Source organism: Larkinella arboricola (genome assembly GCF_003259745.1).
Lineage (GTDB): Bacteria > Bacteroidota > Bacteroidia > Cytophagales > Spirosomataceae > Larkinella > Larkinella arboricola.
Genome location: NZ_QLMC01000002.1, coordinates 541943 through 772628, shown reverse-complemented (window position 1 = coordinate 772628; position 230686 = coordinate 541943). Strand labels below are relative to the sequence as shown.

At 52.9% G+C, this 230686-nt stretch carries 194 protein-coding genes, 4 tRNA genes and 1 pseudogene (2 of these 199 cut by a window edge); 120 read left to right on the top strand and 79 right to left on the bottom strand.

Translation table 11 applies throughout. The features are described 5' to 3' along the window. From LX87_RS10310 to LX87_RS10300, 3 genes are all read right to left on the bottom strand, one after another. Nucleotides 1–213, bottom strand: partial view of an FAD-dependent monooxygenase gene (locus LX87_RS10310; RefSeq protein WP_111628117.1) — the start only. Its footprint begins 936 nt before the window's first position; only the first 213 of its 1149 coding nucleotides appear in the window; the start codon lies at nucleotides 211–213; its stop codon lies off the left edge, out of view. A gap of 108 nt (nucleotides 214–321) precedes the next feature. Further along, nucleotides 322–1659, bottom strand: a complete 1338-nt coding sequence (locus LX87_RS10305; RefSeq protein ID WP_111628116.1) for a sensor histidine kinase — start codon at nucleotides 1657–1659, stop codon at nucleotides 322–324. A gap of 102 nt (nucleotides 1660–1761) precedes the next feature. Then, nucleotides 1762–2181: an EamA family transporter gene (locus tag LX87_RS10300; protein ID WP_111628115.1), complete on the bottom strand. Its 420-nt coding sequence runs from the start codon at nucleotides 2179–2181 to the stop codon at nucleotides 1762–1764. Nucleotides 2182–2448: 267 nt separating this feature from the next. Here LX87_RS10300 and LX87_RS10295 point away from each other — a divergent pair, with 267 nt between their 5' ends. Then, on the top strand, nucleotides 2449–2811 hold the full coding sequence (locus tag LX87_RS10295) for a hypothetical protein (protein WP_111628114.1): 363 nt from the start codon (nucleotides 2449–2451) through the stop codon (nucleotides 2809–2811). A 108-nt stretch (nucleotides 2812–2919) separates the two neighbouring features. On the opposite strand, the gene LX87_RS10290 is transcribed toward LX87_RS10295, so the two are convergent. After that, on the bottom strand, nucleotides 2920–5187 hold the full coding sequence (locus LX87_RS10290) for an aconitate hydratase (RefSeq protein WP_111628113.1): 2268 nt from the start codon (nucleotides 5185–5187) through the stop codon (nucleotides 2920–2922). Between the two features lie 154 nt (nucleotides 5188–5341). Here LX87_RS10290 and LX87_RS28565 point away from each other — a divergent pair, with 154 nt between their 5' ends. The 3 genes from LX87_RS28565 (at nucleotide 5342) to LX87_RS10280 (ending at nucleotide 9021) form a co-directional block, all read left to right on the top strand. Continuing rightward, nucleotides 5342–5710, top strand: coding sequence for a hypothetical protein (locus tag LX87_RS28565; RefSeq protein WP_146624471.1), 369 nt, complete (start codon nucleotides 5342–5344; stop codon nucleotides 5708–5710). Continuing rightward, nucleotides 5658–8225, top strand: a complete 2568-nt coding sequence (topA, locus tag LX87_RS10285) for a type I DNA topoisomerase (RefSeq protein WP_111628112.1) — start codon at nucleotides 5658–5660, stop codon at nucleotides 8223–8225. The genes LX87_RS28565 and topA overlap by 53 nt, the downstream gene beginning before the upstream one ends. 91 nt (nucleotides 8226–8316) lie before the next feature. Then, complete coding sequence (locus LX87_RS10280; protein ID WP_111628111.1) at nucleotides 8317–9021, top strand: SIR2 family NAD-dependent protein deacylase; 705 nt, start codon at nucleotides 8317–8319, stop codon at nucleotides 9019–9021. Here LX87_RS10280 and LX87_RS10275 read toward each other — a convergent pair. After that, on the bottom strand, nucleotides 8999–9889 hold the full coding sequence (locus tag LX87_RS10275) for a YitT family protein (RefSeq protein ID WP_111628110.1): 891 nt from the start codon (nucleotides 9887–9889) through the stop codon (nucleotides 8999–9001). The two genes, LX87_RS10280 and LX87_RS10275, sit on opposite strands and share 23 nt — an antisense overlap. Nucleotides 9890–10090: 201 nt before the next feature. After that, complete coding sequence (locus LX87_RS10270) at nucleotides 10091–10459, bottom strand: hypothetical protein (protein WP_111628109.1); 369 nt, start codon at nucleotides 10457–10459, stop codon at nucleotides 10091–10093. A 159-nt stretch (nucleotides 10460–10618) separates the two neighbouring features. On the opposite strand from LX87_RS10270, the gene LX87_RS10265 reads away from it, so the two are divergent. Next, entirely contained in the window at nucleotides 10619–11500 is an 882-nt protein-coding gene (locus LX87_RS10265; RefSeq protein WP_111628108.1) for a bifunctional 5,10-methylenetetrahydrofolate dehydrogenase/5,10-methenyltetrahydrofolate cyclohydrolase, read from the top strand. Between the two features lie 106 nt (nucleotides 11501–11606). On the opposite strand, the gene LX87_RS10260 is transcribed toward LX87_RS10265, so the two are convergent. Then, entirely contained in the window at nucleotides 11607–14495 is a 2889-nt protein-coding gene (locus LX87_RS10260) for a hypothetical protein (RefSeq protein WP_111628107.1), read from the bottom strand. 165 nt (nucleotides 14496–14660) lie between these two features. Between LX87_RS10260 and LX87_RS10255 the strand changes: the two genes are divergently transcribed. Then, nucleotides 14661–15101 carry a response regulator gene (locus LX87_RS10255; RefSeq protein ID WP_111628106.1) on the top strand — a complete coding sequence of 147 codons (441 nt, stop codon included), beginning with the start codon at nucleotides 14661–14663 and terminating at the stop codon, nucleotides 15099–15101. A gap of 8 nt (nucleotides 15102–15109) precedes the next feature. Here the strand turns inward: LX87_RS10255 and LX87_RS10250 are convergent, their stop codons facing one another. Both LX87_RS10250 and LX87_RS10245 read right to left on the bottom strand, forming a co-directional pair. Further along, on the bottom strand, nucleotides 15110–16108 hold the full coding sequence (locus LX87_RS10250) for a hypothetical protein (RefSeq protein ID WP_111628105.1): 999 nt from the start codon (nucleotides 16106–16108) through the stop codon (nucleotides 15110–15112). A gap of 73 nt (nucleotides 16109–16181) precedes the next feature. After that, a complete protein-coding gene (locus LX87_RS10245) occupies nucleotides 16182–17675 on the bottom strand; it encodes an aldehyde dehydrogenase family protein (RefSeq protein WP_229310612.1) in 1494 nt (497 codons plus the stop codon). 11 nt (nucleotides 17676–17686) lie between these two features. Between LX87_RS10245 and LX87_RS10240 the strand changes: the two genes are divergently transcribed. Beyond that, on the top strand, nucleotides 17687–18766 hold the full coding sequence (locus LX87_RS10240) for a helix-turn-helix transcriptional regulator (RefSeq protein WP_111628104.1): 1080 nt from the start codon (nucleotides 17687–17689) through the stop codon (nucleotides 18764–18766). Nucleotides 18767–18853: 87 nt separating this feature from the next. After that, nucleotides 18854–20548, top strand: coding sequence for a hypothetical protein (locus tag LX87_RS10235; protein ID WP_111628103.1), 1695 nt, complete (start codon nucleotides 18854–18856; stop codon nucleotides 20546–20548). Nucleotides 20549–20553: 5 nt separating this feature from the next. Here the strand turns inward: LX87_RS10235 and LX87_RS10230 are convergent, their stop codons facing one another. The 4 genes from LX87_RS10230 to LX87_RS10215 form a co-directional block, all read right to left on the bottom strand. After that, complete coding sequence (locus tag LX87_RS10230) at nucleotides 20554–21333, bottom strand: hypothetical protein (RefSeq protein ID WP_111628102.1); 780 nt, start codon at nucleotides 21331–21333, stop codon at nucleotides 20554–20556. Nucleotides 21334–21491: 158 nt separating this feature from the next. Continuing rightward, complete coding sequence (locus LX87_RS10225; protein ID WP_111628101.1) at nucleotides 21492–21746, bottom strand: helix-turn-helix domain-containing protein; 255 nt, start codon at nucleotides 21744–21746, stop codon at nucleotides 21492–21494. Nucleotides 21747–21749: 3 nt separating this feature from the next. Then, nucleotides 21750–22433: a DUF2975 domain-containing protein gene (locus LX87_RS10220; protein ID WP_111628100.1), complete on the bottom strand. Its 684-nt coding sequence runs from the start codon at nucleotides 22431–22433 to the stop codon at nucleotides 21750–21752. Nucleotides 22434–22546: 113 nt separating this feature from the next. Then, nucleotides 22547–23617: an AMP-binding protein gene (locus tag LX87_RS10215; protein WP_111628099.1), complete on the bottom strand. Its 1071-nt coding sequence runs from the start codon at nucleotides 23615–23617 to the stop codon at nucleotides 22547–22549. Nucleotides 23618–23816: 199 nt separating this feature from the next. On the opposite strand from LX87_RS10215, the gene LX87_RS10210 reads away from it, so the two are divergent. The 3 genes from LX87_RS10210 to LX87_RS10200 all read left to right on the top strand — a co-directional run bounded on the left by LX87_RS10210 (nucleotide 23817) and on the right by LX87_RS10200 (nucleotide 26236). Further along, entirely contained in the window at nucleotides 23817–24272 is a 456-nt protein-coding gene (locus LX87_RS10210; protein WP_111628098.1) for a DUF2452 domain-containing protein, read from the top strand. Nucleotides 24273–24385: 113 nt separating this feature from the next. Further along, nucleotides 24386–25210 (top strand): 1,4-dihydroxy-2-naphthoyl-CoA synthase, encoded by an 825-nt coding sequence (gene menB / locus LX87_RS10205; RefSeq protein WP_111628097.1) that lies wholly within the window; start codon nucleotides 24386–24388, stop codon nucleotides 25208–25210. 9 nt (nucleotides 25211–25219) lie between these two features. Then, complete coding sequence (locus LX87_RS10200; protein ID WP_111628096.1) at nucleotides 25220–26236, top strand: GntR family transcriptional regulator; 1017 nt, start codon at nucleotides 25220–25222, stop codon at nucleotides 26234–26236. On the opposite strand, the gene LX87_RS10195 is transcribed toward LX87_RS10200, so the two are convergent. Then, a complete protein-coding gene (locus LX87_RS10195; protein WP_111628095.1) occupies nucleotides 26209–27105 on the bottom strand; it encodes an N-acetylmuramoyl-L-alanine amidase-like domain-containing protein in 897 nt (298 codons plus the stop codon). The two genes, LX87_RS10200 and LX87_RS10195, sit on opposite strands and share 28 nt — an antisense overlap. 230 nt (nucleotides 27106–27335) lie before the next feature. Next, nucleotides 27336–29207, bottom strand: a complete 1872-nt coding sequence (locus tag LX87_RS10190) for an alpha-amylase family glycosyl hydrolase (protein WP_111628094.1) — start codon at nucleotides 29205–29207, stop codon at nucleotides 27336–27338. A 139-nt stretch (nucleotides 29208–29346) separates the two neighbouring features. Here LX87_RS10190 and LX87_RS10185 point away from each other — a divergent pair, with 139 nt between their 5' ends. The 5 genes from LX87_RS10185 to LX87_RS10165 all read left to right on the top strand — a co-directional run bounded on the left by LX87_RS10185 (nucleotide 29347) and on the right by LX87_RS10165 (nucleotide 36010). Further along, on the top strand, nucleotides 29347–31224 hold the full coding sequence (locus LX87_RS10185) for a glycoside hydrolase family 13 protein (protein WP_111628093.1): 1878 nt from the start codon (nucleotides 29347–29349) through the stop codon (nucleotides 31222–31224). Nucleotides 31225–31313: 89 nt separating this feature from the next. After that, nucleotides 31314–31976, top strand: a complete 663-nt coding sequence (gene pgmB, locus LX87_RS10180; protein WP_111628092.1) for a beta-phosphoglucomutase — start codon at nucleotides 31314–31316, stop codon at nucleotides 31974–31976. A 22-nt stretch (nucleotides 31977–31998) separates the two neighbouring features. Beyond that, nucleotides 31999–32571 (top strand): DinB family protein, encoded by a 573-nt coding sequence (locus LX87_RS10175; RefSeq protein WP_111628091.1) that lies wholly within the window; start codon nucleotides 31999–32001, stop codon nucleotides 32569–32571. 84 nt (nucleotides 32572–32655) lie between these two features. Beyond that, on the top strand, nucleotides 32656–34980 hold the full coding sequence (locus LX87_RS10170) for a glycoside hydrolase family 65 protein (RefSeq protein ID WP_111628090.1): 2325 nt from the start codon (nucleotides 32656–32658) through the stop codon (nucleotides 34978–34980). Nucleotides 34981–35050: 70 nt separating this feature from the next. Then, nucleotides 35051–36010 carry a nucleoside hydrolase gene (locus LX87_RS10165; protein WP_111628089.1) on the top strand — a complete coding sequence of 320 codons (960 nt, stop codon included), beginning with the start codon at nucleotides 35051–35053 and terminating at the stop codon, nucleotides 36008–36010. 3 nt (nucleotides 36011–36013) lie between these two features. Here LX87_RS10165 and LX87_RS10160 read toward each other — a convergent pair whose 3' ends face one another. Further along, entirely contained in the window at nucleotides 36014–36361 is a 348-nt protein-coding gene (locus LX87_RS10160; protein ID WP_229310611.1) for a DUF6970 domain-containing protein, read from the bottom strand. A gap of 32 nt (nucleotides 36362–36393) precedes the next feature. Here LX87_RS10160 and LX87_RS10155 point away from each other — a divergent pair, with 32 nt between their 5' ends. Both LX87_RS10155 and LX87_RS10150 read left to right on the top strand, forming a co-directional pair. Next, nucleotides 36394–37446 carry a hypothetical protein gene (locus LX87_RS10155; protein ID WP_111628088.1) on the top strand — a complete coding sequence of 351 codons (1053 nt, stop codon included), beginning with the start codon at nucleotides 36394–36396 and terminating at the stop codon, nucleotides 37444–37446. Continuing rightward, nucleotides 37409–39862, top strand: coding sequence for a hypothetical protein (locus tag LX87_RS10150; protein WP_170139342.1), 2454 nt, complete (start codon nucleotides 37409–37411; stop codon nucleotides 39860–39862). Before LX87_RS10155 ends, LX87_RS10150 begins: the two co-directional genes overlap by 38 nt. Nucleotides 39863–39875: 13 nt before the next feature. Here the strand turns inward: LX87_RS10150 and LX87_RS10145 are convergent, their stop codons facing one another. Next, the gene (locus LX87_RS10145; RefSeq protein WP_111628086.1) at nucleotides 39876–40655 is read right to left on the bottom strand and encodes a hypothetical protein; all 780 of its coding nucleotides are present in this window, start codon (nucleotides 40653–40655) and stop codon (nucleotides 39876–39878) included. 65 nt (nucleotides 40656–40720) lie between these two features. Between LX87_RS10145 and LX87_RS10140 the strand changes: the two genes are divergently transcribed. The 3 genes from LX87_RS10140 (at nucleotide 40721) to soxC (ending at nucleotide 43364) form a co-directional block, all read left to right on the top strand. After that, on the top strand, nucleotides 40721–41377 hold the full coding sequence (locus tag LX87_RS10140) for a class I SAM-dependent methyltransferase (RefSeq protein WP_111628085.1): 657 nt from the start codon (nucleotides 40721–40723) through the stop codon (nucleotides 41375–41377). A 119-nt stretch (nucleotides 41378–41496) separates the two neighbouring features. Further along, the gene (locus LX87_RS10135; RefSeq protein ID WP_111628084.1) at nucleotides 41497–42099 is read left to right on the top strand and encodes a c-type cytochrome; all 603 of its coding nucleotides are present in this window, start codon (nucleotides 41497–41499) and stop codon (nucleotides 42097–42099) included. Between the two features lie 14 nt (nucleotides 42100–42113). Next, nucleotides 42114–43364, top strand: a complete 1251-nt coding sequence (gene soxC / locus LX87_RS10130; RefSeq protein WP_111628083.1) for a sulfite dehydrogenase — start codon at nucleotides 42114–42116, stop codon at nucleotides 43362–43364. A gap of 86 nt (nucleotides 43365–43450) precedes the next feature. Here the strand turns inward: soxC and dnaK are convergent, their stop codons facing one another. After that, nucleotides 43451–45385, bottom strand: a complete 1935-nt coding sequence (gene dnaK, locus LX87_RS10125) for a molecular chaperone DnaK (protein ID WP_111628082.1) — start codon at nucleotides 45383–45385, stop codon at nucleotides 43451–43453. Between the two features lie 263 nt (nucleotides 45386–45648). Beyond that, nucleotides 45649–46212, bottom strand: a complete 564-nt coding sequence (locus LX87_RS10120) for a hypothetical protein (RefSeq protein WP_310587908.1) — start codon at nucleotides 46210–46212, stop codon at nucleotides 45649–45651. A 139-nt stretch (nucleotides 46213–46351) separates the two neighbouring features. Between LX87_RS10120 and LX87_RS10115 the strand changes: the two genes are divergently transcribed. Next, the gene (locus tag LX87_RS10115) at nucleotides 46352–46765 is read left to right on the top strand and encodes a nuclease A inhibitor family protein (protein WP_111628080.1); all 414 of its coding nucleotides are present in this window, start codon (nucleotides 46352–46354) and stop codon (nucleotides 46763–46765) included. 38 nt (nucleotides 46766–46803) lie between these two features. On the opposite strand, the gene rplT is transcribed toward LX87_RS10115, so the two are convergent. From rplT to LX87_RS10075, 8 genes are all read right to left on the bottom strand, one after another. Continuing rightward, nucleotides 46804–47148, bottom strand: coding sequence for a 50S ribosomal protein L20 (gene rplT / locus LX87_RS10110; protein ID WP_111628079.1), 345 nt, complete (start codon nucleotides 47146–47148; stop codon nucleotides 46804–46806). Nucleotides 47149–47336: 188 nt separating this feature from the next. Then, a complete protein-coding gene (gene rpmI / locus LX87_RS10105; RefSeq protein WP_111628078.1) occupies nucleotides 47337–47534 on the bottom strand; it encodes a 50S ribosomal protein L35 in 198 nt (65 codons plus the stop codon). Between the two features lie 162 nt (nucleotides 47535–47696). Then, nucleotides 47697–48257, bottom strand: a complete 561-nt coding sequence (gene infC, locus LX87_RS10100) for a translation initiation factor IF-3 (protein ID WP_111628077.1) — start codon at nucleotides 48255–48257, stop codon at nucleotides 47697–47699. Nucleotides 48258–48465: 208 nt separating this feature from the next. Beyond that, entirely contained in the window at nucleotides 48466–50418 is a 1953-nt protein-coding gene (thrS, locus tag LX87_RS10095; protein WP_111628076.1) for a threonine--tRNA ligase, read from the bottom strand. A gap of 74 nt (nucleotides 50419–50492) precedes the next feature. Continuing rightward, nucleotides 50493–51665 carry a tetratricopeptide repeat protein gene (locus tag LX87_RS10090; protein WP_170139341.1) on the bottom strand — a complete coding sequence of 391 codons (1173 nt, stop codon included), beginning with the start codon at nucleotides 51663–51665 and terminating at the stop codon, nucleotides 50493–50495. A 91-nt stretch (nucleotides 51666–51756) separates the two neighbouring features. Continuing rightward, on the bottom strand, nucleotides 51757–52653 hold the full coding sequence (locus LX87_RS10085) for a class I SAM-dependent methyltransferase (protein ID WP_111628074.1): 897 nt from the start codon (nucleotides 52651–52653) through the stop codon (nucleotides 51757–51759). Then, nucleotides 52643–53056: an EVE domain-containing protein gene (locus LX87_RS10080; RefSeq protein WP_111628073.1), complete on the bottom strand. Its 414-nt coding sequence runs from the start codon at nucleotides 53054–53056 to the stop codon at nucleotides 52643–52645. The genes LX87_RS10085 and LX87_RS10080 overlap by 11 nt, the downstream gene beginning before the upstream one ends. A gap of 46 nt (nucleotides 53057–53102) precedes the next feature. Beyond that, the gene (locus tag LX87_RS10075; RefSeq protein WP_111628072.1) at nucleotides 53103–53657 is read right to left on the bottom strand and encodes a DinB family protein; all 555 of its coding nucleotides are present in this window, start codon (nucleotides 53655–53657) and stop codon (nucleotides 53103–53105) included. A 408-nt stretch (nucleotides 53658–54065) separates the two neighbouring features. On the opposite strand from LX87_RS10075, the gene LX87_RS10070 reads away from it, so the two are divergent. Then, the gene (locus LX87_RS10070) at nucleotides 54066–54623 is read left to right on the top strand and encodes an RNA polymerase sigma factor (RefSeq protein ID WP_111628071.1); all 558 of its coding nucleotides are present in this window, start codon (nucleotides 54066–54068) and stop codon (nucleotides 54621–54623) included. 59 nt (nucleotides 54624–54682) lie between these two features. On the opposite strand, the gene LX87_RS28960 is transcribed toward LX87_RS10070, so the two are convergent. Then, nucleotides 54683–54859: a hypothetical protein gene (locus tag LX87_RS28960; protein ID WP_211325289.1), complete on the bottom strand. Its 177-nt coding sequence runs from the start codon at nucleotides 54857–54859 to the stop codon at nucleotides 54683–54685. Nucleotides 54860–54971: 112 nt separating this feature from the next. Between LX87_RS28960 and LX87_RS10065 the strand changes: the two genes are divergently transcribed. Then, a complete protein-coding gene (locus LX87_RS10065; protein WP_111628070.1) occupies nucleotides 54972–55511 on the top strand; it encodes a DUF6580 family putative transport protein in 540 nt (179 codons plus the stop codon). Between the two features lie 168 nt (nucleotides 55512–55679). Beyond that, nucleotides 55680–56657 carry a transglutaminase domain-containing protein gene (locus tag LX87_RS10060; protein ID WP_146624468.1) on the top strand — a complete coding sequence of 326 codons (978 nt, stop codon included), beginning with the start codon at nucleotides 55680–55682 and terminating at the stop codon, nucleotides 56655–56657. An 84-nt stretch (nucleotides 56658–56741) separates the two neighbouring features. Here the strand turns inward: LX87_RS10060 and LX87_RS10055 are convergent, their stop codons facing one another. The 3 genes from LX87_RS10055 to LX87_RS10045 are packed head-to-tail and all read right to left on the bottom strand — an operon-like array spanning nucleotide 56742 to nucleotide 59538. Next, the gene (locus tag LX87_RS10055; protein WP_111628068.1) at nucleotides 56742–58046 is read right to left on the bottom strand and encodes a hydantoinase/oxoprolinase family protein; all 1305 of its coding nucleotides are present in this window, start codon (nucleotides 58044–58046) and stop codon (nucleotides 56742–56744) included. Nucleotides 58047–58062: 16 nt separating this feature from the next. Beyond that, complete coding sequence (locus tag LX87_RS10050; RefSeq protein WP_111628067.1) at nucleotides 58063–58578, bottom strand: hypothetical protein; 516 nt, start codon at nucleotides 58576–58578, stop codon at nucleotides 58063–58065. 57 nt (nucleotides 58579–58635) lie between these two features. Continuing rightward, a complete protein-coding gene (locus LX87_RS10045) occupies nucleotides 58636–59538 on the bottom strand; it encodes a histone deacetylase family protein (protein ID WP_111628066.1) in 903 nt (300 codons plus the stop codon). 42 nt (nucleotides 59539–59580) lie between these two features. Here LX87_RS10045 and LX87_RS10040 point away from each other — a divergent pair, with 42 nt between their 5' ends. Together LX87_RS10040 and LX87_RS10035 are read left to right on the top strand one after the other, a co-directional pair. Next, a complete protein-coding gene (locus LX87_RS10040; protein WP_111628065.1) occupies nucleotides 59581–60333 on the top strand; it encodes an SDR family oxidoreductase in 753 nt (250 codons plus the stop codon). 254 nt (nucleotides 60334–60587) lie between these two features. Beyond that, complete coding sequence (locus LX87_RS10035; protein ID WP_146624467.1) at nucleotides 60588–60950, top strand: hypothetical protein; 363 nt, start codon at nucleotides 60588–60590, stop codon at nucleotides 60948–60950. Nucleotides 60951–61083: 133 nt separating this feature from the next. Here the strand turns inward: LX87_RS10035 and LX87_RS10030 are convergent, their stop codons facing one another. The 4 genes from LX87_RS10030 to LX87_RS10020 form a co-directional block, all read right to left on the bottom strand. Beyond that, nucleotides 61084–61353, bottom strand: coding sequence for a hypothetical protein (locus tag LX87_RS10030; RefSeq protein ID WP_146624466.1), 270 nt, complete (start codon nucleotides 61351–61353; stop codon nucleotides 61084–61086). Between the two features lie 228 nt (nucleotides 61354–61581). Then, nucleotides 61582–61788 carry a hypothetical protein gene (locus LX87_RS28560; protein ID WP_146624465.1) on the bottom strand — a complete coding sequence of 69 codons (207 nt, stop codon included), beginning with the start codon at nucleotides 61786–61788 and terminating at the stop codon, nucleotides 61582–61584. A 434-nt stretch (nucleotides 61789–62222) separates the two neighbouring features. Continuing rightward, nucleotides 62223–64745: a glycosyl hydrolase family 28-related protein gene (locus LX87_RS10025; RefSeq protein ID WP_111628062.1), complete on the bottom strand. Its 2523-nt coding sequence runs from the start codon at nucleotides 64743–64745 to the stop codon at nucleotides 62223–62225. Between the two features lie 271 nt (nucleotides 64746–65016). Then, nucleotides 65017–67164, bottom strand: a complete 2148-nt coding sequence (locus LX87_RS10020; protein ID WP_111628061.1) for an NHL domain-containing protein — start codon at nucleotides 67162–67164, stop codon at nucleotides 65017–65019. A gap of 479 nt (nucleotides 67165–67643) precedes the next feature. Here LX87_RS10020 and LX87_RS10015 point away from each other — a divergent pair, with 479 nt between their 5' ends. Continuing rightward, nucleotides 67644–67847 carry a hypothetical protein gene (locus LX87_RS10015; RefSeq protein ID WP_111628060.1) on the top strand — a complete coding sequence of 68 codons (204 nt, stop codon included), beginning with the start codon at nucleotides 67644–67646 and terminating at the stop codon, nucleotides 67845–67847. A 1458-nt stretch (nucleotides 67848–69305) separates the two neighbouring features. Here the strand turns inward: LX87_RS10015 and LX87_RS10010 are convergent. Then, complete coding sequence (locus tag LX87_RS10010; protein WP_111628059.1) at nucleotides 69306–69557, bottom strand: hypothetical protein; 252 nt, start codon at nucleotides 69555–69557, stop codon at nucleotides 69306–69308. Between the two features lie 502 nt (nucleotides 69558–70059). Then, entirely contained in the window at nucleotides 70060–70338 is a 279-nt protein-coding gene (locus LX87_RS10005) for a hypothetical protein (RefSeq protein ID WP_111628058.1), read from the bottom strand. An 858-nt stretch (nucleotides 70339–71196) separates the two neighbouring features. Here LX87_RS10005 and LX87_RS10000 point away from each other — a divergent pair. Beyond that, nucleotides 71197–71532 carry a LytTR family DNA-binding domain-containing protein gene (locus LX87_RS10000; RefSeq protein ID WP_111628057.1) on the top strand — a complete coding sequence of 112 codons (336 nt, stop codon included), beginning with the start codon at nucleotides 71197–71199 and terminating at the stop codon, nucleotides 71530–71532. Between the two features lie 455 nt (nucleotides 71533–71987). Here the strand turns inward: LX87_RS10000 and LX87_RS28795 are convergent, their stop codons facing one another. Beyond that, nucleotides 71988–72155, bottom strand: a complete 168-nt coding sequence (locus LX87_RS28795) for a hypothetical protein (protein ID WP_170139340.1) — start codon at nucleotides 72153–72155, stop codon at nucleotides 71988–71990. A gap of 578 nt (nucleotides 72156–72733) precedes the next feature. Between LX87_RS28795 and LX87_RS09990 the strand changes: the two genes are divergently transcribed. Continuing rightward, nucleotides 72734–73177, top strand: coding sequence for a response regulator (locus LX87_RS09990; RefSeq protein ID WP_111628055.1), 444 nt, complete (start codon nucleotides 72734–72736; stop codon nucleotides 73175–73177). Between the two features lie 91 nt (nucleotides 73178–73268). On the opposite strand, the gene LX87_RS09985 is transcribed toward LX87_RS09990, so the two are convergent. After that, complete coding sequence (locus LX87_RS09985) at nucleotides 73269–73553, bottom strand: hypothetical protein (RefSeq protein ID WP_111628054.1); 285 nt, start codon at nucleotides 73551–73553, stop codon at nucleotides 73269–73271. Between the two features lie 554 nt (nucleotides 73554–74107). Between LX87_RS09985 and LX87_RS09980 the strand changes: the two genes are divergently transcribed. From LX87_RS09980 to LX87_RS09950, 6 genes are all read left to right on the top strand, one after another. After that, nucleotides 74108–74434, top strand: coding sequence for a LytTR family DNA-binding domain-containing protein (locus LX87_RS09980; protein ID WP_111628053.1), 327 nt, complete (start codon nucleotides 74108–74110; stop codon nucleotides 74432–74434). A 396-nt stretch (nucleotides 74435–74830) separates the two neighbouring features. After that, nucleotides 74831–75133, top strand: a complete 303-nt coding sequence (locus LX87_RS09975) for a hypothetical protein (protein WP_146624464.1) — start codon at nucleotides 74831–74833, stop codon at nucleotides 75131–75133. A 5-nt stretch (nucleotides 75134–75138) separates the two neighbouring features. Next, the gene (locus LX87_RS09970) at nucleotides 75139–75570 is read left to right on the top strand and encodes a hypothetical protein (protein WP_111628051.1); all 432 of its coding nucleotides are present in this window, start codon (nucleotides 75139–75141) and stop codon (nucleotides 75568–75570) included. A gap of 954 nt (nucleotides 75571–76524) precedes the next feature. Continuing rightward, on the top strand, nucleotides 76525–76761 hold the full coding sequence (locus LX87_RS09960) for a hypothetical protein (protein WP_111628049.1): 237 nt from the start codon (nucleotides 76525–76527) through the stop codon (nucleotides 76759–76761). Nucleotides 76762–76767: 6 nt separating this feature from the next. Further along, the gene (locus tag LX87_RS09955) at nucleotides 76768–76992 is read left to right on the top strand and encodes a hypothetical protein (protein ID WP_111628048.1); all 225 of its coding nucleotides are present in this window, start codon (nucleotides 76768–76770) and stop codon (nucleotides 76990–76992) included. An 83-nt stretch (nucleotides 76993–77075) separates the two neighbouring features. Beyond that, on the top strand, nucleotides 77076–77489 hold the full coding sequence (locus tag LX87_RS09950; protein WP_170139338.1) for a hypothetical protein: 414 nt from the start codon (nucleotides 77076–77078) through the stop codon (nucleotides 77487–77489). A gap of 92 nt (nucleotides 77490–77581) precedes the next feature. Here LX87_RS09950 and LX87_RS09945 read toward each other — a convergent pair whose 3' ends face one another. Continuing rightward, nucleotides 77582–78142 (bottom strand): hypothetical protein, encoded by a 561-nt coding sequence (locus LX87_RS09945; protein WP_111628046.1) that lies wholly within the window; start codon nucleotides 78140–78142, stop codon nucleotides 77582–77584. Nucleotides 78143–80182: 2040 nt separating this feature from the next. Between LX87_RS09945 and LX87_RS09935 the strand changes: the two genes are divergently transcribed. Both LX87_RS09935 and LX87_RS09930 read left to right on the top strand, forming a co-directional pair. Next, nucleotides 80183–81259: a T9SS type A sorting domain-containing protein gene (locus LX87_RS09935; protein ID WP_111628045.1), complete on the top strand. Its 1077-nt coding sequence runs from the start codon at nucleotides 80183–80185 to the stop codon at nucleotides 81257–81259. 261 nt (nucleotides 81260–81520) lie between these two features. Then, a complete protein-coding gene (locus LX87_RS09930; RefSeq protein WP_111628044.1) occupies nucleotides 81521–83611 on the top strand; it encodes an NHL domain-containing protein in 2091 nt (696 codons plus the stop codon). A 601-nt stretch (nucleotides 83612–84212) separates the two neighbouring features. On the opposite strand, the gene LX87_RS09920 is transcribed toward LX87_RS09930, so the two are convergent. Both LX87_RS09920 and LX87_RS09915 read right to left on the bottom strand, forming a co-directional pair. Further along, a tRNA-Glu gene (locus LX87_RS09920) sits at nucleotides 84213–84284 on the bottom strand. 153 nt (nucleotides 84285–84437) lie between these two features. Beyond that, nucleotides 84438–84509, bottom strand: a tRNA-Glu gene (locus tag LX87_RS09915). A gap of 192 nt (nucleotides 84510–84701) precedes the next feature. On the opposite strand from LX87_RS09915, the gene LX87_RS09905 reads away from it, so the two are divergent. The 5 genes from LX87_RS09905 to LX87_RS09885 all read left to right on the top strand — a co-directional run bounded on the left by LX87_RS09905 (nucleotide 84702) and on the right by LX87_RS09885 (nucleotide 92526). Further along, on the top strand, nucleotides 84702–87272 hold the full coding sequence (locus LX87_RS09905; RefSeq protein ID WP_111628041.1) for a M14 family metallopeptidase: 2571 nt from the start codon (nucleotides 84702–84704) through the stop codon (nucleotides 87270–87272). A 142-nt stretch (nucleotides 87273–87414) separates the two neighbouring features. After that, on the top strand, nucleotides 87415–88074 hold the full coding sequence (locus tag LX87_RS09900; protein WP_111628040.1) for a DUF6766 family protein: 660 nt from the start codon (nucleotides 87415–87417) through the stop codon (nucleotides 88072–88074). A gap of 229 nt (nucleotides 88075–88303) precedes the next feature. After that, nucleotides 88304–90586, top strand: a complete 2283-nt coding sequence (locus LX87_RS09895) for a hypothetical protein (RefSeq protein WP_111628039.1) — start codon at nucleotides 88304–88306, stop codon at nucleotides 90584–90586. Nucleotides 90587–90632: 46 nt separating this feature from the next. Next, nucleotides 90633–91382 carry an SDR family oxidoreductase gene (locus LX87_RS09890; RefSeq protein ID WP_111628038.1) on the top strand — a complete coding sequence of 250 codons (750 nt, stop codon included), beginning with the start codon at nucleotides 90633–90635 and terminating at the stop codon, nucleotides 91380–91382. 16 nt (nucleotides 91383–91398) lie between these two features. Beyond that, nucleotides 91399–92526, top strand: a complete 1128-nt coding sequence (locus LX87_RS09885; protein WP_111628037.1) for a glycoside hydrolase family 130 protein — start codon at nucleotides 91399–91401, stop codon at nucleotides 92524–92526. A 12-nt stretch (nucleotides 92527–92538) separates the two neighbouring features. Here LX87_RS09885 and LX87_RS09880 read toward each other — a convergent pair whose 3' ends face one another. Next, nucleotides 92539–93294 (bottom strand): OBAP family protein, encoded by a 756-nt coding sequence (locus tag LX87_RS09880; protein WP_111628036.1) that lies wholly within the window; start codon nucleotides 93292–93294, stop codon nucleotides 92539–92541. 222 nt (nucleotides 93295–93516) lie between these two features. Between LX87_RS09880 and LX87_RS09875 the strand changes: the two genes are divergently transcribed. After that, nucleotides 93517–94392 carry an SDR family oxidoreductase gene (locus LX87_RS09875; RefSeq protein ID WP_111628035.1) on the top strand — a complete coding sequence of 292 codons (876 nt, stop codon included), beginning with the start codon at nucleotides 93517–93519 and terminating at the stop codon, nucleotides 94390–94392. A gap of 61 nt (nucleotides 94393–94453) precedes the next feature. Continuing rightward, nucleotides 94454–96025, top strand: coding sequence for an FAD-dependent oxidoreductase (locus LX87_RS09870; protein ID WP_111628034.1), 1572 nt, complete (start codon nucleotides 94454–94456; stop codon nucleotides 96023–96025). 81 nt (nucleotides 96026–96106) lie between these two features. Here LX87_RS09870 and LX87_RS09865 read toward each other — a convergent pair whose 3' ends face one another. After that, nucleotides 96107–96928 (bottom strand): ferritin-like domain-containing protein, encoded by an 822-nt coding sequence (locus tag LX87_RS09865; RefSeq protein WP_111628033.1) that lies wholly within the window; start codon nucleotides 96926–96928, stop codon nucleotides 96107–96109. Nucleotides 96929–96942: 14 nt separating this feature from the next. Then, the gene (locus LX87_RS09860; RefSeq protein WP_111628032.1) at nucleotides 96943–97710 is read right to left on the bottom strand and encodes a ferritin-like domain-containing protein; all 768 of its coding nucleotides are present in this window, start codon (nucleotides 97708–97710) and stop codon (nucleotides 96943–96945) included. Between the two features lie 574 nt (nucleotides 97711–98284). Between LX87_RS09860 and LX87_RS09855 the strand changes: the two genes are divergently transcribed. From LX87_RS09855 to LX87_RS09835, 5 genes are all read left to right on the top strand, one after another. Then, nucleotides 98285–98866, top strand: a complete 582-nt coding sequence (locus LX87_RS09855) for a D-glycero-alpha-D-manno-heptose-1,7-bisphosphate 7-phosphatase (protein WP_111628031.1) — start codon at nucleotides 98285–98287, stop codon at nucleotides 98864–98866. A 15-nt stretch (nucleotides 98867–98881) separates the two neighbouring features. Continuing rightward, nucleotides 98882–100030, top strand: a complete 1149-nt coding sequence (locus tag LX87_RS09850; RefSeq protein WP_111628030.1) for a glycosyltransferase family 9 protein — start codon at nucleotides 98882–98884, stop codon at nucleotides 100028–100030. A 294-nt stretch (nucleotides 100031–100324) separates the two neighbouring features. Continuing rightward, nucleotides 100325–100468, top strand: a complete 144-nt coding sequence (locus tag LX87_RS28790) for a hypothetical protein (protein ID WP_170139337.1) — start codon at nucleotides 100325–100327, stop codon at nucleotides 100466–100468. A gap of 32 nt (nucleotides 100469–100500) precedes the next feature. After that, nucleotides 100501–100812, top strand: a complete 312-nt coding sequence (locus LX87_RS09840) for a hypothetical protein (protein ID WP_146624463.1) — start codon at nucleotides 100501–100503, stop codon at nucleotides 100810–100812. A 143-nt stretch (nucleotides 100813–100955) separates the two neighbouring features. After that, nucleotides 100956–102122: an amine oxidase gene (locus LX87_RS09835; RefSeq protein ID WP_229310610.1), complete on the top strand. Its 1167-nt coding sequence runs from the start codon at nucleotides 100956–100958 to the stop codon at nucleotides 102120–102122. A gap of 96 nt (nucleotides 102123–102218) precedes the next feature. Here the strand turns inward: LX87_RS09835 and LX87_RS09830 are convergent, their stop codons facing one another. Beyond that, a complete protein-coding gene (locus tag LX87_RS09830; protein ID WP_111628027.1) occupies nucleotides 102219–103439 on the bottom strand; it encodes a glycosyltransferase family 1 protein in 1221 nt (406 codons plus the stop codon). A gap of 354 nt (nucleotides 103440–103793) precedes the next feature. Between LX87_RS09830 and LX87_RS09825 the strand changes: the two genes are divergently transcribed. Both LX87_RS09825 and LX87_RS09820 read left to right on the top strand, forming a co-directional pair. Continuing rightward, on the top strand, nucleotides 103794–106907 hold the full coding sequence (locus LX87_RS09825; protein ID WP_170139336.1) for a SusC/RagA family TonB-linked outer membrane protein: 3114 nt from the start codon (nucleotides 103794–103796) through the stop codon (nucleotides 106905–106907). 11 nt (nucleotides 106908–106918) lie between these two features. After that, on the top strand, nucleotides 106919–108370 hold the full coding sequence (locus tag LX87_RS09820; RefSeq protein ID WP_111628025.1) for a RagB/SusD family nutrient uptake outer membrane protein: 1452 nt from the start codon (nucleotides 106919–106921) through the stop codon (nucleotides 108368–108370). Between the two features lie 86 nt (nucleotides 108371–108456). Here the strand turns inward: LX87_RS09820 and LX87_RS09815 are convergent, their stop codons facing one another. Next, nucleotides 108457–109551, bottom strand: coding sequence for an AI-2E family transporter (locus LX87_RS09815; protein WP_111628024.1), 1095 nt, complete (start codon nucleotides 109549–109551; stop codon nucleotides 108457–108459). 328 nt (nucleotides 109552–109879) lie between these two features. Further along, nucleotides 109880–111532, bottom strand: a complete 1653-nt coding sequence (locus LX87_RS09810; protein ID WP_111628023.1) for an alpha-amylase family protein — start codon at nucleotides 111530–111532, stop codon at nucleotides 109880–109882. Nucleotides 111533–111695: 163 nt separating this feature from the next. On the opposite strand from LX87_RS09810, the gene LX87_RS09805 reads away from it, so the two are divergent. Next, complete coding sequence (locus tag LX87_RS09805; protein ID WP_111628022.1) at nucleotides 111696–111932, top strand: hypothetical protein; 237 nt, start codon at nucleotides 111696–111698, stop codon at nucleotides 111930–111932. A 107-nt stretch (nucleotides 111933–112039) separates the two neighbouring features. On the opposite strand, the gene LX87_RS09800 is transcribed toward LX87_RS09805, so the two are convergent. After that, a complete protein-coding gene (locus LX87_RS09800; protein ID WP_146624462.1) occupies nucleotides 112040–112276 on the bottom strand; it encodes a hypothetical protein in 237 nt (78 codons plus the stop codon). Between the two features lie 347 nt (nucleotides 112277–112623). On the opposite strand from LX87_RS09800, the gene LX87_RS09795 reads away from it, so the two are divergent. The 5 genes from LX87_RS09795 (at nucleotide 112624) to LX87_RS09775 (ending at nucleotide 116651) form a co-directional block, all read left to right on the top strand. Beyond that, on the top strand, nucleotides 112624–113235 hold the full coding sequence (locus tag LX87_RS09795; protein ID WP_170139335.1) for a sensor histidine kinase: 612 nt from the start codon (nucleotides 112624–112626) through the stop codon (nucleotides 113233–113235). Nucleotides 113236–113337: 102 nt separating this feature from the next. Then, on the top strand, nucleotides 113338–114924 hold the full coding sequence (locus LX87_RS09790; protein ID WP_170139334.1) for a sensor histidine kinase: 1587 nt from the start codon (nucleotides 113338–113340) through the stop codon (nucleotides 114922–114924). After that, nucleotides 114921–115691: a LytR/AlgR family response regulator transcription factor gene (locus LX87_RS09785; protein WP_111628018.1), complete on the top strand. Its 771-nt coding sequence runs from the start codon at nucleotides 114921–114923 to the stop codon at nucleotides 115689–115691. The genes LX87_RS09790 and LX87_RS09785 overlap by 4 nt, the downstream gene beginning before the upstream one ends. A 4-nt stretch (nucleotides 115692–115695) precedes the next feature. Then, nucleotides 115696–116346, top strand: coding sequence for an HAD hydrolase-like protein (locus tag LX87_RS09780; RefSeq protein WP_111628354.1), 651 nt, complete (start codon nucleotides 115696–115698; stop codon nucleotides 116344–116346). Nucleotides 116347–116462: 116 nt separating this feature from the next. Beyond that, nucleotides 116463–116651 (top strand): hypothetical protein, encoded by a 189-nt coding sequence (locus LX87_RS09775; RefSeq protein WP_111628017.1) that lies wholly within the window; start codon nucleotides 116463–116465, stop codon nucleotides 116649–116651. Nucleotides 116652–116707: 56 nt separating this feature from the next. On the opposite strand, the gene LX87_RS09770 is transcribed toward LX87_RS09775, so the two are convergent. Then, nucleotides 116708–117823, bottom strand: a complete 1116-nt coding sequence (locus LX87_RS09770; protein WP_111628016.1) for a uroporphyrinogen decarboxylase/cobalamine-independent methonine synthase family protein — start codon at nucleotides 117821–117823, stop codon at nucleotides 116708–116710. 121 nt (nucleotides 117824–117944) lie between these two features. Here LX87_RS09770 and LX87_RS09765 point away from each other — a divergent pair, with 121 nt between their 5' ends. Together LX87_RS09765 and LX87_RS09760 are read left to right on the top strand one after the other, a co-directional pair. Further along, nucleotides 117945–120146 carry a carbohydrate binding family 9 domain-containing protein gene (locus LX87_RS09765; protein WP_211325288.1) on the top strand — a complete coding sequence of 734 codons (2202 nt, stop codon included), beginning with the start codon at nucleotides 117945–117947 and terminating at the stop codon, nucleotides 120144–120146. 65 nt (nucleotides 120147–120211) lie between these two features. After that, nucleotides 120212–120403, top strand: coding sequence for a hypothetical protein (locus LX87_RS09760; RefSeq protein WP_111628014.1), 192 nt, complete (start codon nucleotides 120212–120214; stop codon nucleotides 120401–120403). A 77-nt stretch (nucleotides 120404–120480) separates the two neighbouring features. Here the strand turns inward: LX87_RS09760 and dapA are convergent, their stop codons facing one another. Beyond that, nucleotides 120481–121377: a 4-hydroxy-tetrahydrodipicolinate synthase gene (gene dapA / locus LX87_RS09755; RefSeq protein ID WP_111628013.1), complete on the bottom strand. Its 897-nt coding sequence runs from the start codon at nucleotides 121375–121377 to the stop codon at nucleotides 120481–120483. Between the two features lie 71 nt (nucleotides 121378–121448). Continuing rightward, complete coding sequence (gene ligA / locus LX87_RS09750; RefSeq protein ID WP_111628012.1) at nucleotides 121449–123494, bottom strand: NAD-dependent DNA ligase LigA; 2046 nt, start codon at nucleotides 123492–123494, stop codon at nucleotides 121449–121451. A gap of 169 nt (nucleotides 123495–123663) precedes the next feature. Here ligA and rpe point away from each other — a divergent pair, with 169 nt between their 5' ends. From rpe to LX87_RS09690, 12 genes are all read left to right on the top strand, one after another. Next, the gene (gene rpe / locus LX87_RS09745; RefSeq protein ID WP_111628011.1) at nucleotides 123664–124368 is read left to right on the top strand and encodes a ribulose-phosphate 3-epimerase; all 705 of its coding nucleotides are present in this window, start codon (nucleotides 123664–123666) and stop codon (nucleotides 124366–124368) included. Between the two features lie 30 nt (nucleotides 124369–124398). Beyond that, nucleotides 124399–125814 carry an alpha-amylase family glycosyl hydrolase gene (locus LX87_RS09740; RefSeq protein ID WP_111628010.1) on the top strand — a complete coding sequence of 472 codons (1416 nt, stop codon included), beginning with the start codon at nucleotides 124399–124401 and terminating at the stop codon, nucleotides 125812–125814. Nucleotides 125815–125924: 110 nt separating this feature from the next. Next, nucleotides 125925–127955: an OmpA family protein gene (locus LX87_RS09735; RefSeq protein ID WP_111628009.1), complete on the top strand. Its 2031-nt coding sequence runs from the start codon at nucleotides 125925–125927 to the stop codon at nucleotides 127953–127955. A 109-nt stretch (nucleotides 127956–128064) separates the two neighbouring features. Beyond that, nucleotides 128065–129798 carry a glycosyltransferase family 39 protein gene (locus LX87_RS09730; RefSeq protein WP_310587906.1) on the top strand — a complete coding sequence of 578 codons (1734 nt, stop codon included), beginning with the start codon at nucleotides 128065–128067 and terminating at the stop codon, nucleotides 129796–129798. Between the two features lies 1 nt (nucleotide 129799). Continuing rightward, nucleotides 129800–130618: a transketolase gene (locus LX87_RS09725; protein WP_111628007.1), complete on the top strand. Its 819-nt coding sequence runs from the start codon at nucleotides 129800–129802 to the stop codon at nucleotides 130616–130618. Between the two features lie 38 nt (nucleotides 130619–130656). Next, nucleotides 130657–132654, top strand: coding sequence for an NAD-dependent epimerase/dehydratase family protein (locus LX87_RS09720; protein WP_111628006.1), 1998 nt, complete (start codon nucleotides 130657–130659; stop codon nucleotides 132652–132654). Nucleotides 132655–132786: 132 nt separating this feature from the next. After that, nucleotides 132787–133698, top strand: coding sequence for a transketolase family protein (locus LX87_RS09715; RefSeq protein ID WP_111628005.1), 912 nt, complete (start codon nucleotides 132787–132789; stop codon nucleotides 133696–133698). 70 nt (nucleotides 133699–133768) lie between these two features. Next, on the top strand, nucleotides 133769–135469 hold the full coding sequence (locus tag LX87_RS09710; RefSeq protein WP_146624461.1) for a hypothetical protein: 1701 nt from the start codon (nucleotides 133769–133771) through the stop codon (nucleotides 135467–135469). A gap of 1 nt (nucleotide 135470) precedes the next feature. Further along, entirely contained in the window at nucleotides 135471–136601 is a 1131-nt protein-coding gene (locus LX87_RS09705) for an acyltransferase family protein (RefSeq protein WP_111628003.1), read from the top strand. Between the two features lie 160 nt (nucleotides 136602–136761). After that, the gene (locus tag LX87_RS09700) at nucleotides 136762–137535 is read left to right on the top strand and encodes a glycosyltransferase family 2 protein (RefSeq protein WP_111628002.1); all 774 of its coding nucleotides are present in this window, start codon (nucleotides 136762–136764) and stop codon (nucleotides 137533–137535) included. Between the two features lie 129 nt (nucleotides 137536–137664). Further along, nucleotides 137665–140391 carry a hypothetical protein gene (locus tag LX87_RS09695; protein WP_146624460.1) on the top strand — a complete coding sequence of 909 codons (2727 nt, stop codon included), beginning with the start codon at nucleotides 137665–137667 and terminating at the stop codon, nucleotides 140389–140391. A gap of 10 nt (nucleotides 140392–140401) precedes the next feature. Then, nucleotides 140402–141442, top strand: coding sequence for an alginate O-acetyltransferase AlgX-related protein (locus LX87_RS09690; RefSeq protein WP_111628000.1), 1041 nt, complete (start codon nucleotides 140402–140404; stop codon nucleotides 141440–141442). A gap of 38 nt (nucleotides 141443–141480) precedes the next feature. Here the strand turns inward: LX87_RS09690 and LX87_RS09685 are convergent. The 4 genes from LX87_RS09685 to LX87_RS09670 form a co-directional block, all read right to left on the bottom strand. Beyond that, nucleotides 141481–141555 (bottom strand) — tRNA-Val (locus LX87_RS09685). Between the two features lie 21 nt (nucleotides 141556–141576). Continuing rightward, nucleotides 141577–142896, bottom strand: a complete 1320-nt coding sequence (locus LX87_RS09680; RefSeq protein WP_111627999.1) for an MFS transporter — start codon at nucleotides 142894–142896, stop codon at nucleotides 141577–141579. Nucleotides 142897–142932: 36 nt separating this feature from the next. Further along, nucleotides 142933–143730, bottom strand: a complete 798-nt coding sequence (locus LX87_RS09675; protein WP_111627998.1) for a glycoside hydrolase family 16 protein — start codon at nucleotides 143728–143730, stop codon at nucleotides 142933–142935. Nucleotides 143731–143738: 8 nt separating this feature from the next. Further along, a complete protein-coding gene (locus LX87_RS09670; protein WP_111627997.1) occupies nucleotides 143739–144524 on the bottom strand; it encodes a glycerophosphodiester phosphodiesterase in 786 nt (261 codons plus the stop codon). A 156-nt stretch (nucleotides 144525–144680) separates the two neighbouring features. Here LX87_RS09670 and LX87_RS09665 point away from each other — a divergent pair, with 156 nt between their 5' ends. Continuing rightward, a complete protein-coding gene (locus LX87_RS09665) occupies nucleotides 144681–146744 on the top strand; it encodes a thioredoxin domain-containing protein (RefSeq protein WP_111627996.1) in 2064 nt (687 codons plus the stop codon). Between the two features lie 11 nt (nucleotides 146745–146755). Here the strand turns inward: LX87_RS09665 and LX87_RS28550 are convergent, their stop codons facing one another. Continuing rightward, entirely contained in the window at nucleotides 146756–146950 is a 195-nt protein-coding gene (locus LX87_RS28550; RefSeq protein WP_146624459.1) for a hypothetical protein, read from the bottom strand. Nucleotides 146951–147066: 116 nt separating this feature from the next. Further along, the gene (gene ruvC, locus LX87_RS09660) at nucleotides 147067–147666 is read right to left on the bottom strand and encodes a crossover junction endodeoxyribonuclease RuvC (protein ID WP_111627995.1); all 600 of its coding nucleotides are present in this window, start codon (nucleotides 147664–147666) and stop codon (nucleotides 147067–147069) included. A 32-nt stretch (nucleotides 147667–147698) separates the two neighbouring features. Here ruvC and LX87_RS09655 point away from each other — a divergent pair, with 32 nt between their 5' ends. The 21 genes and pseudogenes from LX87_RS09655 (at nucleotide 147699) to LX87_RS09560 (ending at nucleotide 174698) form a co-directional block, all read left to right on the top strand. After that, nucleotides 147699–148691 (top strand): lysylphosphatidylglycerol synthase domain-containing protein, encoded by a 993-nt coding sequence (locus LX87_RS09655; protein ID WP_111627994.1) that lies wholly within the window; start codon nucleotides 147699–147701, stop codon nucleotides 148689–148691. Then, a complete protein-coding gene (locus tag LX87_RS09650; protein ID WP_111627993.1) occupies nucleotides 148692–149825 on the top strand; it encodes a glycosyltransferase in 1134 nt (377 codons plus the stop codon). A gap of 30 nt (nucleotides 149826–149855) precedes the next feature. Continuing rightward, nucleotides 149856–150491, top strand: a complete 636-nt coding sequence (locus tag LX87_RS09645; protein WP_111627992.1) for a polysaccharide deacetylase family protein — start codon at nucleotides 149856–149858, stop codon at nucleotides 150489–150491. Next, complete coding sequence (locus LX87_RS09640) at nucleotides 150488–151480, top strand: glycosyltransferase (RefSeq protein WP_111627991.1); 993 nt, start codon at nucleotides 150488–150490, stop codon at nucleotides 151478–151480. The genes LX87_RS09645 and LX87_RS09640 overlap by 4 nt, the downstream gene beginning before the upstream one ends. Then, complete coding sequence (locus tag LX87_RS09635) at nucleotides 151477–152256, top strand: TatD family hydrolase (RefSeq protein WP_111627990.1); 780 nt, start codon at nucleotides 151477–151479, stop codon at nucleotides 152254–152256. The genes LX87_RS09640 and LX87_RS09635 overlap by 4 nt, the downstream gene beginning before the upstream one ends. 2 nt (nucleotides 152257–152258) lie before the next feature. Beyond that, nucleotides 152259–153325, top strand: a pseudogene (locus LX87_RS09630) (asparaginase). Nucleotides 153326–153386: 61 nt separating this feature from the next. Then, nucleotides 153387–153474: transfer RNA gene (locus tag LX87_RS09625), tRNA-Ser, on the top strand. A 515-nt stretch (nucleotides 153475–153989) separates the two neighbouring features. Further along, nucleotides 153990–155279 (top strand): sensor histidine kinase, encoded by a 1290-nt coding sequence (locus LX87_RS09620; protein WP_111627989.1) that lies wholly within the window; start codon nucleotides 153990–153992, stop codon nucleotides 155277–155279. A 181-nt stretch (nucleotides 155280–155460) separates the two neighbouring features. Beyond that, complete coding sequence (locus tag LX87_RS09615) at nucleotides 155461–156111, top strand: RNA polymerase sigma-70 factor (RefSeq protein ID WP_111627988.1); 651 nt, start codon at nucleotides 155461–155463, stop codon at nucleotides 156109–156111. A gap of 42 nt (nucleotides 156112–156153) precedes the next feature. Next, complete coding sequence (locus LX87_RS09610; protein WP_111627987.1) at nucleotides 156154–157179, top strand: FecR family protein; 1026 nt, start codon at nucleotides 156154–156156, stop codon at nucleotides 157177–157179. Nucleotides 157180–157192: 13 nt separating this feature from the next. After that, nucleotides 157193–160609, top strand: coding sequence for a SusC/RagA family TonB-linked outer membrane protein (locus tag LX87_RS09605; RefSeq protein ID WP_229310609.1), 3417 nt, complete (start codon nucleotides 157193–157195; stop codon nucleotides 160607–160609). Between the two features lie 24 nt (nucleotides 160610–160633). After that, nucleotides 160634–162148, top strand: a complete 1515-nt coding sequence (locus LX87_RS09600) for a RagB/SusD family nutrient uptake outer membrane protein (protein WP_111627986.1) — start codon at nucleotides 160634–160636, stop codon at nucleotides 162146–162148. A 381-nt stretch (nucleotides 162149–162529) separates the two neighbouring features. Beyond that, nucleotides 162530–162961: a hypothetical protein gene (locus LX87_RS09595; RefSeq protein ID WP_111627985.1), complete on the top strand. Its 432-nt coding sequence runs from the start codon at nucleotides 162530–162532 to the stop codon at nucleotides 162959–162961. A gap of 159 nt (nucleotides 162962–163120) precedes the next feature. After that, nucleotides 163121–164203, top strand: a complete 1083-nt coding sequence (locus LX87_RS09590) for an efflux RND transporter periplasmic adaptor subunit (RefSeq protein ID WP_111627984.1) — start codon at nucleotides 163121–163123, stop codon at nucleotides 164201–164203. A 24-nt stretch (nucleotides 164204–164227) separates the two neighbouring features. Continuing rightward, nucleotides 164228–167434: an efflux RND transporter permease subunit gene (locus tag LX87_RS09585; RefSeq protein ID WP_111627983.1), complete on the top strand. Its 3207-nt coding sequence runs from the start codon at nucleotides 164228–164230 to the stop codon at nucleotides 167432–167434. Further along, a complete protein-coding gene (locus LX87_RS09580; protein WP_111627982.1) occupies nucleotides 167424–168860 on the top strand; it encodes a TolC family protein in 1437 nt (478 codons plus the stop codon). Before LX87_RS09585 ends, LX87_RS09580 begins: the two co-directional genes overlap by 11 nt. Before the next feature lie 279 nt (nucleotides 168861–169139). After that, complete coding sequence (locus LX87_RS28785) at nucleotides 169140–169298, top strand: hypothetical protein (protein ID WP_170139333.1); 159 nt, start codon at nucleotides 169140–169142, stop codon at nucleotides 169296–169298. A gap of 840 nt (nucleotides 169299–170138) precedes the next feature. Then, nucleotides 170139–171125, top strand: coding sequence for an FAD:protein FMN transferase (locus tag LX87_RS09575; protein WP_111627981.1), 987 nt, complete (start codon nucleotides 170139–170141; stop codon nucleotides 171123–171125). A 267-nt stretch (nucleotides 171126–171392) separates the two neighbouring features. Then, the gene (locus LX87_RS09570; RefSeq protein ID WP_229310608.1) at nucleotides 171393–171695 is read left to right on the top strand and encodes a PadR family transcriptional regulator; all 303 of its coding nucleotides are present in this window, start codon (nucleotides 171393–171395) and stop codon (nucleotides 171693–171695) included. Nucleotides 171696–171741: 46 nt separating this feature from the next. Next, nucleotides 171742–172242 carry a hypothetical protein gene (locus LX87_RS09565; RefSeq protein WP_111627979.1) on the top strand — a complete coding sequence of 167 codons (501 nt, stop codon included), beginning with the start codon at nucleotides 171742–171744 and terminating at the stop codon, nucleotides 172240–172242. A gap of 56 nt (nucleotides 172243–172298) precedes the next feature. Further along, on the top strand, nucleotides 172299–174698 hold the full coding sequence (locus LX87_RS09560; protein ID WP_111627978.1) for an ABC transporter permease: 2400 nt from the start codon (nucleotides 172299–172301) through the stop codon (nucleotides 174696–174698). Nucleotides 174699–174793: 95 nt separating this feature from the next. Here LX87_RS09560 and LX87_RS09555 read toward each other — a convergent pair whose 3' ends face one another. Further along, nucleotides 174794–175618 carry a class I SAM-dependent methyltransferase gene (locus tag LX87_RS09555; protein WP_111627977.1) on the bottom strand — a complete coding sequence of 275 codons (825 nt, stop codon included), beginning with the start codon at nucleotides 175616–175618 and terminating at the stop codon, nucleotides 174794–174796. Nucleotides 175619–176132: 514 nt separating this feature from the next. On the opposite strand from LX87_RS09555, the gene LX87_RS09550 reads away from it, so the two are divergent. The 3 genes from LX87_RS09550 to LX87_RS09540 all read left to right on the top strand — a co-directional run bounded on the left by LX87_RS09550 (nucleotide 176133) and on the right by LX87_RS09540 (nucleotide 179511). After that, the gene (locus tag LX87_RS09550; RefSeq protein WP_111627976.1) at nucleotides 176133–177770 is read left to right on the top strand and encodes a Na+/H+ antiporter; all 1638 of its coding nucleotides are present in this window, start codon (nucleotides 176133–176135) and stop codon (nucleotides 177768–177770) included. Between the two features lie 151 nt (nucleotides 177771–177921). Further along, nucleotides 177922–179010 (top strand): FUSC family protein, encoded by a 1089-nt coding sequence (locus LX87_RS09545; protein WP_111628351.1) that lies wholly within the window; start codon nucleotides 177922–177924, stop codon nucleotides 179008–179010. A 108-nt stretch (nucleotides 179011–179118) separates the two neighbouring features. Then, complete coding sequence (locus tag LX87_RS09540) at nucleotides 179119–179511, top strand: DoxX family protein (protein ID WP_111627975.1); 393 nt, start codon at nucleotides 179119–179121, stop codon at nucleotides 179509–179511. A gap of 11 nt (nucleotides 179512–179522) precedes the next feature. Here the strand turns inward: LX87_RS09540 and LX87_RS09535 are convergent, their stop codons facing one another. The 7 genes from LX87_RS09535 to LX87_RS09505 all read right to left on the bottom strand — a co-directional run bounded on the left by LX87_RS09535 (nucleotide 179523) and on the right by LX87_RS09505 (nucleotide 189494). Beyond that, nucleotides 179523–179831 (bottom strand): hypothetical protein, encoded by a 309-nt coding sequence (locus tag LX87_RS09535; RefSeq protein ID WP_111627974.1) that lies wholly within the window; start codon nucleotides 179829–179831, stop codon nucleotides 179523–179525. A 127-nt stretch (nucleotides 179832–179958) separates the two neighbouring features. After that, complete coding sequence (locus LX87_RS09530; protein ID WP_111627973.1) at nucleotides 179959–180819, bottom strand: oxidoreductase; 861 nt, start codon at nucleotides 180817–180819, stop codon at nucleotides 179959–179961. Between the two features lie 99 nt (nucleotides 180820–180918). Beyond that, the gene (locus LX87_RS09525; RefSeq protein ID WP_111627972.1) at nucleotides 180919–181821 is read right to left on the bottom strand and encodes a helix-turn-helix domain-containing protein; all 903 of its coding nucleotides are present in this window, start codon (nucleotides 181819–181821) and stop codon (nucleotides 180919–180921) included. A 102-nt stretch (nucleotides 181822–181923) separates the two neighbouring features. Further along, entirely contained in the window at nucleotides 181924–185076 is a 3153-nt protein-coding gene (locus LX87_RS09520; RefSeq protein WP_111627971.1) for a hybrid sensor histidine kinase/response regulator, read from the bottom strand. Between the two features lie 206 nt (nucleotides 185077–185282). After that, complete coding sequence (locus LX87_RS09515) at nucleotides 185283–187478, bottom strand: PepSY domain-containing protein (protein ID WP_111627970.1); 2196 nt, start codon at nucleotides 187476–187478, stop codon at nucleotides 185283–185285. Nucleotides 187479–187490: 12 nt separating this feature from the next. Further along, a complete protein-coding gene (locus tag LX87_RS09510; RefSeq protein ID WP_111627969.1) occupies nucleotides 187491–187988 on the bottom strand; it encodes a DUF2271 domain-containing protein in 498 nt (165 codons plus the stop codon). Continuing rightward, nucleotides 187989–189494 carry an ankyrin repeat domain-containing protein gene (locus LX87_RS09505; protein WP_111627968.1) on the bottom strand — a complete coding sequence of 502 codons (1506 nt, stop codon included), beginning with the start codon at nucleotides 189492–189494 and terminating at the stop codon, nucleotides 187989–187991. Nucleotides 189495–189957: 463 nt separating this feature from the next. Between LX87_RS09505 and LX87_RS09500 the strand changes: the two genes are divergently transcribed. The 8 genes from LX87_RS09500 to LX87_RS09465 all read left to right on the top strand — a co-directional run bounded on the left by LX87_RS09500 (nucleotide 189958) and on the right by LX87_RS09465 (nucleotide 199067). Further along, on the top strand, nucleotides 189958–192597 hold the full coding sequence (locus LX87_RS09500; RefSeq protein WP_111627967.1) for a putative Ig domain-containing protein: 2640 nt from the start codon (nucleotides 189958–189960) through the stop codon (nucleotides 192595–192597). Nucleotides 192598–193194: 597 nt separating this feature from the next. Next, on the top strand, nucleotides 193195–193449 hold the full coding sequence (locus LX87_RS09495) for a hypothetical protein (RefSeq protein ID WP_111627966.1): 255 nt from the start codon (nucleotides 193195–193197) through the stop codon (nucleotides 193447–193449). A gap of 135 nt (nucleotides 193450–193584) precedes the next feature. Next, nucleotides 193585–193785, top strand: coding sequence for a hypothetical protein (locus tag LX87_RS09490; RefSeq protein ID WP_111627965.1), 201 nt, complete (start codon nucleotides 193585–193587; stop codon nucleotides 193783–193785). Between the two features lie 68 nt (nucleotides 193786–193853). Continuing rightward, nucleotides 193854–195311 (top strand): amino acid permease, encoded by a 1458-nt coding sequence (locus tag LX87_RS09485; RefSeq protein WP_111627964.1) that lies wholly within the window; start codon nucleotides 193854–193856, stop codon nucleotides 195309–195311. Between the two features lie 135 nt (nucleotides 195312–195446). Further along, nucleotides 195447–195869, top strand: a complete 423-nt coding sequence (locus LX87_RS09480; RefSeq protein WP_111627963.1) for an OsmC family protein — start codon at nucleotides 195447–195449, stop codon at nucleotides 195867–195869. Between the two features lie 192 nt (nucleotides 195870–196061). Then, complete coding sequence (locus LX87_RS09475) at nucleotides 196062–196523, top strand: hypothetical protein (RefSeq protein ID WP_111627962.1); 462 nt, start codon at nucleotides 196062–196064, stop codon at nucleotides 196521–196523. 117 nt (nucleotides 196524–196640) lie between these two features. Beyond that, on the top strand, nucleotides 196641–198125 hold the full coding sequence (locus LX87_RS09470; RefSeq protein ID WP_111627961.1) for a helix-turn-helix domain-containing protein: 1485 nt from the start codon (nucleotides 196641–196643) through the stop codon (nucleotides 198123–198125). Between the two features lie 33 nt (nucleotides 198126–198158). Further along, on the top strand, nucleotides 198159–199067 hold the full coding sequence (locus LX87_RS09465; RefSeq protein ID WP_111627960.1) for a Nif3-like dinuclear metal center hexameric protein: 909 nt from the start codon (nucleotides 198159–198161) through the stop codon (nucleotides 199065–199067). On the opposite strand, the gene LX87_RS09460 is transcribed toward LX87_RS09465, so the two are convergent. The 3 genes from LX87_RS09460 to LX87_RS09450 all read right to left on the bottom strand — a co-directional run bounded on the left by LX87_RS09460 (nucleotide 199064) and on the right by LX87_RS09450 (nucleotide 202238). After that, nucleotides 199064–199246: a hypothetical protein gene (locus LX87_RS09460; protein WP_111627959.1), complete on the bottom strand. Its 183-nt coding sequence runs from the start codon at nucleotides 199244–199246 to the stop codon at nucleotides 199064–199066. The genes LX87_RS09465 and LX87_RS09460 overlap by 4 nt on opposite strands. Nucleotides 199247–199379: 133 nt before the next feature. After that, on the bottom strand, nucleotides 199380–200783 hold the full coding sequence (locus LX87_RS09455; RefSeq protein WP_111627958.1) for a sialate O-acetylesterase: 1404 nt from the start codon (nucleotides 200781–200783) through the stop codon (nucleotides 199380–199382). Between the two features lie 48 nt (nucleotides 200784–200831). Then, nucleotides 200832–202238 carry a sulfatase family protein gene (locus LX87_RS09450; protein ID WP_111628350.1) on the bottom strand — a complete coding sequence of 469 codons (1407 nt, stop codon included), beginning with the start codon at nucleotides 202236–202238 and terminating at the stop codon, nucleotides 200832–200834. A 99-nt stretch (nucleotides 202239–202337) separates the two neighbouring features. Here LX87_RS09450 and LX87_RS09445 point away from each other — a divergent pair, with 99 nt between their 5' ends. Next, the gene (locus LX87_RS09445) at nucleotides 202338–203507 is read left to right on the top strand and encodes an alpha/beta hydrolase family protein (RefSeq protein ID WP_111627957.1); all 1170 of its coding nucleotides are present in this window, start codon (nucleotides 202338–202340) and stop codon (nucleotides 203505–203507) included. On the opposite strand, the gene LX87_RS09440 is transcribed toward LX87_RS09445, so the two are convergent. Continuing rightward, nucleotides 203508–204458 carry an aldo/keto reductase gene (locus LX87_RS09440; RefSeq protein ID WP_111627956.1) on the bottom strand — a complete coding sequence of 317 codons (951 nt, stop codon included), beginning with the start codon at nucleotides 204456–204458 and terminating at the stop codon, nucleotides 203508–203510. It abuts the gene before it with no gap. A 328-nt stretch (nucleotides 204459–204786) separates the two neighbouring features. Between LX87_RS09440 and LX87_RS09435 the strand changes: the two genes are divergently transcribed. The 7 genes from LX87_RS09435 to LX87_RS09400 all read left to right on the top strand — a co-directional run bounded on the left by LX87_RS09435 (nucleotide 204787) and on the right by LX87_RS09400 (nucleotide 213548). After that, complete coding sequence (locus LX87_RS09435) at nucleotides 204787–205920, top strand: FAD-dependent oxidoreductase (RefSeq protein ID WP_111627955.1); 1134 nt, start codon at nucleotides 204787–204789, stop codon at nucleotides 205918–205920. Between the two features lie 44 nt (nucleotides 205921–205964). Next, nucleotides 205965–206486, top strand: coding sequence for a RidA family protein (locus LX87_RS09430; protein ID WP_111627954.1), 522 nt, complete (start codon nucleotides 205965–205967; stop codon nucleotides 206484–206486). A 171-nt stretch (nucleotides 206487–206657) separates the two neighbouring features. Further along, complete coding sequence (locus LX87_RS09425) at nucleotides 206658–207017, top strand: DUF4406 domain-containing protein (RefSeq protein ID WP_229310607.1); 360 nt, start codon at nucleotides 206658–206660, stop codon at nucleotides 207015–207017. 95 nt (nucleotides 207018–207112) lie between these two features. Further along, nucleotides 207113–209308, top strand: a complete 2196-nt coding sequence (locus tag LX87_RS09420) for an alpha-galactosidase (protein WP_111627953.1) — start codon at nucleotides 207113–207115, stop codon at nucleotides 209306–209308. Between the two features lie 361 nt (nucleotides 209309–209669). Then, on the top strand, nucleotides 209670–210410 hold the full coding sequence (locus tag LX87_RS09410; RefSeq protein ID WP_111627951.1) for a carboxypeptidase-like regulatory domain-containing protein: 741 nt from the start codon (nucleotides 209670–209672) through the stop codon (nucleotides 210408–210410). Between the two features lie 157 nt (nucleotides 210411–210567). After that, nucleotides 210568–210903, top strand: coding sequence for a PadR family transcriptional regulator (locus tag LX87_RS09405; protein WP_111627950.1), 336 nt, complete (start codon nucleotides 210568–210570; stop codon nucleotides 210901–210903). Continuing rightward, nucleotides 210900–213548 (top strand): ABC transporter permease, encoded by a 2649-nt coding sequence (locus tag LX87_RS09400; protein WP_229310606.1) that lies wholly within the window; start codon nucleotides 210900–210902, stop codon nucleotides 213546–213548. The genes LX87_RS09405 and LX87_RS09400 overlap by 4 nt, the downstream gene beginning before the upstream one ends. A 103-nt stretch (nucleotides 213549–213651) precedes the next feature. Here LX87_RS09400 and LX87_RS09395 read toward each other — a convergent pair whose 3' ends face one another. From LX87_RS09395 to LX87_RS09385, 3 genes are all read right to left on the bottom strand, one after another. Then, nucleotides 213652–214626, bottom strand: coding sequence for a 3-keto-disaccharide hydrolase (locus LX87_RS09395; RefSeq protein WP_111628347.1), 975 nt, complete (start codon nucleotides 214624–214626; stop codon nucleotides 213652–213654). 68 nt (nucleotides 214627–214694) lie between these two features. After that, nucleotides 214695–215627, bottom strand: coding sequence for an oxygenase MpaB family protein (locus LX87_RS09390; protein ID WP_310587904.1), 933 nt, complete (start codon nucleotides 215625–215627; stop codon nucleotides 214695–214697). A 14-nt stretch (nucleotides 215628–215641) separates the two neighbouring features. Further along, on the bottom strand, nucleotides 215642–216103 hold the full coding sequence (locus LX87_RS09385) for a GNAT family N-acetyltransferase (protein ID WP_111627948.1): 462 nt from the start codon (nucleotides 216101–216103) through the stop codon (nucleotides 215642–215644). A 108-nt stretch (nucleotides 216104–216211) separates the two neighbouring features. Here LX87_RS09385 and LX87_RS09380 point away from each other — a divergent pair, with 108 nt between their 5' ends. The 4 genes from LX87_RS09380 to LX87_RS09365 all read left to right on the top strand — a co-directional run bounded on the left by LX87_RS09380 (nucleotide 216212) and on the right by LX87_RS09365 (nucleotide 221049). Continuing rightward, complete coding sequence (locus tag LX87_RS09380; protein WP_111627947.1) at nucleotides 216212–216673, top strand: (2Fe-2S)-binding protein; 462 nt, start codon at nucleotides 216212–216214, stop codon at nucleotides 216671–216673. Nucleotides 216674–216675: 2 nt separating this feature from the next. Beyond that, complete coding sequence (locus LX87_RS09375) at nucleotides 216676–218817, top strand: xanthine dehydrogenase family protein molybdopterin-binding subunit (RefSeq protein ID WP_111627946.1); 2142 nt, start codon at nucleotides 216676–216678, stop codon at nucleotides 218815–218817. A 213-nt stretch (nucleotides 218818–219030) separates the two neighbouring features. Continuing rightward, entirely contained in the window at nucleotides 219031–219552 is a 522-nt protein-coding gene (locus tag LX87_RS09370; RefSeq protein WP_111627945.1) for a GreA/GreB family elongation factor, read from the top strand. A gap of 78 nt (nucleotides 219553–219630) precedes the next feature. Further along, complete coding sequence (locus LX87_RS09365; protein ID WP_229310605.1) at nucleotides 219631–221049, top strand: DUF4403 family protein; 1419 nt, start codon at nucleotides 219631–219633, stop codon at nucleotides 221047–221049. 3 nt (nucleotides 221050–221052) lie between these two features. Here LX87_RS09365 and LX87_RS09360 read toward each other — a convergent pair whose 3' ends face one another. Beyond that, nucleotides 221053–221922: an alpha/beta hydrolase gene (locus LX87_RS09360; RefSeq protein WP_111628346.1), complete on the bottom strand. Its 870-nt coding sequence runs from the start codon at nucleotides 221920–221922 to the stop codon at nucleotides 221053–221055. Nucleotides 221923–222015: 93 nt separating this feature from the next. Here LX87_RS09360 and LX87_RS09355 point away from each other — a divergent pair, with 93 nt between their 5' ends. Then, on the top strand, nucleotides 222016–222819 hold the full coding sequence (locus LX87_RS09355) for a M90 family metallopeptidase (protein WP_111627943.1): 804 nt from the start codon (nucleotides 222016–222018) through the stop codon (nucleotides 222817–222819). A gap of 208 nt (nucleotides 222820–223027) precedes the next feature. Here LX87_RS09355 and LX87_RS09350 read toward each other — a convergent pair whose 3' ends face one another. Then, a complete protein-coding gene (locus LX87_RS09350) occupies nucleotides 223028–225760 on the bottom strand; it encodes a M14 family metallopeptidase (RefSeq protein ID WP_229310631.1) in 2733 nt (910 codons plus the stop codon). Between the two features lie 247 nt (nucleotides 225761–226007). Beyond that, the gene (locus LX87_RS09345) at nucleotides 226008–226409 is read right to left on the bottom strand and encodes a Dabb family protein (protein WP_111627941.1); all 402 of its coding nucleotides are present in this window, start codon (nucleotides 226407–226409) and stop codon (nucleotides 226008–226010) included. Between the two features lie 92 nt (nucleotides 226410–226501). Here LX87_RS09345 and LX87_RS09340 point away from each other — a divergent pair, with 92 nt between their 5' ends. Beyond that, nucleotides 226502–227824, top strand: coding sequence for a DEAD/DEAH box helicase (locus LX87_RS09340; RefSeq protein ID WP_111627940.1), 1323 nt, complete (start codon nucleotides 226502–226504; stop codon nucleotides 227822–227824). Nucleotides 227825–227831: 7 nt separating this feature from the next. Here the strand turns inward: LX87_RS09340 and LX87_RS29095 are convergent, their stop codons facing one another. The 3 genes from LX87_RS29095 to LX87_RS09330 form a co-directional block, all read right to left on the bottom strand. After that, nucleotides 227832–228434 (bottom strand): DUF3471 domain-containing protein, encoded by a 603-nt coding sequence (locus LX87_RS29095; protein ID WP_229310604.1) that lies wholly within the window; start codon nucleotides 228432–228434, stop codon nucleotides 227832–227834. A 24-nt stretch (nucleotides 228435–228458) separates the two neighbouring features. After that, nucleotides 228459–229409: a serine hydrolase domain-containing protein gene (locus LX87_RS29090; protein ID WP_229310603.1), complete on the bottom strand. Its 951-nt coding sequence runs from the start codon at nucleotides 229407–229409 to the stop codon at nucleotides 228459–228461. A 153-nt stretch (nucleotides 229410–229562) separates the two neighbouring features. Further along, nucleotides 229563–230279 carry an SDR family oxidoreductase gene (locus LX87_RS09330; RefSeq protein ID WP_111627939.1) on the bottom strand — a complete coding sequence of 239 codons (717 nt, stop codon included), beginning with the start codon at nucleotides 230277–230279 and terminating at the stop codon, nucleotides 229563–229565. Nucleotides 230280–230574: 295 nt separating this feature from the next. Between LX87_RS09330 and LX87_RS09325 the strand changes: the two genes are divergently transcribed. Continuing rightward, a protein-coding gene (locus tag LX87_RS09325; protein WP_111627938.1) for an RNA polymerase sigma factor crosses the window boundary here: on the top strand, nucleotides 230575–230686 show its 5' end (the start). It continues 443 nt past the right edge of the window; only the first 112 of its 555 coding nucleotides appear in the window; the start codon lies at nucleotides 230575–230577; the stop codon falls past the right edge of the window.

Here is a 230686-nt window from a genome sequence, read left to right as displayed (position 1 = left end):
TACACGACCGGCGGGCAGCACAGCCTCGGCGATGCCCAGTTTTTGAAAGGCCCGGACGGCATTGGCAGCCAGAGCCAGTCCGGCGCCAACGGCTTTGACGGCCGGAGCCGCTTCAAAGAGCGTGGCCCGAATGCCGATTTTTCGCAGGGCGATGGCGGTGGTCAGGCCCGCAATGCCGCCCCCAATGATGGCAAAACGGTGTTGATTTTTCATTTCAACTCAACGGTTTATGTAGTTGGTGGGTCAAAATTGGGTCAGGTAGCCCGCCGAAACCATGCCAAGTTCAATGAAACGGAAAAAGGCGGATGTGAAGCGGTTGTCTTATCGGATCAGAGGCAGGGTGACGATAAATTCGTCGGCGGTTTCCTGAACGGTAGGCGTCGGCTGCCCCAGCATTTTGTACTTCGTCAGGATATTGAGCAATCCTTTCTTGGTGGATTTCACCCGATCAATAGACTTACGCTGTAGATTATTCCGGACAATGAGCCAACCGTACTCCGTCGTAGAAATATAAATTTTCAGGGGTTCATCGCTCGATACAATGTTGTGCTTAACGGCATTTTCAATCAGCAACTGGAGCGTCAGGGGCGGCAACTGATCATTCAGAAAATCAGCCGCCACCTCGATGGTATACGTGATGCCCCGGCCATAGCGGGTTTGTAGCAGGTGCAGATACGAGTGGATAAAATTCAGCTCCCGGCTCAGGGTAGTCAGCTCAAAATCGTGCGTTTGCAGAATATAGCGGTAAACACTCGCCATTTCATCCACGAACTGCTCGGCTTTGGCGGGTTCATCGACAATCAGGGAAGATAATGAATTGAGTGAATTGAACAGGAAGTGCGGATTCAACTGGGACTGCAACGCCCGCATCTGCACCTCCGACATTTCCTGCCGAAGCTGCTGCACGGCCAGCTCGGCTTCCAGTTGTTTCCGTTCGTGTTTTTCCTGCTGTCGTTCGATTTTTTGTTCCAGCACCGCCGTTCGGATGGCGGCCTGCCGCTGCCGGTAGCCCAGCCCCAGCGAAAAACAGATCAGTTCGAGAATGATACCAATCTGCATGGGGGTGATGGGGGCCTGCCAGAAATACACAATATCGTCCGACCCGGCATCCAGGAACGTCAGGATCATGGCCAGCGTTGCTCCCAGCAGCAGAAACGCCGATCCTACCACGAAATACCGTGCGATGACGTCGTTCAGTTTGATGATTTTATAAATCGCATAGACCGCCAGCCCGATCATGGCAACCCGGATGACATCGTGCGCTATGTTGTACGTGCGCGGATAGGTACCCTCCGCCAGGTAGCAAATCCAGAACTGAAGCAGGCAGTAGGCAATAATGCAAAGGCGGGCGTAGTGCAGCAGCCGGTACAGACCCGGAAGCCGTTTTTGCAAACCAATAAAGGCGTCCGTAAAGCTAAAATAGACCAGATACGCCAGCATGGGCGCACAGACCCGGGCAAAATTCCAGTCGGTTGAGGTGAGGCCCAGCAAGTCGCGGATTTCGGGCACCCGGAAGACGAAATACATCAGCCAGGCCAGCATATACAGCGTATACAAACCATAAATCCGTTCCCGAAACGTCACCCACTGGACAACATTCAGCAGCAGGATCGAAACGACCATACCGATAAAAAGGGGCTGCCAGGTCTCATAGGTCATAGGGAGGACGGGACTTGTTCATTCGTATTCGTACAAACTTATCAAATCCAGACTAAAAAAACCGTCCGGTGACCGAACGGCTTAGTAATCGGACGGCTTCCCTTACCGCGACAGCGCGATCATTACCGCCCCGATTGCCATCAAAACGGCTCCAATAATGAGTTGGGCGTTTACTTTTTCCTTCAGAAACAGAACGGCCAGAATAATTGTAAACACCAGCGACACCTTGTCCAGCGGAGAAGCCCGGGCGGCATCGGTTAGTTTCAGCGCCCGGAACGAAAGTAAGGATGAGATGCAGGTAACCACGCCCCCTATAAGCAGGTATATCCAGACCTTGCGGTCAATGCGGCTGACATCCCCCAGCATTCCCTGCCCGATCACCACGCCCCAGGACACGATCAGGATACAAATTGACTGGATGGCAAAAGCAAGACTGGGATTTACATTTTTAATACCCACTTTCGAAAGCGTTACCACAACAGCCGATGCCAAAGCTGCCAGGAGAGAGAAAAGTACCCACATGTGCTTGATGATAAAATAGTCCCGCAGTAGTTAAGTACAGAAGCCGCCAAAATGATTTAAAATTTGATCGAAAGGAAAGATCTGCGGCAACTCCCTTCTTCATAGGCAACTCTTTAGCTCCTGATATAATACATCTAAAACACACCAAGTAAGTTTCTAAGTAGCTGTAAAACGTTCTGTTTCGATAGTAACTAGCTTTTGCAAAGAAATTTCTGAACAAACAACTCCTTTTAGAAGTTTATAATACAAATAAAATATATCGTTGTTATGAAAATAGCCGTAGAGAAAGGACAGGAAAAAACGGTATTGGCTGATGGCCGACAGCAGGTTACCATTACTGATATTCAGGAAGGGACGAGCGAACACAAAGGTATTCCATTTTTTGCGGTTCGCTTCGAGAACGAAGACGGGTATATATCCCACCGGTTTTACCAATCCTCGGCGGGTATGCCGGCCATCATCGGCTTGTTTGAGCAGGTAGGAATTGAAGCAAAGGAAGGGCAGGAACTGGATACGAAACAACTCCTGGGGAAGCAACTCACCATCGAAGTCGGTGAGCGGTCTTACACCGATCCGGAAACGCAAAACGAACGTACGCTGAAACAGGCCGTTAATTTTCTGGTGAGTTAAGCACTTGCCATGCATAAAAGCCGTTCGCATACGGTCCCCAAAAGCAGAAAGCCCGCAGAACGGTTCGTTCTGCGGGCTTTTCCGTGTAATAAAACAACTCAGCGCAGCTTAGACATTCTGCTTCTGCTTGATCAGGTTCAGCGCCGAACCGGCTTTAAACCACTCGATCTGCGTTTCGTTGTAGGTATGATTCACCTGGAACTCCTGAGTCGTTCCGTCGGCGTGGTTCAACCGAATCGTCAACTGGCCGTTTGGCGTGAAGTTTGTCAGACCCAGAATGTCGATGGTATCATCTTCGCGGATGTCTTCGTAATCGTCCGGATCGGCAAACGTCAGGGCCAGCATTCCCTGTTTTTTCAGGTTGGTTTCGTGAATCCGGGCGAATGATTTCACCAGAATGGCCCGAACACCCAGGAACCGGGGCTCCATGGCAGCGTGCTCCCGCGACGATCCTTCGCCGTAGTTCTCGTCACCCACCACGATTGAACCGATACCAGCCGCTTTGTAGGCCCGTTGAACCGCCGGTACTTCGCCGTACTCGCCCGTCAACTGGTTTTTCACGGTATTGGTTTTTTCGTTGAAGTAGTTGACCGCCCCGATCAGCATGTTGTTCGAGATGTTGTCGAGGTGACCCCGGTATTTCAGCCACGGACCTGCCATCGAGATGTGGTCGGTCGTACACTTGCCTTTTGCTTTGATCAGCACTTTCAGGCCGTTCAGGTCGGTACCTTCCCAGGCTTTGAAGGATTCCAGCAGTTGCAGACGGTCCGAAGTCGGACTAACCACTACCTGAACTCCGCTGCCATCTTCGGCAGGTGCCTGATAACCGGCATCTTCCACGGCAAAACCGCTAACCGGCAACTCGATACCCTGCGGTTCGTCGAGCATCACTTCTTCACCCGCTTCGTTGGTTAGTTTGTCCGTCATCGGGTTGAAGGTCAGGCTACCGGCAATCGCCATCGCCGTCACCAGTTCTGGCGACGCGACAAATGAGTGGGTATTGGCCAGACCGTCATTCCGCTTGGCGAAGTTCCGGTTAAACGAAGTAATAATGGAGTTTTTACGGTTCGGGTCGTCGATGTGCCGCGCCCACTGACCAATACAGGGTCCGCAGGCGTTGGCCAGCACCACCCCGCCAATTTGCTCGAAGGTATCCAGCAAACCGTCGCGCTCGGTCGTGTAACGAACCAGTTCAGAACCCGGCGTTACGGTATATTCCGAATGCGTTTTCAGGTTTTTCGTAATAGCCTGCTGCGCCACGGAAGCCGCCCGGGTCAAGTCTTCGTACGAAGAGTTAGTGCAGGATCCGATCAGACCCACATCCAGTTTTTCGGGCCAGCCGTTTTCTTTCACGGCCTGCGCGAATTTCGACAGCGGCCACGCCAAATCCGGCGTGTACGGACCGTTGATGTGCGGTTCGAGGTCCGACAGGTTGATTTCAATTACCTGATCGTAATACGTAGTCGGATCGGCGTATACTTCGTCATCCGAACGCAGGTACTGACGCACGGCATTGGCAGCTTCGGCTATATCGGCCCGCTCGGTAGAGCGCAGGTAATCGGCCATTTTGTCGTCGTAGGCAAAAATGGACGTTGTGGCCCCGATTTCAGCCCCCATGTTACAGATGGTGGCTTTACCCGTTGCCGACAGGCTATCGGCACCTTCGCCGAAGTATTCCACAATGCAGCCCGTTCCGCCTTTTACGGTCAGAATACCGGCCACCCGCAGAATCACATCTTTGGCCGAAGCCCAGCCCGATAATTTACCGGTCAGTTTTACCCCGATCAGTTTCGGCATTTTGAGCTCCCAGGGCAAACCGGCCATCACGTCGCAGGCATCAGCCCCACCGACCCCGATGGCAATCATACCCAGACCACCGGCATTCGGCGTGTGTGAGTCGGTACCGATCATCAAACCACCCGGGAAGGCGTAGTTTTCGAGCACTACCTGGTGGATAATTCCGGCGCCCGGTTTCCAGAAACCAATGCCGTATTTATTGGAGATTGACGCCAGGAAGTCGTATACTTCCCGGTTTTTATTATTGGCATTTTCAAGATCCTTCGCGGCACCCACTTCAGCCTGAATCAGGTGATCACAGTGAACCGTTGACGGTACAGCCACCTGCGGACGACCCGCCTGCATGAACTGCAACAGGGCCATCTGGGCCGTTGCGTCCTGCATTGCCACCCGGTCGGGAGCAAAGTCAACGTAGTCCTTACCCCGGTTGTACGCCTTTTGCGGAATACCGGCACTGAGGTGAGCATACAATATTTTTTCCGACAATGTGAGGGGACGACCCACCACTTGCCGGGCTGCTTCGACACGTTCGCCAAAACCGTCGTATACGCGCTGAATCATGTCAAAATCAAAAGCCATAGACAGGAGGAATTTAAGCAGTGAATAGAATCATATATCTAACTAGACAACACCCGTTACTGGAAAATGAGTTTCCAAACAAGCGTGTCAAAATTAGGTGATTTTCATTCTAAAATAAAATGAGCCGGCATTTTCGCGATAATTTGTAAACGTTATGAATATTCTGACGGAATTTTTCCCCGAAACACCAGCCGCGATCGGGCCCGACAAATTAGCATCCGGCCCGCGTCCGCTTTTGCCGCAGAAAAAGCCAATCACTCCTGAAACTCAAAGATTAGGCTTCGGTCATATAATACCGTTTTTTTCGGAACGTTTGCCGCCGAAAAATAGTTATCATACCATAAGCACTGCCCGCCGTAATCCGTATTCCCTCCGCTCGATTTGTAAGTATTATGTCTTTTGCTTCTATATTTGGCACGAGACGTGGAAGCCGATTGTCGGCGCAGTTTTAACATTCAACCTGAATTCATATGTCAAAAAACCTGGTTATCGTGGAATCACCCGCGAAGGCGAGGACCATTGAAGGGTATCTGGGTAAAGATTTCGTGGTGAAATCCAGTTACGGTCACGTTCGGGATTTACCCAAAGATGATATGGCGATTGACATCCCCAATGGCTTTCGACCCGTCTACGAAGTCTCTCCTGACAAACGTCAGGTTATCAGCGAATTGAAGAAATTAGCCAAGGAAGCCGAAGAAATCTGGCTGGCAACGGACGACGACCGTGAAGGCGAAGCCATTTCGTGGCACCTCAAAGAAGCGCTGGGTCTGAAAGAAGATACCAAACGGATTGTCTTTCACGAAATCACCAAGAACGCCATTCAGAACGCCATCCAGTCGCCCCGCCGGATCGACATCGACCTGGTAAATGCGCAGCAGGCCCGGCGTGTTCTCGACCGGCTGGTGGGTTTCGAGCTGTCGCCGGTTTTATGGCGCAAAATAAAATCGGGCAGCTCCATGGCGCTGTCGGCGGGTCGCGTTCAGTCGGTGGCTGTTCGGCTCATTGTGGAACGTGAACGTGAGGTAGACAACCACAACACCAAGTCCAGCTACAAGGTGACGGCCCAGTTTCTGGTCGATAACGGCCGGGTGCTGAATGCCGAATTGCCCAAAAGCTTCGCCACCCTGGAGGAAGCCCGGGCGTTTCTGGAAAAGTGCCGGGAAGCCGTTTTCTCCATTAAAAATCTGGAAACCCGGCCCGCCAAGAAATCCCCGGCCCCACCGTTTACGACCTCGACGCTGCAACAGGAAGCTTCCCGCAAGCTGTCGTTCTCGGTGTCGCAAACCATGACGCTGGCCCAGAAACTGTACGAAAGCGGTAAGATTTCGTATATGCGGACCGACTCGACCAACCTCTCGCAGGAAGCCATCGAGAAAGCGAAACGCGCCATCACGAGTGAGTTTGGCGAAAAATACGTGCATACCCGGCAGTACAAAACCAAGTCGGAATCGGCACAGGAAGCCCACGAAGCCATCCGGCCTACGGATTTTTCGGTGAAAGCCGCCGGGTCCGACCGCAACGAACAACGGCTGTACGACCTGATCTGGAAACGCTCGATTGCCTCGCAGATGGCCGACGCGCAACTGGAACGGACCACGGCTACCATCGGTATTTCGACCGCTTCGGAGGAACTGATCGCCCAAGGTGAGGTCATTAAATTCGACGGTTTTCTGAAGGTCTATCTGGAATCGACCGACGACGAGGACGAAGAGAGCAAGGGTATGTTGCCCCCACTGTCCATTGGTCAGGTGCTCAATATGGATCAGATGAAAGCCACCCAGAAGTTCAGCCGCCCGGCCCCGCGATACACGGAAGCCAGTCTGGTGAAGAAACTGGAAGAAATGGGCATTGGCCGTCCGTCCACCTACGCGCCGACCATATCGACAATCATCAAACGGCAGTACGTCGTTAAGGAAGACCGCCCGGGCAAAGAACGGGAATTCAAGGAGTTGACCCTCAAAAAAGGAGATATTCAGGAAAAAACCGGCAAGGAGAACTACGGTTCGGAGAAGGCCAAGCTCTTCCCGACCAACATGGGGCTGGTAGTCAACGACTTCCTGGTTGAATACTTCGAAGGCATCGTTGATTATAAATTTACGGCGAACGTCGAAAAAGAGTTTGACGAGATTGCCAGCGGCAAAATGGGCTGGCAGGACATGATTAAAAACTTCTACGGCGACTTCCACCGCAACGTCGAAACCGTACAGGGCGCGGCTCTGACGGGATCGAAACCGGGCATCCGCGAACTGGGCCTCGATCCGCGTTCGGGCAAGAAAGTTTCCGCCCGGCTGGGGCGCTACGGCGCCTACGTGCAGATCGGAGAAGCTACGGACGAAGATAAACCGTTGTTTGCCAACCTGAAAAAAGGTCAGTTGATCGAAACCATCACGCTGGAAGAAGCCCTTGATCTGTTTTCGCTGCCGCGCGAAGTCGGCTTTTTTGAAGACAAACCGATGGTGATCGGGATCGGAAAATTCGGCCCGTACGTCAAACACGACGATAAATACGTTTCGCTGACGAAAGATGATGACCCCTATACCGTGACGGCAGAACGGGCCATCGAACTGATTCAGCAGAAACGGGTCGAAAACATCAACGAATCCATTGGCGAATTTGAAGGCAAACTGATCACGACCGGCAAAGGCCGTTTTGGTCCGTACATCAAGCACGACGATAAATATATTTCACTGCCCAAAGGCGTGACGCCCGGTAGCCTGACTCCGGAACGGGCCATCGAACTGATTCAGCAGAAGCGGCAGGCCGAAAGCAATAAATACATCAAGGAGTTTCCCGAAAATTCGACGGTGAAAGTGGTCAACGGTATGTATGGCCCCTATATCTCCATCGGCAAACGGAATGTCAAAATCCCGAAAGATGTGGAACCGGCTTCGCTCACACTGGAAGATTGCCTGAAACTGGCGGGTGATACCGGCCCGGAAGAAAAACCCAAAGCCCGGAAGGCAACCAAAGCAGACGCAGCCAGCCCCGTAGCGGCCAAGAAGACACCTGCCAAAAAAACCGTTGCCAAGAAGAAGTAACGGGGTTGCACAGGCTATCGTTTGAAAACCGTTTATACGAATTACAGAAAACCACTCGCCCCGGGCGAGTGGTTTTTCCAATTAGAGCAAGATGAAAAAAGTAGTCGTTTTGTCCGGTGCAGGCATCAGTGCGGAAAGTGGGTTACGAACGTTTCGGGACTCCAACGGTTTGTGGGAAAATTACAAGGTTGAAGATGTCGCTACGCCCGAAGCCTGGGTCCGCAATCCGGACCTGGTGCTGGAGTTTTACAACCAGCGACGCAAACAGGCACTTGACGCTCAACCCAACGCCGGACACCGGGCTCTGAAGCAGCTGGAGCCGTATTTCGATGTCACTATTGTTACCCAGAACGTGGATAACCTGCACGAAAAAGCCGGATCAGCGAAGGTGATTCACCTGCACGGCGAACTGTTTAAATCGCGCAGCACCCGCGACCCCAGGCTCGTGTACGACATTGCGGGGTGGGAACTAAAAAAGGGCGATCACTGCGAAAAAGGTTCGCAGCTCCGCCCGCATATTGTCTGGTTTGGAGAAGCCGTACCGATGATGGATTCCGCCGTTGAAATTGTCCAGCAGGCCGATATTCTGATCATCGTCGGCACCTCGATGGTGGTGTATCCGGCGGCCGGACTGATTGATTTTGCGCGGCCCGGCATTCCTATCTACGTCGTCGATCCGAACGTTCCGGATATTCGCCCGCGTAAAAACCTGACTTTTATTCCGGAGCCAGCCACAACCGGTTTGTCGCGGCTGGCGGAACAATTGATTGCGGCTAATGCAACGGACGGTGTTTGATCATACCGCCCTTCACATCGGCGATACTGTGCTCAATCAAAAAGGCTTTTTCATCCACCTCGCTGATTTTATCTTTTAGGCGGGTAATCTCCAGACGGGTTACCACGGCATAGAGAATGTTGATGTCGTTCTCGCGCATCCCGCGTTTTCCGAAGCCCTTCTCCCCTTTCAGAACGGTTACTCCCCTTGCTAATTCTTCCGTAATGAGTTGCCGCACTTCCTCGTGCCGGTCGGAAACGATCATGACGGCAATGTATTCCTCAATACCGTGTATGATAAAATCAACGGTTTTCGACGCGGAGAGGTAAGTCAGCATGGCGTATAAAGCCGTTTCGACGTTGATAAAAATGGCCGCCGAACCAAAAATCAGGAGGTTGATAACCATAATCACATCACCTACCGACAAAAACGACCGGCGGCTAATGTAAATAGCCAGTACCTCGGTGCCATCGAGCACCCCGCCCCCCCGCATGGCGAGCCCGATACCGGCGCCGAGAAAAAATCCGCCGAAAACGGCAATCAACAGCTTGTCGGTCGTTACCATCGGATACGGAATAAACGCCAGACAGAGGGCCAGCAGGCCGATTCCCGCAGCGGTTTTAAGCGCAAACGTCCAGGAAACCTGCCGGAAACCCATCCAGATAAACGGAATGTTGACGACAACGACCAGAATGGCCAGATCAATACCGGTTTTTAACTGGAGCAGCAGCGAAATCCCGATGACGCCCCCGTCCAGAAAATCATTGGGCAACAGAAACCCTTTCAGGCCCATGCCCGCGCAGAGGACGCCTATAATGATAAAGAATGCTTCTTTTATTTCCCGGTAAACAGCCGAATTCTTCGCTCTTTGTATGCGTTTTTTTACCATGATTGTGTGTGGTTTGTGGACAAGTAGATGGCTTTGAATAAATTAAATAAGGATATAACTCACCTGTCGGGTTCAGTTCGCCGGGCCGCCAAGGGCGCCCGTACTCAATCTGCATCCGGTGAGTCTTACTTAACCGTCCTGAAGGTGACGGCTTTCGGTAATTAAAGGAGAATGGGGTTCAAACCCCGGCTTTTGCCCGCTTCAGGGAGCGTTAATAGCGATCTGATGGCCAAACAACCGCCGGAAATACGCAAAGAAATAGTACGGTGTGCTGGGCTGGCTCATCAGCCGGGGTTCGCGAATCAGTACCCAGATTGCAGGAATAATGGCGAAAAAAGACGGCGGAACCTGGTGCGAAACCACCGGGGTAACGATGGCTTCGTGTACGGTAGAGTGGGTAAACTCGTCGGTCAGATGATCCAGCCGGTCCCGCTCCGGGGAAGCTCCGATGGTGGCCACTTTCAGTTCCGTCCTTCTGTCAATACCGGCCGACGACCCGGCCCAATAGCCAAGCGCCCACCCGATCAGCAGGAGACAGAGAAATGAAAATATGGACCGATGAAACTTCATTAAAGAGTAATTCCGGGACTAAAAAATCGAGGGATACAATGCGGTTTTTACAAGTATAGTGAATTTTTGGGTAAAAAGCCAGTCTGATTCCAAATAATAGGCAAACCCGTATCAGGTCCGGACAAAACCGCTACCTTTGCGTTTTTATTCATTCGACGCATGCAACTCCTTGACGGCAAAGTCCTCTCCCAGCAAATCAAACAGGAACTCGCGGCTGAAGTAGCCGATATTAAAGCACAAGGCGGCAAGATTCCGCACCTGGTCGCCATTCTGGTCGGCACCGCCGGACGCAGCGAAACGTACGTAGCCAGCAAAATGAAAAGCTGCGAAGAAATCGGCATGAAATCGACGCTCATCCGGTTCGACGATTCGGTGTCGGAAGAAGAATTGATCAATGCCGTTCGGGACGTAAACGCAAATCCTGACATGGACGGCCTGATTGTCCAGTTACCTCTGCCCGCGCACGTCTCCGCCGATAAGGTCATGGAAACTATCGACCCGGCTAAGGACGTAGACGGTTTTCACCCGATCAACATTGGCCGGATGGCCAAGGGCTTACCGGCCTACATTTCGGCAACACCACAGGGCATACTGGAAATGCTGAAACGGTATGAGATCGAAACGGCGGGCAAGCATTGCGTGGTGGTGGGCCGCAGCCAGATTGTGGGGCTGCCGATGAGCATTCTGATGCAGCGCAACACCAACCCCGGGAACTGCACCGTTACGCTGACGCACAGCCGCACGCAAAATCTGGCCGAAATCTGCCAATCCGCCGATATTCTGATTGCCGCCCTCGGTCGTCCGGAATTTATCACCGCCGATATGGTGAAAGAAGGGGCCGTGGTGATCGACGTCGGTCTGGAACGCGTACCGGATGCCACCAAGAAAAGCGGCTTTTCGCTGAAAGGTGATGTAAAATTTGACGAGGTTGCCCCCAAAACCAGCTTCATCACGCCCGTACCGGGTGGAGTGGGCCTGATGACCATTTGCTCGCTGATGCAGAATACCCTGAAGGCGGCCCGGAAAGAAGTCTATCCATAACCGACTCCAGCGAACGGTTACACCAACCCGGGTTTCAGGCAGGAAATGCTAAAGATTGACGGTATTGAGAAGCCCCCGGTTCAGGCCGGGGGCTTTTTTGATCTCTTTAAATCCCAATTCCGATCACCAGCGGCTGCACCATCACTTCGCCGGATTTCAGATTGTAAATCGTCCGGACGCCCGCTTCGAGGGGTGTGCGGAGTCGCAGCACGTTGAATACAAACGATAGATCCAGCCCCGTGGTGTAATATTGATCGCCATAAGCAGCCAATGTTCCCGGCGTTCGGGAGCGGCTTTCTCCCCAGGCAAAATCGTAAAAACCGGCGGCTTTCACCCGTTGAATGTAGAGCCAGCGACCGATTGACCAGTGCGGATTGAGCAACGGCAGACGGTATTCGGCGCTGGTGGTCATCAACTGGTCGTGGCTGACGTAGGATTGACCGCGCGGAAAAAACACGGCGGCCGCAAACCGATATGTGCCGCGCATCTGCTCCTGATACCCCGCCCGTAGCCGCAGGGAATGATGTTTGCCAACACCGGGCAGATACAGACCTCCCTGCAACGCCCAGACCTCCCCGCGTAACGCCCCCCCAAACGGCGTGTTGCGCCATACCGCCGAAACGGTCTGCCCCCAACGCGGAGCCACATCCCGTTTGCTCAGTTTCAGCGTTCGGGAATACGATAGACCGTACGACAGACCGTTCAGCACCCGGCCAAACCCAACTTCCGTAATGGGCCGGACTGGCAAGTCATACCCACTCACCTGTTGCAGGTTATAATACGCGGATACGTAGGCACTCTGGTTGTATTTCGACGTGGTAAGCTGCAACGGAATCCGAAAACCGGCCGTCAACTGGTTGTAATTCCACGAATCACTCCGCAGGGAATCGAGCGGTGTACGTTGATCCACGTAAACGGATGTAGACCGACGGCCCCGCTCAAAGCCAACATCAAGGATGGGAAACCAGCCCTGATAACTCAAATTTCCGTAGTAATTAACGGTCCGTTCGGCCTGATTGTAGCCCACGCCCAGCCCAAGCTGGGTTGTACTGAGCAAATCCTGGGATTGCAGTCCGACGGTGCCGCTCTGCCCGTCGGAACTAACCACCGGTCCCCAGCTGTAGATGTTGACGGCATGAAGTAACCGGCTGAACCGGCTTTTGGGGTACTCAACCGACGCGACCAACGAATCGGTCAGGGCCGAACGGACATCGGCGGCTCCCGGTTCCTGAGCAACTAAAGGCCCAAAATACCGTACCGAACCGTCGCGGACCTGCTCTGTTGGCGTCCAGGCAGATGAATCAATCGGCATCTCGGCAATGCGGTAGCCGCCCGCGCGAAAATCGTGAAAACTCAGCTTCTGGCCATCACCGGAAACCGTCGGATGGTAGGCTCCCAAGGGCCGGGAGGTCACCTGATACGTCCGGCCGGTCCGGGTGTTCAGCACGTAAATATTATCAATGCCGGACTGGGGCGAGTTATAGAAAACATACCCTTTCCAGGGCTGCGGATGACTGATGTTCTGGCCCGAAACCGGCATCAAATCGCGCCGGACGCCGGTTTCTGAATCAATGATCTGGATGGTTTTCCCGGCTTTTTTGCGGGTCACGACTACCAGCGTCCGGTTGTCGTCCTGCCAGCGCGGCTGTCCGAAAAAATCGTTCTCGGGATTGTCCAGCACCCGCACTTCCCGCCCCGTTTCCGCATCCAGAATGACCAGCCGGGTCTGGTAGGCTTCGTCGTTCCGGACGGCCACCACCCGTGATCCGTCGGGCGAAAGTGAGGCTACCGAATACCGGCTGTGGTGGCTCAACCGGCGAAGTTTTTGGGTCGTAACATCGTATAGTTTGATTTCGGAATCGATTTTCTGCCCAAACCGTACATCGTACCGGTATTCGGTCCAGCATATTTTTCCGGCGGCCACCGACAGCATTTCGGGGTTGTTGAACAGACCGGGCACGAACACCTTTGTTTCCTTTCCGTTGCGATCCAGCCGCACAAACTGCGTGATGTCGCCCAGACCCGATTTGACGGCAATAACTTCGTGCTCAGAAACATACTGCGGATACTGGTAGTTGGTAAACACCTTCTCCGATGCCTTCACCGGATACGTTACCGCATCGGTCAATCGAAGTCCCTGCTGTTGTTTCCGCCAGGTTTCTTCCACATCGGCCATGGACCGGCGGTAAAGCTCCTCAACGCGGTACTGCGTTGTCTTTTTAATGCCGTTGGAAAACGAAAACGGATACAACGGAAACCGATAGTACCGATTCAGGACCTCACTCCAGGCATCGGCTCCGTACGTTCGTTTGAGATAGGTAGACATAAAGTAACCCAATACGTAATGGTTGGGCACATTATCCCGGTAGGAACCATTGACGGCTTTGGCGTAACTAAACCGCCGGCCAGCCAGCAGATTGGCCCGCATCCCCAGATCAAAATTTGGAATCCGGCCCCGGCCCTCCCCCGTCAAAACCGACTCTGTACCAACAGCATCGCCCTCCCAGAACCAGTCGGGAACGCCCAGTGTCAGGGCGGCCAACGCCGTATTTCCAAACAACGTATATGCAGTACGGGTAAGCCCCTGTAACGCCTTGTCGTACTGAACCACGTGCCGGAATTCATGCACCGCCAGCAGATCAAGCCAGCCAAGGGTACCCGCCAGAAAAGGGTCCTGCGGGGGCGTTGCAAAAAACTCCGACCGCCGGGGCAGCAGCGTCACAAAGCCGTTGCTCAGCATGGTCTGATTCTGTAGAATAACCGACAACCGGCGGGGTTCTTTTTTCAGCGATGCACTGACGGGTTCATACACCTGTTCCAGACGCCGGGCGGTTTGCTGGGCGGTCTGGTCGAACCCTTTCGGATATAAAACCCGAAAATGCGGGGTTCGTAACTGATACCACGGAAGAGAAGGCGGGTTCTGATCGAGAACAGGAAGAGTCTGGGCCGCAGCTGAAAAGGTAATTAGCAGAAAAACCGGCAACCAATAACGCATAAAAGAAGGATACCAAAATCAAAAAAATGTAACCATTAAGGTACTGTAAATAAGATAATCCATTGAATTTAGGCAAAATATGAAATAACAAGTTGGCAATCGTTACGAAAACCGCTATCTTCAATCGCTCAATCCGGGCGTTGTTCTGTGCCCACCGTTTTTTCTATGTTGCCAAATAGACCGTTTACCATTTTAGTTGCCGAGGATGATGAAGAAGATCGGCTGTTATTGGATGAAGCGCTGATGCAAAATGGATTATTCGACTGCGGCCGGTTTGTCGAAGACGGCGATCAGGTCATGGATTACCTCCTGAATTGCATTGGTCCGGATGCCGTCAATCCACTTCCCTCGCTGATTATTCTGGATATCAATATGCCACTCCGCAACGGCCTTGAAACCTTGCAGGCCATCCGGTCCAACAGTCAGTTAAAAAATATTCCGGTGCTGATCATGACTTCGTCGCGGCAGGAGGTTGAGAAAGCCTACCGGATGGGAGCCAATTCCTATCTGGTTAAACCCATTCTGTTTGACGACCTGATCCAGATGATGGGCGACGTTGCCACCTACTGGCGGGATACCGTCAACCTGCCCAATACGGAGTACTAACCGCCGGGTTAGCGCACCATATGGTATAAAACCGACGCCTTAAACCGTATCTCCCTGAAAAGCCGGCTTGGCAGCAGTCCGCCACCCGTATAATACCGGTGAATGATATTTTTGCTATTTCCCTGAAAGTGAAGGGTGTGCAACAGGATTTCTTTTTTCAGAAAGACATTGTAGGCCATCGGAAAACCGTCTTTCATCACAATCTTTTTACGCCCCAGACCAAATTCGTATTCGTCCAGGTTATAATTGGTTGCCATACAGATGTTATGGTCAAACGCCGAATTGTTCATGGATTCGGACAGGTTGCGGATGCGGGTGTGCTCCTCTTCGTAAAAAACGTACAAAGCCGTCATGTCCGAAATGCCGGCACGGTCGTTTTTGATAATCTTCTCGGCCCGAATCTGATCCATAAACGCCATCAGCCGGGGCTCGGTATACAGGTTTATCGCTAACTCGCAGAAAAGACTGATGCCTTCCCACGTCCAGTACGACGAATGACCGGAAGACGAACGAACCCACTGATAATCAGCCCCAACATTAAACCCTGCAATCGACTCATTCAAGCCGGTCTGATCGACGTATTTGGTCAGGTCCGAATAAATCATCACGTCCGAATCCGCCACAAAAACCTGCTGGTAGCCCTCCCGGCGCATGAGTTCCCTGACCAGAAACCAGCGAATAAAGCAGAACAGTTCGTAATTATAGTGGTTGGGCGACGAGTGTTTGTAGACTTGCTCAAACCGTTGGGCCTCTTCGTTCAGCAAGTCCCGAATGTTGTGGTGAATCAGAAACGGAAACCGGTTGTTATCTGCATCTCCCAGCAGGTGAATCGGGCTATCGGGGTTGGAACTTACCGCCTGCCGCAGCGTAAAGTCCAGATAATGACTATAGTTCTGATGAATAAAAACAATGGGAATGCCCGGGCGATCTCCGGCATTCTGGCTGGGTCGGGCGGTGGTTCCCGGGGTGGTACTATACTCAGTTGCAGTCGGAGACGTATTGGTCATAGAAATTTGTTGAGTAAAAGCCGTCACTAAGATAGGTATTCCCTGATACGGACCCAATAATTCAGGCAAACGTTTAAAGATATTTCACGAAAAAATTGATCAGTCTTTTTACCTTGTCTGAATAAGGCGGATAAATCAGATCCAGCACGCCAAACTGCCGGTGGACTACTCCGCGGGCGTTCGAGAACTCCTGAAATCCGTAAAAACCGTTCGATTTTCCGATACCGCTCTGATTGACACCGCCGACCGGCAACTCGGTATGCGCAAAATGAATGAGCGTATCGTTGATGACCGTATTACCCGCCGACGTGCGATCCAGCCAATGGTCTGTCGCCGACGCTGTCTGACTAAACAGGTACATGACCAACGGTTTATCCCGGCCGGTCAGGTACCGCAGCACTTCCTCGCGGGTGTCGTACGGAATGATGGGCAACAGCGGACCAAAAATTTCTTCCTGCATCACCCCCATATTTATACTCACATTTTCCAGCAGCGTCGGTTCAATAAAACGGTCGGCCGGGTCGGTCTGCGCCCCCATTGAAACCGTACAGCCTTTCTCCCGCGCATCGTCCAGCAGGGCCTTCAGACGATCAAAATGCCGGTTATTAATGATCCGCGCGTAGCTCTCCGATGCTTGAACGCCCTTCCCGTCGGCATTGTACATACGCTGGACGGCTTTCCGGATGGCTTCCACCAGCCGGTCTTTTACCAACCGCTGCACCAGCACGTAGTCTGGTGCCACACACGTCTGCCCGCTATTGACCCATTTGCCCCAGGCAATCCGCCGGGCCGTTGCTTCGATATCCGCCGTTTCGTCCACCAGGCAGGGCGATTTTCCGCCCAGTTCCAGCGTAACGGACGTCAGGTTACGGGCCGCAGCCGCCAGCACCTGTTTGCCAACGGCCGTACTGCCGGTAAAGAAAATATGGTCGAATGGCAATTCCAACAGCTTTTGAGCCACCGTGGCATCGCCTTCCACCACGGCCACCTCCTCCTCCGCAAACAGGCTCCGAATCATTTCCCGGATGAAAGCCGTGGTGGCCGGGGTCAGTTCCGACGGTTTCAGGATGGCGGTATTTCCGGCAGCGAGGGCCGAAATCAACGGTTTTATGATTAGATAAAACGGGTAATTCCAGGGGGCGATAATTAGCGTTACGCCTTTGGGCTCATACCGGACGTAACCCGACGTTCCCAGCATTGCCAAAGGAGTTGGCACCGGATGGGGTTTCATCCACTGTTTTAATTGCTGGATGGCCACATTCAGTTCGTTGTTGGTGGCAAATAGCTCCGTCAGTTCCGTTTCTGCCGGGGGTTTCCGAAAGTCGGTGTAGAGGGCCGTGGTCAGACCGGTGCGATTTTTTAGCAGATACGCCTGAATTTTCTTCAGTTTTCCAATTCGCTCCGGCGCTTTTGTCAACGCGACGATGCGGGCGTGCTGGCGTTGCGCATCGAATAACGGCCGGATTGGGGCCTCATTTTCAAGGTTATCCGTAACGATCTCCATCTGCTGACTTACGTTTTTATCAAAAATCAGGTAATAATACAGAAATACTAATATTTTTGTCAAAACACGGTTCCATGAGCATTGTCAGCAACAACATCAAGTACCTCCGTCGACTCAATGGATTAACCCAGGAACAATTTGCCCGGCGGATTGGCATCAAACGGTCGCTTCTGGGTGCTTACGAGGAAGCTCGGGCCAACCCGAATCTCGACAATCTGATGTCGATTGCCCGCGCCTTCAACACCACTGTTGACAACCTCCTGAAGAGTGATTTACGGAAAATACGGGAGACGCCGGACCTGTCTCTGCCTCTGGATCGGCCCGTCGGCCAGACCAGCTTTCCGCCACCGCCCCTGCCCAAAGAAATTCCGGAACCGCAAAATGCGGCTTCGGCTCCGAAAGCCTTAGCAACCGTTCTGGAAAAATATTACCAGTACCCAGCCGCCAAACCGGTTGTAAACGCGCCCAAACCACCCGAACATCCTCAGCAAATCAAACTGGTGTCGCAGCGCATCATTCCCCGACCGGTTTCGATGCATGAAGGGTTCTCCCCGTATCCCGCAAGTTTTAAACAGCCGGAAACCCAGCCGCCAACGTTCAACAACGTATACGAAAACAGCCGCCCCAACGGCCACTCACCCATTGAACGGCAAACCGCCAATGGCCTCGATTCGCACCACAACACGATTCCCTGGGTTCGCAAACGGCAGTTCAATGAATACCTGCAACGGTATCAGCAACCGGATTTTCTGAACCGACTGGCGGTTTTGCAACTGCCGTTCCTGCCGCCCGATCATTACCGGGCGTTTGAAACCGGCGAGGATTTTACGCTGCCCGGGGCGCACCTGATTGGCAAGTTTATTCGAAACTGGTACGAGATTGCCGATAGTAAACTTTATGTCTTGCTGATTCAGAATCAGGGGGTTTTGTGCCGCCGGGTTTTTAATCAGGTCAAGCTGAAAGGTACGCTGCTGCTGACCTCCGACCAACCCGCCATCGGCAGCCGGGAGGTGGCCATCCGCGATGTGCTCGAAGTTTGGGAAGTCACGGCTTTTGTCAGCCAGCAAATGCCCGAAGCGAGTCCATCCCTCGACGGAATCCGGAGTCTGGTTGAAGATCTACGGTATGAGCTGGATCGTATCCAGAAAAAATAAAATGCATTTTTAATTGCCGGTATTCGGGGTAATAAAATGCCATCCCGGAAAGAACGCTGGCATTGTCTTACTGAATTGGTGAACGCATTGCTTATTAATATCCCCCCGACTCAAAAACGCCGGGGGCAGACGGTACTGAACTGGATTACGGGCCTTGTAAGCGTTCTGATCATCAGTTTTTTTCTGTATTACATTGATGCTTATTCCGTTAATTTTCCGTTTCAGGACGACAATACCTTACTCGAACATATTTATCAAATCCGGAAAGAGCAAGGCTGGCAATACAATTTATACCAGTTTTTCCGGCCCGATAATGACCACCGTATTTTTGTTCCCCGGCTGATCAGTTACCTCAATTATCTGGCAACCGGCCACCTTAATTTTAAGCTCTTTATTCTGATTGCCTCCTTTAATCTGGTGCTGGTTACAGGTTTTATTTATCGGCTGTTCCGGCAGCTTGACCTTCCTTTCTATTACTTCCTGCCCATCCCCTTTCTGATTTTTCAACCCCAGTACCACGAAGTCAGCATCTGGGCCCTGACGGGCTTGCAGCACATCACCCTCCTGCTCCTGCTAAGCCTGTGCCTGATTTTACTACAAAAGCCAACCGGGGCCCGGATAGCCGTTGCGGTTGTTCTGGCAACGCTGGCGACCTTTACCCACGGCAACGGCATCCTGGTTTTTGCCACCGGCTGCTTTCTGCTCCTGCTCGAAAAACGCTACAAAACCCTCATTCCCTGGGGCTTTTTTATGCTGGCAGTCCTGGCATTTTATCTGGCAGATTATACACCTGGAAGTGGTGTCAGAAGCACCATTACCTGGTCGCTTTTACCGGCTGCCTTTGTTGCCCGGCTTGGGGCTAATTTCTCGGTCTTTCCCAATGTAGCTATCCCTGCCTCAATCACCTGGGGAACGGTGATTTGTTTGCTGGTTTTACCGGCCATGACAGGCTATTTTTTCACCTCGTTTAAAAGCCGTCGGCCCGTTGATTCCTTCCGCAATGTGTTGTATTCGTTTTTCTGTTTTATTTTCTTAACCTCCGCACTAATTACCGTTTTCCGGGCCTCTTCCGATCTGGTTCTCGAAAACCGTTTCAAGATTTATGCGGCTCTAAGTTCGTTGCTTCTGTACCTGTTTCTGCTCAACAGCTTTCCAATTCTGCGGAAAAGTATTCTGGTGATTTTCACGGGATTTGCTGCGCTTATTTTCGTCAATGCCTACGCGCTTAATACACCGGAAGTGGCCCATAAACACAGCCGACTGGTAGCTGATACGTACAACTGGCGCCAGCACCAGACGGAATTGAACAATTTCAGCACCATCGACAATAGTCTTTACTTTCTGGTGCCAGCCTATCAGCAGGGCTATTGGCAGGTGCCCGACTTAATCGGCGATTTTGACGCCTTACTGAAGACGACCCTACAGCAGAAAAATTTCCAACCGTATCATTTTGAAACGAAACGGTATTGGTACGAAGAAAACGAACATCCGCAGTTTTCCGTTGAAACGCAGTCGTTACCGATGGGGCGCCAGCACCTGCACGACATTTTAATGGTGGTTTTGTATAACGAAGCCCAGCAGAGAACCTATCTCACGGGTACGTCACCAAAATTTGCGGGCTGGCGACGTTTTTTGACCCAAGGCGTCTATTTTCATAGCAGTGCACGGGCCGTTTTGCCCCTAAAGGCCGTTCTGCCGGGAGAATACCGGCTGGGCTGCCTGCTGAAAAAAGCTGATGGCCAGCTGGAATTAATGATGACCCAACAGACCGTAACGCTCTAGTCGGATCAGGACTGGACCAGTCGGATCAGTAATTTGCGTAGTTTGCTGACGGCTCCCTCATCGCCAACCACCGATGCGCCCACGTCATACCATTCCGCCGTACCCAGGTTTAGATAGCGGCCCGGTTTGCGGGGCGGAGCCGACAGAGCTTCTTCGCTGTTGTAATCCACGCCGTAGAAAACCTCCATCATCGATTTGAGTTCTTTCCAGGGCAGGGTTGTCGAACGGTTCTGATTGTCGTGCCGGGTTTCCAGCCGAACTTCCCGTTGGCCGAACGAAGCCGTCAGACGGGCTTCGGTGCGCCCTCCGCTCTCTATTTCAACGTACGTTGCTTCAAACGGTTTTTCCCGGCCCGAAATTTCATACACCGCCTGAATCAGTTCCTGACTGAGAAACTGCCATTCGGTCCGCTGCGTAGGCGCTCCCGACCGGCTCCCCTGCGATTTCTGCTCGATGGCTACCAGAAAATACTCCTGATTATCCGTGAGTTTCTCCTCATCAAAAGCCTTCAACTGGGTTTTCCGCACCAGGTCGCCCACGGTTTGCGCCCAGATGGCCGGTAGCTGCCCCGACCACTGGTAATCATCGTTGAGCGTAAAACCTTCTCCAACAATTTCGTCCTCCTCCAGTTCGTCGCGGTCCGTGTAAGTCATCGTCAGCTCAATGGTAAGCCGTTTGTCCGCTGACGCGCGAAGAATAATCGTGAAAAAATGGGCATAGGGCGGTGGTACCACCATTGCCGTCTGATACCGGATTTCCAGTTTATCGAAAGTTGAATCAGTCATTCCAGGTAAAGAAATTTAAAAGGCGATTCGAAACCGCACTGCAAAAGTAGCACGGATTCCGTTAACCTTTCCGCATCCGGCTTTTCCGAATAAAATATACCGTGACGGCCTCCCTCAGAAGACTCAGGTATACCCCATCCACTCACTTGTAAAGTCCGTCAAAGCGGGTCAAGCGTGCGTACAGGCTGTGCATTGTCATTCGGGCTGGCGGATTTTACATACTCAAGAATATCGGCGGGTTGGCAATCAAGCACTTCGCAGATCTTTTCGAGCGTCGAAAAGCGAATCGCTCTGGCTTTACCGGTTTTCAGAATTGACAGATTCGACAGCGTAATATCCACCTGTTCGGCCAGTTCGGACAGCGACATTTTCCGGCGAGCCATCATGACATCCAGGTTTACAATAATCGGCATGAATTAGACTGTTAACGTGTTTTCTTCCTGAAGGACAATTCCTCGCTGGTAGACAATGGCAATGGCGTAAATGATCAGGCCGGTCATGAAACTGCCACCAACTTCGGTCACCAGATCGAAATTAGGGTTTGGGAGAGACTGATGAATCAACTGATTGAAAATGATGTAGTGGGCGAGCTTCAGAACATCCGAAACGCCAAACAAAATAGCCAGCGAAATCAGGTATTTAAAAATACGCTGTTTAAACGGTGTGGTAACGTTAACCTCACTGAAAATTCGTCTGAATAACCACAAAATGCCAATTGCCAACAAAAAATTGAAAAAGATTACCGAAAACGAATAATAGCCCAGGGCAGAATTAGGTTTCACTTCCAGGTGATAGCGATTGACAACGGGGCTGTAGCGAATCAGGCTATCGGGCGAAACGCTGGTTCCCGTATTCCTTCCGTTCAGATTAGCCCCGATAACCAGCGGGCTTTTCACATTAACGTTATACGTTTCCGTATACTTTTTATCCGCTACAAACGCCATCACCTCGTGGCTAAATTGAATACTTCCCGGCTCAGTCTTAATCCCCAGAAAGGTTAACGCAGCCATCAAGACCACACACCCCGCCAGGAAAATCATGATATAAAACAAAAAGCTGGTCACTATCCGGAGAAAGGAAAATACGGTCTGTGGTTTCATAGGAATTTCGCTGTTAAGTCCGTATCAAACATAAGCAAATTTCGCCTTACAACAACAATTATTTATCGAAAAACAATAAATAATTGTTGTAATACAACTAACACAAAACCAGATTATGCATTCTTGCCGGTTAGGAACGTGGCCACAATCCTTTTTTTGTCGATTTTTCCGGTCGGTGTTTCCTGAAATTCGCGAAGCGCAAGGATTTTTTTCGGCACGGCATACGGCCCCAGTTTCTGACGAATGGCATTTTTCAAGGCCTCCATGCGGCTTTCGGGCCACTCATTTTCTGCCTCCAGAAACAAAACAACCTGCTGCCCGAGCCGCTCATCCGGCACGCCATACACAAAAAACCGGCCCTGTATATGCTCCTGCGCCAGCACCCCGGCAACAACCTCCTCCACCCGCTCGGGCTGAATCTTTACCCCCCCGGTATTAATGATGGAATCAGCCCGACCGAGCAGCCGGAAATGCCCCTGATCCAGTAACTCCACCACATCATTGGTCTGGACCGTTTGATAATCGGTGGCTGCGGCTTTGATAAACAGGCAACTCCGGTTATCGACGCCAATCTCCACGCCTTCCAGCGCCCGGAATAGTTCGGTCTGATCCGGCCCGTTAATCCGGCGGACGGCGATGTGGGAGACGGTTTCGGTCATCCCGTAGGTGCTGAAAACCGGCGCTTCGATGGCCTGTAATCGACTGGCCAGCGCCTGATCAACGGCGGCCCCACCCACCAGAATGGCTTTCATCCGATTCAGGATCGGCAACGAATGCCCGCCCTGATCGAGCAGGGTTTGCATCTGCAAGGGGACAAAAGCCGCAAACGCAAACGAGTCTGCGTGGGCGTCAAACATCTGAAGCGGATTGGAAGCCGGTTCCACAACGGTCAATTCCAGCGCCAGTTCCAGCCCCCGCACCAGCATCATCACCCCGGCAATGTAATCGACGTTCAGACAGGCCAGTGCCCGGTCGCCCGCCTGAAGGCCGAACGTCTGGCCCGTCAGGCGGGCGCTGGCGGCCATCTGGCTGCGGCTTAAGGTAATGGGTTTGGGCGTACCGGTGGAGCCGGACGTGTGCAGGGTAAAGGATGATTGGCCCGAAAGCCAGGCCCGGCAAAAGCGGACGGCTTTGGCTTCGTAGTCAGATTGGGGCTCGGGTAAATAACCGGGGGCGATTCGCATGAGTTGTACAGAATGAATCGCAAAAATAAGCTACTTTTGCCCCGATTTGTTGTATTTACACCAAGCCTTTGAGCACAACGGTATTGAAGTAAAAAACGGCTTGTGATTGGCTCGGCCCTTTCGGAAAACAGCGCTTTCAGGATCAAAGCAACCTGCTGACCGAATGCCGTAGCCCGTGTAAAACCGACCACACACTAGCATGAAGGAGGAATTTGAAAATCCGATTTCGGTTGACAAAGTAACCGACAAACCCGGTCTGCTCGAATACGCGCACTCCGTCGGCAGCGCCATCATCAAACCCGAGGACAAGGGGAAAATAAAAGGCCGGTCGGTTACGGCCATGCGCGAACAAACCGATCTGCAACTGTCGCAATTGTACCGTCAGATGCAGTTGCTGGCGGAGCAGGCCACGGCCATCCGCAACCGCGTGGAAGTATCGGAACGGATCTACAACGCGCAGATGGGATTTGAGCCTATTGTTGGACACACCTATTATTTCTACGAGAAAAAAGACGGTACGGACGTGCTGTCGATGATTGCCCCGCACGAGTGGGGCCGCGTCAACCCGTTCCGGCGGTGTGTGGCCACCGTCCGCATGATGGCCGACCACACCTGGGATGTCCAGTATCACGACAGTGACTATTCGGAAGAATAAACCGGAGGGGTTGGTTTTAAAGCGCAGGACGGTGTCGTTTCTCCGCAAACTCGCCAGCCTTTAAACCGCAAAACCGATATCCAACCAATTTCATCATTAAACATTACTAGCACATGCAGAGTAAGTATCCCTGGGAAACCATCAAAGAATACCGCGAGATTCTGTTTCAATATTATGAGGGTGTTGCCAAAATCAGCATCAACCGGCCCGAGAAGCACAACGCCTTTACACCACTGACTGTCAAGGAAATGAGCGAAGCCATGGAACTGGCCCGGCAGGATGAGCGCGTGGGCGTGGTTATTCTGACCGGCGAAGGTGGCAAGGCGTTCTGTAGCGGGGGAGATCAATCGGTACGTGGACACGGGGGGTACGTGGGCGAAGACAGCGTACCGCGCCTGAACGTGCTTGATCTACAGATGCAGATCCGGCGCATTCCGAAGCCCGTCGTAGCGATGGTGGCTGGCTGGGCCATTGGCGGAGGACACGTGTTGCACGTGATCTGCGATTTAACGATTGCCGCCGAAAACGCCCGCTTCGGACAAACCGGTCCAAAAGTTGGTAGTTTTGACGGTGGTTTTGGCGCATCGTATCTGGCCCGGATTGTGGGGCAGAAAAAGGCCCGTGAAATCTGGTATCTGTGCGACCAGTACGACGCACAGGAAGCCCTGGACATGGGCCTGGTCAACAAAGTCGTTCCGCTGGAGCAACTGGAAGAAACGACGCTGGAGTGGTGCCGTAAAATGCTGGAGAAAAGCCCCATTGCGCTCCGGATGCTGAAAGCCGCCTTTAATGCCGAACTGGATGGTCAGGCGGGCATTCAGCAACTGGCGGGTGATGCCACCTTATTATATTATTTATCCGAAGAAGCCAAAGAGGGCAAAAATGCGTTTCTTGAAAAACGCAAACCCGATTTCGGCCAGTTTCCTAAATTCCCTTAAACCGTAACCATGATTGATCTGCACATTGAATCGCAGTCTAGTGTCCCCAAATACCGTCAGATTGTCAACGCGGTAATTAACGGCATTGAGATTGGCACCCTGAAACGGGACCAGCAGTTGCCGTCGATTAACGAATTGAGCGAGGAATACTACCTGGCCCGCGATACGGTCGAAAAAGCCTACAATTACCTCAAGAAGGAAGGCATTATTCAGGCCGTGCAGGGCAAAGGTTTTTTCATTCGGCGCGACGGGCCGGGGCAATTGCGCGTTTTGTTGCTGATCAACAAATTCAGCGCCTACAAAAAAATCATTTATTACGCGATGGTGAATGCGCTCGGCCCCAATGCCGTGGTCGATCTGCGCATTCACCACCACAGCGCCCAGCGGTTCAAAAAACTGCTGGAAGAAAATCTGGGGCAATACCATTATTATGTGGTGATGCCGCACTTCTACGAAGAAACCGAGCAGGTGAATGTTGTGAAGCTGCTGGAACAGATTCCCGCCAATGAACTGATTATTCTGGACCGGGAAATCCCGGAGCTAAAAGGCGATTATTCCGTTGTGTACCAGCAGTTTGACCGCGACATTTACGAAGCCCTGGAATCGGGTCTGGACGTCTTGGAGAAGTACCGGAAGCTCACGCTGGTTTTCCCGAGAGAAGTGTATTACCCGCGGGAAATTGTGCGGGGTTTCCGCAATTTCTGCGTCCATTACCACAAGGAATTTGAGCAGCTCGACACGCTGACAGGCCGCGAACTGCAACCGGGCACGGCTTATATTGTACTCGAAGACGGTGATCTGGTCGAACTGGTCCGGCAGGCCAAACAGCGCGGCTGGCAACTGGGCCACGATATTGGCGTACTGGCGTTCAACGAAACACCCCTGAAAGAAGTTCTGGCCGACGGGATTGCCGTGCTCTCAACGGACCACGAAAAGATGGGCGAAACAGCCGCCCGGTTTATTCTGGAGAAACGGCACGAAAAAGTTAAAAATCCGTTTCAGTTAATTCGACGGGCGTCGCTGTAAGCCATCGCGGGTGGTACCGTTTCTTTCAAACGGGCCACCCGGATGCCCGAAAACTGACGGTTCGCTTTGATGTAATCAACCAGCGGCTGCTCCGAGATGGCCACTTCGCCGTATTGCGACGAAGCGTGCAACAGATGCGCCCGACGGATACCGTCCTCGTCCGTTTGCCAGATCACCATGCCGACGTGTTTCATGTCCAGGCCCGGGCGCGCGGCTGTCAGCATAATGATATCGCCGTCCTGGAGGCATTTTTCAATTTTCGGGATCTGCTGTTTGGGAATAAACCAGTATTGCTGCTGACTGATTGCCAGCTCGACCTTCGCGATTTGCTTACGGATGGCAGGGTTCGAAAGCTGCGGGTATTTGTAGGTGTATTGGGTCATGTACGAGATCGGTTTCTTCACCCGGATACCACCAATCAGGCCGGTTACGTCTTGTACAATGCCTTTCTGCTCGTTGTCGATCAGCCATTCCGAGAAATAATGCAGGCGGCTGGCAAACCCGTCAATCTGGCCATTTCGATACCGGATGCGTGTCAGGTTTTCCCGGAAAAGCCGGGAAAACTGCGCGGTGTCCTTTTCATTGGTCAGCTGGTGCCGCGCCAGGGCAAGAGCCAGGGTCGTTTCCAGAAATGTTGTGCAGTCAAACGCCTGAAAATCCACGACTAGTTGCTCGGATTCGTTGCCGTCCAGCGTATTCCCCTCGTAGGGACGCCCCTGGAACGACTTACTAATGGCCACGGCGGTTTGGGCCGGGGTGGATGCGGGCGCTACCATTACCTGACGAAGCGATAAATCGGCAAAGGAATCCTGAGCAAACGAATGGGTAAACGGTATGACAGCAACCAGACAGGTAAACAGTTTCTTCATTCAGCTACGGTGGTTAAGAATGCCGTAAGATTGACCGTGAAAATACGAAAAAAACGTCAAAGGCTACTATTCTCTACTTTGTTACGACCCCAAAAGATGGCCAAAGTCACGTTGAATTTGCTATCAATTTAATTTTTTGAGTTTCTGACTCTGCTTACAATCAGGCTACCCTATTCAATGATCCTAAAATCGATCCGGGATAAAAATCCATTCATCAAAACCGCTGCTCCTTATTTGATTTCCAGCACAAGCACTCCTAACGGCGGCAAATCAACCGGCACTCCGGCCCGGGCGGCCACTTTCAGCTTTGTTTTGGTCCGGAAAATGTCCGTAAACGAATAGGTTTTTGCGTCGTCCAGCTTCATGGTTTTCCAGGCTTCCACGGGAATGCGAACCGTGGTTTTAGCCGGTTTTTCTCTATCAAAATTGCAGACGATCAGGAGCTTTTGCTTGCCTGAATGCCGCAGGTAACTATACAGGCGGTGCTGGTCGTAACCGGCGCTCTGGCCGTTGTTGTTCACGTACTGAAGGTCGTAGAAAGCGCCGGTCCGGATGGCGTGGCTGCCATTGACCAACTGGTTGAGCTGCTGGTAAAATTTTCGCAGTTCCTTCTGGTCGTCAGTCAGTTTGCCGCCGTTGAACAGGGCGGGTTTGCCTTCGCTGCCGTTGGTCCAGGCCTGGTATTCCGGAATTCCCCAGTAATCGAAAATGGTGGTGCGCCCGTCTTCACCCTGAAAACCCTCGGCCTGCGTGGAGTTTACGCCCACTTCCTGCCCGAAATAAATCATCAGCGGACCGGTGTGCAGGGTGGTCGACAAGGTCATGGCCGGAACCGCCGTCCACGGATCGTGGGCAAAAAACCGGGAAGCAATGCGCTGTTCGTCGTGGTTTTCCAGAAACCGCAGCATATGGTTGGCGTAGTCGCCCGATTCCTGCTGCCAGACGCGGATTATGTTCTCCACCGTGCCTTTGCCCTCCATCAGTTCCCGAAGGGCATCGTACAGACCTACTTTATCGTAGAGGTAATCGAATTTGCCGGTAAAAATATAGTTGCGGTATTGCTGCGGGTTATAGATTTCGGCAATGAAGATAACCCCCGGGTGGGCGGCTTTTACCTGCGGAATGGCCCAACCCCAGAACTCGACCGGCACCATCTCGGCCATGTCGCACCGGAAACCATCGACGCCTTTTGCGGCCCAGAACAGCAGAATATCCCGCATTTTCGTCCAGGTCGACGGCACAGGGTCGAAGTGGGGCTGGCGGTTGTTCAGGTAATCGACGCCGTAGTTGAGCTTGGTGGTTTCAAACCAGTCGTTAATGCTGGGTTGCGCGCTGAACACGTCGTTGCCGGTGGCTTTCGCCGGGTTTTCCAGGTAGGGAGCTTCCGGTGTTTCGGGCGTAACGACACCTGCCGGAACCTGAAACGACTGACCGGGCAGGTAATAGAAATTGTTCTGCGGATCAAACGCTTTGCCGGTATCGTCGCCCTCACCCAAATCCTGAACGCCCGCCGGTTTGGCATCCGAAAAATACTGCCGGGCCACGTGGTTGGGCACAAAATCAATGATGACTTTTAACTCATTTGCGTGCGAACGCTTCAGCAAATCCTCAAACTCCTGCATCCGGTTGGCCACATCAACGGCCAGATCGGGATTCACATCATAGTAATCCTTGATGGCATACGGCGATCCCGCCCGCCCTTTGACCACCGCCGGATGGTCTTTCCGGATGCCAAATCCGGAGTAATCGGTCATCAGGGCGTGTTCAATAATACCCGTATACCAGACGTGCGAGACGCCGAACTTCTTCAACTCCTGAAGGGCTTTCGCCGTAATATCGTTGAACTTCCCAACGCCGTTTTCGTCGCGGCTGCCCCAGGGCTTGTTGGTCGTCTTCTGATTCCCGAAGAGACGCGTAAAAATTTGGTAGATAATAAGCTTGTCCGATCTTTCTTCCTGCGGTTCAGAGGTATCCATGCGTAACAGAATGGGTTCGTGGGCAACGCTCGCAACGGTGTGCAGCAGGCCCGTGGCAACCAGCACGGAGGTAAACGTCCGGCGGTTCATTTTTAATACGTGATCGACCGATGTACGGGTCTTCATGGTCAAGATACGAATTTACATATGCCTCCCAGGCCCGTCCGGTCGGATTCAGTGGCAAATTCGTAAACTACTGGCAAAATGAAAAGAATTCCTTTATTTTGACATATTAATGGCAACTAAGCCGATACCTGCTAACCGTATGAATCGTTGCTTTACCGTCCTTTTCCTTCTTGCTCAATTTATCCTTGTTTCCAGCAGGGCGCAAACCGGCGCTATCCGGCGCATTGACCCGACAAACTGGTGGGTGGGCATGAAAAACCAAACCCTGCAATTGATGGTCTACGGCCCACAAGCCGGATCAATGACGTACACCATCACGTATCCAGGCGTCCGATTGCTGAAAACCCACAAGGCCGAGAATCCGGATTTTGCCTTTCTGGACCTGAGCATTTCGCCAGCGGCCAAACCCGGCCAGTTTCAGGTAGTCGGCAAAAACGGCTCACAAACCGTATCGCGGCCCTATGAACTAAAACCCCGGACCAGCGGCCCCAAAGCCCAGGGCGTTTCCTCCGCCGATTTCATCTACCTGATTATGCCCGACCGCTTTGCCAACGGCGACCCGTCCAACGATGCTTTTCCCGATATGCTCGACACAAAAGCCGATCGGTCTATCCCCCACCTGCGGCATGGTGGCGATTTGCAGGGCATTACGAACCACCTCGATTATTTGCAGGAACTGGGCGTAACGGCCATCTGGATGACCCCGGTGCTGGTCAACGACGAAACGTTGAAGCAGGAAGCACCCGACCGGATGCAGGCGGGGTATCACGGCTACCATTTTACGGATCACTACCAGATCGACAAACGGTTTGGAGGCAACGAAGGCTACCGGCAATTCGCGCAGACGCTCCACCGGCGGGGCATGAAACTCGTACAGGATGCGGTCTATAACCACGTCAGCGATGACCACTGGCTGTATAAAAATCAACCGTTTAAAGACTGGTTCAATCAGTGGCCCGGCTACACCGGCAGTTCGCACAAGGACCAGCCGCTGTATGACCCCTATGCTTCGGCTGCTGACCGGAAACGGCTGCTCGACGGCTGGTTTACCCCGTTTCTGCCCGACCTGAACCTGCGTAATCCGTTTCTGGCGACGTATCTGATTCAGCACGCCATTTGGTGTACGGAACAGTTTTCGCTGGATGCCTGGCGGGTGGACACCTACAAATACAACGACCTGAATTTCCTGAATCGCTGCAACCAGACGCTCCTGACGGAATTCCCGAAACTTCATATCTTCGGTGAATCGTGGGTGGGAAGTCCGGTGGCGCAGGCGTTTTTTGTCAAAAACAAAATCGATCAGCCGTTCAAATCCAATCAGCCGGGCGGGCTGGATTTTGTGCTATACGACGCCACGAACGCGGCCCTGCGCGAAGAGTTCGGCTGGGATACGGGCGTTAACCGGTTTTACCAGGCGCTGACCACCGACGGTTTGTACACCGATCCGCAAAAACTGGTTACATTTCTGGAAAACCACGATACGGACCGTTTTCTGTCGGTGATCGGTGACGATCTAGCCAAGTATAAAATGGGCGTTACCTGGTTGCTGACGACGCGGGGCATTCCGTCGTGGTACTACGGTACGGAGGTGTTGATGAAAAACACCAAGAATCCGTCGGATGCCGAGGTGCGCCGGGACTTCCCTGGCGGCTTTCCCGGTGACAAGGAAGACAAGTTTACCGCAGCCGGTCGGAGCAAACGGGAAAACGAAGCCTTCGATTTTGTAAAAAAACTGGCTAATTACCGCAAAAACACGCCCGTGCTACAATCCGGCAAACTGATGCAGTACGTTCCCCAGTTAGGCACCTACGTCTACTTCCGGTACGATAATGCCAAAACCGTGATGGTGGCGACCAATTCAACCGATCAGGAAATTGCACTGGACACCAAAAGGTTTGCCGAGCGGATGACCGGATTTACCCGGGCTAAAAATGTGCTGACCGATGAAACCATCAGCGGTCTTTCCCTGATAAAATTACCGCCCAAAACGGCGGTTGTGCTCGAATTAAGCCGGTGAGTGGGTGGTGATAAAACGCGCCAACGGTATCTATTAAGTCTATTTTTATCACTTTATTGCGGCATACAACCTGACCGAACCAAGCCCCAATGCCCATAAAAGCCCTATTGTTTGACCTCGACGGCGTTATTGTCGATACCGCCATTTTCCACTACCAGGCCTGGCGACGCATGGCCAATAGCCTCGGATTTGACATTTCTGAAGAATTCAACGAGCAGCTAAAAGGCGTCAGCCGGACCGAATCGCTGGACATTATTCTGGCGCACGGTGGTCTGACCCTGTCCGACGAAACGAAAGCCGAACTGGCCGCCCGGAAAAACGAATGGTACCTCGAACTGGTTTCGCAAATGACGCCCGCTAACATGCTGCCGGGCGTAACCGACTTCTTTGCGCAGGTGAAAGCCGCCGGACTGAAATCCGCTCTGGGTTCGGTCAGCAAAAACGCCCGGCTGATTCTGGAACGCATCGGAATGCTCGACGACTTCGACGCCATCATCGACGGAACGAAAATCAGCCGGGGCAAACCCGATCCGGAAGTATTTCTGAAAGGAGCCGCCGAACTAGGGGTTCAGCCGGACGAATGCGTGGTCATTGAAGATGCCGTAGCCGGTATTGAAGCCGCCAAACGGGGCGGTATGCTGGCCGTGGGAATTGGCGAACCGACGGTTCTGACGCGGGCCGACCTGGTGGCAGGCTCGCTGGCGGCATTAACGCTGAATCAGGTTTTATCGTTATCGGTAATGAATCGCTAACGGTATTTTAACAAAAGAAACCATGCAAAAAATAGAAACGGCTCAACGGCTTCAGGAGCGAATCCGGACCGTTCTGGCGACCGTCGAGCGCGAATTTCGGCCCCTGACCGACGAGCAACTGAACTGGAAGCCAGACACCCGGCAGTGGAGCATCACGCAGTGTTTGCAGCACCTTAATCTGGCCGAACGGTTTTACATCCGGAATCTCCAGAAGAAAGTAGACGACCTCGGGCTGATTCAAACCACGCCGACCGATCAGTCGCTGGAAGCCGGTATGGTGGGCCGGTTGCTGCGCTATGCCGTTGATCCTGACACCAAAATGAAGCTGCCGACGGTTTCGTTCATGAATCCCCGCCCCGATCTGAATGCCCGGGAAGTGATGCAGCAGTTTATCGAATTACAACAGCTCCTGCACGAGTTGCTCGACAAAGCCCCATACCTCGACTGGAACCGCGAAAAAATAATGACGCTGTTTGGTAACTGGATCAAAATCAGTGTGGGCGACGCCTTTCTGATGCTCGTGGCCCATACCGAACGGCACGTCAATCAGGCCCTTCGCGTGAAGCAGCAGGCCACCGGGGCCGTGTCAAACTAAACGTTTTCCTGAAACTGGCCGATAAATTGCTGAATACCGTCTACGGATGGCTTGTCCCCAACGATTCTAAAAAACGAGTATCGGATGAAACAGTATTTGAAGCACGACCCCTGGTTAATTGTTGAAGAAGATTTCCACCGCAACTACAACGAAATTACGGAAAGCGTCATGAGTCTGGGCAACGGACGCATGGGCCAGCGGGGTAATTTTGAAGAGCATTTCTCGGGTAAAACCTTGCAGGGCAACTACATTGCGGGCGTGTATTACCCCGATAAAACCCGCGTGGGCTGGTGGAAAAACGGGTATCCCGACTACTTCGCCAAAGTCCTGAACGCAGCCAACTGGATCGGCATCGACATTACAATCGAATACGAATCCCTCGATCTGAACACCTGCGAGGTGCGCGATTTTCGGCGGGTGCTGAACATGCGGGAAGGCTACCTTGAACGGTCTTTTGTCGCCGTTCTGAAAAGCGGAAAAGAGCTTCAGGTGAACACCAAACGGTTTTGCTCGATTGTTGACGACGAAGCCGGGGCCATCCGCTACAGCCTGACACCCCTGAATTTTGACGCCAAGATTACCGTTGAACCCTACATCGACGGCAACATCCGCAACCGGGATTCTAACTACGACGAAACGTTCTGGGACGAGGTGCGGAAAGAAACCGCCTACGGAGAAGGCTATATTGAACTGCGGACCCGCAAAACCGGATTTCACGTTTGCTCGGGTATGTGCGTCGAGATTGAGCAGAACGGTGTCCGGGTCGATTTTCAGTCGCAGCCCATCCGGCGGGAAAAATACGTGGCCAACCGCATGACGCTCGATTGTCAGCAGGGTCAGGAAACCGTCATTTATAAATACGCCGTCAACCTATCGTCGCTCAACCACGACCCGGATTTCATGGTTGGCGAAGCGCACAAATCCATTCAGCGCATCACCCGGAAAGGCTTCGACCGGATGCTACTCGATCAGCAGCAGGCCTGGGCCGACAAATGGAAGACGAACGACATCACGATTGAAGGCGATGCTGCGGCCCAGCAGGGCATCCGGTTCTGCATTTTCCAGCTTAACCAGACCTACACCGGCGAGGACGAGCGGCTGAACATCGGCCCGAAAGGATTTACCGGCGAAAAATACGGCGGCTCCACCTACTGGGATACCGAAGCCTACTGCCTGCCGTTTTACCTCTCCACCGCCGACCAGAAGGTGAGCCGAAACCTCCTGCGATACCGGTATAAACATCTGGAGAAGGCCATCGAAAATGCCCGGAAGCTGGGTTTCAAAGCCGGGGCCGCGCTTTATCCGATGGTGACGATGAACGGCGAGGAGTGCCACAATGAGTGGGAAATCACCTTTGAGGAAATCCACCGCAACGGGGCCATCGCCTACGCCATTTACGACTACATCCGGTATACGGGCGACGAAAATTACCTGGTCGAATACGGTCTGGAGGTACTGATTGCCATTAGCCGGTTCTGGAGTCAGCGCGTCAACTGGTCGGAGGCCAAGCAACAGTATGTGATGCTGGGCGTTACGGGACCAAACGAGTACGAAAACAACGTCAACAACAACTGGTACACCAATTACCTGGCTACCTGGACGTTGCGCTATACGATTGAAGCCGTCGGACGCGTGAAGGAGTTGAACCACGAGAAGTTTAATGAACTGTGCGACCGGATTCACTTCCGCGAAGAAAAGGAAATTGCGACCGCCCGGCACATTGTTGACCATATGTACTTTCCTTACGACGAAACCCGGCAGGTATTTCTGCAACAGGAATCGTTTCTGGACAAGGAATTGATGACGGTCAACGAGATTCCGAAAGGCCAGCGTCCGCTGAACCAGCACTGGTCGTGGGACCGGATTCTGCGTTCGTGCTTCATCAAACAGGCCGATGTGCTGCAAGGAATCTACTTTTTTGAAGACGATTTTGACGAAAATACCATTCGCCGGAACTTTGATTTCTACGAACCAATGACCGTCCACGAATCGTCGCTATCCCCCTGCGTCCACTCGGTGCTGGCGTCGAAACTGGGCATGAAAGACAAAGCGTACGAAATGTACCTGCGCACGGCCCGGCTGGACCTCGATGATTACAACAACGATACGGAAGACGGCTGCCACATCACCTCGATGGCCGGAAGCTGGCTGGCCGTCGTCAAGGGGTTCGGCGGGATGCGAATCAGGAACGATCAGGTGGTCTTAAACCCGTACTGCCCGGACAACTGGGAGTCGCTGGCCTTCAAAATCCGTTTCCGGGGTGCCTTGCTGGAAGTGAAAGTAACCCAAACGGATGTAACGGTTCAGAACTTCTCCGGCAAGCCTGTAGAAATTTTACTGTTCAATGAAACCGTATCCGTTGCCCCAAACAGCAAAAGCCGGATTGAAAAAACGGCTGAGGTAGATTAAGTCAGATTCCGGAGCGGTTTTACGATCGCTCCGGAAAACACCGTACTTTCGTTGTTGGCAAAACCGTACTATGCGTACCCTTTTTTTAGCAAGCCTGCTGGTTATAGGTCTACTTTCTGGTCCACTCCCCTCCTCCGCCCAATCGCCCGTACCGGTTATTCTGGATACGGACATGGATTCGGACGTGGACGATGTAGGGGCGCTGGCCATGCTCCACGCCTACGAACGGGCCGGAAAAGCCCAGATTCTGGGGGTGATCGTCACCAGCGACGAAGCCCATAGTGCCGCCTGTACCGACGCCATTAACACCTTCTTCGGACGGGGCAATCTGCCCATCGGGGTCAGCCAGCGGGATTCGCTGAGAAATTTTTCAAAATACACGCAGGCCGTTGCGCAGGAATTTCCGCATAAAGTAACGAACAGCACCGCCGAAGACGCCACAACGGTATACCGTCGCCTGCTGGCCGCCCAGGCCGACGGCAGTGTGGTCATCATCACGATTGGTCACCTGACCAGCCTGAGCCGGTTGCTCAATTCGGGCCCGGATGCCGCCAGTCCGCTGGATGGTCGGGCGTTGGTGGCCAGAAAAGTAAAACGCTGGTCATGTATGGGCGGCCAGTTTCCGAAGGGCAAAGAAGCCAACTTCTACCGCCCCGACCCCGCTTCGACTGTCAATTGCCTGCGGAAGTGGACGTTGCCTGTAACGTTTGCGGGGTGGGAAGTGGGCCAGCAGATTGTAACGGGTGGAGCGGCTTTCCGGGAACGCTGCCCGCAGAAAAGTCCGGTTTACCGGGGGTACGAAAAATACAACGGTTTTCAGGGCCGGGCCAGTTGGGATCAGGTCGCCATACTGGAAGCAGTCGAAGGGATTGAGCCTTATTTTTCGGCCGAAAAAGGGCAGTGTATCGTGGCCGCAGACGGCAGCAACGAATGGCAGTCAACACCCCAAACCAACCACCAGTATCTGAAAATAAAGGGGTCGCCGGAGGTGGTTCAGCAACGAATCGAAACGCTGATGCTGGGGCGTTAGAGCTTACTTGCTGCGCGTGTCTTCCCAAACCAGCACCGGATTTCGGGCTTCCCGGGCAAAGTCCGGGCAGCGCCCATCTCCTTTTCCGGTAAAACCGCCGTCAGGGGCACAAAGCGTGTCGCAGCGGGCAATCACCACACTTGGAATATCGCAGCAACGGGGCGGGATATAATACACCTCCTGACCTTTAAATTCATACCGATACACCCGCGCCGGTGGATTCCAGACGGTTTCCTGCCTGATTTTTTCGATTACCTGCTGAATGCAATCCGGAACCGTCGCCGGGGCCGGATTTTTCTCCTGACAGCCGATAATTACCGTCAAAATGAGTATACTCACAAAGGTTTTCATGGCGCCTGTCGTTTATTGATTAAAGACTCAAAATGAAGCAGGAAAGTTGGAGCATACTCAGAATTAATGGGTTTATCTCTTTTGCAAGTCTATTCCTCCTGCTTTTCTTTTCCTGCGAAAAACCGGCTCCCAAACACCTAACGCCCGCTTTTTATTCCTGGCAGACTACCTACCAACCCGCTTCTTCCGATCTTCAACTCCTTCGTCAGCTTCACATTCAAAAACTTTATGTACGGTATTTTGATGTCGATTGGGACCCGGCCACGCAGTCGCCCCTGCCCAAAGCCGTCGTTAGGTTTGCCCACAAACCCGCTGGCCTGACGGTGGTGCCGGTAGTTTTTATCACCAATCAGACCCTGCTTCGTTGCCCGACTTCGGCGGTTCCGGTTCTGGCCGAAAATATCTTCCGGAAAATCAGCCAGCTTAGTCAACAGAACGACATTATCTTTCAGGAGCTTCAACTGGATTGCGACTGGACCGCCCGCAGCCGCGACCGGTATTTTCAGTTGCTTCGGGAAGTCAAAAACCGTTTTCGGGGTACGGTTTCGGCCACCATCCGGCTCCACCAGATCAAGTATGCCGACCAAACCGGTATTCCGCCCGTTGACCGGGGTATGCTGATGGTCTACAATATGGCCGACTGGAAACGGCCCGAAACCCGAAACTCCATCTTCGATCTGGCAGTTGCCGGGCGGTATCTGGACCAGCTCGAACACTATTCGCTGCCGCTGGACGTTGTCTTTCCGTTGTTCCGCTGGACGGTCGTTTACCGCAACAACCGGTTTCTGACCTTGCTCAACAATGTCGATCAGACAACGCTGGCGGCTTTTCCGGCCCTGCAACCGAAAGACGAAAACCGTTTCGTAGCGGTACGCGACACGACGGCACTGGGCTTATCCATCCGCCGGGGTGATGTCTTCCGAACCGAAGCGTGCCAGCCCGACGACCTGATGAGCGCAAAAGAATTGGTGTTATCAAAAATTAGTAACCAAAAACTTACATTTGCCCTCTATCATCTCGATTCTACCGTTCTTTCGCCGTATTCCCATGCGTTTCTCCAGTCTCTTTACCGGCCGTCTCCGTAGCCTCTTGTTGTCGCTTGCGATCCTGATCGGTTTCGCCTGCGGGCCGAGCACATCCGACATCAATGAGTTCATGAGCTTTTTCATGCCGGAAAGCAGCCAGGCATCGGTTCGCGATCAGGTATACCATTTTACTCCGCTGTTGTACCGGTATGCAGATTCCTTTGGTCCGGCAAAAGACTCCCTGCAACCCGACCCAAACGTGCTGGCCTGGGAAACGTATACGCAGAAAAAAGTAACCCAAACCGCAATCGTCAACGCGTTGTATAACCGCGACACCAAAGCGTCGAACGAACTGGTACGCTGGGCTACCGCATCCAATCCAGCGGCTTTAACGTACCTGAATCTGGCCTGGCGAGCCGAGGAAGCGGCCCCCAAACCGCGCAATAGCTGGGAAATGGATGCAACTCCGCAGGATACGTCGACGGTTCGGTTAACGGCTTTGCTGAACGAAGCCCGCGCCGGGTATGCAGCCACGCAGGATGGTTTTCTGAAAGAACGGTATGCCTTTCAGGCGGTTAAGCTGGCGGCTCTGGCGAAAAAATATGAGCAAAGCCGGGTTTTGTATGATGAACTGGTCCGCCCCTTGTCGAAAAAAACGTTTCTCAGCGATTGGGCGTATAGCCGTCACGCCGGGGCGACGATGGCAGTAGGCGATACGGCCCGGGCTATTTACGAATTTGCGCAGGTATTTGACCGCTGCCCCTCGCGTCGGCGCGAAGCCGAAGCCAGCCTGCGGATTTACGGGATCCGATTTCGGGAAAAAGCACTTGATTACTGTGCCAACAATCACGAAAAAGCTGCGGTGTATGCGCTCTGTGCCATTCAGCCAAAGCAGGATGCCCTGCCGTTTTTGAAGGAAATGGTTCGGTTGAATCCGGAAAACCCGCTGATCGAACTGGTCATGGCGCGGGAAATCAACCGCAATGAATATTATTTCTTTCAGGATGGTGCGCCCCTTTACGGCTACGACGAGACCAGCCGGGCCGACTCCCTCCGGTTTGTAAACCGCCAAAAAGAAGCGCCCGACTATTTTGAGCAGTTGAGGAGTTTCGCGCTGGAATCGGCAGAAACTAAAGCGTTGAAAAACCCGGCTTTCTGGTATACCGCCACCGCTTATCTGGACTACCTCGGCAAAGCGTATGCCGACGCCAAAAAGCACCTTGATCTGGCGAGTCAGCAACCAACCACAAACCCGGTCCTGAAAAAACAGATCGCCCTGCAACAGATGTTGCTACTGACGGCCCAGACCGAAACCATCACCCCCGAAGCTGAAAACCAACTTATTGGCTATCTTGAACAGTTTGGCAATTCGCTCAATTTCTACATGACGAACGCCTTTGTGGAAACCTGCAAGCAGTGGGCCGCTAAATACGGCTACGGAAAAGCTGCGGCAAAAGAATCGGGCGGTTTTCTGGCGGGTTGTTTCCGGTCAAAACCGGCGCAATCGAACGGCCCCAACACCGCCAAAGCATTTCTGCTGACAGCTTTGACCTCGTCCCAACTGAATAAAAACGAAATCTACTTTAACAGTCATTCGGATTTATACGACATTGAAGACACCACGTCGGCGGCAACCGTTCGGCAGGTAGTCGCTTTTGCCACCAATGCCAACCAAACCGATTTTGACAAACGCCTGCTTCGGTTAAGCGGTTTTACGTCCGATGCGCTGCACGTTCTTTTGGGAAGAAGATTGCTGGCGGAAAATAAGTACGCCGAAGCCGCCGAAGCCTTCGCCAACGTAAACGCTAACGTATGGCAAAACGAGCCTTTCAAAACGTACTTTAACGAAGACCCCTTTGCCGTTAACCTGATCGGCAAAAAAACCGGCACCAATACAACCAATCCGTATACGCCGGTGACGTTCCTGAAAAAGCTGGTGGAACTGGAAAGTCAGGCCAAAAACGCATCGGGAGACGCAGCCGCCCACCTTTATTACCAACTGGGCTGCGGAACATTCAATCTGAGCTGGTTTGGAAACGCCTGGATTCTGGAACGGGCCCGCTGGAGCCGGTCCGAACCCAATTTATACCAGTACACTTACCATCAGGTCCAGAATCCGCAACGGAACCAGGCCCTGGATTCGCTGAGTAAACAGGATTATTACACCACCGCAGCCGCAAAAGCTTATTTTGAAAAAGCCATTTCGGCGGCTCAAAATCCGGAACTGGCTGCAAAAGCCTGCTTCATGGCCGCCCGCTGCGAACAGAATGCCTTCTGGACCCGGCAGGAAACCGAACTCGCCAGGCGCGGTTACGCGACCGACCCCGAACCGTTTAACGCCGAAATGAAAAAGCTCCGCCGGTCGGAATACACCTCATTTCTGTCAAAATTAGCGCAGCAATACCGCCAGACCCAGTTCCACCGGGATATGATCCGGGAGTGTGCGACGTATGCGGATTTTGTAGCCGGGAAGTAAAGGACAGTCCGGGTTAGCGTTTCTTAAAGCGTTCGCCAAAGTAAAACGTCAGTCCAACCGCCATGTAACCCCATTTGTCCGTGCTGTTTTTTCCGTAATGATTGCCCTCCGTGTAGGCCAGACTGCCCGGTTTCATGATTTGATTGTTGCCGTCCAGCGTCGCATCCAGCTTGTCGGTCCGGACGAAGTTGAACCGGATATCACCGAATATGCTCATCTGTCTCGACAAAGCCGTTGCCACCCGAATGCCTGTCAGCCAGACCAGCTCGTGCGTGTTTCTGATTCCGGCTTTCCCGCGGGTTTCAATCCCGTCGCGGGTCCGGTGGCTGTTCTGGTTGTTGGTCAGCCGCTGCAAGGCTCCCGTCGTCAGGTTGTGAGCTTCGGCCCGGAAAAACAGCAGACCGGTTCCCACATAGGGCCGTACTTCCACCAGTCTTTGCTCCTGACGAAACCACGGCAAAACATCCACCGAAGCCGCCAGCGCGACCTGGGTAAACCGGGCGGAGGATGCGGAATGATAAAACTCATCCTGCTGGGCCTTCAACGTTCCGTAATCAACCGGGACCTCAACCGCGAGGATGTTGGTAATGGGCACCGTCAGGGAAGCGCCCAGAAAGGGCGTTGATTGCAGGTCTTTAAGATCACCAAATAATTGCGTCAAACCACCCCGAATGGCAAAGCTGGCAGGCTGCGAGTCCTCCCAGCGGCTTTGCGGACGGCGCTGAGCCGATGAAGTCAGCGTGGTCAGAATTGATAAGAAAAGACTAAACCCAAAGCGAAATTTCCTGTTCATTTGTCGTGCGGATATGAATTTCACCTTAGACGATGCGCTTTTGAAAAAGTCATTCTTTTAGCCTCATGACCAGCCCTACCCCCCCTGACAACGGTTTCGACGGCATTGCTCCTTTCTACGATGCGCTTTCCCGTCTCGTATTCGGGAATACGCTGCGGAAAGCACAGGCCCACTGGCTCGACCGGATTCCGCCCGGAGCCGATATTCTGGTGTTGGGGGGCGGTTCGGGCTGGTTGTTGTCGCGGCTTTTAGCGGTTTGCAAACCCCGTCAGGTTATTTATATCGATGCGTCGGCGGTTATGATTGAACTGGCCCGCCAAAAAGTCAATAACGACAGACGCGTTGACTTTCGGGCGGGTACGGAATTAGCGATCCAACCCACTGACCGGGTCGATGTGGTCATTACTCCTTTCGTGCTGGACTTATTCACCGAAGAACGCCTGAAAACCGTTGTTCTCCCCCGTTTATTCTCCAGTCTGCGCAACAACGGTTTGTGGCTCTGCTGCGATTTTCTGGAACCGCGCGTTTGGTGGCAACGGATATTGCTCTGGTGTGAATACCATTTTTTTCGTACCATCAGCCATATCGAAGCAGACCGGTTACCCAATTGGCCGCAATTATTGAGTACGCACCTCCCCCTGACGTTCTGCCAGATGAAACCCTTTTTTGGGGGAATGATCGGGAGCGGCTATTGGCAAAACCGCCCACCAGCCAGTGACTAATTCCTGGAACCCGTCAAACAGATGATGCTTTCTCAACTCTTTTAGTATATTTGGTTTTCCATCCGTGCTACCCAATTTTATTAGACCAATTCCGACGACACGTTGTCTAACCCATCCCCATGTGGAAAAATTACCTTAGAATAGTACTTCTGACGGGGCTGGTTGGTTCTGTCTGTTTTATTTCGCCCGGTTCTTTTTCTTTACCTATCCATCCAGCCCGTCCCGATTCCCTGAACTGGCCCAAAACATTTGGATTTGGCAAACCGGCAGCCGCCCAACAAATTGCACGCCTGGATACGGATGTACGACCGGATGGCAAAGGACTCCCCAGCGGAAGCGGCACCGCCCGGCGGGGAAAAACCATTTATGCCGCCAAATGTGCCAGTTGCCACGGTGCAACGGGTGTGGAAGGACCCAATGATCAACTTGTCATTGTCCAGGGATTAACAGATCCGGCCACGAAGGCCAAAAACAAAGTAATTGGCAATTACTGGCCCTACGCTACTACCGTTTTCGATTATATCAAGCGGGCAATGCCATTCAACCAGCCGGGTTCGCTGACGAATCAGGAGGTGTACAGCCTGACGGCTTTTCTGCTGCACGCCAACGGTTTAATCAAAGAAACTGACATCATAAACGCTCAGACATTGCCCAAAGTCCTCATGCCCAACCGCGACTCGTTTGTCCCGGATGATCGACTGAACACCCCGGCGGTTCGTTAAACGCAAAGCTTCCTATGATTGAACAGAATAAAGACGAAGGTGCTCCTGGCCCCAGAAAGATGCACCGGAGAACCCTGCTCGGTGGTATGGCAACGGCTGCGGTGGTGCTGGCCCAAACCGCTAACGGCAAGACGTTTCAGGCCGGTGTAACCCGTTCAGAGCTGGTGTATCCCGAAGACCCGACGAAGGTACCCGGCGTTCCACCTGGCACTGTAGGCACCCGGTCTCCGCACGTCAAACTGGCCAAGCTGCCATCGGAAACTTCATCCCGAACCCCCTTGCAGGATTTATTCGGCACCATTACCCCTTCCGACCTCCATTTTGAACGGCACCACAACGGTGTTCCGGCCATTGATCCGGCCCAGTATGAACTGGTTATTCACGGTATGGTTGCCCGACCGATGACGTTTACACTGGCTGATCTGAAACGTTTTCCTTCTGTTTCCCGCATTTGTTTTCTGGAATGTTCCGGCAATTACCGTAGTCAGGACGATGGTAAAATTGCTCCGCAGCAAATTTGCGGTCTGACCAGCCAGAGTGAGTGGACCGGCGTAAAACTTTCTACGTTGTTTCGGGAAGTTGGCGTTGATCCTAAATCCACCTGGTTTCTGGCCGAAGGCGGTGATTCGGCCGTAATGACCCGCAGCATTCTAACAAGCAAGGGTTGGGAAGATGCCATCCTGGCGTACGCTCAAAACGGGGAAGCCGTCCGTCCCGAACAGGGTTACCCGGTCCGGCTGCTGCTGCCGGGTTGGGAAGGCAATGCCAACGTGAAATGGCTGCGACGCCTTGAGTTATCCGATCAGCCGTACCACACCCGGCAGGAAACCTCTAAATACACGGAGGCCATTGGGGACGGAAAAGTCCGGCAGTTTAGTTTTGTGATGGACGCCCGGTCCATCATTACGTACCCGGCTTACCCGGCAAAAGTAGAGAAAGGCTGGATCGAAATTCGGGGCATTGCTTGGAGCGGCCGGGGCAAGATTGCCAGGGTGGAAGTCAGCGTTGATGCGGGCAAGACCTGGCAGCCCGCTGAACTCCAGGAACCGGTTCTGGACAAAGCCCACGTCGCCTTCCGGTATCTCTGGCAATGGAATGGCCAGCCGACTGAAATCATGAGCCGGGCCATAGACGAAACCGGTTACAGCCAGCCGACGTTGAAAGAGTTGATGGCCGCCCGGGGTGGAAACATGGGCTATCACCTTAACCCGATCACGGCCTGGTACCTGCAATCCGACGGCCAGGTGTTGTTCAAAGCCACTTAGCCGGATTGGTAGTGGCAACCTATGGCAAAAAAGAAGGCCGGAAGCGAATCGCTTCCGGCCTTCTGTCTTTTATGGTTTCGTACCGGTTATTTTACTTCTTCAAACGGTACGTCCGAAACGTTGTCCTGCTGACCGGCTGATTGACCGTTCTGACCATTGGCCGGGCCACCCTGACCCGCGAAACCGTCCGCCGGGTTGGGGCCTTGCTCACCGCCCGTGGCGTTATACAGTTCCTGCGAAGCAGCCGCCCAGGCAGCGTTCAGTTTTTCGATGCCAGCGTCAATCGCGGCTGCATCACGGCTGCTGTGGGCCGAGCGCAGTTCGCTCAGGGCACCTTCGATGGCCGTTTTGTTGCCTTCCGACAATTTATCGCCGTATTCTTTGAGTTGCTTCTCCGTTTGGAAAATCAACGAATCAGCCTGATTTACTTTCTCGACTTTCTCGCGTTCGGCTTTATCGGCGGCTTCGTTGGCTTTGGCTTCTTCGCGCATCCGGTTGATTTCGGCATCGCTCAAACCGCTTGACGCTTCAATCCGGATTTTTTGCTCTTTGCCGGTGCCTTTGTCACGGGCCGTTACGTGCAGAATACCGTTGGCATCGATATCGAACGTTACTTCAATCTGCGGCACACCGCGCGGAGCCGGTGGAATACCGTCGAGGTGGAAGCGACCGAGTGAACGGTTCTGAGTCGCCATCGGACGTTCGCCCTGCAAAATATGAATTTCTACGCTCGGCTGGTTGTCGGATGCCGTCGAGAACGTTTCCGATTTTTTGGTCGGAATCGTGGTGTTGGCATCGATCAGGCGGGTCAGAACACCACCCATCGTTTCAATACCCAGCGACAGCGGGATAACGTCCAGCAGCAGTACGTCTTTTACTTCACCCGTCAGGACACCACCCTGAATGGCGGCACCAATGGCCACGGCTTCGTCCGGGTTAACGTTTTTCGACGGTTTTTTGCCGAACAGTTTTTCTACTTCTTCCTGTACCCGCGGAATCCGGGTTGAACCACCCACCAGAATCACCTCGTCAATCTGGCTGGCTGACAAACCGGAGTTTTTCAGCGCCCGGCGGCAGGGTTCCAGACTCCGTTGAATCAGCGAGTCGGACAGTTGCTCAAATTTCGCACGGCTCAGCGTCCGAACCAGGTGTTTCGGAATACCGTTCACCGGCATGATGTACGGCAGGTTGATTTCCGTCGAGCTGGAGCTTGACAGTTCCACTTTGGCTTTTTCGGCGGCTTCTTTCAACCGTTGCAGTGCCATCGGGTCCTGACGCAGGTCAATGCCTTCGTCATTTTTAAACTCCTGCGCCAGCCAGTCGATGATTACCTGATCGAAGTCATCACCACCCAGGTGCGTATCACCGTCGGTTGATTTCACTTCAAACACGCCATCACCCAGTTCCAGAATCGAAATATCAAACGTACCACCACCCAGGTCAAATACGGCGATTTTCATATCCTGGTGGGTCTTATCCAACCCGTAGGCCAGGGCAGCCGCCGTCGGCTCGTTGATGATCCGTTTTACATCCAGACCCGCAATCTGACCCGCTTCTTTGGTGGCCTGACGTTCGGCGTCATTGAAGTAAGCCGGTACCGTAATAACGGCTTCCGTCACGGTTTGTCCCAGGTAATCTTCGGCGGTCTGCTTCATTTTTTGCAGAATCAGGGCCGAAATTTCCTGAGGTGTATATTGCCGATCGCCAATCCGGACGCGTGGGGTATCGTTGGGGCCACGTTCTACCGTATAAGCAACCGAGTTGATTTCATTCTGAACTTCGTTGTACCGTTTCCCCATGAACCGCTTGACCGACGAGATCGTGTGTTTAGGGTTGGTGATAGCCTGACGTTTTGCCGGATCACCGACTTTCCGCTCGCCGTTTCCGTTGTCCATGAAGGCCACAACCGATGGAGTAGTCCGACGGCCTTCGCTGTTGGCGATTACCACCGGCTCGTTTCCTTCCATGACGGCTACGCACGAGTTGGTTGTTCCTAAGTCAATTCCTATAATCTTTCCCATGATACTTTTTACGAATGTCTTGCTTTAGTCGTTTGACAAACTACAATGCTTATTAAACAACATCGGTGCCAGCTCCGAAAAAAGCTCAAAAATGTGACAGATTGACAGCTAAAGCTGACTGAATGGCCTTTCGAAATTCCTTTATTCCCCCATTTTCTGACACGATGTAAACTGCCGATCCGACACAGGGGTTGCCAACGGCCTTAAATCGCTGTGGACACCGGCAACAGTAAAAAGGCGGATTTCACAACCCGCCTTTCTTTCTAATTCCCAAATAAACCGCCGAGCATTCCGCCTAATCCGCCACTGCCAGACTGGTTTTGTTTGGTGCCACCTCCTCCACCCATAAAACCGCCCGCCACACGCATCAGATCACTCATATCCAGTTTGCCATCGGCCATTGCGGAACTGGCAGCCCCCATCCAGTCGACGCCCTGCTGACCGGTTGCCTGGCCCAGAATATCGTTTCCATTCACGCTTGAATCGTTCGAGTCCCGCGCTTTGTTCATGAATTTGTTCAGCACCATCGGCACCACCATCGTAGCAATTGACATGGCCACCTGGGGTGATATCCCCAGCCGCTCCATCAGGCTTTTCTGCACATTTTGTTGAACACCCTGCGTAACCGGACTCGTGCTCACGTTCGCGTCGCTTCCCTGCCCCGTCACCATGCTCAACAGACTGGCCAGGTTACCACCCTGCGCCTGCTGCTGCAACCCGCCCATGATACCACTCGAAATGGCCTGTACGGCGTCTTCATTCTGATGATTCGGAATAGCCGGGTTGTTAATGACTGCATCGCCCGATTGCTGGCGAATTAAGTTCATGAGGGTCTCCATCATGGTTGAAAAAAGTTTGATTGGTAAAAAATACCGTGAATAACAGGACAACCTGTTTCTTTGTAAGTGTAACTAACCGCAAAAGAATCAGTTTTATTAAGACGGAATTATTTACGGATTGTAACAGATGCCAAGCGAAGAACCGACTCCCGAATTTTCTTTTTCCGAATTGCTGAAGGATCTGTATTATCCCAGCGAGTCCGACGAACCCGTTGATTTTGTGAACGTTCCGGTTCAATTCGAACCGCCTTTAACAATAGGGCATGTGCGGGACCTGTTGCTGATTACACCAGAAATTTACGTGGAAGAAATACCGGAAGCGGCCTTCTGGGAGCCGGTCGTGATGGATCAGGACGGGTATGAAGAGGAGGAAAAAAGAAGAACGGTCCGTTTTGCTGAATTACGGCAACAGATCGAGTCGATTTTAATGAATCGGCAGGTTTTTCGGGTGGGCGAAGTGGAAGTTGCCCTGTATCTACTGGGGCGGAAAGCCGACGGCTTTTGGGCGGGACTAAAAACGACGGTCGTGGAAACAACCTAAAAAAGCAGGCAGCCCGTCGGGACTGCCTGCCGTATTATTTATTTCACAGTTTCAACAACGGCTTTGAAAGCCTCAGGGTGATTCATGGCCAGGTCAGCCAGAACCTTTCTGTTTAACTCAATACCGGATGCGTTGATTTTTCCCATCAATGCCGAATACGAAAGACCGTTTAGACGAGCACCGGCGTTGATCCGCTGAATCCAGAGGGCGCGGAAATCCCGTTTCTTCTGGCGACGGTCGCGGAACGAATAAACGAGTCCTTTTTCAACTGCGTTTTTCGCTACCGTCCAAACATTTTTACGACGACCAAAGTATCCTTTGGCCAATTTCATTACTTTCTTGCGACGTGCCCGAGAGGCAACGTGGTTCACTGAACGTGGCATTTTTTAAGTTGTTTGTTTTTGACGACAGGCGACAAAATCAGTGAAGAGTTAAAAGTTATGAGTGAAGAGTTAGCCTTGCGCTATTGAAAACTCTTAATTCTTAACTCTTAATTCTTAACTCCTTTGTGCTTTGGGCCTGTAATCGGGTTGAACATGAAACCGTGCGGAAAACCGCGAAGACCGGGCAATTACGCCAGGCCGAGCATTACCTGAATCCGACGCTCATCACCTTTGAACACCAGCGCATCGTGAACGAGGTTACGCTTGCGTTTGGTTGACTTTTTCGTCAGAATGTGGCTGTGGAAAGCGTGTTTCCGCTTAATTTTTCCGGTACCCGTCAGCTTGAACCGCTTCTTGGCGCCCGAGTTGGTTTTAATTTTTGGCATTGTTGTAAACAGAAAAGTTGCTGATTGTGAAACAGGCCGCAAAGATAGGAAAAATAAAGGAGAAAAGGAAAAATAACACAAGAGAGGAATAAAGCGGGAAAACGATCGCGATTAGGCCATCGTTCCGTCTCTATTCCTCTCCTGCGTTATTTCAGGTATATCTTACTTCTTCGGTGCAAGCACTTTCGGAGCCAGGAACATGGTCATCCGTTTGCCTTCCAGTTTGGGTTCAGATTCTACTTTTCCGATGTCTTCCAGTCCTTTGGCAAACCGCGCCAGCAGTTCGACACCGCGCTCTTTGAAAACAATCGAGCGGCCGACAAACTGTACGTAGGCTTTTACTTTGGAGCCTTCTTTCAGGAAGCTAATGGCGTGTTTGAGTTTGAATTCGAAATCGTGATCGTCGGTGTTCGGACCGAACCGGATCTCTTTAATAACGACTTTCTGAGCCTTCGCCTTGATTTCCTTTTGCTTTTTCTTCTGTTCGTATTTGAACTTCGAGTAGTCAACAATGCGGCAAACGGGCGGAACGGCATTCGGCGATATCTCGACAAGGTCCAGATTCTGGCCCTGAGCCAGGGCCAAGGCCTGCTGAATATCGTAAATGCCCTGTTCGACGTTTTCACCTACTACCCGAACCTGGCGGGCTTGAATACGGCCGTTGATCCGATACGGTTCTTCGACCACACGCGGGGGGCGCATGGGTCTGCGCTGTAATGCCATAGATAATGTTTAGAGTTGAAAATAAGTCCGCTAAAGCGGTTGATTACGTGGCTATAACGTAATGTTGTTTATAAAGTTTCCGGTAAAATAAAGATTTTGACTATCCGGAACAAATTTTTGACTCAACAAGGCAGAATGACCAATAAAAAACGGTTCTAACGGTGATCCAATTGCATTTTCATTGGTTATTCTGCCTTGTTCCTTCTTCTTAAACAACGGGCGCCGTTGTCGGTTTGATTTCGTTCTGAAAAAACTCAACAAACTCCGTCAGCGACATCGAACCAACATCTCCTTCGCCTTTGCGACGCACGGAAACCCGGCCTTCCGACTGCTCTTTGTCGCCCAGAATGAGCATGAACGGCACTTTGTTCAGCTCGGAATCCCGAATCTTGCGGCCAATCTTTTCGTCGCGGTGATCGACGTACCCGCGAATGTCGTTTTCCTGCAACAGCAGGAAGACCTCGTTGGCGTAGTCTTCGTACTTCTCCGAAATCGGTAATACCGCAATCTGATCCGGCGACAGCCAGAGCGGAAAATTCCCGGCGGTATTCTCGATCAGAATTGCAATAAACCGCTCCATTGAACCAAATGGTGCCCGGTGAATCATAACCGGACGGTATTTCTGGTTGTCCGAACCGGTGTACTCCAGTTCAAAGCGTTCCGGCAGGTTATAATCGACCTGTACGGTTCCCAACTGCCATTTCCGGCCCAGGGCGTCTTTGACCATGAAGTCGAGTTTAGGGCCGTAAAAAGCCGCTTCGCCCAGTTCCGTTACGGTACGCAGTCCTTTTTCGGCGGCTGCTTCCACAATAGCGGCTTCGGCTTTTTCCCACACTTCGTCCGATCCGATGTACTTCTGCTTGTTTTCCGGATCGCGCAGTGAAATCTGGGCCATGTAATCGTTGAAGCCGAGCGACCGGAACACATACAGCACCAGATCAATCACCTTCATGAATTCATCCTTCACCTGATCCGGCCGGCAGAAAATGTGGGCGTCGTCCTGCGTAAAACCGCGTACCCGGGTCAGGCCGTGCAGCTCCCCGCTTTGTTCGTAGCGGTATACCGTTCCGAATTCGGCCAGCCGCAGCGGCAGATCGCGGTACGAACGCGGCTTGGTTTTATAAATCTCGCAATGGTGCGGGCAGTTCATGGGTTTGAGCAGAAACTCCTCGCCCGCTTCCGGTGTCAGGATGGGCTTAAACGAATCTTCACCGTATTTATCCCAGTGGCCCGACGTTACGTACAACTGCTTGGAGCCGATGTGCGGAGTAACCACCGGTGAGTAGCCCGCCCGCACCTGGGCTTTTCGCAGGAAATTTTCCAGCCGCTCGCGCAGCATGGTTCCTTTCGGCAGCCAGAGGGGCAGCCCCGCTCCTACTTTCTCCGAGAACGCAAACAGTTCGAGTTCTTTGCCCAGCTTGCGGTGGTCGCGTTTTTTGGCTTCCTCCAGTACGTGCAGGTACTCGTCCAGTTCTTTCTGTTTCGGGAACGTTACGGCGTAGACCCGGGTCAGCATCTTGTTTTTTTCGTCACCGCGCCAGTAGGCTCCGGCCACGTTCATGAGCTTGACGGCTTTGATAAAACCGGTGTTCGGAATGTGTGGTCCGCGGCAGAGGTCCGTAAAATTCCCCTGCGTATAGAACGTGATGGTACCGTCGTCGAGTCCTTCCAGGAGGTCGAGTTTATAAGGGTCGCCTTTCTGCTCGAAATAGGCCACGGCTTCGGCCTTGCTGATGGGCTGACGCACAAACTCCTGTTTCTGGCGGGCCAGTTCGAGCATTTTATCCTCTACCTTCTTAAAATCTTCCTGCGAGAAATGCTGGCCGTTCAGATCAACATCATAGTAAAACCCTTTCTCGATCGGCGGACCAATACCAAATTTGATACCCGGATACAGCTCTTCGAGAGCTTCGGCCAGCAAGTGAGCTGAGGAGTGCCAGAATGTCGCTTTTCCTTCGGAATCGTTCCACGTCAACAGCGTAACCGTTGCATCCGTTGTGATGGGGCGCGTTGCGTCCTGAACCGTCCCATTTACTTTGGCGGCCAGTACGTTGCGCGCCAGCCCTTCGCTGATGCTTGTAGCAATTTCCAGACTGGTTACTCCGTTGGGGTATTCCCGGACACTGCCGTCGGGCAGCGTAATACGAATTTGGTCACTCATTTTAGTATTGATTTATGCATTGGTATTTCAAGTGGCAATTTTCCACAAAAGGACACTGAAAGCAAGGAAAGTGATTAATTTCTGGTTGAATCCCGCCCAAATCGGGACCGGGGCTGAATCATCTTCATGCGAACGCGCGTTGTGTCCAGCACCGTACCGGAGTTAGAGGTGCCGTTCGATGCATCCTCCGAGGATGGATCGGTTCCGTACCCATACTCGTTCCGCTTACGAACCCGCCAGTAGCCGTAGTAGGCCTGCTGATCGCCCGGGTTCTCCTGCATGGCTAACGCATAAAGGCTAACGGCTTGTTCCCACTGCCGCATCTGTTCGTAGCACATGGCCCGGTAGAAATTGATCCGGGGGTATTTCGGGTCCATTCTCAGAACCTGATCGAAATGAGCCAGCGCCTGGGGCATATTCCGTATCTTCATCATAACCAGCCCCGACTGCAACTGGGCCGACACCATCGTGGGCTGTAGTCTCAGCGCCTTCTGATAATATAGATAGGCACTGTCTTCCACCGACGTCTGCTGATAAATCCGGCCCAGAGCGTACATCAAACCCGGATCGTTCGGAAAATAAGCGGTTCCGCGCTTGTTGTAAGCAATGGCCGCGGGGTAGTTTCCCCGAATCGCGTGAATAACCGACAACTGAACGTAGGGTTCCAGAAAACGCGGTTTCAGCGTCAGCGCCCGGTTATAGAACGATACCGCCCGGGCCGTATCCCCCGATTTGGCGGCTACCAGTCCGTTCAGGTAGAACGCTTCGCCTTCATACGGAGCCATTTGCAGGGCTTTTACCAGGTAAAACCGGGCGCGATCCAGTTCCTTCTGCTGTTGCAGCAAATCCCCAATCACAATGTAAAGTTCCGGGGTGTTTACGCCCAACCCTTCGGCCCGCAGAGCGCTTTCCAGCCCGTCTTCGTACAACTGCCGTTTTCGCAGGACCTTGGCTTTGACAAAATGATACCGCCCTTCGTTCTCTTCCCGGTCCAGAGCCTCGTTGATGTCGGAAAGGGCTTCGTCGGTTTTTCCGAGATCCATATACAGCGCGGCCCGTTTGGCATAGGCCGATGCCGGACCGCTCTGGTTAATGGCCCGCGTCAGGGCTTCCAGAGCCGCCTGATTCCGGATGTCGGCCGAATTTTGCGGTACCGTCGGAATACGGGTATGCCGTTGATCCTCGTCGGAACAAGCCACCAGAAAACAACACCCCATCAACCACCAGAGGCCCAACAATCTGCCCATCCTTTTTTTCATGGAAACCGTCAATTCCCGCCCGTACCAATGCCACAAACCGGCATCAGCACGGCGGTATTTCCTACTGCAAATATAGTTTTTAGATGGAAGAAAACCGATAAAAGACGCCCAGCGGAAGGCGTTTCGCAAAACCGTCGATGAGGTACAATTCGCCAAATTCGGTGTTGGGGCGCTCGCCAAAATGAGCGCGCATCAGGTTTTCGAGAATCAGCGCCGAGAAGCCGAGCGAATACAGATTAATGATCAGAAAATAGTTTTGCCGATCCAGTAATTCCGCACAAGCCTGAAGCAGTTCGCTCAGGTGTTCTTCCAGCAGCCACTTTTCGCCCTCGGGTCCGCGACCGTACGCGGGCGGGTCCAGAATCAGACCGTTGTAGGTGTTGCCCCGCCGAACTTCGCGCCGGACAAACTTCAGGGCATCTTCCACCACCCAGCGAATGTTGTCGAGTCCGCTGGCTTCCATGTTTTCCCGCGACCAGGAAATGACCTGCCGCACCGCATCAACGTGGGTTACATCGGCCCCGGCCTGCCGGGCTGCCAGTGAAGCCGCTCCGGTATAGGCAAACAGATTCAGAACCCGTGGTTTTTCGACCGGCAACTGCTTTACCTTCTGATGAATATAGGGCCAGTTAACGGCCTGCTCCGGAAAAATTCCGACGTGTTTAAACGAAGAAAGCGACAGTTTGAAGTTCAGATCCAAACCGTTCGAGCGGTAGGGAATAAACCATTTTTCGTCCATTGCGGAACGCAGCACCCACTCGCCTTTTTCCTGCGATCCTTTGTCGCGTTTGAAAACGGCATGGGAACGGTGTTGCCAGTCGGCGTCGGGCAATGACTTGGGCCAGATGGCCTGCGGTTCGGGGCGGCTGAGCACAAACGAGCCAAACCGTTCCAGTTTTTCAAAACCACCGGTATCAATCAATTCGTAGGAAGACCAGCTTTCGGGAGTAAGTAGTTCGAGTTGGTTACGTTGCATGCGCCAGGGCTAAAATACACTCAAATTCATTGGGGCTAACGGGCACCACCGATAGCCGGGATTGCCGGATGAGGGCCAGATTTTGTAGCAGCGGTTCGGCTTTAAGCTGTTGCAGCGAAACCCGTTTTGGGAAAGCCGTGACGGGTTCCAGTTCAACAACCACCCAGCGCGGATCGTCCGGCACCGTCGGATCGGGATACGATTCGCAGCAGACCCGGGCCAGTCCGACCACTTCCTTGCCCGTTACACTGTGGTAGAACAGCACCTGATCACCCACCCGCATGGAAGCCAGGTTATTACGCGCCTGATAGTTTCGCACACCATCCCAGACGGCTTTTCCCTGTTTCACAAAATGATCCCACGAGTAGGCGTCCGGTTCCGACTTAACAAGCCAGTAATTCAATGGATTGGAGGATTGCAAGGATTGGATTGGTTAATGACGGCAAGGATTAATAATTATCGAAGTCGTCGCCGTAGCCCGAACCGTATTCGTCGCGCATGTGATCGTCGTCCAGTCCTTTGAATTTCAGTCCCTTTTTGATGAGCGAGATTTGCCCCGAGTGGTAGGTGTCGTGGTTGATCACCCCATGCAGCATATCATAATACGTATAATCGCGACCGGGAACGATGTCTTCCAGGAATTCGTCATCATCGCGCTTGTCGAGTTCGTTGATCAATTCTTCCTGGCTCAGACTCAGTTCCATCTGGAGGGCTTCCCACTCAAAATCGTCGATCGTCTGAAACGATCCGAAGTTTTTCTCCGGGGTTGTAATATCGAAATCTTTATCGCCCTGCATTTTCTTGACACAAAAAATGCGCCAGCTCGTCATGTGAAAAACCAGTTCCGCAATTGAGTGTGTGTTAGGCGTCAGGCGGTGGCCGGCCATTTCGGGCGAAACGCCACTCAATACTTCCACCAATGAGGGGCCATGCCAGGCTTCTTCGCCTTCGTAGGTTGTATTGAGCAAATCAATGATTCGTATTAATTCGTCGTTCTGTACCATTTTCTAATGGATATGATTTGGGGAGGAAGATACCTTCTTTCTCTTTTTTCAACAAAGGTAAGAGGGTTTGTTCATTATTCATTACATCCCTATTTAGTTTATCAAAACCGGTTAAATATAAATTATTAAAGAATCTTCATTAAAACATACGGTGCGTCTAGTTTACACAAATACACATCATTAGTTTTTCCTGATTCTTTTCTACGCCTTCATTTCCACTCGGTCAGATTCTTCTAAAAATAGAACATTACAAAGATGCTGACCGGAATATTACATTACGGCTTGACATTTGTATAAGCAAACAATAGATTTGAACTATTGAGCGGTAGCTCAGTATTACTACTCAAAGAGTCAGCCTCCTCTTTGTGTTCGATACATAGTTCACAAATCTCTGTAACTATTCATCTTATGAACACTAACCGTCACACCGACGAGGAGCTGGTCCAGTATTATCTAGCGACTCAACAAAGCGATTATTTTGGTCAGCTTTACAAACGTTATTCCAACAAGGTATACCGCCGATGTCTGACCATTACCAAGGACCCCACTGATGCAGAAGATTACATGCAGGATATTTTTATTCGGGTGATGTCGGGCTTACACAATTTCAAGGGAAAATCATCCTTTTCAACTTGGTTGTACACCGTATCAACAAACTACTGCATGGACCGTATGAAAATGGGCCGTCGTCAGACTGATTGTGTGGAGTTGGATGGTGAAATCATGAAAACCCTGGCCGAAAACAACGACCATGCCGGAATGGAAGAACGGTATGAAATGGTGGATCTAATCCTGAACAAAATTGCCCCTATTGAGTCGAAGTACCTGCGAATGAAGTATGAAGAAAACATGAACATCAAAGAAATGGCTATACTATTACAGGTAAAGGACAGCGCCGTAAAAATGCGGCTGAAACGGGTCCGTGATAAAGTCAAAGACATCCTGATTTTTTACCAGCGGTATTAATTTTACGAACGCGAATCCCGGTAGTCTGGCAATGATGGCGCATTTCCAGGCTGCCGGTGTTACATTTTCTCACAAACGCTGCTGCTACCGTTTCCTGCCAGATACCTCCTCTTTCTCTTTTTGATAAGGCTCGACTCCGTTTTTCCGCAGGAGCTGGCCCGTTTGCCCCAGGCAATCATTTCCAGAGCAGACGGGTTTGGTATAAAAACCGCCTGCCCGTCTGTTTCGAGAATCATTTCCAGGTTGTCCAGGTTATATAGGGTGCAAATACCGGGAAATAAAGCGCGTTTAGCCGTTCAAACCGAACCGGGTTTTGACAGTTTTTAATTTTCAACGTAACTTCACGCCATGAAGCGCATTCACATTCGTACGGTATCGTTGACCGCCATTATTTTGCTGACGGCCCTGAGTCGGCTGCTCCCGCATCCTTATAACTTTACGCCTGTTGCCGCCCTGGCCCTGTTTGGCGCGGCCACATTTGAGCGAAAATCACTCGGCCTGATCATTCCGCTGGCGGCAATGCTGCTGAGCGATGTGCTGATCGGTTTCCACAGCGGCATGGGTTCCGTCTACGGAACATTTGCCGCGATCTGGGCGCTGGGGCTGGTATTCTTACGGAACATTACCGTAACCCGGGTAGCCGGTGTCTCGCTGTTGTCGTCCGCCTTGTTCTTCCTGATTACCAACTTCGCCGTGTGGTACGGAAGTCCTTTTTATCCCCAGAATCCGCAGGGTTTGCTGGCCAGCTACGCGGCTGGTCTGGCATTTTACAACGGGCAATCGTTTTTCCTGAACGGTGTGCTGGGCGATCTGACATTTAGCGCTGTTCTATTCGGCAGTTATTATCTTCTCCAGCGGCAGTTCCCGGTTCTGAAAATGGCCCGGTAACCACGGTTACCCTACATCACAATAGATTACAGCGACCGTACCTTTTTAAGGTACGGTCTTTTTTTTACAGCTAACCTGCTTGGAATCAGGATGCGGTCACCATCCCAAAACGGCGGCTAACAATAAACGGGCGGATTTTTCAGTTTTATCGTCGAAGCGTTGAAGAATATGTGTCGCCGAATCCTGCCCATCGTTTTTGTTTTGTTTGTCAGTGTTGGACTAAAGCCCCCAACTACGGCATTTCTGCCCACCGATCATTACAGCCGGATTGATGCCTACGCCCGCAATACGCCGGACTCGTACGCCCGCAGTATCCCCGCATTATCGGATTACCTGACGGCTCCGGCCCGCACGGATATGGACAAAGTACGGGTGATTTACGCCTGGATGGTTTCCCATATTCGCTACGATATGGCTGCCGTCAATAACCGGAGTTCGCAACGGTATTACTCCGAATTTGAATATGCTAACCGGGTGTTGCGCCAACGCAAAGGGCTTTGTACGGGGTATGCCCTGCTCTTTAAATACCTGCTCAAACGGGCCGGTGTTGAAGCGATCACCATCCGGGGCTACGCCCGAACCGAAGACCGCGAAGCGGGCCATCCGGTCAAGATGATTGACCACGAATGGAATGCCGTCAAGATTGAGGATGAATGGTACTTGCTGGATCTGGCCTGGGCCGTCACCACGGCTTCAGAGGGTGCGGGCAGCAACGATTTTTACTTTCTGACCCCGCCGGAACTCTTTGTATCGCAGCATTTTCCGACCGACCCACGCTGGCAACTGCTCAGTCAGCCACTCAGCAAAAGCGAATTTGACCGGTTTCCCAAGCTCTATGATCCGTACTTTCAGTTAGGTTTCAGCCCCACTTTCCCGCGTGATGGGCAATTACGGGTGCAGGGAACCGCCGGGTTAACCCTACAAAATGAGCAATCGGTAGAGTACCTTTGCACCATCAGTCGATTCGGCCAATCGAAGGGAACCGAAGTTCCGGTGACGGTTTCGCGTTCGGGCGCCCTCCAGCATCTTCAGTTTCAGGTGCCCGTCCGGGGCTGGTCAACCCTCCACATTTTTGCCCGACCCCGCGGCTATTCCCGCGTTCGGAAATACGATTGCATTGCGTCGTTCTCCGTTTATAATTCGTAGAAAAGATAAAAGAGCAAAGACAAGAGACAAAAGACTTCCATCTCTTTCTTCTCTTGTCTCTTGTCTCTCCTCTTATGTCTCTTTTCACCGCATACTAATCCGCAGATTCCGGAAGGCGTCCATTCGGGCGTAGCTCTTTTCGCGCATGACAACGGTTGTTTCCGGGCCTTCGATAATGGCCGGTCCTGATAGTGTATCATCCGAGCGAATACCGGCGCGGTCGTAAATTGGGCATCCGCAGGGCGTCAGATCTTTTTCGTAATACACCGAGCGGTACCCTTTCAGGGCGTAAAAGTCGCCCAGTCGCCGGGTTGGGTTGTAGTAACCGGCCCGTTGCATGGCTTTGGGTATTTGCCAGTCGGGATCGTTTTCGGATAAAACCAGCAAGTAGCCCAGCGCTGACGATACGCCCGCTCCGACCGGAACAACCATCTGCGATATGCCCACCAGCCGGGCAATCTCGCAGGCATGGACCGGCCCCGCGCCCCCGAACGCCAGCAGGCTATACGATTCCAGATTCCGGGTATGAGCACCGGTCAGTTTACGGATGTGATCCGCAATGGTCGCATCAACTCCTGAGGAAACCCGCATGGCCGCTTCTTCCACCGAAATATTCAGGGGCGTTGCCAGGTGTTTGAGGATGGCTTTTTTCGCCAATTCGATCTTTAACGGGATGGCGCCATACAGAAAATAGTCTTTGTTCAGATACCCCAGCACCAGGTCGGCATCGGTCAGCGTGGGCAGATCGCCCCCCCGGTCAAAGCAGGCCGGGCCGGGGCCGGGCGTGGCGTGTTCAGGCTGTAAAACAGGTTCCCCCTTGTCGTTAAGCCCAATGTAACTGTTCCCTCCGATCGGAAGACTCAGGCCGTACTTCTCAAGCGACTGGTCGAGCGTATCCATCGACCGGGCCGACAGTTCTGTTTGCAACGATAAAAACGCAGAAGCGCCCCCGATCCGGAGAACCACCAGATTTTTCTGCTCCATCTGTTCGCCAAAATACCGTCCGGTCATCAGACCACCGATCCGGGGCGACATAATGGCTTCCGGGTTTTCGGCGGCTTCGTGGATTCGCAACAGTTGCCCGTGATTTGTCACCAGTTGCAGCGGACTGGGCCAGCCAGCGGCCAGCAGCTGCTGTTCCAGATCACGGGCGCAGTTGATGGCCCGATCCGGTGGCATCTGCACACTGATTCCCACCACCAACGCTTCAATGTCGGCAATTTCAATCTTACACTCCATCACGAAATACCTCAGGTCTTCCACCAGATTATGGATTGAGTCATGAATCGTGGTCGGTATTTTTTTGATGGACAACCGTCCGGTGTCATCCAGTATGACGAAATCTGTAAAAGTTTCTCCCAAATCAATGCTAAAACGGTATCGACTCATGATAATCGGACGGGGTTTACTTCGATGTTATACGCATTTCGGTTATCCGCCATTTACCGTCCGGGCCCTTACGGAGCTGGCTGGTAGCCGTAGCAGTTTTAGGCACCGCACCCGTTGTTCCGTCCGGCGCAATCGTATAGACTTCCACGGCCTGAGCCTGATTCTCATTAATTTCCAGCTTCCGGACCCGGTAATTCCGATAGCCCAGTTTGCCGGTGGAGGTCTGGTATTCTGTCGGCGTTTTCATATGACCGTCGATATCGGCAATGCGGGCCTCTTCGGTAAACCAGGCCGTCAGTTCGCTGGCCGCTCTTGTTCCGGGGTTTAAAACCGCCATTCGGTTTTTAAGCAATACCAGGATTGAATCGCGTTCGGGATACAGTTTGGTGGTCGTAGTGCGGGTTTCGATTCGGCGCAACCGTCGCTGGGTTTGTTCCGACGAAGCCTTCGACGAATCAGGCGAGGTCTGCTGGGCCAGAACCGGCCCTGTCGTGATCAGTCCAAGCAGCAGCGCTAAAAACTGTATTTTCATCGTTAATTCAGGTTGATTCGTTAAAAACAGGCCCTCCGTTCTGATCAACGAACGGCCTTAAAAGTAAAGTTTTTCAGCTAACCGAAACGTGTTGCAATGCGCTTCTACAATGTCCGCAATCCGGGGTGAATAGCCACCGCCCATCGATACCGTCACCGGCAAACCGTGCTGACGGGCCAGTTCAAATACAAAGGCATCGCGTTGTTTACAGCCTTCGCGGGAGATGTTCAGCTTCCCCAGCCGGTCGGACTCCAGTATATCGACGCCGGAAATATAAAACAGAAAATCGGGCTTTTGTTTTTTTATTACGTCCGGTAAAATAGCGAACAACCGGTTGAGGTAGGCTTCGTCGGTCATTCCGGTCGGTAATTCAACATCCAGATCCGAGTGTTCCTTGTGCAGCGGGTAGTTGTCTTTTCCGTGCATACTAAATGTAAAAACGCGGGGTTCGCGCTGAAAGATAATCGCCGTCCCATTGCCCTGGTGTACGTCCAGATCAATGATCAGAATTTTGCTGGCGAGCTGGTTGTCGAGCAGATACCGGGCCGCTACGGCCACATCGTTGAGCAGGCAGAAGCCCTCGCCCCGGTCCGGATACGCATGGTGGGTTCCGCCCGCGATGTTCAGCGCAACACCGTCTTTCAGGGCAATCCGGCTGCAATCAATGGTTCCCTGCGCAATGACCCATTCGCGGTGTACCAGCCCCTCTGATAGCGGAAACCCGATGCGACGCATCATCACCGCCGGTACGCTCAGCGTTTTCAGTTGCCGAACATACTCCGCCGTATGAACCGTCAGCACCCAGCGGTCATCGACCGGGTCCGGTGAAAAAAAATTATCCGGCTTACATGTCCCTTCGTACAGCAACTGATCGTGAATCAGTTCGTATTTTAGCATAGGAAACCGATGACCTTCGGGTAATTCGTGTCGGTAAATAGAATTATAAGCAATTTTCAACATCCGTCGGTAAGTTAGCGGGCAGTTAGATTTACGTATCCGCTTATGCAAACAGTTATTGTTACGGGAGGAGCGCAGGGAATTGGGCGCGTCACGACGCAGTACCTACTGACCCACGGCTACCAGGTCGCTGTCTGGGAGAACGACACGGAGGCCCTTGAGGAGTTTTCGGGAACTCTGAAGGCGTCGAACGCGAAAGCACAGGTTATTCATTGCGATATAACCTCCGAAACCGCCGTCAAAAACGCGGTCCGCGCTACCCTCGATCGGTTTAGGCAGATCAATCACCTGATCAACAATGCCGCCATTATGGTGGAGAAGCCGCTCGACCGGTTTTCGCTCGAAGACTGGAACAACGTGATTGGCACGAACCTGACCGGCCCCTTCCTCTGCGCCAAATATACCGCCCGGCACCTGACCGAACAACAGGGCAGTATCGTTAATCTTTGCTCCACCCGGGCTTTTCAATCCGAACCCGACACGTTTGCCTATTCCGCTTCGAAAGGCGGTATTTTTGCCCTGACCCATTCGCTGGCGATCAGTTTAGGCCCCGCCGTCCGGGTCAACTGCATCAGTCCGGGCTGGATCGATGTATCGGCCCTGAAGAAAAAAGGAAAAGCGCGGAATGAACCGTTACGCCCGGAAGATCATGCCCAACACCCGGCCGGGCGGGTTGGGCAGGCCGACGATATTGCCCGAATGATTTTATTCCTGCTGGATGACGCCAATTCGTTCATTACGGGCCAGAACTTTACTGTCGATGGCGGAATGACACGCAAAATGATTTATGTGCCCTGATGCGGTAACTTTTCTGGCAGGGCCCCGGGTAAATAGATCGGCAAGGTAGCGGAGACTAAAGATAGACCTTCACTTTCCTGCTGATATCAGCAGGAAGTTGAAGCGGAAAAAGAAAAGTTTAAACAGTTTCAATAAGCAGACGGTTTCTACAGGAAATTACGGAAGTTTTTCTAAAAAAATAAGTGCTGATACTTTTTATTGTAAAAATACCTATGTAGTTTTACGCAACAGTACATTCAATTAAGCTTTATCAATTGGATAGCTTTTCAAAAATGGTGCACAATAAGGATACCAATTTACCGAACTACACGGTTATCGAAAACCGTTGGTTGGCAATGGTGAATGAGATCCAGCAACAACATACGACCTTGCTCGATTTGATCGAAAAGCTGGAGCAAAACCCGACTGCTAACCCCAAGACGGTTTTTAAGCTGACCCGACTGCAACAACATGTACTGGATACCTTAAATGTCCTTTTAGCCGAATCTATTTCTGAAGGAGAATCCATTTCGCAATCGCAATTACCGGATCGGCTGCAACGAAAATATACCCACAGCCAAATTCTGGTGCAGCTCAAACAACAGATTGATCAGGAATTAGACCTTCTGAACGTTTAGATCGTACCGCAACACATTCCATTCCCTGGCATTTTCTCTGCTCTAATTATCTATAAATTTCTCTGTCCTACTAATTAAAAAGCCCGACTACCTAGTCGGGGTTTTATGTGTGTACAACAAATAAAAATCACTTTCAACGGGCTACACTTTTACCCGGCTGTTCTTTCCGTTGCAGGGTTTTCCCCTGGTCAATCAACTCCTGATACGTAAAATCTTCATTTCTTATATCATTGATTTCATTATCAACCATTGCCCGGTTGAAAGCCGAACGGCTTGCAGAATCGGCATGTTCAGCCATTACTTCCGAATACTGTTCCTTATTGTACTTTTTGTCCAGCGGATCACAGCTTACCAGCGAGAAAGAGGTAAAAACCGTTAGAAGGACGACAAGAAATCTTTTCATAATAACCAGCATTTTTAGAGTTTCCTTGGTGATTTATGTTGCTTAACCAGCCAACAACCGTTTTTGATTAAAAAACACCGTCTCTAGCCGATAAAACTTACCGCTGGTTTCGTGTTAAATTCCGCTTCACCCCATAAAACGCTGATTTAGGCAAAAAATAACCCCAGCATGTATATGCTGGGGTTCCTATCAAGTTGACTGTATACGTATAAGAAAATTCCGAACTCGTTACACAACCGTTACCAGAATGGTGTCCGGATTGTAGGCGGCTGGTGCGTGAACTTCCAGCCATTCATCAAACTGGATGCGGGCCCCCTCCTCTCCATACGCATAGAAATGGCGGCTTACCAGGGGAGTTCCATTTGCAGTAAAAGCCGTACACCGAAATTTTATTCGGTTGGGAGTACGACGGAGCCTTCGTTCAATTGGTGTCATTAAAAAAGTTAGTTTACGGTAGGTAGAGACTATTCAAAAAATGGAGAATGGGCCAGAGTAACCATTCCTCACGTACATAGCTAGTTCACTCGGCTCCAGCGTCGGATCAGGCCGTTTGTGAACTCCTATTTTCAGGGTCAGTATCTTCGGGGTCGAGGGCGCACTACAGTGCTATTAACTTGAGTCCAGAAGCTGGAAAACCGTCTTATATACGGGGTATTCATCCAGGAAAACGTAGTCATAACAATCTTACGGTAAGCAGTGACAGAGTTGGTTAATTGCTAGCAAAAACTAAACCAACTCCATATCCCACTACCGGTTATTTTACTCATAGCAAAGTACGCACTAGTAAAGTCCTGGAGCGATATCTTGTCTGACAAATACCCAACTTTTCGATTTATCCTTTTCAGGCTACAGCGTGTTAGCGGGCAATCCTATTCCGGTAACGTGAGCGTATACTGGCTGCCAGACGGCGCTGGCTCACCGGGGGCGGGGACCGGTTTTTTCTCGAAGACGGTATTGGCGGCCGAGTTCATCTTTTTTAACCCGGCGATCAGCGTATAGTACGTACCCGTGCCGAGCGAAACAGGCTTTTCGGCGTTCTGAACCGTACAATCCTGGATAATTGTACCCAGAATCAGGGGCACACCGTTGTCCTTGAAGTAAGTAGCAGGATTCGTGCCGGCAGATGTTTTCCGGAAGAACGTCATATACGCATTGAACGACGGGTAATAATTGTCCTCAACAATTACCAGTTGATTCGGAATTTGCTGCCGGAGCGTATTATTCTTCATCCGCAGACCAATGCAGGCGGTTCCCCAGGTTTCCGCAATCCGGTCCTGAATCACCTGTAAACCCATGGAGCAGCCCTGGTATTGATCGGAAACCGAAGACCCTTCATTCCCGACCAGACTGACGTCATACACGGGCGTAAACTGGAAGGTTTTACCGTGGTTGCGAATGTTTTGGGTAGGCTGTAAATCAATAGCTCCCGAATTGATCAGTGTATTCTTCACCAGATCGACCCGGGAAAGGGCCGTTTTGTATAGGGTAATGCCCCGCTGCTGGTTTTCAAATCGGTTGTTGTAATAGACAACATCCTGTAAACCAAAGCAGAAAGTAGCGTAAACGCTGGTCTGATCCGGCATAATATCCCAGGCCGTTGCCAGGCTTAGGGTGGTACCGGTTACCGCCGTGATTTTGCGCACCTGTCCCATGCCTTTGCCCCGTATAATGGATACGTAAGGTCTGTTTTCGATGGCTCCGAAGTGCTGATCGGCATCCGTCAGGGTTGTGGCGGTTGCACTGGTCACATTGCCTTTGTGGAGAAAAGGCGGCTTTGGCCCTCCGCCTTCACTAATAATACTTTCTCCATCGTTGTTCCGCACTTTGGTCCGGTGACCGTTGGGATCACGACCGGCAATGCGGGCATTGGCTCCATTCGCCACCAGAAACTGATTACCAGCCACCAGCGAATTCGACATAAATTCGTTGGTGATGATATGCACCGTCGTGGGCGGATTTTCGCTGACAGGAATGCCGTTATTCCGGATGAATTTATTATCCTCAATAAAACACCGGTCGGCGTTCACAAATTGCACGGCCTGCGCCAGCGAAAATTCCGACTCCTGAACAGTGGCATACCGACAACCGCTGACCCGTAAAGGCCCGCCCAAACCGGCTTTAGTCTCTGTCGCCTTTAGGTTCTGAATAACAACGTTATTGCTTCCCCGAATGAAAATTCTGTCACCAACGCCGACGTTCCAGCGGACATTCTTCAAAAAAAGTACGTCGTTATTAAAGATTGCAGCCGCTGACTTTTCGGCGGCATCTCCCCCCTCACTTTTGTTAACCAGCCGAATATTAGCCAGTCCGATGGTACGGTCGGATGCCTGACTGAACAAAAACCGGCTTTTAAAGCCCGCGTATTCAAGCGTGGTTTGGTCCTGTCCCGCTCCTTCCAGAATCACATTGGATTTTAGGGTAAGGCCGGTTCCGGTCGTGCCGGTACACTGATAGGTTCCTTTAGGTATTTTCACCACCCCGCCCCCATCGGCACTGGCCTGATCAATGGCCGCCTGAATCGCGTCCCGGTAGTTGGTTGTGGCATCCCCGGGCTTCATATGGGCCGCGAGCCGATTGTCGCGGGTCAGGTCGTAGACGTTGTTGACAATTGCCGCCGTGAAGCTGGCGTGGAAAGCAACTCTCAACTGGTAATAATCCGTGGCCGGGGCAATGGCCGTTAGCATGTCCTTAACCTGCGCTTCGCCGAATCCGTTGCTGACAAAAACCGTATACTTCTTTCCGGCTACCAGTTCCCGGGGTGCCTTAAATCTGAGCTTGAAACCGTAGCTTCCTTTCGGCTCGTAGGTTCCGTAGCTGACCGCGCCACTCCCCTGCTGAACAAACCGGATGGTGGGCGTTTGACCGGGCATAACCAGATCACGGCCTTTCACGACCATATCGGCCCCGCTATACACCTGAGGTGAATTAAAGCAATCGGCCACCGGATGGTTTATTAAAGCCGCCTTCGAACGGAGATTGCCGGTTTTTACAAAAATCTCGTACTGTCCAGGCGGCAGGTCGGGCGGGATACGGGTCTGGAAAATGCCGTTGCCCTGCTGAAGCGGCCGCAGCAGGAGGTAGTTCTTTCTGTTATTTATCCGTAAACCCACCTCTGCATCGGCGGGAAAATGGCCTTGCAGGGCGATGTAATCTCCGGGTACGGCCGACTCGGTATGGTGGAAAATAAACAGCGAGTTCGAAATTGTCAGCCCGGCAAAGGAAGCGCTGCCGGATTCTACGGCGGTCGGTCTATTCTGCCCCTGGTTTTTCCCGGCAACGGACCACAGGTTGGCGCGGTTAGCGATTCCGGTAGCCTTCAGCAAGGGGTTCTGCGCTTCTATTCCTGCCAGACTGCCCAGCAAAATCAGGAGTATTATCCAGTTATTTTTCATCCTATTGTCTTTAGCTACCCGGTACACCAATGATTTTGTAGAGTAGCTATACGGTTTGTTACGGTCTTTTTTAACTACTACAACTCGCTTTAGCGGTTCTGGTTTAATCTGCGTCTATTATCAGACAAGTCTCATGCTTTTACCAAGCAGGAATTAAAGGTATGCAATGCCGCGAATTCGAGCCAGGCCGTCTGACAGGCTGAATGAAAAAAGCCCGACGGGACCGCCGGGCTTTTTTAACTTTTTCGTAATGATCGCCAGCAAGGGCTTTTCAGGGCGCTTTCACCAGTTTATACCGTTTAGCGCTCGGGCCGGTTCCTACCTGTAACACATAAACGCCGTCGGCCAGACTGCGATCCAGGCTGACCCGCTGCTCGGTTTCTCCATCGGTTCCCTGCCACACCAGACACCCCAGCACATCATATAGCCGCACCGATTGAACGGTATTTTGGGGTCCTGTTGACCGGAACGTGAACGAATCGCGAAACGGATTGGGAAATACCCGTAAGGCACCTGCTTCCGGATCAGCGGCAGCCGCCAGCCGAGCCGCTGGAGTGGAGTTAACAAATTGAAAACCCAGGCTCAGGGGAATACCCACCGATCCCGTTCCGTTCGGATCGGAGTAGGGCGTAGCCGTTAGCTGATAACTCCCCACGGCGGGTTTCCAGGTTCGGTAATTACCGTTGCCGTCATCTTTAAACAACGCATACGGAGCGGCATTTTCGAGTTGGGTACGCGTCTGGGTTCCACTCAACTGCATCACGACCGAACCCACCGTTGCCGGACTGGTATTTGCCCGGATGTTGAAAACGTGGCCGGACAGTTTGGCCAGATCCAGTTCCTGACCCTCGGTAAGTTCCAGAATGGTTTGATCGGTAATCGCGTCAACGAGACTGAAACCCAGCACCTGCGGCTGATCCACGACTGTAAAATTGATGGAGAGCGGGGTTCCGGACGGACCATTTCCATCCGGGAAGGTGTGGGCTATAGCAAACAGAGCGTAGTTGCCCACGGCGGGCGTCCAGCGGTCATAGACGCCCATGTCGTCACTCAGCACCGAATAAGGGGGTACCATCTCGGTCCGGATCCGGTTCAGGGGGCCGCGCAATACGACAACGACCGAACCGACGGTGGTGATGGTGGTGTTAACCCGGATGTTCAGATGCCGGGTGGGCAGCGCGTTCAGGTTCAGCACCTCCCCGTTGGTCAGTTGCTTGATCTCCTGGTTAGTTTCCGCGTTGATTAAGCTGAAACTAGTTACTGCCAGTGGAATGGTCGTCTTCGTTATTTTGCGAATGCGTTGGTTATTTACATCGGCCACCAGGAGATTACCCTGCGCATCGATCTCTATCCCCCGAGGATCGAAGAATACTCCTTCGGTGGCGGGTCCGCCGTCGCCCCCAAAGCCGGAATGCCCCGTACCGGCAAACGTGCTGATGATCCCGTTCGGATCTACTTTCCGGACGACGTAATTTCCCCGGTCAACCATAAAGAGATTGCCCTCCGGATCAACCACTATACCCCCCGGCGAACTCAGGGTGGCACTGGTCGCCGGTCCACCATCGCCAGTATAGCCACGAGTACCACTTCCGGCCACCGTCGTAATAATACCGTTTGTATCGATTTTCCGGATGCGGTTATTCCCTGCATCGGCAATAAAAATATTTCCCTGCGCATCCACCGCCAGCCCGGCAGGAGAGTTTAAGGTGGCACTGGTCGCCGGACCGCCGTCACCACCATATCCGCCCCCGTTACCGCCTTGTCCGCCCGTATACTGACCGGCTACGGTAGTGATGATGCCATTCGCATCGATCTTACGCACGAGGCTGCCCCTGCTGCGGTTTGATTCAGTAATAAATATATTTCCCTGTGCATCCACCGCGATGGCACTAGGGTTTATGTAGGCACTGGTGGCGGGTCCGCCGTCGCCATCTTTTGTTTCGAAATTGCCTGGCCCTCCGCCCGCTATGGTAGAAATGATGCCATCGGGGGTTACTTTGCGAATGCGGTCATTACCCGAATCGATAATCAAAATATTCCCCTGTTGATCAATGGCCAGGTCGAGTGGTCCACTTATGGCGGCACTGGTAGCGGGTCCGCCATCGCCACTAAAGGCTCGTCTTCCGTTTCCGGCCACGGTGGTGATAATACCGTTGGAGTCTACTTTACGAACGCGGCTGCTGCCCGCATCCGCAATATATATATTCCCCTGCTGATCGACGGCGACGGATTGCGGATTAAACAGACTGGTATGGAGGGCGCTAACGTTGTCACCGCTGTACTCATCCTTACCGTTCCCGGCTACGGTGGTAATGGTTTGGGCCATTACGTGAGCAGTTACTAATCCGAAGGCCAGACTAAGCCAAGTGGTTAAAATACCGATAAACGGAATTCGAAAATAGCGTATAGGAGAAGTCATACACAGGTAGAGTTTTAGGTTGAAAATCAAGTTTAGTACTGGTTGCCTTATAAAAAGTTGCCCTTTTTCCGCTAAACCGCCGTTAGCTCGCTCATACGGTTAGAGACGGTACTTCTACCTCATTGTCTAGTTACAACAGGTGCCCTTCCATTAAAACGGCTTCCTGTGGCAACGCGCCCCTCCTATAACTTATCAAAGATCAAATTAAATTATAATAAGTATAGAAGAAAGCCTTTACGCTAAGATTATTGAAGTAAAAAAACGGATCAATTTGGAAGCTCGCCCTGAACTTTCCGACTGAGTATCAAGCCCGTTTTACTATAATGGTCCGCTGTTTCATAAGCTCGATTTGCGTACCAGCATAGATAAATCATTACAATACTGGCGATCCCCGCAAAGATAAAATAGGTATAAATACCCGATTATGGTATGGTATTTGTACGATACATATTTTCACACCTTTCACCATCGTAACGCAAGTGTCATTCGAAATTACCACCCAGGAGCAGTATTACAGCGCCAAACAGCGATTTAGCGAACTCGAAAAATGGATCGAGAAAATGGAAAATTTTTCCAAGTGGGGCGCACATCAGCAGGAAGCGATTGCCGAGTACAGTGATCTTAATACGGCATTAGCCCTGTATGAAGGAGATCAGTTCAAGAAGAATATGATCTGGTTCTAATGGAAGGGCCGCTAAGAAAAGGTAACTTTTCTGGAGTTAATATCTACTGGTAACTTGATCTGAATTAAGGCAAAGGCCGATCTTCCGGCCAACGGGAATTACGACGCCTGCCCCGTCGTTTGAACGGCACAAGGAAAAGAAGAACGGATCTCCAAAAACGTTGTGCATCTAATTCGAACACCGCTTCCCCAGTACCAGCTTCACCGGAAACGATCTTATCTAGTTTTATAAAAAACGAAACCCGGCCTAATAGGCCGGGTCGTAAGATCTTTTCTCTGTCCTTTCGTCTACACGTATGCAGACTTACCAATGATTAAGCAAATAGAATGCCAAAGTTACCGTACATTCATAACCAGTGACAAGTATCATCCCCTATTAGGCCGTATTCAATCCTGCAAGCCCATGCAGCGGTCACTTTTCATCCGGACATTTTTCAATCGAGGCAGAAACAAGGTCTTACTGAGTTGCCTTAGATAATATGCTCCTCTTTTCTCGTTGTTACCTTTTATCCGACCTCTACTTTTCTGGTATGCTTCCGCGGCCTTCCAGTTATACACATGTGCTCAATCCTTGTGGACAAATAGGGTTATTTGAGAAATTATTAAGCTATTTTTCTTTACCAACCACATACTCACAAAATAGCGTTGAAACAGAAGATTTTTTAGGTTTTTAAAGCTTTTCGACAGATCACCAATCAAGCTTTGGGTATCGGGTCTGTCCATATTAGCCTCTCCTCCTTATACACTTCGGCATACTATATTGTCTGATAAAAAGCAGGATTTGCAGTTTATGTAGCTTCGGGCATCTCAAACGTCTTTGGATTGGGTTGGGCACGATTATTGAATAATGAAAAGATAGTACTGTAAAAAGGTAATTTATACCCAAGTACGAAGATGATTACCCCCAGCCGTTAACGTATAATTTCTGATCCATGAGAAAATATAGCCTTTTGTTGGTAGCCCTTGCTTCTGCTTTTGCCTATTTGAGTCTATCTACTAGTGGTTTTGTAAGCATCCTTTGCGGTTTATTTACCTTTACGCTAGGGGTTTGCGCTGGGGTGACGCTCTCAAACGCTCAGGTAGATGCCGATTACAACCCTATTCGGAAAGAATCTGCCACCCAATCAACCCAATCAGCCAAACTAACGGAGTTGCCTGTTTAAGCATTTCGGCCAGGCATTTTTCATGCCACAGGCCAAAAATCCAAGTATTCGGTAAGCGGCCTCTGTGAAAGCCGGGCGGCTGACATTCGCATGAAAACCATATAATAAATAGACCTGAAAATTTTCGTTTTAACGCAAAACAGCCGGATTATTTAATCCGGCTGTTTTGCGTTAAAACGGCTCAGCATGATATGTGGATTTACCTGGTTTCAATCCCTGTTGAAGAGCGATGAAGGTCACGTCACCTCGGGCAGATTTCGTGAGCGGCAGATTGGCCTGAAATATTGGTAGGCTTTTCATGAATCCAGTATGAGTTTATACGTCTTTTCCAATGTAGAAAGCTGCTCTCTGATGGACGTTCCGTCAAAGGCTTCAATGGGTAGCCTGGTAACTTCGCCTTCGCTGCTGGCAAGTCGGGCCGATTTCACCGGAAAGCCGTTGGCGACAAATGTATTCAGGACCTCTAGCTGCTGCTCAAATTCATTTGCATAAATAGAAAATGTCCGCAGGTCACCGGTTGGGGTAAAGAAGGTTATATGAAGTAGCATGGCTTTCAAAAAGGTGTTGATAGATAGCTGCAATGCTAACGGCTCCGCATTAAGCCCCGCTTAAACCCTTATTAAAGTCCGATGCAGTCAGGCCGTTTTCATTAACCTAGATTAGCCTGGCATTAAAAGAATCGTTAAATCCTATCCCCATCCTGCCTGATGCAGCCTTTATACCCTGACCCTTTCGTAAAACCATAAACGTTGATTACAATAGTTATTCACCGTTATGAATGCCCGGCCCAGATAGTGCTTTTAAATTATAAACGCGTTAGTTGTAAATTATATGAACCGGTTTTGCAACGTTATCAGCGTCGTTAGGGTCTTTCAGGAAACGAACCCCTCTGCTTTAAACTACACGCATTAGGCAGGCTTCAGGGCAGGCAGTTGGAAAACATAATAGACAGAATATACAATACGTCAGTAATGCCCGGCGGCTTTGCATCCGGGCATTTTTGTTGGCTGGCCTGAGTAGATCCGTGCGGGCTACGTTTGAAGCTGTCCACTAGACCGAACCCTGAAAAGAAGTAGAAGGAAACATGTTATCCAATTCAATGGTCATGGCTTTTTTGTCCTCTTCGGTTAGCTTGCCTCCGCGTAATGCAGAATAATAGGTTTGCCCCACGGCTTCGGCATACTTTCGATCATTCCCTTTTAATGCTTTTTCATACTCTTCGGAGAGTAACCGGAGTTTATCACAATTTAAAAGTCTTTGGCTGGTATACTGAAAGGCTAGATAAGCCATAGCCCCCAGAAGTGCCACAATCAGCATGGCTTGTGTCATGAGTAATTTCTTAACGTGTTAGACAGAGAAACGGTTTGTAACTATTTGGTAAGTAATCCACCAATAGAACTTGGAAGCAAAAATACCTATAGATGTCCTTTCTATTTATAAATAAGTAGTTTTTTGATTATACGTTAGGGGGCAACGTTGGCGCTACGGCCCATAACTGATTATTTTATTTAATCTGGGGGTAAAGAGTCCGGGCCGACCGTTGTGGCCTTGCTTTCGATTTTAATAAAAGCAATTGGCACGGTCAGATACCATCTTCCCTGTAAAACCGTTTGTAGTACCCTGTTTATCCGCTATAGTAAGCTTTGACAAAGCAATGCCCGGATTTGGGGTCCGGGCAAGTGCAAGCCGATAAGTCAGAGAAATGGATTCACTATTAAAACAAAGGCAAGTATCGTACCATCAAAAAGCCGCACCCGAAAGATCCCGAGGTTTTGGGTAGCTCCAACAGAACCAGCGGATGGGTAGCCAGGAAACATCACAAACCGTGTCATTACTTAAAATATTACTCAAAAGCCCTCTGAACGGCCCCAGTGTTGGTTAATACGGAATGGAGGGAAGAGAAGTCTCATAAACCTGACTGTTTCATTGCAAAAACAACTAGTAAAAATTTATCCAGCGGTAACGGGCTATATAGTTGATAGACAGCCTACATACATGAACGTATGTTAGATATAGAGTTTTTAAAACAGGCATTTTTATAGGCTTGAGCCCCAAATAAACAGGAGCACATACCAAATAATCACATTCTGACAAATAACCTCTATCTTCTAATCCTTAGGGTAACTACAATACGTATATTGGTAACAAATACTCAATTGCAACTGGTAAAACGTTTAACGGTAAGCTATGAAAGAAAAACCTCAACCCAGATGGCCCGCCCTCATTACACCGGAGTTAACCCACCTATCCTCTTGCGATAACTACACCTACCTTCATTATAAGGATGGTAGTAAAAAGCTCATGTCCCGCACTCTGAAGGACTGGCAGCAACGCCTGCCGCATTTCCTGCGCATCGGCAGACGATTTCTGGTTGCCCCTGATCATATTACCGGCTGGTCGGACGATTACACTACCGGTTACATCAACCACCAGCCCTTTAAGGTGTCAAGACGAGCCGCCGGGATGCTGCGTAAGGAAGGGCCTACCTCTACGCTGTATCGATTTAAAAATCAACGCCTATGAAAAACGAATACCCAGGGGAGTTAGCATCAACAGGAAGCCGCAGCAAATTTACCCCTACGGCTTTTAATTTATTCGAGGTTTGGCCCGTTCGGGGGTAAAACAATGGCATTACTGCAGCACTGTCGGTCAACCTGACGCGATCGTTAACCTGGCCCCGCCCTCTTAACAAAAATCCCCGCATGATATCATGCGGGGATTTTAAACCACCGTAACTTGTATTAATTATATCTAATATACGAATATTCTGCGATATAAAATTTAAGACCGTAGTATACCTGACAGCCGGTTCGATTCAGGAAAAGCTCAAAAATAATTGTTTTAGCACGATTCCAGTGGCTAGTACAGGAAAGTACTATACGTACTTATACGAGACACCAGGATTACAAAATGGATAACCGCCCAGTGAAGGCCTATTTATACTGGGCGGTTATGAACTAGTGTAAGTAAGTTGGGTGCTAGCGGAAGCTAGATTCATCCATAGCTGCCAGATCGCTGGCAATTGTCTTTTCATCATCCTCCGTCAATAAGCCTTGGCGTAGAGCAGAATAATATTCGCGCCCGACCATCTGCGCGTATTCTTTATCGGTCCCCTTTAGTGCCTTGCTGTATTCTTCGGCATACAAAAGGATTTTTCTGTCTCTATTTACCAGACTATCGCTAGAGTAACGATATACTATGTACATCACCGCCCCTACAATCCCCAGACTAAGGATAACGGGTATCATCACTATATTTAATAAATGAATTAAGACGGTTTGTTGGACGTAGCCAGTCCTATAGGGAAGTTTATCAAACCGCGGCCGCAACCTCCGAATTTTTAGCGATTCTTTATAGCCGCAAAATAAACAACAGATAATTCATAACATTAATTCATCACTTTATTAACAGGAATGACTTTTATTTATATTAAAACATTATCATATTTAAAAGTTTTTAAAAACACTATAAAAGTATGGATAAAGCTCCGGGCTGCGTTGGTAACCCGTTTTATCATATTTAAAACGTCCTGAGCCAAATGGCTGATTGGCGAAATCAGTGTTTCTTATCGAGACGGAAGAACGTTTGGTGATAGACACCAAATGCTCAGAAAACGAGGGGCATACGTTATGCAACTACATTCGCAAACGCGATAATTTATATGTAAAAAGAAAAAACAACGGTTTAATTCCTACTTTTACTTCTGTGCCCTCCGTTCATTTATATGTCAACAACATCATCATCCCGGCTCACATTCATTGTTGATGATAATGCCGATTATCATACCATGCTAAAGACTACTTTTGAAGAAGTACGTCCTAATACCAGAACGAAATTTTTCTTCAGCGGTCAGGCCCTTCTCGACCAACTAAGCGATCCGGCCAACCAGCATCCTGACCTGATTATTCTGGACTTGTTTATGCCGGAAATGGACGGTTTAACAACCCTGAATCATATCAGGCAAAATCTCAAGCTGACAAAGATTCCAACCATTATCATGAGTGTATCGGACTCGAAAAGCGATCTGCTAAACAGCTACCAGGCTGGTGCTAACTCCTTCATTAAAAAGCCATCACGCCTTGACGAGTTTATGAAATTTATAGACATTACCTGCCGCTTCTGGCTTGAGATTGCCCAGGTACCTTCCTTGCGCCGGGTTGCATTCTAGATTTCAGCTTGCCGCGTAAACAGCGGTTTAATGGCGTTAATTGCAGCGTATAAAAACGGTCTTTTACGGTTTCCCATACCGTTCCAAGTAACTAGCGGGCGATTCGATCCCAATATAACGAACAGCGAAACATAACCGCTAGCTCAAAGGCAATCGCTTTTTCGTCCTCTCTGGTTAACCGGCCTCCGCGTAAAGCGGAATAATACGCTTCCCCTACTGCCTCGGCATAATCTCGATCATTCCCTAGCAGGGCTTGTTCATAGGCATACGATAGTAACTGAAATTTGTCGCGCGTTAAAAGCTTTCGTCTGCAATGCCGATAAGCCCGGTAAGCCATAGCGCCTGAAAGAGCCACGATAAAAATGGCTTGTGTCATGAAGAATTCTTTATGTGTTAGACAGAGAAACGGTTTGTAACGACTTAGTAACTAAACTTTCTAAGATGGTTACAAACCGTAAAAGTACATTAATTACTTTTTAAGGTTCATAGTTCAAAAGATTTTAATTAGCCGTTACAGGTTAAGTTTGACAAGTTACTTTTTGAGGTACACTCTTTTGGCGGATAACGCTACCGGTTTCAAGATCGCTCCATCCTTTCCCTATTACCCTCCATCTTAACCAACAACCACGAAGCGCTGTGAAGTAACCTGAAAGTATCTACCCACATCGCTCATTTATATAGGAAATTTTATTTGTCAACCGCAGCGTACCTCTTTGTTAATCAGCTTACCCGCAAACTAGCCACCGATGGTAAAAGTGAATAACGGCAGCCCAGAAGCCTTGCAGACAGCTATTTTCTGCCCAAAAAACCAAATAATCACATTCTCTTAAACGACTAAATGTACTTAAGTATATTATCAGACATAATCCGTAACTTAGTATCAAATACTCAGGTATAAACTAGTAAAATAATTTATAAACACTAAGACTTATGAATAAATCCAGATGGGAATCGCTTATTACATCTGACTTAACCCACCTCTCTTCTGAGAGTAATTACACGTACCTTCATTACAAGGATGGCAGCAAAAAGCTCATGTCCCGCACCCTGAAGGACTGGCAGGAGCGTCTGCCGCATTTCCTGCGCATCGGCAGACGATTTTTGGTCGCCCCTGACCATATTACCGGCTGGTCGAATGATTTTACTACCGGTTACATTAATCACCAGCCCTTTAAGGTGTCAAGACGGGCTGCCGGGGTGCTGCGTAAAGAAGGCCCAACTTCTACCTTACATCGATTTGACAAGCAATGCCTATGAGAAACTAATACCTCTTTCAATCAACCACTCTTTGCACGTTGATAAGTGCCAACAAAAAAGCCGTAGCGTCAATTTCGCTACGGCTTTTTTTGTCCCAAGTTGAAAAGGTAACCTCCTTCGTTTTTCCCATGAACAGGAATATCCAAGTAATAAAGTAAGGATAAGTCGGCCTTCTTCTAGAAAGAAAGTTGACCGCAACGAACGACCATCAATAAAAATTTACAATTTTGCGCCAAACTATTTCAAAGTAATATTATCACCTAATAAAGTCACAATATCTACTATATGGGCCATAATCAAAGAAACTACCGAACTACCCACTTAATAAATTTAAAAAATACTCAGTAATAAAACTTAAGTAATTTAGTAGATTTGCGAATCTAAATGATTGCTCTAATGATTATACTCTCTGTCCTACTTGTATTTATTATTCCGTCTTTCACACTAATCCAGCTTCGAAACCGGGCGCTTAAGCATCTCGCCCGCACCCAGGCTGTTACCGACTTTCGAAAATGGGTGATGGAGCTGGATAGCGAACGTTTCTACCGCACCGGTGAGCCGGGGCTTCCGTACCTCGAACGGCTGCCACCTTATGAAACGATGTTAATGGAAGAACTGCCCCTAAAGCTGGATGCCTATTTCCACGACAGCGAAATACGCAAGCTGCTGGGGGTACCAAAAAAGAGCGAAAGCTTGTAAAAAACATGCTTAGCGCCGATCATCTTAAACGAAGCCAGAAGCGGCTTTCCAATGCACTTCAGGAATTAAAAGGCCATCAGAAATGGCGGAGTAAAAACGACGATGGATGCAGCGTATCGGCGCTGCATCCATCTTTAACAGCGCTGGTAATCATGGAAAGAAAGGCTGTTTTATACGCAGAACTCGCTCATTGCAGCGCGCTTTATGACAGGCTTAAGTCTCTTCAATTGGCCGCAGCCCGTGCGTATTACGCCATGCAGGACACCTACGTAAAACACATTTGTAAGGTTGGGTTTGACGCAGTTTGTTTAGAATCCTATCGGGTAGCGGGCATGCGGTACCACAACCGGATAGAAAAGCTAAGTCAGCTTTATGTCGGAATTGAAGCCTGGAAGAAGCAAATCAGAGAGTGTCTGGAAGAAATGACATTCGAGTAGAGCCCTGGCCCGGTTAGCTCGTTTAGAAATACCGGTATAAAGGATCAAATATCCCCTCCTTCCTTTCAGGAATTTAATATTCGTTGAATATCCTTATGAAGTTCGCGCATGGTTAACCCTACGGGTGTTCCGTCAAAAGCCTCTACGGGCAGGTTAATTCGGGAGTCGGCTTCATCCCTTATAAAGGCATAAATTAGTTTAGAGCCGGAACGGACCACCTCGTTTAATACGTCCATGTGAGATTCAAACTGTTCCGAATAGAAATAGCGGGTGATCGATTCTCCGGTAAGGGAAATAATAGCAAAATGAAGCCACATTCCGTTAAACCACGTAAGAAGTCTCTCCTAATGCATCGAGCTTCGTCACACTTTTATAATTAGTTAGATTACTCCATTTAAATAAGGTAATTAACGACCCTCAATAAGCCTGCCAGAAGGTATCAATGAGTATACGCTTTATTATTATTCAAGGCTCCCAGAGAGCGGGTCTTCTTTAATTCGGCTATGATTTTGTAGTTTTCCTATAAGGGCAGGGTCGGGTATTATCACTCGGTTTTTTATAAATGGACAGGGCGTGCTGATAACCAGCGTAGCAGAACTATGGCAGATGCCCCATCCTACTACCGATTGTCATACTGATACCGCACTCATACCGTAGTTAAAAGCTGCCATCAGGCACGATCCAGAAAATGAGCCTTGTCAAGTCTCCAAAAAACAAAACCCAGCCTAGGAGGCTGGGTTGTTTTTTTATCTCTGTCCTACGTGCAATGACTGCACATGACCATAACTGGTAAATGAATTTACAGGTTCCCAGATTCCAGTTTTTGGTAACAAAAAGTAATCAGTTCGTTGAACCGAACCGCAACAACGAAAATCGGCTCATGAGCCGGCTTTAAGGGGAAGTTAAACACTTTGGTCGGCGGAATGTTCTTAAGTGACTAATCCCTATTAAGCCATGATTACCCATATTTACCAATCAAAAAGCCAGCCGGATTGGTATCTGGTCCTCCCCCATGACCGGGAAAATAATTTCTCCCAGGTCCCTGCTGATGTGTTAGATGCCCTCGGTGAACTCGTAAAAATGGAGTCTGCCGATCTGGGTCCGGGTTCGTTAGGTATTGATCTGTTGCAGGCAAAAAACGATTTTGATAGATTGGGTTATCATGTGGCGAAAACCCGGAACATCGAGTAAGCATTTATGGGCGAAATCGTGATTCAACATTACTGGCACAGCGTTAAACAGGCTGATGAATACCGGCAGATGAACCGCACGGGGGCCTTTGCCTGGCCCGTTTGCCGGTTTCGGGGCAAGCTCTACACCATCTGCACGGATAGTCCGGAGAAACCCACCAGCCAGGATGATTTTACCCTGGTGGGTATCGGAACCGATGCCGACACCGTTGTTGGCCCAGAACTGTGGTGAACGCCCAAAACGTCCGTCAGGGTCGATGGCTCCTTCCTGGAATAAGGTAGTGGTCTGCCTGGCCTGGTGCAGACTAACCGGAATTGAAACGTGTCAACCGAAGTCGTGCCACCAAAGTCAAAGACAATATGAACACGCTAAAAACGGGATTGATCGGCCTAGAGCTTCTGATCCTGCTTTTATCAGGTTGCCAACAAAAGCCCCCTTTCCCTCAGGATGAAAATTGCTTTAAGGGCAAAATCCTTAAGAAAGTCCGGGACCGGGAGGGAGTAATTGCTTTTAATTCCATTGAAAATAAATATTCTATCAACACGCATGTTGCAGGCACGTATGACTCCCAGGACATAGGGTTTCTGTGTAATTTACCCGACTCCCTAAAGCAGAATGGGCGGTTGGTGCACTTTGATGGTCACTATTACAAGTATGACGAAGGGCGCACACCCAATGTGGCAGGAGCCACCTATTATTACCTGAAAATTACCAATCTCAAAAAGTAACCCTTACGAACCCTCGTGCTATGGCCCAGGCTTCTACGCGGACCAGCAGACTCAAACGTTTCAGGGCAGGTTGGGGTGTCGATCCATACTGATCAGTTCGTGACGCGAACCGTTTTGCTGTCATCCCGCAAGGCCAGACGATTTAACTGGGGCTGAATTACCAATATACCAATGGGAGAAAGCAGCAAACTCGCAAAAACGGGAGCTGCGGGGCCGGAATAACGCTGGTCCAATTGCTGGGTTTTTAAGTAGCGTGTAACAAAAAAAGCTCGGTAAAAAATCGGCAGCAGGGTCAGAAGCAGGAGCCGATCCGTTAATCCAGCCAGGGGCACCCTGTTAAGCGTTGCGAATGGAAAAAACGCCTGTAGCAAGGCCAGCAGATCAAAGGATTCAAGGAGCACGATTCCAAGCAGGCTTATTCGAAACAGCAGCAGTTCCCAGGCTTTGGCCTTCCGGGATCGGCTGTAGAGGTAGTGCCCAACTTCCCAAAACCAGATGACCAGCCCCGTCTGAATCCAGAAACTTCTCAGAAATTGAAGAGTTGCAATCATTTTTTTATCCTCAATGACCCAGAAGCCGACGGCGAAGGCCATCGCCGGAGCGTAGATCAGCAGGATGATGTGCCAGTGTTTGAGGTAAAAGAGTTTAGGCATAGGTTGGTAGATGAATTCGATGGAAAGCACGACTGAGCCACTATGAATAAAAAAGCTGATTTGTGGAAGCTACAGTGCTTAATGTATTCTGCGCATTTCTTTCACAGTATCTTATGGTCAGGCTGGCAGATTCTTTCATTTTGAAAATACACACTTTTTAAAAACCGCTCACTATCCCATGTAAAATAGTGAATACTAAATAGGATCAGCTCCCCCTATGATCACTTCCGTGGAAAACTCTGACAAATCTGCCGGGTTAAAAAGCACCTGTGGCCGACGATCAGAGTCTGAAAAGCCGGGGTGGCAATGCCTTACCGGAAGTAGGTCCAAAGCCGAGCCAGATACGACTCGGCAGCCGATGAGACAAAGATAACAAGCAGCAGCCGGTTATTCGGCGGTGGGGCTGGCTCATTGACAAACCCGGTGCCAGGATGTTCCGTTTCTTTTGAAAAGCAGGTAAATCTTTCTTCTGATGGAGTTCCTTACTTGACTTAGTAAGAAAGGGCGATCAAGTGGAAAGGAGTAAGCAAACTTGGGATTATCAATTAATTACACGCTCAATATCTTTTGATATTCCTTTTCCAACGCCTGAAGGTGCGAGCCAATGGGTGTCCCATCAAACGCTTCCACTGACAAGTGTGTGCAGCTTTTATCGCTACTAATTAGATAAGCAGAAAGCAGTTGGTTGCCATAGATAACGCAAGTAGTTAACATGACCATGTGATCCTCAAACGTCGGAGAATAAAACGAGTGAGTGCTTCTTTCACCTTCCGGAGAACACATAGTAAAATAAAGCCACATAACCCTGACAAGTAAGCACATACAGATACATAACGATCCGTTTGCAACCAGGAGCATGGACCAGACAAATAGTTAGCTAACGGTCGCATAAAACCCTGATTTTCAAACCTCTCGTTAGATGGGTTCAGGCTGACTATCGGCCTTACACTTTATTCTTTAATTCCGCTCGTACCGGGGAACATTTCCATCAACCCCATCCGCTCGGCGCTAGCCCCTGCGCACCTGTTTTGAAATAACATACTGCACCTTGCCGTCTTAACTCGGTATTTAAGCCCATTGGGTAAAAAGGGTATTTTTCCCCTCCAGCGAATGGGAACGAGTATAGTAGTTAGTCTATAAATTAATAGCCTAGATCAGAACCCTCTATTAAAAACTAAAAATTTAGTCAATTATCCTTTCCTGATTCTATCTATGAAACACATCTTTACGTTTTGGCTGCTTTTTGCGGCCTGCTTTTCGACGCACGCTCAGAAGCTCTTATACCCGCCAGATACCTTCACCAACCCAGGGTTCTATATGATCTCCATCCCATGGCAAGGATACGGCGAAGACAGACCCTTCCTGGTCACCATCACCGCCAGAGGCGCCGACGGCGGTGGAGCTGGCGGGGAATACGGCACCAAAGGCGGTAGTGGGTCTACGGTTCAGGCCACCTTTCGAGCGCTACCGGATCCCGAAGGTTTTCTCTACATCATTGTGGGGCAGGCCGGGCGGTCGGGAGGGGGGTACTACGGGGACAGTTTTGGCGGCGGCGGCGGCGGATCGGCCGTGAGCCTGCAGGGCTATAATGCTACCCGAGCTTTGTTGATAGCCGCCGGTGGCGGTGGTGGCGGTGCCCCTGAATGGGCCGGTGGCGGGGGGCAGGGCCTGGGACCGCCCTATAGGGGCGGTGGTGGTTCGCCTTATTTCGGTGGTGACTCAGGGGGTGGTGGTGGCGGAGGCCTCAATGGGCCCGGCGAAATAGGCGGCTATTATGAAGTGGGCGAAAGTGGTCAACCCTGGCGAGCCGGTGGGGGCGGTGGACAGGCCCATTTATTTGAGATCAGTCCCGGTGGATACAGCTACAGCAATGTAGCCGACGGGGGGGCAGGTTTCGGTGGCGGCGGCGGCAGCGGTTTAAATGGCCAATCTGGTGGCGGCGGTGGCGGTGGCTACGGGGGTGGCCGTGGCGGTGGGGGCGAAACCCCAGAATACAGCAACAGCCAGGGAGGCTACTCCTTCATTAACCCTGGGGGCACGATGACAACCGTCACTCCGGGTACCACGCGCGGCACTCAGTTCCAGAATGGCTCGGTGATCATCGCCTTTTATGAACTAGAGCCTACGGCACTCACGACTTATAATCTAATTGACGCAGACACTGACCAGGCCATTGGATCACTTGAGGATGGCCAGCAGATCAACTTGTCAAACCTACCCAGCCGGAAGCTCAATATTCGGGTTAATACCAATACGGCTCTCCCTGGTTCGGTGGTCTTTGAGCTCAGTGGTGCACAGTCGCGGACTCACATTGAGAATTCGGCTCCCTTCGCCTTATTTGAGGATAACAACGGGGACTTTAAGAACTGGACACCAGTACCGGGCGACTATACGCTGATTGCCACCCCCTACTCGGGTCCCAATGGCACGGGTACGGCCGGTGTACCCATTAAAACTAACTTTACCGTCGTGGATCAGCTTCTCATCGAAAGGTTGTGGTTGATGGACGCCGATCAGGATCGCTACATTGATGACATGCGCGACGGTGAAGTGATAGGACTCTACAGCTACTCCCCAAATTTTAACATTCAGGCTCTTACCAATTATTATTCGGGAGTCGGTTCAGTCGTCTTCCAGCTAGGTGGCACCCAGACGCTGACCCACATTGAAAATGAAGCACCTTTTGCCCTCTTTAAGGATGATGGTGGCGACTACCGCCCCTGGAAGCCCAAGCCTGGCTCCTATACGCTGACGGCTATCCCCTACTCGGGTCCCAACGGAACCGGTAAGGCGGGCGTTTCTAAAACCATCCACTTCCAGGTTATTTCACAAATGCCCCAAGCCCGGCTGGCTGCTGATGCCGAGACGGAATCGGGCTTGGTCCGGGTCTTCCCCAACCCGTTCACTGAGTCGTTTACGATTGAGTCAAAAGGAGCTCATTCCGGCCCGCAGACCGTGGAGTTGTATGATCTGCTGGGCCGCCGGGTATGGCAAGGCGTGACATCGGGCGACAAGCAGATGGTGCCCGTGGGCAGCCAGCTAGGCGCAGGTGCCTATATTTTACGGGTGGGCCAGGGTGCCAAGACTCAAAATATTAAGATGCTGAAAGTTCCCTAATGGCAAATCTCTAGATTTTGTTCGATCTCAGCAGTATCTAGCCAGCTTTGAATAACCTCGTAACATTATAGAACAGAACGTAAGCCAAACGCCCGGTGTAATCGTCGGGCGTTTGGCTTTTCTAGGCGCCTGGATCCCGTTGCCTAATTAGGGTGATTTTCCCGCCCCGTATATGCTAATAAATCAATAAAGTACTGAACAAAACCAGCAAAACAGGTAGTAAGCAATCTTTTTAGTTTTTCACCTTATCCTAGCTTTATTATGAAACACTTCTTTACGCTTTGGCTGCTTATGGTGGCCAGTTTTTCCGTGCACGCACAGGCAGTCACCACCATCGCCGGTGGTAGTTCCTGGGAAACCTACTTTAATGGCGATAATATACCGGCTACGGAGGCCCTCATTGACGACCCCTATAAAATTTTGTTCGACGCCCAGGGCAACATCTTGTTTTCTGACCGTAATCATTACCGCGTTCGCAAAATTGATTCAAATGGCATCATCACCACCGTTGCGGGCGCTGGGCCGGATGAAGTGGAAGAACAAACTCCCAATGGCGATGGCGTGCCAGCCACCCAAACCAATGTCTTTGCCCATGGTATTGCCTTAGACGCGCAGGGTAATCTTTACATTGTTGATTTCGACCGGGTGCGGAAAGTTGATCAGCAGGGCATCATCACTACCATCGCTGGCATTCGTGGTGTCGAAGGATTTAGTGGCGACGGCGGGCTTGCCACCAGTGCCGAACTGGATGATCCTAAAGATGTGGCCATCGATGCCCAAGGGAACATTTATATTTCGGATACGGACAATCGCCGCATTCGAAAAATTGCCCCTAATGGCATCATTACAACCATCGCCGGCACGGGCGGGGAAGGCTTCAATGGCGATGGCGGACCGGCTACCCAGGCCAGTTTATTTAGCCCCGGCTATCTGGAGCTCGACGCTCAGGGCAATTTGTATGTGTCCGACCTGAACCGCATTCGTAAGATCGACCGCCAGGGTATCATCACGACGGTAGTGGGTTCGGGCACAGAAGGTTTCAGTGGCGATGGCGGACCGGCTACCCAGGCCAATCTCCATTCACCACAGGGAATGAGCTTTGACCAGGAAGGAAATTTGTTTTTCTGTGATCGCTCAAACAAGCGCGTTCGGAAAGTGGATACCCAGGGCATTATTACGACCGTAGTGGGCACTGGACAGTTGAATGGCGCTTTCAATGGGGATGGGCGCGATCCGCTCAGCACTAATCTCTCCTTGCCGACTGATGTGGCCGTTGACGGGCAAGGTAACCTGTTGATTACCGATTTGTTGCACCACCGCATTCGTAAGGTCATCTCAACCGCTCAGCCCCTGGCCATCGGCAGTTTGTTTCTCATTGATGCCGACCAGGATACGGCCCTTCGCGATCTGGTTCCAGTTCGGAATTATCCCACCGAACTGGAATTTAACCTGATGGGCCTGCCGACCCGCAAACTCAACATCCAGGCGACCACCGACCCATCCAGCATTGGCTCGGTAGTGTTCAAATTGAGCGGTCAACAGACGCTGACACACATTGAGAATGCAGCTCCCTATGCACTCTTTAAGGATGACGGCGGTAACTTCCGGGGCTGGACCCCAGCTGTAGGTAGCTATACGCTGACGGCCACACCCTATTCCGGCCCTAATGGCACCGGCACGGCGGGCGATTCCGTAACCATAAGCTTCACAGTAGTCGACCACATCCGGGTAGATCATTTTGATTTAATCAATCCGATTACGAATCAAGCCGGCCTACGGATCAACGATGCCGAAAGAATTACCCTTGATCACTCCGGAGAAGCCTACAATATTCAGGCCGTGACCAGCCCAGCAACCGTTGGCTCGGTTATCTTTACGTTGAGTGGCCAGCAGACCCACTCCCAGCTTGAGAATGGCGCTCCTTACGCGTTGTTTGGTGACACCAACGGTGACTACAAGGACCGCCGGCGGGAAGTGGGCCACTACACGGTGACGGCCACCCCCTACTCGGGGCCCAACGGAACCGGCGCGGCCGGCATCTCGAAAACAGTTCATTTTGAGTTTTACTTTCGCCAAACTCCCTGGCGGCTATCGGCAGAGCAAGTGCCGGACGGCGTGGAGGTCTTCCCCAACCCGTTCACTGAGTCGTTTACGATTGAGTCAAAAGGAGCTCATTCCGGCCCGCAGACCGTGGAGTTGTATGATCTGCTGGGCCGCCGGGTATGGCAGGGCGTGACATCGGGCGACAAGCAGATGGTGCCCGTGGGCAGCCAGCTAGGCGCAGGTGCCTATATTTTACGAGTTGGTGAGGGGACCAGGACCCAACACATCAAGCTGCTAAAACAACCTTAAGGAAGAATCTTTTTGTTCAGGTCCGCTTCAGACGGCTTTCGGGTTGGAAAGCCGTCTGAAGCGGACCTGAACATTGGTATGATTAGATTGGCGCTGGCGGGCCTTTTTAAGCGCATTATACAATTCGGACTAGGCCGAATACCGGAACGGCGACCATTTCTGTTTTGAGCAGGACAATACGGCTTTTGTTTTTTACGAGAGGCCAGAGGTACGATGGAATGCGAAATAATCCGTAACACAGCGGATCATTCGTTTGCCGGGCCGCTGTGTTACGGATTAAAGCATCATACGGTCACAGTCGGTAGGTCACGTTGACTAAAAGCAAGGCTGTCGGCATTCAGCTATTGAAACCGTATAAGAGAAATATATAACCGTCACCAATCCATAAAATTTTTGTAACGTAGTTACCCAGGAAGGTTATCAATATCGTTCGTTTGATCTCGACCTGAAAAATCAGTGCTTTGATAAAGTATTCTTCAAACGGGTTCGATGAGTTTGCTGTGCGGGTCAAAAAAGATGCAGAAAAAATAAAATATTTCAGTAGGTACAACAAAAAAGCGCTGCAAGCTTTTGGCTTACAGCGCTTATGTGAATTTGACCGTGACCGATACGGGAATCGAACCCGTGTTTCAGCCGTGAAAGGGCCGCGTCCTAACCGCTAGACGAATCGGCCAAATTCAGCTTACTTTCGAGTGGCTTTCTGTGTTGGCCAACCTTTATCTGAAACCGTGGTGCAAAGATACAGACAAGATTGACACGTGCAAATCTTCTGATCAAAAAAGCGCTGCAAGCTTTTGGCTTACAGCGCTTTATGTGAATTTGACCGTGACCGATACGGGAATCGAACCCGTGTTTCAGCCGTGAAAGGGCCGCGTCCTAACCGCTAGACGAATCGGCCAAATTCAGCTTAATTTCGAGTGGCTTTCTGTGTTGGCCAACCCTTTGTCTGAAATCGTGGTGCAAAGGTACGGACAAGATTGACACGTGCAAATCTTCGATCAAAAAAAATTGAAATTTCTTTAAATAAACGGGTTTTGACGCTTTCAGATTACCTTTGGGAATTGCCTGATTCATTCCCTAATTTTTCTGCATGAAACGACTTTTTCTGGTTGGACTTTGTCTGCTAACAACCTTCATCAGCCTTTCACAGAGCACCTTACAACACCCGGACCAATTCCTGGGCTATACCGTCGGCAAGCGTTTTACTCCCCATCACCGCGTACTGGCCTACGCTGAAGCCGTCGCAAAAAATTTTTCGAACCGCGTTAAATTATTGCCTTACGGTACCACGTTCGAAGGCCGTCCACTGATGGCGGTGGTGGTAGCGTCCGAAAAAAACATGACCCGACTGGAAGAAATCCGGACCACGCACCTCCAGCAAATCGGTCTGGGCGCTGCTCCAACGGCAACTTCCTCATCGAACAATACCGCCCTGCCGCCCATTGCCTGGATGAGTTACAATGTTCACGGCAACGAAGCCATCAGTTCCGAAGCCTTCATGCTCGTGCTGCATGACCTGCTGGACCCCGCCAATTCGGTGTCCCAGAAAATTCTGGCCAATACCGTGGTCATCCTTGATCCCGATCTGAACCCCGACGGCCACGACCGCTACGTAAACTGGTACAACCAGATGAGCGGCACAAACCCCGACCCCAGCCCGCTCGCGCGTGAACACAGCGAACCGTGGCCAAGTGGCCGCTACACCCACTACCTGTTCGATCCAAACCGCGACTGGGCCTGGCAAACGCAGGAAATCACGCAGCAGCGCATGGCCCTCTATCAGCAGTGGATGCCGCACCTGCACGCCGACTTCCACGAAATGGGACCGGAAAGCCCGTATTATTTTGCACCATCGGCCAAACCGTACCACGAAGACATTACGCCCTGGCAGCGGGAATTTCAGCAGATTATCGGCCAGTATAGCTCCCGGTATTTTGATAAAAACGGCTGGCTGTATTTCACCCGCGAAAATTTCGATCTTTTTTACCCGAGCTACGGCGACACCTGGCCTACCTACAACGGAGCCATCGGCATGACCTTCGAACAGGGCGGTGGCGGACGCGCCGGTCTGGCTTACCAGAAAAGAGACGGCGATACGCTCACCCTCCGCGAACGCATCGACCACCACTATGCGGCCAGTTTTGCTACCCTCGAATCCGTGGCCGACCGCCCGGCGGACGTGGTGAAGAACTTCAACAGCTTTTTCCAGAAAGCCCAAAACAACCCGGTGGGCGAGTTCAAAAGCTACGTGATCAAAACCGCCAACGACGAAGGCCGGATCAAGGCCCTGCGGAAATTGCTCGACAACAACCTGATTCGCTACGGTGTGGCCGGAAAATCGCAGAAACTGACGGGCTTCAGTTACCAGTCACAGAAAAACGAAGCCGTCACGGTGGAAACCAACGATCTGGTCATCAGCGCCTACCAGCCCAAATCGACACTCCTGAAAATCCTGTTTGAACCCCAGTCGACGCTGGAGGATTCGGTGACCTACGACATTACGTCCTGGTGCATTCCGTATGCCTACGGCCTGAAAGCCTACGGGTTCAGGGAACGGCTTACCCCTACTCCCTACCCCACTGCGGCAGCCGCTTCACCCACCAGCCTGCCCGCCAATGGTCCAAAGCCGTATGCCTACCTCGTCCGCTGGCAATCGGCGCAGGATGTGCAGTTTCTGGCCGGTCTGCTGAAAAACAAAGTACGGGTTCGGGTGGCCGAACGAACGTTTAAACAGGACAATCAGAGTTTTGATCCCGGAACGCTCATTGTAACCCGCGCCGGCAACGAACGGCTGGGCGAGCGGTTTCACCAGATTGTGCAGCAGGAAGCCGCCAAACGCGGTATTCGGCTGATTCCGGCCACCACGGGTTTTGTTGCCGAAGGGGCCGACTTTGGCTCCGGCAGTGTTTTCTCGCTGAAAAATCCGCGGGTTGCCGTCATTGCCGGAGATGTTACCACCCCTACCTCGCTGGGCGAAGTCTGGCATTATTTTGATCAGGATCTCGATTATCCGGTGACCCTGCTCGATGGCAATGCGCTGCCCGGTAGCTCGCTGGCCGGCATTGATGTCCTGATTATGCCGCAGGGCTATAATTACGGAAAAATCATGAACGACCGGACACTAACCAAACTGAAAGACTGGGTTCAGGCTGGCGGCAAACTGATTGTAATGGAACGGGCTACGGGCTTTTTTGTGGACAAACCGGATTTTGGCCTGAAACGGAAAGAGGAAAAGCCGGAAGCCAAAAAGGAAAAAACGGACCGAAAAGCGGACACTGACGAAACCCTGCGCCAATACGGCGAACGCGAACGGGAAGCCATTTCCGAAGAAACACCGGGCAGCGTCTACCGCGTCGATCTCGACCGTACCCATCCCCTGGCATTTGGTTACCCCAACGGCTACAACGCCCTGGTTCAGAACGTGTATGATTACGATTTCCTGAAAGATGGCTGGAATGTCGGCTATCTGCGGAAAGACAACTACCTGGCCGGTTTTGTAGGCCGGAATGCCAAAGTAAAGCTCAACAACACCCTGCTGTACGGCGTACAGGATATGGGCAAAGGCAGTGTGGTTTACATCATGGACGATCCGCTGTTTCGGGGCTTTTGGTACAACGGCAAGCTCCTGTTTGGCAATGCGGTTTTTATGGTAGGTAACTAATCTGCCCGTACTGAATTCGGAGAAGAACGGTTAATCGTCCTATACGGTTAACCGTTCGCTTTTTATTGAGGACGGTTCTGTAAACAACCGTTCCCCGAAAGGTGTTAGTAGTGCAATTATTTCAGTACGTCCTCTCCCTGGTATGAAAAAAAAATTGCGCGATAACGGCCTTTCATTAATCCTATTGCTCATTACACTCTTAACCCTCGGCGGCAACTTATGGATGGGCTGGCACGATTTCAATGGCGAACTAAACGATTATGGCCGAATATCGATTACGTTTGCGGAGTACCTGACCAGCGGGCACTGCATCGAATCTGTTTTCGAAAACTGGGAAAGTGAGTTTCTGCAAATGGGCCTGTATGTGCTCTTTACGGTTTTTCTCTACCAGAAAGGCTCCTCCGAATCGAAAGACCCTGATAAGGAAGAAGAAGTCGACCGCGAACCTTCGCCGAGCCGTCCGGGTGCGCCCTGGCCCGTTCGTCGGGGTGGCTGGGTGCTCAAAATTTATCAGAACTCCCTGAGTCTGGGTTTCTTCCTGCTGTTCATTATCTCCTTTTTCCTGCACGCCCTGGGCGGAACCAGCCAGTACAATACCGAACAGCTGCTCAAAGGCAAAAGCGAAACGCTAACGATGTGGCAATTTATGGGAACCAGTGAGTTCTGGTTTCAGTCGCTGCAAAACTGGCAGAGTGAGTTCCTGTCGGTGCTTTCCATCGTCGTGTTATCCATTTTTCTGCGGCAAAAAGGCTCGCCCGAATCCAAGCCGGTCGATGCGCCTGATTCGCAAACCGGCGAATAAATTCCTGCGCCACACCGGCTGAATACCGGATCTGCCAGCCTCCATACACCAGGTTGCCGGATGCCGAGTGATCGTTTGCCGTTGCAGAACAAAAGATTTCGATGGTACTGCTCCACCTAATGAGTGGCAGAATTCTTTCTGGTACCGTTCCCTTATTTTTTCATATGTAAACGGTACGTATAGACGTACTGAAGGTTATAAGTTGATTTAAAATACCAACCAATTGACGATGCGTACTGAGACGTATAACAGTCCTACCTACTGGCAGCCCTTTACCAGAACGCAAAATACATCGCAGTGGGTAACCGGACTTGATGAACAATTTAAAAACGCCACACACCGGGACACGCTTCCTTTTGCCTTTAAAACCGGCTCGGTAGAAGTTTGCCTGACAACAAACTCCCTGTGGTTGATCACGGAATGGGGTGGAGCCGGAAAGCTGGCGATCCGTACCTGTTTTGACCCGCAGCTCATTCAGAAAGTCGAGCAGATCCGGGCCACCCGTAACCGTGTCGAATACCGGGTTGAGGGTGCGCTGGGAACCTTTCGAATCAAGATCGAAAGGCCCCATTCCGACCAGTCCCTGCTGCATTACACCACCTCGCTGAAACCCGCCCAGCCGTTTACGGTCCAGTCTTTCCCCCGTGACCTGTATCTGCTGGACACGGATTACAACCCTCTTACGACCGAGGGCATGGTATATGTCACCCAGAGCGGGCCGACCTCCGGGCTGGCTTATCTGTCCGTCACCCAGCCCTCTGAAGGGTCCGTCTTCTATTTTCAGAACTTCACAGCCTTAACGGACTATTGCCAAACCACCCAAACCGAACCATCGGATACCGTTACGGTACAATGGCCCGAAGTTGGTTTTGCACTTCCTTCGTCCGATCAGCCTCTGGAAGCGGGTAAGGAAGTCGTCCTGTCGGATGCGTTTATATACCTGTCGCCAATGGTCCCTAAAACCGAATTTCAGGCGGCTGATCAGTTTCTGGAAGCACTCGGTCAAATTTACCGGCTGCTGCCCAAACCCGAAACGGCCTACTACGACTGGCCCAAGGCTTCGGAACGAACCATCCAGGCCCTGACCGACTCTCCCCATTGCGGCCGCCAGATCGAGAAACGCTACCACGTCAACGCCTACGTCGATGCTACGCAAAAACCGCCCGAAAGCATGGTCCAACTGGCCATTCTGGTACCACTATGGGAATATCAGGAATGGCTCGGCAAGCCTATTGCGCTCGTCGACCAGCTTCAGCGGAATTTGACTGCGTACTACGATAGTAAGCACGAAACCTTCATGCGCTGGTTGCCGGGCGGTGTCTTTAAAGAAGAAGAACGCAGTGAGGAACAGGACCCTAACAAAATCGACTCCTGGTATTTGCTGCATACGCTCATGAATCTGGGACGACTGGCCGAAAAGGGCAATACCGATGCCAAAGACCTGTTGTTTCGCTCCATAGAATTTGTCATTAAAGCCGGACACCACTTCAATTACAACTGGCCGGTATTCTACGACATCCGGACGCTGGAAGTGCTCAAGGCCGAAACAGCCGAAGGCAAAGGCGGAGAGCTTGATGTGGCCGGGCTGTACAGCCACGTTATGGTTCAGGCTTATGAGCTCACCCATGATCCGCGTTATCTGAACGAAGCGGTGGCCTCGGCTGAGCGGCTGTGCGGCAAGGGCTTCGAACTGCTCTATCAGACCAACATCACCATCATGAGTTCGCTGACACTGGCCAAGCTCTGGAAGATTACCGGCAACCGGTTGTATTTCGACCTGAGTCGACTAGGGCTTGCCAATGTTCTGGCCCGGCTGTGGATCTGGGAGTGTAATTTCGGATTCGGTCAGGCGCGTAGCACGTTTATGGGAGTGGCTCCGCTGAAAGACGCCCCCTACCTGGCGGCTTACGAAGAAGCAGAAATTTTTGCTACCATGCTGAATTACCTCAAGGAAGTTGGCCAGGATGTGCCCGAAACCGTCCGGCTGATGTTCTCGGAGTACTTCAAATACCTTTTGCACCGGGGGCGTTTTTATTTCCCTTCGGAACTGCCGGTGGAGATGCTTTGTCAACAACCCCGCGAAGGCCGGCTCATCCGGGAACTGCCCATACCGCTGGAAGATATCTCAACGGGCTGGAAACAGGCCGGGGAAGTGGGTCAGGAGGTATACGGCGGAGCTCTGCCGTACATTCTGACCACCTATGCCTACAAACAGTTTGATAAAATCCCGGTTATTATTTTTTCAGATTATCCGATCTACCACGCCGAGTACGAATTTACGGGCCGAAATGAGGGCTATGTCGTTGTGCGACTGGCGGGTACCTCCGACTTCCAGTGTCAGGTACGGCTTATTGCCAAAAGCCGTACGTTGCCCACCGTGCAGCTTTTCGACGAAGATGCTCCGGGAAGCCCTGCGCTCCAACCCGTAGAAAAAGAGGAACGGTATTACGAGTACCGGGTAAAGGGAAACCAGCGCCTGCGCATGGAATGGGGACCAAACAAAAAGGCTTAATATATTCTGATTTACAGTTAATTATACGCTAACTCCTAACAACGTTATGGCAAGCATACACACCGCCACTGAATCGCTTACTGGAAAACGGATCATTATTTCGGGTGGAACCACCGGCATCGGCCGCGCCATCGCCATCCTGCTGGGCTCTTACGGCGCCCATATCTTCACCTTCGGGCGAAATCAGGAACCCCTCGACGAAACGCTCACCGCCATCCGTGAAGCCGGGGGACAGGCCGACGGCATCATCGCCGACAGCTCGAAGCCGGAAGACATTCAACGCGTTTTTCAGCAGGCCGAAGAGAAGCTGGGAGGTCTGGATATCCTCATCAACAGCGCGGCTCTGGCCGCCGGATCAATCAGTGAAATGGAAGACGCCGACTGGCGGTATGTCATCGAAACCAATCTGGCCGGTTACCTGGCAACGACCAAAGAAGCCCTCAACCGGATGCAGCCGCAGAAACGGGGCCATATTGTACTGATCGGCTCTATGAGCGCCGACGTGCGGGAAGAAGGCAGTTCGGTTTATGTAGCCACCAAAGCCGCTATTCAGGGATTCGCGGAAAGCCTGCGGAAAGAAGTTAACAAAGATGGCATTAAAGTCAGTCTGGTGGAACCCGGGGCGGTGGGTTCGGATATGCAGCCCACGACGACGGAGGAAGAACGCGAAAACGAGAAAACCGGCGAAATGCTGCGGGCCGAGGATATTGCCGTCTGCGTACACTACATCCTGACCCAACCCCAACGCTGTGATGTGGTTTCCATCCAGATTCGTCCTCATCTTCAGTTGATTTAACCTTTCGATAGAAGATATGGCTTTCCCGACGGACTTGCTCATTTTTTCACCCAACGACATTGATTTATCATTTTCACCCCTGCGTCAGACGCTGCGGGCCGACACCTACATCCTGGGTGCTTTCAACCCCGGACTTGCCCGCCTGCCTAACGGTAATTTACTGATCATGATCCGGGTTGCCGAAGCACTTCGGCAACCCATCGTGGGCGAGCAGATTCACGCCATCCGGTGGGATGAGGAACGGGGTTACGTACTGGATGCCTACCCGCTGGCCGGTGTCAACGCGGCTGATCCCCGCAAATTTCAGGTGCTGGGCTACCCCTACCGGGTGATGGCCCTCACCTCCTTATCCTGGTTGCTGCCGGTCGAACTAAGCCCCGACGGTACGCAGGTGGTGACGGTGCATTACGACAAAATCATTGCGCCCCAGCGGGCCTACCAGGAATACGGGGTGGAAGATGCACGAATCACAAAAATCGACGGCACCTACTACATGACGACCTGTTCGGTTAGTTCGGAACGGCATTCCACCACGCTCTACACGTCCACCGACGGGTTGAATTACACCTTGCATGGCATTATCCTCGATCACCAGAACAAGGATATGGTTTTCTTTGAAGGAAAGATCGACGGGAAATTTTACGCCCTCACCCGGCCGCTGGGCGATCTGTATTTTGCGGCCCGGCCCGGCAGCGACTATTTCCCCGGCCCTTCCATTAACCTGGCCTCCTCCCCCGACGGACTGCACTGGAAACCGTCCGATGAACCGTTTATCCGCGCCCGAAAAGGGTCGGCATCGACCATGAAAATCGGCGGAGGAACCCAGCCCATTCTGACCGATCAGGGCTGGTTGCTGCTGTACCACGGAGTCGAACTAAAAGGATTAGTGGGAATTTACCGGACCTTCTGGGCCTTGCTCGATGCCAATGACCCCCGTAAAATCCTGAAAATAGAAGACGTAACGCCCATTCTGGAAGCCAGCCCTTCGCTGATTGAGCCGCTCCAGGATCAGCTTTACCTGTCGGATGTGGTTTTCACGACCGGGATTGTCGATGCCGGTGATGATTACATCGTAGCTTCGGGCGAAGATGACCTGGCCTGCCGGATTACGCACATTCCCAAAACGGCTTTCCGATTGGACTAACCCGCCGACGGCTTAGTGCGAGTGACCGGGAATGGGCTGCTTGTCGTCACTTACTTTCAGTTGGCGGACTTCACCCTTTTCCCAGGCATTAGCGCCCGGCTGTACGGCGGGCGATGGAATATCGGCCCGGTTCTGGCGCTTCTCGGCGGTCGAGATGTTAAACCGCTGATCGCGCTGAGTTACCAGACTGTCGGCCAGCTGACCGTCTTTGGTGAATCCCATCATGATCATCGGGTGGCCCAGTGGCAGTTTCAGGTCCCGGTCAGTATGCCACGTATGGTACGTTTTGCCGTAGGTCGATACGAGCTTTTCCATGAGTTCGTGCTCGGCCACCTGCGGCAGTCCCGGCGCAATCAGGGTTCCGGATTTTACTTCGTGGACATGGCTATGCCAGAGCTTTCTTTCTTCCGCAGGCAGGGTTTTAAACAGCTTTCCGGACACGATGTACTCCACGCCCATCACCTTGGCATCTTTGCCGTTACCGTCAAAAATCACGCACTGAACCACGTCTTCGTTCAATTGCGTACAATAGTGATGCGCTTCCATCTGCCCTTTCATGTCTCCGTTGTAGAAGTGAAAGCCGTCGAGGTACATACTCATGGCCTGAAGGGGCGCTTTGTTCTGGATAACATCCGCGCCGGTTTCCAGCACTTCGGTTTTCGTTGTTTTTTCGCCCCCTGGCGACTCGACGTTGGATGACGTGTTTTTTCCACCGCAGCCGGTGAGCAGCAGGGCGAGCAGACCACTCACTGTCCATTTCACATTCATAGCACGTTGCATTAAGTTTCTAAAAAGTGCTGTCGGAACGCAGCAAATCTGCTATTGGTAAGCCGGCAACCGCCCGGTTTGTTTGCCGCCCACCCCTCAAATAAGCAAATGGTCTCGAATCAGGAGCAGACCGAATTGGAGCGAACCACAGGCTCGGTAAGCCCGTCCGATTGAAACAAACCCGTTTGCTGGGGGTTAGAATCAAAATCAACGTTATAAACCATGCAACAACAAGACCCACGCCATCAGTATCCGGCCCCTCCCTACGAGCAGGAACCCCAGCCCCATCCCGGTTCCGATCAGAAAATGGCCCCGAAAGCCGATCACGGCGAAACGTCGTACAAAGGCAGCGGACGACTCGCTGGACGGAAAGCCCTCATTACCGGTGCAGATAGCGGTATTGGCCGGGCCATTGCCCTGACCTTTGCCCGCGAAGGAGCCGATGTGCTGATTGCCTACCTGAGCGAAGAACAGGATGCGCAGGAAACCGTACGGCTGGTGGAAGAAACCGGCCAGAAAGCCATTGCCGTCGGGGGCGATATTCAGGACGAAGCCCACTGTCAGGCGCTGGTTAAACGGGCCGTGGATGCGTTCGGCCAACTGGACATTCTGGTGAACAACGCGGCTTTCCAGATGAGTCACACGTCGATTGACGAACTCTCCACCGAAGAGTTTGACAAGACATTCCGCACCAATGTCTACGCCATGTTCTACCTCTGCAAGGCCGCCTTGCCGCTGCTGAAACCGGGCGGCTCCATTATCAACACCACGTCCATTCAGGCTTACATGCCCGACCCGTCGCTGCTGGCCTATGCCGCTACCAAAGCCGCCATTGCCAACTTCACGAAGGCCCTGGCGAAAGAAGCCATTGAAAAGGGCATCCGCGTCAATGCCGTGGCTCCCGGCCCGGTCTGGACTCCGCTGATTCCGTCGACCATGCCGGAAGAGAAAACCAAAACGTTTGGTCAGGATACGCTTTTTGGCCGGGCGGCTCAACCCATCGAACTGGCCCCCATTTATGTTCTGCTGGCGGCTCAGGAAGGCAGTTTCATAACCGGCGAGATTTACGGCGCTACCGGCGGACGGCCAATTGCCTGACCCAGTGCCCAAAACCGGGTGTTTTTTTCATCAACTATCGCTTTAAATGTAGAACGTACGAATGAATACCGATCAAAAACCGGGCGCCCGAACGTCGGGTGAACACCTGAGCTTTTGGATCGACACGGTTGATCCGATCCAATTTTCACCCCTGAACGAAGACCGTACGGCGGATGTCGTCGTTGTTGGTGCCGGTATTTCCGGCTTGTCTGTGGCTTATAACCTGGCGAAAGCGGGCAAAAAAGTGATTGTGCTGGAAGACGGCTTCGTGGGCAGCGGGGAAACCGGACGCACCACGGCCCATTTGTCGAATGCACTGGACGACAGCTACACGGAAATTGAACACTACCACGGCGAGGAAGGCGCCCGCATAGCCGCCGAAAGCCATACCGAAGCGATCAATTTCATCGAGCGGACGGTGCAGGAAGAGGGCATCGACTGCGATTTTGAACGCCTGAACGGCTACCTGTTTCTCCACCCTACCGACCAGCCGGAAACCCTGAATCAGGAATTTGCGGCTTCTCACCGGGCCGGTATCGACACCCACCGACTGGCGCAGGTACCCGGCTTTGCCAAAGACGAAGGCCAGTGCCTGCAATTCCCCAATCAGGCGCAGTTTCACCCCATGAAATACCTGAAAGGACTGACGGACGCTTTTGTGCGGCTCGGGGGCGAGATTTTCACCGAAACACGGGTTACGGAAGTGCGGGAAGACGGTGTTAAAACCGATCAGTATACCGTAACGGCTGCCGATGTGGTGGTAGCAACCAACACGCCGATCAACGATCTGTTTACGATGCACACCAAACAGTGGCCGTACCGGACCTACGTGGTGGGCGTCAAGATTCCGAAAGGCAGCGTGCCGACGGCGTTGTGGTGGGATACGGGCGATCAGGAGTCCGAATGGGTCAGCCAGCCCTACACCTACGTCCGGTTGCAGCGCCTGGATGCCGAAAGCGACCTGGTGATTTGCGGGGGACACGACCATAAAACCGGTCAGGCGGATGAGGAAGATGTTCCGGAAACGGACCGCTATCCGTTGCTGATCGACTGGATTCGCGAGCATTTCCCGATGGCAACGGAGGTCGTATACCGCTGGTCGGGGCAGGTGATGGAACCGCTGGATGCGATGGCTTTCATCGGCAAAAATCCGGGTAACGACCACATTTACATCGTCACCGGCGACTCAGGCAACGGCATGACACACGGCACCATTGCCGGTTTGCTGATTCCGGACCTGATTCTGGGCCGCGAAAACCCCTGGGCCAAACTCTACGATCCGTCGCGGATTTCGCTGAAAGTAACCGGCGATTACCTGAAGGAAACCGGCAATTTCACGAAGCAGCTGGCCGATTTTTTCATGGGCAGCCAGGTGGATGACGTCAACGACTTAACCAACGGACAGGGGGCGATTATTAATTCCGGGTTGCAGAAAATTGCCGCTTACCGCGACGAGCAGGGTGAACTCCATACGCACTCGGCCCTCTGCCCGCATATGGGCTGCGTGGTGCAGTGGAACGCCGACGAAAAATCGTTCGATTGCCCCTGCCACGGTTCCCGGTTTACGGGCAAAGGGGTGGTTGTCAACGGACCAGCCGCAAGCGATCTGAAAGCCGTCACGATCAGCGCCTGATTCTATCAACGGACGCATGAAAAAACCTTCCGGTTTTAGCGAAAAGGCTTTAACCGGAAGGTTTTGTTTTTTAGCCAGGCTTTACGGCATTGCTGTTCTCACAAAAGGACCGGCAATGGCCAGCACCTCTTCCCTCGTCAGCGGCTCATCAAAGCTTTCCCGGACAATCCGCTCAGCCGGTGTCTGGTCACCCCCGGCCATTTCCAGCAGTTTGTTATAGGTCAGCGAAATTAAATCCACCGCGTCGTGGTGGTGAATGTTATTTTCTCCTTTGTACACCGCAGCCGGAGCGCCCCCCGTTTCCTGTTCGGAAGCCCACACCCGCAAACCACGCACAAGCCGGATTTCAGCCGCGTGACGGGCTTCCGTCGAGTGGATTCTCAGGGCGCCAAGCAGCACATCCCGGTGGCTGAACAGTTTGGGAGCCTGTCCTTTGTAGGCCCGCACACCCAGGTCCTCAAAAGCCTGCGATAACGTCAGAAAGACATCAAAATTGGAGAAAGGGTTTGGAAACATACCGCCGGCTGTAAAATCAAACTCCGGCTTGCCGATAGCCTGACCACCCACCCATGCGATGGACGCTTTCAGGAAATCGACGTGTTCTTTTTCGTGTTTGCCAATTTCTTCAAAAAGGGCTCTCTTGTTGCCAAAAGGAAGCCCCGACATAAGACCTTTTTCGTAAAAATCGGCTTCCAGATACTCCAGCAGCAGGGCAAAATTCAGTACGCTCACAATATCGCCGTTGTCGGCGTACGCTTTGTTAATAACAGAGGCCACAAAAATCGGCGAAGCGGCTGCTGCAATGGAGGTCGTTTTCAGCATTTTCCGGCGCGTAAACGCAAAGCGGGCTTCGGCTTCAGGATCGATTTTTTCAATGTCGGAGAATATATTGAATAGATTCATACGGCTGTGACGGTTTACATGATGGGGGCTGGTAACTTGGATCCGCTCAGTTTCTGTTTAATGAAGGGCTGGGCCTTCATCAGCACCTCGTCCGGAAAGTAGGCTACGTCCAGCCCTCCGTTGTCAATCAGCTCATGCGCAACGGCAAACCGGCTTTCGGGCTGAATCATATGCCGGGCCAGTGTCGCGTGCCGGGCTTCAATTGAAACAATTTTGCCAGCCAGTTTGAGAAGCTCCAGGTCCTGAACAAACTTGCTGGAACCATTGTAGGCTCCGGTTCCGACGGTTTCAAACTTTTGAGCCGCATCAAAAACGGCATTGCGGTTGTTGAAATCGACCGTACTGAAATTAAATTCCAGTTCCGGAATGGCATACGGCCCCAGCAGCGCTTTGAGCAGCTCCCTGTGGACCAGTTCATGATCGCGCAGTTCCCGGATTACCCGGCGGTCCATTTCCGACCACCCGGCCGACCGGTCGTACGCCATTGTGTAATACGCTACTTCAAGTTGCTCCAGAGCGTAGGCCATATTGGTGATGCCAATATCGCCGTCTCCCAGATCAATGGAACCATCGGGCAGCACTGTGGCTCCAACCCGGGCTCCCGAACGACGCAGACCGCCCTGGGGTACCGCCAGATCTTCCTTCGCGCAGGAAGTCAACACCGCAAGGGCCGAAGCCGAGGCCAGCCCCAGGTTACGCAGAAACATTCGCCGTTCAACCGAAGGAATCGCCGGAACCGACGGCCCTTTTTTCGTGTCTGGTAAAGTGTTCAGTTTTTCCATTAGTTAACCATTTTTTAGCGATAAAACCGTTGCCATACAGGCATGACAATCGGTTATAAAAAACAAGGATATTTGCGTTTTGTTTTTGCGGGAATTTCACCTAAGTAACCAAAGTGAGAATACGGTCTGGCGAATAGAGATACACCCGGAATCGGCATCGAAATCAAGGGATTAGGAACAGCAATCCAGAGGGCCATTGCCTCATTTACCAGAACATACATTCCTCGTCATTTAACCTTTCAAGTAAGCGACGGTTCCACTTCCATCTGACAACAACGATCCGAATGTACTCGGACCCTTAGTTGGCGGCACGTCACGCAATGAATCAAAAACTAACCTTAATAAGCGAGCACGCTTCTCCGTTGGCTGTGGTCGGAGGAGTCGATGCCGGAGGCATACCTTACAGGCTCGTGCGCTCCGGAGTGTCCATCAGGAATTTACGTGGTTGCAGGTAGCGCAGACAACCGCCCTTATGTATCAGCAACTGGGTATCTCCCGACCTGCAACGCTGGGGATTGAAAAAGCGCTGCGGGATGCCATACCGACGGCTCAACTGAGTCGATCAGCCTAACCTATGAAAAGAACAGTTTTTATTGATAAAGATGGCACGCTGATCTATGACGTGCCGTTTAATGTTGATCCTAAAGCGATTACGCTCTACCCTGACGCGGGCCGGGCGTTACATCTATTACAGCAGGCGGGGTTTCGGCTGCTGGTTGTTTCCAATCAATCGGGTGTTGCTCAGGGTTACTTTCAGGAAAATGCCCTGGAAGCCGTAACAAATCGCCTGCAACACTTGCTCAGACCCTTTGGGGTTCATCTCGACGGTTTTTACTATTGTCCTCATCATCCCGATGGCCGGGTTCCGGCGTATGCGGTTTCGTGTTCGTGCCGAAAGCCACAACCGGGTATGTTGCAGCAGGCGGCCCGTGAACACGGTATTGACCTGACGGCTTCGTGGATGATTAGGGATATTCTCAACGATGTGGAAGCGGGCAACCGGGCCGGTTGCCGAACGATTTTGCTCGACAATGGCCACGAAACCGAGTGGCAGTCGGGTCCGTACCGGGAGCCAACGCATACGGTCAGCACCTGGACGGAAGCAGTTGAATTCTTTGAGAACCCAACGGTTAAAGGGCTTACCCTAACCCTCTGAAGCAGCATAACGTGTATGAACCCCTCACCAATAGCAAACAGTCTGACAACGACTGTCAGGGCCGACCTTGCGACTTTTGATACCGCCATCTGGCAGAAATGCAGGAATATACTCTGTTTTCGTCCCGACAACATGGGCGATGTCTTAATGACCTCTCCGGCATTTCGGGCCTTAAAAGAATCGGTTCCCGACCGGAAACTGACGTTGCTGACCTCTTCGGCGGGCGCGGCTATCGCTCCGTTTATTCCGGAGATTGACGCTGTGATTCCGTTTGATGTCCCCTGGGTTCAGCCCGTCAATCGCCAGAAACGGGATGAACTGCCGCAACTGGTCCGCCAGCTGAAAGACCACGCATTTGATGCCGCCATCCTGTTCAATGTGCAGAGCCAGAATCCGCTGCCCTCGGCGCTGATATGTTACGTGGCCGGTATTCCGCGCGTACTGGGGTATTGCCGCGAAAACCCCTACGAACTAATCAGCGACTGGGTTCCGGACCCCGAAATTCTGGTCGCTACACAGCACGAAGTGGAGCGACAGCTTGGTCTGGTTGCCACCATAGGCAGTACCACCACCCAAAAACGTTTATCCATTACCGTTAGTAATCAAGCCCGCTTTCGGGCCCTGGAGATGTTGACAAACTGGGGAGTGCATACGTCCGAACCGTGGCTGATTCTGCACGCGGGCGTCAGCGAAGCCAAACGGCGCTTTGGAGCGGATCAGTATGTTCAGGCGGCCCGGCAGCTTCGGGCAAAAAGTGATTATCAGATTCTGTTAACCGGCAGTAAGTCGGAGTGGAATTACGTCGAAACGATCCGGAAGGGCATTGGCGAAAAAGCTTATAATCTGGCGGGGGCTTTGCCACTGGAAAACTTCATTGGCCTTGTGGCCGAAGCCCCGGTATTAATTTCCAACAATACCGGCCCCGTTCATATCGCGGCAGCCCTCGGAACGCCGGTTGTGGTGCTCTACGCCATGACCAATCCGCAACACACGCCCTGGATGGTGCCCAGCCGAGTGTTGTATTTCGAGGTGCCCCGGTCGCTTCGTTCGCGAAACCGTCTGCTGCAACACTTTCCGGAACCCGCCCAACCCCGGGCCTCCCCCGAAGGAATTGTGCAGGCGGTTCATGAACTGGTGGGTCAGAAAACAATGGTCACCTCTTAACAATCATTCACTCATTCACTGATAGACCATAAGGTATGTACACATTAGGTATCAATGCCGCCTTTCACGATCCGGCGGCCGTGCTGGTAAAGACGGCGTTGTGCTGGCGGCTGCCGAAGAAGAGCGTTTTACGCACATCAAACACAGCAAACGCCCAATCCCCTTTTCTACCTACGAATTACCGTATAATGCCATCGACTTTTGTCTGAAAACCGCGAACATTCAGCTCACCTAGATCGACCACATTGCCTATTCCTTCGACCCGGAAGCGTTTCGGACGTTGCACGTAACCGGATGGACAACGTGGCGGAAGAAGTGGCCGGCTACCTGGCCGAAGGCAACGGCCTGGCCGGTTCCACTGTCCAGATGTTGTTTTTAGTGAATCAGGGCCATATTCTCATTAATCTCTCCTTTTCGGTTCACTCTTTCCGGAGCTGAGTTAGAGCGTATAAAACAAACTATATACGATTATGGGAGTTGGTCTTGAAATGATTTTTTTTCTGGTGGTGCTGGTGGCTGGCGGCTACCTCATTTACCGGGTCGCCTTCCGTAAAAAAACCGGAGACCCAGACTTTGGCCGTCCGGCTTCCCGAACCATGCGGCTGGCAACGATTAGCGCGGTAGTTGGCCTGATTATCGTGATTGCCCTTACCCTGGAATTTTGTCATAATCAGGGGGATCGGATGGACAAAAATACCCACGAAGACAATTCGCTTGACAACACTGGAAAAGGAGAAAACGAAGATGACCACCGGGATGATGGGGACGAGACGCAGCGGTAATTGCAGTTTATCAATTTTCTACGTATCTTTTTATTAAATCAACTGCACTTCCAAAATCAACCGCTCCTTCAATGGATGTTTTACCGCATCAGCGTCTTGTCGTACCGGATCCCAGCGTTTCTAATCCTTTTCGGTCCTTCTGGATGGCTGGCTATGAATGCACCGATAAACTCAATGCCTGGGGAAACCGGGTTGATTTTCTTTACACCACCGGGCACTTGCAGTGCCTGGATGATGACTACCAGGATTTGGAACCGTTTGGTATCCGAACGGTTCGGGAAGGCATTCGCTGGAGCCAGGTCGAGAAGCGGCCCTACCAGTACGACTGGCACGTTGTTCAGCACATGATGGAACGGGGCCGGGCCAACGGCATCCAGCAGGTGTGGGATCTCTGTCACTTTGGTTTTCCGGACGATCTGACGCCCCTGCACCCGCTGTTTGCCCGCCGGTTTGCGGCTCTGTGCCGGTCGTTTGTCCAGTTTTACCGTTCGATTAACCCCGACAGCACGCTGATTGTGACCCCGATCAACGAGGTCAGCTTTCTGTCGTGGCTGGGGGGCGATGCCCGGGGTACCTCGCCCTATTGCGTTGGGCAGGGCTGGGAAGTCAAGTACGGTTTGATGCGCGCCTACATTGAAGGAGTGGCCGCCCTGCGGGAAATAGACCCCAGCGTCCGTATTCTGACCACCGAACCGCTGGTCAACATGGTGCCCCCGATGAACGCAACCGCCGAGCAGATTGGTCAGGCTGCGCTGGCGCATAACGATCAGTATCAGGCAACTGACATGCTCTGTGGCCGAATGTGCCCCGAACTGGGCGGTCGTCCGGAATACCTGGATATGGTCGGGCTGAATTTCTACTACAATAATCAGTGGATTGTCGGGTCCGGGGCGTTTCTGCCGTGGGTAAACGACTCGCTCGACCCCCGCTGGCGTCCCCTGCGCGATCTGTTCATGCAGGTTTATAATCGCTACCAACGGCCCATTGTGTTGTCGGAAACCAGCCATCCCGGCGAAGACCGGCCGTTCTGGATTCGGTTTGTAGCCAGAGAAAGTGCGGCTGTGTTGAAACAGGGTGTTCCGCTCTGGGGCATCTGCCTGTACCCCATCATCGACCGCCCGGACTGGGACCATCTGACGCCCTGGCATCGGTCCGGCTTGTGGGATGCGGAGGTGGATGCCAACGGCCTGGTTAGCCAGCAGCCTCCGCGCCGGGTGCTGTACCAACCGTATGCCGACGCTTTACGCGACGCCCAGGCGCTGATAGCCAACACGAATGCCCAGCCAGCCATCAGCCAGTTTCGGTTATAAGTTCACTTACAAGCCCTTCGCCAAAACGAGGATTTTATAAAAAAAGCAGCCCAGCCAATCTGGCTGGGCTTTGCAGTAGTAGTCGGTGCATATCAATTAAACAGTGACGGCTTTTGTAGCTGAAAACCGCGACCGGTCAGAAATCTGTAACTGCTCATCCATCAGCTCATGCATCTGTTTCCAGGTCTGCTGCCAGGAGCACTGCGCTAGTTGGGCATCAATCCGGCTCCAGCATAAGGCCGAGGGGTTCTGCAATGCCGCTTCTATCGACCGCTCAAACTCCTCAACCCCGTCGGCAATCCATACCGTGCCACACTCCCCATAGGTGCTGACCACATCCCGGATCGGCGTCGATACCACCGGCAGGCCAGCGGCCAGGTACTCCGGCGTCTTGGTGGGGCTGATGAAACGCGTCGACTCGTTGAGCGCAAAAGGTAACCAGGCCACCTGCCAGTTGCTGAAATAAGCCGGTAGCTGCTCGTAGGCCTTCATGCCCAGGTAGTGCAGGTTAGGGCCCTGAGGCAAAGAGGCCGGATCAATCTTGACCACCGGACCCAGCAGCACAAACTGCCAGTCGGGACGACGCCGGGCCAGCTCGCCCAACAACTGGATATCCAGCCGTTCATCAATGACGCCACTAAAGCCAATGCGCGGGTAAGCCAGCGCCTGCTGATCGGCCGGATCGTCCAGTCCCAGCCGGGCTTGTCCAAAGTGGTGGTTGTCGATGCTGCTGGGGAAAGCATGCACCGAGGGGTGCAGGTTTTTCTTGGCTTCGTAGAGGCTCTGTCCGCCGGTAAACATGAGTTGGGCCTGCTGCATGAGTTGTTTTTCCCGCTCACGCAGTTGGGGTGGAGCACCTCGGAAAGCCGATAACTCGTCCATGCAGTCGTAGACGGTAAGCCGGGGCTGGATATGTTCGGTAAAGTTGAGGGCCATGGGGGTGTAATACCAGGCCACAAAGTCGGTGATTTGCTGCTGGGTCAAGAGGTCGTTTAGCCATTTACGCTGCAAATCATGTTGAGCTTCGGCGGGGGTCCCATGTGGTACGTGGGGCACCAGAATGTGCATTTGTGCATCAATAGGACGGACTTCCAGCCAGGCTTGATGATCCCAGACGGGCTCTTCCCAGAACCAGACGCGGAAGTGGCGACTGGCGCGGCTGAGCAGATGCTGGGGGCGCTGGTAGACGAAGTTCCAGCGCAGGTGTGAAAAACAGATTAAATCCTGAATTGAGTGCGCCCCCGGAATCAATCCGAGTGATTTGGCCGCTTGCTGAGGTGTCGCCTGAGTGCCGGTTACCGTTTGATGATTAGACATACGTTGCTGTTTGATAGATGATTTTATTGCCTGCTGCGTCGGCAAACCCTTGGGTTAAGGTAGCGGTAATAGCCCTGCATTACCATTCAAACCAGATTTAGCAGGCTATAGCTGTTAGAAGTTTCTACAAGTGAGGAAGTGGTCCAAAAAAGCCACGCTGGACGCTGATTACCCTCGTTTTTCCCCGAAACACCCCCGGTGGGCCAAATTCTTTTTTTACTTTTTATTAAAAACCCTTCCGAAGTAAGGCAGTTACCCCTATGGCATCCGGTTTCTGAACACTACCAGGAACGGATGAGTGCAGAGTGTAGAGAAGCGCTACGGAGCCTAATTTTTTACCAGACGTTTACTTTCATGAAAAACCAGCTACTCCAGCGTGGGCCCATTCGGCGGCTCACGCAAATCGGCCTGTTACAAACTTTCCTGCTTTTCTGGGCCGCAGTTAATACCATTGCCCAAACGGTATCGGGTAAAGTAACCAGTGACAATGGCGAAGCCTTACCCGGTGTTAGCATTCTGCTGAAAGGCACCACCACCGGCACCACCACCGACCCCAACGGCACCTACTCGCTGACCCTTCCGGGCACGACGGGAACGCTGGTGTTTAGTTACATCGGGTTTCAGTCGCAGGAAGTGCCGATCAACAACCGCTCGACCATCGACGTGACCCTGGCGACCGACATTCAGGCCCTTTCGGAAGTGGTGGTGGTCGGCTACGGCACACAGCGTCGGCAGGAACTGACCACCGCCGTTACCTCGGTGGGGGCACAGGCCATCCAGCGGCAACCCGTTGCCGGTTTCGATCAGGCCCTACAGGGACAGGCCCCCGGTATTCAGGTAACGGCTCCGACGGGTGCGCCCGGGGCCGGTATCAACATCCGGATTCGGGGAAACAACTCCATCAGTCTGACCAATTCGCCCCTGTATGTCATCGACGGGGTACCGGTTTTGCCGACCTATGATCAGGAACTCGGCATTGGCAACCAGCGCCCCAACCCGCTCAACACCCTGAATCCGAACGACATTGAATCCATTGACGTGCTGAAGGATGCAGCGGCTGCGGCTATCTACGGGCTACGGGCCTCGAACGGGGTCGTGGTGATAACGACCAAACGGGGCAAAACCGGAAAACCACAGGTGAGCCTGAACGTGTACTACGGAAGCCAGCGGTTGCGCCGGAAAATTGATATGCTCAACGCCCGCCAGTTTGCCGAGTATTTCAACGAAGCCAACACAGCCGCCGGAAATCCACCCGCCTTCACCGACCTCAACAACCTCCCTTACAACACCGACTGGCAGGACGCCGTGTACCGCACCGGCCCGATTCAGAACTACCAGATCAGCCTGAGTGGCGGTACGGAGACGACGAAATACTACGTCTCGGGCGGGTATTTCAAACAGAACGGGATTCTGCTCAACTCGGGTTTTGACCGGTATAATTTTAAACTCAACCTCGACCAGCAGATGGGCGAACGCTTCCGGATGGGTACCAGCCTGAACCTGAGCCGGACCAACAACAACACCAGCGTTCGGAGCGAACTCGGACTACAGAATTCGGGGACGGTATTGGGGGCGCTGGCCCAGATTCCGACCATTCCGGTGCGCAACCCGGACGGCAGCTACGGTATTAACCCGTTCCAGCAGCTCGACAACCCGGTAGGAAACCTGCTCGAAACGAATAACCGCGCCATCATCTACCAGGTCATCGGGAATGTCTACGGGGAACTCGACATTTTATCCAATCTGTCGCTTCGTAGTTCGCTCGGTATTGACTTCCGCACCCAGAACGAAAACCAGTTTATCACCCGCGATTACCCCGGCACCCAGAACGCCAGTCCGGCCACGCGCGGCAGCGCCAGCACGGCCACCAACCAGCAGGTGGTCTGGTTGTGGGAAAATACGCTGACCTACAACCCCGAACTGGGAAATAACCATAACCTGACGCTGCTGGCCGGGCAATCCGTTCAGGCGTCGGACCGGTTTACGTCGCGGGCTTCGGTTACCGGCTTTCCGTCGAATGCCGTTCCGTACCTGAGCGCCGGAACGCAGTTTACGGCCCCTTCCAGTTACCAGGATCAGTGGGGCTTGTTAAGCTTTTTTGCCCGCGCCATTTATAATTACCAGGAACGGTATCTGGCCTCGCTCAGCTTGCGGGCCGACGGCTCCAGCCGGTTTGGAACGAACAACCGCTTCGGGTATTTCCCGGCCCTGTCGCTCGGCTGGCGGGTTTCGCGCGAAAGCTTTTTCCCCCAGTCTAAGGTGGTCAACGACCTGAAACTGCGGCTGAGTTACGGGGCAAACGGGAACCAGGAAATTGGCGCGTACCAGCGGTTTAGTACCTACGCGTCGGGAGCGAACTACGCCGGAACGGGCGGTATTCAGGGCGGCATTGCCCCCCAGCAGATCGGAAACGCAGATTTGCGCTGGGAAACCACCAAGCAGTTTAACGCAGGGGTAGACATCGGCTTGTTCAACAACCGGGTGACGGCCACGGTGGATGCCTACCTCAAACGCACCACCGACCTGCTGACGAACGTGCCGCTGCCTTTCAATGCCGGGGCGCAGAATCCGCAGATTATTCAGAACATCGGCGACATTCAGAACAAGGGCATTGAACTGGGCATCAACAGCACCAACATCGAAAGTCAGGGCAATGGCCTGAACTGGACTACCAACTTCAACATCAGCCTGAACCGCAATCAGGTGCTGGACATCGGTACGCTCCGCAACGAACTGGGGCAGGAAGTGGATCGGCAGATCATTGGCGATTTCACCATCACCCGCAAAGGCGAGCCGCTGGGTGCTTTTTACGGCTACGTGGTTCAGGGCATTTTTCAATCGCAGCAGGACATTACCGGTGCAGCCACCCAACCCAATAACCCGCAGCCAGGCGACATCCGGTTTGCCGACCTGAACGGCGACGGGGTGATCGACGCCAATGACCGGACCGTTATCGGGAACCCCAACCCGGGCTTCTTCGCCGGTCTGACCAACACGCTTACCTACAAGGGGTTTGAACTGAGCTTTCTGTTTCAGGGCAGTTTTGGAAACGACATCTATAACCAGAACCGGGTCAGCATCGAGGGCATGGCGGACCCCTTCAACCAGACGGCGCGGGTGCTCAACCGCTGGCGTCCCGACAACATGAATACCGACATTCCGCGGGCCGTTCGCTACGACCCCAACCAGAATAACCGGTTTTCGACGCGGTTTGTGGAAAGCGGCACGTACACCCGGCTGAAAAACCTGACCATCGCCTACAACCTGCCGGTCAAACCCTTGCAGCGGGCCCGCATCAGCAACGCCCGGGTTTACCTGACTGGCCAGAACCTGCTCACCTTCACCAGGTATACCGGCTACGACCCGGAAGTGAGCGCCGACCCGTTCTCGTCCGTGGGTTTTGGACGCGACTACGGCGTTTATCCGCAGGCCCGAACCTTTACCGCAGGCATCACCGTCAACTTTTAATACCACCCGTCATGAAGAAAATCACGATTCTCCTTCTCCCCTTTCTGTTCCTGGCGGGCTGCCAGGTGCTGGAAAAAAACCCGTTGCCCAGCATTACGCCGGAAAACTTTTTCCAGAATGCCGACGATGCCGAATCGGCACTGACGGCGGCTTATGATGCCCTGCAACAAACCGGTACGTATGGCCAGGACCTGAATGTGGTAGGCGAAATGCCGTCCGATAACGTGACCAGTACCAACGGCGACGTCAACGCTATGGAACGGATTTTGTGGACGCCCCAGACCAGCCAGGTCAATAACGTATTCCAGGCTTCTTACATCGGTATTAACCGGGTCAATGCGGTATTAAACTACGTCCCGGGCATCCAGATGGATACCGCCCGCCGAAATCAGATTCTGGGCGAAGCCAGCTTTTTGCGGGCGCTTCATTACTTCAATCTGGTGCGTTTGTACAGCGGGGTTCCGTTACGGCTTACGCCAACCGAGTCGGGCGACAACAGCGTGGTAAACCTGGCGCGGTCTACCGAGGAACAGGTCTATGCCCAGATTGTGAGCGATCTGCAACAAGCCGAACAATGGACAGCCGCCGGGTCGAACTCGCCGATCCGGGTCAGCAAAACGGCGGTCAATGCCCTTCAGGCGAAGGTGTTCCTGACCCAGCGGCAATGGGCGCAGGCTGCAACGGCCGCCAATAAAGTCATCAGCAGCGGTCTGTATCAGTTGATGCCCAGCTTTAACGCGCTGTTTCCGCCCGAAAACAAACCGGAGTCCATCTTTGAAGTGCAGTTTGCGGGGAATGCCGACGGCGGTTTTATCCTGCCCGACCTGCTGCTGCCCTCGCCACCGGCTACGTATTCGTTTCCGAAATTCAATATTCCGACGAACGAACTGATTCAATCCGCCGACACGATCAACGATCAGCGCTGGAAGTTCACGGGAGAGAGCATACCGGCGGGCCGGAATCACGCCAGCTTCGTGCTGTCCCGTTCTTCTAACCCCAACGATAACGGCTATTTCGTTTACAAATGGCGCAGCAATCCCAACGGGTTCAACAGTCCGGACAATTATTACGTACTGCGGCTGGCGGATGTGATGCTGATGTATGCCGAAGCCCTGAATGAGCAGAACGGTCCGTCGCAGGCAGCCCTGACGGCCCTGAATGCGGTTCGGACGCGGGCGGGCTTACCGGCTCTGACGCTGGCAAATGTAGCGACGCAGCAGGCGTTCCGCAATGAGGTAGACCGTCAGCGCCGACTCGAACTGGCCTTTGAGGGAGAACGCTGGTTTGACCTGCTGCGGTATGCCCGGCACGAACAGGCGCAGCAGGGCGTTATGCATACGGTCACGGCGCTGGATATTATTCAGCAGCAGCGCGGTACGCCGAATGTAAATTACCTGCTGTTTCCGTTTCCGCAGACCGAGATTAACAACAACGCGTTGCTGCAGCAGAATCCGGGGTATTAATCCGGGTTGATTGATTCATAAAAGCCGTTTTCAGGTTGGTACGTTTTTATACGCCGAACCCGAAAACGGCTTTTTTACAAGAAGACTTAATGGCTGGTTCGTCCGAGGGCCTGCCGCACCTTCCGGATCCACTGCGGTTCTTTTACTTCGTTTTCCAGCAGAAAGCCGTACGGTTTCAGGGCCGGAACGTGGTCGCAGATAATTTTGACAATGGCAAATAAGGGTTCGAACAGGATCATGCCGGGAATGCCCCAGAGCAATTCGCCGAGGATAATGGCAATAATGGTGAACAACGGGCTGAGGTTTAGTTCGGCCCCCATCACCAGGGGTTCAATGATGTTGTTATCTATTGCCTGGGCTACCACCAGAATAGCCGCCGTCGGAAGAACCAGATCGGAAGAACCGCTGACCAACGCCATCGTCAGCGGAAAGGTGGACCCAATAAAAGCACCCACGTACGGAATTAGCGTAGGGATGACCGCAATCCAGCTCATCAGCAGGGCGTTTTTAAGACCGATAATCGACAGGCCAATCATGTAGAAAACCGCCAGAAAGATCATCGAAAATAACCGCCCCATCATGTATTGAGCCGACACTTTTGCAATTTTTGACAGAGCCGACTGAACCGCCGGGTGGTGTTCAACGGCGAATAACTTCAGGATAAACTCCGGGTATTTCTCCCGCTTCCACATCAGGAAAAAGATATACAGCAGCACCAGCACAAAGGAAGTTACCATACCGCCGATACCGCCCAGAACCGTATTCAGCAATTTTCCGGACGATGAAGACTGCTTTTCCAACTGCGCTTTGACGGCCTGAATCTGCTGCTGCGGTGAAAGGCCAATCTCCTGCTGCACCCACGCCTGAACGGTATTCAGCAACTTCAGAAGTTTTGGCTGAATCTGGGGCCAGTCCTGCACCAGCCGGGTGCCCTGCGCGTAAATCACTCCGCAGAAACCGGCGATGAACAGCAACAGCAGCAAGATGGAAAGCAGCGTTGCCCCAATCCGGCCAATGCCCCAGTTTTCGAGCTTCTGGCTAACCGGAAGCAACAGCAGCGACAGTATGAAGGCGAAAAACAGCGGTATCAAAAACGGTTGCCCGAAATACAGGGCCACCACCAGTAAAATTCCAAAGAGCAATACCGCGTCGGCGCGGTAAATCAGAGCGCGTTTTATCATTTGACTCATCGACGGGCCCACGGCTTTAACCGGGGTTTACAGAATGGCTGGATAATCTGAACCGTTTTGACGCGGTAACAACCGCTGGTTCAGGTCATAACGTTAGCGTAAGCGTGGACACCTCACTCGTGAAGCGTCCTGCTACCGGCAAAAATAGGTTTATCCATCAAAAAAGCTCCTGCCGAGCGCCCGGTTTTGTTAACCAGATCACTTTGCCGGAGCTTATTATGACTTAAAAAGCGGATTAGCCCCCTTTCGGTTGTCTGTAACGAATACTGGCTTTGGCAGTATCCTGCGTGTTTTCCGCCGGTAGCCGACGCCCCCTGTTCTACTCCGCCAGATTGAGCAAATAGCTTAAACTTCCAGCCCGAAACCACCGGTAACCGTAGGACGATAGCCGGATCTGATGGACACCTTTCTCGTCGGCCTCGCTTTGCTCATTGGCCAGCAGATCAACCAGCCGGGTTTCGTTTTCCGGCTTCAGGCTCAGGTGAATTTCCTGCGGATGCGGATCGAAATTATGGATAACAAGCACCGTATTTCCCCGCCAACTGTAGTGAATGGCCAGGACCTTCGGGTTGCCCGTCGGCAAAATCCGCCACTGCCCCCACCCGATTTCGGGACATTCCTTCCGTAGCCGGATCAGCGCCGTGATCCAGTTTAAGAAGGAATCCGGATCACGACGCTGCGCTTCCACATTGACGTGCTTGTAACCAAACGGCCCTTCGTCAATGACCGGATGAACCAGTTTTTCGGCCATCGAAAAGCCCGATTGGGGGTCTGCGCACCACTGCATGGGCGTCCGCACGGCATCCCGTTCTTTCAGGTCCAGGTTTTCACCCATACCAATTTCGTCGCCGTAACGAAGCACGGGGGTGCCGGGCATGGAGAACATCAGGCTGTACGCCAGTTCGATTTGTGGCCGGTTACCAATCATGGAGGCCACCCGACGCCGAATCCCCCGCTCATAAATCTGCATGGAGGGTTCCGGACCGAAACGGGCAAACACAGCCTGACGCTGTTCATCGGTCAGCCGGCCCAGATCCAGTTCATCGTGATTCCGCAGAAAATGGGCCCACTGACTAACCGGGGCAATGTTGCGGGTGGCTTCCAGGGCGTCGATCAGCGGCTGGACATCGGCGCTTGCCAGGGTGTAGAACAGGTGCTGGTTGACGTAAAAATTAAACAGCAGATGCGAGCCGTCCCCCTCTTTTCCGAAATACTGATCAATCTCTTCCGGCAGTACATTGGCCTCCCCGAGCAGAATGGCGTCTCCCTGCCGCCATTGCAGAAACCGCCGAAACTCCCTGATGTATTCAAACCGCATGACCGGTTTAGTATGATCCGGACCAGCCGATTCCAGCACAAAAGGCAGCGCATCGACCCGAAAACCGGCCACACCCAACTGGAGCCAGTACCCCAGAATCCGGCGAATCTCGGCCCGAACCTCCGGGTTATCTATGTTCAGATCAGGCTGAAATTCAAAAAAACGGTGGAAATAATACGCCTTTGCCTGTTTGTCGTAGGTCCAGGTGGTTTCCTGAACGCCCGGAAAAACAACGCCGTCCTCCGAGTTCTCCGGTTTTTCCTTCGACCAGATGTACCAGTCGCGGTGCTCGGATTTTTCGGAACGCCGGGCGTCCTCAAACCAGGGATGTTTGCTGGAAGTATGGTTGACGACCAGATCAATCAGTACCTTGATGCCCCGTTTGTTAGCCTGGTACATGAATTCGACAAAATCACCGCTGGAGCCGTGCCGCCGGTCAACCCCGTAGTAATCTTCAATATCATACCCGTTGTCCCGATTGGGTGTCGGCTGAAAGGGGGCCAGCCAGATCACATCCACACCCAGGGCCTGAAGGTAATCCAACCGCCGGCTTAGTCCGGCAAAATCACCCACCCCGTCGCCATTGGCGTCCATAAACGTTTCCAGATCGAGGCTGTAAATAACGGCATTCTTGTACCAGAGATCTTCAATCATATGAAATTAAGCTGTTCATAGAGTTTGAACGCATTCCCGGCCCGGCCTGTTTCAGATTCTTATTCTGTCACCGTTGACGCTTTGTTCCCAATCAAAACCATTTAGTGACTTATCGGTTTAAAAAAGAAAGTGAGCCGGAATAATCCCATACCATAATGTTACCATGAAAGCACCCCTTTTCTCCAGTGATCCCGAAGGGAATGGGTCTCCCAAACGGGAAGATCGTTTGAACCCCGATCAGGATGAACCCCTCACCCACGACCTGACCGACGATGAAACCGTCTACCAGGAGCGGGGCGATATTCGCCGGGGTATTCCGGGTGAAGAGGACCCGACCGATGACGGGCTGATGAACGATATCCGGACCAGTGACGATGAAAACGTAACGCCCGGTTCTTAAGCAAAATCGGCTTACTCCCCGGACCCGGTATGGAGGACCCGGTACGGAGGAGTAAGCCGAAAAAGAAACATTTAAGCAGGTTCGTCTGGCCCGCGTTATTTATTGACTCAAAATACCGGATTGGTTTTCTGAATGGTCCGTTTGATCCGGTTCTGAAGTTCTTCGTCCAAGGCTTTTGCGTAGTGAATCCACTCCTCTTCCAGCGCAACGGCTTTGTGGGCCTCCTGCTGATGTTCGGCATGAGCTTGCTCCTTCGCATCTTTGGCATAACCCGCGGCCAGGTCGAGGGCATATTCCCGCATCTGCTTAATTTCCTGAAAAGTAAGATCTTCCAATGTTCTCATTGTTTCAATTGGTTGGGCTATTGTTCTTTTTAGTCCCTGCTTACGGTTCGACCGATCGCTGATACCCGGCGTTGGCAACGGCGCAGGGGCATGTCCGTAATAGAACCAGAAAACCACCTCAAGAGTTATGACCTTCCCGAATTTAGAACGGACCCGCTGGCAGATTTCCGGTCATCTCAAGGAAACGCAACGCCGGTTTGTGGCTCATTTCGCCGGTTCTTCGTCCGAATTGGCGGTTTCATCCACGTTCCGTTTCGATTACCCCGGTATCCTCGTAGCTTGCTCTCCTGTTGAATACCTTTCAACAAAATGTTAATCAGATTACCGGTTTATGGATTGTGTTGCCAATGCGTGGAGAAAATACCTTATCGGATAACCATTTTCAAGCCCAGTTTACGGCCTTAAAAGACCAGATCAGTCCGCATTTTTTGTTCAATAGCCTGAGTGTTCTGTCGTCGCTGGTGCGAAAAGACCCCGACCTGTCGGAGCGGTTTATCGATCACCTGGCCAAAGTATACCGCTATCTGCTCGAACACCGCGATGATGACTACCTGACGCTGGCAACCGAACTGGATTTTGCCCGTTCGTATGCGTTTTTGCTCGAAGTACGGTTTGTGCGCAAGTTTCGGGTCGATTTTCCGGAAGCGGTGTCGGCGGATGACTTCACGTTGCTGCCGTTTACGCTCCAGTTACTGATCGAAAACGCAATCCGGCACAACCGTATGTCGGCCAGCGAGCCGCTGATTGTCACGGTCGCAAGGGAAGAAAATGACTACCTGCGCGTTTCGAACAACCGGCAACTGCGCAGCCAGCCCGACACGTTATCTGCGGGAACCGGAACCCGTAGTCTGGCCGGTGTACAACAACGGTACGCGATGCTGACGGGCCGGACGGTACAGGTTGAGGAGACGGAGCTTGCTTTTTCGGTGCGCATCCCGTTGCAAAAATCAGGTCGGTAAGTCTCCCGAATAGAAAATAAAAGCAAACGGTTTCCTTATTTTTGGCCGACGTTTATGCGAACTCGTTCACCTGTATCACGTTTAAGCAAAAGGAGTTTTTGTATGGAAGAAGCAACTCCGCCGGACGCCCCCAAACCGGTAGAAGAAGCTCTGCAAAGCCAGCTGGCCATCTTTCGGGCGCTGATCGAACACAGTTCGGATGTCATCATTATCTCGGATGAAAACGGGATTGAGCGATACGTCAGCCCGTCAATCAAAAATGTATTGGGATACGAGCCCGAAGAAATGCTGTTGCGCTCCCAGTACCTGCTGCACCATCCCGACGACCGCGACCGGGTCCGCGACATCTTTTTCGGGCTGGTCAAAAGCCGCAGCAAAACGCCCATTTCATTTACCTGGCGGTTTCTGCACAAAGACGGCACCTGGCGGTGGATCGAAGCCACGGCAACCAACCAGCTTGACAACCCGCTGATTCAGGGCATCATTCTCAATTTTCGGGATGTTACCGAGCGGAAGGAACTCCAGGCCCGCATCGAACACGACACCAAGCGGTTCCGGGCCATCATGGATGCCATTCAGGATCAGATTCAGATTTTTGATACAAACGGTAAAATGCTGTTTGCCAATAAGATTCCGGATTTTATGGAGCATCCGGAAAAGGTCAACGAACGCGACGATCTGCTGTGGTGGATTCACGAAGACGACCGGCAGCGGGTTATTACCGAATTCACAAAGCTGGTTACCGGCGAAACATCCGCCGTGCTGACCGAATACCGTATAGCCAACCCGAACGGCCCCGACTGCTACCTGGAAACGTTTGCCTCCAATCAGATCGAAAACGAAGCCATTGGCGGTATTCTGGCGAACGTGCGCGACATTACCCAGCGAAAGGAGTTTGAAGAAGCCCTGCGGCTGGCCAAAGAAAAAGCCGAATCCGACGCGCTTGAAATTGAGCGCAGCAACCTGGAAATCCGCCTGAAAAACCGGGAACTCAAGAAACTCAACGAGGAAAAAAACGAGCTGCTCCAGATTGTTTCGCACGATTTGAAGAACCCGCTCTACAACCTCCAGCACGAAGCCCGGGCCATTCTGACATCGCCCGAAACCGCCCGGCTGCACACCCATCGGGTGTTGCAGTGTGCCGATACCATGCTGAGCCTGATCAACAATTTCCTGAGCATCCACGCCATCGAGTCGGGTCGGATTCTGGAACATGCCGAGCCACTGAACCTGCAAGACCTGTTGCAACGGGTGCTGGCGAGCTACCGGGAAACGCTCCGAAACAAAGCAATAACCGTTACGACCAACCTGCCCCACCAACCCGTGCGGGTGCTGGCGGATGTCAACTCGCTTACCCAGATTCTCGACAACCTGATATCCAACGCCATCAAGTATTCGCCCGGGGGCGGGCAGGTTTCGGTCGGCATGACGGTATCGACCGGGGCGGTGGCGGTCCGGGTGCAGGATCAGGGCGTGGGCGTTCCGCTCGACGAGGTGGAACGGCTTTTTCAGAAGTTCACCAAACTGTCCACCAAACCCACGGCGGGCGAAAGTTCCAACGGACTCGGTCTGGCCATTGCCCGAAAACTGGTCAAACGGCTCCAGGGCGACATCTGGTACGAACACCATCCCGGCAAGGGCGCCACCTTTGTCGTTGAATTACCGACTCTTACCGACTCACAACCATGAACGTACTGATTATAGAAGACGAAGACCTCACCGCCGACCGGCTGGAGGACCTGGTGCACCAATACGACCCCACCATTACCGTGCTGGCCAAATTGCCTTCGGTTCGCGATTCGGTTCAGTGGCTGAAACTCAATCTGTCGTCTGGCCGCCCGCAGCCGGATCTGATTTTTATGGATATTCACCTGGAAGACGACCTCTGCTTCCGGATTTTTGAACAGGTGCATCTGCCAGTTCCAGTTATTTTTACGACGGCTTTCGACGAGTACATGATCAGGGCGTTTCGGGTCAACAGCATCGATTACCTGCTCAAACCCGTTAGTTACGACAGCCTGCTGGCGGCTTTGCAGAAATACCAGTCCATGAAGCGGCAATTTACGCAGACCGACCTCGAAACACTTAGAGAAGCGATGGGCCTGCGCCGGGTTGACTACAAAACCCGTTTTCTGATCAACGTCGGTACCCGGCTCCGTACCATCGAAACCGCCGATATTGCGTACTTTTACAGCGAGGAGAAAATCACGTTTCTGGTGACGAAAGACAACCAGCGGATGCCGATTGACTACAGTCTGGATAAACTGGCACCCATTCTGAACCCGGCGGATTTTTTCCGGGCCAACCGCCAGTTTCTGCTGTCGCTGCCCGCCATTCGCAACATTCATACGTACTCCAACAGCAAATTAAAACTCGAATTGCAGCCCGACCCGAAAACGGAGGTCTTTATCAGCAAAGAAAAAGTATCGCCTTTTAAAGAGTGGCTTGATGCCTGAACCGATGAACTACAAACTGGTCATTTTCGATTTTGACGGAACGCTCGCCGATTCGTTTCCTTACTTTCTCAAAACGCTCAACGTTCTGGCGGAGATGTACCAGTTTAAGAAAGTGGAGCCGGATCAGGTTGATGAGCTGCGGGGAATGCACGTGCGTCAGATGATGAAGCTGTCGGGTTTGCCCGCCTGGAAAATGCCGATTGTGGCCAGTACATTCATCAAAATGATGAGCCGCGACATTGACCAGATCAGCCTCTTCGACGGTATTTCGGAGTTGCTACAGCAGTTGTCGGCGCACGGGGTTCAGCTGGCCATTGTCAGTTCCAATTCGGAGAGCAACATCCGGCGGGTGCTGGGCGCTGACAACGCCCCCCTGATTAACTACTACAGTTGCGGTACGTCCGTTTTCGGCAAGCAGTCGAAATTCCGGAAAGTGATAAAAAAAAGCGGTTTCCGACCCGGCGAAATCCTCTGCATCGGCGACGAAGTTCGGGACATCGAAGCCGCCCAGTCCGAAGCCCTGCCGTTTGGGGCCGTCACCTGGGGCTATACCCGAACCGACGCCCTGACCGCTTATTCGGGCATCACGGTTTTCCATACCGTCGCCGATATTCTTCATACGGTTCTGCCCGGAAGTCAGCCTTTCCAGGCGTGAATCACTGGTCCGGCCGGAAACCAGCTACACTTTTCGGGCGATTTTCAAACCCTCCCGCCCTCCGCCCGGTTACTCCATCAGTAATCAACAACGGTTACCGTAATAATTTGACTGTTATGGCTGACAAGGATTTGAAAGAGTATGAGGAGATGCTGGGCGGTGGAGAGAAAGGTGCCGCACAAAACAACGGCCCCCAGCACGGTTCGACCGGCGGACGAAGAGGTACGTCTAAAACCAACAGCAGCAAGGGTAGTCACAGCGGTGGCGGCTCGACCGGAGGCACCAAAGGCGGACACAGTAGTTAATAGAAACCTAACTTTTTGAGACAGGCCGGAAATGTTCGTTTCCGGCCTGTTTATTTTTATACCGTCAACTCCGCCATCAGCTTGAGCAGTTTTTCGGCTGTTTCGGGGGTTCGTCGGCCCAGCCCGCAGGAGGTTGCGACATTCACCGCCTGCCCCCGCTCCGTTTCGATGGAATCCCGAATCTGTTTATTCTCTTCCAGCGTCCGCCCTTCGTGGACAAAACCGGCCACCAACCGCGTGGCCGACGGCAATCGCAGGTTTTTCAACGGCGCATAATAGCCATCGTTGAGGGGCGGGGGCACCAACCCCTCGGCCAGCGGGTAATGAACATACGCCAGTGTGTGCTGCGACGGCCATTCGTCGACCAGTTTATTGGAAAACGCCACCATCTTGCCGAGCGTTTTGGGATGAATCAGGGCGTGGTTGTGAAAATCGCCCAGACACAAATGCATCCCAATCTGCGCACCGGGTTTAATTTTCGACAGCAAATCTTTAATCGGTTTCAGGGCCAAACCAAGCAACGGTGTGGGCAGCATATAAGCCGCGTATAATTCCGGGGGCACTTCGAGCTGAACAATCACGTCGTTTCCGGCTTCGTCCAGCGCGGCATTGACTTCGCGGGCAATGACGGTATTGAACGCGTACGTATAACGCAGCCACTGAAGCTGACTGGCAAACGCGAATCCCATCGCAAAACCGGTGGGCACACCCAACTGAAATTTCAGATCGGGGCGGTTGTACTGCTCCCGCAGCCGTTTAAAAATCGGGTAGCTGCTCCGGAAAAAATCATCGTAACCCAGCCGGACGTGCTGCGGCATTTCGGCGGGCGACCGCAACGGTCTGAGCTTCTGAATGTGATCGTAGCTGGTGGCCATGCCGTCTTCCCCCCGAACGGGCGGCTTCACGACTTCCCAATTGGTTTGGTCTTCGGTCATTTTCTCGATGGCGTACACCACCCAGGCAATCCGGTTGCCTTTCGGGAAAGCCGGGGATTTTTCGCCGATCTCCCCGTCGGGCAGGCAAAACAACACCGGGGCCAGCGCATCGAGGGCGCGGGTCATGCATTCTTCTTCGTTGGAAAACGGCAGGCTGCCAACGAGCAGGGCCGAGCGGACAGACGGTTTTTGGGCAGAAACCGGCCCCGGCTGTGCGGAAGTAGCGGTCTGATTCAAAGGTAGTTTGAGATTGGGTGAAGGAAGTCATTAAATTACAAATACTATTTTAGTATTCCCGTCAAGACTTGCCTTATCTTTGCCTATCGAGTCATAAAGCCCATTATAATTTCGCCTGTTTGTGAAACTTTTCCGAATTCTATTCCCTTGCCTCTTCATTTGTACTGCCCTTTTCGCCCAAAAGAAAAACGAAGCGTACCAATACCACATCCGCCAGACGCAGCCAACCGACCGGACGCCCCACATTAAAATCGACGGGGTGATGGACGAACAAGCCTGGCTGGAGGCTGAAACGGCAACCGATTTTTTCATGGCGCTGCCGATGGACACCAGCTTTGCCAAGCTCCGGACGGACGTAAAAATGACCTACGACCAGCAAAATTTTTACATCATCGCCGTCTGTTACTACCCCCGCCGACCGGACAGTTCGTGGGCCAACCGGCCGTTTGTGCAGTCGCTCCGGCGGGATTGGGAGTTTCAGAAAAACGATAACTTCATCTTTTTCCTGGACCCCTTCGACGACCAGACCAACGGTTTTACGTTTGGTGCCAACGCCGTTGGGGCGCAGTGGGACGGGTTGCTGTACGATGGTGGCCGGGCCAATCTGAGCTGGGACAACAAATGGTATTCGGTGGTGAAGCAATATGAAGACCGGTACGTGTTCGAAGCCGCCATTCCTTTCAAATCCATTCGGTACAAAAAAGGCATTACGCGCTGGGGCATTAACTTCAGCCGGAACGACCTGCTAACCACCGAAAAATCAAGCTGGGCTCCGGTTCCCCGGCAATTTCCCACGGCTTCGCTGGCGTATACCGGCTCCATCATCTGGGATCAGGCCCCTCCGCAGGTCGGCCCGAATATTTCCGTGATTCCATACGTATTGGGTGGATTAAGCCGCGACTATCAATCCGAAAAACCGACTGCGTTCCGGGGCGATGCCGGGGTGGATGCCAAAGTGGCCGTTACCTCATCGCTCAACCTGGATTTAACCGTCAACCCGGATTTCTCGCAGGTGGATGTTGACCAGCAGGTGACCAACCTCGACCGGTTTGAGTTGTTTTTCCCGGAACGGCGGCAGTTTTTTCTGGAAAACGGCGACCAGATTTCCAATTTCGGCTACGCCAACATTCGGCCCTTTTTCTCCCGGCGCATCGGTCTGGGCGTTCCCATCCGGTTTGGGGCGCGGCTCAGCGGCAAGCTCAACAAAGACTGGCGGATTGGCCTGATGGATATGCAGACCGGCAAGGTAGACGAAACCGGTTTGCCCGCCCAGAACTTTGCCGTTATGGCGCTCCAGCGCCGGGTGTTCTCCCGCTCCAACATCGGGGTGATACTCATCAACAAAGAATCGCTCAATTACGAGCCGGAGTTGGGCAAACCGACGTATTCGAAATACAACCGGAATTTTGGTCTGGAATACAACCTGGCCTCTTCCAACAACGTCTGGACCGGGAAAGTCCTCCTGCTGAAGTCGTTCGATCCGCAAAACTCCAACCGCAGCCTGGTTCACGCGGCCAACCTGCTGTATACCACCCGGAAATGGATTATTGGCTGGCAACACGAATACGTCGGCCAGAACTATTCGGCGGAGGTGGGTTACGTACCGCGCCGGGGGTATGTCAAATTCAACCCGACGGCCAGTTACCTGATACTTCCCAAAGGCGGCTCGGTGTTAAGCCACGGCCCGCAACTTTCGTCGGTTCACATTTATGATGAATCGTTCCGGAAAACCGATAGCGAAACCATGGCGCTGTATACCACCACATTCCGGTCCAAAAGCGTCTTTTCCGTTTGGGCCAGCCAATCGTACATCCGTCTGCTAGCCCCGTTTGACCCGACCAACACCGGGCGTGATACGCTGGCGCGCGGCACCGAACACCGCTGGAAAACCATCGGCGCCGATTATATTTCGAAGCCGCAAAGTTTGTTTACCTACTCGTTTTCAGCGCGGTACGGCGGTTATTATGCCGATGGCACCCGCCTGAACCTCGCTACTTCTCTGGGGTATCGGTTTCAGCCGTATGTGAGTCTGGCGATGAGTGCCAACTACAACGAAATCCGGCTGCCCGAACCGCTGAGTACGGCCAAATTCTGGCTCGTGGGTCCACGTATTGACCTGACTATGACCAACAGCCTGTTCTTCACCACGTTTGTCCAATATAATGAACAGGCCAAGAACGTGAACCTCAACACCCGTCTTCAGTGGCGCTATGCCCCGGTTTCCGATTTGTTCATTGTTTACACGGACAACTACTTACCCGGCTCGCTGAGCGTCAAAAACCGGGCGTTGGTGCTGAAACTGACGTACTGGTGGAATGTATAAACGGTCTGAAATAAACAAAGCGACGACGTTGGTAGTTTGATTTAAAAACTTTAACCCATCACGTCATGCGTAATTTCACTCATTTTCTATACACGCTGGCCATGTCGCTCTTTCTGCTGGTTGGGATGACCAGTTGCGAAATAGTCGGTGGTATTTTCAAAGCCGGTGCCTGGACCGGAGCGATTCTGGTCATTGCCGTTATTGTACTCGTCATCTGGGGCTTTTCCCGATTATTTGGTGGCCGAAGAAGCGATTGAATTTCAACCCATACGGTCATAAAAAAGCCGTCACCTTTGCAAAGGTGACGGCTTTTTTATGACTATCTATTCAGCGATCAGGCAACCAGTTCGACCAGTTTGTCCTGCTGGATAACGGCCCGCATCCGGTCGCCCAGATCATCGGCCGCCGGATAGAGCGGCAGACGCACGTTGGACGAAATAAGACCCAGGATTTCCAGGATTTTCTTGATGCCCACCGGGTTGCCTTCTTCATACAGCAACGGGTCAATGCGCAGGAAATGGCCCAGTTCTTTTTGTGCAAAGGCAAAATCTCCGCGCAGGGCCGCGTGAATCATGCCCGAAAACTTCGCCGGGAAAGCATTGGCAATGACCGACATGACACCGACCCCGCCGATGCTGATGATGGGAACGCCCTGCACATCGTCGCCCGAAATCAAGAGAAAATCCTCCGGTTTATCACGGACAATTTCCATGCACTGCTCAATGATGCAGGATGCTTCTTTGACGCCGATGATGTTCGGGTGCTGGGCCAGCGTACAAATTGTTTCCGCCGACATATTGATGCCCGTCCGGGGCGGAATGTTATACAGAATCACCGGCACCGGGCTGGCGTCGGCAATGCGCGTAAAGTGTTCGATCACCCCGCGTTTTCCGGGTTTATTGTAGTAGGGGCAAACCGACAGAATGGCATCAACGCCCTCGAAATCGGTATCCTTAATGGACGCAACCACATCGGGCGTTACATTGCCACCCATGCCGTAGACGATCGGTAATTTCTTCGGGTTATTTTCCTTTAAATACTGAAGTAGCTGTTTCTTTTCCGTTTTTGTCACCGTGGGCGATTCGCCGGTGGTACCTTGCAGCACAACATAATCGACACCGCCGTCGGTAATGTGCTGAACGACCCGACCAAAACCGTCGAAATCAACGGTCATGTCGTCGTTAAACGGGGTTACAATGGCGACCCCAACGCCGTGGAAACGAGTATTCATCTACTTGTTTTCTGGATTAGAAGGAATAAGTAAAACGGAAATTAGGCAAAGGTACGGTTTTTCCGTCATTACTAAATACCTACCATCGCCAGAAACTCATCTTCGCCGATCATGGTGACACCCATCTTCTGCGCTTTTTCGACTTTCGACGGACCAGCGTTTTCGCCCACGATCAGGTAATTTAGCTTTTTGGAAACGCCACTCAGCAGTTTGCCGCCGTGGGCCTCGATCTCGCTTTCAAGTTCTTCGCGCGAAAAATTGGCGAACGTGCCCGTATACAGGAACGTCTTCCCCAATAACGACTCCCCTTTCTTCTCCACCGCTACGCGGTCAGTTTCCATCTGCAAACCCGCCAGCCGCAGCCGCTCGACAAATACCTGATTTTCGGAATCGGCAAACCAGGCTACGACGCTCTGGGCAATCCGGTCGCCCACTTCGGGCACCCCCAGCAAGGCTTCGTACGAGGCCGTCCGCAGCGCGTCCATGTTGCCGAAATAATCGGCCAGCTTCTCGGCCGTAGTGTTGCCGACGTAGCGGATGCCGAGCGCGAACAGCACATTGGCAAACGGCTGCGCTTTCGACCGCTCAATGGCCGTCAGGATGTTGTCAACAGACTTTTGCCGCAAACTGACCACCCGCGTTTTGCCGGTTTCAGAATCGGTATATGTTTTCTCCAGCCCGAGTAACTTTTCGTAGGTCAGTTCGTACAAATCCGCCGGGCTGCGTACCAGCCCCCGGTCGATCAGCAGCTCAATTTTGCCTTCGCCCAGGCTCTCAATGTTCATGGCCCGGCGCTGGATGAAATGCTCGAAACGGGCCTGTTGCTGCGGTGGGCAGCCTTTTTCGTTCGGGCAGTAAAAATGCGCTTCACCCTCTTTCCGAACCAACGGGGTCTGGCAGGCCGGGCAAACCGTGGGGTACACAATGGGTTCGACGGCATCGGTTCGCTGGGTCAGGTCAACCCCGGTTATTTTGGGAATAATCTCCCCGCCCTTTTCCACAAAAACCGTGTCGTGCAGCATCACGCCCAGCCGCTGAATCTCGTTGGCATTGTGCAGCGACGCCCGCTTGACCACCGTTCCCGCCAGCAGCACCGGTTTCAGGTTGGCAACCGGTGTAACGGCTCCGGTACGACCCACCTGGTATGAAACGCTGTTGAGCGTCGTGCTGGCCGCTAACGCCTTGTATTTAAAGGCAATGGCCCAGCGCGGGCTTTTTGCCGTATACCCCAGCTCACGCTGCTGATCGTAGCGGTTGATTTTGATCACAATACCGTCGGTTGCCAGCGGCAGTTCATACCGCCGGGTTTCCCACTCGTTGATGAAGGCAAACACCTCCTGAATGCTGGCACATTTGCGCCAGGTCTGCGACACATTGAAGCCCCAGTTTTTCATGGCCATCAGGCTTTCTTCGTGCGTCTGAAACACTTCCGGCTCCGACAGAAATGAGTAGAGATAGCAATCCAGCCGCCGTTTGGCCACCGCAGCCGAATCCTGCTGCTTGAAGGTGCCGGAGGCCGCGTTGCGCGGATTGGCCAGCAACGGTTCGCCAATGTCCTCGCGCTCTTTGTTGATTCGCTCAAACTCGGCCAGCGGCAAAAATCCTTCTCCGCGCACCTCAAACAAGGCCGGTACGCCCGGATCGGTTACTTTCAGGGGCAGCGTTCGGATGGTTCGGACGTTAAACGTAATGTCATCGCCCCGAACGCCATCGCCCCGGGTTGCGCCCTGCACCAGCACCCCGTTTTCGTATGTCATGCTCAGGGCAACACCGTCAAATTTTAACTCACAGATGTATTCATACGGCGCATTGTTGAGCCCTCTGCGCACCCGGTTGTCAAACTCCGTCAGGTCCGATTCGGAGTACGTATTGCCCAGCGACATCATCGGGAAGCGGTGATACACCGTGGCAAATTCCTTGCTGACGGTGCCGCCCACGCGGTGCGTCGGGGAATCGGGCCGGCTGAATTCCGGGTGTTGCTTTTCTAAAGCCGTGAGTTCCTCCAGCAGTTTATCGAAGGTAAAATCATCGACCTCCGAAATACTGTTCTGGTAATATTGGTAGTTATAATAGTTGAGCCGATCCGTCAGTTCGACGATTCTTTCCTGTGGATTCATGTATTTTTAAGCTGGTCCGATGCCGGGTTTGTCGGGCTAAATTAGAGTACAATCCAGACAAATCCTTTACTAAGTCTGACATGAGTACCGAATTGTTCCAACAAAAAAGACTAATTTTGGTGTCACCTTTGCCTATTCGGACCTATAATTTAACTGATACGTACGTTTCATGACGCCACCCCTGATTGCGCCATCCATACTGGCCGCTGATTTTGCGAACCTGCAACGCGATGTGGAATTGCTCAACCACTCGGAAGCCGACTGGATTCACGTAGACGTCATGGACGGCCTGTTCGTTCCGAATATTTCCTTTGGCATTCCGGTCTGCGAAGCCATTAACCGCCACGCTACCAAGCCGCTGGACGTTCACCTGATGATTGTTCAGCCGGAACGGTATATCGATGCGTTTGCCAAAGCGGGCGCGGCTCATCCCGACCGACCGGGCACCATTACGGTTCACCTGGAAGCCTGTACGCACCTGCACCGTACGCTGACGCAGATTCGGGAAACGGGCTGTAAGGCGGGCGTGGCCCTCAATCCGCATTCTCCGGTCGAATTGCTGGCCGACGTGCTGGACAACCTTGATCTGGTTTTAATTATGTCGGTCAATCCGGGTTTTGGCGGACAATCCTTTATTCCCCAAACGTTGCAGAAAATCCGGAAGCTGCGCAAACTGCTGGCCGGAGCCAGCCACTCGCCCATCATCGAAGTTGACGGTGGCGTGGGCACTGAAAATGTGGCGGCTTTGGTAGAAGCCGGTGCGGATGCGCTGGTTGCCGGTAGCTCGGTTTTCCGGGCCAGCGACCCCACGGAGGCCATTCGTGCGTTAAAGCATTTTACGCCCACGGCCCGGCAGGAGGCCCGGCTAGCCTAAACTAATTTCATCTGAGCTTAACATCTTGGCATGCAAAAGAAAATAGTTTATAGTTTACTGGCAGGAACGCTGCTGTGTGTTTCCGTTCTCTCCTGTAAACAAAACCCCACCAACGGGAACGAACTGACCCAAACCAACGATTCCACGGGGGCGCGTCCCCGGATTCCAAGCCCCGAATGGACCCGAAACGCCACCATTTACGAGGTCAACGTGCGGCAGTTTTCCGAAGAAGGCACCTTCAAAGCCGTTGAACAGCAACTGACCCGCCTGCGGGAAATGGGCGTCGATATTCTCTGGCTGATGCCGATTCACCCCATCAGCAAGGAAAATGTGCAGGGTACATTGGGCAATCCCTACGCGGTGGAAGATTACAAGGCCGTTAATCCGGAATACGGCACGATGGCCGATTTTAAGGCGTTTGTCAAGCAGGCGCACGACCTGGGTATGCACGTGATTCTCGACTGGGTACCCAACCATACCGGCCGCAGCCACTCCTGGGTGAAACTGCATCCGGACTGGTACACCCAGATTAACGGCAAATTTACCGCGCCCATCGACAACCAGGGCCAGGTGACCGACCGCCCCGACGTGGTAGACCTGAACTACGAGAACCCCCAGCTGCGGGCCGCCATGATCGACGCCATGCAGTTCTGGGTGCGCGAATGCGACGTGGACGGATACCGGTGTGAGGTGGCGGGTTTTGTGCCCGATGATTTCTGGGCCGAACTGCGCCCCAAACTCGATAGCATCAAACCGGTTTTCATGCTGGCCGAATGGGAAGACAAGCCCGAGCATTTTAAGGACTGCTTCAACATGAATTACGGCTGGAGTACCTTCCACCTCATGCAGCAGATTGCCAAAGGCAAGCGTCCGGCCACTGCCCTCGACTCACTGCTGGCCCACAACAAGCAACGGTTTCCACCCTGGTATTACCAGATGCAGTTTACGCAGAACCACGACGAAAACGCCTGGACCGGTACCGGATCGGAGTTGTTCGGAAACGGCATCGACGCTTTTACGGTGCTGGCCTTTACCTTCAACGGGATGCCGCTGCTGTATAACGGGATGGAATCCAACCTGAGCAAACGTCTTAAATTTTACGAAAAAGACCCGATTTACTGGGGTAACTATGCCAAAGCAGACTTTTACAAAACCCTGCTGACGCTCAAACACCGCAACCGCGCCCTCTGGAACGGTCAGGCGGGGGGCGAACTCGTGAAAATTCCGACCGAAAAAGACGATAAAGTTTATGCCTTCTACCGGAAACAGGACAACGATCTGGTGGTGGTCATCGTCAATCTCAGCCCGACGCCCCAGACCATCCGGCTCAACGGCGACGGCTTTGAGGGCGTCTTCACCGAAGTTTTCAGCCGCGAATCCGCCGAACTACGAAATTCCATGACGTTTGCCCTCAAACCCTGGGAATACAGAGTCTATACGAATTAATTGGAATGATGAGTTGGGAATGATGCGGTATGAATGATAAATTACGTATAAAATGAACGGTCCCCTTCATCGTTCATCATTTATAATTCATCATTAGCAAACTTGTTGGCATGATTCGGGGTGTTTTAATCGTGTTGGGATGGGTTCTTTTCTTTTCACCGAAGGCTGCGGGGCAAACCGTCCTGTGGGCCAGCTCGGTGGTAGGCTACTCCTCCGACGGACGCGGTGAAGCGTATACCCAGCAGTACCGGTCCAGCCAGATTCTGGGCAAACCCAACCGCCTGCCCCAGGTCGGCGACAACCCCTGCGCCTGGGCTCCCCTCTACCCCGACGGTCCGAACGACGAATGGATTACGGTCCGGTTCAACGAAACCATTCCCATCCGGCAGATCGCCATTTTTCAGAGCGGAAATCCGGGTGCCATTACGCAGGTGGTGGTCATCGACGGTTCGGGAGCCGAAAATCTGGTCTACAAACATACCGGCGCGGGTTCGGAAACCGGGCAGGGACCGCTGCTGCGAATTGCGCTTACGGAACAATCCCTGGTAGCCAATACCGTTAAAGTCGTCATGCGGCCCAGCCTTGTCAAAGGCCCCAACCAGATCGACGCTATCGGGATTTCGGACAGTTCTGAACCCATCAACGTCACCATCAATGTTTCAAAAGACGCACCCAAAGAACTGGTGAAGGAAAGCCTGGGGCCGCAGATAAACTCGCGGGGACAGGAAGTAGCGCCGGTGATCGCGCCGGATGGTAAAACCCTGTATTTCACGCGCGGTCAGCACGAAAGCAATACCGGCGACCCGCGGAGTCAAGACGTCTGGTATTCGACCCTTCAGCCCAACGGCGAGTGGGGAAAAGCCGTCAACATTGGCCCGCCTATTAACACCACCGCCGATAACGCCGTCAGCGGCATGTCGCCGGATGGCCGGACGCTTTATCTGATCAATGTTTACAAACCCGACGGTACGGTAACCTACGGTTTATCCCAATCCACGCTGGGTAAAAACGGCTGGTCATTCCCGACCGAAGTGGTCATTGCGAACAACCACAATCTGCACAAAAACGCCTATACCGAATACGCCATCGTTCCCGACGGCAAGACGATTGTGCTCTCGGTTCAGCGCCGGAACTCGCTGGGAAACAAAGACCTGTACGTTTCGTTCCGGCAACCCGACCAAACCTGGAGCGAGCCGGTGAGCATGGGACCGGTGCTGAATACGGCGGATTACGAAGGCGCTCCGTTTGTCGCATCGGATTCCAGAACGCTGTATTTTACCTCCGCCGGGCGGCCCGAATACGGCAACGGTGACATTTTTGTGAGTCGGCGGCTGGACGACACCTGGACGAACTGGTCGGAACCCGAAAACCTGGGACCAAACATCAACACCCCCGAGTGGGATGGCTATTTCACGATTCCGGCCACCGGCGATTATGCGTACCTCAGTTCCATTCAAAACTCGATGGGCGGGGAAGATATTTTCCGGCTGAAACTTTATCCGGCCATCAAACCCGACCCCGTTGCCATCGTGTCCGGGCAGGTGATCGACGGACTAACCCGCAAACCAATTGCCGCCGAAGTGCGATCGACGGTAATGCCCGATAACAAGGAACAAAGCCGGATAAAGTACAACCCCGAAACGGGCGATTTCAAACTCCTGCTGCCTACGCAGAGCAGCTACAACCTGACGGCCAGCCGCGACGGTTATTTCCCGACCACCGAACCGCTCGACCTGAGCAAGGACAAACGGTTTCGGGACATTCGGAAAAATCTCGTGCTGACACCCATCAAAACCGGCCAGCGGGTGGTGCTGCATGAGGTGCTGTTCGAGCAGAGCAAAGCCGTGCTGCTGAGCGGTTCCAGCGCCGAACTGGACCGGGTGGCCCAGATGCTGAAAGACTTCCCGACGATGGAAATTCAGGTAGACGGACATACTGATAATCAGGGCCAATGGGACCTCAACATGAAACTATCGCAGGATCGGGTGCGGGTGGTGAAAGAGTACCTGATCGGTCAGGGCATTGCGGACAATCGGATTCAGACCAAAGCCTGGGGGCCCAGCAAACCCATTGCCAGCAACGAAACCGAAGAAAAGCGCCGACTCAACCGCCGGGTTGAATTTACGATCCTCAAAATGTGAAAGTCCGGCAAAATGGCCTTATTTTTGCCCGCAAAAAGCTATTCACACTCATTTATTAATGTCTCAGCACCGTCGAACGTCTGTCCTCATCCTATCTGGAATAGTCCTGTTGGCGTTTGTTCTTCGTCTCTACCGTGCCGACGCCTACGGTCTTTTTTTCGACGAAAAAGCAACAATCCTCATTAGCCAGGGCATTCCGATGGAGGGTGCCAATCAGCACGACGTATTCGACAAGCCGGATTCTCCTTATTTCACGCCCAAAGAATTCTGGCGACCCAAGACGCTGGCCGATTTCAACGAAGCGGTTTCCCGGAGTGATATTGGCCACAGCCCGGCCTATTACGCCATGCTCTGGACCTGGATTAAAGCCTTTGGCCTGAGCGATTTATCTCTCCGCTTTCCGTCCATTTTGTTCGGTACGCTAACGGTTTTGCTGGTTTATTTTTTTGTCAAACGCCACCTCCGGCTTACACCCGAAACCACCGACCGGCTGGCTCTGATCAGTGCTTTTATTGCCACCATCGAGCCTCTTTTCATCGCTCACAGCCATATTGCCCGCAATTATACGATGTCGTTTTTCCTGACACTGCTGGCAACGCACGTCTTTCTGATCATTATCGAAAAAGAAAAGGCCCGTAAAGCGTCCGTTGGGCTTTACATCGGGTATTGTGCGCTCGTATCCCTTTCGATTCTTTCCCATTACCTGACCGTTACGGTCTTTTTAAGCCACGGCTTGTACGTGCTGTTTTTTGTCAGAAAATGGCCCGTCTGGTACAAACTGGGCGTTTCTTTTGCCGTAGCCCTTGGTTTCGTTTCCTTATGGATGTTGTTTGGCGGTGGACAATCCACCTTCGGAACGTTAAAATATCAGGCTGAATTTTACCGCATGCTGGCCGAAACGAACCCCGTCAACAACGGTTTTGGCCTGATCTTACCCGCTACGGTTCCGAACGTTTTCTGGCGGGCCATACCGGTTTTCGCAGACCTGGTTATTTTCACCAACGGGCTGGCTACCATGATTGTGGGCTACCGGAATGCCGTAGTGGCCTTCCTGATTGGCCTGCTCTGCATTTTCATTATTCATCGATACCGGAATCAGCGTCAGACGCCCCAGTGGGTTAAATTTGCCATCCCCACGCTGCTTTTGGCAGGAATGTTGTACTACAGCATTCATCCATTGCAACACCTGGTTCTGTCCGCCATGCTACCGTTTTTCTACCTGCTCGGTCTTTCGCTGATGGAAGACTTCCGGCCGGGCGACCGTCCGCTGCTTCTTTTCCTGATCATGCTGTCGCTGATTCCTACGTTGTTTCTGCTGCTGATGGCTTTCCGCTCCGGGCACACCTACGGCGTCACCCAACGGTATTCGGGCTTCTCGTTTCCGTATGTCTGCATTCTGGTGGCGCTCATGATTCAGAAACTTTTTGCACAACGGCTCTGGATCAGCCTGCCACTGGCTGCGGTGCTGTTCATTCAGGCCGGTTTTGTTGCCCTGCTATTGCAGCAGATTTATAACGACATGGCTCCGAAATACACTTCGTATGGCGTTCCGCGTACGAAGAACCCATTCTGGTACTCAGCAAAGAAAATTCAGGAGCTATACACCCCCGGCGATACGGTTTTGTACCCGACGCTGAAACGCAAGGAATATACCGAAATTGACAAAAGTGGCCGCCCTTATGACATCCTGGATGCTCAGTTGGTAAACATCTATCTGCCCCGCGATGCCACCTATTATCAGCGTATCGACACAACTGAACAGGATAAGATTGTACTCGTCAAAGGCAAGACCGGTCAGAAAATCACTATCTTTGACCTCGAAGGAACGAAATACCGTTACTAAAATGACTTCACCGGCAACAACTACGAACGATCTAACAACCCTCAGTGGCCAACTCCGGCTGAAGGTACTGGAATTGTACAATATGGCCCATGCCGGGCACATCGGCTGTTCGCTGAGTTGCCTGGATCTGATGATTGCAACGCTGATTCTTCGCAAACAGCCAGACGATACGTTTATTCTGTCGAAAGGCCACGCTGCCGGGGCATTGTACGTCTGTCTTAATCACCTGGGCGAAATCTCGGACGACCAATTGCAAACGTTTTATAAAAACGGAACCACATTGCCCGCCCATCCCGCCCCCAACCAGCACAAGGGAATCCCGTTTGCCACCGGTTCGCTCGGCCACGGTCTGCCCATTGCTGCGGGCATCGCCCACGCGAATAAATTACTGGGCAACCAACAAGCGGTGTATGTCCTGCTTTCGGATGGCGAAACCAACGAAGGGACCACCTGGGAAGCCGCCCACTACGCCATTCAGCAGGGGCTGGACAATCTGGTGATGCTGATCGACAAAAACGGTTTGCAGGGATTCGGGCCCACCGCCGATGTGTTTGGCGACACCGCCGACGTGGCTAAATGGCAGGCGATTGGCTTCGAGGTTGTGGAGGCCGACGGGCATGACATCGAAGCGTTAGCGGCTACCGTTGACACCCTGCGGCTGCAAACCAACGGCAAACCCAAAGTGATCATTGCGCATACCGTGAAAGGCAAAGGCGTTTCGTACATGGAAAACCGGCTCGAATGGCATTACCTGCCCATGAACGCCGACCTCTACGAGCAGGCCAAAGCCGACATCCACGACCGGTATCTTACCGCTTAGCCGACCGCCAAGGTCCGATTCACACTATTTAATAACGAATGTCTAACCAGATCCTACCGTACCGGGATAGCATCCTGCAACTCAAAGGCCCCATTTTTGTTTTCGGAGCCAGCGGCTTTATCGGTGCCAATTTATTCAATCAGATTTTCCAGCTTCGGAAAGATTGTTACGCGCTGACCCACGACGCCACCAAAGCCTGGCGACTAAAACTGCTGAACGTTCCGGCCGAAAACATCATCCACTGCGATATTCTTTCCCATAAATCGGTACAGGAAGTTTTTGCTCGCCACCAGCCCCGCACGATTTTCAACCTGGCGGCTTACGGTGCCTACAGCAAGCAGAAAAACGTCAACCTGACCTACGAAACCAACGTCAACGGCACGGTTAACATTCTGGAAAACTGCACTTCCGAAACCGTGTACATCCACGCCGGAAGCAGTTCGGAATACGGTTTTAACTGCACAGCGCCCAAAGAAACCGACCGCGTCGAGCCCAATAGCCACTACGCCGTATCGAAAGTTTCGGCGGCTTATCTGCTCGAATTTTACGCCCGCGTTCACGGCCTAAAAACCCTGAATTTGCGGCTTTACTCGATCTACGGCGGCTGGGAAGAACCCGACCGGCTCATTCCCCGGCTGGTGGAAGAAGCCCAAAAAGGAACGCTCCCCCCGCTGGTTTCGCCCGACATCAGCCGCGATTTTGTCTACATCGACGACTGCGTGGAAGCGTTCGTGCAGGCGGCTCTGAAAGTCGATAAAACCATCAGCGGACGGTCGTACAACATTGCCACGGGTCGGAAAACCACCATGCGCGAACTGGTAGACGAAACCCGTACCACTTTCAATCTGGCGGTAGAGCCGGTCTGGGGCAGCATGGGCAACCGCCAGTGGGACCTCAGCGACTGGTATGGCGACCCCGTAGCGGCCAACGCCGACCTCGATTGGCAGGCCCGCACACCCCTGACGGTAGGGTTGCAGAAAACCGCCGACTGGCAGGTTGAGCATCAGTACGCCGAGCGCGTGCTTCCGGCTTTTGCTAACCCGACGCTCAACCCCGTCATTACGGCCATCATTGCCTGTTACAAGGACGCGCAGGCCATCCCCATCATGTACGAACGGCTGGTCAAAACGTTCAACGAGATGAAGGTCCGGTACGAGATTATTTTTGTTAATGACAACTCGCCGGACAACCAGGAGGAAGTGATCGACGGTATTTGCGCGAAAGATCCGAACGTCATCGGAATCACACATTCGCGGAATTTCGGGTCGCAGTCGGCGTTTCTGAGCGGGATGGAAATCTCGACGGGCGATGCCGTGGTGCTGATGGACGGCGATTTGCAGGACCCGCCCGAAATTATTCCGCAGTTTTACGAAAAATGGCAGCAGGGGTACGATGTAACGTACGGCGTGCGGGTGCAGCGCGAAATGCCGGCCCACGTCCATTTCTTTTACCGGACGTTCTACCGGTTGTTCAAGAAAATGTCGTACATCAACATCCCGGTCGATGCGGGTGACTTTTCGATGATCGATCAGAAGGTGGTGCGCGAACTGGTGGCCCTGCCCGAAACCGAGCAATTCCTGCGCGGACTGCGGGCCTGGGTTGGTTTCAAGCAAACCGGGGTGGATTACGTCCGCCCGGAACGGATGTTCGGCGTTTCGACCAACAACTGGACCAAAAACATCTGGTGGGCCAAGAAGGCCATTTTCTCCTTCAGCTTTGCTCCGCTCGAACTGATGTCCTACGCGGGCTTTATTCTGACGGGTTTATCGCTGCTGGGCATTGTCTGGCAGATCCTGGCCAAATTCCTGATTTTCCCGAACACGCCCGCCGGTTTGTCAACGGTTATCGTTCTGGTGATGCTGTTTGGCGGTATTAACCTGCTGGGCATTTCGTTTTTGGGGGAATACATCAGCAAGATTTTCGAAGAAACCAAGAAACGACCCAAGTTCATCCGAACCAAAGTCCGCAAGGGCGAGCAGCTCTATAAAACCGCATCCGAAATCCGGGCGCTGGTGGAAGCGAGAAAAACGAAATAAGGGTTGTCTGGAGTTATAGCACAGAGGGCATCAGAGTTTATCAGGGTTTATCAGAGCGTCTTTGATTAACTCTGATGCCCTCTGATAAACCCTGTGTTACAACTCTTAAAAACAAAACACACCGAAGAATTCATGCGTAAAGAATTTTCAGCTGCCATTGAACGCATTGCCGCGCAGGATGAGCGCATCATCTTCATCACGGGCGATCTGGGCTACAACGCCCTCGAAAACGTAGCCACCATCATGGGGCCACGCTTCATCAACGCGGGCGTCGCCGAACAGAACATGGTCGGGGTGGCTGCGGGGATGGCCTACAAAGGATATAAAGTGTTCTGTTACAGCATCGCACCGTTTGCGGTCTACCGCTGTCTGGAGCAGTTTCGCAATGACGTTTGTCTGCACAACCTGCCGGTTTTCATGGTCGGAAACGGCGGTGGCTACGGGTACGGCATTATGGGGTCCACCCACCACGCTATCGAAGACCTGGCCTGCCTGAGTGGTTTGCAGAACGTCAAAACCTGGATTCCGGCCTTTGCCGACGAAATCGATCCGTTTGTCGATGCTATCGTAGCGGAAGGTCGTCCGGCGTACCTGCGGCTGGGGGCCGGTCCGAAAACCCCGGAAGGCAGCGAAACCAGCGGTTCATTCAAGAAAGTGGTTAGCAGCGCCAATCCGAAAGGAACCGTCGTGGCACTGGGGCCGGTCGCAGCCAACGTCCTGAAAGCCCTGCAAACCTCCGACGTGCTCGGCAATCAATTTGATGTTTACACGGCTTTAAACCTGCCACTCGACCTGCCCGCGAGCCTGGGTAAGCAGTGGGCCGAATCGCAGAATCTACTGGTGGTGGAAGAACACGTCAGCATCGGCGGACTGGCGCAGCAGCTTTCGGTTAAACTGCTGGAAAACGGGCTGTCGTTCCGGCAGTTCGTGAGTTTGTCGGCCCAGGGGTATCCCGGCGGAGTGTATGGCGATCAGAGTTTTCACCAGCAGCTATCGGGGCTGGATGCGGCTTCCATTCAGGAAAAACTGACGGCTTTTTTGTAGAAAAGGCTCGTTGAGGAGAAGCGTTATTTCGCGGAGATAAACAGAGAAATTTAGAGGTAAGCGGAGTCATATGGACTCGAAAACAGCGTCAGTTTCGGTTACGGATAGTGAATCAACAGTAACTTCCCGACGGTCGATCGTGTTGGGTGGGCTGGTGTTGCTTGTCCCGATTCTGGTCTATGGCTGGGTGTTTAGTCGCTACGCCATCAACATTCCAAAATTCGAAGATCATACCTTAAAAGCTTTTTTGCTTAATCTGGAGAAAGCCGGATCGGTTCACGAGTGGGTATACGAATTTTTCCGGCAGCACAACGAACACCGCATCGTTTACGACCGAATCATCACCTGGCTGGATTACAACCTGACCGGTAAGCTCAACTACATTCACCTGATGGTGGTAGGCAATCTGAGCCTGGTTTTGCTGTTAGCGGTTTTCGTCAGGGCGTTACAAAAAACGGGGGCAGCGGTTTGGATGGCCTTGCCGGTCGCGCTGTTGCTGTTTAACCTCTCGCAGTGGGAGAATATGTTCTGGGCGATGGCGTCCCTGCAAAACTTTACCGTCGTGGCGCTGGCCCTGGCCACCTTTTACGCCCTGGCGTTTAAAAACCGGGTGGGCTGGACGGCCATTGGTCTGGCGGTAGTTGCCACCATCACCAGCGGCAACGGGTTGCTGATCTGGCCCGTTGGGCTGATGCTGCTCTTCTTGCGGCAGGATTACGCGGGTGTCATGCGCTGGCTGGCGGCTCTGGCCGTTTCCTTCCGGCTTTACTTTCTGTACTACGAAAAACCGCCGGGCAACCCGGTCGATTCGGGAACGCTGCTGCAAAAGTTTCACGGCTGGCTACTGTTTAACGGAGCAGCAGCCGAGGCCCTCCCGTTTCAAAACTTCCTGCTGAGTTGTACGGTATTGGGCGCTGTGCTACTTGGGGTTACGGCCCTGCTCAGCATCCTTTTTCTGAAGCAGCACCTGTTTGGTCCTAAACTTTCCGGCTGGCAGATCTTCTTTCTCGGAACAGCCGCCTTCGTGGTCGGGTCGGGATTGGTTGTTGCATTAAACCGCGTTGGCTTCGGTCTGGCGACCCTGACCACCAGCCGCTACAAAATCTATTCGCTCACGCTGCTGTCGTTGCTATTCACGTACTGGATTTCCCAAAGCCGTCCTTCGCAGCGCCGGATTCGGGCGGGTCTGGCGTCGGGTTTCAGTTTTCTGCTTGCTTTTTTCTCGTATACCACCTACCTCGACGAATCCGTCTACCTGCGGAAGTACCTAACCACCAGCCAGTTTAACTGGTCCTACACGCAACCCACACCGGTTTCTACGGTTGATGCACAGACCCGGAAACTGATCAACAACGCCCCGGCTTTTTACGACGCATCCGTGTCGCGCCTGTATCAGATTCCGCAAAGCCTGCCAACGGCCCGGCTGGATACGGTATTTAAAGCCAACGACGAGTACGTGGCCCGCCTGGATTCATTTCCGGTACTCGGTATTCGCGACGAAGGGGCGTATCTGGTGGCGCGGTCGCCCCGCCGGACGTACCTGTTTGCCACCCGCCAGAACCTGTCCGGAAGCCGTCGGCGCTGGCTGCAACCCCGGCACACGTTTGGCCCCGGTTTTACGGCCCAGATTCCCGAGAATGAACTGGATGCCGGAACCTACGACCTGCTGCTGCTGGCCATCAAACCCGGTAATGAGTGGCAGTTTTATTCCACCGGTCGGCAGGTAACGGCATCGGGCCAGACCGCCACCCCGTTTAAAAAGAATTGGTAGTATGCTCGCAACCGAAACAATTCATAAAGAAAAAAATTACCTGGTTCAGTTGGACGGCCTGCGTTTTCTGGCCGTCACGCTGGTGATGATCGACCACTGGATGGGCGAACGGGTTCATCTGCCGCTGGGGTACTTTGGCGTTAACCTGTTTTTTGTCCTGAGCGGCTTTCTGATCACCCGCATCCTGATTCACAGTAAATTAACCGACGACCGGCTACAGCGTTCGCACGGTCATTCACTGCGGCAGTTTTACATCCGCCGGAGTCTGCGCATTTTCCCCATTTATTACCTAACGTTAGTGGTGCTGGCTCTGATCGGTTTTCAGGCCGCCCGCGAATACCTCCCCTGGTTTCTGACCTACACCCAGAATTTCTGGATCATTATTCATCAAACGTGGTTTGGGGCGCTGGATCACCTCTGGTCGCTGGCCGTCGAGGAGCAGTATTACATTTTTTTCCCGTTTCTGATTCTCTTTATCCCGACCCGCCGGATTCCGGCACTGCTCATTACACTGATTGTTATTTCGTTTCTGGTCCGGCTGTACCTGTATGCAACCCAGGCACCCTGGATGGTACAGTTCGTGCTGATGCCTACCTGTCTGGATGCCTTCGGGCTGGGCGGGGTGCTGGCTTATCTGATGGTTTTTCGGCGGGAGCAGTTTACAAAAGTGGCCGGAAACACGGGTCTGCTGCTGGTCAGTCTGGGGCTATACGCCCTGAACGTTTACCTGATGATGACGACCTCACCGGCTCGCAATGTTTTCACGGACGTTTTCGACCGCTTTTTCACCTCCCTGTTCTGCTTTTTTGTCATCGGCAAAGGGGTTATTGGCTACCAGGGCTTTATGAAATACATCCTGGAACACCCCATCAGCAGTTACCTGGGCCGCATTAGCTACGGTTTGTATTTATTTCATAACCTGGTTTTCAATTTTTACCACACGCCCGCCAATTACATCACCGTTCGGGCCTGGAACCGGCTGCTGCGGGAACTGCCTTTTCTGGCCGACACCGCTCTGGAACCGTTAAGCATGGTTCTGTTTTTCTACGGCATTACGGTGGCCGTCGCAACCGTCTCCTGGTATGTGATCGAGAAGCCCATTAATGGTCTGAAAGAGCGGTTTGCGTACTAGCTTCAGGCACCGGCGGCCCATTGAATAAATGAAAATGAGAGGTCCGAAAAATCATTACCCCGATTTTTGTATCTTTGTCAACAAAGAAGTTGTCGAACCGGCAATACGAACAATCTTCTGTACTTCAACGTTATTGCCTTTATCCACCTCCTACTGATCAATGAGTCTGTTACTATCGATTGTCATGCCGGCCTACAACGAGGAAGAATGCATCCACGAGGTTGTAGAAAACTGGGTCGACCTGCTGAACCGGCAATTTCCTACTGAAAGCACCCGCCTGATCGTTATCAACGACGGTTCCAAAGACCGTACGGGCGCGATTTTAGACTCATTGAAGCCTAAATACCCCAACAAACTGGAGGTGGTACATACGCCGAATGGTGGTCACGGTAATGCGGTGGTACGGGGTTACCGCCACGCCGTCACGCTGGGTTCCGAATACGTTTTCCAAACCGACAGCGACGACCAGTTTATTACCGACGACTTCGCCAAATTGTGGGCCAAACGGCACGAATCGAACTTTATTCTGGGTTACCGGCAGATTCGTTTCGATGCGCCCGCCCGCCTGGTAATCACCCGAATTTTGAAATACAGCCTGTTCCTGATTTACGGAACGTATATTAAAGACAGCAACATTCCTTTCCGGCTTATCAACGGGATTTACCTCAAGAAGCTTCTGGAGCAACTCCCCGATCCGGCGCCCTTTGCCCCGAATATTTTTCTGGCGGTCATGGCCCGCAAAGCCGGTCAGAAAACCTTCGATATTCCCATTGTTCACAAGGAACGCCAGACCGGCACGGTTTCCATTCTGAAATGGAAGCTGCTGAAAGTCTGTATGCAAAGCTTCCAGGAACTGGTCGAATTCCGGATGGCGCTGGGCTCCAAGGTCAAAGCCCTCAAAACCGTGCATGTAAACCAACCCGTCAAACTATAAAGTTGACCGTACGGTATTGTTGATGACGCAGATTGAACGGATTTCTACAGATTTTATCTGCGAAAATCCGGCCGGTCGGCGTCATTGACGTTTTATTTTTGCGCATATTACCGCACCGAATTCAAGTACATGACCAAAAAGCAGCTCTGGATTGGCCTTGGCGTTTTAGCACTTATTCTCGGCGGCTACCTCGCCTACCGCTGGTCGAAAGCGCCCGCCCGCTCGGCCTGGATGCTGATTCCGTCGGATGCCTTGCTGGTGCTGGAAAGCTCGAATCTCCAGGACACCCTTTCCAGACAGGCCCAGCTCAACGAAATGGCCCTGCGGACAACCCCGATTTTCCAGGAAGCCCTGCGGAGCCTCGAAAAATTGGTCTGGGCCCCGCTCGATACGGCCAGCGCCGTTCAGTTTCTGCACGAAAAACCGGTCTGGTATTCCCTGCATCCTACGTCCAAAGACCGACTCGGCTTTGTTTTTTACATCCCTATTCAATCCCTTCAGGACCAAGCGTTTCTGAACCGAATCCAGAATCCGGATGCTGACCGGTTTCGGGTTCTTAGCCATCCCTACGAAGGCACTAAAATTCACGAACTGCTCACGGTCCGGAACGAATCGCTCGGGTCGTTTGTCGTGCTGGACGATTATCTGGTGGGCAGTCCCTCAACCATTTTGATGGAGAGCGTGGTCCGGCGCATGAATCAGCCGTTCAGTGAAACCCCGCTGCAACGGGCCGATGTGTCGCTGATCCGACCGGGCACGCTGGCGGGTATTTACGTGCGCAGTTCGGTTCTGTCGGCGGTATTGTCCCCGAACGAATCGAGTACCGATTACCAGTCGAAATACATCAAGGCGCTGTTGCCCACCGAACTGCTGACCCGTTTTCGGCAATCGCCCACCCGAACCCACCTTATCGGCCTTTCGACGGACGACATTGGAGCCAAAGGAGCACTGGCCCATTTGTTCGACCGGCAAACCCCTTTCCGGATCAGTTGCGCCAACCTGATTCCCGACCAGACCACCACGCTGTTTCATTTTAGCCTGAGCAACGGGCCGCGTTTTGGAAAGGCACTGACGGCTTTTATCAATGCCGAGGACGAAGCCGATACGCGCGAGGGCCGCCGGAAACTTCGCCCCCTGCTCCAGAACGAAGACAACGGTATTTATCGCTACGTGGGCAACGAAATTGCCCTGCTGCGGCTGGATGCGCCCTCATCGGACCGGCGACTGGTGATGCTGATTCACTCCCCCAACATTGAACGCCTGTGGGACCGGTACCAACTGGCAGCCCTGCTGACAACCGGAACCGATCGGATTTCGGCCTCCAAACCCTTTCTGCGGTACCGGATTTCGTCCCTCCAAGCGCCCAATTTACCGGCTTTTCTGTTTGGTGGACTGTTTCGCGGATTTGACCAGAACTGGCTGACGCAGGTTGGCGATTACCTGGTCGTTGCCAACGGACAGGGCGTTTTGCAGGAATACCTTCAGGCGGTAGAGCAACGAACGGTTTGGTCGGAATCGACCCGGCAACGGGATTTAGTGACGCAAACCATGCGCCCCGCCAATTTTACGGCGTACACACGCTTTAACCGCGCTGGCGAGTCGATGGCATCCAACTGGCCGCAATCCTGGCAGCAACTGTTAAACCACGACGAGACGGCACTGGATAATGTCGAAAACCTGATCTACCAGAGCACGTACGGTCGCGAACGGATTTACTCCTCCCTGATTCTGGGCCGCACCACGCGCCGGGCGAGCGAAGCCGTTCTGAACCGGGTTTTTCTGCAACGGAAAATCACGCTCGACGCACCGCTGGTGAGCCAGCCGATGGTGCTTGACGATTTTGTGGGTAGCTCCGGCGTGATGTGGGCGGTGGACAATGCCCAGCAGTTTATCCTGATTACCCCCGAAGGCGAAAAGCACAGGCTGGGTTCAGTCAACGGCCCGGTGCTGAGTTCGCTGGTGCCGGTCGATTTCCTGAGTAACGGGCGTCTGCAATACGCGTTTACGACGGCCCGGTCGCTCTACATCGCCGATCCGGTCAACGGTTTGGCCAAACTCCAGTCTATCCCGCTACCGGACGGTATCGACCCGGCGACCCTGATGGCTCCCCGACGGGACCAAAACCGCAACCTGATTCTGCTGATGCTTCACCGCAACGGCAGCGTCTACGGATACGACCGGCAGCAGAAACGATTTGTTTCGGTGCTTTCCGTCAATAATCCTGCCGGAGAAGGTGTAGCGGCTTTTCATGCGCCCGTGCGGAATCAGGCGCTTTCGGTGGTGTCGGTGCAGAAAGATGGGCGGCTTTTTTACTGGAACGAACATGACGGTCCGATCCGTGGTTTTCCCGTTGATCTGAAGTCCGAAATGATCGGTCCGGCCTGGCTGGAAACCGGCAATCCGTCCACCATTACAACGCTGACCCGGCAGGGCGAATTGATTCATATTGGAGCCGACGGGCAGATTACCGAACGGAATCAGTTGTACCGTCCCGTCCGCCGGGGTTCGTTCAGGCTGCTTCCGGACGTGAATCAGAACGGTTATGTCCTGGTCCGGGCTTCGGACACGGAAGTGGCCATTCTGGACCGGAACGGCAAACAGCTTTTTGAAGTTCGGGGCCTGCGACCGGGGCAAACCAGCATCCGTTACCACGTTTTAGGGTCCGGCATCAATCTAATCAGCGTTAAATCCGGTAATTTTACGAGCCTGTATGACTTGGCGGGTCGCCCCGTCGGCGACCGCCCCATTCCGGGTAATTATCCGGTAGAACTGCAATTTTCGCCGACCCGGAATAAATTATTTGTGTACAGTACCGACAACAAAGCCGTTCAGATCTGGTCGGTGAAGTTGCGCTAACGAGCATCCTATGAAAATTGGCGTTATCGTCCGTTATATCGTTTTACTGCTTTCCATTTTGATTTACATCGGCAGTTGTTCGACCGATGTGCTGAATACCGCCCAGCGGGAACGGATTGTTCCGGATGATTACCGGTTTGGCGACCTTTACCGGCTGGCGAATTTGCCGCAGTTTAAAAGCCGACAGATTCCCTGCCCACCGGCTTACCCGGCCGATGGTCCGCGCAAACCCATTCATTTTTACATCATCGGCGATAGTTTCTCCGAACCGCCCCGCGTTACCCTGGCCGATCTGCCGGTTCAGCATTTTCACCGGACGAAATGGGCGTTTCCCCGGCGCGTTCAACTGGATACAACCAAAACAAATGTGCTGGTGATTGAAACCGTCGAGCGGCATTTCCGCGACCAGTTTGGCAAGCACATTAACGAATTGCAGGTGGTGGCCGATACCACCCAACCCGCTCCGGAACCCGAAACCCGCTGGAACTGGCAGGCTCTCACGAAGGAAATGGAAGACTTATTTTCCCGCGATGCCGTTGAAGGTCGCCTGGAAACCATTCTGTTTTTTACAGATTGGGCGCTCTGGTTCAAGGAGTTGAAAGCCTGGCTAACGCTGGCCTGGTTTGACCGGGTTAATACCAAAACGTCGCTCTCGCCCGACCGAAAGCACCTGCTGTATTACATGGATACGGACACCTCCCGAATCAACTCGTCGTTTACTCCCCTCCCCGACTCGTTGCTCAACCGCTACATTGATACGATTAACGTGGTGGCCGATCGGTATAAGAAACTCGGCTTTGATCAGGTCTATCTTTCCATCATTCCCAACAAAACCAGCATCAATGCGCCCGACATGGGGCCGCTGCCCTACAATCATCTGATCGAACGCGTTCAGCAAAGCCCGCGGCTGGCAATCCCGGCCATTGACATTTACACGCCGTATAAGGCCAGCCAGCTGCCGTTGTACGAAATCAGCGATGCGCACTGGAACTGCGCCGGACGGGCCATCTGGATGCGGGAAGTAACAGAGAAACTGGATTCACTGCCCTGAAAACAAAAAAGCTTACCACCAATGAGTGATAAGCCTTGTAGGATGTAGCGGGCTCGAACCGCTGACCTCCGCCCTGTCAAGACGGCGCTCTGAACCAACTGAGCTAACATCCTGTTGTGTTTCGGGTCACAAAATTAGGAGATTTCTTCAGTTTCCAAATGCACCCGGTAAACTTTTTGTGAAGGAATTCGCCACAACAGCAGCAAACCGACCACAAACAGGGCCAGTAACGCCAGCACACTGTTCCGCATACTGCCCGTAACCTGCTCAATCAGACCGTACATGAGTGTTCCGATAACGATGGACAGTTTTTCGGTAACATCGTAAAAACTAAAGTACGAAGCCGTCTCCTGCGTATCGCCCGGAATCAGTTTGGAGTATGTCGCCCGCGAAAGCGCTTGAATACCGCCCATCACCAGTCCCACCAATACCGCCAGCGCGTAAAACTGGTACTCCGTCTGGACGTAATACGCACCCACGCAAATGCCAATCCAGACCGTTACCGCCATCATCAGCGCGTAGACATTACCAAACCGCCCCGACAGCCGCGCAAAAAGAATAGCCCCCGGAATGGCAATCAACTGAATGAGCAGGATGGTGATGATCAGACTCTGAGCGGGCAGTTTCAATTCGTCGCTGCCAAATATGGTGGCAATGTACATTACCGTCTGAACGGCCATGTTGTAGACAAAAAATGCCAGCAGAAACTTTTTCAGCAAGGCTTGTTTCTGCACCTGCGCATAGACTTTTTTCAGTTCCCGAAACCCGTTGAAAAGCCAGTTACCGGAAGTTTCGGCGGCTCGGCGTCGTTCGGCGTCGGGCAAATACCGGAACGAAAGCTGGGAAAAACCCAGCCACCAGATTCCGACCGTCAGAAAGGAAATGCGCGAAGCCATCGCGCCGGACATACCGCCGTACCACTGCGGAAACAGAATCATGGTCAGGTTAAAAACCATCAGCAGTACACTACCGATGTAACCCATTGTGAAACCGCGCGCACTCACCCGGTCGATCTGGTCCTCCGTGACAATTTCGGGTAGGTAGGAGTTGTAAAAAACGATGCTGCCCCCCCAGCCGACCAGACTCAGGATAAAACAGAAAACCGCAAACGTGGTCGTCTCCTGCGTAAAAAAATACAGCAGGGAGCAACTGACCGACCCCAGTAGGCAGAAGAATTGCATGAAAGACTTCTTGCGTCCGCTGTAATCGGCCAGCGCCGACGAAAACGGACTCAATAGCGCAATCAGTAGAAAAGATACCGAAACCGCGTAGGAGAAAAGCACCGAATTTTTGACCGAAAACCCCAGAAAGTCAATCACATTACCCCCCGTATTGTTCAGGGCCGTGGCGCTGAAATAAACCGGAAAAATGCTGGAAACGATCACCAGCGAGTGCACGGAGTTTGCCCAGTCGTACAGGCACCAGGCGTTAATGACACGGGGATTGTTTTTCATGGAAAGCTGAAGCAACCTTGGTAAAAAACCGTCCGTTTACTGTTTTTTATAATACCGGACGTAATCGATGGTAAAGGTAAACGGAAATTTCGAGTAATCGATTTCGCCCCCGCTGGTACCGCCCAGGGCCAGATTCAGCAGCAGAAAATGCGGTTTGGTAAACGGCTGCCATTCGATTGCCGGCATATCACTGGCCCGGTAGATGGCGTAATTGAAATCGTCGACATACATCCGGATTTCCTTTTCATCCCATTCGAGGACATACGTATGAAAGGCGTCCGACAGATCCGGTATGGCGGGCGAAATGCTGATTTGCGCGGCATCTTTGCCGTTGGCGTCGGCTTTGTGCAAACTTCCAAATACATACTGCGGAGCAAAACCCAGCCACTCCATGATATCAATTTCACCGCTGGCCGGCCACCCTACTTCATACCGGTTTGTGCCCAGGGTCCAGATGGCGGGCCAGGCGCCTTTGCCCATCGGCAGTTTGGCCCGGACCTCGATTTTGCCGTAATGAAAATCCGCTTTGCCCAGCGTAACCAGACACGCCGAACTGACGGGATGGGCTTCGGTCGTATCGCGCAGTGCCGTGATGATGAGATTGCCGTTCTCAACCCGGCTGTTTTTCAATCGTTTAGACTGATAATATTGCACTTCCTGGTTTCGGATATAGCCTTCCTGATAGGTCCAGCGCGTAGAGTCAGGCAATCCGGTATAGTTAAATTCATCCGACCACACCAGTTGATAGGTCGGTTCGGGCGGGGGTTCCGGTTTGCGTTTACAGGATACAAAAAGAAAACTAAATAGACTGGCAACGATTAAAAAATACTTCATACGGTTTATCACTTGAGGATTTCAAACAACAGTTCGGGTTCGTCGGTCGTGATAAAATCCACGTACTGATCCACAAACCATTGCATACTGATTCGGTCATTCACCGTCCAGACGGTAACAGCCAGTTTTCTTTCCTTTGCGTCCCGAATCCAGTCCGGTTTCAGGGTCAGAATGGCATAGTTGTAGGACAGGCCCGAAAATTTGTCGGCAACCAACTGCCCGGGCGGTTGATCGCCGTTCAGGTACGACACACGAGCGGCTGGGTCCAGCGTCAGGATGTGTTTGCACACCTCATAATCAAAGCTGCTGTAATCGACCAGTGCCTGAGCCTTCAGAGCTTTCACCAGTTCAACGGCTTTCCGGGCCGTGGCCAGGGAGCGCTCTTTGCTCACGCGGGACCCTTTAATTTCCAGCATCAGCCGGGTTTTTGTCTGTTTGAGCCCTTCCGTCAAAAAAGCCGCCAGAGTAGGCAACGCTTCTCCATTGCTTAGTTTTACGCCGGAAAGCCGGGCCGACGGGGTTGTTTCGATGGGTATTCCGTTCACAGAATTGTCGTGGTGAATCAACAAAACCGAATCGGCAGCCATCTGAACATCAAACTCGCTGCCGGAACAGCCCAGTTGAATGGCCCGCCGGAGCGAAGCCAGCGAATTTTCGGGAACACCGGCGGCTTTCCAGGCTCCGCGGTGCGCAATTACTTTGGTTACATAGTCAGGAGTAGAAACGGGATCTTTTCGGCAACTGCTTACGGTAATCAGAATAAGGGGAAACAAATAAGTCAGCCAATTGCGCATATATGTTCAGACTTTCCTGTTGAAAGCCATTGAGTTTCTAAGATACAAACGTTTCCGTAGGCTTATTCTGCGAACTAAAATAAATACAAAGCTAAACTTCTATCCGGAAAACTCGGTTAAACAGGGAATCCTTCCGCTTAATAGGCACTTTACTTCATGAATCGACTAGCCCAAGAAAGTAGTCCTTATCTGCTGCAACACGCCCACAATCCGGTCGACTGGTATCCCTGGGGACCGGAAGCCCTGCAAAAAGCACAGCAGGAAAATAAACCGATTCTGGTCAGCATTGGTTATTCGGCCTGCCACTGGTGCCACGTGATGGAACGTGAATCCTTTGAAAACGAGCAGGTTGCCCAGGTCATGAATCAACATTTTGTCTGCATCAAAGTAGACCGGGAAGAACGCCCCGATGTGGATGCCATCTACATGGATGCCGTGCAGGCAATGGGCGTGCAGGGCGGCTGGCCGCTGAACGTTTTCCTGATGCCCGACGCCAAACCGTTTTACGGTCTGACGTATCTCCCACCCCGTCAGTGGGTTAATCTGCTGACGAGTGTGCGCTCGGCCTTCAACGAGCACCCCGACCAGTTGGCCGATTCGGCGGAAGGGTTTGCGCGTCACCTGAACATGAGCGTCTCCGAGCAGTACTACCTGACCGATACCACGCCGAAGTTTAGCCAGGAACTGCTTGACACGATGTATCAGAAACTGGCCGATTCGTTTGATTCCGTGAAGGGCGGCCCCCGGAAAGCACCCAAATTTCCGATGCCGAGCATTTACGGTTTTCTGTTGCGGTATTACCACGTCACCCAGAACGAAGAGGCTCTGAACCATCTTCAGCGGACGCTCGACTTCATGGCCCTCGGCGGTATTTACGACCAGATTGGGGGCGGCTTTGCACGGTATTCGGTGGATGATCAGTGGTTTGCCCCACACTTCGAAAAAATGCTGTACGACAACGGCCAGTTGCTCACGCTTTATTCCGAAGCCTACAGCCTGACTCAACGGTCGTTGTATCAGAAAACCGTTTTTCAAACCATCGACTTTCTGAAACGCGAACTGACCAGTCCCGACGGCGGTTTTTACTCGGCGCTGGATGCCGACAGCGAAGGCGTGGAAGGCAAGTTTTACACCTGGACGACCCCGGAACTGCAAACGGTTTTAGGAGACGATTTCAACTGGTTTAGTGAACTTTACCACATTGCGCCTGAGGGCAACTGGGAAGAACACGACGGTGTGGGGCGTAACATCCTGCACCGGGTGGTATCGGACGAAGATTTTGCCCGGCAGCAGGGGTTAACACAGGCCGAATTGGCTGAGAAACTAACTACAACTCACCAGAAACTGATGGCCGTTCGCGACACCCGCATCCGGCCCGGTCTGGACGATAAAATTCTGTGTTCCTGGAACGGTCTGATGTTGAAGGGACTCGTAACCGCCTACCGGGTTTTCGGAGAAGCCTCTTTTCTGGAACTGGCCGAGCAGAACGCCCGCTTCATTCAGGAAAAACTTACCCGGTCCGAAACCGGCCAACTCTGGCATAGTTACAAAACCGGCGTCAACGGCGCACCGGGCGTGGCTTCCATTACGGCCTATCTGGAGGATTACGCAGCGGTGATCGACGGCTATCTGGCTCTCTATCAGGCAACGTTTAAGGAAGCTTATCTGCGGGAAGCCGACCGACTTACCCGGTATACGCTCGATCATTTCTGGGACGAAGAAGATCACCTGTTCTTTTTTACCGACCAGGCTGGCGAAACCCTGATTGCCCGAAAGAAGGAGGTGTTTGACAATGTAATTCCGGCGTCCAACTCCATGATGGCTCACAACCTCTACACGCTCAGTCTGTTGCTGGAACAACCAGTCGAGGGGTTACCGGCCTATACGGCCTTGCTTGACGCAATGATGGGACGAGTACAGTCGCTGCTTCAGCAAAACGCCGAGTATCTGACGCACTGGGCCGCGCTGTATGCAATGCGGGTGAAGCCCACCGCCGAAATTGCGCTGGTTGGGCCGGACGTTCACCAGTTCCGGCGGGAAATTGACCAACGGTTTTATCCGAATAAGGTATTGGCCGGTACCGAGACGGAAAGCCTGCTACCGTTGCTGGAAAACCGGACCGCTATTAACGGGCAAACCGCTATTTATGTGTGTTATAACCGGGCCTGCCAGCTCCCCGTAACCAGCGTGGAAGCCGCTTTCAACAATCTGGAGAAGTAATAAAAAGAGCGTTAACGAGCCACTTCAACGCCGAGAAACTGCATTTTTGGACAGGAAGATGTAGTTTCCCGGCTGAAGGTAATTTTCCCCTCCACCACATTCATCAGCCTGGTACGGACCTGAGCCCGACCCAGCGCGCTCATGGCGATACCAATGACCAGATAAATTCCGACAAGCATCAAACGGTGACCCAAAATTCTTCTCATGACTTCACAGGTAGGTAATGTGGTGGCAAAAGTAGCGCTTCCCTATGAAAGTATGATGCGTAGTTTCCCCTGTTTTACGCTGTATAAAACTACGTATTTACCAACCGGCGGACGCCTTAGGAGATGCGGCCAGGGTTTTCGTTGATAAAAGCTGACCAGGCCCCTTTTTTGGCTTTTTTCCCGGTTGATTTGTTTCCCGGCAGGGCGTCTTTGTGGAAATAGTGACAGATGGCAATGGCCAGCGCATCGGTGGCATCAAAAAACTCGGGGTCCAGTTCAACCCTCAATAAATGCCCCACCATGTGCGAAACCTGCTCTTTGGCGGCATTTCCGTTGCCCGTTACCGACTGTTTCACCCGGCGCGGAGCGTACTCCACAATCGGAATCCCTCTTGAAAGGGCCGCGGCCATGACAACGCCCTGCGCCCGACCCAGTTTCAGCATGGCCTGCACGTTTTTCCCGAAAAACGGGTCCTCAATCGCCATCTCGTCGGGCAGGTATTCTTCAATGAGCTGGATCATCCGCTCAAAGAGTTTCTTTAATTTCAGTTCGTGGGTGCTATATTTGCTCAGGTGAATGACACCGTATTGCAACATATCCATCTGGGTTTTCCGTATGCCGATGACCCCATAGCCCGCAATCTGAGTGCCGGGATCGACCCCCAGAATAATCTTATCGTACACGTCCTGTTCGGTAGCGGGAATTGAATTGGGCATGGAATTTTGTACGGTGTTTTAGCAGTGATGATATGCAAAGTAACGGTTTCGTCCCTCAAAGATCGTATCCCCGAACCAAAAAAATCGTTTTTTGGGCAAAAATCGGTATCCTTCTTCTGATTGTCAGTTATATTTTCATAACCGTAACCCGTCAGCAACACGACTTTCAATCGGCCTGGGGATATTGGCAAAACGCCAACTGGCTTAGTTTCTCCGCCTTTTTGCTGCTGCTGCTCACACCCGTCAACTGGTTGCTGGAAGCCTTGAAATGGCAGATTCTGGTCCGCCGGGTCGAACCCATTACTCTGGGGGAAGCCACGCAGGGCGTCCTGGCCGGGCTGGCGATGGGGTTTGCCCTGCCGGCCCAGTTGGGCGATACCGCCGGTCGGCTGCTGTCGCTGCGCTCCGACCAACGCTGGGAGGGCATTGGGGCCGCGCTGGTGTCGGGCGGAATGCAGTTTTTTGCGGCCCTGTTTTTCGGAACCGTCGCCCTGTTTGTTCAATTGCAGGTCGGAGCAAAGGAGATGCCAATGGCCCAATGGGCCTTGTTCTGGCTCCTGCTCCTAACGCTCCTGCTGGGCGGGCTGGCGGGCTGGTTTCGCCACCGGCTGGCCCATCTTCCGTTCCGGTGGATGCAGCGCTGGGAAAAATACTGGGCCGTGGCTGCGCACTACACCACCGCCGAACTCTGGCTGGCCTTCGGGGCCGCTTCACTGCGCTACCTGACCTTCTCGCTGCAATTTTATCTGGCGATGACCTTATTTGAAATTCACCTGCCCGCCCGCGAAACCGCAACAGGCATCGGGCTGGTGTACCTGGGCAAAACGATTATTCCGGCGTTCAATCTGCTGAGCGATCTGGGCGTACGGGAAGCTACGTCGATGTGGGTGTTTGGCCAGTGGCAAGTCCCCGCAACGCAGATTCTGTCGGCCACGCTGACGCTCTGGCTCATTAACATTCTGGCCCCGGTTTTGGTCGGTTTGTTCTGGGTCTGGAAATTAAAATTAACAAACCGTTCATCCTGAATGATTTACATCCTGATCAGTATATCTCTTCTTTATGCGTTATTTACCTTAATCCTGGCCGTTACCTGGTGGCGAATGCCGGTATTCGTGGCTCCGGATGCAGGCAGCCAAGACGGTTTGCCTAAAATCAGCGTCATCATACCGGTTCGCAATGAAGAATTTACCTTACCCCTTTTGTTAGCGGATTTAAAAGCTCAGACATATTCGCCCGGCCTTTTTGAAGTCATCGTTGCCGACGACTCTTCCACCGACAACACCCTGACCATCACGCGGGAACTGATTAAAACCGTGCCTTACCTTCTGCGCCCGCTGTCCCTCGCCAACGAGCCAACCACCTCGCCCAAGAAGCGGGCCATCCGCCAGAGCATTACCATCGCCACCGGCGATCTGATTGTTACCACCGACGGCGACTGCCGCGTGGGTCCGCACTGGCTCGAAACCATTGCGGCTTTTTATAAGCAAACCGGTGCCCGGCTGATCAGCGGCCCCATCAGTTTCAACTCCGACCATACGGTTTTCGGCAACCTGCAAACCGTGGAGAGCAGCAGCCTGATCGGCGCGGGGGCCTGCACGATGGCCCTGGGTTCGCCAACGATGTGTAACGGGGCCAACCTGACCTACGAAAAACGGGTTTTCGAAGCCGTGGGCGGTTTTGACGGCATCGACCACGTGGCTTCCGGCGACGATGAACTGCTGATGCACAAGATCGCCAGCCGGTATCCTGACGGTGTTAAGTTTTTAAAAAGCCCGGACGCCATCGTCCATACGGCTCCGCAACCGAGCCTGCGGGCGTTCTACCATCAGCGGAAACGCTGGGCCAGCAAATGGCGGGCTTACCAGAGTATGTTGCCGTCGCTGCTGGCTGTTTTCATTTTTGCCAGCAACCTGGCCGTTCCGCTGGCGGTGGCCGGCTATTGGAGTTTTGGGGTAACCGGTTACCAACTTATCAGCCTGATTGCCTTGAAAGCTGTGCCGGAGTGGCTATTTTTGGGCTCCGTGCTGATGTTTCTGAAAAAGAAGCGCGTACTCCTCTGGATTCCGGTCACGCAACTGGTGTATCCGCTGTACGTTGTTTTCTTCGGCTTAGCGGCTCAGCAGAAGGGCTTTCGGTGGAAGGGCCGGAACCTGCATTAACGGCATCAAACCGTCTGACGAACCAATCGTATGTTTCTGCATAAAACGAATTTTCTCCTGCGGGCCTTGTTTCCCCGGTATACCTGGCGGGTTCCAACGCGGGAAAAGGTCATTTACCTGACGTTCGACGACGGCCCGATTCCGGAAGTGACCGAATTTGTGCTGGACACCCTGAAACAGCATCAGGCCAAGGCGACGTTTTTCTGCATCGGCGACAACGTCCGGAAGCACCCCGGTATTTTTGAAATGGTGCAGAACGGCGGCCACTCCATCGGCAATCATACGTTCAACCACCTCAACGGCTGGAAAACCGAAGATCAGCCCTATCTGGAAAATTTCCGGCAATGCCAGCAGCAACTGGGCGTCGCGACCCGGTTGTTTCGCCCTCCCTACGGCCGGATGAAACGCAGCCAGGGAACCCAAGTGCTGAAAACCCACGACGTTATCATGTGGGATGTGCTGACGGGCGATTTTTCTCCGTCGCTAACGCCGGAAGTTATTTTGCAGAAAACCCTGAAATACACCGAACCGGGTTCAATCATTTTATTCCACGACAGCATCAAAGCCTGGCCCCGAATGAGTTACGCCCTGCCGCGCGTACTGACGCACTTCTCCGAACAGGGGTACCGCTTTGATCGTTTACCCCAAACCACCCCGGTTTCGTGAGCATCGACGCCAGCATTCTGATTGCCGCCCGCAACGAAGAAGCCACCATTCTGCGCTGTCTAGAGGCCGTCGAACGCCTTCACTACCCGAAGGAGCGTTACGAAGTGCTGATTGGCAATGACCAGTCGGAGGACCAGACCGGCCCGCTTATCGCCCATTTTATTCGAGACAAACCTCATTTCCACCTGTTTACCATTACCGAACGAGTGGGGCAACAGGCCGGAAAGGCCAATGTGCTGGCCCAGTTGGCCCGCCATGCCCGGGGGCCGGTTCTGCTGTTTACCGACGCGGACTGTGAAGTGCCCCCTGACTGGATTCAGGGTATGTTAAAACCGTTTCAGGACGAAAAAACCGGTATTCTGACGGGTTGTACGCAGATCATCGGTCAGAGCATTTTTGAAAAACTCCAGGCTGTTGACTGGTTTTACGGGCAATACCTGATTAAGCAACTAACCGATCTGAATATTCCGGTTACGGCGATGGGCAATAACATGGCGGTTCGCCGGACGGCTTACGATGCGGTGGGCGGCTACGAACGTCTGCCGTTTTCGATTGTGGAAGATTATCAACTCTTTACCGAGATTGTCCGGCGACGGTTTTCCTTCGCGCAGCGGTTCGAACCGACGGTTTTGGCAAACACCCTCCCATTACCAACGATTCGGAGCTGGTTACACCAACGCAAACGCTGGATGACGGGCGCCCTGCAATTGCCGGTCTATTTCATGCTCTTGTTTGTGCTGCAACTGCTTTTTTACCCGGCTCTGATTTTGCTGGCCTTTTGGCATCCGGTTGCGGCTGCAATCGTCTGGGGTGTTAAATTTGGGGTGCAATCGGCACAACTGCTCTGGATTCTGAACCGGTTTCGCCGGTGGGATTTGTTACCCTATCTGATCAGCTACGAGATTTACCTGCACCTTGGGTATTTCGTATCGCTGGTTTACTATTTGTTACCAACTCAAGTGGTCTGGAAAGGCCGAACGTACTCATGATTGACACCCACGCCCATATTTACGACCTTCAGTTCGAAGACAAAGACGCCATGCTGATGGCGGCTCAGGATCAGAATGTCTCTCAGATTTGGATGCCCAACTGCGCCCGCGAAACCATAGACGCCATGATGGCGCTGGCCGAACGGTATCCCGACCGCTGCCTGCCTATGATGGGGTTACACCCTTGTTATGTTACCGAAACCGTCGAGGAGGAACTGGCTGCCGTCGAAAGCTGGCTCAACCGCTATCCGTTTTTTGCCATCGGTGAAATTGGCCTGGATTTTTACTGGGACCTGACCCACATCGACCGCCAGTTTGAAGCGTTTACGGTTCAGTTACAATGGGCCTCGCAGCGCAACCTGCCCATTTCGATCCACAGCCGATCGGCCAAAGACGGCAGCCGCAATGCCTTTGCCGAAGCCGCCGACCTGATCGAAAAGCTGGCCCTGCCCAACCTAACCGGCATTTTTCACTGCTTTGTCGGAACCGTCGATGAAGCCCGGCGCGCCATTGATCTGGGTTTTAAGCTGGGCATTGGCGGGGTTTCGACCTTTAAAAACGGCGGCCTGGACACCGTGATTCCGCACATCGATCTGGAACACCTGGTGCTCGAAACTGACGCGCCATACTTAGCCCCCGTTCCGTACCGGGGCAAACGGAATGAACCGGCCTACCTGAAACTGATTGCCCAGCGGGTGGCCGATCTGAAGCAACTGCCGCTGGAACAGGTGGCCGAACAAACCACCCGAACCTCCCGACAACTCCTTGATCGTTAAGCATGTACCGCACCATTCACATTAACCCGGCCCGGCCCGGACGCCGCGTTCGTCGGTTCTGGTGATTTACACCGGCGGTACGCTCGGTATGATTTATGACCGGCAGAACGACCAGCTGGTTCCGTTCGACTTTGAACAGATTCTGGACCGCGTGCCCGAAATCCGGCGGCTGGATTTCGAACTGACGGTAGTGGTGCTGAACGAACTCCTTGACTCGTCGAACATGAAACCGGCCAACTGGCTGCATATGGCCCGGATCATTGGGGAAAATTACGACGCCTACGATAGCTTTGTGATTCTGCACGGAACCGACACGATGGCCTACACAGCGTCGGCGCTTAGTTTTCTGCTGGAAGGGCTGACTAAACCGGTAATTCTGACCGGGGCGCAGTTGCCAATTGGGGTGGCCCGCTCCGACGCGCGTGAGAATTTCATTACGGCGCTGGAAATTGCGGCTGCACAGGAAAACGGGCGTCCGCTGGTTCCCGAAGTATGTATCTATTTTAACTCGTTGTTACTTCGGGGAAATCGGGCGAAAAAGAAAGAAAGCGTCCATTTCAATGCCTTTCATTCCGAAAATTACCCGCATCTGGCGATGGCCGGGGTGAATATTGAATATAACACGCCATTTATTCGTCCGTATTCCGCCGAGTCGCGGTTGAAGGTATACGAAGCCATGGAGACGCAGGTGATCGTTATGCCCCTGTTTCCGGGTATCAGTTCGCCGATTGTCAGCGGTATTCTGGGGATTCCGGGCCTGCGGGGCCTGGTGCTGGAAAGTTACGGAGCCGGAAATGCGCCCACCGAAACCTGGTTCCTGAATGCCCTGGCGAATGCCATCGACCGGGGGCTGGTGATTGTCAATGTTTCGCAGTGCGACGGCGGCCGGGTGACCCAGGGGCGTTACCAGACCAGCAAGCAGCTGGATTCGATCGGAGTAGTAAGTGGCAGTGACCTGACTGTGGAAGCCGCCATTACCAAGCTGATGTTCCTGCTGGCGAATGAACCCGACCCGGATTTGCTAAAAAACCGCCTGGCCGAACCGATTTGTGGCGAAATGAGTCGATGAAGTTCCGTAAGAGATTGTAAATTTCAGGAATAACCATCATCTTTGCATCCCGTTTCAACCCAGAGAGGTGTCCGAGTGGTTGAAGGAGCACGCCTGGAAAGTGTGTATACGTCTAAAGCGTATCGAGGGTTCGAATCCCTTCCTCTCTGCATGATACTTTGATAACTCGCTCATTTTGGGCGAGTTATTTTATTTTAGAACAATTGAGTGAAATTGAGGTGAAATCCTTTCATTATTGTAAGATACTATTTATTCAACATACATGGCCAAGACAGAATTGCTTGTAGGAAAGATTCTGTTACCCTCCTCCAAAACTTCTTGAACTGGAGAAATGGGCGAAGCCCCGGAAGTGGGTATTCCGGGGCTTCATCTTATTCTTAAATGGTTACTTGAAAAGTTTGCCACGTATTCAGCCCGCCCTGAATCAAAATTATTATCCGGAAGATCGTGATTAGAAGAACGACGGGGGTGTTGCGAGAACACCCCCGTCGTCTGCGGACCGTTGCCTCACTTCGTTGGTCCTCTGTTGCGAAAGCGGTGGGTTCGATTGTAGTTTGTCTGCTTTCCAAAAGAAAAATCACCCTGGCACCAGGTTGCCTCATCGGCACACCCCACCTCCGATGGAGTCCAACAACCGGTTGCTGCTTCTTACTTCGACCCCATTATGGCTACGCTTTCCGCCGATCAGCACCCCATTCAAGCCTTAGTTTCCTTCCTCTTCAGTCGACGCGAAACCTTGTTAAATAACTGGCGGGCAGCTTGTGAAGCCGACCCCCAACTGCCCCAGATTGCCCTCCTGGGCCGTGAGGAGTTTAACAACCTCATCCCTTTGATGCTCGACATTATTGAACAACACCTGCTGCAACAGCCGCCAAAGGATGATCTCATGGCAACCGCCTTGTCCCACGGCTTACACCGCTGGCAGAAAGCCAACGGCTTAGCCGATCTAATCCGGGAGTTTAATCACCTTGCCGCCATGATTGAGCAGGAAGTACTGCTGTTTGGGCAACTCTACCCACAGCAGGATGCCAAATGGGCTCTACAGGCGCAGGCGCAGATCAACACCCTGCTGAGGACGGCCGTTTTGGGCAGCATCAGCAAATACGATGAACTGCAACGGCTGGAAGCCAGCAGCCGGGCGGCCAGCCTGCAACACGCTCTGGAGCAGATGAATGCTCTGTCCCGGCAGCGGGGTGATGTTTTGCGTACGTCTTCCCATGATCTGCGCGGAGGTTTGGGCATCATTCGTAGTGCGGCCCAGCTCATCAACCTGGAAACGATCAGTGACCAGGAACGACAGCAATACCAGGAGATGTTAAACCGCAATCTGGGCAATGTCCAGTCCATGCTGAGTCAGTTGATGGATTTAGCCCGCCTGGAGGCCGGGTTGGACCCCTTGCAGATCGAAGCCTTTGATGCGGCTGAATTGCTCCAGGAACTGGTCACCGGCGCTCAACCGCTGGCTCTGGAGCGGGGGCTGATTCTAAGGGCTGACGGTCCGGCTTCCTTACGGGTTGAAACCGACCGGGTAAAAATCTACCGAATTGCCCAGAATCTGATTATCAATGCCCTGAAGTATACCACAACAGGCATTGTGTCGGTGACCTGGTCGGTGGAGAGTGACTGGCGATGGAACTTCAGTGTGCAGGATTCGGGGCCAGGCTTACCCGGCGGCCTGATCGAGCTGTTTCATCAGCAACTCAAGCCCACCGTCGAGCCAACCAGCGTGCTCTCGCCGGAAGAAGGACAGCCCACGCCGGTTCATCCCGACCAAGCCCATACCGTTCCAGCCGGTGTGTCGCCGGCCAGCCGTGCCGGAACGGGTGAGGGTGTAGGATTGCACATCGTCAAACGGTTGTGTGAGCAGCTTCGCGCCAGTCTGGAAGTAGAAAGTATCAGCGGCCGAGGCACGGTTTTCCGTCTTCGGATGCTGGTCCATACGCAATCCCGCTGATAGACTCCCAACCGCCCAGCCGGGTCAGAACCGTAATACCAGACAACCGATATGCTTTTGAACGACGATACAGCGGTGCGGATTTCTTGTGAAAATCTTAGATTAATTTTAATAAAATCACCTTCAGCACTAAGGGTAAATCCCAGAATTTGTGTCATCCGACTACTTAACCGGCTTACCAATGACCCAAACGACAGGTTACCCGTTCTTACCTTCCAACGATACTCCCCGCCCACGGCCCTTACCAGCCCCCGCGGCAACTGTAACCGTGGTCGATCATGAGCATCTGATACGGCTGGCATTTGCGGATTCGCCCGAGAAAGGTTTTAAAGCCCTCTACCGACTGTATTACAGCGCCCTTTGCAGCCATGCCATCCGGTTTGTATACACCCGGGAGATTGCCGAAGACATTGTGGGGGAGGTATTTTATCAGCTTTGGAAAACCGGCTCGTACAACTCGGTTGAACTGACCTTCCGGACGTATCTATACGCAGCCGTCCGGCATCGGGCGTATAACTACCTGCGGGATGAACTGACCGGAAAAAAGGCCCCCGCTTCCCTGGATGACATGGACCTAGCGGGCGGTGACGAATCCCCCCAGACCCTGATTGAATACGACGAAACGTTTCAGCGGCTGGAGAAAGTAATTCAAGAACTGCCCTCGCAATGCCAGCGGGTTTTTCTGATGAGTCGTTTTGAAAACCGTAAAAATCAGGAAATCGCCAACGAACTGGGCATTGCCCTCAAAACCGTTGAGGCCCATCTGACCCGGGCCTTGCGGCAGATGCGCCAGATTCTTCTGCTGATCCCGTTGCTGCTGGAGCTATACTGACCCCAATCCGCCCGGTTCCTTCTACTCCATTCCTCTTTTATTATGGACGAACTCATCACGAAAGCGCGCTTTTTCGAGTATTTCTCCGGAAAGGCGACCCCCCTACAGAAAAAAAACATCGAAGCCTGGCTAGTGGATCCCGCAAACCGGGACCTTTATTACCAGTGGCTGCACGAGTGGGAGGAAAACAACCCTCAACTGATAACCGATTGGGAGACCGCTTTCGATACGGCCCGGCAACGCATAAACCAACCCGACCCGTCCGACCAGCCGGATACGTCCGCCCGGTTACGCTGGTGGCAGCAACGGCTTTTTCTGGCCTGGACGCTGGCGGCTTCCGTCGTTCTTCTCCTGGGTCTTGTTGGCTGGCTGTTCTCCGATGCAATCCGGTATAAAACCCTGGAAAGCGGCTTTGGCGAAACCAAACGCAACATTCTGCCCGATGGATCGGAGGTCGTACTGAATGCCAATTCCCGGATTCGTTACCCCCGATTTGGCTTTGCATCCGACCATTTCCTCGGTTTTTTGACCAATACGCCAGCCGAACGGCGGGTTGAACTGACGGGAGAGGCTGACTTTTCGGTCCGGCACCTGCCCAGCCACCGACGGTTTGTGGTGCTGACGGAGAAAGGGGTATCGGTTCAGGTGCTCGGCACGCAGTTTACCGTTCTCAGCCGCGGAGAACGAACCCGGGTCGTGCTGCGGTCGGGAAAGGTGGAACTGACGACCAAACAGGCCAGCCGCCCGCCCCTGATCATGAAGCCCGGCGATTGGGTGACGCTCGATGCGCAGGGTAAACTGGCCGTCCGCAAAACGGCTCATCCCGAACACGTTGCGGCCTGGAAGCATCACCGGTTTGTATTTGACCGCACTCCCCTGCACGACATTGCCCAACTGCTTCAGGATAATTACGGCCTGACTATTACGATAGATGACCAGGAACTCGCCACCCGGACCATTTCCGGGGCCTTTCCGGCCCAGGATGCCAACGATTTGATCAAGCTGGTCGCCGAGATCCTGCAAATCAACTACTTCCGCGATAACACCAACGTTACGTTTACAAATTAACCATACACCCTTTATGCAACGTGCTATACGTCTTCCTGTTGCGCTGTCCATCGGCTTGCTGCTGAATGGCTACTCCGGTGAAGCTCAGGTTATGGCCGCCAACTGGGCGGCACCCGCGTCGGTTAAACCTTCCCCAACGGCTTTCCAGACGCTGCAACTCCGCGATGTGCTTAACCAGTTTAAGACCCGCTACGGGGTTGATATTCTGTATGAAGACCGGATGATTAACGATCAGACCATTCAGCCAACGGCCATTGAACCCGGTGCCACGCTGGAGAAAAATCTGGAAAATGTGCTTCGCCCGCAGGGCCTGCGGTTTCGGAAAGTGAAACACGGTGTTTATGTAATCATCCCCGACAGAAAGCGACCGGGAACTTCCCCCAACGACCCAAACCGTTCTCAGACATCGCTTGATTTCAGTTCCGGAATGGCCGACCCCACTGCCGCCAACCTCCATACCTCCATCGAGTCTGGCCGGGAACGTAGTACCGGCAAAGAATCGGTAGACAAGGCCATTAGCGGCACCGTCAAAAGCGAAACCGGCGAAGGTTTACCGGGTGTAAGTGTCGTGGTCAAAAACACCACGCGCGGTACCACCACCGACGCCGACGGGAGGTTTCGATTGAACGTTCCTGACGAAACGACCACGCTGGTATTCTCGTTTGTCGGCTATCAGAATCAGGAAATTGCCATCGGTAATCGCACCACCATTGACGTGCAGCTGGCCCTCAGCGACCGGTCGCTCGACGAAGTGGTGGTGGTCGGATACGGGAGCGTGAGAAAAAGCGACCTGACCGGTTCGGTGGCGTCGGTCAAATCCGAACAATTGACCGCCTATCCATCCATTGGAGCCGTACAGGCCCTCCAGGGCCGGGCCGCCGGGGTGCAGATTCAGGCCAATAACGGGGAACCAGGTGCCACCTTTAAAGTCAGAATCCGGGGTGGAAACTCCATCAACGCCAGCAGTGACCCAATTTTTGTGGTCGACGGGTTTGTGGGCGGCACCATGCCCCCGCCAGAAGACATCGAATCCGTAGAAGTGCTGAAAGATGCGTCGGCCACGGCCATCTACGGTTCGCGGGGTGCCAACGGGGTAGTGATGGTCACGACCAAACGCGGGAAAAGTGGCAAGGCCCGCATCGATTTCAACGCTTCCTATTCCGGACAGAAGGAAATCAGCCGGCTGAAACTGCTCAACGGCGAACAATTTGTCAATTACATTCATGACATCAACCCCAACTACGTATCGCGGGGGCAAAATACCGACTGGCAGGATCTGGTTTTCCGGCCCGGCAACATCCAGAACTACCAATTATCGCTTTCCGGGGGTACCGATAACGTCAAATATTACCTGTCAGGAGCGTACTTTAACCAGAAAGGAGTTGTGATGAATTCGGACTACAACCGGTTTTCCGTGACCAGCAACATCGACGTAAAAGCCAGCGAGAAGCTGCGCGTGGGGCTGAACATCTTCGCCCAGCGGAGCAACAAAGCCGGGGTCATCAGTCAGGAACTATCGGGCGGCCCCAGCAGCACCGGGGTGATTGCATCGGCTTTTAAGTTTGGTCCCGACCAGGGCATTTACGGCACCAACGGACGGTTTTCGGTAGCCGCCATTAATGACCCCATCGACAACCCCTACGCCCTGGCGACCCAGCGGCAGAACGATAACGTGACCGATCAGGTGCAGGGCAACCTCTTTGCCGAGTACCAGTTGTGGAAAGACCTGAAGTTCCGGACTACCCTGGGCGCTACCACCAACAGCGGCCGTACGGGCACCTTTGTTCCCACAACGATCATGGCCGGGGCATCCGTCGGCGGAGCAGGTTCCATGACCGGAAGCCGAAATACGCTGTTTCAAAACGAAAACTACCTGTCGTATGATCGGACGATTGGCACCGCGCACCGGCTGAGCGCACTGGCCGGTTTTTCCTACCAGAGTTCGCGCAACGAAAACTGGGGCGGCAGTGGCCAATCGTTCATCAGCGACGCCCTCTCCTACTGGAGCCTGGGAAGCTCGTCCGTCTGGCAGGCCCCCTCATCCTCGCTGACCGACTGGAAACTGGCTTCCTGGTACGGGCGGATCAATTACGCCCTGAACGACCGGTATCTGTTTACAGTCAACGGGCGGTACGATGGTTCGTCAACGTTCAGCCGCAACCACAAATGGGCGTTCTTTCCCTCCGGGGCCTTCGCCTGGAACATGAGCAACGAGCCCTTTATGTCCGGTGTCAACTGGGTAACGCAATGGAAATGGCGGGCCAGCTACGGTCTGACCGGTAATCAGGCCATTTCTCCCTACCAAACGCTCGCCCGGTTTTCCACGGTATTTGCGGCCATCAACGGTGTAGCGGTCAACGCCATCGTGCCCTCTTCCATTGCCAACGACGATCTGACCTGGGAAACCACGGCCCAATTCGACCTGGGAACGGACATCAGTCTCTTTAACAACCGGATTAACCTGACGCTGGATTATTACCGCACCGTTACGTCTGATTTGCTGTTCAGCGTGCCGCTGCCCCAGTATTCGGGTTATTCGAGCCAGTTGAAAAACGTCGGCAAAGTGCAGAACAAAGGCTTTGAAATTACGCTTGGTACGCGTAACCTGACCGGCCCGCTGCGGTGGGACATGGACATCAACGTCTCGTTCAACCGCAACAAAGTTCTGAGTCTGCCCAACGGCAACGATATTTTCTACAATTCCGCACCGGGCCACATGGTGGGTCTGGACCAGACGCAGGTGCTGCGGGTGGGCTCACCGGTCGGCAGCATCTACGGCTGGGTGTACGAGGGGGTTTATCAAAACGGCGATGCCTTTCTGGCCGGTTCGGGCTTCGAGCAGGTTGCGGGCGGGGAGAAATTCCGGGATCTGGACGGCAACGGTTCGCTTAACAGCAACGACCGCACCCTCATCGGCAACCCCAACCCGGACTTTATCTGGGGCTGGACCAACGAGCTGAAGTGGAACAACTTTGATCTGAACCTGTTTTTTCAGGGCTCACAGGGCAACGACCTGCTGAGTTACACGCTGATGGAACTTGATCTGCTTTCGGGGATCAACAACGCCACGACCAATGCGCTCAACCGCTGGACGCCTACGAACACAAACACGGACGTTCCGAAAGCGTCCGGCACCCGGACCCGCCGGGTTTCGACCCGCTGGATTTACGACGGAAGCTACATTCGACTGAAAAACCTGGCGGTGGGCTACACCTTCCCCAGCTCCGTTACGAATAAGCTGAAAATTAACCGTCTGCGGCTCTACGCCAGCGCCCAGAACATCCTGACTTTTACAAACTACCCCGGCTATGACCCCGAAGTCAACTACAATTCATCCGGTTCGGTAAACGGCAACCGGAATCTGGGTCTTGACTACGGCAGCTACCCCAATGCCAAGTCGTACACCATCGGATTGAACATCGGGTTATAATCGGTTTTAAAAACGCTTTGATCAATGAAAAATAAACTCCATTCTCTTCTGTTTTCCACCCTCGTCGGTCTTCTGGGTTTTTCCTGCACCGACCTGGAAGAAAAACCCATTGGCGTGCTGGCCCCCGAGGGCTTATTCAAAACCGTGACGGATGTTCAGACGGCCATCAACGGCGCTTACGGTCACATTGCCTCGGAGCCGCTGTATGGCCGGAACTTCGTGCTGGCCCTGATGCTGAAAAGCGACATGGCCGACATCGGCGACCGAACCACGGCTGCGGCCCGCCAGCAGGTCAATGATTTTAACATGGATGCCAGCAACGGCCTGGTGGCTTCGTTCTGGCCCCGCTGGTATATTGTGATCAGTTCCGTCAATGCCGCTATCCGCGGGGGCGAGTCGCTGGGACTTCCGCAGGAGCAAATTAACCCGACGCTGGCTGAAGCGCGTTTTGTGCGGGCTTTTTCTTACTTCCACCTGGTCCAGAACTTCGGCGCCATCCCGTACATTGACGCGTTTGTCACCGACCCCGAATCCGTGAAGTCGATCAGCAAAACACCGGAGGAAGAGGTCTACGCCCGCATCATTGCCGACCTGGAATTTGCTAAACAATGGCTCCCTGACCAGCAGCCCGCCGACGTCCGCACCCGGCCCACCAAAGGATCAGCGGCTACCTGCCTGGCGTCGGTGTACCTGACGCAGGGTAATTACCAGAAAGCATACACGGAGGCCAAATGGATCATTGATAACAAGGACAAGTTTGGCTACCGGCTGGAAGCTGATTTTCAGGACCTTTACATTTCCACCAAAGCCGATCAAATCAAGGAAACCATCTTCGCCGTCGATTTCATTGGTCAAAAAGTGGGGAACGATGCCACGAACGACGACCTGATGGGGGCCATCACCGGCATCCGGGGTACCGATCAGAATGGCTGGAGCGTGGCCGTGCCAACCATGAAAGTGTATACCAGCTGGGATTCGCGCGATTACCGGAAAAAAGTCAGCTTTGAAGATTCCATGAAAATCGGCGGGGTGGTGAAACCGTACACGGCTTTCCCGACCGCAGCCCGGCCCCACATTGCCAAGTTTGCCCGTTACCCCGGCAATGCCAATTCGGAAGGCCGCTATTCCGACCACAACTATTTCTGTTTCCGCTACGCCGAGGTGCTGCTGATTGCCGCCGAGGCTCTGGCCGAAGTAAACGGCGGACCCAATGAGGAAGCGATGGGGTACATCAACCAGATCCGGGCGAGGGCGCGCAACTGGGCCGGGAAGCAAACGGCCTTTCCGGCCAACGTAACAGCGGGTCTCAGCAAGCAGGCTTTTATTGACCTGGTGCTGGAAGAACGACGGCTGGAACTGGCCTTTGAGTTCAAGCGCTGGTACGACATTAAGCGGAGAAAACTGGGAGATATGGTGTTCAAGGGAGCTAATTCGCTGGAACCACACGCCAACTTTACAGCCGACCGTGATTACCTGATGCCATTTCTGAGTACCGAAATGACCATCAATCCGGCACTCGCCCAAAACCCGGGGTATTGATCGGTCGACGGCTGCGAGTAACGTATAAACAGTATGAGTTCAGGATAAAATGGAGAAGAGGCCCGGCAGTTCTGCCGGGCCTCTTCTCCATTTTATCCAACTATTCAATAAAATAATTCACAATACAGTAGTCATTATCAACCCATTACAAATAGGAAAATTCGTTTTAATACCTTTTTAACGTCCTTTTAACATCCTCTTAAGGATAAGATGCGCTTTTTGCATATAATTTGTTCGATTTCAGATAAAGACTCAGCCCAAACCGCGATTCGTACATTTTATATTGAATAAAGATACGGGTAAGCCCGTCACAAACCCTGGCACGCTATAACTTACAACGAGTCTGATGCACCAGCGGACAGATTAAGTTTAACATCCAAGATGATAAAAGCAGTAAAGAAATATCTCCTGACGCTAGGCATATTTTTGTTGAGCGGATATGGCTTTATCTATGCATTTTCATCTGATACGTCTTATTCTTACTCTTCTATCCGGATTACTGAACAGGCGGCCCTTAACCACTTTAGCGTCACCCTAAAAAACCATACCCTAACGCTCAAGTGCCCAGCCGTATCGGATGTAAAGGAAAAAGATACGTGTAAGGTTTTTTCCGAAAAAAGTGAAGAAGAAGATAAAATTTCCCGGTTTATCTCTCTTAAAAAAACCGTAGAAATCAGCCATCATCTTCCTTCGCTTTATACCCGCCTGCTTGCCAGTTTATATTACCAGGTACAAAAGCATTTTCTTGCCTGCCATTATTACGTCTTTACTTCGTTAAGCCGGTATATTATTCTCAGGGTTATCCTGCTATGATGCCTTATTCAAGAGAAAGCCGCGACTTACCTTCTCCTGTTTTACTCCCCTCTTTGCTGTACAAACGACCAAGTCGTATAGCCCAAAAGAAAATACAAGTAAGCTATTCCAGTCCAATCTTATAAGTACCATAAACCTGAATTAAGCAATAAAATTCTCATGAAGAAAATTGTCATGCTCATGAGCTTGTGTGCGCTGTTATTCCACGCAGGCTGTGAATCCAAACACGAAGAAAAAGAAGAAGAAACCGAGTTTCGGGTCACCAGCCCCTTGGAAAAAGATACCTTAATTACCCGGGAGTACGTAAGTCAAATCCGCTCCATCAGCCACATCGAGCTGAGGGCGCTGGAAAAAGGCTATTTACAGAAGATTTTTGTCGATGAAGGCCAGTTTGTCAGGAAAGGCCAGCTTATGTTTCAAATCATGCCGATGCTGTACCAGGCTGAACAGCAAAAGGCGGAGGCTGAAGCCAACTTTGCCGAAATTGAGTATAAAAATACCAAGTCGCTGGCCGATAGCAATGTCGTATCCAAGAACGAACTGGCCCTGGCCAGGGCCAAATTTGACAAGGCCAAAGCTGAATTATCACTCGCCAAAGTTCACGTAGGTTTTACCGAAATCCGGGCTCCGTTTGACGGCATTATGGACCGCTTTCAGGTGCGGTTGGGAAGCCTCCTCGATGAAGGTGATTTGCTGACTACGCTCTCCGATAACAGCAAAATGTGGGTGTATTTCAACGTGCCGGAAGCGGAATACCTGGACTATAAAACCAAGGCTGAAAAAGACAAGCAGACCAAAGTAAACCTGCTGATGGCGAACAATAAACGGTTCAAGTATCCGGGCGTGGTGGAAACGATTGAAGCCGACTTTAACAATGAAACCGGAAACATTGCCTTCCGGGCGACATTCCCGAATCCGGAGGGCCTGTTAAGACATGGCGAAACGGGTAATATCCAGATGACATTACCGCTTACTAATGCCATGATTATTCCACAGAAAGCCACGTTTGAAGTACTCGAAAAAAAGTATGTCTATGTGGTGGATAAAGAAGATAAAGTTCGGTCCAGAGAAGTGACCGTAGCCGCCGAAATGCCCCACATTTTTGTGGTTAGCTCCGGTCTGAAAAAAGATGACCGAATTCTTCTGGAAGGCTTGCGGCAGGTCAAGGAGAACGAAAAAATCCATTGCAAGTTCGAAAAACCGGAGTCTGTCATCGCCCACCTGGGGCTGTATGCCGAATAATCCGCTATCCTAAAAGCAGAAGATATGTTTAATAAATTCATACGCCGACCGGTATTTGCGATAGTTCTATCGGTCATGATCGTCTTTATCGGTGTACTGGCTATCAAGAAATTACCGATTTCGCAGTTCCCGGATATTGCCCCCACAACCGTCAATATATTCATTGCGTACCCCGGAGCCAGTGCCGACGTGCTGGTAAAATCCACGCTCATTACGCTGGAGCAGGCCATCAACGGGGTGCAGGATATGCGGTATATCGCCACCGATGCCACCAGCGCCGGTGAGGCCACCCTCCGCATTATCTTTGAACCCGGAACCGACCCGAACGATGCCGTTATCCGGGTGAAAACCCGGGTAGACCAGGTGATGCCGCTTCTGCCCGAACTCGTTCAGCGTGAAGGAGTTATCATTACACCGATCCAGCCCAGTATGCTGATGTACGTCAACCTCTATTCCGAGGACAAGAGCATTGACGAAAAATTCCTGTTCAACTACGCTACCGTTAAAATGATCCCCGAAATCCAGCGGACCAAAGGGGTCGCCCGGGCGCAGATTCTGGGTAGTCGGCGGTACGCGATGCGCGTCTGGCTGAACCCTGACCGGATGCGGGCCTACAACATTTCTACCGAGGAGGTCATGAAGGCGTTAGGCGAGCAAAGCATCATTGGCCGACCCGGTCGGCTGGGGCAAAGCTCCGGTATTGCAGCCCAGTCGCTGGAATATGTGCTTACCTACAAAGGACGTTACAGCGAGCCGAAAGAGTACGAGGATATCATTATCCGGGCTAATGCCGAAGGGGAGAGCATTCACCTGAAAGACATCGCCAAAGTTGAATTGGGAAGTGAATTTTTCGATATCTATTCCAACCTCGACGGCCACGCTTCGGCGGCCATTGTCCTGCGGCAAAATTACGGCAGTAACGCCAGTGAAGTGATCGAAGAGGTAAAAGAGAAGCTTGCGGTCATGAAAGCTTCTTTTCCGCCGGGGGTAGATTACAAAATCAGCTATGACGTGTCGCAGTTTCTGGATGCGTCCATCGAACAGGTTGTTCACACCCTGCGCGACGCCTTTATCCTGGTTGCCCTGGTGGTGTTTATCTTCCTGGGTGACTGGCGTTCGACGCTGATCCCGATTCTTGCGGTGCCGGTTTCTCTGATTGGGGCGTTTTTCGTCATTCAGGCGTTTGGCCTTTCCATCAACCTGATTACGCTTTTTGCGCTGGTACTGGCCATTGGTATTGTGGTCGATGACGCGATTGTGGTGGTGGAAGCCGTACACGCCAAAATGGAGGAAGAGCCGCATCTAACCCCATTCAGTGCGGTTAAGAAAGTGCTGGGTGAAATTAGCGGGGCTATCATCGCCATCACGGCCGTCATGGTATCGGTATTCCTGCCCATTTCGTTTATGTCGGGTCCGGTCGGTACGTTCTATCGGCAGTTCTCAATTACGATGGCCAGCTCCATTGTGATTTCAGCCCTGATCGCTCTGACGCTGACGCCTGTGTTATGCGCCATGCTCCTGAAAAACCATCACGGACACGCCAGAAAGAAAAACCTGCTGACCCGGGCGCTCGACAGCTTCAACCGTGGGTTTGATAAAATGACCGGCCGGTATGTGGGTCTGTTACAGCTCATCGTCAACCGCCGGGTCCTGACGTGGGTAATTCTGGCGGCTTTCTGTCTGGGCATCGCGTACGAAAATCAGATTCTGCCTGCCGGTTTTATTCCGAATGAAGACCAGAGTACGGTTTATGCCATTATCCAGACGCCCCCGGGTTCTACGCTGGAAAAGACCAACGAGGTTTCGCAACGGCTTCAGAAAATCTGCGAAGAAGTGCCCGGTATCGAGTCGGTATCGTCACTGGCCGGTTACGAGATCATGACCGAAGGCCGGGGCTCCAACGCCGGTACCTGTCTGATTAACCTGAAACCGTGGTCGGAGCGCGACCAAAACGTGAAGGAAATCATGGAAGAACTGGAGGCAAAATCGAAAGGGCTTGGGGCCACGGTCGAGTTTTTCGAACCACCAGCCATCCCCGGTTTTGGTACTTCGGGCGGTTTTTCGATGCGTCTGCTGGATAAAAATACCGATACGGACTACCATGAGTTTGACGAGGTAAACAAGGAATTTCTGGAGAATCTGGCCAAACGGAAAGAGCTGACGGGCCTGTTTACCTTCTTTGCCGCGAATTATCCGCAGTACGAACTGGAAATTGACAACAAGCGGGCCATGCAAAAGGGCGTATCGATCGGCAAAGCGATGGACAACCTCAACATCATGATCGGTAGTACCTACGAACAAGGCTTTATCAAGTTCAACCAGTTCTTTAAAGTCTACGTACAGTCTGACCCGAGTTTCCGGAGGCTGCCGTCCGATCTGCTGAACCTGTTTGTGAAAAACGAAGCGGGCGAAATGGTCCCTTACTCGGCTTTCATGACGCTGAAAAAAGGCCAGGGTCCGAATGAGATTACCCGTTTCAACCTGTACAATTCAGCCGCCATTCAGGGGCTTCCGGCCAAGGGCTACACTACGGCTGACGCCATCCAGGCCATTCGGGAAGTGGCCGCCAAGACGTTGCCCAAAGGGTACGACATCGCTTTTGAAGGTCTTTCGTACGACGAATCGATCCGGGGCAATGAGTCGCTGTATGTGTTCCTGATTGTGGTGGCCTTTGTCTACATGGTGCTAGCTGCGCAGTACGAAAGTTTCATTATCCCGTTAGCGGTATTGTTCTCGCTGCCAGTCGGGATTTTTGGTTCGTTCCTGACGCTGAAGCTCATGGGACTGGAAAACAATATCTACGCCCAGATCGGGCTCATCATGCTGGTGGGTCTGCTGGGGAAAAACGCCGTGCTGATCGTCGAGTTTGCGGTGCAGAAGCGCCAGCAGGGCGCCACCATTCTGGCCGCAGCCATCGAAGGGGCCAAAGTCCGTTTCCGCCCGATCCTGATGACCTCCTTCGCCTTTGTTGCCGGATTGATCCCATTGATTATTGCAACCGGTGCGGGCGCAATCGGAAACCGTACCATTGGGGCTTCCGCTCTGGGTGGTATGTTATTCGGAACCATTTTCGGCGTCATCATCATCCCCGGTCTGTACTACATCTTTGGTCATCTGGCCGATGGCCGGAAGCTGATTAAAGATGAAGAGGCTGATCCGCTATCAGAAAACTTTGTCCATACCATCGACGCTTTTCCCCAACCTGAAGAAAGTGAAATCAATGAGCATTAAAAGAATAGGACATTGCTTAGGGACCATGGCACTCATTACCCTACTCAATTCCGCCTGCCAGACACCGGCTTTAGTGACCCGAACCGAAAACAGAACCGTACCCGCGAGCTACACCGATTCGCAAGACTCGGCCAACACGGCGAAGGTTAGATGGAGGGATTTCTTTACGGACCCCTATCTGAACGACCTGATTGATCTGGCCCTGAAAAACAACCAGGAACTGAATATTACCCTACAGGAGATCGAGATTTCCCGCAACGAAATCAAAGCCCGGCAGGGGGAGTATTTGCCCTTTGTCAGTGTGGGCGGTGGAGCCGGTATTGAAAAAACGCCCCGCTACACCAGACTGGGCGCCCTCGAAGCCACGACGGATATCAAACCCGAACGGGAAATGCCTGATCCGCTGCCGGATTTTCGGGTGGGCGCGTTTGCCCGGTGGGAAGTGGATATCTGGCACAAACTGCGGAATGCCAAAAAAGCCGCCATTTCCCGGTATCTGGCTTCGATGGAAGGACGAAACTTCATGGTCACCAACCTGATTGCCGAAATTGCCAACTCGTACTACGAATTGCTGGCCCTCGACAATCAACTGGCGATTATCAGACAGAATATTGACATTCAGAGCAATGCGTTGAAAATTGTCAGGATGGAGAAAGAAGCCACCCGGGTGACCGAACTGGCCGTCCGCCGGTTTCAGGCCCAGGTGCTGAACACGCAAAATCTCCAGTATGATATCCAGCAACGGATTATCGAGGCCGAAAACCGGATTAATTTTCTGGTAGGCCGGTATCCGCAGCCGGTTCAGCGCAACAATCAGGGTTTTGAGAGCCTGGTTCCGGCGGTGATTCAGGCCGGTTTGCCGTCCCAGTTGCTGGAAAACCGTCCGGACGTCCGGCAGGCCGAGCATGATCTGGCTGCCGCCCGACTGGATGTGCAGGTGGCAAAAGCTAACTTTTACCCGTCGCTGGGCCTTTCTGCCGGGCTGGGCATTCAGTCATTCAACCCCGTCTACCTGGCGACGTTACCGGAATCCCTGCTGGCATCGCTGGTCGGTGACCTGGCCGGACCCGTTGTCAACAAAAACGCGATCAAAGCCGCCTATGTCAGCGCAAACGCCCGGCAGATCCAGGCGGTTTACAATTACGAACGGACGCTCCTGAACGCGTACATCGAGGTGGTCAATCAGTTGTCGAAGATCAGCAATCTGGAAAAAAGCTACGGGGTCAAGTCGAATGAAGTGCAGGCACTGACCGAATCGATCACGATTTCAAACCGTCTGTTTAGCTCCGCCCGGGCCGACTACATGGAAGTGCTGCTGACCCAACGGGATGCCCTGGAATCACGATTCGACCTGATTGAAACCAAAATGCAGCAGCTTAATGCCGTGGTAAACGTTTACCGGGCGTTGGGTGGCGGCTGGAATTAGCAGAAAGCCACTCCATTAAGAACGATCCAATATGCCCCTCCTGATGAGCCTGCCCGGCTTGATGAGGAGGGGCATATTCATTCCCTGATCTGACAGTTACTGGAATTTGTAAGGCATCAGACCTGAAAGGTCGTTGTCTCATTTCCGGTTCCACCAGTAGCGCAGACAAACGACCCGGATGCTCACTAAAACGGTCCGCACAGCGGGATTTTAAACTTTCTCCTTGCCGACGGGTTCAACCAGCAAGCTCATCACCATTATTTAAACCGTTTTACACGTATGGAAAATCAAAATCCACAACCGCAGGAAACCACGCTCGACCAGACTAATTACGATTCCATCGACTTCGACCGGGCAACCAACGACAATGAAGCAGCCGCTATGGAGTCGGGGGCTGATCTGGACGATGAAGACAACATTCGCGGGGAATCCGATTAGGCAACCTATCTCCTGCCCCCTGTCAATTCGCCTGTCGAAAACCGACGGGCGTTTTTTTGTTTTGGCATTCAATACGTTGGTAAAATGCGCTGGGTGACCAGGCTCGCCGGCAAGTTCGCGACATAGATTCTTCCGTGCTCCCAACCCGTAGTTCAGTCGTTTCAGGTGATTGCCTTCCCGGGTAGATTTGCCCATATCCGTACGCAACACATCCTAAAACTGGTTGCAGTACTTCAACAACCTCTCCAGCTTAGTGAGCTAAACCGTATGGGTTGCATCCCGACGCGCTACCCCTACTCCCGTTGAATCCTGGCATTCGATGCTGGTCCTTTTCCGCCCTCGAAATATGCCGCTTCGTGGGGGATCAACCTCCTGTTCAGTCATGAAAAAGCCGTGCGGTTTGTGGTTCAGCACCGGAAGAGGCTCTGGTGACCAGAACGGTTTTTGCCATCAAAAAGCGGATTGGAAGTTACCTGAACAAAGGCAAAAGGTCTTGTGAATACCTAATTATGATTAAAATCATATAAAAAAATCCGAAATCCTGACAAAAATCATACAGAATCGGGCCTGACAAATGATGTTTGAATCATTACTTACAACGGAGTTACACGAGCTTGTTCAGGTTCCTGCTCTAAACAAGGCCATAAAACAGCGAATATGAATTACTGTATTGATTTTATTGCGTTTAACGTTCCACCCACCAAAGTACCCTGGGCTATGCTTTATGTATACCATGAGAATTTCAAGCAGGGCTTTTTTATATCGGCCAACTGAAAGACACTCCCCGATCCTTCGTTAGTCAATACCGGTATATAGGCTAAGCTTTCCGATCTTTACGGCATGAAGCAAGCCTTAGTTCTTTTGTTGATTCTATACGGTTTTAGCACCTCGGCCCAGGTTCTGCGGAAACGAACGGTCAAATTGATGGGTAGCCGGTTTGACATCATCCTTGTCGCGCCCGACTCCCTGACGGCCGAATCGCATATCGATACCGTCATCGCTGAAGTAACGCGGATTGAAAATTTAATTTCCGACTGGAAAGAGGACTCCCAGATTTCACAGGTTAATAAAAATGCCGGGATCGCTCCGGTCCGGGTGGACCCCAAAGTATTTGCCCTGACCGAACGGGCCCTCCATTTTTCCCGAATTACCAGGGGCGCTTTTGACATCAGTTTTGCCGCCATGGACCGGATCTGGAAGTTTGATGGCTCCATGACAGAAATGCCCGATCCGGAAACCGTTAAAAAATCGGTGGAAAAAGTAGGCTATCGGGATATTCTTCTGGACCGGGCACATTCCACCATTTTTCTCAAACGCAAAGGCATGAAGATCGGCTTCGGGGCGCTGGGAGAAGGATATGCTGCCGACCGGTGCCGCGACCTCATGCTGGCCAAAGGGATAAAAGCCGGGATTGTCAACGGTTCGGGTGACATGAGCACCTGGGGGAAACAACCGGACGGCAGTGACTGGACGGTTGGAATTACCAATCCGCTCCGCAAAGACACCGTTTTTGCGGTCCTGCCTCTGCGGCAAAGCGCCGTTGTCACTTCCGGAAGCTACGAAAAGTTTGTGGTGTTCAACGGCAGACGGTATTCGCACATCATCAACCCCCGTACGGGTTATCCGGCCACCGGCGTGAGCAGTGTGACGGTCTTTGGCCCCAGCGCCGAAACGGCCAATGGTTTCAGCACGTCGCTGATGGTGCTGGGCCAGGAAGCTGGATTGAAATTAATCAAAAAACACCCCGACTACAGCTACATTCTGATTACCGATAACGGCCGGATTTTCTCCGCCCCCGGTCTGGACATCAAAAAGGACAATCTATAGTAAATAGTAGGCAAAAAACCGCTGAGCTTCCAGAAAACCGGGTTTTGCTAACCGGGCCGTGCGTCTGCATCGGGTCTACCCGTGTGTCTACTTACCTGCCGTCCTTCGCCCCGTTTTAGCGAAGAAACACTATTCTTTCAAATATTTATACAAAATTGTTTGTTATATAATTTACTTACATATATTTGATCGTAAATCAAATAGACCGATAAGCCTATGACGACAGCGCATCAGGAGTTTCTATGGAGAACTCTAAAAACGATTATCATGCAGGTTCTGAACCAGCACGGGCGTATGTACGGATATGAAATCAACCGGGCAGTCCAGAACCGCACGGATGGCAACCTAACGCTAACGTTTGGAATGGTTTATCCGCTGCTGCATCAACTGGAACGCGAGGGAGCCTTGCTGACTCAAACGGAAGAAGTGGATGGGCGCCTGCGTAAATATTATTGCCCACGGCCCTCCACCGAGCTACCCACTTCCCGCCAACCGACTGATCACAACCGCCTTATCCGCATGACACAGCCATTTCTGAAGCCCTCATCTACCTGGGCGGTGTGTCAATAAAGCGGCCCCATCGTTCTATTCTTATTCCTTTTATCCCTGTATAGCCATGATAAAATTAACCGCATTACACCTTCAGCAACTGGATCAGGCGCTGGTCCGAAGCGGACTGCCCCAGGTCCTGCATCTTGAATTACTGGACCATCTTGCCATCGACATCGAGCATGCCATGGTGGATGGACAGGACTTTTCAGCCGCTCTGCATCAGGTTATGCAGCAGGTCAATGCAGAGGCAATTGCCCAGTTGAAGCAAATCGACCAACAGATGCAGGATCGGGCGGTTGTGCCAGCCTTCGCAAACCGTGTGTCCGTGCGACGGTACCGCAAACGCCATCGGGCGACCGACCAATTCAAAATCTGGCGGCAAACCAGTGTCCTGGCCTTTGTTACCCTGATGATCTGCCTGTTCTGGATGAGTCCGGTTTTCAGCATCCCGCTGACGGCGTTCGGGAGCGTCTGTATAGTCGCCCTAACCAGCCTGCTGGGTGCGCTGGGCGCCCGGTTATTTACCCCTCGCCGATCCCGCAAAATCCGGCTTCAGGGGGCCTAGCGGGTCTGTCCTGTCTTATCAATCTCCATCCTTTTCTACCCTCCCTTCCCTCCGATATGCTTACGCACTACCTGACGCTGACCTGGCGTCACTTCTGGCAAAACCGTTCTGTTAACCTCATCAGCATCGGCGGTCTGGCGGTGGGACTGACCAGCGGTTTGATCATTTTTCTGGTCGTCAACTATCTATTTAGCTTCGACCGTTACCATCCCCATCTGGACCGGTCGTACTGGATTGTTACCGACGTGAAGGGTGAGCGCACGACCCCAACCGATGCAGCGCCCCGCCCGCTGGCCGAAGTGCTCCGGCGAGACTATCCGTTTGTGGAAAGTGCCACCCGGCTGGAAACCTTCTTTGGACGTACAATCAGCGTTCCGGATGGCAAAGGCGGCTGGGCCAAGAAGTTTAACGAAGCCCGAAACATATGCTTCGCCGAACCACAGTATTTTGACTTATTCGGGATTGAATGGGTGAGCGGCCATCCTGAAACGGCTCTGAATGCCCCCAATACCATTGTGATCAGCGAACGATACGCCCGTAAGTATTTTGATTCGGCGCCCGCGATTGGTCGCACGTTGCGGTTGGATAACCGTATCAACCTCATCGTAACCGGGGTTATTAAAAATCCGCCAGCCAATACCCAGCTTCGTTACGATGCGCTGGTATCCTACGCTACCATTCCAATGCAGGAAGGAGCGGCTGCTCTTGAGGACTGGGTAGGGCTTCAGGCTATGTGTTTTGTGCGTTTGCGGGAAGGTGCCGACCCGCAGCAGTTGCAGCGGGCCTTACCGGCCATCGGTCAGAAGTACCTGACCGCCAATGACCGCGCTCATTTTGCTTACCAGATGCTGCCCCTGGAAGACCTCAACCACGAGCGGAGCGGAACGGCTCCCCGGCCAGTGCTATACGCCCTGATTGCCGTGGGACTGCTGCTGGTTCTGGCTGCCTGCGTCAATTACATCAATCTGGCTACGGCCCGGGCGTTACGACGATCCCGGGAAGTTGGGGTTCGCAAGGTGGTTGGCAGCACCCGCTGGCAATTGATGGGACAATTGCTGCTGGAAACGGCCCTGATTACGCTGGCGGCTGTGCTGCTGGCTCTGCTGCTGACGCAACTGGCCCTGCCGGTGGTCAATCAGACACTGGCGAGTCAGATCGAAATGCTCAGTCCGGAAATTTCTATTGGTGATTTGCTCGAACCCAGGGCTGCTCTCTGGTTTGTCAGCCTGATTATTGTCGTTATTCTGTCAGCGGGTTTTTATCCTGCACTAGTGCTGGCAGGTTTTGATGTCACCAAGGCTCTGGCCGGTCTTCTGGCCACCCGGCGCACGGGTCGTTTTTCAGCCAGACAAGGACTGATTGTTGGGCAATTTATTCTAGCTCAGTTATTTTTAATGGCTGTACTGGTCATTACCGCGCAGATGCACCATATGCAAACCGCCGAATGGGGCTTCCGCCAGGACAACATACTGTCCGTCTGGCTACCCCGGGAAGGTACACTGCCTTTAACCCAACTAAAAGAAAGCTGGCTTCAGCAACCGGGCGTGACGGCGGTTACTTTCGGCAGCGATCCGCCTGCTTCCCCTTACAACCGCCCCAGTCCCTTCAGCTATCACACAGCTACCGAGCCGGAACCCTTCGAAACCCGTATCCGGGCTGCCGACGAAAACTACCTACCGGTTTTTGGCCTGTCGCTGGTGGCCGGACGAAACTTTCGGGCTGCCGACACAACCGGCCAGGAAGTGCTGGTTAATCAGACGCTCGTCAGGCAGTTGGGTACGACCCCACAGGCCGTCGTGGGGAAACGGATGCGGGTGAAAGATGCCGACCGCACCATTGTGGGCGTGATACGGGATTTTCGTAGTGGCGATTTGCACCAGCCAATCTTACCCGTTACGCTGATTCACGATGTCCCCCACAGCCGGATGGCCATGCTGAGTCTGGCCCCGGACCCATCGGCTACCACCCTGAAGGCCATCCAACAGGTTTGGGATAAAACGCTGCCGGATCAGGTGTACCGAGCTGATTTTCTGAGCGATTTATTCAAGACCTTTACCGGGGCAGAGCGACTGATTGCGGCTTTGGTTCAGGTGTTTGCGGGTATTGCTATCAGTATGAGCTGCCTGGGGTTGTACGGTCTGGTCACCTTCATGGCCGAAGTGCGATCCAAGGAAATCGGCGTTCGGCGGGTGTTGGGTGCCCGGACCGGGCAATTGCTCTGGTTGTTTGGCCGGGAGTTCGGCAAACTGCTGGCACTCGGTTTTATAATAGCCGCCCCGCTTGGGTGGTGGTTAATGACGGGATGGCTGCAACAGTACGCCCACCGCATCCCCATGAGCGGCTGGCTATTGGTGGCTACGTTGGTACTGACCGTTCTGATCACCGGTCTGACCGTCTTCCGGCAAGCCCTGCGGGCCACCCTGGCTAATCCGGTTCACTACCTGCGCGTTGACTGAAATCTACGTACACCAAAGCGCATCCCGATACCCGCAGGGTCGTGTTCCCTCCATTTCGATAATGGAGGGAACATTTGTCTGGGGTTTATGGGATCTCAGCGGATGACCGTAACGCGTAAGAAAGTGGCCGCAATAGACGTGCTGTACTGGTCGGAACTGGTGTTTTGGCTCTCAAACAGGGCGTTTAAGTCTTGCTGTAGCTCCCGGGCTTTACCATTCCTTTCAGCGGCTTCAAAAGCATTCATGGTCGGACCGTAATAGTTTTTGAACTGATTGACAAACTCGGAAGGTGAGTAAGGGGCGTTAAACGTAAACGTATCCCGCAGAAAAGAGATATTTTCTCGGACCACGCCAGCTTGTTCAAACCGCTCAATCACGTGGCTCTCCACTCCCCACAACATAGGACTTATAAAACCTTCGGGCGGTGGGGGTGTATAGGCCGAACTGATTCGTAAGAGTTGCGCCACCAGGGTAGGATCACCCGGTATCCAGTTTCCCATCACGATCCGTCCGCCCGGCCGGGTGACCCGAACCATTTCTTTGGCTACTTCAACGGGCTTGGGAGCAAACATGGCACCAAATATACTGATGACCAGATCAAAGCTTGCCTCCTTTAACTCGTGCAGATCGGTTGCATCCCCCTCCTGAAAAGTACAGTTGGTCAGTCCCTGAGCGCTTGCCCGTCGGTTACCGGCTTCGACCAGATTACGGGCGATATCGACTCCCAGTACCCTCGCGCCCCTTTCGGCGACCGGTATGGCTGTCGTACCATCCCCACAACCCAGGTCAAGGACGTTAAGATCGTTGGTAATGCCTAGCTGGGCAACTAACGCTTCTCCGCTTTGCCGCATGGTTTGGGCAATCTGGGTGAAGTCGCCTTTTTCCCATAATGCTTTGTTTGGATTCATCGTCATGTTCATACTCGAGAGGTAGCGTTTAAGTCTTCATTCTTAACGTTTTGCCAATTAAGCGCCCTGTCCCTTCAGGCCGCCGGAAGGAGCCTCCTGGACCCCAGCAAGGATTTTCAGGAAAAGCCCGCTTTGGCTGGATGCCTGAACCAGGTAATAGCAACCGAATCACCGCCCCGAAAATCCGATAACACACTGAAGATAAGCCCTTTCCGCCAACAAACCACACCTTATTGAGCCAACGGCAAAAGTAGAAAGGCTATTTCGGCGTACTACACGCTCACTGATACGATGTTCATTTTACTATTTCCCAACTGGACCGCATAAACCCAACGTGAGAATAGAAGGTTATTGTTATGCCTTCGTAGGGCAGCGCCTATGGTTTCGAGCGGCATACCGGTCACCCCTTCTTTAATCCGGAAGAGGGCTAAAGCTCAGCCTTGACCTGGTCAGCACCCTGTGGAAGGTCCATTAAAAGGCAAACGAGCTAAAAACAGAACCGCTTTATCACATCAAACCGCAACCCATGGCACACTTTGAAACCGTCATCTTTATTCTAGCCATATTGCTCGGTTTGTCGGCTATGGCCGACAAAATACGACTGCCTTACCCCATCCTACTGGTTGCCAGTGGATTATTGATCGGGTTCGTGCCTTTTTTGCCCAATCTGGCTCTGGATCCTGACGTAGCACTGGTGATCTTCCTTCCCCCACTGCTCTACGATGCAGCCTCCAAAACCTCCTGGCAGGAGTTTACGCATTCCATTCGGCCAATCACTACGCTGGCCGTTACCCTGGTGTTTTTCACCACAACGGCTGTAGCCATTGCTGCCTACTACGTGATTCCGGGTTTTAGCTGGCCGCTCGCTTTCGTGCTGGGGGCCATTGTTTCGCCCCCGGACGCGGTGGCCGCTAACAGCATCATTAAGGGGCTTGGGCTAAACAAACGGGTTATTGCCATTCTGGAAGGCGAAAGTCTGCTCAACGATGCCTCCGCCCTGATCGCCTACCGGTATGCCGTAGCCGCCGTGATGACCGGCAGCTTTGTGCTTTGGCAGGCCAGTCTGCAATTTCTGTTCGTGGCCGGGGGCGGTATGCTGATCGGCGGTGTACTGGGTTGGTTGCTGGCGCTGGTGCTGCGAAGAATATCGAGTGCCACCATCCAAACCAGCCTGACCTTACTGGCTCCTTATCTGGCCTTCTTAGCCGCAGAACATGTACACACATCCGGCATTCTGGCCGTTGTCTGCACCGGTCTGCTGATTACCCGGCGTGCACCGGAAGTGTTTTCTCCCCAGGCCCGCCTGGAATCCAGAGCCGTCTGGGACACTACCATTTTTTTGCTCGAAGGGATCGTTTTTATCCTGATCGGATTGCAGCTCCCGGCGATTGTGGAGGGTTTGCGCGGTTACACGGTTGAGCAACTGGCGCTGTATAGTGTTGCCGTCAGCGTCGTCACCATTGTCATTCGGATTTTGTGGGTGTTTTTCAGCACGTACTATCCTCGTCTACTGGGAAGGTCGGCTTCGACGAACGGCACGGCGTCAGACCCCAATAAGCAACCGAATGAAATCGACTGGCGTAACGTGCTGATTGTCGCCTGGACCGGAACCCGGGGGGTCATCTCACTGGCCACCGCACTGGCTCTGCCGCTCACGCTGGCCAATGGTCAGTTGTTTCCGCAACGTCCACTGATTCTGTTTCTGGCCTTCGTGGTAATCCTGGTTACGCTGGTGCTCCAGGGGCTGACCTTACCGCTGCTCGTGCGGCTGCTGGGTGTAAAGCCCCAGAACGAACAGGCACGGGAGGCCCAATCGCTTGAATTATTGCTGGCCAGCCGGGCGCTGAAGTACCTGGAACATGACTTTCCAATGCCCTTGTCCGGCGGGCATAAACAAGCCCTTATCCGACGGTATCAACTGCTGGTTAACGAACTCGGCGCTACGCTCAACGAAGCAGAACCGGCCTCAAACCCCGCTGGAGACCATTCTTCGGTTAACGAAATGCGGACGGCTGAGCGCACCCTGAGTGAATACCAGCAGGCCCTTCTTGTCGAGTTGGCCAGAGAAAACCGCTTCAGTGATGATGTGTTGCGGGCGGCAGAACGTCGCCTGGATCTGGAAATGGCTCGGCTCGACGCCTGGGACCAATCCGCCGGTGAGTAGAAGCCGTATCCGATGAATCCTTTACAGGCACGGAATAGCGATAAACAAACGGTATTGCTTTGTAGTATTGCCGGCAACCGCAGGTATTGAAAGGATAACGCCCGGGAAGGCATAATGGGGAATTTTGTTACGGGTCGAAGGTAATCAGGCTATGAATACGTCAGTCATGGGTTTAATCCGCCAGGAGGTAAAAATACTGTTTGAATTAAAGAAAACGGAGCGTCTGTGGCATATCCCCTTGCTGGTTTGTCTGGGTTCTGGCATTCCCTTACTGGTGGGATGGTACCTCGGTAATATGGCTTACGGAGCCTTATCGAGCTTAGGCGGACTCGTAATCCTCCACATGCCCCCCTCTTCGCTGGCTAACCGGATGATTACGCTGCTGGCGTGTTCCTTTGGCTTCATGATTTCGTTCGCCATTGGGGTTTGCTTTAGTTTTAACCCATACGTGTCCGCGTTCGTATTTGGCGTTTTTTCCTTTTGCGTTCATTGGGTGGTTACGAGTATCCGGCTCAAACCGCCCAGAAGTTTCTTTTTTATCATGATCGCGTCGATGGCGAGCTGTATGCCTTTTCATCTGGAAACCATCCCCGAACGAATTGGCCTGCTGGGGATCGGAACGATGATTGCCTGTTTTCTGGCTTTTGTCTATAGCCTTCTATTAACGTACAAAAAAACCGCCCAAACGCAATTGAGCCTAGGCCCTATCTCCACAAAAATTCAACATACCGACCTGATCGAATCGGGTATTGTTGGTATTTTTCTGCTGCTGTCGCTGCTGATTGGTCACTGGCTTGAGTTAAAAAACCCCTACTGGATTCCCGTCTCCTGTGCGGCTGTTATGCAGGGCGTAAGCCTGCGCCATGTCTGGCAACGAAGTTTTCATCGCATTCTGGGCACCTTAATCGGATTAGGACTCTGCTGGGGGTTGCTGCTGGTCAGTTTGACACCCCTGATTCTTTGCATAAGTATTATTGTACTCCAGTTCGTTATCGAGATGTTAGTGCTCCGTCATTATACGCTGGCCGTGATCTTCATTACCCCTATGACGATACTGTTAACGGAAGCAGGCAGTGTGCTTTCCTATACCCCCTCGGAGTTGATCTTTGCCCGGTTCATCGATATTACCCTGGGAAGTCTGCTTGGGTCATTAGGGGGCTGGTTTATTTACCACGAGCAATTACGCGCAAAAGCCGACCGCCAGCTTCGAAAAGCAAGGGTATTGCTCAAACGGTGGTAAGTTTTTTGTTCCTACGCCTGCGGGAATAATCAGGTTTTCAGACAGATCATGTCTATATTACGGACTCTTCTTGTTGTTCCATCAGTCAACCTTTAAACCGCATCCGTCATGGAAAGAAGCCTCAGTCAGTACGCTCCTTATTTCTACGCTTTGCTACGTATCGTAGCCGGTTTGTTGTTTGCCATGCACGGCAGCCAAAAGCTTTTTGGGATTCCCGGCGGGGGTGACCCCGTACCGCTGGTTTCGCTCATGGGCTTTGCCGGCATCGTTGAATTGGTAGGTGGCCTGCTGATTGCCTTCGGCCTGTTTACCCGCGCAGCGGCTTTTGTAGCCAGTGGTCAGATGGCCGTAGCCTATTTCATGGCTCACATTCCGCAAGGCCCTGTTCCGCTGCTCAACAAAGGTGAGTTAGCTTTAATGTTCTGCTTCTTGTTTTTGTACATCGTCACCCAGGGCCCCGGCATCTGGAGTCTGGATGCCAGCCGCCAGAAACGAGGCTAACTAGTACCCCGTCAGCACGGTTGCAATTCGGCGGGCAGACTGGCCAACTCCTCAATGATCTGGCGAATCATTTCGTCCGTCATCGTACCGACCTCGGCTTTCGGAAAATACAGGGTGGTTAGCTGGTCCGGACCAATCTTGATGTCGAGCGAAAAAACCTGACCGTAATAGGGCAGATCAGCAAAAAGAAAATCCTTGAAATAAAACGACTGTTTTATCAACCAATTGATCTGGGCATGGGTCAGGTTTTCCCAGACCAGACGAACAGAATGGTCAAGAAGACGGTATTTTTCCGGAGGGGGTAACGGCTGGTAGTTCATTATTGACTGGTTTTGGCCCGCAAAGTTCCGAAAACAAGTCGTGAATGGCTAGATTATTTTTCAGATCAAAGTAAAACCGGGTTAAAAGAGAGTCTCTTCTAACCCGGTTTTGTTCGGTGTTGAAGCGTTACGCCTGGAGCGGTTCAGCAAAACCGGTGGATAGCGACACGGCTTTCCACTGTGCCATATCATCCTGCAACGCCTTGATTTTCAGATCAGCCAGATGATAGGCATCCTGTCCCAGCAACAGGTGCAGGGGCGGGTTTGGCTCGGCCACTATCCGAATCAGGGCCGCTGCTGCCTTCACCGGGTCACCCGGCTGGCTGCCATCCTGTTGCAATTGATGATGATAAGCCTCCGATTCCCGCACCAGACGGTATTCATCCAGCTTGTTTTCGGCGAGTTTTATGGAACCCGACTTCAGAAAATTGGTTCGGAAATAACCCGGTGCTACGATCGTTACCTTAATCCCAAACGGTGCCACTTCTGCCGCCAGCGATTCGGATAAGCCTTCGACGGCAAATTTGGTGGCACAATAGATGCCCCAGCCCGGAAAACTGCCCATAATACCGGCAATGGAAGAGAAATTAAGGATATGCCCCGACTGCTGCCTGCGCAACTGCGGCATCACCTGCCGGATGACGTTCAGCGTACCGAACACATTGACCTCAAAATTGGCCCGAGCCTCCTCGTCGGTTAGTTCTTCCAGACTACCCAACTGACCATAGCCCGCATTATTGACCACCACATCAATCCGTCCGAATTGCTCTGTCGTATCCTGAATGGCCTGAGCAACGCTCGTTTCGTCCGTCAAATCGACGGCCAACGGCAAAAAATCGGCGGTTTCGGCCCCCACGGCCCGGCGCAGTTCAGCCACGTTCCGGGAGGTAGCCGCTACCCGATGACCTTTTTGCAATAACTGACCGACTAATTCAAGTCCGAAGCCTTTGGAAGCTCCCGTGATAAACCACACTGGTTGATTGTCCATGATTGTTAATTGTCTAAAACGATGCTTGTTTGTCGCTGGCAAAGGTAGACGTACATTCAGGGGACGGGTTTACCAAATTCAAGCCGATACTTACCAAATTCAAACATGCCGAAAAGCCGACGGAGGCAGGCCGGTTCTTTTCTTGAAGAAATAGGTAAAATGGGCCGGTTCGTCAAAACCGAGGCTGTAGCCAATCTCAGCAATGTTCCAGTCTGTATGGCGGAGCAGGGCTTTGGCTTCACTGGCCAGCCGGTTGGCAATGTGGTCGGTGGTGGTTTTGCCCGTCGTGTCGCGCACGCAGCGGTTGAGGTGGTTGACGTGGACCGAAAGCTGGCGGGCAAAATCATTCGCCGAGCGAAGAACAAACCGCCGGGTGGGCGATTCAATGGGAAACTGCCGCTCGAGGAGTTCGAGAAACACGGCTGTCAGCCTGGACCGCGCATCGGGGTGTTGGTGAGGAGCATCGGAGGGCCGCAGCTTCAGGGCATAATGGATCAGTTCGGATACATAATTCCGAATTAGGTCATATTTCAGGGCGTAGTCGGAGTCTATCTCGGCCAGCATTTTCTCATAAAGTCCACTTACCTCCCTGTCCTGAGCGGCATCCAGGGCGTAGGCCGGTTTACCGCCGGGCCTGAACAGGGGCAGGTCGATTAGGCCGGTGTTAAACCTGCCACTAAAGAAGGATTCACGAAAAATGCAGAAAAATCCGGTTGTATCGTTCGACAGGGGCTCCCAGGTATAAGGCACCTGAGGGTTAAAAAACACCAGGGTCGGCCCATTGATCTCGATGCTTTTATCGGCGTAGTGATAGGCATTCCGCCCACGGATGAGGGTAATCTTATAAAAATCCCGTCGGCTATATTGAACCGGGCTGGCATTGGGTGTCAACGAGTCTTCCATGCGAAACACATTGACCTGTCCCATCGCCGGTTGTACCGTATGGGGTTTTTCCTGAAAGTTGTGCTGGTAAAACTCTTCGAGGCTTTCGGGCTTTTGCATGAAGTAAAATTACCAAATTCAATCAGAATTTGATCTTTCTTTTATTCTGCTTGTCTCCTACCGACCGGCCGAAAGTTCCTTTCAGAAAACGATACCGAAATCCTATTCTTCCAGTAATCGAATCAGCGCCCCCATGTCAACGGGTTTAAGCAGATGCTCATTAAAACCGGCTTCTTTGGCGCGCCGTTTGTCGTCTTCCTGCCCATAACCGGTAACAGCGATGATCAGCACGTCCTGCCCCCAGGGCTGTTGGCGAATCAGCTGGCAGGTTTCGTACCCATCCAGCTCGGGCATACCAATATCGCACAGAATGACGGTTGGACGAAGCTCTTCAGCGGCTTTGATCCCCTCCCGTCCACTATGCTGGGTATGGACCTCATACCCTCTCATCTTGAGCGTTTGCGACAACATAAAAGCCAGCCCCGGATTATCGTCGATCACCAGAATCCGATGGCGGGAGGGCTTTGAAGCCGTCGTAGCCGTGGCTGCGTCCCTGTTTTGCTGGGGCTTTTCCAGAAGCGGCAGGTACACCACAAACTCACTGCCCTGACCTAAGCCCGGGCTACGGGCTTCCACCCGCCCCCCGTGCATTTCCACCAGCCGCTTAACCAGCGTTAAGCCAATGCCCAGCCCACCCTGCGAACGAGCCAGGGACACATCCACCTGGACAAATAATTCAAAAATAGCCGTTAACTGGTCCGGGGCTAACCCAATGCCGTTGTCGGCCACCCGCAGAACCGCTTCCTGCCCTTTGGCCCTCAAGCTTATCCACACCTGCCCGTGCAAACCCGTATACCGCAGCCCATTGGTCAACAGATTGGTTACCACCTGCGCCAGTCGGGTCGGATCACCCTGCACAAAGAGCGGTAGCGGACAAGGCGTCAGATGGAGCGGTTTGTCCAGGGCTTCATACTGCGGCCGAATGGCTTCTACCGCACTCTTCACCAGAGCACCCAGCTCAACGCGCTCGGGCTTGAGTTCTATTTTACCCCGGCTGATTCGGCTCACATCCAGCAGCTCATCGACCAGCCGGACCAGGTGATCGACCTGCTGATTGATCAGCCCCACGGTTTGCTCCAGTACCGGATCGGTTTCGTCCGTCCAGCTCAGCAGCCCCATGCCCAGGCGGATGCTGGCCAAAGGGTTGCGCAGTTCATGGGCCAGCATGGCCAGAAACTCGTCCTTGCGTCGGCTGGCTTCTTTCAGGGCCTCTTCCGCCTGTTTTAGCTCACTAATATCGGTGATGATGCCTACCTGCCCGTTGAGTCGGCCCTCACCGTCCCAGATCGGCACGGCGGCCACGCGGGTCCAGATGGGAGGTCCCTCATCCGGGGTATAAAGCATCTCAATACCGGGCACCACCCGCTCACCCCGCAGTGCCCGGGCACCGGGGTATTCCTCCGGCTCCAACCGGCGGCCATCCGGGTGATACGCCTGCCAACGGTCTTGCCGGTCGGCATCTCGGGAGGGCATGATTCCTGTCGGTATAAAGCGATGCAACTCACGATTGGAAAGAATAAACTTGCCTGTATTATCTACGACCCCCACCCCTACGGGCAGGCTTTCGAATACGGCTGTCAACCGGGCTTCGCTGGCTTTGAGGGCTTCCTCGGCCTGGGCGCGTTCGATGCGTGGCAGCAGCCGGTTCATCACATCGGTCAGCAGGGCAATCTGGTCGGGCCGCCAGTCGTAGGCGACGGGCGAAAAGATGGCCAGCATCGAACTCCAGCTTACCTCCCGACGGTATGGCAGGCCTACATACGAGCCGATGTTCAGGGCTTTGAAAGCCTCGGCGTTGGCCCGTGGATCGGTTTGAGTATCGGTAATGACAAAGTCTTCGCCCCGGCGCAGGTGCCGGATTGAATCCTGGTTGAGGAATGCGGCAAGATTCGCTTTCTCCAGAAATGGCAGGGCATCTTTTGACCACCAGAAGCGCCGATAGACATCATCGTCCTCAGGCCGGATGTTCCAGACACTAAAGGAGGAAATGGGAAAAAAGGCCGTGAGTTTTTCTCCGACAACGTTCAGGATTGTATCGCTATCGGCCAGATTCATGATGGCTTCACTGATATCGGTTAACAGCGCCTGATGGGCCTGCTGGCGTTTGCGTTGGGTTATATCGTTGAACAGCAGACCGACGGTATGCTCACGGGGCGATCCGACCCGAAAAGCGTATACGTCATACCAGCGTCCCAGGGCCTCAGCCTGGGCCTCAAAGCGCCGGTCCTGGCCCGTTCTGGCCACCTCGCCGTAGATATCAAACCAGTGCTGCTCAATCCGGGGCTCAATGTCCCGCATCCAGCGCCCTACGCCATTATAAATACCGGTTAACTTCTCAAACGAATGATTCATGTCCAGGAAACGGTAATCAACCGCCTGCCCCTGGTCGTCAAAACGGAGCTTGATCAGGCAGAATCCTTCACCGATGGAGCGAAACAGTAAGCGGTATTTCTCCTCCGATTGACGCAGGGCCTGGTCTATCTGCCTACGCTCCGTGATATCCATGACTAAACCGGTACTCCGGTAGGCTGCTCCGGTTTTATCATAAAGCAACCGGCCCGTTCCGCGTAACCAGCGCACCTGTCCATCGTCATGCACAACCCGGTATTCACAATCAAATTCTTTGCGCTGGGTTACCATTTCGTCAGCCTCGGCTTCCACTTTGGGGCGGTCTTCGGGATGAACCCTGCTCAACCAGCTTTCAACGGTATGGGCCTCTTCACTGGCGGTTAAACCGATGATTTCTTTGGCTTCGGCACTCCATTCGATATTACCGGTTACCAGGTCCCAGCTGCCCCACCCGGCTCCCGCACTGCGCATGGCCAGGGTCAGCCAGAGATGGTTAAGCTGCAACGTTTCTTCGGCTTTTTTGCGTTCGGTAATGTTATCAAACCGCACCGCAATCCGGGGCAGTTCATAGCCCTCCAGCCGAACTACCTGAGCATCCATCCAGGTGTCGAGCGAAGCAACATACCCCTGAAACTGAATCGGCTGTCCCGTGAGAGCCACCTGATCAAAGTAAGCCACGATGCGCTCTTCAACCTCCGATATGACCTGCCGAATGGTTTTACCGACGATTCCCCGAAGCTCAAACTGTTGCTCAAAGGCCGGATTGGTCAGCAGATAGCGAAAATCACTGGGGGTATCCGCCGGGGTAGGCACTTTTTCCAGTATGCAAAAGCCCTGGCTCATGGTCTCAAAGGCGGTGCGGTACATGGATAGCAATGTATCGGTTTGCAGTTCAGGCTTTGCCATACGGAAGATTGAAAATGATGCTTCACTAAAGCAAACTAACCAATTTCCAATGAGTTTATGAGCAAGGCAACGAAGTGATCTTAAATTCTTTTCCGCACGGAGCCGACGCTTTGCGTTGGAAAAGGCTTGCCTGTACTCGGCCTTATTTAGCCCAACGAGCCACAAAAACAACAAAGAAGCGCGATAACACTCTCACTACCAAAAAACTAGTAACAATCCATCAGAATCTGACCATGCGACTGGTAAACGCTTAGACTCTTCCCCAATTTCGTCTGACAGGTGGTTCCAAGCAACTCCAGTACGTCTTTCTGCATGGCCAAGGAACCGCAAATCATCAGAACGCCATTGGTATTCAGAACCTCCATGATAAAGTCGGCATCCCGAGCAATCAGGTCGCTGACATATTGCTTTTTATCCTCGCGGGAAAACGCAACGTGCAGGTCGGTCAACTTCCGGTCCGACTTGCTTTCGTCCAGAAACCGCTGATAGATTTCCAGTGAGGCCCGCTGCCGGAAACCGCAATACAGGTGGCAGGGCGTTCGCGGGTTATTCTGGCTAATCATCCCCAGAAACGGCGCAATACCGGTTCCATTGGAAATCATAACCACAACGGGTGCCTTCTGGGGAAAATGAAAATGCCCGTTGTCGATGATGCGGGCCTGAATCGTATCGCCGGACGTTAGCCGGTGCAAAAAGCCAGACCCCAGCCCATCCGGGTGCAGTCGGACACTCAACTGGAGTTCATTGTCCAGAACGCCAATCGAATAAAGCCGTTCGCGGTGGTCGTTCTGGGGGTAGATCGCCAGCAAATCGCCCGACGTAACGTTCAGGTTGTGCTTAGGCTGCAAACGGATTAAAAAAGTGCCGTCGGTCTGAGCAGTCTGGGTGATACCGGTTACGGTTAACGCTTCGAGAGGATGTTCCGGCGTCTTGAGGTGTTCGGATGAAGCCGTAATGAGAATGTCGGCCTGCTGCGACCAGGCTTCCGCCCATAAGCTAAAGTCGTCCGGCGACTTGTCATTGATGGTATGAACATCGACGAGTGGTACTGCCCACTTCTGCCCGGCAAGCAGTTGGTTTACCTCGAAGGCAAACTTACAGAAATCGGGGTAGGCATGGGAGCCAAAACCGAGTACGGAATAACGAACGGGATGCGGCTGGGGGTGTTTTTCGACCAGCGTAGCAAACCGTCGGGCGTTGGTCGGCGCATCACCGAGCCCGTAAGTGGCCGTCAGGGCGATCAGGTATTCGGCTTTTGGAAAAACGGTGTAGTTATTCAGTTCCGTCAGAAATGATTTTTCACCCTGCCGGATCAACTGCTGGTGAATGGCCTGCGCAAAACGAAACGTACTGCCGTTTTCCGACCCAACCAGGATAATAAACCGGCTGTCGTCGGCGGAGTATTTGTTTTTGACGCGGTTGCCCCTTCGTTTCCAGGTAATCGCAAAACCGGAGTAGATAAAAAACAGGATATTGCCCGCAGCCACGGCCAGGATGATGGCCCATACGGCGCTGGTCCGTCCGGTATGCAGATTCAGACTCAGGGTGGTCAGCAAAACGGCGGTCGGGTAGCGGACTTCACTGAGAATATCGCCGGTAATCTGGTTTACCGCCATTTCGCGGTCGCTGAGCTTCAGCGTGTAGTAATCTTCGGGGTCTTCCGAAAACGGAAACTCAATGCTCTGCACCTCCGAAAGCCGTGTATTCTGAAACACGGTGAAATCGGCCAGTTTGCGTTCCGGGCGGGATTGGATGGCGTCGAAATCAATATCCGGGGAAATCTTTTCGGTTTTAATCAATTCGAATCGGGCCAGCGAAAGATACGTTCCCGAAAGGGCAACGATGAGGATCGGAACGAGCGACAAACGCCCCAGCACCACGTGGTAATACTGGGCAAAATTATCCCTGACAATGCGGGTAAAAAACCGTTTCACCCCCCGTTGCCGCTGGAGAATCAGCATGGTTCCGGAAACGGTAATCAGCAGCAGCAGAAAGGCCGTCAGTCCCACGAAAAACCGGCCTGCCTCGTGCAGAAACAGCGAACGGTGCAGGGCGGTGACCCACTGAAAAAATTCACTTTGTCGGGCGGGCGTACCCAGGATTTTGCCCGTCTGCGGATCGACATAGACCGTCAGGCTTTTTCCGTCGGCATCGCTCCCCTTGATCTGTACAAACTGGTTGGCATCGACGCTCAGTTCGCTGATTTCGGCATAATTTTTCTTCAGAACCGGCAGCGTCTGGGCCAGGGTAAGCTCATCAAAATTTGCTGCGCGGTAGGGTTGAATTTTCTGCGATACGGGTTCGAATGCCAGAATAACACCCGTGATCGAGGCCAGGGCCAGCAACAGAAAAGAAGATACAGCCAGGGCTAAGTGGCTGTATCTCCATACAGAAATGGTCATAAGGGGCCGCTGTTAATTGGGGCTAAAGCGCACGTAGCGGATGTAGCCCGTGCCCTCGTTTTTGGCGGAAAGCGCTTCGGTGGTCAGGGGTATTTCGAGGTCTTTCACGTGATACTGTTTGTCCTCTACCGCACTCTCAAACCGAATTTTGTAATCCTTATTAAGCTTTGAATTGTCGATTTCCAGCACCGTAACGCTGCGATCTCCGCCCGCTACCGACGCCCCGGTAATGGCGCTGATGTTGGGCGTTTTTTTTGCCATCGCCTTATGCCATTCCTTAACGTCGGGGTACCATTTTTTGTCCGATCCCAGCACGTACAGGGTTTTCTCGTAGGCCCCTTTCCCGTTAATCAGCGAGATCACAATGTAGGCCCCCTCCCCCATGTAATTGGTCATCTGAATCATACACTTGTACGAGGTGGTACCGGGCTGTTGAGCAAACGATGACGTAGTAATGGCCAGCGAAAGGGCCATGACCACCACACTAATCTTATTCCAGAAAGACTTCATTTATTTCAGAAAATTAACGGATACTTGGCTTTTGGCGAGCGATTCGTTTTCGCTGGCTAAGTCAAAAGCGGTTTCTTTAAAACTGGTTGGAATGTCCTTTTTGGCCCCTATCGACAACAGGTATTTCAGCATGGTATCGTCTTTTGCGACCATGGCTGCCTTATGCAGGGCGGTAAGGCCCTCTTTGTTGCGGGCGTTCACATCAATCTGGAGAGATTCCAGCCGCTTCAGCAGCGACAGATCATTTTTGGCAACGGCCAGATGGTAGAGGGTATTACCATTCTTCTGCGGAGCTTTCACGTCAAATCCTTTTTCCTGGAGCATTTTCAGTTTTGCCTCAAAGTCTTCCGGCTTAGCGCCCGGTCCTCCCGGTCGGCCTTCACCGGAGCCGCTGCTATACGATTGGACCAGATAAGCCGCCAGGTTATCGCCGTTTTTATCCGTCACCTTCACGTCGGCCCCTTTGCTCAGGAGATAACCCACGGCCTCGGGGGAGTTGCCTTTCACGGCCAGCGCCAGCGCCGTTACCCCTTTCTGGTTGGCCTGATTGATGTCTTTCACCTTCGGCATCAGCATTTCCAGCACGGAAATATCCCGGTTGGAGGCAGCTGCATTCATAAATACCGTATTCCCTTCGTCATCGGCCTGATTGACATCCACCCCCTTGCTCAGAAAATACTGGATGATCTCGTTTTGCCGGGGACGGCGAACAATTGCGTGCAGAACGTTTTCGCCGTTCTTGCCCCTGACGGTTGGTTTGAGGTTGAGGCTTTCCAGGTATTGATACACCTCCAGGGTGTTGGCTCCCCGGCGGCTTCCCTGACTGGCCATGAGCATTGCGTTATCGTTGGCGGAGACACCCCGTTGCAGCAGAACTTTCATGGTATTGATGTTACCGCTCCGGGCCGCATAGCTGAATACATTGTTACCGGCCGCATCGGTACTTTTCAGATCCAGCCCTTTCGATACAAAGTAGTCGGTCAGCTTCAGGTCCTTATCGTTGGCGACAGCCAGCAGCAGGGCATTGGCGCCGTCGTGGTTCAGGTCTTTTTTGAGATTAGCCCCGTTCCGCAGACAGATTTCATACACCTGCGTGTTTTGCTGACCACCGGTAGCGGCAAAATTCAACACCGTCATGCCGTGGTTGTCTTCCTGATTAGCTTTGGAGCCTTTCGAAATCAAATAGTCCATGATCTCTACATTGCCCCGGCTTGCGGCCCAGTGCAGGTAAATACGACCATCGTGGGTCAGCTTGTTTACGTCGTTACCGGGTTGCGCCAACAAATAGGTAATGGCTTCATTGGAGGCCCCGGCATTGATTGCCATCACCACCGGATCAAACCCCGCCGGGTTGAGTTGCGAAGGATTATTTCCTTTCTCCACTTCGGCTTTAATCAGGCTGACATCGGGCTTGTTTTGCCAGAACGACTGGTCCAGCAGGGTGTTTTTCTGCGCCTGAGCGGAGAGGGAAAATACCGTTATAAAGGCAATAAGTAGCTTTTTCATAGGATACACGAGATTGAATCCTTTCTGTCGCAGGTTAAGTCGATAAAATTAGACCCCGCAACTTAATAAGATTAATTCTAAATAAAAAACCGATTTTCGTTTTGAACGGTACAATCGGGCGGTTGGTCCAGATGATAAGCCACTGGCTGGCAAACGGAACTGGACAAAATAAACGCAGCATTGTATAAAAATTATTTTCCAAGATTTGCCCGAATCATATCGCCATCGCCAGAGGAACGTCGGTTGCCATTTCGGGTGCGAGAACCCCCATTCATACGGTTCTCTCCGCTTTATTCCTGCTCCGCGACGGCCCTCCTCCTGACCATTGGCCGGGCTGCAATCCTTACCATTTTTAGTACAATCCGGAGCCGCTGGAACTAGGTATTCAAATCCCGGCATACAAATTGTAGACAACGTATACTGGGTACCCCCGCTAACGCTATTTATTTATTACTCACACGTTATGAAGAACTACATTTACCTTTTACTCATCAGCTTATCTGTATTTCTGTCCGGTTTTTCTGCCTCTGCCGCTGGGCGCGATGGTTCTACAGTTGATTCGCCAACCACAACCAGTACCGCCCCTCTTCGGGTAGCGACCTGCCCGGCGGCCTACGAGGAACAGAATGGGATTGTGGTAATCGAAACCGAATCCCTGAACCTGCCCTCCGGCTGGCAGAAGAAAACGTCCGCCGGGGGCCATACCGGCAGCGCCTACATTGACTGGACGGGGGCCGAAAACTTCTCAAAAACCGGTATTGGCCTTATTGAAACCACCATTAAAATCAACAAAACGGGTAAGTACATCTTTCAGTGGCGCAACCGGGTTGGCCTGGGTACGTCCCTGACCGACCATAACGACACCTGGCTGCGCTTCCCGGATGCCAGCGATTTTTATGGCGAACGGACCACCCGCAAGGTCTATCCGTACGGAACGGGCAAAACCCCCAATCCGAACGGAGCCGGCAGCGATGGCTGGTTCAAGGTGTACTTTAACGCCGGTGTGTGGAACTGGGCCTGGGCTACCTACGTCAGCGACCGTGATGCCATGCAGGTGGTGGTTGAGTTCGATAAACCCGGGGTGTACAAATTACAGATTTCGGCGCGTTCGAAGGGTCATTTGCTCGACCGGATCGTGATGTTCCACTCCTCGGTCAGTCCTTCTTCCGCCCAAACGTTAACACGCACCGAAACCAAGTGTCTGGGCGAGACGCCCGCCAACCAGGCTCCGGTTGTATCGAATCCCATACCGGATCAGGTAGCAACCGCCGGAACCAATCTTACCTATACCGTCCCCAGCAATACCTTCAGCGATCCCAATGCCGATGCACTGAGCTACTCGGCCAGCCTGTCAACCGGCGCTTCGCTCCCTTCCTGGTTAACGTTCAATGCCGCCAGCCGGACCTTCAGCGGGACGTCCCCAGCCAGCACGACGTTAACGCTGCGCGTAACGGCCAGCGACGGGCAGGGTGGGCAGACCAGCGATGATTTTGCCCTGCGCATTAACGCCCCAGCGCCCAATCCGGTCCCGACGGTCAATGCCGGTGCCGACAAGCAACTCAGCTTACCGACGACACAGGTGAGCCTCTCGGGTAGTGCCAGTGATAATGGACGCCTTGTCAGCACGGTTTGGACCAAAGTATCGGGACCAGCCGCTACCCTGACCGCAGCTAACTCATTAACCCTGACGGCCAGCAGCTTAACCGCCGGCACGTATGTATTCCGACTAACGGCAACCGACGATCAGGGCGCTACGGCGTTTGATGAGGCAACTGTCACCGTTAATCCAGCAACGGTAACTGCTCAGCAAGTGGTCAGCCTCAGTTTAATGAATGCCGATACCGATCAGGAGATCAAACTGCTCGTGCCGGGCGAACAGATTAACCTGGCGACCTTGCCGACAAAGAACCTGAACATCCGGGCTACTACAAACCCGGTAAAGGTGGGATCGGTGAAGATGGTACTCAGCGGTAAACAGAGCCATACGCAAACGGAAACGGGCTTTCCTTATGCGCTGTTTGGCGACACCGGCGGAGATTACAAAAACTGGACACCAGCGGAAGGCAGTTATACGCTGACCGTCACACCCTACACGGGAGCGGGCGCAACCGGAACGGCGGGTACTCCTTTGACAATGAACTTTACGGTAATTGATCAGGCAGCGCCGGTCAATCAGGCTCCTGTACTGGCTTCCATTGGCAATAAAACCATGACGCTGGGGCAAACCCTGGGTTTTACGGCTCAGGCCACCGATGCGGATGTACCCGCTCAGGCACTGACGTATAGCACAACCGGCCCCGTTTCGAGCGGCATCAACGCCAGCACGGGCAGCTTCACCTGGACACCGACCACCACCGGTACGTTCAGCCTGACCATTAAGGTAACCGATAACGGATCACCCGCTCAGTTCGCGCAAGAGGTTATTGCCGTGACGGTTAACCCGGCCAGTCCGCAGCAGGAAGTCATCAGCTTTAGTCTGATCAATGCTACGACCGATCAGGTAATTAAGGTACTGACCAACGGTGAACAAATTAACCTGGCCACGCTGGCATCACGCAGTATCAACATCCGGGCCAATACCAATCCCGGCACGGTAGGCTCGGTCAAGATGGTGTTGAGTGGCAAACAAAGCCGTACGCAGACCGACAATGGAGCACCGTACGCCTTATTTGGAGACAAAGATGGAAATTATAACAACTGGACACCGTCCACAGGCAGTTACAGCCTGACGGGAACGCCTTACACGGCTTCAGCAGCGGGCGGTACGGCGGGCGGCTCCCTGACGATCAGCTTTACAGTCGTGGATCAACCCGCAGGAGCGCGGTTGTCGGCAGAAGAGGCTGACGGTCTTCAGGTCGTGCTGTTAGGCAACCCGATCGCTAACGACGAGGTGACGGTCAGCATTCAGGGAGCAGGTGGTCTGCCGTTACGAATGCAGGTGCTGAATATGCAGGGAAAAACGGTAAGTGAGCGCCAGCTTGGCAAAGCCGGTTCGCACGAGCAACACCAGTTGTCGGTAGCGGGTCAACCGGCAGGCCTTTTGCTACTTCGCGTGAGTACTCCAACACAAACCCGCACCATTAAGGTGATGAAGATAAAATAAGAGAGGACGTGTCCTGGAAAAAAGAACAGCACCTACTTCGCCAGTAGGTGCTGTTCTTTTTTCTGGTTTCCTGCCACAACTCTATACCGGTTTTGTGCTCATAGCCCAGCGGTATCATCGGCCCGAATGAATGTACCAACCAGCCGGTTTGGTATTCAATTTATGCCTACGATGACGGTCAGAAGCAACGTTGCTTTAGACCCGTCCTGCTTAAATTACATCTATACTTTACAAGCGTACAACGGTAACTCAAGGTTACCCGAGAGCACTTTTTAGGGACATTAAATAATTTCTTGGCCTTTTTGCCGCTCCAGCAGGCCTGTCACTTTGGACAATCCCCATTTTTTTGTATGTTTATTGGCCGAAATCACTCCTTTGGCATAGTGGCAAAACCGCTATTCTGAGCAAGCAGAAGCCTTTTACAATAAAATAGCTCCTGCCCATACAGTGACTTCCTCTCCTACCATTCGTCTGATAATACGCAACGCAAAAGCCAGTTTGCACGTATCTGCTTTGGTTCGCTCCAGTTACCGGGCGACTGCCAGATAATAAAACCGTAAAGATTCGGCAAAGCCGATTTTTAATTCACCGATTACTATGAAAAAGCGCCAGGCTCATTCGGAGCCTTTTGATAAAGAGTTTTTATTAACAATGATCAATGGGCAACTGGAAAGCTGGGCATCCTTCCTGCTCATTGGGAAAAAGGTGAAGGTTCTACTATTTGACAGCCAGTGTACCCCTACCGTAATCCAGAAGTTTCGCAGCGAAGGCTGGCGAGTCGATTTCTCCCACCGCAGCAACAAACTCCCTTCAAGGACCTATTACTTCTTTAGCCTTCCCGTATCCCGATAAGGCCCCGCGTCAGGTAGCGCGAATAGTCATTGAAAACCAAAAACGCCGGGCCGTTTGCTCCGCGTTTTTGGTTGCCACTCAAACCTGCCCCCACCAGACGGCTAGCCAATCCGGGCCGGAAAAGCCATCGAAGTCATGACCAAACACGGACAGCTCCTGAAAAGTCAGTACGGCTTTTTGCTGCCCACCGCCTTTAACGTAACGAAAAACCGGCTTATCTACGCCATCCCGTTTTTCAACCTGTCTCTATCCCTCTCTCCTCCCTGCACCCGGTTTCCGGCGATTTCAGGCAATCAGTCCGCTGGCGGTCAGCCGGGCGCGGGCGGCACTCCCTAATTATTCAGGGAGGAACTAGCCTTTTGTCAAATTGAAGTCTTATTTTTCGCCGACTGACTCTGGACACGATGCGTATTAAATCCCTCGCCCTGCTTCGGCAGGAGGCCGCCGAAAGCGGGCAAACCACCCTGAAACGTTCCCTGGGGGCTCTTAATCTGGTCGCTATTGGCATTGGTGTTATCATCGGAGCGGGTTTGTTTTCTCTAACGGGCCTTGCAGCCGCCAACCACGCCGGACCCGCCGTTACCCTTTCTTTCCTGGTAGCTGCGGTGGGCTGTGCCTTCAGCGCCTTGTGCTACGCCGAATTTGCGGCCCTGGTTCCGGTATCGGGCAGTGCCTACACCTATGCCTATGCGACGCTGGGCGAGTTATTTGCCTGGATCATCGGCTGGGATCTGGTGCTGGAATATTCCGTAGGTGCCGCCACGGTGGCCATTAGCTGGTCGCAGTATCTGAACCGTTTTCTCAGCGCGTACGGGTTGTACTTACCCCCTCAGCTTACCCTTTCCCCGTTCGAAACCGCCACCGGGGCCGACGGGGCCGTTGTGTCCGGCTACCTAAATTTACCGGCGGTTCTGATTGTGGTGCTGGTAACGGCCATCATCATCCGGGGCACGTCGGGTTCGGCCCTGCTCAACGCTATTGTAGTCGCGCTGAAGGTGCTGGTGGTGCTGGTATTTATTGCCCTGGGCTGGCAATACATCGACCCGGCCAACTATCAGCCGTATATTCCGGCCAATACCGGAGTGTTCGGGGAGTACGGCTGGAGCGGGGTGCTGCGCGGGGCCGGGGTTGTTTTTTTTGTGTTTATCGGATTTGACATTGTGGCAACCATGGCCCAGGAAGCCCGTAACCCGCAACGGGATATGCCCATCGGCATCATCGGCTCCCTACTCGTCTGCACCTTCCTCTTTGTGCTTTTCGGCTACGTCATGACGGGAATGGCCCATTACACCGAATTCAAAGACAGTGCCGCCCCGGTGGCAATTGCCATCGATAAAACCCCGTACCGCTGGCTCGGTCAACTCATCATCGGCGCCATTCTGATCGGCTATATTTCCGTCATACTGGTTGACCTGCTGGGGCAATCGCGGGTGTTTTTTTCGATGAGCCGCGACGGATTGCTGCCCCGCGTTTTCTCGGAGGTGCATCCCCGGTTTCGCACGCCCTACAAAGCCAACCTGTTGTTGTGTGTGTTTATCGGCCTCTTTGCCGGGTTCGTCCCGATTCGGGTCGTGGGCGAAATGACAAGCATTGGTACGCTGCTGGCGTTTGTGATGGTTTGTCTGGGGGTGATCATTCTGCGCAAAAAGCAGCCGGATGCCCCCCGCGCGTTCCGGACGCCCTGGGTGCCGGTTGTGCCGATTCTGGGGATTCTGACCTGCGCCGTCATGATGTTTTCCCTGCCGGGTGATACCTGGCTGCGGCTGATCATCTGGCTGGCCCTGGGATTGGCGATCTACTTTTTGTACGGCAAAAAACGGAGTAAATTACGCGAAACGCCTTCAAGCCAGCACCAGGAGTAGCCCGTAGCCAGAACGTACGTTCTTCAACTTTCTTCATGTGTTATGTCTTGTTTTTGCACCGGAGCCTAAGATTGTTAGGGAGCTGTTCACAACATTTCTTACTTTACCACCTTAAACTCTAATTCACCCATAACTATGGAAATTAAACGCAATGCCACCGCCCGGTGGGAAGGAGCAGGCAAAGATGGCAAAGGTACGCTGAGCACCGCCAGCACCGTTCTGAAAGACACACAGTATTCGTTCAATACGCGCTTTGCCGATGGTGTCGGTACCAATCCGGAGGAACTGGTAGCAGCCGCCCATGCCGGTTGTTTTTCGATGAAACTGGCTTTCAATCTTCAGGAAGCCGGCTTTACTGCCACGTCCATCGACACCAAAGCGGTTGTTAGCCTGGATACCAACAGCGGCAGCATCAGCAGTTCCAGACTGACCGTTACGGCCAGCGTTCCGGACATCAGCAAAGAAAAATTTGATGAGCTGGTAGCGGATGCCGAGAAAAACTGCCCCATTTCCAAGCTCTTCAATACCGCCATCAGCGTGGACGCCACGCTGGCCTAAGTCAACCCGATACACCCAATGCCCACCGGCCCGGAAATACGGTTTTCCACGGGTTCGGTGGGCTATTTTTGTTTAAATAGCCGTTTTTGGCGTATCCTTTGCTGCTGAATATATAATTTCAGGGCGCGTTTTCGTTTTTATGGCGAGAATGACCCTATCAACATTTCAACTTTGAAAAATTTCACTGGCACAATGAGACGCATCGCCATCCTTTTTATCCTTGTATTGAGTATTGCATCCTGTAAAAAAGGCGGCTCTTCGGGTGAAGACGTTGACCCGCGGGAACAGTACATCGGTGTGTATGACATTGACTATACGTCACAAACCAAGGTCACTCCCGGGTTTCCCAATTACAGCGAAGACAGTGGCAAAGGAACCATTACCCTGGCCAAAGGTGAGGCCGCGAATGAAATGAAGCTCACGTCAGAATTTCCCGGTGTTACGACCACGGATGTCGTTAAATTAAATGGCACGCAATTTACGGTCACCAGGACCCGTAACAATTTGACATTTGGCAATAAAGTATACGATGGCGAATACACCAGCAGTGGGTCATTCGAAGGCAAGAATCTGACGTTAACGGCTGTTACGAAAGTAAACCAGAATGGCACGCTGGTTGAATGGACCCAGTCTTATAAAGGCACAAAACGTTAAGCCCTGATCATCCTCCCCAAAGTCCATCCGGTCCGATCAGTTACCGGATGGACTTTTTGTTTGCCGCCGTTTTTAGCGGTAATTTTACTCCTGACACCATCTTAACATCCGTACTCAGTGGCCGTATACCCCGATCATATCCGATTACTTTTTGGACTGAAACTCAAACAGATCCGGCTGGACAAAGGATTGTCGATCAGTGAACTGGCCCAGACATCGGGGCTTTCCGTATCGTACCTCACCGAAATTGAAAAGGGGCGCAAATACCCCAAAACCGATAAGATTGCCGCCCTCGCCAGGGCTATGGACGTAGACTACGACACGCTGGTTTCGCTGAAATTAAACAAGAAGCTTGAGCCCATATCCGACCTGCTGCGCTCACGGTTTCTGACCGAAATTCCGCTTGAACTGCTGGGCATCGACCCCGCCGACCTGCTCGAACTGCTGGCGGAAGCCCCGGCCAAAGTCAGCGCCATGATCTCGACCGTCATGAACATCGGGCGCAGTTACCACGTCAGCGTCGAACGGCTCTACATGTCGGTGCTGCGGTCGTACCAGGAAATGCACGACAATTACTTCGGGGACATCGAAGAAGAAAGCGACCGGTTCCTGACGGAGTTTGCCTCGGGCCACGCCCTGGTCGACGACACCCTGTTAAGCAGCCTGTTACGAACGCACTACAATTACACCATCCAGTATTTTGACCGGGAAAGCAATCCCGAACTGGCCGGTCTGCGCTCGGTTTTCCGCCCCGAATCCGGAACGCTCTACCTCAACAGCCACCTGTCTGCGGAACAGAAAACGTTTATTCTGGCGCGGGAAGTCGGTTTCCAGTACCTGAACCTGAAAAATCGTCCGTACACGTATTCATACGTGGAGGTGGAAACGTTTGAGCAGATTCTGAACAATTACAAGGCGTCGTATTTTGCCGGTGCCATTCTGATTCGCCGGGATGACCTCATACCGCGTTTGCAGAAAATCTTCGACCAGCCAACCTGGAGCAATGAAAACTTTCTCGCACTTATTCAGTCGTTTCAGGCCACGCCCGAACGGTTCTTTTACCGCCTGAGCAACCTCCTGCCCAAACATTTCGGCATTGACCAGTTGTTTTTTTACCGCTTCAACAACACCGCCGGACAAACGGATTTCCACCTAACGAAGGAGATGCACCTGACCCGGCAGCAGGGCCCCAAAAGCATGATGGATGAGCATTACTGCCGTCGCTGGGTAGCCCTGACAATCCTTCAGGAACTGGCTTTTCTGCAAAAAAACAGGAACTATACCGGAGCCCTGTGTCAGGCCCAGCTGTCAACCTACGCCGATACGGGTAACACCTTCTTTATTGTGTCGGTGGCCCAGTCGTACCAGCCCCACCAGCAGCAGAACATGAGCGTGTCGATGTGTTTTAAAATGAACGACACCCTGCGCGACAAACTCCGGTTTCTCAACCCGGTATCGCCCGGTATCCCGCAACGGATTGTCAACGAAGCCTGCGAACGCTGCGGAATTTTCGACTGCCGCGAACGGGTGGCGGCCCCAACGGTTTTGCAGAAAAAGCGCCAAATTGAAGCCATGAAAAAGTCGCTGGAAGAATTGAAGTAACGCCCTGCGCCATTCATAAACACGAACCCCATCATGACAAAAGCCGAAAATCCCGGACGAAGAGAATTTGTCAGTAACCTCACCAAAGCCTCGGTGCTGCTGACGGTATCGGGCTTGGCTCCCCTGGAATCAGCCGGGCAGACCGCCCAACCCGTCACGGTGGGACAGGTGATGGATATGATTCTGAAAACCATCCCCAACGCCCCCTTTCCGAAAACCGTCGATACGTTGAAATCCGGCAGCCGCGACCAGAACGTAACCGGCATTGTTTCGGCCATGTTTGCCACGACGGAGGTGATCGAAAAAGCCGTACAACTGGGCGCCAACTTCATCATTGTCCACGAACCGACGTTTTATAACCACGCCGACGAAACCGACTGGCTGAAAAACGACGAAGTGTTCAAGAAAAAATACGGTTTGCTGGAGAAAAACGGGATTGCCGTCTGGCGGTTTCACGACTACTGGCACTCGCACCGCCCCGACGGTATTTATAAAGGCGTGCTGGACGCGCTGGGATGGCAGACATACACGGATTCGAATAACCCGAAGCTGGTGACGCTCCCCTCGCCTATGCCGCTGAAACAGCTTATTGCCCACGCGAAGGAGAAACTGGGCATTCCGATGATGCGGGTGGTGGGCGATCCGGCCCAATCCTGCCAGCGGGTGCTGCTGATGCCGGGAGCCTCAGGCGGTCGCAGCCACATTCTGGCGCTCGGGCAGGTCAAACCCGATGTGATTCTGTGTGGGGAAATCAGCGAGTGGGAAACCGCCGAATACGTCAGGGATGCCCGTCAGCAGGGCCAGAAATTGTCGTTGGGTGTTCTGGGCCACATCATGAGCGAAGCCCCCGGTATGCAGTGGCTGGTGCCCTGGCTGCAACCCAAGTTACCGGACGTAAAGATTACCTACGTGGATTCGAAAAACCCGTTTACGTATCTTTAGATAAAACTATCGTCGAGTTCTTCGGCCACGGTCAGGTCCGTTACGTCGAACCACTCTTCCGAGTCGTCGTCCAGTCGGCAGAGCGCCTGGGTGTCGTCTTCGTTCATGCTCGAAACCGTCATGGGGTGGCCGTTGTTGACGCTGGCATCCGTGTGTTTTACCGTATCTCCGTAGTGCATGGGGATCAAAATAAGTATTGTAATAATAAGTATTGTAATAAAAAGTCGGGAAAGAACGGTTTTGTTTTCATTTCACCGTTTCTTCCCGACCCAATGCCATTTCTTATAGCCGTTCCGCTTATCAATAACTTTTTTAAGGCTTTACAACCGGCATTACTCCCAGATCCCACGCATCCGTCCGGAACGGAATAACCGGCAACCCTTCCTTGCTGAACAGGTTCGGCACCGGCGCATCGCGGAACGCAAACCGGACGGCAACGGGATTTTTCACGGCCTCCGACCACACTTCCAGCGTATTGCCTTTGATGCGGGCCTGGGCTTTCGAGAACACCCCGTCGGCCCCGGCAATTTCCAGCTCCGTCACCTCGCTCCCTTTCACAACCAGACCGTTGGGCGCGTTATCGAACGTGAGCCGTATTTTGGCCCCCTCTACCACCATCGAACGGTATTGCGGACTCTTGTACAGCCCGACTTTCTGCCCATAGGTTTCGGCTAGCGCCCAGTTGGCCAGCCGGTTACCGACTTCTTTTTTGTATGCCGGGTGAATATCCTTGAGGTTATCCACCAGATCGGTCGTCACGATCATGCCGGATTTGGGAATGTCCATCGCCCGGGTCTGGCTTTCGCGGGTGGCCGCGGTCTGGAATTTGTCGCCGTAGGTAAAGGGGGCAATCTGTACGTAGTAAAACGGCAACTCCTTCTGCCAGAGACCCCGCCAGGCATCCACCAGCGTGTGCGTCAGTTTGTAATACGCCGGGGCATCATGCCGGTTGGCTTCGCCCTGGTACCAGATCACCCCAGCAATCGGGAAAGCCGTCAGGGGCGCAATCATGCCGTTGTAGAGCACTCCGGCCTTGTTGGGTGCCCAGGGCGCTTTGGGCATTGCCAGCGCCGACCGCCGGGTTTCGGGATACAGCATGGCAAGCGTCTCGGGCACCCACGAATCCATGAACGAACCGCCCCACGACGCATCAATCAGACCGATGGGCACATTCAGGGTGTTCTGCAATTTCTTCCCGAAAAAATAACCCACCGCGCTGATATGCTTCATTGTCGCCGAATCGCAAACCGTCCAGTTGCCGCGCACATCGACCTGCGCTGTTTCCGCAGCCCGTCTGGAGACTTTGAAAAACCGGATGTTTGGATAATTGGCCGTCGGTGCTTCGGCCAGCGCGTCTTTCACGCCCCCGGCCGCCGTCATTTCCATGTTCGACTGCCCCGAACAGAGCCAGACTTCGCCGATCAGGATGTTGGTCAGTTCAATTTTGTTGTGTCCCTGAATCGTGATCGTATACGGACCTCCGGCTTTGGGCGTTTGCAGACTCACTTTCCAGACGGCATCGTTGGCGCAGGTGGTACTTACGGGGGCGCTGGCCCAACTCGCCGACACGGTTATCTTCTCCGTCGGATCGGCCCAGCCCCAGAGCACCAACTCGGTTTGCTGCTGCAACACCATGTTGGAATTGAGAATGGACGGCAGCGAAACATTGGCAAAAGCCGATACCGAACAGAAAAGCAGCAACAGAATTTTTTTCATAGCTATACGAAGCGATTGGGGAAAATCAAAAGTCGGAAATTTCGGCTATTATTCCACAATGGCGTCCAGCAGGGGTTCAACGGCCACCACGCCCGCCCGGTGTTTTTCAAACGCTTTTCTCAGGTCTTCAATCACGTCCGGGTGTTTTTTGCCCACTTCATACCGTTCGCCGGGGTCCACCTCCAGGTTGTAGAGCAACGGCGGATCGTGCGGCACGGGCGCTTCGGGTGAGTACGACGGATGGGTCGTAAAGTGCGCTTTCCACGGTCCTTTCCGAATGGCGTACAGACGGTCTGCATCGTAGTAATACACCACCTCCGCGCCTTTGTCCTTCCTGCCGTTGAGTACATCCGTGATGTCCTGCCCATCAAGCGGTCGGTCGGTCGGCAGCGGTATTTTGGCCAGGTTCAGAAAGGTCGGCAGAATATCCATCGACGTCGCCACCGCCGTCGAAACCGTGTTGGCTTTCACCAGACCGGGTCCCCAGAAAATGGCCGGCACGCGCATCCCGCCTTCGTACGTCGAGCCTTTCGCTTCGTAGAGCGGCCCCGCCGAACCGCCAACCTCTTCCAGCCGGTTTTTCATCAGCCACGGCCCGTTATCGCTCAGGAAAACCACCACCGTATTTTTGTCCAGTTTCAACTCCTTCAATTTCTTCAGAATCTGCCCGACGCTCCAGTCCAGTTCTTCCACCACATCGCCGTATAACCCGCGCTTGCTTTTTCCGCTAAACTGCTCCGATGCATACAGCGGCACGTGCGGAAACGGGCTGGCGTAGTACATAAAAAACGGTTTCGACCGGTTGGCCGTGATGAATTTCAGTACTTCGTCGGTGTAGCGTTTGGTTAGTTGCCGCTGATCGGGCTCGGTTTCCACCACCTCATTGTTGCGGTACAATGGCAGGGGTGGGTTGGTATTGACCCGAGCCGCCTGGTCCGAAGCCGTTGGCCCGAAAGAGCCCACCTTGCCCATGTCGTTGGAATACGGCAGACCAAAGTACGAATCAAAACCGTAGCTGAGCGGCAGGTATTCCTTTTTGGAACCCAGGTGCCATTTGCCGACCAAACCCGTTGCGTACCCTTTCGTTTTCAGGGCTTTGGCGATGGTTATTTCACTGTGCGGCAGACCGTTGGCGGAATTCGGGAAGAACACCACGCGTTTGCCAAAAATACCGTTCCGAATGGGCAACCGTCCCGTCAGCAGGGCCGCCCGGCTGGGGGTGCAGACGTTGGCCCCCACGTAAAACTGCGTAAACCGCTTTCCTTCGGTAGCCATCTGGTCCAGAAACGGTGTACGGATGGTCGGGTGGCCGTAACAACCCAGATCACCGTAGCCCAGATCGTCGGCCAGAATGACAATAAAATTCGGCTGACGATTAGATTGCGCTCTAGACTCATATAAAGCCGATAGAAATAGTAGGAAAAATAAAAGCAGAAGTTTGAAACGTGGAATCATGAACAGGAACGTTTTGGTTGCGAACTGCAAATAAACGGCTTTCCCGCAAATGACACCATTTTTTTGTTATTTTAGCACGATCCTAAAACCCTTTCTGTAATGCGTTCTTCGTTTCTTTCCGTTTGCCTATGGTCCCTCCTGCCCCTGGCCACGCTCGCCCAACCGAATCCCGACCGTCCCGACTTACGTCAGGGAAAATATTTCAGCGAAGCCGACGGCGCCAAAGCCCTCGAACAATGCGGTCAGGCATACACCGACCGGGCTTCCTGGGAAAAACGGGCGGCCCTGATCCGGCAAGGCATCCGCGACGGCATGAAGCTCCCGGCCAAACCGGCTTTTGCTCCCCTGAAACCGATTCGGCACAGCCTGCGAAAAATGGACGGCTATACCGTTGAAAACGTCGCTTTTGAAAGCCTGCCCGGCTTTTATATTACCGGCAATCTCTATAAACCAGTGGGCGTTTCCGGCAAAACCGCTGCAGTGCTGTGCCCCCACGGCCACACGCCCAATCAGGACGCCCGGTTTGTGGAGCAGACCCAGCAACGCTGCATCTCGATGGCGCGGATGGGGGCCGTTGTCTTTGTGTACGACATGCTCGGCTACGGCGATTCGAAGCAGTGTGATCACAAGATTCCGGAAGCGGCCAAGCTCCAGACTCTCAACAGCATCCGGGCTCTGGACTTTCTGACGAGTTTGCCGGAAGTTGATCCGGAGCGGGTGGCGGTGTCGGGTGAATCTGGCGGGGGTACGCAAACCTTTCTGCTGACCGCTCTGGACACGCGGGTAAAGGTATCGGTGCCGGTGGTGATGGTGTCGGCCCACTTCTTTGGCGGCTGTGTGTGCGAGAGCGGGATGCCCATTCACAAGCGCCCGACGCACGAAACCAACAACGTGGAGATTGCGGCCCTGGCGGCTCCCCGGCCCATGATCATGATTTCGGACGGGGGCGACTGGACCCTCAACACGCCGAATGTGGAGTATCCCCACATCCGGCGTATCTACGGTTTTTACGGTGCGCAGGACCGGATTGAAAACGTCCACCTTGCTAACGAAAAACACGATTACGGTCCGTCGAAGCGGGCGGCAGCGTACCGGTTTCTGGCCAAACACCTGAAACTCGATCTGAACCGGATTCAGAAAAACGGACAGATTGACGAAAGCCCGAATGTGCTGCTAAAACCGGCTGACTTACAGGTATTCAACGACGCACACCCGCGTCCGGCCAATGCCGTTGTGGGCGACGATGCCGTGATGGCCCTGCTGAAATAATCAAGCGGCACTGGCCGAATTGAGCGTTTGCAAATCCGATTCGTCCAGGGTTAATGCCGTGGCTTTAATCAGGTCCTGCAACTGTTCGATGCGGGTGGCGCTGGCAATGGGCGCGGTGATGGTCGGCTGCGCAATCAGCCAGGCGATAGCCGCCTGCGTCGGATTGGCGTCATACCGGTTGGCAACTTCATCCAGCGCGCTCAGAATGGCAAAACCCCGGTCGTTCAGGTATTTTTTCATGCCCTGCCCGCGCTGACTTTTCGAAAAATCAGCTTCGGAACGGTATTTCCCGCTCAGAAAACCGCTGGCGAGTGAATAGTACGGAATCACCCCGAGATGGTGTTGGCGGGCCAGCGCTTCGTACTCCTGCTCGTACCCGGCGCGGTCGTAGAGGTTGTATTCCGGCTGCAAACTTTCATAGCGGGGAAAACCGTTCTGCTGGCTGATTTCCAGCGACTGGATGATCCGGTCGCCCGACAGGTTGGACGCGCCGATGGCCCGCACTTTTCCTTCCCTGACCAGTTCGGCGTAGGTCGCCAGCGTTTCCTCAATGGGCGTTTCCAGATCGTCGTAGTGCGACTGGTAAAGGTCGATGTAATCCGTCTGCAACCGGCGCAGCGAATCCTCAACCGACTTCCGGATGTGGGCGCTGGACAGGTCTTTTTTCCCGGACCCCATATCCGAACCCACCTTGGTGGCAATCACCACCCGATCCCGGTTGCCGCGCTGTTTCAGCCAGTTGCCAATAATCGTTTCCGACTCCCCGCCCTGATTGCCCGGCACCCAGCGGGAATACGAATCAGCCGTATCGATGAGGTTGAATCCGGCATCGACGAAAGCATCCAGGAGTTGAAACGAGGTGGCTTCATCAACAGTCCAGCCGAACACGTTGCCGCCAAAAGCGAGCGGGGCCACTTGCAGGCCCGAATTTCCAATATTGCGCTTATTCATACTATTTTGGGTTGTATTTCTGCGACGCAGCCAGTTTTTGCTGCCGCTTACTGACTAACCCCGTTCACGCGCTGAAAGTTGAACAGAAATACGAACAAGACCCCGGTTAGTTACATAATTCCAATCCACCTTCGTTGCCAAATTGGCCTTATCGAAAAACAAATAGGACATATTCTCTAATAACACCATACTATATTTTGTCTTATAAAAAATTCCTCTAGATTTATTCCGGCCGCTTACTTATTCCCGCGACTGCCTTTTCTGGCTTTCGTTCAATACCTACTTAACCACTTTCTCAAAACCGGATCGTTGGATCCGGTATGCGACTATGAACCGTCGAAACTTTCTGCAAACGGCTGGCGTGGGTTCGCTGGCCCTTGCCTCCGGCCTGACCTCCTGCGCCCCCCGCTACCACAACCTTGCCGGACAACCCATGCACCGCGTTCCCAAACTGAAGCTGTCGCTGGACCGGATCGTCAAGGAAACCGTCGGCCTGCGGCCTTTCCGGGCGTCCGGGCCGCGCATCGCCAAGGAAGCCCTGGGCAACAAAACCATCGTCCACAACTACGGTCACGGCGGCAGCGGCTGGTCGCTGTCGTGGGGAACCGGCAATCTGGCCCGCGAACTGGTGATGACTACCGGCGAAAAAAAGGTGGCCGTGCTGGGTTCCGGAACGGTCGGTCTGGCAACGGCCCGGCTGCTTCAGGAAAAAGGCTGCGAAGTAACCATTTACACGAAAGATTTACCTCCAAATGTAACCAGCAACCTGGCCACCGGAACCTGGTCACCGGCCTCGCGCGTCTGCGATCCGAAGGTGGCCACCCCGGAATTTCAGGCGTTATGGGAAAATGCGACCCGGTTTTCGTTCCGGCGGTTTCAATTTATGCTCGGTCTTGACGATATTGCCGCCTGGGTGGATGAGTACAACGTTTTTCCGACCAAACCCACGAACGTCTCGAACCCGGCGATGGGCGGAGAAGTCTACCACCTCGACGGTCTGATTCCCGAACGGCAGGAAATCAGCCGCAGGGACCATTCGTTCGGGGCTGAGTATGTCACCTGGCGTTCCAACATGATGTTTAACATTCCCAGTTACCTGCACCATCAGATGAATATGTTTATCATGCTGGGCGGTAAACTCAATGTTCACGAAATCAAACGGCTGGAAGACATCGACGCCCTGCCCGAACGGTGCGTGGTCAACTGCATGGGGCTGGGGGCCAAAGAGATTTTCAACGACGCCGAACTGACGCCGGTTTCGGGTCAGCTGGCCTGTCTGATTCCGCAGTCGGAGGTGACCTACAAGCTCATTATCAAAGGAGCTAACATCATCGCCCGGAAAGACGGTATTTACCTCGGCGGGAACGGTCTGGTCGGCAACTGGGATACAACGCCCAAACGGGAATACACCCAGGAGTGGGTCGAGATTCTCCAGCAGGTGATGAAAGAAATGAGAAGCTAATTAATTTATTTATAAACCATTATCTAACCAAACCCTATTCTCTTGTGAAGAAATTTTGTACGGCTTTCGCCATCGGTTGTTTTTTGTCTGCGGGAGTTTCCTTTGGTCAATCGGTGGAAGCCAAGCTGAAAGAACAAGGTATTACGCTCGACAAACCCACGGCTTCGCTGGCCAACTACGTAAAAGCCGTCCGGACGGGCAACCTCGTTTTTCTGTCCGGTCACGTTTCCAACCGCGCCGACGGCACGGGCATCAAAGGCAAGCTGGGCAAGGAGTTATCGGTTGAACAGGGCTACGAAGCCGCCAAGCTCGCGGCCATCGGTCTGCTGTCATCCCTGAAAGCTGAAATCGGCAATCTCGACAAAGTTAAACGGGTAGTTAAAGTACTCGGTATGGTCAACTCCACGCCCGAATTTGCCGATCAACCGAAAGTAGTCAATGGCTGTTCTGACCTGATGGTCAAGGCATTTGGCGACAAAGGCAAGCACGCCCGATCAGCGGTGGGTGTGGCCGCCCTGCCCTCCGACTATGCCGTTGAAGTGGAAATGATTGTCGAAGTCGAATAAGGCATCCGTAATCAGGCAAGCCCGCCGTAGACCGATTCTGGTCTACGGCGGGCTTTTTTATTGCTATACGACCCCCTACCGTTCAATCAAAAACAATCAATTACGATCATTATCAAACAAAAATTGTCTTAACTTTTGCCCTGGATTTAAAAACAAGACAGGAGTTACACCATGAAAAAAATGATTTTAGTAGCGGGTCCGTACCGCTCCGGCACCAACGATGAGCCCGAAAAAATTGCCGCCAACGTCCAGCAGATGACCGACGTGGCTCTACAACTCTTCGAACGGGGTCATCTGCCCATGCTGGGCGAATGGGTTGCGCTGCCGCTGATTGAAACGGCGGGATCCACGGGTATCGGCGACCCGGTATTCAACCAGATTTTCCACCCGGTTGCCGTTGACCTGCTGGCTCATTGCGATGCCGTTCTGCGGATTGGCGGACCGTCGCAGGGGGCGGACGAAATGGTGGCTCAGGGCCGTAAGCTGGGTAAAGCCGTTTTCACCTCATTAGACGAAATTAGATTTGCCTGAACCGCAGCCGATGACGGTTTTCGGACCGGGTTGCGGGGTCGTGAATCACCATAGCGCTTTCTTTCTTAGCTTTGTAATCGTTAACCGAACCCGGCATGATACGATTCACGATTTTACTTTTTGCTTCCCTCTTATTTTCAACAACCGCCTTCCCGACAGCGCCCGGCGACACGCATATTGCGATTGAAACCCAGCACACGGCCCTGGTCATTCGTGTGGATAAAGACGGTGATCCAACGGTTGTTCACCTCGGCAAACGGCTTCGAAATGCGGGCGACTACGGTTTACTGCCCGAAAACAGCAAACGCGGTGAAGATTACACCCGAATTTACAATTCCGCTTACACACCCGCCGGGGGCCGCAACCTGCTCGAACCGGCGCTTCAGGTGGCTCACGCCGATGGCAACCCGTCGTCGGACCTGCGGTATGTTCGGCACGAAACCAAAAACGTGGCCGATGGCGTGGTGCTGACCACGGTTTATCTGAAAGATCCGCAGTATCCGTTTGAGGTCAGTCTGCACTACAAGGCGTACCAGAAGGAGGATGTCATCGAGCAGTGGTCGAGCATCCGGCACACGGAGAAAAAGGCCGTCCGTTTGCAGAAATACGCGTCGGCCAACCTGTACATTCCGGCGCAGAAGTATTACCTGACCCACTTCCACGGCGATTGGGCGAAGGAAATGAACCCCGAAGAAATTCAGTTGACGGCGGGCCTGAAGGTGCTTGATACCAAGCTTGGTACGCGGGCCGACCTGTTTCAGCCACCCTCCTTTCTGCTGGCGCTGAACCAACCCGCCGAAGAAGAAACCGGGGAGGTTATTGCCGGAACGCTGGCCTGGTCGGGAAATTACAAAATCGAGTTTGAGGTTGATCCGCTGCGAAACCTGCGGCTGCTTGCGGGCATCAACCCGTACGCATCGGAATACACGCTGGCCCCCGGCAAGGAGTTTGTCACCCCGGCTTTTCTGTTTACCTACTCCGGCGCGGGCAAGGGTCAGGCCAGCCGGAACCTGCACCGCTGGGCGCGTAAACACCGCATTCCGCAGGGCGAAGGCAACCGCCTGACCCTGCTGAACAACTGGGAAGCGACGTATTTCGACTTCAACGAGGAAAAACTGACGGCGTTGTTTAAAGACGGCAAGAAGCTGGGCGTTGATCTGTTTCTGCTGGACGACGGCTGGTTTGCCAACAAATACCCCCGCAACGACGACCACACGGGCCTCGGCGACTGGCAGGAAAACAAGCAGAAACTGCCGCACGGCCTGGGGTATCTGGTGAAAGAGGCCGAAAGCGCGGGCATCAAATTTGGTATCTGGCTGGAGCCGGAAATGGTCAGCCCGAAAAGCGAACTGTACGAAAAACACCCGGATTGGGTCATCAAACTCCCGAACCGGGCCGAATATTACTTCCGGAATCAACTGGTGCTGGACCTCTCTAATCCGAAAGTGCAGGATTTTGTCTACGGTGTAGTAGACGGTATTCTGGCCAAAAATCCGACGCTGGGCTACATCAAATGGGACTGCAATGCCGTCATTTATAACGCTTATTCGGCCACAAACCCCAACCAGTCGCACCTTTATGTCGATTATGTGCAGGGGCTTTACAAAGTGCTGGAACAGTTACGAGCCAAATACCCGACCTTGCCGCTGATGCTGTGTTCGGGCGGGGGTGGCCGCGTGGATTACGGGGCACTGAAATACTTTACGGAGTTCTGGCCCAGCGACAATACCGACGGTCTGGAGCGGATTTTCATCCAGTGGAATTATTCTTACTTCTATCCGTCCATCGCCACGTGTAACCACATCACCGACTGGGGCAAACAACCTATTAAATTCCGGACAGACGTGGCCATGATGGGAAAAATGGGGTACGACATTGTGGTGAGCAAGCTTGACGAAAAAGAACTCGCTTTTAGTCAGGATGCTCTGAAAACCTACAGCCGGGTAAAAGATGTGATCTGGCAGGGCGATCTGTTCCGGCTGGTGTCACCCCAAACGAGCGACATGGCCTCACTGATGTATGTCAGCGAGAAGCAGGATCGGGCAATCTGGTTTAACTACCTGGTTGGCAACCGGTATCGCGAAGGCAGCCAGGCTCCGATTCGGCTGAAAGGACTGGACCCGGCCAGAAAATACACGATTCAGGAATTGAACGTTTTTCCGGGTACCAACTCCCCCATCAACCGCAACCAGACGGTTTATTCGGGCGATTACCTGATGACGGTCGGTTTTAATCCCCAGGTGGATGCCCGTCGTGCCAGCGTGGTTTTGGAAGTAACGGAAAGTAAATAAAACTTGCACCATAAGTAACTAAAAGTTTACAAATAACTTGAAACATAATCCGGGCTTTTGTAGTATTGTCAAAATCCAGGTTATTTTCCAGGAAACGATGAAAAAGCCCGCCTTTTTCATCGTTAAGAATCCCCGCCCAAAACGGGGATTCTTTTATTTTCACCCGGATATCCAACGGCGTAATCCGCGAACCCGGCTGTCAGCCGAACAAAACCGTCAGCCTGCATAAAACCCTGATTATCATAGCCATTTTACAACTACTTTTTTCCGGTTGAACGAATAAGTTTTCCGTTTAAAACCATCCATCCACGGTTTCCAATAAACAGCAGTCAAACTTTGGGGAAGTAAACAACAACTGCTGATGAAAACTATCTTTCTCTCAATCCTGGCATTGGCCACGATGGCGCTTTCCTCGTGCTCGAAAACCAAAGACCCCGTTGAACCCGGCCCAACCGATCCCCTCCGGCCGGGCTATGTTTCCGGAAAGGTTGTCGACGCGCATGGCAACCCGATTGCCAAAGCCAACATTGTGGCCAACAACACCCAGTTCTACAACAGCAACATCCTGGGCCAGACCGACGCCAACGGGAATTATCAATTACAGCTATCGCCGGGGTCCTGGTACGTCCGGGGCTCGGTTAAAGTCAAGTACGAAAACCAGAACTATGTCCTCGACCTCTTTACGGAAGACGACGGCGCTTTTGCCGGAACCGAGGGCGCGGTAAAGAATCTGAAGCTCAGAATTTCGGGCGAACGAACCGGCAACTTCGGCGATGACGGTTTTTACGGCGGACAGATCGAGGTGTTTGGCTACCTTAATTTTTTCGACACGGATAACGTTGAACTGACGCTGGAACCCGTAGGGCCGCTCGTCGACAGCAATACGGGCCAGAAGCTGACGCGCAAAGTATCGGGAATGTACATTGAGGATGTCCCCCTCGGCAAATACAACGTGAAGGCCCGGTATGTACCCGAAAATAAACCGCTGAAGGTTCGCGTTCGCAACGTCGGAACCTTCCAGAATACCGTGACGGCCCTATTTGAACCGTCGTATCCAGGCGCTACGGGGCGGTATAAACTCAACATCGAAGTTTCCGAATAATTCTTTTTCTACACCATTTTTCAGCAAGCCAGCGCGGTTCTCTGCGCTGGCTTCTGTTTGCTTTCCGCTCTCCAAAAATTATTTTACATACATATAGTGAATTTACTATTCTATTTTACATACATTTGCTGAATTAATAACCCGCATTTCTGAACCCATGAAAGGAACCAACCTGGGCGAATTTGAAGAACTGGTCTTGCTGACCATTGCGGCCCTGATCAACGATGCCTACAGCGTCGCCATTTGTGACGAACTGGAAAAGCATACCGGTCGGTCGGCCAAACTGGGGGTGGTCCATGCCGTTCTGAACCGGCTGGAAGAAAAGGGGCTGGTAAAAAGCCGGATGGGCGAAGCAACCAGCACCCGGGGCGGCAAACGCAAACGGTATTACGAGGTAACGCAGGCCGGAAAAGTCGCGCTGACGCAGGCCCGGGATGTACGCGAATCCCTCTGGCGCATCATTCCCGGCTTTAATCTGGAAGGATCGCTATGAAAATCGCCCCGAACTCCCGTCCGGCCAGCCCTCCCCGCTGGGCGCAGAAGCTGCTCCGCTGGTATTGCCGCCCCGATCTGCTCGAAGATCTGGAAGGCGACTTCAACGAATATTTTGAGCGCAACCTCAAAACCAAAGGGGCCCGGCGCGCCCGATTCATTTATGTCCTCGACGTGCTGAAATTCTTCCGGCCCTATACCGTTCGCAAACCTTCCTTCCTCACCTTCTTCATCCATTGGCTTATGCTCGGCAGCTACTTCAAAACCTCCCGGCGCAGTCTGGTGCGCAACAAACTGTTTTCGGCCATCAACATCATTGGCCTGGCCGTTAGTATGTCGGTGGGCCTGCTGGTCATCGCTTTTCTAGCGGACCTGTTTGCCTACGATCAGTTTCACGAAAAGAAACACCGGACCTACCGTCTGCTGACCCGCAACGAGTTGGCAGACAAAACCGTTATGAATTTTGCGTCTACGTCGCTGAAAGCGGGTTTCAAACTCCGGGAGACGATTCCGGGCGTGGAAGACGTAGCCCTGATCCGTCGGGGGTTTTACAGCGATGCCCGAGTGAACGACGAAACCGTCATTCCGCTTGAGGCTACCTGGGCGGACGGGTCGTTTTTTAAGGTGTTTACCTTCCCGCTGCTCAAAGGCAATCCGGCCACGGCCCTGAACGAACCGTATTCACTGGTGGTGACGGAAAAAACCGCCCGGAAATTGTTTGGCGATGCGGACGCGCTGGGCAAAACGGTCCGGTTCGACACGCTCAACTACACGGTTACCGGCGTTCTAAAAGACATCCCCAAACTATCGCATCTACGATTTGAAGCCCTGGTTTCGCTGCCGTCGGTGCTCGGGCAAAAAGCCGATTCCGACGGGGGCATCCTGGACTGGGGGAATATCTATCAAAACTACGTGTATCTGACGGTTCCCGAAAATGCCAACCTCCAGGCCATTCAGGCCGGTCTGGACCAGCTGAGTAGGGCCGAAAACGCCCGGCTTGACCGGCAGAAAATCACCCTTTCGCTGCAACCGATGGATGACATTGTTTTCGGAGGGCGGTTGTCCAATGAGATCGGCGTCTCCATTCCCACACCCGTAGCCTGGGTGCTGGTGGGGCTGGCGCTGGTCGTGATCCTGTCTGCCTGTTTTAATTACACCAACCTGTCGATTGCCCGGTCGATACGCCGGTCGCGCGAGGTCGGGATTCGTAAAATCGTCGGCGCCCTGAAAACCCACGTCCTTGGGCAATTCATGGCCGAGTCGGTTATCATTTCGGTGATGGCCCTGGTCCTTTCGTTTTTACTGTTTCTGCTCCTGCGCACCCAGTTTATGGCGCTTGCGCCCCAATTAGCAGACGTTGTTTCGCTCGAACTGTCCCCCTGGTTATTGCTTTATTTCCTGCTCCTGGCCATCGGGGTGGGGCTGGCCGCCGGTTTTCTGCCCGCGCTGTTTTTTTCCCGCCTTCAGGCGGTTCAGGTGCTGAAAGATGCGTCCTCGCTCCGGGTATTCCGGCACGTGAATATGCGTAAAACGCTCATTTTTACCCAGTACACTTTTTCACTGATCTTTATTACCACGACGCTGATCGGCTATAAGCAGTACCGGGGCTTTCTGTCGTTTGACCTGGGCTTTACCACCGAAAACATCCTGAACATCCGGATGCAGGGCAATAAAAGCACGCTGCTGAAAAAGGAACTGGCCGAAATTCCGGCGGTGAGCCAAATCGCAACCTCCCGGATGATCACCAGTCTGGGGAGCCTTTACGGAGCTACCCTGAAATATAAAGAGAAGGACAAGCAGGATTCGGCGAAGGTCTGGATCAATTTCGTCGATGAGAACTACCTCCCTCTCCATCGGCATCGTTTTTTGGCCGGAACAAACTTTAAAAACCGTCCGACCAGCGGTAACGAAACGGAAGTCATTGTAAACGAGCAGGTTTTGAAGCGCTTCAACCTTGCGGACCGCAACCCGTCCAAAGCCGTCGGCAAACAGGTGATCATGGACGACAAACCGTTGACAATCGTGGGCGTTTTAAAAGATTTTCATTACGGAACGATGGATCAGAAAATTGAGCCGACGGTTTTCCGGTATTCGGCGGAGGAATCGGGTGGGTATCTGAACGTGGGCATCCAATCCGACGATTACCCGGCGGCTTTGGCCAGCATCGAAAGTGCCTGGCAGAAAATCGACCGGGTCCATCCGCTCGATGCCAAATTCTACGATGACCAGATTGAAGACGCCTACCGCCAGTTTGAAGTGATGGTGAAAGTGATCGGTTTTATTACCTTTCTGGCGATCTGTATTGCGTCGATGGGCCTGTTTGGGATGGTGGTGTTTACGACCGAAACCCGTTTGAAGGAGATCAGCATCCGCAAGGTGATGGGTGCCAGCGAAGGCAGTTTGATTTTCCAGTTGAGCAAAGGTTTCCTGCTGCTGCTCGTGATGGCCGCTCTGGTGGCCCTGCCCGTAACCTATTTCTTCTTCGACCAGTTTGTCCTGACAAAATTTGTGTATCACCAGCCGATTGGCGTGAGCGAATTAGTAATCAGTGTGCTGGTGGTGATGGCGCTGGCCTTTTTGCTGATCGGCTCGCAGACGCTGAAAGCCGCGAGGAGCAACCCGGCGAAGGTGTTGAAAAATGAGTGAGCAAGTGGGTTATTTCGCTGAGTTGAGAAGAGTAAAAAGGAGGTAAGCAGAGAAGCTCCGCTGGACTCTATTCTCCTCCGCTCAACTCTGCGTTACAACCCTTTTACTTCTTATACTTGCATTTTGAATTATCCGCCACCCGATAATAGGATTTGTAGTTGAGCGCACCCGGCACCATGCAGCCTTTCAAATTCAGGACCTCCACGTTCCGGAAGTCAATGGCGTGGCTTTCGCTTTGCAGCGCAATGTATCCCTCCTTCAACGGCGTATTATCCAGCTTCAGCCAGTAATCGGCATTGTCGACGTGGCCCGAAGCGAAACCGTTCTGCGGACTGATGTACCCCCCGCCAATCTTCGGTTTTTCGTAGGTCAATACCGTATCGCCCTCGATGATGTGGTGAATAATCGAGTCGCCGAGCACCACCGCCGTTATGCTGACCCACTGATCGCCGTCGTAGGTTTTGGACTTCGAGTCGATGCAGTGCGCCGGAATCACCTTACCGCCCATTTCGACGATGGTGCCCGGCGTGCAAAGGTTGGCCGTATGCCGCACGCCCCCCTTGCCCAAACCGCCCAGCGTCTGAATCTCCAGCGAAATCGGGAAATCCTGGTTTTTGGTCAGGCTCTGGGCCGACTGTGAGTGGATCATCACCCCGCTGTTGCGCACATTCCACGATGCCCCGCCCGGCACCTGATCGCCCAGAAAGCGGTAATCAAACTTCAGGATGTAATACGAAAACGGTTCTTTATAGTAAATGTGGCCGTATTTGTTGTCGAACGTTTTGTACTGATCGTACATGATCCGGAGCATCCCGTTCTCGGCCCGGAAGGTATTTTTATAATTGCTGTTCAGGTCTTCCCCGGCAATCTTGATATCCCAGCCGCTCAGGTCCTTGCCGTTGAACAGCTTGATCCATTCTTCTTTTTTCGGGTCGTTTTTCTTCTGAGCAAAAGCGGGTTGGAGGAAGAGGAGTAAAAGACTGTATCGCAGCGTTGAGCGGAGAAGCGCAGCGTGAAGCGGAGTTTCTCTGCTCTTCTCGGTTAAACTCCGCTTCACGCTGCGATATAACTTTTTCATAAAACCGGTCATAATTTCTGATTCTTTGTATTGGCTTCCGCAATAAGAAAAAACGGGATTGAGTCTACTCACCGGGGTTGTTTTTGCAGCAGTTTGGTTGGTCCCAGGGCCTCCACGGCGGGCAACCCGTTGCGGTAACTGCGGTGCAGCGTGTTTTCCACCAGCGTCGGATACGGCTTGAAGGTTATCCAGCGCAACGGTATTTTACGGAGCCATAACGCCCCTTCGAGCAGTCCGCAAAACCAGCCCGGGGGCCGCTCGTAGCCGAACGCTTCCCGCAGTTTGTCGTTGATCAGAGCCGCAAAAACCGGTTGAACCCCAAAACGCAGCGGTTTGGGCAGCCAGCCTTCCACGATCCGGACAGTGGCGTCGGCCAGTCGACGGTTAACCTCGTCGTACCGAAAATGCTCGGCTTCGTAGGCATCCGTGAAGGTGCGCAGTTCTTCCAGACTCTGGGGAATATTCGTCAGGTTCATGCGCTGGCCCACTTCCCGGAAAAACAGGAAAAACGCCCGTTCTTCGGCGGGGGTGAGCGTGCGCCAGCCGTAGCGGTTTATCCAGTTGATCGGGTAAAAAATAAAGGTGGAAAGAACAATCAGAAAGTCGTCGTTCAGAATCCGGTAATGGCCGTGAATCCGGTTCATCTGCGTAATAGCCCGCAGACCCGTTTCGGTGTTTAGCCCGTACTGCATAAACCAGGAAATCAGGATGGCCGTATCGTCGTAGCGTTTCTGGCCGTGCCGCTCAAACTCGCCGGTTCGCACGAGCAGGGCCGAGGTGCGCGGGTTGGCGTAGGTGTGAAAAAGCGCCAGTTCGAGCGCCCGCTGGGTATCAAACGGAAATTCGTAGCCCACCAGCAACTGCACCATCCGCTGAAAATCCAGCTCCGGGTCAAGCTGCTGCAATTCGCGCCGAACCGCCGGGTTGCGGAACAGGCCCATTCGTTTGGCATACACCGGCCATTCCCCGGTCGTATCCTGTTCTGATCTGTTGTTATTCACTGTTCTAGTCTGATTTAGGCCAGCTTCTTTTCCATGCAGACGCTGGCTGCTAAACCAACGTACGGACCGTAGTTTTCAATTCGGCAGTACCCCACTTTTTCGTATAAGGCAACGGCTTCGGGCTGCCTGTCGCCGGTTTCGAGCCGGGTACTGTGGTAGCCTTCCTCGGCGGCCCAGCGTTCCAGTTCCTGCAACACCTGCTTGGCGAAGCCCCGCCCCCGGAAAGCCGGATCGACAAACATCCGCTTGATTTCGACGTATCCCGCATCCGTCATGGGCCTGAAACACCCACACCCTACCGGCTGATCGTCCTGAAACGCCATCACCACGCGCGCCGACTCATCTACTTTATTAAACCCGTCGTACATCGCCTGATAGGGCTGATAGCGGGTCCGCAAATCCTTATCCAGCTCCGTGATTAAGGTTCCAAAACCCGGGTCAAAAGCTGTGGTGCGGATCAGAGTCACGGCATTCATTATATTTCGACGGTGTGCTGTTTTAGTCTGCAAATTCCGTTTAAATTTACGGCTAAAGGTGGTTATTTTTTTGTAATTTAGCCCACCTTCAAACTCACTTCCTTCACTATGGCCTTATTTAAGCTACAAATCAACGGCAAAAGCTACCAGACTGAAGCCGAAGCCGACACCCCGCTGCTGTGGGTGCTGCGCGACAACCTGGGGCTGTTTGGCACCAAATACGGCTGCGGTATTGCCCAGTGTGGTGCCTGTACCGTCCACCTGAACGGCGAAGCCACCCGTTCCTGCGTCCTGCCGGTATCGGCCGTTGGCACGTCGAAAGTGACCACCATCGAAGGGTTATCGAAAAACGGGGATCACCCGGTGCAGAAAGCCTGGGATGAGGTCGATGTGGCCCAGTGCGGATACTGTCAGGCCGGTCAGATCATGACGGCCGCCGCCCTGCTCAAACGCAAACCCAAACCGACCGACGAAGAAATTGAAGCCACCATGTCCGGCAACATCTGCCGCTGCGGAACCTACCACCGCATTCGTGAAGCCGTGAAAGTAGCCGCTACCAAAACCAAATAACCATGCAGACGCTATCGAACCCCAGCCGCCGGAATTTTCTGAAAATTGCCGCGGCCACCAGTGGCGGTCTGCTCCTGGGCTTCAACTGGACTGAATCGGAAGCCGCCGTAGCCAGCGCGCCCCTGAAAGGGGTTGCCGTGCCCGGTGTAGACTTCAACAGCTATTTGTCGATCAACCCGCAGGGGATGATTACCATTCTGTCGCCCAACCCGGAAGTCGGGCAGGGCATCAAAACCGCCTTCCCGATCATCGTCGCCGAAGAACTCGATGCCGACTGGAAAAACGTCATCGTTGAACAGGCTCCGCTCGATACCACCAAATTCGAACGGCAGGTTGCGGGCGGTAGCGGATCCATTCCGCACTCCTGGAAACGCCTGCGCGTGGCCGGTGCCACCGCCCGCCAGATGCTGATGGAAGCAGCCGCCAAACGCTGGAAGGTGCCGGTTTCGGAATGCTCGACGAGCAACGGCTTTGTGCTGCACACCGGCAGCAACCGCAAACTGGGCTACGGCGACCTGGCCAACGATGCGGCCAAAATCCCCGTTCCGGAGGATGTAAAACTGAAAGAAATCAAGGATTTCAAGCTGATCGGGCAAACGATCCGGAACGTCGACAACCCCGGCATTATTACCGGAAAACCGTTGTTCGGGCTGGATTTCCACCGCGAAGGCATGTTGATCGGCATGATGCAACGTCCGGCGTTCGGTTACAAACTGAAGTCGGTGGATTCGGCAGCCGCTAAAGCCATGCCCGGTATTGTCAACGTGGTTACCATCGACAACAGCGTGGCTGTGGTGGGCAAGTCAACCTGGCAGGTTAAGAAAGCCAAGGATGCGCTCAAGATTGAGTGGGAAAAAGCCGACAACCTGGAAAGCACCGACGACCACAACCGGTTGTTTAAAGAAATGCTGGACAGCTCCAGCACGACCGTTCGGCGGAAAGACGGTGATGTAGAGACGGCGTTTAAAAATGCCGCCAAGGTCGTAAAAGCCGAGTATCAGTGCCCGTTCCTGCCGCACAGCCCGCTGGAACCCATGAACTTCTTTGCGCACGTCAAAGCCGACAGCGCGGAGCTGGTTGGCCCCAGCCAGACACCGGAAGCGGCCCGCAATCAGACGGCGAAACTGCTCAACCTGCCCCCCGAAAAAGTAACCGTGCAACTGACGCGCATGGGCGGTGGTTTTGGTCGGCGGCTCAACACCGACTTTGTTATCGAAGCCGCAAAAGTGTCGAAAGCCGTCAACGCACCCGTGAAACTGATGTGGACGCGCGAAGACGACATGACCGGCGGTATTTACCGTCCGGCGGTGCGCTACCGCTTTGAAGCGGCTCTGGATGCACAGGGCAACATGATTGGTTACAAACTGCGGGGCGCCAGCATCAACGCCGGAAACGCCACCCGCGAGGACAACTTCCCGTCTGGTGCCGTCGACCACCTGTTGATTGACAGCATCGACCATAAATCCCCCATCACGACCGGTCCCTGGCGCGCGCCGATCACCAACTTCCTGGCGTTTGCCGAACAGGCGTTTCTGGACGAAGTGGCCCACGCTGCGGGCAAAGACCCGGTGCAGTTCCGGCTGGAGTTGCTCGACAAAGCCAAGAAAAATCCGGTTGGCAAAATCACCTACGACATCGACCGGATGCGGGGCGTCATTGAACTGGCCGCCGAAAAATCGGGCTGGGGCAAAAAGAAAGGGGTTGCGCAGGGTTTCAGCGTGTACTTCTCCCACCGCTCCTACGTGGCGCAGGTCGGCGAGGTGGTGGTAGAAAAAGGTAAACCCGTGCTGAAAAAAGTGTATTCTGCCGCCGACTGCGGGGTGGTTATCAACCAGAGCGGGGCACAGCAGCAGGTACGTGGCTGCGTGGTCGACGGGATCGGTCACGCCATGTACGGTAACATCACGTTTAAAGACGGTATTCCGCAGCAGAAAAACTTCAACGAATACAAGCTGATCCGGATGAACGAGATTCCGGAAATTGACGTGCATTTCGTGAAGAACGAGATTGAGCCAACCGGTCTGGGCGAACCTTCCCTCCCACCGGCGGGTGCCGCCGTTGCCAACGCCATTTTTAAAGCCACCGGCAAACGGTTATACAACCAGCCGTTTGTGCAGACGGAAGTGTTCAAAGGCGTTTCGTAACGGTTTTAGACCAGAGTTTTCGTACCCCACGGTTGAGGCCGTGGGGTATTTTTTTGAGTAGAGCCAAACCCCTGGAAATTTCCTGCTATCGAACGGTATCTACCGCACGTGATGACTTTGTACCGGAACGGGCACCCTTACCGGAACAATTCGTTTTTCTGGTGGTTTTGATAGAGATTAGATCACCGTTGTCTGGACATCAATCCGCAAACCATGAGCAGTGCTTTTTTGAAAAATGAAACCGCCGACGCCCCGGTTGTCATTCCGGCCCGGGCGCCCCTGCCACCGGGCACGCCCAATTACGTGACACCCCGCGGACTGGCCCTGCTGCGGGCCGAACTGACCGAACTCGAAGCCGAACACGCTCAGTTACAGGCAGCGGATGCGAGCGACGAAAACGACCGGACCCGGCAACTGGCTCTGCTCAACGGACGGATTGCCAACCTGAATCAACGCATTTCAAGCGCCAAAGTGGTAGTGTCGCAAAACCTGGATGAAGTACGCTTTGGCGCAACCGTGGTGTTGCAAACCCGGACGGGGCCGCTGGCCGGAACGGAGCGCCGGTTTACGATTGTGGGCGTGGATGAAGCCAACGCCACACAGGGCCTCATTGCATTCACGGCACCTGTCGCCCGGGCCATGCAGGGTAAACGTATAGGCGACACGGTATCCTTTCGGGCGGCTCAACGGGAGGAAGTACTGGAAATTAAGGACATTTCGTATCAAACCGACTAGTACAATGGACCAAAGCGAATGCATCAGAAAGGGTTTTATAATCCCGTTTTCTGAAACATCCGGAAACCGTCACGGGTTATGCCTACAGACTCCTCTACTACGGCATATCCCTGGATGACCACAGCTACTTATTTCCGCTTAACAATGGGTCTGGCGCTCCTTCTTTCTTTGACCAATTGCCAGAAAACAACCACGCAGGCCCCGCAGGCTACCGGTTTTGATCCGGCCATCGCTCCCGCAACCTCTTACCTGGCTGGCTCTGTTACCTTCACCATTAAGGAATTAGAAAAGAAAATTAACCAGGAGCTTGACCCCGTGCTGGTGGGTAAAGGGTCATCCGGCGGCAAAAAAGGCGGGGTGTTTCCGTTTCGGGTGGTGCGTTCGGGACCCGTCCGGATTCAGTATACGAATAACCAGATCAAACTTTCGGCCCCATTGAACCTGTATGTCAGTTCGCCGTTTGGGGCCGCTGAAAAAACGGACGAAAAACCGTTCTGTTCGCTACAGGTCAATTTTCAAAGCCCGCTGACCGTTACCCCCAACTGGCGGCTGGCCAGCAAAATCCAGTTTACCGATTATAACTGGATTGTGGAACCCGAAATCCGGCTGCTCGGCAACAACATTTCGCTGACCAATTTTGCCAAAAAAGCCCTCGACACCTATCAGGCGGCCATTGAATCGGCCATTGATTCGGCAATCTACAACGAACTACGGCTCGATCAGATTGTCATGCCGATCTGGCAGGGCATCCAGCAACCGCTGCTGCTCGACAAACAATATGGTCTCTGGCTCCTGACCAAACCCGTCGGGGTAGAATCCAGCCCCATTGAAGGAAATGCGGAACAGATTACAACCCATCTGCGGATCACCCTGGAAACCCACACCAAACTGCAACCGCAAAAACCAGCCCCGTTTGCGGTTGGCTTACCCCCGTTGCAGAAAAAGGAGCAGATAGCCCGGATGACGGATTTGCGGATCATGAATTTCATACCCTACACCGACATCAACCGGATGCTGGCCCGTTCGCTGAAGCAGGAGAAGAAACTGCTGCTGGGGGCGCTCACCATCAAAAAGGTGTCGGTATACGGCGGGCAGCGGTCTTTAATCGTCAAAACCGACGTGAGCGGACTGCTGAACGGAACGCTCTACCTGCGCGGTCGCCCGACGTTCGACACCACCAGCAATACCCTGCGTGTCAGAAATCTGGATTTCGATGCCGGAACGGTAAGCGAAATTCCCCGTATTTCCAGTTCGCTGGTTCACGATGGTTTAATTAAGGTTCTGGAAAGCTTCCTGACGTTTCCGCTGGGCGGAGAGATCGAGCGATTACCCCAGCAAATCAGTAAATCTTTTGAAGAGGGTCCGCCCGGAAAAAAGACCAATCTCAACATCGGGTCGTTCCGGCTGACGCCCCAGCAAATGGCCATCCGCCCCGACGGTATTCAGGCCCTCATCCGGGTCGAATCGAAGGTGGCGGTAAAAGTCGAGCAGTTGTAAGGTTCACTGAAAACTCTGGCTGATAAACGCCAGGGCATCCGGCAAACCCGTCCGCCAGTATTCCCAGGTGTGACCGCCGTCGCGCACCCGGTATTCGTGCGGGATGTTCAGGTTGCGCATCAGCGTGTGCAGGTTGGCATTGCCTTCGTACAGCAATTGATCATCATCCCCGCAATCGAGGTAAAACCGAACGGCTTTTTTCTGCGCTTCGGGCAGGTTCTTTACCAGATACAGAATGCTGTTCTGGTTCCAGAAATCGGTGATGCGGTTATCGCCCTCTTTCAGTTCCCCCATCGCCGAACGATACCGGCGCAGATACTCCGGGTGCGGCATTTCCCGGATCTGCTGGTCGGTGCGGACAGCCGCGCTCAAAGCCGCGCAGGAGCCAAACAGATCGGGATGGTGGAGGGCATAGAGCAGCGACCCAAAGCCGCCCATCGACAACCCCGCCACGGCCCGAAACCGTTTTTCCGTCCGGCAGCGGTATGTTTTCTCAATGTGCGGAATCAGTTCCTTGATGAAAAAGTCTTCATACTGGTATTTCCCGGCGGCATTGTTCATATAAAACGTCATTTCCGCATCCGGCATCACCACAATCATTGGCGGTATTTTTCCCGCCCGAATGGCCTCATCAACAAGGTGCTGCATATTGCCCGACTGAATCCAGGCCGTCTGCGTATCGCCCCCGCCGTGCAGCAGATACACCACCGGATAGGCCCGCTGGGAGCTTTCATACCCGGCGGGCAGGTAGAGCGCAAACTTTTTGTCTTTTTTGAGAATGGCACTTTTAACGGTTAATTCTTCAAACACCTTGCTATCCTGGGCAGCGGCAATCAGCGGAAAAAGAACACAGAAGACGAGCAGTCGGAACATGGGAAAAGCAGAAAAACGGATTCGGGCAAAGTTGTAAAAATTACGGAAACAAACCCATCCGAAAGCCGGTTTTTCGGAGATAAACCCCACAACATGACCTACCTACTCCTAGGCCTGACCGTTTTGCTGCTCGGCTGGCTGATCTGGAAATACCGGCGACGGAACCAACCCGTCAGCCCAGCTACCCCGACCACCCCTTACCGCGATTTATTGCAGCAGCACGTTGCCTATTACCGCGCCCTGAGCGACGAAGACAAGCAGCGGTTTGAAGCCCGCATTCAGCATTTTTTAAGCCAGACCCGCATTGAAGGCATTGGCACAACCATCGACGACCTCGACCGGGTGCTGGTGGCCAGCAGTGCCGTGATCACCATTTTCGGGTTCAAAAACTGGTCGTTCTACCGGCTGACGACCGTGGTGCTGTACGAAGACCGGTTCAACGCCGACTTCCAGACCACGGGCAACGAGCGGAACATTCTGGGCATGGTGGGCGAAGGCGGGGCGCTGCAAAGTACGATGGTCCTCTCCAAACCGGCGCTGCACGAGGGTTTTGCCAACGAAAGCAGCAAGGAAAATACCGGTATTCACGAGTTTGTCCACCTGCTCGACCAGATTGACGGCTCCACCGACGGCGCGCCCGAATACCTGCTCGAACGCGGTCACATCAAGCCCTGGCTGCAACTGATTCACGCCAGCATCGGCGACATCAAAGCCAACCACTCGGACATCGATCCCTACGCCATGACCAACGAAGCCGAATTTTTCGCCGTGGTTTCCGAATATTTTTTCAAGCGTCCGGATTTATTACAGGAAAAGCACCCGGCGCTGTATGCCCGGCTGGAGGAGATTTTTCAGCAGCGTCCGCTGGAGGGTGGAGCATCACAGGAAAGGGGCTGACAGTCCAACCATCTATACAGCATCTGGCAACACACCAGAATTGAACCGTTGTCGCAGATTTTCGAACCAATCGGTTCATGCGAGAAAATTAAAAAGAATTACTATACCATTCACAAAACAGCACCGCCCGTTTCATCGGCTTGAAACGGGCGGTGGCCTTTTTTTTCCGGCCCGGTTATAATTCCGGACTGGGATTATGTCGCAACAATCACGGCATGGAAGTCGAATACAACTGATTGAACAGCAGCTTAAACGTCCCGTGAGCCTGCGCCCGGAAGGTGATTTCCGGCCCGAAAGCGTAGAGTTTGCCGGAACCGACGGGTGCCATAAAAGCCGCCACACCATCCTGCAAATACGCCTGCCCCCAGGCCCAGCCGCTGCGCAACGGCTTGTCGGTGGCAAACCAGGCCAGCGGTTTTACAAGCCCTCTCGACACGGCATCCGGGGCCAGTCTGAACACCGGGTTGGCATCAAAATACACGTCGGTTTGCTGCGGAAGCCCCCAGGTGGCCTGCTGGGCCGAGTCGAGACTTACGCGGAGGATGCTGCCCGGAATGTAATATTTTTCGTTGGGCAACGGCCGCTCCATACCGTTGCCAGCCATTTCAATCAGGGCGTTTCTCACCGGCAATCCCAGGTGGTAGGCCAGGTTGGTACTGCTGCCGATGGTTACAATGTTACCGCCCGCTTCCAGAAACTTCTTTAACTCCGGAATGGATTTCTCGGCGGTAATCCGGCCCAGCCACGGACGGTATTCGGCAGGTAACTCTTCGGCTTTGGGTCCCTGACCCGTCGAACCGCCCGTTCCGCTGCCTCCCCCTGCGCCGACGGGCGGAATGGCCCGGGTCACAAAAACAATCACGTCGTATTTTTTCCGCAGATCCCCGGCGTCGATGTCCGACGCGTAAACCACCTGCATCGGAAAGCGGTATTGCTCCATCAGCCAGCGCACCCAGCCCGATGCCATCGACCCGCCGTAGGTATCCCACAGGGCAATCCGCATCGGCGCTACTTTCACCATCGCCCCCGCCGGACGTTTCGACAGACCCGCAACGTGGAGCCCCAGTTCCTTCGCCGACTTATCCAGCAGTGATTTCGCCTTGCCCGATGCCGGAACGAAAAACGTGCCCGCTCCAAGCTCCGGTTTCCCGCTCACGCCATTCGGTAGACGGTATACGTCCACCCCCGACCGGAGCAAATCGTTGACGGCCAGGAAAGCGTTGTTGGTTTGCGCACTCAGCGTATAACCGGCGACATTCCCCGCGTCCATCTTTCCTTTCGGTGCTTGCAATTCGCCATAGGGCAACTTCTTAAATGGCCCATCGAAACCGTCAAGTACACGGTCCACCTTAACGCCCATCTGGTAGGCCAGCGTCCAGCCCGCGGCATCGTAGGGCCGAACCGGCGGACCACCGGGGTACTGAAAATCGTTTGGATGATCCTGCGGCTCAAACATATCCAGCACGTGCGGCCGGAACGACTGATCGGTTTTTACCACATATGAACCCGCCGGATACTTCTTGCCCGCAACCGTAAAATCCGCCGTGGCTTCCTGAATCTGAATACCGGTTTTGATCAGCGCATTGATGAACTTTACCGCCGTCGGAAAATCCGGCTGGTCGGCGGGAATGATAAAACCACGCGGATCGCGCAGGGCCGGATTTTTCAGTACGGCATCGTAATACTTGGCCGGAATTTCTCCGCCCCCGCGCGAGGGCGTTCCCGACGTATTATTCTTTAAATCAGCCTGATGCGCCTGATTGATCGCATCAATGCGCTTCGGCGAAAGGGTCCAGTAATCGGTGCTGCCGTGCTCGATGGCGTTTTTACCCATCCTGTAAATGTTGTACAGCAACTGGTCGCTGTGCCGGGCGGCATAATCGAGCGTTGCGTAGTTAAGCGAAAGCGAATAATCGATAGACTGCTTAAAATGCCATTTCTGGGGTGTCACCGGAAACGGCGTGTTGCCGTTGGGAATCAGACGCTGCGGAACCAGCGGCACGGTTTCGGGCGTCGGGCTGCCAATAATTTCCGTCAGCAAACCAATCATGTTGTGAAAGTGGGTCGTCGTGCGCAACCCGCCGTTGTACCAGGTCGAGAACACCGAGCCACCCAACCGCGTAAAACCGGGTTTGTTTTCGGCATTCAGCCGGTTGACCATTGCGGCCCCGAGCGCGTCAATGCCCGTAATCATCAGCGGCTCAAATACGTAATTGAACGGGTCGCGGTACGGCGGTCCGGCCAGCACCGACCCCGCCGGTCCGCGCTGGTGGTGGTTGTACATAATCTGCGGAATCCATTCAACAAACAACTGACGCCCAATATTCTGCGACTCTTTCAGGTTCATCATGAAAAAATCGCGGTTGTTGTCGTGTCCGGCGTATTTCTGGTACAGCCGGGGAATGTTTTCGAGCGCCCGCTTCTCGGGTTTGGGCTCCCGCATATACCAGCTACTGACCAGTTCCTGCCCGTCGGGATTGGCGTGGGTGAGCAGGATAATCACGTTGTCCAGAATCCGCAGCGTTTCGGGGTCTTTGCGGCTCACCAGTTGCCAGGCGGTTTCGATCAGCTGCATGGTGCCGACGGTTTCGGTGGCGTGTAACCCGCCGTCGATCCAGACCACGGCTTTCCCTTCGGCGGCCAGCGCCCGGGCCTGTTCGTCGGTCAGCCCTTCGGCGCGGGCCATTTTAGTCGAAATTTCCTTGTACCGATCGAGTTTTTTAAGGTTTTCGGGCGACGACACAATGATCATGTACTGATGACGGCCTTCTTCCGTCAGGCCAATATCCACCAGCTTGGTGCGATCCGAAGCCGCCAGCTTTTTGAAATACGCTTCGGTCTGGGTGTAGGTAGCAAGCTGGTAATCATCGCCGATAGCAAACCCGAAGTGCTCCCTGGGCGAGGGAATGGCCGGGGTCGACTGGGCCTGAACGGCGGCCATGCGAATGGAAAACAGGGCAATGAATACAGGTAAGAGAAGTTTCTTCATTGAAATCAGGGCTAGTCTGTCGAAAAGCGAATTAACTCATTTTCTTTTCATACCGCACAAACAGCAAAATATTATTTTACCATCTATAAGGATAACCACATATTTTATTGAAAACCGCAGAAAACAAGCCCAAACCTAAGTGAAGGTATTCCGCCAGCATCCGGCTTTCATTCAAGGCAGACGCTGGCGGAAGGTAAGGTTACCGCTTGGGTCCAACCGAATCATAAACGACAACCTTTTCCCACAGGGCCGAGTACTCTTCGACAAACTTGAGGTGGATTGGGTGGGTCTGGTAAATTTCTTCATCCATCAGGTTGTTGAAAAAGCACAGCCACGAAACCGCGTACGACCGCTCAATCACCGAACGGGTGGTGGGTGCGGGTTCGCCGATGTGAACCAGTTTGATGGTCGGCACTTTCGCCAGTTTGTTCAGTCCTTCAATCAGTTTGGCTTTGTCGGCGGCACTGTCCGGATTTTTCAGGTAGAAATAAACGTGGTGAACAAACAGTTCTTTGGGGGCGCTGTTGGTGGCGGGCAAACTCAGGCCCAAACCGGCCCCAATACTACTTTTGACAAATTTTCTACGGGATTGTTCTTTCATAGAAGTAAGATGAATCTCAGATCATTTCGTTGGTTGAACAGCAAAAATGGGTAAGAATCGCCGAATTAACCAACATACCGTACCTTTACCGCATGGAAAGTCAAAATACCCCCACTTCTATTCTGTCAAATCTGGGCATCGCGGCCCTCAATCCCATGCAGCAGGAAGCACGGGAGGTGATTTTGCGCGACCCGGACGTTTTGTTACTGGCCCCTACCGGCTCGGGCAAAACGCTCGGTTTTTTGCTCCCCGTGCTGCACCTGCTCAAAACCGACCAGCCAACCGTTCAGTGCCTTATTCTGACTCCAACGCGTGAACTGGCCCTGCAAATCGAAACGGTCTGGAAAAAAATGGGGACAGGTTTTAAATCCAGCGTCTGCTACGGCGGCCACCCGATGGCTACCGAAATTCAGAACCTGACGCAGCCGCCCGCCGTACTGATCGGTACGCCGGGCCGTATCGCCGACCACCTCTCCCGCCACACCTTCGACCCGAACGGTATTCACACGCTGGTGCTCGACGAGTTTGATAAATCGCTGGAACTGGGCTTTCACGACCAGATGGCGTTCATCATCAAGCCATTGCGAAATCTAAAAAAACGGGTGCTGGTTTCGGCTACTTCCGGGCTAGCCATTCCGGACTTTACGGGCGTTCGGTCGCCCACCCGGGTGGACTTCATTCCCAAAGAAGAACAGGACAACGGCTTAACGATCAGGCGGGTTGTTTCGCCCGAAACCGATAAACTGGATACGCTGGTTCGGCTGATCGGGTCGCTCAATTCAGAATCGGCCCTGATTTTCTGCAACCTGCGCGAAACCGCCGAACAACTCAGTACGTTCCTGAACAGACAGGGCATTCGGACGGCTTTTTACCACGGCGGTCTGGAGCAGGACGACCGCGAACGGGCACTGATTCTGTTCCGCAACGGCAGCGTCCGGTACCTGATTACCACGGATCTGGCCGCCCGCGGACTGGACATTCCGGAAATGAAGCACGTCATTCACTACCAGTTGCCGCTGCATGAACACGAGTTTGTACACCGCAACGGCCGCACCGCCCGGATGCACGCGACCGGCACGGCTTACCTGCTCCTGAACCCGAACGAAGACCAGCCCCGCTACGTCTCCGATTCGCTTGAGGAATTACCGCTCGCCGACCACTACCCCTTGCCCGAACCACCCGATTTTCAGACCATTTACGTCAGTGGCGGCAAGAAAAACAAGCTCAACAAAGTAGACATCGTCGGCTTTTTCTCGCAGAAAGGCGGCCTCGAAAAAGGCGATCTGGGTCTGATCGAAGTCAAGGATTTCAGTTCGTTTGCTGCCGTTCGGACCACCAAAGTAGCCGGGTTGCTGGCGCGGGTGAAAGATGAGAAAATGAAAGGCAAAAAGTACAAAATCGAACTCGCCCGCTAAGTGTCGTTTACTTTTCGGCCACTTTCGTAAAATCCAGATCGTGGAAGTCGTAGCTGAAGTCGGTCAGGGGTGAAACGGCTTTCATTTTCATGGAAACCGGCTTTCCTTCGTAATCCAGCCCGAACATGACAAAGGCGTCGGCTTCCAGGCTCCGGTCGTTCCATTTGACCACGAACGTGTTGCCCTTGTAAAAAAACAATTCGCCGGTCAGCCGGGGTGAGCGTTTGGCGGTAAACAGGAGTTTGTTGTTTTCGGCCCTGATGGATACATCCCCGAGCCAGTTGTCGCGGTAGGTGCCGGTGTAAAAATAAATCGGCGGTCTGGCCACGGTTTTCTGTTGTTCGGCGGCCACGGTTTTCCAGACCTCGGCGGTTACCTGATCGGCATCAGCGACATTTGCGCGCATCCGGTCGCTGTACTCCTTCACCCGGTCGGTGCCGGTCATGCCGAAATAGCTGTCTTTGATCTGGTTGGTAATGGCCGAAAAAGCCGCTCCAGCCTGCTGATTAGTCAGCACAATGATGCCCAGTTTCAATTCCGGCAAAAGCGTTACCTGCGTCACCATGCCCGGCAAACCGCCCGTGTGGGTCGCCTGCTTGTAGCCCTTCACATCACTCAGCCCCCAGCCCAGTCCTTAGGAACTGAAGTGGGTGTTATACGGGCCGGGATTGCGCACCGGAATGATCGTCTGCGGGGTCCACATTTCGTCCTGGACGGTTTTGCTGAACAGCGTTTTGGACAACCCATCGCCGTATTTACCGCCGTTGAGTTGCATAATCACCCACTTGCTCAGGTCGTTGATGCTGCTGTAAATACCCCCGGCGGAGTTGCCCACATCAAGCGTTCCCCGCTTGATCACCTGCAATTTACCGTCGATGACGGCGTGAGCGTCGATGAGGTTCGACTGACTTTTCGGTAAGCGCGAAAACGAACCCCGGCTGGCTTCCATCTGGAGCGGCTGCATGATGCGGGTTTCCACAAACTCCTCCCAGCTTTGGCCCGAAACCCGTTTCACGACCTCACCGGCCACCATGTAGAGCAAATTGTCGTAGTCGTACTTGGTGCGAAAACCCGATACCTGTTTCAGATACCGCAGGTTATGAATAACATCCTTCAGCGTAAAATCGCTGGAATCGGGAAAGAACATGAGGTCGCCCGCACCCAAGCCCAGACCGCTGCGGTGGGTCAGCAGGTCGCGGACGGTAAACTCTTCGGTTACGTAGGCGTTGTAGAGCCGAAACTCCGGGATGTAGTCAATGACTTTATCATCCCAGGTCATTTTTCCCTCGTCGATCAGGATGCCCAGAGCGGCCGCCGTAAACGCCTTGCTGTTGGAAGCAATGCCGAACAGCGTGTTGCCATCGACCTTCTGATTCGACTTCAGCGACCGAACCCCGTATCCCTTAGCGTGAATCACTTTCCCATCCTTCACCACGGCCACCGCAAGGCCCGGCACCTGAAACGCTTTTAAGGTTCGGTCCGCCAACTGATCAATCTGGGCGGAAGTAATGGGCTGGGCCGAAACCGGATTAAAAAAGCAAAACTGGATAAGCCAAAAAGCGAGGAGAAGTAGCCGTGAGTTCATAGCGGACGATTTGACAACCGCTAAAGATAACGGATTTGCCGAAATCCCCACACCTCCAACGGACTTGACCCTGGACAATCCCGGGTTGCCCCGGAGTTCCGGGATGGTCTGACCTTCCGATACGAACACACGACGACCTCTGCGCCGTACGCCTTACTTGCCGCCGGGTCGGGTGGGGCGCACCTCAATTTTGCTGGGCAGCGTCCGGGCGGGCATATGAATCAGGTCGGCAACGATCTGGCCAATGTCTTCGGGCTGGATTTTCCAGGCGTCTTTTTCGCTCGGTTCGTGGTTGTTGAAGTACGAGGCCACGGAGCCGGGCATGATCGTAGTCACTTTGATGCCCTCGCTGCGCAGATCGAGCATCAGCGCCTGCGTAAACCCAACCAGCCCAAACTTGCTGGCGTTATAGGCCGTGCCGTTTTCAAAAAAGTTGGTACCGGCCAGACTCGCAATGGTAATAAAATACCCCTCCGACTTTTTCAGTTCGTCCAGCGTGGCCTTGATGGAATAAAACACGCCGGTCAGGTTAATGTCGATGGTTTCGGACCACTGCTCAGGCGTCAGTTCCTGAACGGGCGCAAAATGACCGACACCCGCGTTGGCGATGACGTAATCCAGACGGCCCCACTTCTGCACGATGGCATCGACGGCCCGCTGCTGCGACACCAGATCGCGCACGTCGGCGGCAATACCGAGGGCATACCCGTCCTTGAGTTGATTGAGCGAAGCCGCAGCCTCTTCGGCACTTTCCTGCGAGCGGCTGGTGATGGCCACCCGAATACCGTCTTTGATCAGCACTTCAGCAATGCCGTATCCAATACCTTTCGATCCGCCGGTGATGAGGGCGGTTTTAATCGTTTCTGCCATGATTCTGTAAAAGATGATGCTTGGGTGCTTTTTTTAGAGCTACTGAGTTAACCCGGTGTCCCGTTCGAAAGTTTGCGCCTGAGCAATCGCTTCGTAAAAACGCGCATTTATCGGCAGTCTAAATGGCTCAGCCCATATTTCGAAAAGAACGCAACCAATTAATATTCTATTCAAAATCAGGAGTATCACCCAAATATTATTGCATCATTATCCAATACTCCAAAATTTTTCCACAAACCGTCTAGGGATTTATTCGACTTAATCGCCTATTGGCAAAAGCAGCAGGTCAGGGCTCATGTACAAGCGCAATACGGACGAACAGTTGGTGGATCTTCTCCAGAAAGGCGACGAAAAAGCCTTTGAGGAAATCTATCATCGCTACTGGTATCGACTTTATAAAATGGCCT

Excerpts from the sequence above, each read along its gene's own strand:
- LX87_RS09360 (WP_111628346.1), bottom strand. The coding sequence starts at position 221,922 with ATGTTCCGACTGCTCGTCTTCTGTGTTCTTTTTCCGCTGATTGCCGCT.
- LX87_RS10045 (WP_111628066.1), bottom strand. The coding sequence starts at position 59,538 with ATGTTGAAAATTGCTTATAATTCTATTTACCGACACGAATTACCCGAA.
- LX87_RS28785 (WP_170139333.1), top strand. The coding sequence starts at position 169,140 with ATGGAAAATCAAAATCCACAACCGCAGGAAACCACGCTCGACCAGACT.
- LX87_RS10215 (WP_111628099.1), bottom strand. The coding sequence starts at position 23,617 with ATGCGAATCGCCCCCGGTTATTTACCCGAGCCCCAATCTGACTACGAA.
- LX87_RS10170 (WP_111628090.1), top strand. The coding sequence starts at position 32,656 with ATGAAACAGTATTTGAAGCACGACCCCTGGTTAATTGTTGAAGAAGAT.
- LX87_RS09590 (WP_111627984.1), top strand. The coding sequence starts at position 163,121 with ATGAAGAAAATTGTCATGCTCATGAGCTTGTGTGCGCTGTTATTCCAC.
- LX87_RS09500 (WP_111627967.1), top strand. The coding sequence starts at position 189,958 with ATGAAGAACTACATTTACCTTTTACTCATCAGCTTATCTGTATTTCTG.
- LX87_RS10010 (WP_111628059.1), bottom strand. The coding sequence starts at position 69,557 with ATGCTACTTCATATAACCTTCTTTACCCCAACCGGTGACCTGCGGACA.
- LX87_RS28550 (WP_146624459.1), bottom strand. The coding sequence starts at position 146,950 with ATGAGAAGAATTTTGGGTCACCGTTTGATGCTTGTCGGAATTTATCTG.
- LX87_RS09465 (WP_111627960.1), top strand. The coding sequence starts at position 198,159 with ATGACAAAAGCCGAAAATCCCGGACGAAGAGAATTTGTCAGTAACCTC.
- LX87_RS10020 (WP_111628061.1), bottom strand. The coding sequence starts at position 67,164 with ATGACTTCTCCTATACGCTATTTTCGAATTCCGTTTATCGGTATTTTA.
- LX87_RS10290 (WP_111628113.1), bottom strand. The coding sequence starts at position 5,187 with ATGGCTTTTGATTTTGACATGATTCAGCGCGTATACGACGGTTTTGGC.
- LX87_RS09905 (WP_111628041.1), top strand. The coding sequence starts at position 84,702 with ATGAAACGACTTTTTCTGGTTGGACTTTGTCTGCTAACAACCTTCATC.
- LX87_RS10195 (WP_111628095.1), bottom strand. The coding sequence starts at position 27,105 with ATGAAGAAACTGTTTACCTGTCTGGTTGCTGTCATACCGTTTACCCAT.
- LX87_RS09535 (WP_111627974.1), bottom strand. The coding sequence starts at position 179,831 with ATGAACTACCAGCCGTTACCCCCTCCGGAAAAATACCGTCTTCTTGAC.
- LX87_RS09720 (WP_111628006.1), top strand. The coding sequence starts at position 130,657 with ATGTCTAACCAGATCCTACCGTACCGGGATAGCATCCTGCAACTCAAA.
- LX87_RS09635 (WP_111627990.1), top strand. The coding sequence starts at position 151,477 with ATGATTGACACCCACGCCCATATTTACGACCTTCAGTTCGAAGACAAA.
- LX87_RS09785 (WP_111628018.1), top strand. The coding sequence starts at position 114,921 with ATGAACGTACTGATTATAGAAGACGAAGACCTCACCGCCGACCGGCTG.
- LX87_RS09330 (WP_111627939.1), bottom strand. The coding sequence starts at position 230,279 with ATGGCAGAAACGATTAAAACCGCCCTCATCACCGGCGGATCGAAAGGT.
- LX87_RS09620 (WP_111627989.1), top strand. The coding sequence starts at position 153,990 with ATGGCTACGCTTTCCGCCGATCAGCACCCCATTCAAGCCTTAGTTTCC.
- LX87_RS09840 (WP_146624463.1), top strand. The coding sequence starts at position 100,501 with ATGGGAGTTGGTCTTGAAATGATTTTTTTTCTGGTGGTGCTGGTGGCT.
- LX87_RS10060 (WP_146624468.1), top strand. The coding sequence starts at position 55,680 with ATGTGTCGCCGAATCCTGCCCATCGTTTTTGTTTTGTTTGTCAGTGTT.
- LX87_RS09440 (WP_111627956.1), bottom strand. The coding sequence starts at position 204,458 with ATGAATAAGCGCAATATTGGAAATTCGGGCCTGCAAGTGGCCCCGCTC.
- rpmI (WP_111628078.1), bottom strand. The coding sequence starts at position 47,534 with ATGCCAAAAATTAAAACCAACTCGGGCGCCAAGAAGCGGTTCAAGCTG.
- LX87_RS09510 (WP_111627969.1), bottom strand. The coding sequence starts at position 187,988 with ATGAAGTCTTTCTGGAATAAGATTAGTGTGGTGGTCATGGCCCTTTCG.
- LX87_RS09385 (WP_111627948.1), bottom strand. The coding sequence starts at position 216,103 with ATGAATGCCGTGACTCTGATCCGCACCACAGCTTTTGACCCGGGTTTT.
- LX87_RS09815 (WP_111628024.1), bottom strand. The coding sequence starts at position 109,551 with ATGATAAAACGCGCTCTGATTTACCGCGCCGACGCGGTATTGCTCTTT.
- LX87_RS09790 (WP_170139334.1), top strand. The coding sequence starts at position 113,338 with ATGGAAGAAGCAACTCCGCCGGACGCCCCCAAACCGGTAGAAGAAGCT.
- LX87_RS09980 (WP_111628053.1), top strand. The coding sequence starts at position 74,108 with ATGAATAAATCCAGATGGGAATCGCTTATTACATCTGACTTAACCCAC.
- LX87_RS09675 (WP_111627998.1), bottom strand. The coding sequence starts at position 143,730 with ATGAAGTATTTTTTAATCGTTGCCAGTCTATTTAGTTTTCTTTTTGTA.
- LX87_RS10270 (WP_111628109.1), bottom strand. The coding sequence starts at position 10,459 with ATGAAGTTTCATCGGTCCATATTTTCATTTCTCTGTCTCCTGCTGATC.
- LX87_RS09370 (WP_111627945.1), top strand. The coding sequence starts at position 219,031 with ATGAGCAGTGCTTTTTTGAAAAATGAAACCGCCGACGCCCCGGTTGTC.
- LX87_RS09990 (WP_111628055.1), top strand. The coding sequence starts at position 72,734 with ATGTCAACAACATCATCATCCCGGCTCACATTCATTGTTGATGATAAT.
- LX87_RS28565 (WP_146624471.1), top strand. The coding sequence starts at position 5,342 with ATGAATATTCTGACGGAATTTTTCCCCGAAACACCAGCCGCGATCGGG.
- LX87_RS09740 (WP_111628010.1), top strand. The coding sequence starts at position 124,399 with ATGCAAAAGAAAATAGTTTATAGTTTACTGGCAGGAACGCTGCTGTGT.
- LX87_RS10155 (WP_111628088.1), top strand. The coding sequence starts at position 36,394 with ATGAAGCAGGAAAGTTGGAGCATACTCAGAATTAATGGGTTTATCTCT.
- LX87_RS10085 (WP_111628074.1), bottom strand. The coding sequence starts at position 52,653 with ATGCAACGTAACCAACTCGAACTACTTACTCCCGAAAGCTGGTCTTCC.
- LX87_RS09885 (WP_111628037.1), top strand. The coding sequence starts at position 91,399 with ATGGCTTTCCCGACGGACTTGCTCATTTTTTCACCCAACGACATTGAT.
- LX87_RS09890 (WP_111628038.1), top strand. The coding sequence starts at position 90,633 with ATGGCAAGCATACACACCGCCACTGAATCGCTTACTGGAAAACGGATC.
- LX87_RS10030 (WP_146624466.1), bottom strand. The coding sequence starts at position 61,353 with ATGAAAAGATTTCTTGTCGTCCTTCTAACGGTTTTTACCTCTTTCTCG.
- LX87_RS10145 (WP_111628086.1), bottom strand. The coding sequence starts at position 40,655 with ATGAACAGGAAATTTCGCTTTGGGTTTAGTCTTTTCTTATCAATTCTG.
- LX87_RS09580 (WP_111627982.1), top strand. The coding sequence starts at position 167,424 with ATGAGCATTAAAAGAATAGGACATTGCTTAGGGACCATGGCACTCATT.
- LX87_RS09345 (WP_111627941.1), bottom strand. The coding sequence starts at position 226,409 with ATGAAAGAACAATCCCGTAGAAAATTTGTCAAAAGTAGTATTGGGGCC.
- LX87_RS09810 (WP_111628023.1), bottom strand. The coding sequence starts at position 111,532 with ATGATTGAAGATCTCTGGTACAAGAATGCCGTTATTTACAGCCTCGAT.
- LX87_RS09515 (WP_111627970.1), bottom strand. The coding sequence starts at position 187,478 with ATGACCATTTCTGTATGGAGATACAGCCACTTAGCCCTGGCTGTATCT.
- LX87_RS09895 (WP_111628039.1), top strand. The coding sequence starts at position 88,304 with ATGCGTACTGAGACGTATAACAGTCCTACCTACTGGCAGCCCTTTACC.
- LX87_RS10090 (WP_170139341.1), bottom strand. The coding sequence starts at position 51,665 with ATGGGCAGATTGTTGGGCCTCTGGTGGTTGATGGGGTGTTGTTTTCTG.
- LX87_RS09375 (WP_111627946.1), top strand. The coding sequence starts at position 216,676 with ATGCAGACGCTATCGAACCCCAGCCGCCGGAATTTTCTGAAAATTGCC.
- LX87_RS10065 (WP_111628070.1), top strand. The coding sequence starts at position 54,972 with ATGAAGCGCATTCACATTCGTACGGTATCGTTGACCGCCATTATTTTG.
- LX87_RS09665 (WP_111627996.1), top strand. The coding sequence starts at position 144,681 with ATGAATCGACTAGCCCAAGAAAGTAGTCCTTATCTGCTGCAACACGCC.
- LX87_RS09615 (WP_111627988.1), top strand. The coding sequence starts at position 155,461 with ATGACCCAAACGACAGGTTACCCGTTCTTACCTTCCAACGATACTCCC.
- LX87_RS09935 (WP_111628045.1), top strand. The coding sequence starts at position 80,183 with ATGACAACCGTCACTCCGGGTACCACGCGCGGCACTCAGTTCCAGAAT.
- LX87_RS09975 (WP_146624464.1), top strand. The coding sequence starts at position 74,831 with ATGATTATACTCTCTGTCCTACTTGTATTTATTATTCCGTCTTTCACA.
- LX87_RS09780 (WP_111628354.1), top strand. The coding sequence starts at position 115,696 with ATGAACTACAAACTGGTCATTTTCGATTTTGACGGAACGCTCGCCGAT.
- LX87_RS09490 (WP_111627965.1), top strand. The coding sequence starts at position 193,585 with ATGACCAAACACGGACAGCTCCTGAAAAGTCAGTACGGCTTTTTGCTG.
- LX87_RS28790 (WP_170139337.1), top strand. The coding sequence starts at position 100,325 with ATGGACAACGTGGCGGAAGAAGTGGCCGGCTACCTGGCCGAAGGCAAC.
- LX87_RS10165 (WP_111628089.1), top strand. The coding sequence starts at position 35,051 with ATGCGTACCCTTTTTTTAGCAAGCCTGCTGGTTATAGGTCTACTTTCT.
- LX87_RS09570 (WP_229310608.1), top strand. The coding sequence starts at position 171,393 with ATGCAGGTTCTGAACCAGCACGGGCGTATGTACGGATATGAAATCAAC.
- LX87_RS10185 (WP_111628093.1), top strand. The coding sequence starts at position 29,347 with ATGAATCGTTGCTTTACCGTCCTTTTCCTTCTTGCTCAATTTATCCTT.
- LX87_RS09870 (WP_111628034.1), top strand. The coding sequence starts at position 94,454 with ATGAATACCGATCAAAAACCGGGCGCCCGAACGTCGGGTGAACACCTG.
- LX87_RS10025 (WP_111628062.1), bottom strand. The coding sequence starts at position 64,745 with ATGAAAAATAACTGGATAATACTCCTGATTTTGCTGGGCAGTCTGGCA.
- LX87_RS09930 (WP_111628044.1), top strand. The coding sequence starts at position 81,521 with ATGAAACACTTCTTTACGCTTTGGCTGCTTATGGTGGCCAGTTTTTCC.
- LX87_RS10190 (WP_111628094.1), bottom strand. The coding sequence starts at position 29,207 with ATGAAGACCCGTACATCGGTCGATCACGTATTAAAAATGAACCGCCGG.
- LX87_RS09400 (WP_229310606.1), top strand. The coding sequence starts at position 210,900 with ATGAAAATCGCCCCGAACTCCCGTCCGGCCAGCCCTCCCCGCTGGGCG.
- LX87_RS09710 (WP_146624461.1), top strand. The coding sequence starts at position 133,769 with ATGGACTCGAAAACAGCGTCAGTTTCGGTTACGGATAGTGAATCAACA.
- LX87_RS09485 (WP_111627964.1), top strand. The coding sequence starts at position 193,854 with ATGCGTATTAAATCCCTCGCCCTGCTTCGGCAGGAGGCCGCCGAAAGC.
- LX87_RS10275 (WP_111628110.1), bottom strand. The coding sequence starts at position 9,889 with ATGGTAAAAAAACGCATACAAAGAGCGAAGAATTCGGCTGTTTACCGG.
- LX87_RS09875 (WP_111628035.1), top strand. The coding sequence starts at position 93,517 with ATGCAACAACAAGACCCACGCCATCAGTATCCGGCCCCTCCCTACGAG.
- LX87_RS09650 (WP_111627993.1), top strand. The coding sequence starts at position 148,692 with ATGATTTACATCCTGATCAGTATATCTCTTCTTTATGCGTTATTTACC.
- LX87_RS09525 (WP_111627972.1), bottom strand. The coding sequence starts at position 181,821 with ATGCAAAAGCCCGAAAGCCTCGAAGAGTTTTACCAGCACAACTTTCAG.
- LX87_RS09725 (WP_111628007.1), top strand. The coding sequence starts at position 129,800 with ATGACTTCACCGGCAACAACTACGAACGATCTAACAACCCTCAGTGGC.
- LX87_RS09460 (WP_111627959.1), bottom strand. The coding sequence starts at position 199,246 with ATGCACTACGGAGATACGGTAAAACACACGGATGCCAGCGTCAACAAC.
- LX87_RS10225 (WP_111628101.1), bottom strand. The coding sequence starts at position 21,746 with ATGCCGATTATTGTAAACCTGGATGTCATGATGGCTCGCCGGAAAATG.
- LX87_RS09495 (WP_111627966.1), top strand. The coding sequence starts at position 193,195 with ATGAAAAAGCGCCAGGCTCATTCGGAGCCTTTTGATAAAGAGTTTTTA.
- LX87_RS09550 (WP_111627976.1), top strand. The coding sequence starts at position 176,133 with ATGGCACACTTTGAAACCGTCATCTTTATTCTAGCCATATTGCTCGGT.
- LX87_RS10150 (WP_170139342.1), top strand. The coding sequence starts at position 37,409 with ATGCGTTTCTCCAGTCTCTTTACCGGCCGTCTCCGTAGCCTCTTGTTG.
- LX87_RS09680 (WP_111627999.1), bottom strand. The coding sequence starts at position 142,896 with ATGAAAAACAATCCCCGTGTCATTAACGCCTGGTGCCTGTACGACTGG.
- LX87_RS09880 (WP_111628036.1), bottom strand. The coding sequence starts at position 93,294 with ATGAATGTGAAATGGACAGTGAGTGGTCTGCTCGCCCTGCTGCTCACC.
- LX87_RS09735 (WP_111628009.1), top strand. The coding sequence starts at position 125,925 with ATGATTCGGGGTGTTTTAATCGTGTTGGGATGGGTTCTTTTCTTTTCA.
- LX87_RS09340 (WP_111627940.1), top strand. The coding sequence starts at position 226,502 with ATGGAAAGTCAAAATACCCCCACTTCTATTCTGTCAAATCTGGGCATC.
- LX87_RS09555 (WP_111627977.1), bottom strand. The coding sequence starts at position 175,618 with ATGAACATGACGATGAATCCAAACAAAGCATTATGGGAAAAAGGCGAC.
- LX87_RS10160 (WP_229310611.1), bottom strand. The coding sequence starts at position 36,361 with ATGAAAACCTTTGTGAGTATACTCATTTTGACGGTAATTATCGGCTGT.
- menB (WP_111628097.1), top strand. The coding sequence starts at position 24,386 with ATGCAGAGTAAGTATCCCTGGGAAACCATCAAAGAATACCGCGAGATT.
- LX87_RS09985 (WP_111628054.1), bottom strand. The coding sequence starts at position 73,553 with ATGACACAAGCCATTTTTATCGTGGCTCTTTCAGGCGCTATGGCTTAC.
- LX87_RS09545 (WP_111628351.1), top strand. The coding sequence starts at position 177,922 with ATGAATACGTCAGTCATGGGTTTAATCCGCCAGGAGGTAAAAATACTG.
- topA (WP_111628112.1), top strand. The coding sequence starts at position 5,658 with ATGTCAAAAAACCTGGTTATCGTGGAATCACCCGCGAAGGCGAGGACC.
- LX87_RS09700 (WP_111628002.1), top strand. The coding sequence starts at position 136,762 with ATGAGTCTGTTACTATCGATTGTCATGCCGGCCTACAACGAGGAAGAA.
- LX87_RS10005 (WP_111628058.1), bottom strand. The coding sequence starts at position 70,338 with ATGACACAAGCCATGCTGATTGTGGCACTTCTGGGGGCTATGGCTTAT.
- LX87_RS09865 (WP_111628033.1), bottom strand. The coding sequence starts at position 96,928 with ATGAATCTATTCAATATATTCTCCGACATTGAAAAAATCGATCCTGAA.
- LX87_RS28960 (WP_211325289.1), bottom strand. The coding sequence starts at position 54,859 with ATGATTCTCGAAACAGACGGGCAGGCGGTTTTTATACCAAACCCGTCT.
- LX87_RS09970 (WP_111628051.1), top strand. The coding sequence starts at position 75,139 with ATGCTTAGCGCCGATCATCTTAAACGAAGCCAGAAGCGGCTTTCCAAT.
- LX87_RS09670 (WP_111627997.1), bottom strand. The coding sequence starts at position 144,524 with ATGCGCAATTGGCTGACTTATTTGTTTCCCCTTATTCTGATTACCGTA.
- LX87_RS09945 (WP_111628046.1), bottom strand. The coding sequence starts at position 78,142 with ATGCCTAAACTCTTTTACCTCAAACACTGGCACATCATCCTGCTGATC.
- LX87_RS09395 (WP_111628347.1), bottom strand. The coding sequence starts at position 214,626 with ATGAAAAAGTTATATCGCAGCGTGAAGCGGAGTTTAACCGAGAAGAGC.
- LX87_RS09505 (WP_111627968.1), bottom strand. The coding sequence starts at position 189,494 with ATGAAAAAGCTACTTATTGCCTTTATAACGGTATTTTCCCTCTCCGCT.
- LX87_RS09380 (WP_111627947.1), top strand. The coding sequence starts at position 216,212 with ATGGCCTTATTTAAGCTACAAATCAACGGCAAAAGCTACCAGACTGAA.
- LX87_RS09760 (WP_111628014.1), top strand. The coding sequence starts at position 120,212 with ATGCGTAATTTCACTCATTTTCTATACACGCTGGCCATGTCGCTCTTT.
- LX87_RS09455 (WP_111627958.1), bottom strand. The coding sequence starts at position 200,783 with ATGAAAAAAATTCTGTTGCTGCTTTTCTGTTCGGTATCGGCTTTTGCC.
- dnaK (WP_111628082.1), bottom strand. The coding sequence starts at position 45,385 with ATGGGAAAGATTATAGGAATTGACTTAGGAACAACCAACTCGTGCGTA.
- LX87_RS29090 (WP_229310603.1), bottom strand. The coding sequence starts at position 229,409 with ATGAACTCACGGCTACTTCTCCTCGCTTTTTGGCTTATCCAGTTTTGC.
- LX87_RS09565 (WP_111627979.1), top strand. The coding sequence starts at position 171,742 with ATGATAAAATTAACCGCATTACACCTTCAGCAACTGGATCAGGCGCTG.
- LX87_RS09475 (WP_111627962.1), top strand. The coding sequence starts at position 196,062 with ATGAGACGCATCGCCATCCTTTTTATCCTTGTATTGAGTATTGCATCC.
- LX87_RS09800 (WP_146624462.1), bottom strand. The coding sequence starts at position 112,276 with ATGAGAACATTGGAAGATCTTACTTTTCAGGAAATTAAGCAGATGCGG.
- LX87_RS10200 (WP_111628096.1), top strand. The coding sequence starts at position 25,220 with ATGATTGATCTGCACATTGAATCGCAGTCTAGTGTCCCCAAATACCGT.
- LX87_RS09795 (WP_170139335.1), top strand. The coding sequence starts at position 112,624 with ATGCGTGGAGAAAATACCTTATCGGATAACCATTTTCAAGCCCAGTTT.
- LX87_RS09575 (WP_111627981.1), top strand. The coding sequence starts at position 170,139 with ATGAAGCAAGCCTTAGTTCTTTTGTTGATTCTATACGGTTTTAGCACC.
- infC (WP_111628077.1), bottom strand. The coding sequence starts at position 48,257 with ATGGCATTACAGCGCAGACCCATGCGCCCCCCGCGTGTGGTCGAAGAA.
- LX87_RS09560 (WP_111627978.1), top strand. The coding sequence starts at position 172,299 with ATGCTTACGCACTACCTGACGCTGACCTGGCGTCACTTCTGGCAAAAC.
- LX87_RS09955 (WP_111628048.1), top strand. The coding sequence starts at position 76,768 with ATGGGCGAAATCGTGATTCAACATTACTGGCACAGCGTTAAACAGGCT.
- LX87_RS09605 (WP_229310609.1), top strand. The coding sequence starts at position 157,193 with ATGCAACGTGCTATACGTCTTCCTGTTGCGCTGTCCATCGGCTTGCTG.
- LX87_RS10220 (WP_111628100.1), bottom strand. The coding sequence starts at position 22,433 with ATGAAACCACAGACCGTATTTTCCTTTCTCCGGATAGTGACCAGCTTT.
- LX87_RS09520 (WP_111627971.1), bottom strand. The coding sequence starts at position 185,076 with ATGGCAAAGCCTGAACTGCAAACCGATACATTGCTATCCATGTACCGC.
- LX87_RS09420 (WP_111627953.1), top strand. The coding sequence starts at position 207,113 with ATGATACGATTCACGATTTTACTTTTTGCTTCCCTCTTATTTTCAACA.
- LX87_RS09960 (WP_111628049.1), top strand. The coding sequence starts at position 76,525 with ATGATTACCCATATTTACCAATCAAAAAGCCAGCCGGATTGGTATCTG.
- pgmB (WP_111628092.1), top strand. The coding sequence starts at position 31,314 with ATGCCCATAAAAGCCCTATTGTTTGACCTCGACGGCGTTATTGTCGAT.
- LX87_RS10175 (WP_111628091.1), top strand. The coding sequence starts at position 31,999 with ATGCAAAAAATAGAAACGGCTCAACGGCTTCAGGAGCGAATCCGGACC.
- LX87_RS09900 (WP_111628040.1), top strand. The coding sequence starts at position 87,415 with ATGAAAAAAAAATTGCGCGATAACGGCCTTTCATTAATCCTATTGCTC.
- LX87_RS10115 (WP_111628080.1), top strand. The coding sequence starts at position 46,352 with ATGCCAAGCGAAGAACCGACTCCCGAATTTTCTTTTTCCGAATTGCTG.
- LX87_RS10255 (WP_111628106.1), top strand. The coding sequence starts at position 14,661 with ATGTTGCCAAATAGACCGTTTACCATTTTAGTTGCCGAGGATGATGAA.
- LX87_RS09860 (WP_111628032.1), bottom strand. The coding sequence starts at position 97,710 with ATGGAAAAACTGAACACTTTACCAGACACGAAAAAAGGGCCGTCGGTT.
- LX87_RS09405 (WP_111627950.1), top strand. The coding sequence starts at position 210,568 with ATGAAAGGAACCAACCTGGGCGAATTTGAAGAACTGGTCTTGCTGACC.
- LX87_RS09585 (WP_111627983.1), top strand. The coding sequence starts at position 164,228 with ATGTTTAATAAATTCATACGCCGACCGGTATTTGCGATAGTTCTATCG.
- LX87_RS10210 (WP_111628098.1), top strand. The coding sequence starts at position 23,817 with ATGAAGGAGGAATTTGAAAATCCGATTTCGGTTGACAAAGTAACCGAC.
- LX87_RS09445 (WP_111627957.1), top strand. The coding sequence starts at position 202,338 with ATGCGTTCTTCGTTTCTTTCCGTTTGCCTATGGTCCCTCCTGCCCCTG.
- LX87_RS09425 (WP_229310607.1), top strand. The coding sequence starts at position 206,658 with ATGAAAAAAATGATTTTAGTAGCGGGTCCGTACCGCTCCGGCACCAAC.
- LX87_RS09435 (WP_111627955.1), top strand. The coding sequence starts at position 204,787 with ATGAACCGTCGAAACTTTCTGCAAACGGCTGGCGTGGGTTCGCTGGCC.
- LX87_RS09820 (WP_111628025.1), top strand. The coding sequence starts at position 106,919 with ATGAAGAAAATCACGATTCTCCTTCTCCCCTTTCTGTTCCTGGCGGGC.
- LX87_RS09835 (WP_229310610.1), top strand. The coding sequence starts at position 100,956 with ATGGCTGGCTATGAATGCACCGATAAACTCAATGCCTGGGGAAACCGG.
- soxC (WP_111628083.1), top strand. The coding sequence starts at position 42,114 with ATGATTGAACAGAATAAAGACGAAGGTGCTCCTGGCCCCAGAAAGATG.
- LX87_RS09645 (WP_111627992.1), top strand. The coding sequence starts at position 149,856 with ATGTTTCTGCATAAAACGAATTTTCTCCTGCGGGCCTTGTTTCCCCGG.
- dapA (WP_111628013.1), bottom strand. The coding sequence starts at position 121,377 with ATGAATACTCGTTTCCACGGCGTTGGGGTCGCCATTGTAACCCCGTTT.
- LX87_RS09365 (WP_229310605.1), top strand. The coding sequence starts at position 219,631 with ATGCCTACAGACTCCTCTACTACGGCATATCCCTGGATGACCACAGCT.
- LX87_RS09775 (WP_111628017.1), top strand. The coding sequence starts at position 116,463 with ATGGCTGACAAGGATTTGAAAGAGTATGAGGAGATGCTGGGCGGTGGA.
- LX87_RS09540 (WP_111627975.1), top strand. The coding sequence starts at position 179,119 with ATGGAAAGAAGCCTCAGTCAGTACGCTCCTTATTTCTACGCTTTGCTA.
- LX87_RS10055 (WP_111628068.1), bottom strand. The coding sequence starts at position 58,046 with ATGAGTCGATACCGTTTTAGCATTGATTTGGGAGAAACTTTTACAGAT.
- LX87_RS09695 (WP_146624460.1), top strand. The coding sequence starts at position 137,665 with ATGACCAAAAAGCAGCTCTGGATTGGCCTTGGCGTTTTAGCACTTATT.
- rpe (WP_111628011.1), top strand. The coding sequence starts at position 123,664 with ATGACGCCACCCCTGATTGCGCCATCCATACTGGCCGCTGATTTTGCG.
- LX87_RS09715 (WP_111628005.1), top strand. The coding sequence starts at position 132,787 with ATGCGTAAAGAATTTTCAGCTGCCATTGAACGCATTGCCGCGCAGGAT.
- LX87_RS10135 (WP_111628084.1), top strand. The coding sequence starts at position 41,497 with ATGTGGAAAAATTACCTTAGAATAGTACTTCTGACGGGGCTGGTTGGT.
- LX87_RS10305 (WP_111628116.1), bottom strand. The coding sequence starts at position 1,659 with ATGACCTATGAGACCTGGCAGCCCCTTTTTATCGGTATGGTCGTTTCG.
- LX87_RS09690 (WP_111628000.1), top strand. The coding sequence starts at position 140,402 with ATGAAAATTGGCGTTATCGTCCGTTATATCGTTTTACTGCTTTCCATT.
- LX87_RS10250 (WP_111628105.1), bottom strand. The coding sequence starts at position 16,108 with ATGACCAATACGTCTCCGACTGCAACTGAGTATAGTACCACCCCGGGA.
- LX87_RS09595 (WP_111627985.1), top strand. The coding sequence starts at position 162,530 with ATGATAAAAGCAGTAAAGAAATATCTCCTGACGCTAGGCATATTTTTG.
- LX87_RS09830 (WP_111628027.1), bottom strand. The coding sequence starts at position 103,439 with ATGTCTAATCATCAAACGGTAACCGGCACTCAGGCGACACCTCAGCAA.
- LX87_RS09850 (WP_111628030.1), top strand. The coding sequence starts at position 98,882 with ATGAACCCCTCACCAATAGCAAACAGTCTGACAACGACTGTCAGGGCC.
- LX87_RS10000 (WP_111628057.1), top strand. The coding sequence starts at position 71,197 with ATGAAAGAAAAACCTCAACCCAGATGGCCCGCCCTCATTACACCGGAG.
- LX87_RS10075 (WP_111628072.1), bottom strand. The coding sequence starts at position 53,657 with ATGGTACAGAACGACGAATTAATACGAATCATTGATTTGCTCAATACA.
- LX87_RS10295 (WP_111628114.1), top strand. The coding sequence starts at position 2,449 with ATGAAAATAGCCGTAGAGAAAGGACAGGAAAAAACGGTATTGGCTGAT.
- LX87_RS10240 (WP_111628104.1), top strand. The coding sequence starts at position 17,687 with ATGAGCATTGTCAGCAACAACATCAAGTACCTCCGTCGACTCAATGGA.
- LX87_RS10120 (WP_310587908.1), bottom strand. The coding sequence starts at position 46,212 with ATGAACTTAATTCGCCAGCAATCGGGCGATGCAGTCATTAACAACCCG.
- LX87_RS10050 (WP_111628067.1), bottom strand. The coding sequence starts at position 58,578 with ATGAAAATACAGTTTTTAGCGCTGCTGCTTGGACTGATCACGACAGGG.
- LX87_RS10040 (WP_111628065.1), top strand. The coding sequence starts at position 59,581 with ATGCAAACAGTTATTGTTACGGGAGGAGCGCAGGGAATTGGGCGCGTC.
- LX87_RS10230 (WP_111628102.1), bottom strand. The coding sequence starts at position 21,333 with ATGACTGATTCAACTTTCGATAAACTGGAAATCCGGTATCAGACGGCA.
- ligA (WP_111628012.1), bottom strand. The coding sequence starts at position 123,494 with ATGAATCCACAGGAAAGAATCGTCGAACTGACGGATCGGCTCAACTAT.
- LX87_RS10140 (WP_111628085.1), top strand. The coding sequence starts at position 40,721 with ATGACCAGCCCTACCCCCCCTGACAACGGTTTCGACGGCATTGCTCCT.
- LX87_RS09480 (WP_111627963.1), top strand. The coding sequence starts at position 195,447 with ATGGAAATTAAACGCAATGCCACCGCCCGGTGGGAAGGAGCAGGCAAA.
- LX87_RS09600 (WP_111627986.1), top strand. The coding sequence starts at position 160,634 with ATGAAAAATAAACTCCATTCTCTTCTGTTTTCCACCCTCGTCGGTCTT.
- LX87_RS10280 (WP_111628111.1), top strand. The coding sequence starts at position 8,317 with ATGAAAAAAGTAGTCGTTTTGTCCGGTGCAGGCATCAGTGCGGAAAGT.
- LX87_RS09655 (WP_111627994.1), top strand. The coding sequence starts at position 147,699 with ATGCAAAGTAACGGTTTCGTCCCTCAAAGATCGTATCCCCGAACCAAA.
- rplT (WP_111628079.1), bottom strand. The coding sequence starts at position 47,148 with ATGCCACGTTCAGTGAACCACGTTGCCTCTCGGGCACGTCGCAAGAAA.
- LX87_RS09450 (WP_111628350.1), bottom strand. The coding sequence starts at position 202,238 with ATGATTCCACGTTTCAAACTTCTGCTTTTATTTTTCCTACTATTTCTA.
- LX87_RS09350 (WP_229310631.1), bottom strand. The coding sequence starts at position 225,760 with ATGGCCGCCGTTCAGGCCCAGTCGACCCCGGCCATTCCCTCGCCCAGG.
- LX87_RS10265 (WP_111628108.1), top strand. The coding sequence starts at position 10,619 with ATGCAACTCCTTGACGGCAAAGTCCTCTCCCAGCAAATCAAACAGGAA.
- thrS (WP_111628076.1), bottom strand. The coding sequence starts at position 50,418 with ATGAGTGACCAAATTCGTATTACGCTGCCCGACGGCAGTGTCCGGGAA.
- LX87_RS10260 (WP_111628107.1), bottom strand. The coding sequence starts at position 14,495 with ATGCGTTATTGGTTGCCGGTTTTTCTGCTAATTACCTTTTCAGCTGCG.
- LX87_RS09805 (WP_111628022.1), top strand. The coding sequence starts at position 111,696 with ATGAAAGCACCCCTTTTCTCCAGTGATCCCGAAGGGAATGGGTCTCCC.
- LX87_RS09355 (WP_111627943.1), top strand. The coding sequence starts at position 222,016 with ATGACCTACCTACTCCTAGGCCTGACCGTTTTGCTGCTCGGCTGGCTG.
- LX87_RS09530 (WP_111627973.1), bottom strand. The coding sequence starts at position 180,819 with ATGGACAATCAACCAGTGTGGTTTATCACGGGAGCTTCCAAAGGCTTC.
- LX87_RS28560 (WP_146624465.1), bottom strand. The coding sequence starts at position 61,788 with ATGACACCAATTGAACGAAGGCTCCGTCGTACTCCCAACCGAATAAAA.
- ruvC (WP_111627995.1), bottom strand. The coding sequence starts at position 147,666 with ATGCCCAATTCAATTCCCGCTACCGAACAGGACGTGTACGATAAGATT.
- LX87_RS09410 (WP_111627951.1), top strand. The coding sequence starts at position 209,670 with ATGAAAACTATCTTTCTCTCAATCCTGGCATTGGCCACGATGGCGCTT.
- LX87_RS09855 (WP_111628031.1), top strand. The coding sequence starts at position 98,285 with ATGAAAAGAACAGTTTTTATTGATAAAGATGGCACGCTGATCTATGAC.
- LX87_RS10300 (WP_111628115.1), bottom strand. The coding sequence starts at position 2,181 with ATGTGGGTACTTTTCTCTCTCCTGGCAGCTTTGGCATCGGCTGTTGTG.
- LX87_RS09825 (WP_170139336.1), top strand. The coding sequence starts at position 103,794 with ATGAAAAACCAGCTACTCCAGCGTGGGCCCATTCGGCGGCTCACGCAA.
- LX87_RS09610 (WP_111627987.1), top strand. The coding sequence starts at position 156,154 with ATGGACGAACTCATCACGAAAGCGCGCTTTTTCGAGTATTTCTCCGGA.
- LX87_RS10070 (WP_111628071.1), top strand. The coding sequence starts at position 54,066 with ATGAACACTAACCGTCACACCGACGAGGAGCTGGTCCAGTATTATCTA.
- LX87_RS09705 (WP_111628003.1), top strand. The coding sequence starts at position 135,471 with ATGCTCGCAACCGAAACAATTCATAAAGAAAAAAATTACCTGGTTCAG.